This is a genomic window from Pseudomonas sp. NCIMB 10586 (genome assembly GCF_023127895.1).
In the GTDB taxonomy this organism is placed as follows: domain Bacteria; phylum Pseudomonadota; class Gammaproteobacteria; order Pseudomonadales; family Pseudomonadaceae; genus Aquipseudomonas; species Aquipseudomonas synxantha_A.
In genome coordinates this window covers 173,015-403,700 of the sequence record NZ_SPKQ01000018.1, presented here as the reverse complement: position 1 = coordinate 403,700, position 230,686 = coordinate 173,015, and the positions used below count along the sequence as shown (strand labels likewise).

211 protein-coding genes, 1 other RNA gene, 1 pseudogene and 1 riboswitch (2 of these 214 cut by a window edge) are annotated in these 230,686 nt (G+C 60.2%); of the genes and pseudogenes, 119 read left to right on the top strand and 94 right to left on the bottom strand.

The genetic code is table 11. The features are described from left to right. Positions 1-849, top strand: the 3' portion of a protein-coding gene (locus E4P01_RS09810) for a tryptophan--tRNA ligase (protein WP_078820287.1). Its footprint begins 507 nt before the window's first position; only the last 849 of its 1,356 coding nucleotides appear in the window; its start codon lies beyond the left edge, outside the window; its stop codon occupies positions 847-849. Between the two features lie 79 nt (positions 850-928). Continuing rightward, complete coding sequence (gene zapE, locus E4P01_RS09805; protein WP_005784768.1) at positions 929-2,023, top strand: cell division protein ZapE; 1,095 nt, start codon at positions 929-931, stop codon at positions 2,021-2,023. Positions 2,024-2,175: 152 nt separating this feature from the next. Here zapE and E4P01_RS09800 read toward each other — a convergent pair whose 3' ends face one another. Further along, positions 2,176-3,072, bottom strand: a complete 897-nt coding sequence (locus tag E4P01_RS09800; protein ID WP_177327423.1) for a GlxA family transcriptional regulator — start codon at positions 3,070-3,072, stop codon at positions 2,176-2,178. A 244-nt stretch (positions 3,073-3,316) separates the two neighbouring features. Here E4P01_RS09800 and E4P01_RS09795 point away from each other — a divergent pair, with 244 nt between their 5' ends. Continuing rightward, the gene (locus tag E4P01_RS09795; protein ID WP_216090742.1) at positions 3,317-4,453 is read left to right on the top strand and encodes an acyl-CoA dehydrogenase family protein; all 1,137 of its coding nucleotides are present in this window, start codon (positions 3,317-3,319) and stop codon (positions 4,451-4,453) included. A 113-nt stretch (positions 4,454-4,566) separates the two neighbouring features. Here the strand turns inward: E4P01_RS09795 and E4P01_RS09790 are convergent, their stop codons facing one another. Then, entirely contained in the window at positions 4,567-5,607 is a 1,041-nt protein-coding gene (locus E4P01_RS09790) for an NADP(H)-dependent aldo-keto reductase (RefSeq protein WP_216090743.1), read from the bottom strand. Positions 5,608-5,856: 249 nt separating this feature from the next. On the opposite strand from E4P01_RS09790, the gene rplM reads away from it, so the two are divergent. The 8 genes from rplM to E4P01_RS09750 all read left to right on the top strand — a co-directional run bounded on the left by rplM (position 5,857) and on the right by E4P01_RS09750 (position 11,652). Further along, positions 5,857-6,285 (top strand): 50S ribosomal protein L13, encoded by a 429-nt coding sequence (rplM, locus tag E4P01_RS09785; RefSeq protein ID WP_003171742.1) that lies wholly within the window; start codon positions 5,857-5,859, stop codon positions 6,283-6,285. Between the two features lie 14 nt (positions 6,286-6,299). Then, positions 6,300-6,692, top strand: a complete 393-nt coding sequence (gene rpsI, locus E4P01_RS09780) for a 30S ribosomal protein S9 (RefSeq protein ID WP_002555064.1) — start codon at positions 6,300-6,302, stop codon at positions 6,690-6,692. Between the two features lie 265 nt (positions 6,693-6,957). Then, complete coding sequence (gene petA, locus E4P01_RS09775) at positions 6,958-7,551, top strand: ubiquinol-cytochrome c reductase iron-sulfur subunit (protein WP_032877804.1); 594 nt, start codon at positions 6,958-6,960, stop codon at positions 7,549-7,551. Next, positions 7,551-8,762, top strand: a complete 1,212-nt coding sequence (locus E4P01_RS09770) for a cytochrome bc complex cytochrome b subunit (protein ID WP_032877803.1) — start codon at positions 7,551-7,553, stop codon at positions 8,760-8,762. The genes petA and E4P01_RS09770 overlap by 1 nt, the downstream gene beginning before the upstream one ends. After that, on the top strand, positions 8,762-9,541 hold the full coding sequence (locus E4P01_RS09765) for a cytochrome c1 (RefSeq protein WP_032877802.1): 780 nt from the start codon (positions 8,762-8,764) through the stop codon (positions 9,539-9,541). Before E4P01_RS09770 ends, E4P01_RS09765 begins: the two co-directional genes overlap by 1 nt. 148 nt (positions 9,542-9,689) lie before the next feature. Continuing rightward, a complete protein-coding gene (locus tag E4P01_RS09760) occupies positions 9,690-10,307 on the top strand; it encodes a glutathione S-transferase N-terminal domain-containing protein (RefSeq protein WP_005784778.1) in 618 nt (205 codons plus the stop codon). A 17-nt stretch (positions 10,308-10,324) separates the two neighbouring features. Then, entirely contained in the window at positions 10,325-10,744 is a 420-nt protein-coding gene (locus tag E4P01_RS09755) for a ClpXP protease specificity-enhancing factor (RefSeq protein ID WP_005784780.1), read from the top strand. Between the two features lie 158 nt (positions 10,745-10,902). After that, the gene (locus tag E4P01_RS09750) at positions 10,903-11,652 is read left to right on the top strand and encodes a FadR/GntR family transcriptional regulator (RefSeq protein ID WP_032877801.1); all 750 of its coding nucleotides are present in this window, start codon (positions 10,903-10,905) and stop codon (positions 11,650-11,652) included. Between the two features lie 138 nt (positions 11,653-11,790). Here the strand turns inward: E4P01_RS09750 and E4P01_RS09745 are convergent, their stop codons facing one another. Beyond that, complete coding sequence (locus E4P01_RS09745; protein ID WP_032877800.1) at positions 11,791-12,948, bottom strand: hypothetical protein; 1,158 nt, start codon at positions 12,946-12,948, stop codon at positions 11,791-11,793. 237 nt (positions 12,949-13,185) lie between these two features. Here E4P01_RS09745 and kdgD point away from each other — a divergent pair, with 237 nt between their 5' ends. From kdgD to E4P01_RS09720, 5 genes are all read left to right on the top strand, one after another. Further along, positions 13,186-14,097: a 5-dehydro-4-deoxyglucarate dehydratase gene (gene kdgD / locus E4P01_RS09740; RefSeq protein WP_005784786.1), complete on the top strand. Its 912-nt coding sequence runs from the start codon at positions 13,186-13,188 to the stop codon at positions 14,095-14,097. 54 nt (positions 14,098-14,151) lie between these two features. After that, complete coding sequence (locus E4P01_RS09735) at positions 14,152-15,597, top strand: aldehyde dehydrogenase family protein (RefSeq protein WP_216090744.1); 1,446 nt, start codon at positions 14,152-14,154, stop codon at positions 15,595-15,597. Positions 15,598-15,768: 171 nt separating this feature from the next. Next, entirely contained in the window at positions 15,769-17,133 is a 1,365-nt protein-coding gene (locus E4P01_RS09730; protein WP_005784790.1) for an MFS transporter, read from the top strand. Between the two features lie 10 nt (positions 17,134-17,143). Then, positions 17,144-18,697 (top strand): galactarate dehydratase, encoded by a 1,554-nt coding sequence (garD, locus tag E4P01_RS09725; RefSeq protein WP_005784791.1) that lies wholly within the window; start codon positions 17,144-17,146, stop codon positions 18,695-18,697. Positions 18,698-18,871: 174 nt separating this feature from the next. After that, on the top strand, positions 18,872-19,813 hold the full coding sequence (locus tag E4P01_RS09720; protein ID WP_005784792.1) for an AEC family transporter: 942 nt from the start codon (positions 18,872-18,874) through the stop codon (positions 19,811-19,813). Here E4P01_RS09720 and E4P01_RS09715 read toward each other — a convergent pair. From E4P01_RS09715 to gatC, 6 genes are all read right to left on the bottom strand, one after another. Beyond that, positions 19,810-20,190, bottom strand: coding sequence for a carboxymuconolactone decarboxylase family protein (locus E4P01_RS09715; RefSeq protein ID WP_032877796.1), 381 nt, complete (start codon positions 20,188-20,190; stop codon positions 19,810-19,812). The two genes, E4P01_RS09720 and E4P01_RS09715, sit on opposite strands and share 4 nt — an antisense overlap. After that, the gene (locus E4P01_RS09710) at positions 20,187-21,233 is read right to left on the bottom strand and encodes a calcium/sodium antiporter (protein ID WP_177327422.1); all 1,047 of its coding nucleotides are present in this window, start codon (positions 21,231-21,233) and stop codon (positions 20,187-20,189) included. Before E4P01_RS09710 ends, E4P01_RS09715 begins: the two co-directional genes overlap by 4 nt. Positions 21,234-21,292: 59 nt before the next feature. Then, positions 21,293-21,664, bottom strand: coding sequence for a septal ring lytic transglycosylase RlpA family protein (locus E4P01_RS09705; RefSeq protein WP_005784798.1), 372 nt, complete (start codon positions 21,662-21,664; stop codon positions 21,293-21,295). 99 nt (positions 21,665-21,763) lie between these two features. Then, on the bottom strand, positions 21,764-23,209 hold the full coding sequence (gene gatB, locus E4P01_RS09700; protein ID WP_216090745.1) for an Asp-tRNA(Asn)/Glu-tRNA(Gln) amidotransferase subunit GatB: 1,446 nt from the start codon (positions 23,207-23,209) through the stop codon (positions 21,764-21,766). A gap of 10 nt (positions 23,210-23,219) precedes the next feature. Then, complete coding sequence (gene gatA, locus E4P01_RS09695; RefSeq protein ID WP_032877795.1) at positions 23,220-24,671, bottom strand: Asp-tRNA(Asn)/Glu-tRNA(Gln) amidotransferase subunit GatA; 1,452 nt, start codon at positions 24,669-24,671, stop codon at positions 23,220-23,222. A gap of 16 nt (positions 24,672-24,687) precedes the next feature. Continuing rightward, positions 24,688-24,975 (bottom strand): Asp-tRNA(Asn)/Glu-tRNA(Gln) amidotransferase subunit GatC, encoded by a 288-nt coding sequence (gene gatC, locus E4P01_RS09690; RefSeq protein WP_005784804.1) that lies wholly within the window; start codon positions 24,973-24,975, stop codon positions 24,688-24,690. A 210-nt stretch (positions 24,976-25,185) separates the two neighbouring features. On the opposite strand from gatC, the gene mreB reads away from it, so the two are divergent. From mreB to tldD, 8 genes are all read left to right on the top strand, one after another. Then, the gene (gene mreB / locus E4P01_RS09685; RefSeq protein ID WP_002555108.1) at positions 25,186-26,223 is read left to right on the top strand and encodes a rod shape-determining protein MreB; all 1,038 of its coding nucleotides are present in this window, start codon (positions 25,186-25,188) and stop codon (positions 26,221-26,223) included. A 139-nt stretch (positions 26,224-26,362) separates the two neighbouring features. Then, positions 26,363-27,463 carry a rod shape-determining protein MreC gene (mreC, locus tag E4P01_RS09680; RefSeq protein ID WP_078820290.1) on the top strand — a complete coding sequence of 367 codons (1,101 nt, stop codon included), beginning with the start codon at positions 26,363-26,365 and terminating at the stop codon, positions 27,461-27,463. Next, entirely contained in the window at positions 27,463-27,951 is a 489-nt protein-coding gene (gene mreD, locus E4P01_RS09675; protein ID WP_003188558.1) for a rod shape-determining protein MreD, read from the top strand. Before mreC ends, mreD begins: the two co-directional genes overlap by 1 nt. Before the next feature lie 50 nt (positions 27,952-28,001). Continuing rightward, a complete protein-coding gene (locus E4P01_RS09670; protein ID WP_216090746.1) occupies positions 28,002-28,598 on the top strand; it encodes a Maf family protein in 597 nt (198 codons plus the stop codon). A 70-nt stretch (positions 28,599-28,668) separates the two neighbouring features. Then, complete coding sequence (gene rng, locus E4P01_RS09665) at positions 28,669-30,126, top strand: ribonuclease G (protein ID WP_003188562.1); 1,458 nt, start codon at positions 28,669-28,671, stop codon at positions 30,124-30,126. 78 nt (positions 30,127-30,204) lie between these two features. Beyond that, positions 30,205-34,020, top strand: coding sequence for a YhdP family protein (locus tag E4P01_RS09660; protein WP_216090747.1), 3,816 nt, complete (start codon positions 30,205-30,207; stop codon positions 34,018-34,020). Between the two features lie 48 nt (positions 34,021-34,068). After that, the gene (locus E4P01_RS09655) at positions 34,069-34,917 is read left to right on the top strand and encodes a carbon-nitrogen hydrolase family protein (protein ID WP_032877791.1); all 849 of its coding nucleotides are present in this window, start codon (positions 34,069-34,071) and stop codon (positions 34,915-34,917) included. 16 nt (positions 34,918-34,933) lie between these two features. Beyond that, positions 34,934-36,376, top strand: a complete 1,443-nt coding sequence (gene tldD / locus E4P01_RS09650; protein ID WP_012722229.1) for a metalloprotease TldD — start codon at positions 34,934-34,936, stop codon at positions 36,374-36,376. A 44-nt stretch (positions 36,377-36,420) separates the two neighbouring features. Here the strand turns inward: tldD and yjgA are convergent, their stop codons facing one another. Next, positions 36,421-36,942, bottom strand: a complete 522-nt coding sequence (yjgA, locus tag E4P01_RS09645) for a ribosome biogenesis factor YjgA (protein WP_005784816.1) — start codon at positions 36,940-36,942, stop codon at positions 36,421-36,423. 108 nt (positions 36,943-37,050) lie between these two features. Here yjgA and pmbA point away from each other — a divergent pair, with 108 nt between their 5' ends. From pmbA to E4P01_RS09615, 6 genes are all read left to right on the top strand, one after another. Then, the gene (gene pmbA / locus E4P01_RS09640) at positions 37,051-38,397 is read left to right on the top strand and encodes a metalloprotease PmbA (RefSeq protein WP_216090748.1); all 1,347 of its coding nucleotides are present in this window, start codon (positions 37,051-37,053) and stop codon (positions 38,395-38,397) included. Positions 38,398-38,544: 147 nt separating this feature from the next. Then, positions 38,545-38,940, top strand: coding sequence for a hypothetical protein (locus E4P01_RS09635; RefSeq protein WP_032877790.1), 396 nt, complete (start codon positions 38,545-38,547; stop codon positions 38,938-38,940). Continuing rightward, complete coding sequence (locus tag E4P01_RS09630) at positions 38,933-40,309, top strand: class II fumarate hydratase (protein ID WP_078820293.1); 1,377 nt, start codon at positions 38,933-38,935, stop codon at positions 40,307-40,309. The genes E4P01_RS09635 and E4P01_RS09630 overlap by 8 nt, the downstream gene beginning before the upstream one ends. Positions 40,310-40,336: 27 nt before the next feature. Further along, positions 40,337-40,765, top strand: a complete 429-nt coding sequence (locus tag E4P01_RS09625) for a hypothetical protein (RefSeq protein WP_216090749.1) — start codon at positions 40,337-40,339, stop codon at positions 40,763-40,765. Between the two features lies 1 nt (position 40,766). Continuing rightward, on the top strand, positions 40,767-41,378 hold the full coding sequence (locus tag E4P01_RS09620) for a superoxide dismutase (protein WP_032877788.1): 612 nt from the start codon (positions 40,767-40,769) through the stop codon (positions 41,376-41,378). 32 nt (positions 41,379-41,410) lie between these two features. Beyond that, positions 41,411-42,304, top strand: coding sequence for a ZIP family metal transporter (locus E4P01_RS09615; RefSeq protein WP_005784830.1), 894 nt, complete (start codon positions 41,411-41,413; stop codon positions 42,302-42,304). Positions 42,305-42,325: 21 nt separating this feature from the next. Here E4P01_RS09615 and E4P01_RS09610 read toward each other — a convergent pair whose 3' ends face one another. The 10 genes from E4P01_RS09610 to E4P01_RS09565 form a co-directional block, all read right to left on the bottom strand. Continuing rightward, on the bottom strand, positions 42,326-42,598 hold the full coding sequence (locus E4P01_RS09610; RefSeq protein WP_216090750.1) for an HPr family phosphocarrier protein: 273 nt from the start codon (positions 42,596-42,598) through the stop codon (positions 42,326-42,328). 16 nt (positions 42,599-42,614) lie between these two features. After that, positions 42,615-43,472 carry an RNase adapter RapZ gene (rapZ, locus tag E4P01_RS09605; protein WP_005784834.1) on the bottom strand — a complete coding sequence of 286 codons (858 nt, stop codon included), beginning with the start codon at positions 43,470-43,472 and terminating at the stop codon, positions 42,615-42,617. Positions 43,473-43,474: 2 nt separating this feature from the next. Beyond that, complete coding sequence (ptsN, locus tag E4P01_RS09600; RefSeq protein WP_032877784.1) at positions 43,475-43,939, bottom strand: PTS IIA-like nitrogen regulatory protein PtsN; 465 nt, start codon at positions 43,937-43,939, stop codon at positions 43,475-43,477. A 9-nt stretch (positions 43,940-43,948) separates the two neighbouring features. Next, positions 43,949-44,254, bottom strand: coding sequence for a ribosome-associated translation inhibitor RaiA (gene raiA, locus E4P01_RS09595; RefSeq protein WP_003171804.1), 306 nt, complete (start codon positions 44,252-44,254; stop codon positions 43,949-43,951). 75 nt (positions 44,255-44,329) lie between these two features. Then, a complete protein-coding gene (locus E4P01_RS09590) occupies positions 44,330-45,823 on the bottom strand; it encodes an RNA polymerase factor sigma-54 (RefSeq protein ID WP_005784839.1) in 1,494 nt (497 codons plus the stop codon). Between the two features lie 183 nt (positions 45,824-46,006). Then, positions 46,007-46,732, bottom strand: coding sequence for an LPS export ABC transporter ATP-binding protein (lptB, locus tag E4P01_RS09585; protein ID WP_005784841.1), 726 nt, complete (start codon positions 46,730-46,732; stop codon positions 46,007-46,009). Beyond that, positions 46,732-47,265, bottom strand: coding sequence for a lipopolysaccharide transport periplasmic protein LptA (gene lptA / locus E4P01_RS09580; protein WP_057701587.1), 534 nt, complete (start codon positions 47,263-47,265; stop codon positions 46,732-46,734). Before lptA ends, lptB begins: the two co-directional genes overlap by 1 nt. Then, positions 47,252-47,824 carry an LPS export ABC transporter periplasmic protein LptC gene (gene lptC, locus E4P01_RS09575; RefSeq protein ID WP_057701586.1) on the bottom strand — a complete coding sequence of 191 codons (573 nt, stop codon included), beginning with the start codon at positions 47,822-47,824 and terminating at the stop codon, positions 47,252-47,254. Before lptC ends, lptA begins: the two co-directional genes overlap by 14 nt. Positions 47,825-47,832: 8 nt before the next feature. Beyond that, a complete protein-coding gene (locus E4P01_RS09570) occupies positions 47,833-48,357 on the bottom strand; it encodes an HAD family hydrolase (protein ID WP_005784847.1) in 525 nt (174 codons plus the stop codon). Beyond that, a complete protein-coding gene (locus E4P01_RS09565) occupies positions 48,358-49,332 on the bottom strand; it encodes a KpsF/GutQ family sugar-phosphate isomerase (RefSeq protein WP_032877777.1) in 975 nt (324 codons plus the stop codon). 298 nt (positions 49,333-49,630) lie between these two features. Between E4P01_RS09565 and E4P01_RS09560 the strand changes: the two genes are divergently transcribed. The 10 genes from E4P01_RS09560 (at position 49,631) to hisC (ending at position 57,584) form a co-directional block, all read left to right on the top strand. Continuing rightward, positions 49,631-50,440, top strand: coding sequence for an ATP-binding cassette domain-containing protein (locus E4P01_RS09560; protein ID WP_005784851.1), 810 nt, complete (start codon positions 49,631-49,633; stop codon positions 50,438-50,440). Then, the gene (mlaE, locus tag E4P01_RS09555) at positions 50,440-51,237 is read left to right on the top strand and encodes a lipid asymmetry maintenance ABC transporter permease subunit MlaE (protein ID WP_005784853.1); all 798 of its coding nucleotides are present in this window, start codon (positions 50,440-50,442) and stop codon (positions 51,235-51,237) included. The genes E4P01_RS09560 and mlaE overlap by 1 nt, the downstream gene beginning before the upstream one ends. Further along, on the top strand, positions 51,237-51,704 hold the full coding sequence (gene mlaD / locus E4P01_RS09550) for an outer membrane lipid asymmetry maintenance protein MlaD (protein WP_005784855.1): 468 nt from the start codon (positions 51,237-51,239) through the stop codon (positions 51,702-51,704). The genes mlaE and mlaD overlap by 1 nt, the downstream gene beginning before the upstream one ends. 11 nt (positions 51,705-51,715) lie before the next feature. Continuing rightward, positions 51,716-52,363: an ABC transporter substrate-binding protein gene (locus E4P01_RS09545; protein WP_032877773.1), complete on the top strand. Its 648-nt coding sequence runs from the start codon at positions 51,716-51,718 to the stop codon at positions 52,361-52,363. Then, positions 52,360-52,665 (top strand): STAS domain-containing protein, encoded by a 306-nt coding sequence (locus tag E4P01_RS09540; RefSeq protein WP_216090751.1) that lies wholly within the window; start codon positions 52,360-52,362, stop codon positions 52,663-52,665. The genes E4P01_RS09545 and E4P01_RS09540 overlap by 4 nt, the downstream gene beginning before the upstream one ends. Positions 52,666-52,780: 115 nt before the next feature. Beyond that, positions 52,781-53,020, top strand: a complete 240-nt coding sequence (locus E4P01_RS09535) for a BolA family protein (protein WP_003188597.1) — start codon at positions 52,781-52,783, stop codon at positions 53,018-53,020. A 23-nt stretch (positions 53,021-53,043) separates the two neighbouring features. Further along, a complete protein-coding gene (murA, locus tag E4P01_RS09530) occupies positions 53,044-54,309 on the top strand; it encodes a UDP-N-acetylglucosamine 1-carboxyvinyltransferase (protein ID WP_032877771.1) in 1,266 nt (421 codons plus the stop codon). 138 nt (positions 54,310-54,447) lie between these two features. Continuing rightward, positions 54,448-55,083: an ATP phosphoribosyltransferase gene (hisG, locus tag E4P01_RS09525; RefSeq protein WP_003188599.1), complete on the top strand. Its 636-nt coding sequence runs from the start codon at positions 54,448-54,450 to the stop codon at positions 55,081-55,083. A 128-nt stretch (positions 55,084-55,211) separates the two neighbouring features. Then, positions 55,212-56,528, top strand: coding sequence for a histidinol dehydrogenase (hisD, locus tag E4P01_RS09520; RefSeq protein WP_216090752.1), 1,317 nt, complete (start codon positions 55,212-55,214; stop codon positions 56,526-56,528). A gap of 3 nt (positions 56,529-56,531) precedes the next feature. After that, complete coding sequence (gene hisC / locus E4P01_RS09515) at positions 56,532-57,584, top strand: histidinol-phosphate transaminase (RefSeq protein WP_216090753.1); 1,053 nt, start codon at positions 56,532-56,534, stop codon at positions 57,582-57,584. Between the two features lie 125 nt (positions 57,585-57,709). Here hisC and E4P01_RS09510 read toward each other — a convergent pair whose 3' ends face one another. Beyond that, positions 57,710-58,984: a uracil-xanthine permease family protein gene (locus E4P01_RS09510; protein WP_005784866.1), complete on the bottom strand. Its 1,275-nt coding sequence runs from the start codon at positions 58,982-58,984 to the stop codon at positions 57,710-57,712. 2 nt (positions 58,985-58,986) lie between these two features. Then, a complete protein-coding gene (upp, locus tag E4P01_RS09505) occupies positions 58,987-59,625 on the bottom strand; it encodes a uracil phosphoribosyltransferase (protein WP_003188608.1) in 639 nt (212 codons plus the stop codon). A 164-nt stretch (positions 59,626-59,789) separates the two neighbouring features. Here upp and E4P01_RS09500 point away from each other — a divergent pair, with 164 nt between their 5' ends. The 3 genes from E4P01_RS09500 to E4P01_RS09490 all read left to right on the top strand — a co-directional run bounded on the left by E4P01_RS09500 (position 59,790) and on the right by E4P01_RS09490 (position 61,178). After that, positions 59,790-60,347: a hypoxanthine-guanine phosphoribosyltransferase gene (locus E4P01_RS09500; RefSeq protein WP_005784869.1), complete on the top strand. Its 558-nt coding sequence runs from the start codon at positions 59,790-59,792 to the stop codon at positions 60,345-60,347. Between the two features lie 3 nt (positions 60,348-60,350). After that, entirely contained in the window at positions 60,351-60,818 is a 468-nt protein-coding gene (locus E4P01_RS09495) for a WbuC family cupin fold metalloprotein (protein WP_032877765.1), read from the top strand. A 72-nt stretch (positions 60,819-60,890) separates the two neighbouring features. Further along, entirely contained in the window at positions 60,891-61,178 is a 288-nt protein-coding gene (locus E4P01_RS09490) for a PA4642 family protein (RefSeq protein ID WP_078820296.1), read from the top strand. A 54-nt stretch (positions 61,179-61,232) separates the two neighbouring features. On the opposite strand, the gene mqo is transcribed toward E4P01_RS09490, so the two are convergent. Next, positions 61,233-62,741, bottom strand: a complete 1,509-nt coding sequence (mqo, locus tag E4P01_RS09485; RefSeq protein ID WP_078820297.1) for a malate dehydrogenase (quinone) — start codon at positions 62,739-62,741, stop codon at positions 61,233-61,235. A 726-nt stretch (positions 62,742-63,467) separates the two neighbouring features. Beyond that, positions 63,468-63,701, bottom strand: coding sequence for a hypothetical protein (locus tag E4P01_RS09480; protein WP_005784877.1), 234 nt, complete (start codon positions 63,699-63,701; stop codon positions 63,468-63,470). A 182-nt stretch (positions 63,702-63,883) separates the two neighbouring features. On the opposite strand from E4P01_RS09480, the gene E4P01_RS09475 reads away from it, so the two are divergent. Further along, positions 63,884-64,468 (top strand): YajG family lipoprotein, encoded by a 585-nt coding sequence (locus E4P01_RS09475; RefSeq protein WP_078820298.1) that lies wholly within the window; start codon positions 63,884-63,886, stop codon positions 64,466-64,468. A gap of 59 nt (positions 64,469-64,527) precedes the next feature. Here E4P01_RS09475 and E4P01_RS09470 read toward each other — a convergent pair whose 3' ends face one another. Further along, positions 64,528-64,737 carry a hypothetical protein gene (locus E4P01_RS09470; RefSeq protein ID WP_005784881.1) on the bottom strand — a complete coding sequence of 70 codons (210 nt, stop codon included), beginning with the start codon at positions 64,735-64,737 and terminating at the stop codon, positions 64,528-64,530. Positions 64,738-64,919: 182 nt separating this feature from the next. On the opposite strand from E4P01_RS09470, the gene E4P01_RS09465 reads away from it, so the two are divergent. After that, positions 64,920-65,168 carry a hypothetical protein gene (locus E4P01_RS09465; protein WP_216090754.1) on the top strand — a complete coding sequence of 83 codons (249 nt, stop codon included), beginning with the start codon at positions 64,920-64,922 and terminating at the stop codon, positions 65,166-65,168. 166 nt (positions 65,169-65,334) lie between these two features. Here the strand turns inward: E4P01_RS09465 and E4P01_RS09460 are convergent, their stop codons facing one another. Then, positions 65,335-66,498, bottom strand: a complete 1,164-nt coding sequence (locus tag E4P01_RS09460; RefSeq protein WP_177464492.1) for a 1-acyl-sn-glycerol-3-phosphate acyltransferase — start codon at positions 66,496-66,498, stop codon at positions 65,335-65,337. Between the two features lie 132 nt (positions 66,499-66,630). Here E4P01_RS09460 and E4P01_RS09455 point away from each other — a divergent pair, with 132 nt between their 5' ends. From E4P01_RS09455 to E4P01_RS09440, 4 genes are all read left to right on the top strand, one after another. After that, entirely contained in the window at positions 66,631-66,813 is a 183-nt protein-coding gene (locus tag E4P01_RS09455) for a CPXCG motif-containing cysteine-rich protein (RefSeq protein ID WP_032877753.1), read from the top strand. Between the two features lie 31 nt (positions 66,814-66,844). Then, the gene (locus E4P01_RS09450) at positions 66,845-67,105 is read left to right on the top strand and encodes a DUF2007 domain-containing protein (RefSeq protein ID WP_032877751.1); all 261 of its coding nucleotides are present in this window, start codon (positions 66,845-66,847) and stop codon (positions 67,103-67,105) included. A gap of 37 nt (positions 67,106-67,142) precedes the next feature. After that, on the top strand, positions 67,143-67,763 hold the full coding sequence (locus E4P01_RS09445) for an SOS response-associated peptidase (protein ID WP_005784892.1): 621 nt from the start codon (positions 67,143-67,145) through the stop codon (positions 67,761-67,763). 109 nt (positions 67,764-67,872) lie between these two features. Beyond that, positions 67,873-68,691: a M48 family metallopeptidase gene (locus E4P01_RS09440; protein ID WP_078820301.1), complete on the top strand. Its 819-nt coding sequence runs from the start codon at positions 67,873-67,875 to the stop codon at positions 68,689-68,691. 66 nt (positions 68,692-68,757) lie between these two features. Here the strand turns inward: E4P01_RS09440 and E4P01_RS09435 are convergent, their stop codons facing one another. From E4P01_RS09435 to E4P01_RS09425, 3 genes are all read right to left on the bottom strand, one after another. Further along, positions 68,758-69,342 (bottom strand): TMEM165/GDT1 family protein, encoded by a 585-nt coding sequence (locus tag E4P01_RS09435; protein ID WP_005784895.1) that lies wholly within the window; start codon positions 69,340-69,342, stop codon positions 68,758-68,760. An 88-nt stretch (positions 69,343-69,430) separates the two neighbouring features. After that, a riboswitch (yybP-ykoY riboswitch) is annotated at positions 69,431-69,549 on the bottom strand. Between the two features lie 51 nt (positions 69,550-69,600). Beyond that, on the bottom strand, positions 69,601-70,599 hold the full coding sequence (locus tag E4P01_RS09430; RefSeq protein ID WP_032877748.1) for a class I SAM-dependent methyltransferase: 999 nt from the start codon (positions 70,597-70,599) through the stop codon (positions 69,601-69,603). Positions 70,600-70,629: 30 nt separating this feature from the next. Further along, a complete protein-coding gene (locus tag E4P01_RS09425; RefSeq protein ID WP_216092222.1) occupies positions 70,630-71,595 on the bottom strand; it encodes a 2-hydroxyacid dehydrogenase in 966 nt (321 codons plus the stop codon). 84 nt (positions 71,596-71,679) lie between these two features. Between E4P01_RS09425 and E4P01_RS09420 the strand changes: the two genes are divergently transcribed. From E4P01_RS09420 to E4P01_RS09400, 5 genes are all read left to right on the top strand, one after another. Beyond that, positions 71,680-72,312 carry a LysE family transporter gene (locus tag E4P01_RS09420; RefSeq protein ID WP_005784901.1) on the top strand — a complete coding sequence of 211 codons (633 nt, stop codon included), beginning with the start codon at positions 71,680-71,682 and terminating at the stop codon, positions 72,310-72,312. A gap of 204 nt (positions 72,313-72,516) precedes the next feature. Then, positions 72,517-74,199, top strand: coding sequence for a fatty acid--CoA ligase (locus E4P01_RS09415; RefSeq protein ID WP_216090755.1), 1,683 nt, complete (start codon positions 72,517-72,519; stop codon positions 74,197-74,199). Between the two features lie 332 nt (positions 74,200-74,531). Beyond that, complete coding sequence (locus E4P01_RS09410; RefSeq protein WP_216090756.1) at positions 74,532-76,394, top strand: DUF1302 domain-containing protein; 1,863 nt, start codon at positions 74,532-74,534, stop codon at positions 76,392-76,394. A 42-nt stretch (positions 76,395-76,436) separates the two neighbouring features. Beyond that, positions 76,437-77,801: a DUF1329 domain-containing protein gene (locus E4P01_RS09405; protein ID WP_032877742.1), complete on the top strand. Its 1,365-nt coding sequence runs from the start codon at positions 76,437-76,439 to the stop codon at positions 77,799-77,801. Positions 77,802-78,052: 251 nt separating this feature from the next. Then, the gene (locus E4P01_RS09400) at positions 78,053-80,785 is read left to right on the top strand and encodes a LuxR C-terminal-related transcriptional regulator (RefSeq protein ID WP_078820304.1); all 2,733 of its coding nucleotides are present in this window, start codon (positions 78,053-78,055) and stop codon (positions 80,783-80,785) included. Positions 80,786-80,797: 12 nt separating this feature from the next. On the opposite strand, the gene E4P01_RS09395 is transcribed toward E4P01_RS09400, so the two are convergent. From E4P01_RS09395 to E4P01_RS09380, 4 genes are read right to left on the bottom strand one after another with little or no spacing between them, the layout of a single operon-like run. Continuing rightward, positions 80,798-81,355 carry a PqiC family protein gene (locus E4P01_RS09395; protein ID WP_078820305.1) on the bottom strand — a complete coding sequence of 186 codons (558 nt, stop codon included), beginning with the start codon at positions 81,353-81,355 and terminating at the stop codon, positions 80,798-80,800. 14 nt (positions 81,356-81,369) lie between these two features. Beyond that, positions 81,370-83,019, bottom strand: coding sequence for an MlaD family protein (locus tag E4P01_RS09390; protein WP_005784913.1), 1,650 nt, complete (start codon positions 83,017-83,019; stop codon positions 81,370-81,372). Continuing rightward, positions 83,000-83,644, bottom strand: coding sequence for a paraquat-inducible protein A (locus tag E4P01_RS09385; RefSeq protein ID WP_032877734.1), 645 nt, complete (start codon positions 83,642-83,644; stop codon positions 83,000-83,002). Before E4P01_RS09385 ends, E4P01_RS09390 begins: the two co-directional genes overlap by 20 nt. Then, on the bottom strand, positions 83,641-84,231 hold the full coding sequence (locus E4P01_RS09380; protein WP_005784917.1) for a paraquat-inducible protein A: 591 nt from the start codon (positions 84,229-84,231) through the stop codon (positions 83,641-83,643). The genes E4P01_RS09385 and E4P01_RS09380 overlap by 4 nt, the downstream gene beginning before the upstream one ends. A 149-nt stretch (positions 84,232-84,380) precedes the next feature. Here E4P01_RS09380 and E4P01_RS09375 point away from each other — a divergent pair, with 149 nt between their 5' ends. Continuing rightward, positions 84,381-85,025 (top strand): MBL fold metallo-hydrolase, encoded by a 645-nt coding sequence (locus E4P01_RS09375; RefSeq protein WP_078820307.1) that lies wholly within the window; start codon positions 84,381-84,383, stop codon positions 85,023-85,025. Positions 85,026-85,199: 174 nt separating this feature from the next. Next, positions 85,200-85,970 carry an OmpA family protein gene (locus tag E4P01_RS09370; protein ID WP_005784920.1) on the top strand — a complete coding sequence of 257 codons (771 nt, stop codon included), beginning with the start codon at positions 85,200-85,202 and terminating at the stop codon, positions 85,968-85,970. Positions 85,971-86,039: 69 nt separating this feature from the next. On the opposite strand, the gene E4P01_RS09365 is transcribed toward E4P01_RS09370, so the two are convergent. The 4 genes from E4P01_RS09365 to E4P01_RS09350 all read right to left on the bottom strand — a co-directional run bounded on the left by E4P01_RS09365 (position 86,040) and on the right by E4P01_RS09350 (position 89,487). Then, the gene (locus tag E4P01_RS09365) at positions 86,040-86,621 is read right to left on the bottom strand and encodes a BON domain-containing protein (RefSeq protein ID WP_005784922.1); all 582 of its coding nucleotides are present in this window, start codon (positions 86,619-86,621) and stop codon (positions 86,040-86,042) included. Continuing rightward, the gene (locus E4P01_RS09360) at positions 86,618-87,211 is read right to left on the bottom strand and encodes a phosphoheptose isomerase (RefSeq protein WP_007904374.1); all 594 of its coding nucleotides are present in this window, start codon (positions 87,209-87,211) and stop codon (positions 86,618-86,620) included. Before E4P01_RS09360 ends, E4P01_RS09365 begins: the two co-directional genes overlap by 4 nt. 93 nt (positions 87,212-87,304) lie before the next feature. After that, on the bottom strand, positions 87,305-87,676 hold the full coding sequence (locus E4P01_RS09355; protein ID WP_078820308.1) for a YraN family protein: 372 nt from the start codon (positions 87,674-87,676) through the stop codon (positions 87,305-87,307). Then, positions 87,676-89,487 carry a penicillin-binding protein activator gene (locus E4P01_RS09350; protein WP_078820309.1) on the bottom strand — a complete coding sequence of 604 codons (1,812 nt, stop codon included), beginning with the start codon at positions 89,485-89,487 and terminating at the stop codon, positions 87,676-87,678. The genes E4P01_RS09355 and E4P01_RS09350 overlap by 1 nt, the downstream gene beginning before the upstream one ends. Before the next feature lie 176 nt (positions 89,488-89,663). On the opposite strand from E4P01_RS09350, the gene rsmI reads away from it, so the two are divergent. The 18 genes from rsmI (at position 89,664) to lpxC (ending at position 109,196) form a co-directional block, all read left to right on the top strand. After that, entirely contained in the window at positions 89,664-90,569 is a 906-nt protein-coding gene (rsmI, locus tag E4P01_RS09345) for a 16S rRNA (cytidine(1402)-2'-O)-methyltransferase (protein WP_164699512.1), read from the top strand. Positions 90,570-90,664: 95 nt separating this feature from the next. Next, positions 90,665-91,018, top strand: an RNA gene (rnpB, locus tag E4P01_RS09340) — RNase P RNA component class A. A 355-nt stretch (positions 91,019-91,373) separates the two neighbouring features. Continuing rightward, positions 91,374-91,829: a division/cell wall cluster transcriptional repressor MraZ gene (mraZ, locus tag E4P01_RS09335; RefSeq protein WP_003171868.1), complete on the top strand. Its 456-nt coding sequence runs from the start codon at positions 91,374-91,376 to the stop codon at positions 91,827-91,829. 2 nt (positions 91,830-91,831) lie between these two features. After that, positions 91,832-92,773 (top strand): 16S rRNA (cytosine(1402)-N(4))-methyltransferase RsmH, encoded by a 942-nt coding sequence (rsmH, locus tag E4P01_RS09330; RefSeq protein ID WP_216092223.1) that lies wholly within the window; start codon positions 91,832-91,834, stop codon positions 92,771-92,773. Next, positions 92,770-93,063: a cell division protein FtsL gene (gene ftsL, locus E4P01_RS09325; RefSeq protein ID WP_003188663.1), complete on the top strand. Its 294-nt coding sequence runs from the start codon at positions 92,770-92,772 to the stop codon at positions 93,061-93,063. Before rsmH ends, ftsL begins: the two co-directional genes overlap by 4 nt. Continuing rightward, positions 93,063-94,805, top strand: a complete 1,743-nt coding sequence (locus E4P01_RS09320) for a penicillin-binding protein 2 (RefSeq protein ID WP_216092224.1) — start codon at positions 93,063-93,065, stop codon at positions 94,803-94,805. Before ftsL ends, E4P01_RS09320 begins: the two co-directional genes overlap by 1 nt. After that, a complete protein-coding gene (locus E4P01_RS09315) occupies positions 94,805-96,268 on the top strand; it encodes a UDP-N-acetylmuramoyl-L-alanyl-D-glutamate--2,6-diaminopimelate ligase (RefSeq protein WP_005784935.1) in 1,464 nt (487 codons plus the stop codon). The genes E4P01_RS09320 and E4P01_RS09315 overlap by 1 nt, the downstream gene beginning before the upstream one ends. Next, positions 96,261-97,631, top strand: a complete 1,371-nt coding sequence (murF, locus tag E4P01_RS09310) for a UDP-N-acetylmuramoyl-tripeptide--D-alanyl-D-alanine ligase (protein ID WP_078820310.1) — start codon at positions 96,261-96,263, stop codon at positions 97,629-97,631. Before E4P01_RS09315 ends, murF begins: the two co-directional genes overlap by 8 nt. After that, entirely contained in the window at positions 97,631-98,713 is a 1,083-nt protein-coding gene (gene mraY / locus E4P01_RS09305) for a phospho-N-acetylmuramoyl-pentapeptide-transferase (RefSeq protein WP_005784939.1), read from the top strand. Before murF ends, mraY begins: the two co-directional genes overlap by 1 nt. A 6-nt stretch (positions 98,714-98,719) precedes the next feature. Then, a complete protein-coding gene (gene murD / locus E4P01_RS09300; protein WP_005784940.1) occupies positions 98,720-100,066 on the top strand; it encodes a UDP-N-acetylmuramoyl-L-alanine--D-glutamate ligase in 1,347 nt (448 codons plus the stop codon). Between the two features lie 8 nt (positions 100,067-100,074). Further along, entirely contained in the window at positions 100,075-101,286 is a 1,212-nt protein-coding gene (gene ftsW, locus E4P01_RS09295) for a putative lipid II flippase FtsW (protein WP_164365925.1), read from the top strand. Continuing rightward, positions 101,276-102,346, top strand: a complete 1,071-nt coding sequence (gene murG / locus E4P01_RS09290; protein ID WP_216090757.1) for an undecaprenyldiphospho-muramoylpentapeptide beta-N-acetylglucosaminyltransferase — start codon at positions 101,276-101,278, stop codon at positions 102,344-102,346. The genes ftsW and murG overlap by 11 nt, the downstream gene beginning before the upstream one ends. Continuing rightward, positions 102,339-103,787 (top strand): UDP-N-acetylmuramate--L-alanine ligase, encoded by a 1,449-nt coding sequence (gene murC, locus E4P01_RS09285; RefSeq protein ID WP_005784945.1) that lies wholly within the window; start codon positions 102,339-102,341, stop codon positions 103,785-103,787. The genes murG and murC overlap by 8 nt, the downstream gene beginning before the upstream one ends. Further along, positions 103,784-104,740 (top strand): D-alanine--D-alanine ligase, encoded by a 957-nt coding sequence (locus E4P01_RS09280; RefSeq protein ID WP_032877721.1) that lies wholly within the window; start codon positions 103,784-103,786, stop codon positions 104,738-104,740. The genes murC and E4P01_RS09280 overlap by 4 nt, the downstream gene beginning before the upstream one ends. A 3-nt stretch (positions 104,741-104,743) precedes the next feature. Next, positions 104,744-105,613, top strand: coding sequence for a cell division protein FtsQ/DivIB (locus E4P01_RS09275; RefSeq protein ID WP_032803262.1), 870 nt, complete (start codon positions 104,744-104,746; stop codon positions 105,611-105,613). A gap of 15 nt (positions 105,614-105,628) precedes the next feature. Beyond that, positions 105,629-106,891, top strand: a complete 1,263-nt coding sequence (gene ftsA, locus E4P01_RS09270; RefSeq protein ID WP_003188682.1) for a cell division protein FtsA — start codon at positions 105,629-105,631, stop codon at positions 106,889-106,891. A gap of 75 nt (positions 106,892-106,966) precedes the next feature. Continuing rightward, the gene (gene ftsZ / locus E4P01_RS09265) at positions 106,967-108,172 is read left to right on the top strand and encodes a cell division protein FtsZ (RefSeq protein WP_005784951.1); all 1,206 of its coding nucleotides are present in this window, start codon (positions 106,967-106,969) and stop codon (positions 108,170-108,172) included. A 112-nt stretch (positions 108,173-108,284) separates the two neighbouring features. Further along, the gene (gene lpxC / locus E4P01_RS09260) at positions 108,285-109,196 is read left to right on the top strand and encodes a UDP-3-O-acyl-N-acetylglucosamine deacetylase (protein ID WP_003171886.1); all 912 of its coding nucleotides are present in this window, start codon (positions 108,285-108,287) and stop codon (positions 109,194-109,196) included. A gap of 62 nt (positions 109,197-109,258) precedes the next feature. Here the strand turns inward: lpxC and E4P01_RS09255 are convergent, their stop codons facing one another. The 6 genes from E4P01_RS09255 to E4P01_RS09230 all read right to left on the bottom strand — a co-directional run bounded on the left by E4P01_RS09255 (position 109,259) and on the right by E4P01_RS09230 (position 118,851). Further along, complete coding sequence (locus tag E4P01_RS09255; RefSeq protein WP_216090758.1) at positions 109,259-110,743, bottom strand: diguanylate cyclase; 1,485 nt, start codon at positions 110,741-110,743, stop codon at positions 109,259-109,261. A gap of 105 nt (positions 110,744-110,848) precedes the next feature. Next, positions 110,849-112,171, bottom strand: coding sequence for an OprD family porin (locus E4P01_RS09250; RefSeq protein WP_032877718.1), 1,323 nt, complete (start codon positions 112,169-112,171; stop codon positions 110,849-110,851). A 382-nt stretch (positions 112,172-112,553) separates the two neighbouring features. Further along, positions 112,554-113,918, bottom strand: a complete 1,365-nt coding sequence (locus E4P01_RS09245; protein ID WP_032877717.1) for a heavy metal sensor histidine kinase — start codon at positions 113,916-113,918, stop codon at positions 112,554-112,556. After that, the gene (locus E4P01_RS09240; protein WP_005784958.1) at positions 113,908-114,585 is read right to left on the bottom strand and encodes a heavy metal response regulator transcription factor; all 678 of its coding nucleotides are present in this window, start codon (positions 114,583-114,585) and stop codon (positions 113,908-113,910) included. Before E4P01_RS09240 ends, E4P01_RS09245 begins: the two co-directional genes overlap by 11 nt. A gap of 7 nt (positions 114,586-114,592) precedes the next feature. Next, entirely contained in the window at positions 114,593-117,688 is a 3,096-nt protein-coding gene (locus E4P01_RS09235; protein WP_216090759.1) for a multidrug efflux RND transporter permease subunit, read from the bottom strand. Next, positions 117,685-118,851, bottom strand: a complete 1,167-nt coding sequence (locus E4P01_RS09230; protein WP_216090760.1) for an efflux RND transporter periplasmic adaptor subunit — start codon at positions 118,849-118,851, stop codon at positions 117,685-117,687. Before E4P01_RS09230 ends, E4P01_RS09235 begins: the two co-directional genes overlap by 4 nt. A 193-nt stretch (positions 118,852-119,044) precedes the next feature. Here E4P01_RS09230 and E4P01_RS09225 point away from each other — a divergent pair, with 193 nt between their 5' ends. After that, positions 119,045-119,278, top strand: a complete 234-nt coding sequence (locus tag E4P01_RS09225) for a hypothetical protein (RefSeq protein WP_005784964.1) — start codon at positions 119,045-119,047, stop codon at positions 119,276-119,278. Between the two features lie 163 nt (positions 119,279-119,441). Beyond that, on the top strand, positions 119,442-120,224 hold the full coding sequence (locus E4P01_RS09220) for a transporter substrate-binding domain-containing protein (protein ID WP_248129979.1): 783 nt from the start codon (positions 119,442-119,444) through the stop codon (positions 120,222-120,224). Positions 120,225-120,275: 51 nt separating this feature from the next. Here the strand turns inward: E4P01_RS09220 and E4P01_RS09215 are convergent, their stop codons facing one another. The 4 genes from E4P01_RS09215 to E4P01_RS09200 form a co-directional block, all read right to left on the bottom strand. Then, positions 120,276-121,019, bottom strand: a complete 744-nt coding sequence (locus tag E4P01_RS09215; RefSeq protein ID WP_216090761.1) for a YkgJ family cysteine cluster protein — start codon at positions 121,017-121,019, stop codon at positions 120,276-120,278. 108 nt (positions 121,020-121,127) lie between these two features. Continuing rightward, a complete protein-coding gene (locus E4P01_RS09210) occupies positions 121,128-121,610 on the bottom strand; it encodes a GNAT family N-acetyltransferase (RefSeq protein ID WP_216090762.1) in 483 nt (160 codons plus the stop codon). A 3-nt stretch (positions 121,611-121,613) separates the two neighbouring features. Further along, a complete protein-coding gene (locus tag E4P01_RS09205; protein ID WP_005784972.1) occupies positions 121,614-122,516 on the bottom strand; it encodes a chemotaxis protein in 903 nt (300 codons plus the stop codon). A 198-nt stretch (positions 122,517-122,714) separates the two neighbouring features. Then, positions 122,715-123,689 carry a D-glycerate dehydrogenase gene (locus E4P01_RS09200; protein WP_216090763.1) on the bottom strand — a complete coding sequence of 325 codons (975 nt, stop codon included), beginning with the start codon at positions 123,687-123,689 and terminating at the stop codon, positions 122,715-122,717. A 210-nt stretch (positions 123,690-123,899) separates the two neighbouring features. On the opposite strand from E4P01_RS09200, the gene E4P01_RS09195 reads away from it, so the two are divergent. After that, positions 123,900-124,292, top strand: coding sequence for a hypothetical protein (locus E4P01_RS09195; protein WP_078820319.1), 393 nt, complete (start codon positions 123,900-123,902; stop codon positions 124,290-124,292). Positions 124,293-124,348: 56 nt separating this feature from the next. Here the strand turns inward: E4P01_RS09195 and E4P01_RS09190 are convergent, their stop codons facing one another. Then, the gene (locus tag E4P01_RS09190; protein ID WP_032877708.1) at positions 124,349-125,317 is read right to left on the bottom strand and encodes a LysR family transcriptional regulator; all 969 of its coding nucleotides are present in this window, start codon (positions 125,315-125,317) and stop codon (positions 124,349-124,351) included. A gap of 181 nt (positions 125,318-125,498) precedes the next feature. Between E4P01_RS09190 and E4P01_RS09185 the strand changes: the two genes are divergently transcribed. The 4 genes from E4P01_RS09185 to E4P01_RS09170 are packed head-to-tail and all read left to right on the top strand — an operon-like array spanning position 125,499 to position 130,259. Beyond that, positions 125,499-127,010 (top strand): efflux transporter outer membrane subunit, encoded by a 1,512-nt coding sequence (locus E4P01_RS09185; RefSeq protein WP_248129978.1) that lies wholly within the window; start codon positions 125,499-125,501, stop codon positions 127,008-127,010. A gap of 10 nt (positions 127,011-127,020) precedes the next feature. After that, entirely contained in the window at positions 127,021-129,198 is a 2,178-nt protein-coding gene (locus E4P01_RS09180; protein ID WP_216090764.1) for an FUSC family protein, read from the top strand. After that, positions 129,188-129,388: a DUF1656 domain-containing protein gene (locus E4P01_RS09175; RefSeq protein ID WP_005784982.1), complete on the top strand. Its 201-nt coding sequence runs from the start codon at positions 129,188-129,190 to the stop codon at positions 129,386-129,388. Before E4P01_RS09180 ends, E4P01_RS09175 begins: the two co-directional genes overlap by 11 nt. A 10-nt stretch (positions 129,389-129,398) precedes the next feature. Further along, the gene (locus E4P01_RS09170) at positions 129,399-130,259 is read left to right on the top strand and encodes an HlyD family secretion protein (RefSeq protein ID WP_216090765.1); all 861 of its coding nucleotides are present in this window, start codon (positions 129,399-129,401) and stop codon (positions 130,257-130,259) included. A 29-nt stretch (positions 130,260-130,288) separates the two neighbouring features. Here the strand turns inward: E4P01_RS09170 and E4P01_RS09165 are convergent, their stop codons facing one another. From E4P01_RS09165 to E4P01_RS09150, 4 genes are all read right to left on the bottom strand, one after another. Then, positions 130,289-130,744 (bottom strand): hypothetical protein, encoded by a 456-nt coding sequence (locus tag E4P01_RS09165; RefSeq protein WP_248129977.1) that lies wholly within the window; start codon positions 130,742-130,744, stop codon positions 130,289-130,291. Beyond that, complete coding sequence (locus E4P01_RS09160; RefSeq protein ID WP_078820322.1) at positions 130,734-131,660, bottom strand: NAD synthetase; 927 nt, start codon at positions 131,658-131,660, stop codon at positions 130,734-130,736. Before E4P01_RS09160 ends, E4P01_RS09165 begins: the two co-directional genes overlap by 11 nt. A 105-nt stretch (positions 131,661-131,765) precedes the next feature. Continuing rightward, on the bottom strand, positions 131,766-132,167 hold the full coding sequence (locus E4P01_RS09155) for a nuclear transport factor 2 family protein (protein ID WP_078820323.1): 402 nt from the start codon (positions 132,165-132,167) through the stop codon (positions 131,766-131,768). After that, a complete protein-coding gene (locus tag E4P01_RS09150; protein ID WP_216090766.1) occupies positions 132,160-133,347 on the bottom strand; it encodes an MFS transporter in 1,188 nt (395 codons plus the stop codon). Before E4P01_RS09150 ends, E4P01_RS09155 begins: the two co-directional genes overlap by 8 nt. Positions 133,348-133,458: 111 nt before the next feature. Here E4P01_RS09150 and E4P01_RS09145 point away from each other — a divergent pair, with 111 nt between their 5' ends. Next, a complete protein-coding gene (locus E4P01_RS09145; RefSeq protein WP_103733349.1) occupies positions 133,459-134,316 on the top strand; it encodes a LysR family transcriptional regulator in 858 nt (285 codons plus the stop codon). Here E4P01_RS09145 and E4P01_RS09140 read toward each other — a convergent pair. Beyond that, positions 134,313-135,125 carry an SDR family oxidoreductase gene (locus E4P01_RS09140; protein ID WP_032877698.1) on the bottom strand — a complete coding sequence of 271 codons (813 nt, stop codon included), beginning with the start codon at positions 135,123-135,125 and terminating at the stop codon, positions 134,313-134,315. The two genes, E4P01_RS09145 and E4P01_RS09140, sit on opposite strands and share 4 nt — an antisense overlap. 14 nt (positions 135,126-135,139) lie before the next feature. Continuing rightward, a complete protein-coding gene (locus tag E4P01_RS09135) occupies positions 135,140-135,604 on the bottom strand; it encodes a hypothetical protein (RefSeq protein ID WP_005784995.1) in 465 nt (154 codons plus the stop codon). Between the two features lie 352 nt (positions 135,605-135,956). On the opposite strand from E4P01_RS09135, the gene E4P01_RS09130 reads away from it, so the two are divergent. Then, positions 135,957-139,679 (top strand): DUF6543 domain-containing protein, encoded by a 3,723-nt coding sequence (locus E4P01_RS09130; RefSeq protein WP_216090767.1) that lies wholly within the window; start codon positions 135,957-135,959, stop codon positions 139,677-139,679. A gap of 157 nt (positions 139,680-139,836) precedes the next feature. Here the strand turns inward: E4P01_RS09130 and E4P01_RS09125 are convergent, their stop codons facing one another. The 13 genes from E4P01_RS09125 to yaaA all read right to left on the bottom strand — a co-directional run bounded on the left by E4P01_RS09125 (position 139,837) and on the right by yaaA (position 157,929). Then, on the bottom strand, positions 139,837-141,288 hold the full coding sequence (locus E4P01_RS09125; RefSeq protein WP_216090768.1) for a mannose-1-phosphate guanylyltransferase/mannose-6-phosphate isomerase: 1,452 nt from the start codon (positions 141,286-141,288) through the stop codon (positions 139,837-139,839). A gap of 187 nt (positions 141,289-141,475) precedes the next feature. Then, on the bottom strand, positions 141,476-142,132 hold the full coding sequence (locus tag E4P01_RS09120; protein WP_016978194.1) for an alginate O-acetyltransferase AlgF: 657 nt from the start codon (positions 142,130-142,132) through the stop codon (positions 141,476-141,478). A 16-nt stretch (positions 142,133-142,148) separates the two neighbouring features. Then, positions 142,149-143,321, bottom strand: coding sequence for an alginate O-acetyltransferase (locus E4P01_RS09115; protein ID WP_216090769.1), 1,173 nt, complete (start codon positions 143,319-143,321; stop codon positions 142,149-142,151). Between the two features lie 11 nt (positions 143,322-143,332). Further along, entirely contained in the window at positions 143,333-144,865 is a 1,533-nt protein-coding gene (locus E4P01_RS09110; RefSeq protein WP_032877692.1) for an MBOAT family protein, read from the bottom strand. A 227-nt stretch (positions 144,866-145,092) separates the two neighbouring features. Beyond that, the gene (locus E4P01_RS09105; RefSeq protein WP_005785006.1) at positions 145,093-146,202 is read right to left on the bottom strand and encodes a mannuronate-specific alginate lyase; all 1,110 of its coding nucleotides are present in this window, start codon (positions 146,200-146,202) and stop codon (positions 145,093-145,095) included. 8 nt (positions 146,203-146,210) lie between these two features. Beyond that, positions 146,211-147,659 (bottom strand): alginate O-acetyltransferase, encoded by a 1,449-nt coding sequence (locus E4P01_RS09100; protein WP_078820397.1) that lies wholly within the window; start codon positions 147,657-147,659, stop codon positions 146,211-146,213. Between the two features lie 11 nt (positions 147,660-147,670). After that, positions 147,671-149,239 (bottom strand): mannuronan 5-epimerase AlgG, encoded by a 1,569-nt coding sequence (algG, locus tag E4P01_RS09095; protein WP_216090770.1) that lies wholly within the window; start codon positions 149,237-149,239, stop codon positions 147,671-147,673. Beyond that, positions 149,239-150,726 (bottom strand): alginate export family protein, encoded by a 1,488-nt coding sequence (locus E4P01_RS09090; RefSeq protein ID WP_032877688.1) that lies wholly within the window; start codon positions 150,724-150,726, stop codon positions 149,239-149,241. The genes algG and E4P01_RS09090 overlap by 1 nt, the downstream gene beginning before the upstream one ends. Next, positions 150,723-152,171 carry an alginate biosynthesis TPR repeat lipoprotein AlgK gene (algK, locus tag E4P01_RS09085; protein ID WP_248091233.1) on the bottom strand — a complete coding sequence of 483 codons (1,449 nt, stop codon included), beginning with the start codon at positions 152,169-152,171 and terminating at the stop codon, positions 150,723-150,725. Before algK ends, E4P01_RS09090 begins: the two co-directional genes overlap by 4 nt. An 83-nt stretch (positions 152,172-152,254) precedes the next feature. Next, positions 152,255-153,421: an alginate biosynthesis protein Alg44 gene (locus E4P01_RS09080; protein WP_005785015.1), complete on the bottom strand. Its 1,167-nt coding sequence runs from the start codon at positions 153,419-153,421 to the stop codon at positions 152,255-152,257. A 37-nt stretch (positions 153,422-153,458) separates the two neighbouring features. Continuing rightward, the gene (gene alg8, locus E4P01_RS09075) at positions 153,459-154,940 is read right to left on the bottom strand and encodes a mannuronan synthase (protein ID WP_164699511.1); all 1,482 of its coding nucleotides are present in this window, start codon (positions 154,938-154,940) and stop codon (positions 153,459-153,461) included. A gap of 81 nt (positions 154,941-155,021) precedes the next feature. Further along, on the bottom strand, positions 155,022-156,338 hold the full coding sequence (locus tag E4P01_RS09070; RefSeq protein WP_014717010.1) for a nucleotide sugar dehydrogenase: 1,317 nt from the start codon (positions 156,336-156,338) through the stop codon (positions 155,022-155,024). Between the two features lie 811 nt (positions 156,339-157,149). Further along, positions 157,150-157,929, bottom strand: a complete 780-nt coding sequence (gene yaaA, locus E4P01_RS09065) for a peroxide stress protein YaaA (RefSeq protein WP_032877684.1) — start codon at positions 157,927-157,929, stop codon at positions 157,150-157,152. Between the two features lie 120 nt (positions 157,930-158,049). Here yaaA and E4P01_RS09060 point away from each other — a divergent pair, with 120 nt between their 5' ends. The 8 genes from E4P01_RS09060 (at position 158,050) to E4P01_RS09025 (ending at position 173,156) form a co-directional block, all read left to right on the top strand. After that, entirely contained in the window at positions 158,050-159,174 is a 1,125-nt protein-coding gene (locus E4P01_RS09060; RefSeq protein ID WP_216090771.1) for a polysaccharide deacetylase family protein, read from the top strand. Between the two features lie 340 nt (positions 159,175-159,514). Further along, entirely contained in the window at positions 159,515-160,909 is a 1,395-nt protein-coding gene (locus E4P01_RS09055; protein WP_032877681.1) for a PhoH family protein, read from the top strand. A gap of 290 nt (positions 160,910-161,199) precedes the next feature. After that, positions 161,200-164,928: an autotransporter serine protease gene (locus tag E4P01_RS09050; RefSeq protein WP_216090772.1), complete on the top strand. Its 3,729-nt coding sequence runs from the start codon at positions 161,200-161,202 to the stop codon at positions 164,926-164,928. Between the two features lie 124 nt (positions 164,929-165,052). After that, positions 165,053-165,526, top strand: a complete 474-nt coding sequence (moaC, locus tag E4P01_RS09045) for a cyclic pyranopterin monophosphate synthase MoaC (protein ID WP_078820331.1) — start codon at positions 165,053-165,055, stop codon at positions 165,524-165,526. Then, entirely contained in the window at positions 165,523-165,765 is a 243-nt protein-coding gene (gene moaD, locus E4P01_RS09040) for a molybdopterin converting factor subunit 1 (RefSeq protein WP_032877676.1), read from the top strand. The genes moaC and moaD overlap by 4 nt, the downstream gene beginning before the upstream one ends. A gap of 2 nt (positions 165,766-165,767) precedes the next feature. Then, positions 165,768-166,220: a molybdopterin synthase catalytic subunit MoaE gene (gene moaE / locus E4P01_RS09035; protein ID WP_078820332.1), complete on the top strand. Its 453-nt coding sequence runs from the start codon at positions 165,768-165,770 to the stop codon at positions 166,218-166,220. A gap of 129 nt (positions 166,221-166,349) precedes the next feature. Further along, positions 166,350-168,365, top strand: a complete 2,016-nt coding sequence (locus E4P01_RS09030) for a hypothetical protein (RefSeq protein ID WP_216090773.1) — start codon at positions 166,350-166,352, stop codon at positions 168,363-168,365. Between the two features lie 60 nt (positions 168,366-168,425). Continuing rightward, on the top strand, positions 168,426-173,156 hold the full coding sequence (locus tag E4P01_RS09025; protein ID WP_216090774.1) for an RHS repeat-associated core domain-containing protein: 4,731 nt from the start codon (positions 168,426-168,428) through the stop codon (positions 173,154-173,156). A 65-nt stretch (positions 173,157-173,221) separates the two neighbouring features. Here E4P01_RS09025 and rhlB read toward each other — a convergent pair whose 3' ends face one another. Further along, positions 173,222-174,688, bottom strand: coding sequence for an ATP-dependent RNA helicase RhlB (gene rhlB, locus E4P01_RS09020; RefSeq protein WP_078820335.1), 1,467 nt, complete (start codon positions 174,686-174,688; stop codon positions 173,222-173,224). Between the two features lie 95 nt (positions 174,689-174,783). Next, positions 174,784-175,440 carry an alpha/beta hydrolase gene (locus E4P01_RS09015; RefSeq protein WP_216090775.1) on the bottom strand — a complete coding sequence of 219 codons (657 nt, stop codon included), beginning with the start codon at positions 175,438-175,440 and terminating at the stop codon, positions 174,784-174,786. A gap of 346 nt (positions 175,441-175,786) precedes the next feature. Between E4P01_RS09015 and E4P01_RS09010 the strand changes: the two genes are divergently transcribed. From E4P01_RS09010 to E4P01_RS08985, 6 genes and pseudogenes are all read left to right on the top strand, one after another. Then, entirely contained in the window at positions 175,787-176,818 is a 1,032-nt protein-coding gene (locus E4P01_RS09010; RefSeq protein WP_032877669.1) for an amino acid ABC transporter substrate-binding protein, read from the top strand. A gap of 72 nt (positions 176,819-176,890) precedes the next feature. Beyond that, a complete protein-coding gene (locus tag E4P01_RS09005; protein WP_005785047.1) occupies positions 176,891-178,072 on the top strand; it encodes an amino acid ABC transporter permease in 1,182 nt (393 codons plus the stop codon). 10 nt (positions 178,073-178,082) lie between these two features. After that, positions 178,083-179,180, top strand: coding sequence for an amino acid ABC transporter permease (locus E4P01_RS09000; protein ID WP_032877666.1), 1,098 nt, complete (start codon positions 178,083-178,085; stop codon positions 179,178-179,180). Positions 179,181-179,191: 11 nt separating this feature from the next. Next, positions 179,192-179,956 (top strand): amino acid ABC transporter ATP-binding protein, encoded by a 765-nt coding sequence (locus E4P01_RS08995; protein WP_005785051.1) that lies wholly within the window; start codon positions 179,192-179,194, stop codon positions 179,954-179,956. Positions 179,957-180,141: 185 nt separating this feature from the next. Further along, positions 180,142-180,297, top strand: a pseudogene (locus E4P01_RS08990) (GntR family transcriptional regulator); the annotation flags it as partial. Further along, positions 180,287-181,552 (top strand): CynX/NimT family MFS transporter, encoded by a 1,266-nt coding sequence (locus E4P01_RS08985; protein WP_148853487.1) that lies wholly within the window; start codon positions 180,287-180,289, stop codon positions 181,550-181,552. The pseudogene E4P01_RS08990 and the gene E4P01_RS08985, both read left to right, overlap by 11 nt. Here E4P01_RS08985 and E4P01_RS08980 read toward each other — a convergent pair. The 9 genes from E4P01_RS08980 to E4P01_RS08940 form a co-directional block, all read right to left on the bottom strand. After that, positions 181,549-182,193 (bottom strand): DUF1120 domain-containing protein, encoded by a 645-nt coding sequence (locus E4P01_RS08980; RefSeq protein WP_103733360.1) that lies wholly within the window; start codon positions 182,191-182,193, stop codon positions 181,549-181,551. The genes E4P01_RS08985 and E4P01_RS08980 overlap by 4 nt on opposite strands. 25 nt (positions 182,194-182,218) lie before the next feature. Continuing rightward, on the bottom strand, positions 182,219-183,358 hold the full coding sequence (locus E4P01_RS08975; RefSeq protein WP_216090776.1) for a DUF1120 domain-containing protein: 1,140 nt from the start codon (positions 183,356-183,358) through the stop codon (positions 182,219-182,221). A gap of 11 nt (positions 183,359-183,369) precedes the next feature. After that, complete coding sequence (locus E4P01_RS08970) at positions 183,370-185,805, bottom strand: fimbria/pilus outer membrane usher protein (protein WP_216090777.1); 2,436 nt, start codon at positions 185,803-185,805, stop codon at positions 183,370-183,372. Between the two features lie 120 nt (positions 185,806-185,925). Beyond that, positions 185,926-186,630, bottom strand: a complete 705-nt coding sequence (locus tag E4P01_RS08965) for a fimbria/pilus chaperone family protein (protein WP_032877660.1) — start codon at positions 186,628-186,630, stop codon at positions 185,926-185,928. Positions 186,631-186,662: 32 nt separating this feature from the next. Continuing rightward, complete coding sequence (locus tag E4P01_RS08960) at positions 186,663-187,346, bottom strand: DUF1120 domain-containing protein (RefSeq protein ID WP_078820339.1); 684 nt, start codon at positions 187,344-187,346, stop codon at positions 186,663-186,665. A gap of 3 nt (positions 187,347-187,349) precedes the next feature. Next, positions 187,350-187,970 carry a DUF1120 domain-containing protein gene (locus E4P01_RS08955; protein WP_216090778.1) on the bottom strand — a complete coding sequence of 207 codons (621 nt, stop codon included), beginning with the start codon at positions 187,968-187,970 and terminating at the stop codon, positions 187,350-187,352. A 15-nt stretch (positions 187,971-187,985) separates the two neighbouring features. Next, complete coding sequence (locus E4P01_RS08950) at positions 187,986-188,606, bottom strand: DUF1120 domain-containing protein (RefSeq protein WP_078820341.1); 621 nt, start codon at positions 188,604-188,606, stop codon at positions 187,986-187,988. 28 nt (positions 188,607-188,634) lie between these two features. After that, a complete protein-coding gene (locus E4P01_RS08945; RefSeq protein WP_216090779.1) occupies positions 188,635-189,258 on the bottom strand; it encodes a DUF1120 domain-containing protein in 624 nt (207 codons plus the stop codon). A gap of 15 nt (positions 189,259-189,273) precedes the next feature. Beyond that, a complete protein-coding gene (locus E4P01_RS08940) occupies positions 189,274-189,897 on the bottom strand; it encodes a DUF1120 domain-containing protein (protein ID WP_078820343.1) in 624 nt (207 codons plus the stop codon). 382 nt (positions 189,898-190,279) lie between these two features. On the opposite strand from E4P01_RS08940, the gene E4P01_RS08935 reads away from it, so the two are divergent. The 6 genes from E4P01_RS08935 (at position 190,280) to dacB (ending at position 196,956) form a co-directional block, all read left to right on the top strand. Further along, on the top strand, positions 190,280-191,098 hold the full coding sequence (locus tag E4P01_RS08935) for a response regulator (RefSeq protein ID WP_216090780.1): 819 nt from the start codon (positions 190,280-190,282) through the stop codon (positions 191,096-191,098). Positions 191,099-191,298: 200 nt separating this feature from the next. Next, a complete protein-coding gene (locus E4P01_RS08930) occupies positions 191,299-191,934 on the top strand; it encodes a response regulator transcription factor (RefSeq protein WP_032877653.1) in 636 nt (211 codons plus the stop codon). 91 nt (positions 191,935-192,025) lie between these two features. After that, on the top strand, positions 192,026-192,496 hold the full coding sequence (locus E4P01_RS08925; protein WP_032877651.1) for a nuclear transport factor 2 family protein: 471 nt from the start codon (positions 192,026-192,028) through the stop codon (positions 192,494-192,496). A 37-nt stretch (positions 192,497-192,533) separates the two neighbouring features. Continuing rightward, positions 192,534-192,806: a GIY-YIG nuclease family protein gene (locus E4P01_RS08920; RefSeq protein WP_032877650.1), complete on the top strand. Its 273-nt coding sequence runs from the start codon at positions 192,534-192,536 to the stop codon at positions 192,804-192,806. Between the two features lie 109 nt (positions 192,807-192,915). Continuing rightward, positions 192,916-195,330 (top strand): TonB-dependent receptor, encoded by a 2,415-nt coding sequence (locus E4P01_RS08915; protein WP_032877649.1) that lies wholly within the window; start codon positions 192,916-192,918, stop codon positions 195,328-195,330. Between the two features lie 168 nt (positions 195,331-195,498). Further along, positions 195,499-196,956 carry a D-alanyl-D-alanine carboxypeptidase/D-alanyl-D-alanine-endopeptidase gene (gene dacB / locus E4P01_RS08910; protein ID WP_216090781.1) on the top strand — a complete coding sequence of 486 codons (1,458 nt, stop codon included), beginning with the start codon at positions 195,499-195,501 and terminating at the stop codon, positions 196,954-196,956. 1 nt (position 196,957) lies between these two features. Here the strand turns inward: dacB and E4P01_RS08905 are convergent, their stop codons facing one another. Beyond that, positions 196,958-197,737: an IclR family transcriptional regulator gene (locus E4P01_RS08905; RefSeq protein ID WP_032877646.1), complete on the bottom strand. Its 780-nt coding sequence runs from the start codon at positions 197,735-197,737 to the stop codon at positions 196,958-196,960. Positions 197,738-197,857: 120 nt separating this feature from the next. Here E4P01_RS08905 and hmgA point away from each other — a divergent pair, with 120 nt between their 5' ends. The 4 genes from hmgA to E4P01_RS08885 are packed head-to-tail and all read left to right on the top strand — an operon-like array spanning position 197,858 to position 202,490. Beyond that, positions 197,858-199,141, top strand: coding sequence for a homogentisate 1,2-dioxygenase (hmgA, locus tag E4P01_RS08900; protein ID WP_216090782.1), 1,284 nt, complete (start codon positions 197,858-197,860; stop codon positions 199,139-199,141). A gap of 3 nt (positions 199,142-199,144) precedes the next feature. Beyond that, a complete protein-coding gene (gene fahA / locus E4P01_RS08895; RefSeq protein WP_078820349.1) occupies positions 199,145-200,431 on the top strand; it encodes a fumarylacetoacetase in 1,287 nt (428 codons plus the stop codon). A gap of 12 nt (positions 200,432-200,443) precedes the next feature. Next, positions 200,444-201,106: a maleylacetoacetate isomerase gene (maiA, locus tag E4P01_RS08890; protein ID WP_216090783.1), complete on the top strand. Its 663-nt coding sequence runs from the start codon at positions 200,444-200,446 to the stop codon at positions 201,104-201,106. A 22-nt stretch (positions 201,107-201,128) separates the two neighbouring features. Next, positions 201,129-202,490, top strand: a complete 1,362-nt coding sequence (locus E4P01_RS08885) for an aromatic acid/H+ symport family MFS transporter (RefSeq protein ID WP_103733371.1) — start codon at positions 201,129-201,131, stop codon at positions 202,488-202,490. Between the two features lie 269 nt (positions 202,491-202,759). Here the strand turns inward: E4P01_RS08885 and E4P01_RS08880 are convergent, their stop codons facing one another. Then, a complete protein-coding gene (locus E4P01_RS08880) occupies positions 202,760-203,563 on the bottom strand; it encodes a tetratricopeptide repeat protein (RefSeq protein WP_032877640.1) in 804 nt (267 codons plus the stop codon). Positions 203,564-203,749: 186 nt separating this feature from the next. On the opposite strand from E4P01_RS08880, the gene E4P01_RS08875 reads away from it, so the two are divergent. Beyond that, on the top strand, positions 203,750-204,769 hold the full coding sequence (locus E4P01_RS08875; protein ID WP_216090784.1) for a Glu/Leu/Phe/Val dehydrogenase dimerization domain-containing protein: 1,020 nt from the start codon (positions 203,750-203,752) through the stop codon (positions 204,767-204,769). A gap of 55 nt (positions 204,770-204,824) precedes the next feature. Here the strand turns inward: E4P01_RS08875 and E4P01_RS08870 are convergent, their stop codons facing one another. Then, complete coding sequence (locus E4P01_RS08870) at positions 204,825-205,085, bottom strand: YebG family protein (protein WP_003188807.1); 261 nt, start codon at positions 205,083-205,085, stop codon at positions 204,825-204,827. Between the two features lie 279 nt (positions 205,086-205,364). Here E4P01_RS08870 and E4P01_RS08865 point away from each other — a divergent pair, with 279 nt between their 5' ends. Beyond that, complete coding sequence (locus tag E4P01_RS08865; protein ID WP_003188808.1) at positions 205,365-205,853, top strand: phosphate-starvation-inducible PsiE family protein; 489 nt, start codon at positions 205,365-205,367, stop codon at positions 205,851-205,853. Here the strand turns inward: E4P01_RS08865 and E4P01_RS08860 are convergent. The 3 genes from E4P01_RS08860 to E4P01_RS08850 form a co-directional block, all read right to left on the bottom strand. Then, complete coding sequence (locus tag E4P01_RS08860) at positions 205,850-206,167, bottom strand: DUF3509 domain-containing protein (protein ID WP_032877639.1); 318 nt, start codon at positions 206,165-206,167, stop codon at positions 205,850-205,852. The two genes, E4P01_RS08865 and E4P01_RS08860, sit on opposite strands and share 4 nt — an antisense overlap. A 267-nt stretch (positions 206,168-206,434) precedes the next feature. Then, positions 206,435-207,721: a serine/threonine transporter gene (locus E4P01_RS08855; RefSeq protein ID WP_148853394.1), complete on the bottom strand. Its 1,287-nt coding sequence runs from the start codon at positions 207,719-207,721 to the stop codon at positions 206,435-206,437. 61 nt (positions 207,722-207,782) lie between these two features. Continuing rightward, positions 207,783-209,159, bottom strand: coding sequence for an L-serine ammonia-lyase (locus tag E4P01_RS08850; protein WP_032877637.1), 1,377 nt, complete (start codon positions 209,157-209,159; stop codon positions 207,783-207,785). Between the two features lie 137 nt (positions 209,160-209,296). On the opposite strand from E4P01_RS08850, the gene E4P01_RS08845 reads away from it, so the two are divergent. Together E4P01_RS08845 and E4P01_RS08840 are read left to right on the top strand one after the other, a co-directional pair. Then, positions 209,297-210,244, top strand: coding sequence for a LysR substrate-binding domain-containing protein (locus tag E4P01_RS08845; protein WP_005785109.1), 948 nt, complete (start codon positions 209,297-209,299; stop codon positions 210,242-210,244). Positions 210,245-210,457: 213 nt separating this feature from the next. Continuing rightward, positions 210,458-210,868 (top strand): HPF/RaiA family ribosome-associated protein, encoded by a 411-nt coding sequence (locus E4P01_RS08840; RefSeq protein WP_005785111.1) that lies wholly within the window; start codon positions 210,458-210,460, stop codon positions 210,866-210,868. Between the two features lie 54 nt (positions 210,869-210,922). Here the strand turns inward: E4P01_RS08840 and E4P01_RS08835 are convergent, their stop codons facing one another. Then, positions 210,923-212,434: an MFS transporter gene (locus E4P01_RS08835; protein ID WP_032877635.1), complete on the bottom strand. Its 1,512-nt coding sequence runs from the start codon at positions 212,432-212,434 to the stop codon at positions 210,923-210,925. A gap of 106 nt (positions 212,435-212,540) precedes the next feature. Between E4P01_RS08835 and E4P01_RS08830 the strand changes: the two genes are divergently transcribed. After that, positions 212,541-213,413, top strand: a complete 873-nt coding sequence (locus tag E4P01_RS08830; protein WP_032877634.1) for a LysR family transcriptional regulator — start codon at positions 212,541-212,543, stop codon at positions 213,411-213,413. Positions 213,414-213,548: 135 nt separating this feature from the next. On the opposite strand, the gene fecA is transcribed toward E4P01_RS08830, so the two are convergent. The 3 genes from fecA to E4P01_RS08815 all read right to left on the bottom strand — a co-directional run bounded on the left by fecA (position 213,549) and on the right by E4P01_RS08815 (position 217,402). Then, the gene (gene fecA / locus E4P01_RS08825; protein WP_216090785.1) at positions 213,549-215,885 is read right to left on the bottom strand and encodes a TonB-dependent Fe(3+) dicitrate receptor FecA; all 2,337 of its coding nucleotides are present in this window, start codon (positions 215,883-215,885) and stop codon (positions 213,549-213,551) included. 90 nt (positions 215,886-215,975) lie between these two features. After that, positions 215,976-216,917, bottom strand: coding sequence for a FecR domain-containing protein (locus E4P01_RS08820; protein WP_216090786.1), 942 nt, complete (start codon positions 216,915-216,917; stop codon positions 215,976-215,978). Continuing rightward, entirely contained in the window at positions 216,914-217,402 is a 489-nt protein-coding gene (locus E4P01_RS08815; RefSeq protein ID WP_078820400.1) for a sigma-70 family RNA polymerase sigma factor, read from the bottom strand. The genes E4P01_RS08820 and E4P01_RS08815 overlap by 4 nt, the downstream gene beginning before the upstream one ends. A gap of 170 nt (positions 217,403-217,572) precedes the next feature. Here E4P01_RS08815 and E4P01_RS08810 point away from each other — a divergent pair, with 170 nt between their 5' ends. The 6 genes from E4P01_RS08810 to E4P01_RS08785 all read left to right on the top strand — a co-directional run bounded on the left by E4P01_RS08810 (position 217,573) and on the right by E4P01_RS08785 (position 223,722). Continuing rightward, on the top strand, positions 217,573-217,875 hold the full coding sequence (locus E4P01_RS08810) for a DUF3649 domain-containing protein (protein ID WP_032877631.1): 303 nt from the start codon (positions 217,573-217,575) through the stop codon (positions 217,873-217,875). Continuing rightward, positions 217,872-219,446, top strand: a complete 1,575-nt coding sequence (locus E4P01_RS08805) for a PepSY-associated TM helix domain-containing protein (RefSeq protein WP_216090787.1) — start codon at positions 217,872-217,874, stop codon at positions 219,444-219,446. Before E4P01_RS08810 ends, E4P01_RS08805 begins: the two co-directional genes overlap by 4 nt. Continuing rightward, positions 219,446-219,772, top strand: coding sequence for a DUF3325 domain-containing protein (locus E4P01_RS08800; protein WP_216090788.1), 327 nt, complete (start codon positions 219,446-219,448; stop codon positions 219,770-219,772). Before E4P01_RS08805 ends, E4P01_RS08800 begins: the two co-directional genes overlap by 1 nt. 7 nt (positions 219,773-219,779) lie before the next feature. Continuing rightward, on the top strand, positions 219,780-220,358 hold the full coding sequence (locus E4P01_RS08795) for an RNA polymerase sigma factor (RefSeq protein ID WP_216090789.1): 579 nt from the start codon (positions 219,780-219,782) through the stop codon (positions 220,356-220,358). After that, positions 220,355-221,332: a FecR family protein gene (locus E4P01_RS08790; RefSeq protein ID WP_078820358.1), complete on the top strand. Its 978-nt coding sequence runs from the start codon at positions 220,355-220,357 to the stop codon at positions 221,330-221,332. The genes E4P01_RS08795 and E4P01_RS08790 overlap by 4 nt, the downstream gene beginning before the upstream one ends. 149 nt (positions 221,333-221,481) lie before the next feature. Next, positions 221,482-223,722, top strand: a complete 2,241-nt coding sequence (locus E4P01_RS08785) for a TonB-dependent receptor (protein ID WP_216090790.1) — start codon at positions 221,482-221,484, stop codon at positions 223,720-223,722. Between the two features lie 135 nt (positions 223,723-223,857). On the opposite strand, the gene E4P01_RS08780 is transcribed toward E4P01_RS08785, so the two are convergent. Next, entirely contained in the window at positions 223,858-224,208 is a 351-nt protein-coding gene (locus E4P01_RS08780; protein ID WP_032877625.1) for a glutaredoxin family protein, read from the bottom strand. Further along, positions 224,208-225,212: a nucleoid-associated protein YejK gene (gene yejK / locus E4P01_RS08775; protein ID WP_003171997.1), complete on the bottom strand. Its 1,005-nt coding sequence runs from the start codon at positions 225,210-225,212 to the stop codon at positions 224,208-224,210. Before yejK ends, E4P01_RS08780 begins: the two co-directional genes overlap by 1 nt. Positions 225,213-225,609: 397 nt before the next feature. Between yejK and E4P01_RS08770 the strand changes: the two genes are divergently transcribed. Then, positions 225,610-225,891, top strand: coding sequence for an HU family DNA-binding protein (locus tag E4P01_RS08770; RefSeq protein WP_005785131.1), 282 nt, complete (start codon positions 225,610-225,612; stop codon positions 225,889-225,891). 78 nt (positions 225,892-225,969) lie between these two features. Here the strand turns inward: E4P01_RS08770 and rlmF are convergent, their stop codons facing one another. The 4 genes from rlmF to E4P01_RS08750 all read right to left on the bottom strand — a co-directional run. Then, entirely contained in the window at positions 225,970-226,989 is a 1,020-nt protein-coding gene (gene rlmF / locus E4P01_RS08765) for a 23S rRNA (adenine(1618)-N(6))-methyltransferase RlmF (protein ID WP_216090791.1), read from the bottom strand. 203 nt (positions 226,990-227,192) lie between these two features. After that, positions 227,193-230,039: a valine--tRNA ligase gene (locus tag E4P01_RS08760; RefSeq protein ID WP_032877623.1), complete on the bottom strand. Its 2,847-nt coding sequence runs from the start codon at positions 230,037-230,039 to the stop codon at positions 227,193-227,195. A gap of 212 nt (positions 230,040-230,251) precedes the next feature. Further along, complete coding sequence (locus tag E4P01_RS08755) at positions 230,252-230,626, bottom strand: hypothetical protein (RefSeq protein ID WP_005785135.1); 375 nt, start codon at positions 230,624-230,626, stop codon at positions 230,252-230,254. An 8-nt stretch (positions 230,627-230,634) separates the two neighbouring features. Then, on the bottom strand, positions 230,635-230,686 hold the end of the coding sequence (locus E4P01_RS08750; protein ID WP_005785137.1) for a DNA polymerase III subunit chi. The gene runs 377 nt beyond the window's last position; 52 of the gene's 429 nt are visible here — the last part of the coding sequence; its start codon lies beyond the right edge, outside the window; the stop codon is at positions 230,635-230,637.

The window sequence follows — 230,686 nt, the reverse complement described above, 5'->3', positions numbered from 1 at the left end:
ATCGGCCAGCGTTTCAACCACTTGTTCGGCAACGGTAAAGAATTCTTCACCATGCCCGAGGCGCTGATCGAAGAAAGCGTCGCCACCTTGCCGGGCCTGGATGGCCGCAAGATGTCCAAGAGCTACGACAACACCATCCCGTTGTTCACCAGCGCCAAGGACATGAAAGACGCGATCTCGCGGATCGTGACCGACTCGCGTGCGCCGGGCGAAGCCAAGGACCCGGACAATTCGCACCTGTTCACCCTGTACCAGGCGTTCGCGACCAAGGCGCAGGAAGAAGAATTCCGTGGCGAGCTGCTGCAAGGCCTGGGCTGGGGCGAGGCGAAGAATCGTCTGTTCCAACTGCTCGATGGCCAACTCGGTGAAGCGCGCGAGCGTTACCACCAACTGATGTCGCGCCCCTCCGATATGGAAGACCTGCTGCTGGTCGGCGCCAAGAAAGCCCGTGCCGTGGCCGCGCCATTCCTCGCCGAGTTGCGTGAGGCGGTGGGCCTGCGTTCGTTCGTCAACCAGGCTGCGGCGCCGGTCGCAACCAAGAAAAAAGCGGCGAAGGCTGCGCGTTTTGTGAGTTTTCGTGAAGACGATGGCAGCTTCCGCTTCCGCCTGCTGGCCGCTGATGGTGAGCAACTGTTGCTGTCGCGCAACTTTGCCGATGGCAAAGCGGCTGGCGCTGTGACCAAACACTTGCAAAGTGGTGATGCGCTGGACGTGCGTGCGCAGGCTCTGAGCTTCAGCGTATGGCTGGACGGCGCCGCCGTGGCTGACAGTGCCGAGTACGCCGATCAAGCATCGCGTGACGCGGCCATCGAAGCCTTGCGCGCTGCGTTGGCCCCAATCGAGGATTAACCCGACCAAGGGTTGATTGCCATTCTCCAGGGCCGTCGTTACAGTGTCGGCCCGTTTTTGTTGCCTTGCTAACGAAATTATGACGCCCCTAGAACGATATCAAGCTGATCTGAAACGCCCTGAATTCTTCCATGACGCAGCCCAGGAAAATGCTGTGCGTCATTTGCAGCGCCTGTACGACGATCTGGTCGCGGCCTCGCAAAGCAAACCAGGGATGTTCAGCAAGCTGTTTGGCAAGAAAGATCACACGCCGGTCAAGGGCCTGTACTTCTGGGGTGGCGTCGGCCGGGGCAAGACTTATCTGGTAGACACCTTCTTTGAAGCGCTGCCATTCAAGGAAAAGGTCCGTACTCACTTCCACCGCTTCATGAAGCGCGTGCACGAAGAGATGAAAACCCTGCCGGGCGAGAAAAACCCGCTGACCATCATCGCCAAGCGCTTCTCCCAAGAAGCGCGGGTGATCTGCTTCGATGAGTTCTTCGTCTCCGACATCACCGACGCCATGATCCTTGGCACGCTGATGGAAGAGCTGTTCAAGAACGGTGTGACCCTGGTGGCCACGTCGAACATCGTGCCCGACGGTTTGTACAAGGACGGCCTGCAGCGTGCGCGCTTCCTGCCGGCCATTGCGCTGATCAAGCAGAACACCGATATCGTCAACGTCGACAGCGGCGTCGATTACCGCCTGCGCCACCTGGAGCAAGCCGAGCTGTTCCACTTCCCGCTGAACCAGGCGGCGCACGACAGCCTGAAAAAAAGCTTCCGCGCCCTGACGCCGGAATGCACCCAGGCGGTGGAAAACGACAAGCTGATGATCGAGAACCGCGAAATCATCGCGTTGCGCACCTGCGATGACGTGGCCTGGTTCGAGTTCCGCCAACTGTGCGACGGCCCGCGCAGCCAGAACGACTACATTGAGCTGGGCAAGATCTTCCACGCGGTGATCTTGAGCGGCGTCGAGCAGATGGGCGTGACCACCGACGATATTGCGCGGCGGTTTATCAACATGGTCGACGAATTCTACGACCGTAACGTCAAGTTGATCATCTCGGCGGAAGTCGAGCTCAAGGACTTGTACACCGGCGGTCGCTTGAACTTCGAATTTCAGCGCACCTTGAGTCGCCTGCTTGAAATGCAGTCCCACGAGTTCCTGTCGCGCGGACACAAGCCATAACCGATCTCCAGAACAATGGAGATCCAATGTGGGAGGGGGCTTGCTCCCGATTTCGGAGTGTCAGTCACTGTAGATGTGACTGACCCAGCGCAATCGGGAGCAAGTCGAATCGTCGCACCGCCCCTCCCACTTTGTTTTCTGTGTTCCTTCAGTTAGGCGGCTTGCTGAAATTGCTGGCGATACTGGTTCGGCGACAACTCCGTGTGCTGCCTGAACAACCGCGCAAAGAAACTCGCATCGTCGTAACCCACCTCATAACTGATGGTCTTGATGCTCTTGCGGCTGCCTGAGAGCAGGCCCTTTGCCGTCTCGATGCGCAACCGTTGCAGGTAATGCAGCGGCTTGTCACCGGTGGCGGTCTGGAAGCGCCGCATGAAGTTGCGGATGCTCATGCCGTGTTCCCGGGCGACGTCTTCGAAGCGGAACTTGTCGGCGAAGTGTTCTTCGAGCCAGTGCTGGATCTGCAGGATGATCACGTCCTGGTGCAGCTTCTGGCCGCCAAAACCGATACGCCCCGGCGAATAGCTGCGCTGCACCTCATAGAGGATGTCGCGGGCCACGGCCTGGGCGATGTTGGCGCCGCAGAAGCGTTCGATCAGGTAGATGTAGAGGTCACAGGCCGAGGTGGTGCCGCCGGCGCAATACAGGTTATCGGCATCGGTCAGGTGCTTGTCCTGGTTGAGCTGCACCTTGGGGAAGCGCTCGCTGAAAGCATTGAAGAACCGCCAGTAGGTGGTCGCCTCCTTGCCATCGAGCAGCCCGGCTTCGGCCAGCCAGAACACCCCGGTGGCTTCACCGCACAGCACGGCGCCGCGGGCATGTTGTTCGCGTAGCCACGGCAACACTTGCGGGTAGCGGGTGCACAGGGCGTCGAAGTCGTCCCAGAAGGCCGGCAGCACGATGATATCGGCATCCTCCAGGCCGCCGTCCACCGGCATGATCACATCGCTGAAGCTGCGCACCGACTGCCCGTCGGGGCTGACCAGGCGCGTATCGAACCCTGGGGTCAAGCCCAGGCCCTGCTGTTTACCGTAACGCAGGCTGGCCAGATGGAAGAAGTCCTTGGCTTGCATGAGGGTGGAAGCGAATACCCGATCAATGGCCAAAATGCTGACGCGCCGCAGGGGCGTGGAGATTTGGTTAGACATAATTTCATTTATTCTTATAGGGGAAAGTGGTCACCAGACGGCTGGATCGTCTTATTTTTTGTCGCATGTGTCCAGTGTCCCGTGACGCCATCGGGGCATAGGCTCTGTGGGCTCGTCCTTGTCCGACAATCCACGCAGGTGACCCATGATCCCCAGAACCTTGTTCAGCTCGGAGCACGAAATCTTCCGCGAGAGCGTGCGCACCTTCCTCGAAAAACACGCCGCGCCCTTTCATGGGCAATGGGAAAAGCAGGGCTATATCGACCGGAGCCTGTGGAACCAGGCGGGGGAGGCGGGCATGTTGTGTTCCCACCTGCCGGAGGAATATGGCGGCCTGGGCGCAGATTTCCTCTACAGCGCGGTGGTGATCGAAGAAGTCAGCCGCCTGGGGTTGACCGGCATCGGCTTTTCTCTGCACTCGGATATCGTCGCGCCCTACATCCTGCATTACGGCAGTGAAGCGCTTAAGCACAAATACCTGCCCAAGTTGATCTGCGGGGAGATGGTCACGGCAATTGCCATGACCGAGCCGGGCGCCGGTTCCGACCTGCAAGGGGTCAAGACCACGGCAGTGCTGGACGGCGATGAGTACGTCATCAACGGCTCCAAGACCTTTATCACCAACGGTTACCTGGCCGATCTGGTGATCGTAGTCGCCAAGACCGATCCCAAGGCCGGCGCCAAGGGCACCAGCCTGTTTCTGGTGGAGGCTGGCACGCCCGGTTTCGACAAGGGCAAGCGCCTTGAGAAAGTCGGCATGAAGGCCCAGGACACCTCGGAGTTGTTTTTCCAGGACGTGCGGGTGCCCAAGGAAAACCTGCTGGGCCAGGCCGGTATGGGCTTCGCATACCTGATGCAGGAACTGCCTCAAGAGCGTTTGACCGTAGCGATAGGCGCACTGTCTTCAGCCGAAGCGGCATTGCAATGGACCCTGGATTACACCCGCGAGCGCAAGGCGTTCGGCAAGGCGATTGCCGACTTCCAGAACACCCGATTCAAGCTGGCCGAGATGGCCACCGAGATTCAGATCGGCCGTGTGTTTGTCGACAAATGCATGGCGTTGCACCTAGAGGGCAAGCTGGACGTGCCGACAGCGGCGATGGCCAAGTACTGGGCCACGGACCTGCAATGCAAGGTGCTCGATGAGTGCGTGCAGTTGCACGGCGGCTACGGCTTCATGTGGGAATACCCGATTGCCCGGGCCTGGGCGGATGCGCGGGTGCAGCGCATTTATGCGGGAACCAATGAGATCATGAAGGAGATTATTGCGCGGGCACTTTGATTGTCTGGTGCTCTTGATGGCCTCATCGCAGGCAAGCCAGCTCCCACATTTGACGGTATTCACAGATCAACATGTGGGAGCTGGCTTGCCTGCGATGGCGGTCTGAAGGTCAATCAAGGCGCGGGGTTTGGATGATCCTTTTGAATCGCCTCAATCCCTTCCAACACCTCTTTCGACAGTTTCAACTCGGCACTGGCAATGTTGCTATCCAACTGTTCCAGCGACGTAGCCCCAATGATATTGCTGGTCACAAACGGCTGCTGCGTCACAAACGCCAGGGCCATCTGCGCCGGGTCCAGGCCATGTTCCCGCGCCAATGCCACATAGCGGCTGCACGCCGCCTCCGACTGCGGGTTGAAGTAACGGCTGAACCGGCTGTACTCGGTCAGGCGTGCCTTGGCCGGCCGTGCGCCGCCTTCGTACTTGCCGCTGAGCATGCCGAACGCCAGTGGTGAGTAGGCCAGCAAGCCGCACTGCTCACGGATGGCGATTTCTGCCAGGCCCACTTCAAAGCTGCGGTTGAGCAGGTTGTATGGGTTCTGGATCGACACCGCGCGCGGCCAGCCACGGGCTTCGGCCAGGGCGAGGAACTTCATGGTGCCCCATGGGGTTTCGTTGGACAGGCCGATGTGGCGGATCTTGCCGGCCTTGACCTGTTCATCCAGGGCTTCGAGGGTTTCTTCCAGGGGGGTGAGGTCGTCTTCGTCCTTGTGCTTGTAGCTCAGTTGGCCGAAGAAATTAGTGCTGCGTTCCGGCCAGTGCAGTTGGTAGAGGTCGATCCAGTCGGTCTGCAGGCGCTTGAGGCTGGCGTCGAGCGCCTGGATGATGTGCTTGCGGTTGTGACGCAGGTAGCCATCGCGGATGTAGTCGATGGTGTTGCCGGGGCCGGCGATCTTGCTGGCGAGGATCCAGTCGGCGCGGTCGCCACGGCTTTTGAAATAGTTGCCGATGTAGCGTTCGGTGGTGGCATAGGTGTCGGCCTTGGGCGGTACCGGGTACATTTCTGCGGTATCGAGGAAGTTGATCCCCGCGCCCTTTGCTCGTTCGATCTGCGCGAAAGCCTCTGCCTCGCTGTTCTGCTCGCCCCAGGTCATGGTGCCCAACGCGATGGCGCTGACGTTCAGATCGGTGCGGCCCAGCTGTCGGTAATCCATCGGGTACTCCTTCAGGGGAAAACAATCATAAAAGCAGGTTGAATTTTTTTTCGCAATCTGCATAATTGCCCACCTCTTTCTGCAGTGGAAGTGATGCGCCGCCTGCCGAAGAATCTTGCCGTTGAACGGACGCGCCGACCCGAGCCCCCGATAGCGTCTGTATCCGGCTGCCTTTGACTTGTCAAAGTACGCACTATTCAGTAAGATCCGCCGTCTAATTTACAGGGCGGCCCCTGAGGCTATTAAAGAATGACAACTTTTACTGCAAAACCGGAAACAGTTCAGCGCGACTGGTTTGTCGTCGACGCCGCTGGTCAGACCCTGGGTCGTCTGGCCACTGAAGTCGCCAGCCGTCTGCGTGGCAAGCACAAGCCTGAATACACCCCGCACGTTGATACCGGTGACTACATCGTGATCATCAACGCTGAGCAGGTACGTGTTACCGGCAACAAAGCGCAAGACAAAATGTACTACCGTCACTCCGGTTTCCCAGGCGGTATCAAGTCTTCCAACTTTGAAGGCCTGATCTCCAAGAAGCCTGAAGCCCCGATCGAAATCGCGGTCAAAGGCATGCTGCCGAAGGGCCCACTGGGTCGCGATATGTTTCGCAAGCTGAAAGTCTATGCGGGCGCTGTACACCCTCATGCTGCTCAGCAGCCCCAAGAACTGAAGTTTTAACGGAATAGTTCATTATGTCGGCGACTCAAAATTACGGCACTGGCCGTCGCAAAACCGCAACCGCACGCGTTTTCCTGCGTCCGGGCACTGGTAACATCTCGATCAACAACCGCTCCCTGGACAACTTCTTCGGTCGCGAAACTGCCCGCATGGTAGTTCGTCAGCCGCTGGAATTGACCGAGACCGTTGAAAAGTTCGACATCTACGTCACCGTTATCGGTGGCGGTGTAAGTGGTCAAGCTGGCGCAATCCGCCACGGTATCACTCGCGCTCTGATGCAGTACGACGAAACCCTGCGTGGCGCTCTGCGCAAAGCTGGCTTCGTTACTCGCGATGCTCGTGAAGTTGAACGTAAGAAAGTCGGTCTGCGTAAAGCGCGTAAGCGTCCGCAGTACTCGAAGCGTTAATTCGCTTTACGTTCCAGAAAACGCCCAGCCTCCTCACGGAGCTGGGCGTTTTTTATTGCCTGCGATTTATGCACATTTTTCGCCGTGACAACTTGCCACATCCGTAGACCCCCTATACTACAAGGCCTGAGGGCGGAGGCCCGGGCAATTCCCTTGTCATACGTGGGGCTTTTCATTACCATCCGTCAAAATTTTTATAAGTAAAGATTCAACACTTAGTAGACGCCTGATTTAACAGGCCAAAAAGCTGATGGGAGAGGACTGAATGAGCAATGACGGCGTGAATGCAGGCCGGCGTCGCTTCTTGGTAGCAGCCACATCCGTGGTGGGTGCTGCAGGAGCGGTGGGGGCTGCGGTCCCGTTCGTGGGGTCATGGTTTCCCAGTGCCAAGGCGAAAGCCGCAGGTGCACCGGTGAAGGTGAATGTCAGCAAGATCGAGCCAGGTCAGCAGATGATTGCTGAATGGCGCGGCCAGCCGGTTTTCATTGTTCGCCGTACCGAGGAAATCCTGGGGAATCTGAAAAAGATCGAAGGCCAGTTGTCTGACCCGAAATCCGAAAATTCCGATCAGCCCGCCTACGCCAAGAACGAAATGCGTTCGATCAAGCCAGAGATCCTGTTGCTGGTTGGTCTGTGTACCCACTTGGGTTGCTCGCCTACCTTCCGCCCGGAAGTGGCCCCTGTCGATCTGGGCAAGGATTGGGTCGGTGGTTATTTCTGCCCCTGCCACGGCTCGCACTACGACCTCGCTGGCCGTGTCTACAAATCCCAGCCTGCTCCATTGAACCTGCCCGTGCCTCCGCATACCTACGAAACTGACGACCTCATAGTCATTGGCCTCGACAAGGAGAACGCGTGATGAGCAAGTTCATGGATTGGGTGGATGCGCGCTTCCCCGCCACCAAAATGTGGGAAGACCATCTCAGCAAATATTACGCGCCAAAAAACTTCAACTTCTTCTACTTCTTTGGCTCCCTGGCCTTGTTGGTGCTGGTCAACCAGATCGTCACCGGCGTGTGGTTGACGATGAGCTACACCCCGTCGGCGGAAGAGGCCTTTGCTTCTGTCGAATACATCATGCGCGACGTCGAGTACGGCTCGATCCTGCGCCTGCTGCACTCCACAGGCGCGTCAGCGTTCTTCATCGTCGTCTACATGCACATGTTCCGTGGCCTGCTCTACGGTTCGTACCAGAAGCCGCGTGAGCTGGTGTGGGTGTTTGGCATGTTGATCTACCTGGCGCTGATGGCCGAAGCCTTCATGGGCTACCTGCTGCCATGGGGCCAGATGTCGTACTGGGGCGCCCAGGTGATCATCTCGCTGTTCGGTGCAATCCCGGTGATCGGCAACGACCTGACCCAGTGGATTCGTGGTGACTACCTGATCTCCGGCATCACCCTGAACCGCTTCTTCGCCTTGCACGTGGTGGCCCTGCCGATCGTGATCCTGGGCCTTGTGGTGCTGCACATCCTGGCACTGCACGAAGTGGGTTCCAACAACCCTGATGGTGTGGACATCAAGAAGCACAAGGACGAGAACGGCATCCCGCTCGACGGCATTCCATTCCACCCTTACTACACCGTGAAAGACATTGTCGGCGTAGTGGTGTTCCTGTTTGTGTTCTGCTCGATCGTGTTCTTTTTCCCGGAGATGGGTGGTTATTTCCTGGAGAAACCTAACTTCGAACAGGCCAACGCCTTCAAGACGCCCGAGCATATTGCCCCGGTCTGGTACTTCACGCCGTTCTACGCGATCTTGCGTGCGATCCCCGACAAACTCATGGGCGTGATCGCCATGGGCGCAGCCATCGCGGTGCTGTTCGTGCTGCCGTGGCTCGATCGGAGCCCGGTCAAGTCGATGCGCTACAAAGGCTGGCTGAGCAAGATCTGGCTGTGGGTGTTCTGCATTTCGTTCGTGATCCTGGGCGTGCTAGGCGTGCTGGCGCCGACCCCCGAGCGTACGTTGCTGTCGCAGGTCTGCACCTTCCTGTACTTCGCCTACTTCATTCTGATGCCGTTCTATACCCGGCTCGAGAAGACCAAACCGGTTCCGGAAAGGGTGACTGGCTGATGAAAAAGTTATTCGTTGCATTCGTGCTTGCGGCCCTGCCGCTACTGTCCTTCGCCGCCGAGCATGGCGCGCAGCTGGAAAAAGTCGATATCGATGTGTCTGACAAGGCCGCCATGCAGGATGGGCTGCGTACATTCACCAACTACTGCATGGGTTGCCACAGCGCCAAGTTCCAACGTTACGAGCGTGTCGCCGATGACTTGGGCATCCCCCATGAAGTGATGCTCAGCCACGCGGTGTTCACTGGCGCGAAGATCGGCGACCACATGAACACCGGCATGCAACCGGCCGATGCCAAGGCCTGGTTCGGCGCCGCACCGCCCGACCTGACCCTGGTGGCCCGCGTGCGCGGCACCGACTGGCTCTACGGCTACCTGAAATCCTTCTACGAAGACCCTGCGCGCCCGTATGGCGTGAACAACAAAGTCTTCCCGAACGTCGGCATGCCGAACGTTCTGGTCGGCCTGCAGGGTCGTCAAGTGGTAGGATGCAAGCAGGTTCAGGTCGTTGAAGACGGCAAGAAGCAATATGATCCGTTGACCGGTACGCCTCTGACCCATGAAGCATGCGATCAACTGACCATCGTGCCCAAGACCGGTACGCTGAACGAAGAGCAGTTCGACGAGAAGGTCAAGAACCTGGTGACCTTCCTGGCCTACTCGGCCAACCCGGTCAAACTGCAGCACCAGCGCATCGGTACGTACGTCTTGCTGTACCTGGCTTTCTTCTTCGTATTCGCTTATCTGCTCAAGCGCGAATACTGGAAGGATGTGCATTGATCCAACCGTAAGCAATTGCTGTTAATCTTGCGCGCCCAGCGGCATCTCTGAACACGTAACGCCTGGTTTGACCGGACGTTACAGAGATGCTCTCTGGGCGCGCTCGTTTTTGAGCTTTCGATAATTTCAACAAGCGAGGAGGACCGCCATGGGCGTGACCAATCGGTTGGCCTGTTACTCCGACCCCGCCGACCACTATTCCCACCGAGTACGCATCGTGCTCGCAGAGAAGGGTGTCAGCGCCGAGATCATCAGTGTGGAGGCGGGCCGTCATCCGCCGAAACTGATCGAAGTGAACCCTTACGGCAGCTTGCCCACCCTGGTCGATCGTGACCTGGCGTTGTGGGAGTCAACCGTGGTGATGGAATACTTGGATGAGCGTTACCCGCATCCGCCTTTGCTGCCGGTGTACCCGGTAGCGCGTGCCAACAGCCGCCTGCTGATCCATCGGATCCAGCGTGACTGGTGCGGGCTGGTGGATGTCATTTTGGATTCGCGTTCTAAGGAAGCCGCTCGGGTGCAGGCGCGCAAGGAATTGCGCGAAAGCCTGACCGGTGTTTCGCCGCTGTTCGCTGATAAACCTTTTTTCCTCAGTGAGGAACAAAGCCTGGTGGATTGCTGCCTATTACCCATACTCTGGCGCTTGCCGATCCTGGGCATTGAACTGCCACGGCCGGCCAAGCCGCTGCTTGATTACATGGAGCGCCAATTTGCGCGTGAGGCTTTCCAGGCGAGTCTGTCTGGTGTCGAACGCGATATGCGCTAAGGCTTAAGGAGCCGTTGATGAACTCCAGTCGACCTTATTTGGTCCGCGCGCTCTATGAGTGGATTGTGGACAACGATTGCACACCGCACATGCTGGTCAATTCCGAGTTTCCCAAGGTGGATGTGCCACAGGGTTTCGCCAGCGACGGACAAATCGTGCTGAACGTATCGCCCAGTGCCGTGCGCCATCTGCACATGGACAACGAAGCGGTGAGCTTTGAAGGGCGTTTCGGTGGCGTACCACATACGCTGTTCGTGCCGATTGGTGCCATCCTCGGGATCTACGCCCGGGAGAATGGCCAAGGCATGGTGTTCGATCTGGAGTCGCCTTTCGAGGACGACGAAACGATCGACGGTGAAGGCGGTGATGATCTACCGCCACCGGACAGCGAGCCGCCGCGTCCTAGCGGTCGGCCGAGCTTGAAAGTGGTGAAGTAGGCGGATTTTGCCTTCAGACCCCTCTGAAAAATGCCTCGACGTTTGTCGGGGCATTTTTTTGCGCGAAGGATATGGATGAAAGTCGCGCCACAACGGTGATCGTACAACCACCATGGGCTATGATGCGGTCTTCAGTTCGCCGAGAAAGATGGTTCATCATGGAAAACGCCAGCGCCGCTCCACGTCTGCCCCGCAAGCGCCGCAGCCTTGCCCAGGAATTGGTCACGGTGTTGTCCGAGCAGATCCGCGATGGCCAGCTCAAACGCGGCGATAAACTGCCTACCGAGTCGGCGATCATGGACGCCCACGGCGTCAGCCGCACCGTGGTGCGCGAGGCCATCTCGCGCTTGCAGGCGGCGGGGCAGGTCGAGACCCGCCATGGTATCGGCACCTTTGTGTTGGACACGCCCAGCCCTAGCGGTTTCCGCATTGACCCGGCCACCGTGGTGACCTTGCGTGATGTGCTGGCGATTCTGGAGCTGCGTATCAGCCTGGAAGTAGAGTCGGCGGGCCTTGCCGCCTTGCGTCGCAGTGATGCACAACTGGCCGCCATGCGTGCGGCCCTTGATGCGCTGAATGAAAGTGCGGCCCACGCTGGCGATGCGGTGGCGTCAGACTTTGCCTTCCACCTGGAAATTGCACTGTCTACCGGCAACCGCTACTTCACCGACATCATGACCCACCTGGGTACCAGCATCATTCCGCGTACCCGCTTGAATTCGGCGCGCTTGGCCCATGATGACCAACAGCATTACATGAGCCGCCTGAGTCGCGAACACGAAGAAATCTATGAGGCAATTGCCCGTCAGGATTCGGATGCGGCGCGGGCGGCCATGCGTCTGCATTTGACCAACAGCCGTGAGCGGCTGCGCCATGCCCATGAAGAGGCAGAAGCGCAGCGCGGCTGAGGTTTGCCATATCCCGTGTGGGAGCTGGCTTGCCTGCAATAGCGGTGTGTCAGTCATTGAGTTTGTTACTGAACCAGTGCATTCGCAGGCAAGCCAGCTCCCACATTTGATCTCCATTATCTGGAGTACCGGGCCTGTTTAGCTGGCGGGTTGATTGGGCTTGTAGTCTTTGAGCAACAGGTACGTACTCCACCCCCACCAATCATTGGTCCAGTGTTTGTCGTTCAGGTCATTGACGTCCTTGCGCCGCAGCACCTTGTCCCCCTCCATCTTGAACAACGGCGAGAAGTTATTCGCCGGGTTTTGCGCGGCGTTCAGGTCGGGCACATACAGCGGTGCCTTGAAGCTGGCCGGGGAGGGCGCGACGCCGCTGATGAAGGTTTCGAAGATTTCGTCTGCCGAAGCCTGCACCGCACGTTTTACCTGCACGCGATTATCGGCGTCGATGCTGTCGAAGTAGCGCTTGTCGCCGTAGGCATGCCACTGATCACCCATGGCATTACGCACCTTGAGCCCGAACTTGCTGTCTTCGTCGTGCATGAAGCGGCTGATCAGCGAGCCCAGTTCACCTGGCGTCACAACGGCTGCCAACTGTTTGCGCGGCACTCGCAGGTGCCCGGCAGAAAACAGGTCGGTCAAGAAGTGATCAGCGAAGCTGTTCATCGCATAGGCCAGTTCCAGGGCCTGGTCGGTACCCGTCTGGTGGGCCACAACGGCTTGTTGCAGCGCCGCCGTGTGACCGGCCAGGTACGCGGACAAGGCCCACTCACCGAAGTGATCGGCATTGTCCGCTGCCAGCTTGAGGTAGCGTCCCAAGGGAATCAGGGCCGAAACAGCGCTGCCGCCACCCGTGATGCGGTTCCACTCCTCCGACAACGTATCACCCAGTGCGTCGTAGGCTTCATGGGGTTGTTTGCCATCCTTGATCGCCTGCTTGACGGCGTTGATTTCCTTTTGCATCACCGCCAGGATCTTCTGCGCCTCTTCCCGTGAGGCGGGTAATACGGCGAGAGAGTTGAAGGCTGCAGTGAAACGTTGCACGCGCTCGGCCGCAGAGGCGCCATCGCTGATGGCTTGGCCGGGGATGCCATAGAAATCGCCACCCAAAGCGATCACTTGGCCGTAGGTCAGCGCGAGCCCGTTGGGCAGATGCAATTGCACCTGGTGTGCAGGAATCGCCGCAGCGTCCTTGGCGAAGCGCAGCAGGGTTTCATCGCCGATGGCGGTGTGTTCACCCCCTTCAAAACGCAGGGTTGGCGGGAGTTTCTCGGGTACTGCGAGTTCAAGACCTGACATGTTAGCTCCTTGCTATGTCGTGGGAATCTTCCTTTTTAACTGTATGTATATACAGCTAAAGTTACTATAGGTGAGAAATTTCCTACGTCAAGAGTTGCAATCCACACGTCAGGTGCGAGCGGAGGCTCAACGAATTGCAGTTGACGAATCTTTTTATAGTTGTACGATGACGTACGACATCATCAAAACCAACAACAACGCTTTCCTCAGAAAGTCTTCGCCCAGGGTGTTCGAATAATGAATCCACAAGAACTGAAGTCCATCCTCTCCCACGGTCTGCTGTCTTTCCCGGTGACCGATTTCAACGCCCAGGGTGACTTCCACCAGGCGGGCTACATCAAGCGCCTCGAATGGCTAGCCCCTTACGGCGCCACCGCGTTGTTCGCAGCCGGTGGGACGGGTGAGTTTTTTTCCCTCGCTGCCAGCGAATATTCCCAAGTGGTAAAAACCGCCGTGGACACTTGCGCGTCCAGCGTGCCGATTCTTGCCGGTGTGGGCGGTTCGACCCGCCAGGCCATCGAGTACGCCCAGGAGGCGGAACGCCTCGGTGCCAAAGGCTTGCTGCTGCTGCCGCACTACCTTACCGAAGCCAGCCAGGACGGGGTTGCTGCCCACGTTGAAGCGGTGTGCAAGTCGGTCAAGATCGGCGTGGTGGTTTACAACCGCAATGTCTGCCGCCTGACCGCGCCGCTGTTGGAGCGTCTGGCCGAACGTTGCCCGAACCTGATCGGCTACAAGGATGGCCTGGGTGATATCGAGCTGATGGTGTCGATCCGTCGCCGCCTGGGTGACCGATTCAGCTACCTCGGCGGCCTGCCGACTGCAGAGGTTTACGCCGCGGCCTACAAAGCCCTTGGAGTGCCGGTGTACTCCTCGGCGGTGTTCAACTTCATCCCGAAAACCGCCATGGATTTCTACCACGCCATTGCCCGCGAAGATCACGTCACCGTCGACAAGATCATTGATGACTTCTTCCTGCCTTACCTGGACATCCGTAATCGCAAAGCCGGGTACGCAGTGAGCATCGTCAAGGCCGGCGCGAAAATTGTCGGGTATGACGCCGGCCCGGTGCGTACGCCGCTGACCGATCTGTTGCCGGAAGAATACGAAGCCCTGGCCGCGCTGATCGACAAGCAAGGCGCGCAATAAATTATCCACAAGGCCGCTGAGCAATCAGCGGCCTTTTGCGTCAGGAGAAGATTTGTGTCCCAAGCAAAGCGTTTCGAAAACTACATCAACGGTGAATGGGTAACCGGCGCCGACTATTGCACCAATATCAACCCGTCTGATTTGTCCGATGTCATCGGCGAATACGCCAAAGCGGACGTGGCCCAAGTCAACGCGGCCATTGACGCGGCCCGCGCCGCTTTCCCGGCCTGGTCCACGTCCGGTATCCAGGCGCGCCACGACGCGCTGGATAAAGTCGGCAGTGAAATCCTTGCCCGTCGCGAAGAGCTCGGCACCTTGTTGGCCCGGGAAGAGGGCAAGACCCTGCCCGAAGCCATCGGCGAAGTGACCCGCGCCGGTAATATTTTCAAGTTCTTCGCCGGTGAATGCCTGCGCCTTTCAGGTGATTACGTGCCCTCGGTTCGTCCGGGCGTCAGCGTTGAAGTGACTCGCGAAGCCCTTGGCGTGGTGGGGCTGATTACTCCATGGAATTTCCCGATTGCCATTCCCGCGTGGAAAATCGCCCCGGCCCTGGCCTACGGCAACTGCGTGGTGATCAAACCTGCGGAGCTGGTGCCGGGTTGCGCCTGGGCCCTGACGGAGATCATTTCTCGCGCTGGTTTCCCTGCTGGTGTGTTCAACCTGGTGATGGGCAGCGGTCGTGTCGTCGGCGACGTGTTGGTCAACAGCCCGAAAGTCGATGGCATCAGCTTCACCGGCTCCGTTGGCGTGGGTCGTCAGATCGCCGTCAATTGTGTGTCGCGCCAGGCCAAAGTGCAGTTGGAAATGGGCGGCAAGAACCCGCAGATCATCCTCGATGACGCCGACCTCAAGCAGGCGGTGGAGTTGTCGGTGCAGAGCGCGTTCTATTCCACCGGCCAGCGTTGCACCGCGTCGAGCCGCTTGATTGTCACGGCGGGGATCCACGACCAGTTTGTCGCCGCCATGGCCGAGCGCATGAAGTCGATCAGGGTCGGCCACGCTTTGAATAGCGGCACCGACATTGGCCCGGTGGTGTCCCAGACCCAGTTGGACCAGGACATGAAATACATCGACATCGGCCAGAGCGAAGGTGCGCGGCTGGTCAGCGGTGGCGGCCTGGTGACCTGCGACACCGAAGGCTATTACCTGGCGCCGACCTTGTTTGCCGACAGCGAAGCGGCGATGCGCATCAGCCGTGAAGAAATCTTCGGCCCGGTGGCCAACGTGGTGCGTGTGGCTGACTACGAGGCGGCGCTGGCCATGGCCAATGACACCGAGTTCGGGTTGTCGGCGGGTATCGCCACTACTTCGCTGAAGTACGCCAACCACTTCAAACGCAACTCCCAGGCGGGGATGGTGATGGTCAATCTGCCAACCGCCGGTGTGGATTACCACGTTCCATTTGGTGGCCGTAAGGGCTCATCCTACGGTTCGCGCGAGCAAGGTCGCTATGCGCAAGAGTTCTACACCGTGGTGAAGACCAGCTATATCGACTCGTAATACGCAGCATCCTGTGGCACTGGCTTTATGTGGGAGCTGGCTTGCCTGCGATAGCATCACCTCGGTCTTGCTGACACACCGAGGTGTCTGCATTGCGGGCAAGCCCGGCTCCCACAGGAAAAACAAAAAATCATTACCCGCAAAAAAAATAATTAGTGGGAGTACCTCTTCATGCAAGCGACCAAGCCGACCCATGTCCGCTATTTGATCCTGCTCATGCTGTTTCTGGTGACCACGATCAACTATGCCGACCGCGCAACTATCGCCATCGCCGGCTCCAGCCTGCAAAAAGACCTCGGCATCGACGCGGTCACCCTCGGTTACATCTTCTCCGCATTCGGTTGGGCTTACGTGGCCGGGCAAATTCCTGGCGGCTGGCTGCTCGACCGCTTCGGCTCGAAAAAAATCTACGCCTTGAGCATCTTCACTTGGTCGCTATTCACCGTGCTGCAAGGCTATGTCGGTGAGTTCGGCGTCTCCACCGCCGTAGTGGCGCTGTTCATGTTGCGCTTTATGGTGGGCCTGGCCGAGGCGCCGTCGTTTCCGGGCAATGCCCGTATTGTTGCGGCGTGGTTTCCTACGGCTGAGCGCGGCACCGCATCGGCAATCTTCAATTCGGCGCAGTACTTCGCCACGGTGTTGTTTGCGCCATTGATGGGCTGGATCGTCTACCGCTTCGGCTGGCAGCATGTGTTTATCGTGATGGGCGTGATCGGCATCGTGTTCTCGCTGATCTGGCTGAAAGTTATCCACAGCCCGCGCCAGCATCCGATGATCAACGAGGCCGAGTTCAACCACATCGCTGCCAACGGCGCGATGGTCGACATGGATCAGGACAAGGGCAAGGGTAAGAAAACTGATGGGCCGAAGTGGGATTACATTCGCCAGTTATTGACCAACCGCATGATGCTCGGCGTGTACCTGGGCCAGTACTGCATCAACGGCATCACCTACTTCTTTCTGACCTGGTTCCCGGTGTATCTGGTGCAGGATCGCGGCATGACCATCCTCAAGGCTGGTTTTATCGCCTCGTTGCCGGCGATCTGCGGCTTTATCGGCGGTGTGCTCGGCGGGGTGATCTCTGACTACCTGCTGCGTAAAGGCCACTCGCTGACCTTTGCACGCAAGGCGCCGATCATTGGTGGCCTGCTGATCTCCAGCAGTATCGTGGCCTGCAATTACGTGGACATCGAATGGATGGTGGTGGGCTTCATGGCCCTGGCGTTCTTCGGCAAAGGCGTTGGCGCACTGGGTTGGGCGGTGGTGTCCGACACCTCGCCGAAGCAGATCGCCGGCCTCAGTGGCGGCCTGTTCAACACCTTCGGTAACCTGGCGTCGATCACCACGCCGATTGTCATTGGCTACATCATCAGCACTACCGGCTCGTTCAAATGGGCCCTGGTGTTCGTCGGCGCCAACGCGCTGGTCGCAGTGTTCAGCTACCTGGTGATTGTCGGCCCGATCAAGCGCGTGGTGCTCAAAGAGCCGCCCGCCAAAGGCCCTGAGTTGACCAACCTTTCCCAAGCGCATTCCTGAGGTTCGTGTGATGCAGTTGATTGAACATGCCGACTCGCCGCGCTCGATCCGTTTGCACGAGCGCGACAATGTGGTGATCGTGGTAAACGACCAGGGTGTGCCGGCGGGGACCGAATTCCCCGACGGCCTGGTCACCGTGGAGTTCATACCCCAGAGCCACAAGGTCACACTGGAAGATATCCCCGAGGGCGGCCGGATTATCCGCTACGGTCAGACCATCGGTTACGCCCTGGCTCCGATTCCGCGTGGCAGTTGGGTGCAGGAAGATCAGCTGCGCATGCCCACCGCGCCACCGCTTGACAGCTTGCCGCTGTCCACCGAGGTGCCTGAAACCCAGGCACCGCTGGAGGGGTTCACCTTCGAGGGCTATCGCAATGCCGACGGTACCGTGGGCACGCGCAATATCCTCGGCATCACCACCACCGTGCAGTGCGTCACCGGCGTGCTGGACCACGCAGTCAAGCGCATCAAGGATGAGTTGCTGCCCAAGTATCCCCACGTCGATGATGTGGTGGCGCTGACTCACAGCTACGGCTGCGGCGTGGCGATTACGGCGACGGATGCCTATATCCCGATCCGCACCGTGCGCAATCTGGCGCGCAACCCGAACCTGGGCGGTGAAGCCCTGGTGATCAGCCTGGGCTGCGAGAAATTGCAGGCCGGCCAGGTGATGCACGATAACGACAGCTCGGTGGACTTGAGCGAGCCGTGGTTGTATCGCCTGCAGGATTCCAGCCATGGCTTTACCGAAATGATTGAGCAGATCATGGCGCTGGCCGAGGTGCGCTTGAAGAAACTCGACCAGCGCCGTCGGGAAACCGTGCCGGCCAGCGAGCTGATCCTGGGTATGCAGTGCGGTGGTAGTGATGCGTTTTCCGGTATCACCGCCAACCCGGCGCTGGGGTATGCCTCGGACTTGTTACTGCGGGCCGGCGCGACGGTGATGTTTTCCGAAGTGACTGAAGTGCGCGATGCCATTTACCTGCTGACTTCCCGGGCGCAGAACCAGGAGGTTGCCCGGGAACTGGTCAGGGAAATGGACTGGTATGACCGTTACCTGGCCAAGGGTGAAGCAGACCGCAGTGCCAATACCACGCCGGGCAACAAGAAGGGCGGGCTGTCGAATATTGTCGAGAAGTCATTGGGCTCCATCGTCAAGTCCGGCAGCAGCGCGATCAACGGCGTGCTCGGCCCCGGCGAGCGCTTGAAGGGCAAGGGCCTGATTTTTTGCGCCACCCCGGCCAGTGATTTTGTGTGCGGCACCTTGCAACTGGCGGCAGGGATGAACCTGCATGTATTCACCACCGGGCGTGGCACGCCGTACGGGCTGGCGATGGCGCCGGTGGTCAAGGTGTCGACCCGCACCGAGCTGGCCCAGCGCTGGCCGGACCTGATCGATATCGACGCCGGGCGCATTGCCACCGGGCGCGCGAGCATCGAGGAGCTGGGCTGGGAGTTGTTTCACTTCTACCTGGACGTGGCCAGTGGCAGGAAGCAGACGTGGGCGGAGCATCACAAGTTGCATAACGACATCACGCTGTTCAACCCGGCGCCGATTACCTGAGACCGAGTCGCCTGCATCGGGAGCAAGCCCCCTCCCACATTGGTCCGCATTTCAACAGAATGAATGCGTTCAAATGTGGGAGGGGGCTTGCTCCCGATAGCGGTAGACCAGACGACACGGGCTGCATGGCTTATCATTAGCCAACTAACGACGCCCACCAAGGTTCTCCCCGGCATGCTGGCAATCTTCCTTACCACCCTCACCATCACCGCGCCGGTGTTTGCCATGCTGTTTCTGGGTGTGCTGCTCAAGCGCATCAACTGGATCAACGACAACTTTATCCACACCGCGTCGTCGCTGGTGTTCAACGTCACCATGCCGGCGCTACTGTTCCTGGGCATCCTGCATGCCGACCTGCACGCGGCACTCAAGCCGGGTTTGCTGATCTATTTTGCCGTCGCCACCCTGGCGAGCTTTGCTTTGGCCTGGGGCTGGGCGATTTTTCGCTGCAAGCGTGAAGACCGGGGCATTTACACCCAGGGTGCGTTTCGCGGCAATAACGGGGTGATCGGCCTGGCGCTCGCCGCCAGTATGTACGGTGACTACGGGATCTCCCTGGGCGCAATCCTCGCGGCGCTGGTGATCCTGTTTTACAACACGCTGTCGACCATTGTGCTGGCGGTGTACAGCCCGGTGATCAAGTCCGACCCGTGGAGCATTTTCAAGAGTGTGGTGGCTAACCCACTGATCATCAGCGTGATCGTTGCTGCGCCGTTCGCGTACTTTCAGATCAGCTTGCCCGGCTGGTTCGAAAAGTCCTTGCAGTACCTGTCGGATACCACACTGCCGTTGGCGTTGATTTGCATCGGCGGCACCTTGTCCATGGCCGCGCTGCGCAAGAGCGGCAACATGGCGTTGAGTGCGAGCCTGATGAAGATGATCTGGTTGCCGGTGATCGCAACCTTGGGCGCTTGGTTGCTGGGCTTTCGCGGGCCGGAGCTGGGGATTCTGTTCCTGTACTTCGGCGCGCCGACAGCCGCGGCCAGCTTCGTGATGGCCAGGGCGGCGCAAGGCAATCATGAGCTGGCGGCGGCGATTATCGTGATCACTACGCTGATGGCGGCGGTGACCACCAATATCGGGATTTTCGTATTGCAGGCGGGTGGCTGGATCTAGGCGTCTTTCTGGTAGCTTTCGATCACTTCCTGCGCCGCCCGAAAGGCATCAATCGCCGCCGGCACACCGGCATACACCGCGCAATGCAGCAGCGCTTCGCGAATCTCGTCTACCGTGCAGCCATTATTAAGTGCACCGCGCACGTGGCCCTTGAGTTCCTGCGGGCATTTGAGGGCTGTCAGGGCGGCGAGGGTGATCAGGCTGCGGGTCTTGAGCGGCAAGCCTTCGCGGTTCCAGACAGCGCCCCACGCATGTTCATTGACGAAGTCCTGCAGCGGCTGGGTGAACGCCGTGGCATTACCCAGGGCGCGGTCGACGAATGCATCGCCCATGACTTGGCGTCGTACCTCAACTCCGGGTTTTTTCTGATCGGTCATTTCGATTCCCTCTTGTGTTGGCGGTGCCAGGCGCGCACAGAGGTGAACAACAGCAAAGCCACCAACGCCGGCAGGACGTAATACAGCATCAATTGTTCAAGCTTGTTGGCCAGGGGCATACCGGTGGTGAACGCCATTACGTGCAGCCCGTACGCCAGGTACAACCCCAGCAGCACCAGCCCTTCGATACGCGTCACGCGGTAGCCGGTATAAAACACCGGCAGGCACAGGACGATGGCACCGAGCATCACCGGCAAATCGAAGTCCAGGGCATTGGGTGATACCGACAGCGGCGACGGCGCCACCAGCGCGGTAAAGCCCAGCACTCCCAGCAGGTTGAACAGGTTGCTGCCGATCACGTTGCCCACCGCAATTTCCCGCTCGCCGCGCAAGGCGGCGATCAGCGATGTGGCAAGGCAGGGCAGCGAGGTGCCCACGCCGATGAGCGTCAGGCCGATGACGCGCTCCGACAAGCCCAGGTCGCCCGCCACTTCCACCGCGGCGCCCAGCAACAAATGCCCGGCCAGTACCAGCACCAATAGCCCGGCGAACATCAGTAACGCGCTGCTCAACCAGGGTGCCTTGGCCACGGTGTCCAGGGTGCGCGGGCGGCGTGAATGACGCGTCTGGTGGTGCAGCACGCCAAGGTAAGCTACCAGCGCCACCAGCAGCAAAACACCATCGAGCGGGGTCAGCACTTCATTGGCGGCCAGGATAAACACCAGCAGACCGGCGAAGATCATCACCGGGATATCCACACGCACCAGTTGCCGTGAGACCCGCAGTGGAATGATCAGCGCCGACAGGCCCAGGGTGACGAGGATATTGAAAATGCTGCTGCCAATAACGCTACCCACGGCGATATCGGTATTGCCGGCCAGCGTGGCCTGCAGGCTGACGGCCATCTGCGGCGCGCTGCTGCCGAAGGCGACAACGCTCAAGCCGATGATCAGCGGTCGCACTTTGAGGCTGGCCGCCAGGCGCACGGCGGCGCGTACCAGGATCTCGGCGCCGACGATCAACAGCAGCAAGCCGCCGACCAGTTCGAGCAGGCTCCAGGGCGAAAGGGCGTTCAATCCGAAAATACTCAAGGCAGCCTCAATCAGTTGTTCAGGGCTTGCACGCGAACCCGTGCGGTGCCGCTGCCCAGCATACGCAGTTGCTCGGCAGCCTTGCGGGAAACGTCGATCAGGCGCCCACGGGTGTGCGGGCCGCGGTCATTGATGCGCACCACGACCGATCGGTCGTTGTTCAGATTGGTCACTTTGACCCGCGTACCGAAGGGCAGGCGCCGATGCGCAGCGGTCAAGGCGTTCTGGTTGAAGGGTTCACCACTGGCGGTTCTTTTGCCATGGTGTTTGGCGCCGTAATAGGAGGCGGTGCCGGTTTCGTCGTAACCGTTGGGGTCGATGAGACCGCTGGCGCAACCGGCCAGCAGGGAGGACAAGGCCAGGAGGCCGAGTAGACGCTTCATTGTCAGAACATCCCCAATAAAAAATGTGGAGAGGGAGCAAGCCCCCTCCCACACAGGTTGGAGCCAGACCTTGAGGTCTGCTCCAACCATTCACCGCAATCAGCCTTCGAGCTTGCTTTTAAGCAGTTCGTTCACCTGTTGCGGGTTGGCTTTGCCCTTGGAAGCTTTCATGGCCTGGCCGACAAAGAAGCCGAACATCTTGCCGCGCTTGGCTTCGTCTGCGGCGCGGTATTGCTCGACCTGTTCGGCATTCGCCGCGAGCATTTCATCGAGTACGGCCGAAATCGCGCCGCTGTCGGTGACTTGCTTGAGGCCACGCTTCTCGATGATCTCGTCGGCGTGGCCTTCACCCGCGGCCATCGCTTCGAACACCGTCTTGGCGATTTTGCCGGAGATGGTGTTGTCCTTGATGCGCAGCAGCATCCCGCCCAATTGTTCGGCAGTGACGGGCGCTTCGTCGATTTCCAGGCCCTGTTTGTTCAGCAGGCTGCCCAGTTCGACCATCACCCAGTTGGCCGCCAGCTTGGCGTCGCCGGCAATGCTCACGACTTTTTCGAAGTAGTTGGCTTGTTCACGGCTGGAGGCCAGCACGCTGGCATCGTAGACCGACAGGCCGAACTGCTCCTGGAAGCGCTCGCGTTTTTGCTGCGGCAGTTCCGGCAGGGTGGCGCGGATGTCGTTGAGGAACGAATCTTCCAGCACCACCGGCAACAGGTCCGGGTCGGGGAAGTAACGGTAGTCGTTGGCTTCCTCTTTGCTGCGCATGGCGCGGGTTTCGTCTTTGTTCGGGTCGTACAGGCGCGTTTGCTGGATCACCTTGCCGCCGTCCTCGATCAATTCGATCTGGCGACGCACTTCGCTGTTGATCGCCTTCTCGATGAAGCGGAACGAGTTGACGTTCTTGATCTCGCAGCGGGTGCCGAACTCAACCTGGCCCTTTGGCCGGATCGACACGTTGCAGTCGCAACGCAGCGAGCCTTCGGCCATGTTGCCGTCGCAGATGCCCAGGTAGCGCACCAGCGCGTGGATGGTCTTGACGTAGGCCACGGCTTCCTTGGCGCTGCGCATGTCCGGTTCGGAGACGATTTCCAGCAGCGGCGTGCCGGCACGGTTCAGGTCGATACCGGTGGCGCCGGGGAATTCTTCGTGCAGGCTCTTGCCGGCGTCTTCTTCCAGGTGCGCACGGGTTACGCCGACACGCTTGATGGTGCCGTCTTCCAGCGGGATGTCCAAGTGGCCCTTGCCGACGATCGGCAGTTCCATCTGGCTGATCTGGTAGCCCTTGGGCAGGTCCGGATAGAAGTAGTTCTTGCGTGCAAACACGTTGTGCTGGCCGATTTCGGCGTCAATCGCCAGGCCGAACATCACCGCCATGCGCACCGCTTCCTGGTTCAGCACCGGCAGCACACCGGGCATGCCCAGGTCGACCAGGCTGGCCTGGGTGTTGGGCTCAGAGCCGAACGTGGTGGCGCTACCGGAGAAAATCTTCGATTGGGTGGCGAGCTGGGTATGAATCTCCAGCCCGATCACAACTTCCCATTGCATAGTGTTCTCCTCAGAAGCCGGTAGGGGTGCGGGTGTGCCAGTCGGTGTGCAACTGGTACTGGTGCGCCACATTGAGCAGGCGGCCTTCCTGGAAATACGGGGCGAGCAATTGCACGCCAACCGGCAAGCCGTCGACGAAACCGGCAGGCATGGACAAGCCCGGCAGGCCCGCGAGGTTGGCGGTAATGGTGTAGAGGTCTTCCAGGTACTCGGCGATCGGGTCGCCGGTCTTGGCGCCGATCTTCCAGGCCGGGTTCGGCGTGGTTGGGCCGAGGATCACGTCGACTTCTTCGAAGGCGGCCATGAAGTCGTTCTTGATCAGGCGACGGATTTTCTGCGCCTTGAGGTAGTACGCGTCGTAGTAGCCGGCGGACAGGGCATAGGCACCGACCATGATCCGGCGCTGGACTTCACTGCCGAAGCCTTCGCCACGGGAGCGTTTGTACAGGTCGGTGAGGTCTTTCGGGTTTTCGCAGCGATAGCCGAAGCGCACGCCATCGAAGCGCGACAGGTTGGAAGACGCCTCTGCCGGCGCGATCACGTAGTAGGCGGGAATCGCGTGCTGGTTGTTCGGCAGGCTGATTTCCTTGATCACCGCGCCGAGCTTTTCCAGCTCTTTGATGCTGTTTTGCACCAGATCGGCGATACGCGGGTCGAGGCCGGCGCTGAAGTACTCTTTCGGCACGCCGATGCGCAGGCCCTTGAGCGAGGTATTCAGGCTGGCGCTGTAGTCCGGCACGGGCTCATCGATGCTGGTGGAGTCCTGTTTATCGAAGCCTGCCATGCCTTGTAACAATATTGCACAGTCTTCAGCGGTGCGTGCCAGAGGGCCGCCCTGATCGAGACTTGAGGCGTAGGCGATCATGCCCCAGCGGGAAACGCGACCGTAGGTCGGTTTCAGGCCGGTGAGGTTGGTGAACGCGGCGGGCTGGCGGATCGAACCGCCGGTGTCGGTCGCCGTAGCGGCGGGCAGGAAGCGTGCGGCCACGGCCGCAGCCGAGCCACCGGACGAGCCGCCGGGCACGTGCTCAAGGTTCCACGGGTTTTTCACCGCGCCGTAGTAGCTCGACTCGTTGGCCGAACCCATGGCGAATTCGTCCATGTTGGTCTTGCCCAGGGTCACAGCCCCGGCGGCGGCCAGCTTGGAGACCACGGTGGCGTCGTAGGGCGCCTTGAAGTTGTCGAGCATCTTCGAGCCGCAGCTGGTGCGAATGCCCTGGGTGCAGAAAAGGTCCTTGTGGGCGATGGGGGCGCCCAGCAGAGGGTTGTTTTCACCGTTGGCGCGACGTGCGTCGGCGGCCTTGGCCTGGCTCAGGGCCAGCTCTTGGGTGAGGCTGATGAAGCTGTTGACCTTGGGATCGTGCTCGGCGATGCGCGCCAGCAGGGTCTTGGTCAGCTCTTCGCTGGAAAACGTTTTGTCGGCGAGACCGCGGGCGATCTCGGCCAGAGTCATGTGATGCATGAAAGGCTCTTTCCCTTTAGTCGATGACTTTCGGAACCAGGTACAGGCCGTTTTCGACCGCTGGCGCGATGGACTGGTAGGCCTCGCGGTTATTGCGCTCGGTCACGACGTCTGCGCGCAGGCGCTGACTGGCTTCCAGCGGGTGAGCCAGGGGCTCTATGCCGTCGGTATCGACGGCCTGCATTTGGTCAACCAGCCCGAGAATGCTGTTCAGGGCTGCGGTGGTCTGTGGAAGATCGGCGTCATTGAGGCCAAGCGAGGCCAGATGCGCGATTTTTTCCACGTCGGAGCGTTCAAGCGCCATGGGATTCTCCAGTGGAAAACAGAACGGAAGGCGTCCGTGTGTTAGATTGTCGGAACACTACCGCATTTCTACGGTCATATGGCCGCGATTGTGGGGGTTGGTGCACAGAAAGTCGGCCAATTTAGCACATTGGCGCCTTGCCCAAAATCCCTGTCGTTGTTAGAGTTTGCCGCACTTTTTTACCCACGCGTTGCCTAGGGTCCCTTTCCCATGTTCAAGAAACTGCGTGGCATGTTTTCCAGCGATCTTTCCATTGACCTGGGCACTGCCAACACCCTTATTTACGTGCGCGAGCGCGGTATCGTTCTGAATGAGCCATCGGTTGTGGCCATTCGGACCCATGGTAATCAGAAAAGTGTCGTTGCCGTTGGCACCGAGGCCAAGCGTATGCTCGGCCGTACACCAGGCAACATTGCTGCCATTCGTCCGATGAAGGATGGCGTGATCGCCGATTTCAGCGTCTGCGAGAAGATGCTGCAGTACTTCATCAACAAGGTTCACGAAAACAGTTTTCTGCAGCCCAGCCCTCGTGTGCTGATCTGCGTTCCGTGCAAGTCCACCCAGGTTGAGCGTCGTGCCATCCGTGAGTCGGCCCTTGGCGCCGGTGCCCGCGAAGTGTTCCTGATCGAAGAGCCGATGGCAGCTGCGATCGGTGCCGGCCTGCCGGTTGAAGAAGCCCGCGGCTCGATGGTGGTGGATATCGGTGGTGGTACGACCGAAATCGCCCTGATTTCCCTGAACGGTGTGGTGTATGCCGAATCCGTGCGTGTGGGTGGCGACCGTTTCGACGAAGCGATCATCACCTATGTGCGTCGCAACTACGGCAGCCTGATCGGTGAATCCACCGCCGAGCGCATCAAGCAGGAAATCGGCACCGCATACCCGGGCGGCGAAGTTCGCGAAGTCGATGTTCGCGGTCGCAACCTGGCCGAAGGCGTTCCACGTGCCTTCACCCTGAACTCCAATGAAGTGCTGGAAGCTCTGCAAGAGTCCCTGGCCACCATCGTTCAGGCCGTGAAGAGTGCCCTGGAGCAGTCGCCGCCGGAGCTGGCTTCCGATATCGCCGAGCGTGGCCTGGTGCTGACCGGTGGTGGCGCCTTGCTGCGCGACCTCGACAAGCTGCTGGCACAGGAAACCGGTCTGCCGGTGATCGTTGCCGAAGACCCGCTGACCTGCGTTGCTCGTGGTGGTGGTCGTGCGCTGGAAATGATGGATAAACACACCATGGACCTGCTCTCCAGCGAATAAGATTGCCTGGATGGTTCATGCTTGGTCGGCAGGCAGCACTTTGCAGTGCTGCCTGTTGGCGTTTATCTTCTTCAATCTGCATCCAGGCCGGTTTGATGCCGTATGAATAAAGAGAACATTTGCCTGGGAGGAGCGGCTTATTAAACCGCTTTTCGCCAAAGGCCCCTCATTGGGCGTGCGCTTATTGGTGCTGACCGTGCTTTCGGTCGCGCTGATGGTGGTCGATGCCCGCTTTGCACTGCTCAAGCCCGTGCGTAGCCAGATGTCGCTGGTGTTGATGCAGACCTACTGGATCACCGACCTGCCACAACGTCTCTACCAGGGCGTGGCCAGCCAATTTGGCAGCCGCACCGAGCTGATCGCCGAGAACGAAAAACTCAAGACTGAAAACCTGCTGTTGCAGGGGCGCATGCAAAAGCTGGCGGCCCTCACCGAGCAGAACGTTCGTCTGCGCGAGTTGCTCAATTCTTCCGCGTTGGTCAATGAAAAGGTTGAAGTCGCCGAGCTGATCGGCATGGATCCGAACCCGTTCACTCATCGCATCATCATCAATAAGGGTGAGCGCGACGGTGTGGTCCTCGGCCAGCCGGTGCTCGATGCCCGTGGCCTGATGGGCCAGGTGGTGGAGTTGATGCCCTACACCTCGCGCGTCCTGCTGCTGACGGACACGACCCACAGCATTCCGGTTCAGGTCAACCGCAACGGCTTGCGCGCGATTGCCAGCGGTACTGGCAACCCCGAACGCCTCGAACTGCGCCATGTTGCCGACACTGCGGATATCAAGGAAGGCGACCTGCTGGTCAGCTCCGGCCTGGGCCAGCGCTTCCCGGCCGGCTACCCGGTGGCGACGGTCAAGGAAGTGATCCACGATTCTGGCCAACCATTCGCGATCGTTCGGGCCGTGCCGACGGCTGCCCTTAACCGTAGCCGTTACCTGCTGCTGGTGTTCAGCGATAACCGCACCCCGGAGGAGCGCGCCAACGACGCCGCCCAGGCCCAGGAAGCGGAAGACAAGCAGAACGGCACCGCGCCGGTCGTCCCCGCCATTGTGCCCAAACCGGCCTTCGTTGGGCCACCAGCGCCTGCGGCTGCGCCGGCCGTTCCGGCAACCGCAGCGCCTGTCGCCACACCAGCCAAGCCTGCTGCACAGAGTGCTCGCCCGGCTAAACCGGCGGCGACCACCGCGCCTGCGAGGCCTGCGACAACCGCTCCGGCCACCACACGGCAGAGGGAGGAATAATGGCCGGTACTCATTCGCGCAATGGCTGGATCGTCTGGCTGACTTTCGCCATTGGCTTGCTGCTCAGCGTTTCGCCGCTGCCGCAATTCATGGAAATCCTGCGCCCGCTCTGGCTGGCCTTGCTGCTGGCGTTCTGGTCTTTGAACCTGCCGCACAAGGTGGGCATGGTCACGGCGATGTGCCTGGGCTTGGCGGAGGATGTGCTCTATGGCACCTTGCTGGGCCAGAATGCGTTGATCCTGACCCTGATCACTTTCCTGGTGCTGTCGTTGCAACAGCGCCTGCGCATGTTTCCGATGTGGCAGCAGTGCCTGGTGATCCTGGTGATCTTCGGCCTGGCGCAGCTGGTGCAACTGTGGCTGAGCGCCTTGACCGGCAACCGTCAGCCTACGCTGGCGTTGGTCTTGCCGGCGCTGGTCAGTGCATTGCTGTGGCCCTGGATCAGTTTTGGCCTGCGTGGGCTGCGTCGTCGCTATAAAATCAATTGAATGGTTGCGAGGCTCTGCCTGGTTATCGAACCCAACAGGGAGAGGCTGCAATGATTTCGCTTTATCTGGCCTCGGGCTCCCCGCGGCGACGTGAGCTGCTGACCCAGATCGGTGTGCCCTTCACCGTAGTCAGCGCCGCTATTGATGAAACACCGCTTACCCACGAACCTGCCGTTGCCTATGTCGAGCGTCTTGCACGCGGCAAGGCAGCGGCGGGTTTTGTTGCGCTTGGCCAAACCTCGGGCGCCTGCGTACTGGGCGCCGATACGGCGGTGATTATTGACGGCCAGATCTTGGGCAAACCCGTGGACCAGGCCGACGCGCTGGCGATGCTGATGGCCCTTTCGGGCCGCGAGCATGAAGTGCTCACCGCGATTGCCCTCACCGACGGCCAGCGCTGCGAAACTCGATATGTAAGCAGTCTTGTACGTTTTCGCCAGGTTTCTGTCGAAGAGGCTACAACCTACTGGCACAGTGGCGAACCCCAGGACAAGGCCGGCGGCTATGCTATCCAAGGCCTGGGTTCGGTGTTCGTTGCCGGCCTCAATGGCAGTTATTCTGCGGTGGTTGGCCTGCCCGTGTGCGAAACCGCGCAACTGCTCGTCCAATTCGGCATACCCTGTTGGCAAAACATTACCGTGCGCTGAACGCCGTATTCCAGCGCCAAGCCTTGAGCGATCGGTCACTATTGTGAAAACGCCTGAACGAGACCCAGCCATGAGTGAAGAGATTCTGATCAATATCACGCCGATGGAATCGCGCGTGGCGGTGGTAGAGAACGGTGTTCTGCAAGAAGTGCATGTCGAGCGTACCCAAAAGCGTGGGATCGTCGGCAATATCTACAAAGGCAAGGTGGTGCGCGTACTGCCAGGTATGCAGGCAGCATTTGTCGATATCGGCCTGGACCGTGCTGCGTTTATCCACGCTTCGGAAATTTCCCTGCGCGAAGGCCCTGCGGTGGAAAGCATCAGCGCCCTGGTGCATGAAGGGCAGAGTCTGGTGGTGCAAGTCACCAAGGACCCTATCGGCTCCAAGGGCGCACGCTTGACCACCCAGTTGTCGATTCCCTCGCGCTACCTGGTGTACATGCCGCGCACTGCCCATGTCGGCATTTCCCTGAAGATCGAAGACGAAGCCGAGCGTGAACGCCTGAAAAAGGTGGTCAGCGACTGCGTGGCTGCCGAGGGCATCAAGGAAGCGGGCGGGTTTATCCTGCGTACCGCCGCCGAAGGCGCCGGCGCTGATGAGATCCTTATGGATATCCGCTACCTGCGGCGGTTGTGGGATCAGATCGACGCACAGATCAAGACCATTGGCGCGCCCAGCGTCATCTACGAAGACCTGGGCCTGGCGCTGCGTACGCTGCGTGACCTGGTCAGCCCGAAAATTGAGAAAATCCGTATCGACTCGCGGGAAACCTTCCAGCGCACCACGCAATTTGTTGCCGAGCTGATGCCGGAAATTGCCGACCGCCTGGAGCACTACCCCGGCGAGCGGCCGATCTTCGACCTGTATGGCGTTGAAGACGAAATCCAGAAAGCCCTGGAGCGCAAGGTGCCGCTCAAATCCGGCGGCTACCTGGTGGTGGACCCGGCCGAAGCCATGACCACCATTGACGTTAACACTGGCGCATTCGTGGGCCATCGCAACCTCGAAGAGACCATCTTCAAGACCAACCTGGAAGCCGCCACGGCGATCGCTCGCCAACTGCGCCTGCGCAACCTCGGTGGCATCATCATCATCGACTTCATCGACATGGAAGATGAGGAGCACCAGCGCCAGGTATTGCGCACCCTCGAAAAGCAGCTGGAGCGCGATCACGCCAAGACCAACATCATCGGCATCACCGAGCTGGGCCTGGTGCAGATGACCCGCAAGCGCACCCGCGAAAGCCTGGAGCAGGTGCTGTGCGAGCCGTGCAGCAGTTGCCAGGGGCGGGGTAAATTGAAAACCCCGGAAACCGTTTGCTACGAAATTTTCCGCGAAATCCTGCGTGAGGCACGTGCCTATCAGGCCGAGGGTTATAGAGTGCTTGCCAACCAGAAAGTGGTCGATCGCCTGCTGGACGAAGAGTCGGGGAACGTCGCGGAGCTGGAGAGCTTTATCGGTCGCACGATTCGCTTCCAGGTCGAAACCATGTATTCCCAGGAACAATACGACGTGGTGCTGCTCTGATCCCCAATTGCTTGCCTTATTCGAGACCGGCGGACCTTGATCTGCCGTCCGCCAACTGTTTTTTGAGGGTCGCCTGACATGGAGCGTCTGATACGCTTTTTTGCCGCTTTGACCCGCTGGGGCTTGGGCCTGTGTGCGTTGCTGCTGGTATTGGCGGCGGTGTACGTAAGCCTGGGGCGTGAATTGACCCCATTGGTCGCCGAATATCGCGCCGAAATCGAAGCCAAGGCCCAGGCTGCAGTGGATACACCGCTGCATATCGGCAGCCTTGAAGGCCGCTGGAGCGGGTTTGCTCCGGTATTGCTGGCTCACGATGTGATGGTCGGCGAGGGCAGCAGTGCCTTGCGCCTGGACCAGGTGGAAGTGGTACCGGATATGTGGGCCAGCCTGTTGGCCCGTGAAGTGCGCATCGCCCACCTTCAAGTCAGCGGCCTGCAATTGAGCGTCAAGGAAGACAAGGACGGCCGCTGGACGCTGCAAGGCTTGCCGGTTCAGGACGACCAGCCGCTGGACCCGCAACAGTTGCTGACGCGCATGCAAATGGTCAAGCGCGTGTCGGTGCTGGACAGTCAGGTTACCTTGCAGCCCTTCGATCAGGCGCCGGTGACCGTGACCTATGTAGGCCTGAGCCTGCATACCGGCATGAGCCATCAGCGTCTGGATGCACGGCTGACCTTGCCTGATGGCCAGCCGCTTGCTGTCAGCCTGCGTAGCCGTATTCGCGCCAGCCAGTGGAAGGACGCAGAGATCGACGCCTACCTGAGCCTGCCGCAAAGCGACTGGGCCAAATGGATTCCCGCCCGGCTAACCCAGCAATGGAAACTCACGCGGTTCAAAGCCGGCGGTGAGTTTTGGCTCAGTTGGGCCAAAGGCACCGTGCAAAGCGCTGCTGTTCGCCTCAACTCGCCGCAAGTGAAGGGCAGCTACGCCGACCGCAAGCCCGTGCATCTGGAGAATCTGGCGCTGACGGCCTACCTGCAACGCAGTGATAGTGGCCTTGAAGTGCTGTTCGATTCGCTGGCAATGAACATTGGCGACACCCGCTGGGAGTCGCGCATTCAATTGCAGCAAAACCTGGCGACCGATAAAGAACAGGAAGTGTGGAAGTTGCAGGCCGATCGTCTTGACCTGACGCCGATCACGCCGCTGCTCAATGCCTTGGCGCCGTTGCCCGAAGGTTTCGCCAAGACCGTCGAGCATCTCAAGGCCACTGGCCTGTTGCGTAATGTGCTGGTGGATTTCCGCCCTCAGGACGCCACCGACCAGAAAGTCAGCTTTGCCGCGAACCTTGAGCGTGTCGGTTTCGACGCGTATTTTGGTGCGCCGGCCGCGCGTAATGTGTCCGGCAGCATCAGTGGCGACCTGGGCCATGGCGAACTGCGCATGGACAGCAAGGATTTTTCCCTGCATCTGTTCCCCATCTTCGCCAAGCCCTGGCAGTACATCCAGGCCAATGCACGCCTGACCTGGAAACTCGACAAACAGGGTTTCACCCTGATCGCTCCGTACATCAAGGTGCTGGGCGAAGAGGGCAAGGTCGCGGCGGACTTCCTGATTCGCCTGCATTTCGATCATAGCCAGGAAGACTACATGGACCTGCGGGTCGGCATGGTCGATGGCGATGGCCGTTTTACCCCCAAATACTTGCCGGCCGTGTTGAGCCCGGCGCTGGATGAGTGGCTGCGTACCGCGATTCTCAAAGGGGCAGTGGATGAAGGCTTTTTCCAGTACCAGGGGTCGCTGAGCCACAACGCCCTGCCGGCGTCGCGCAATATCAGCCTGTTCTTCAAGGTGCATGACGCCGAACTGGCCTTCCAGCCGGGTTGGCCCCATGTGAACAAGGTTAATGGTGAAGTGTTCGTCGAGGAAAGCGGCGTGCGCATCCTGGCGAGCAAGGGGCAGTTGCTCGACACCCGGGTCAAGGATGTGTACGTCAATATTCCTCACGCACCGGCCGGCAAGGACAGTCATCTGTTGCTCACCGGCGGGTTTTCCGGTGGCTTGGGTGATGGTCTGAAAATTCTTCAGGAAGCGCCCATCGGTACCGCGTCCACGTTCGCCGGCTGGAAAGGCGAGGGTGACCTGCAAGGTAGCCTGGACCTTGACGTTCCCCTGGCCAAGGGCACCGAGCCCAAGATCGTGGTGGACTTCAAGACCGACAAGGCACGCCTGCAATTGGCTGAACCGCCCTTGGACCTCACCCAGCTCAAGGGTGATTTTCGCTTCGATAGCGCCAAGGGCCTGAGCGGTCAGAACATCTCGGCCCAGGCATTCGAGCAACCTATCACTGCGCAGATCTTCGCCGAGGGCAAGCCGGGCAATATCAGCACTCGCGTGACTGCCAAGGGCCAGGTGGCGGTCAAGCGCCTGACGGATTGGCTGAACGTCAGTCAGCCGTTGCCGGTATCCGGCGATATTCCTTACCAGTTGCAGGTTATTCTGGACGGTGCGGACAGTCAGTTGATGGTCAACTCCAACCTCAAGGGTGTTGCGGTGGATCTACCGGCGCCGTTCGGCATGCCGGCCAGCCAGGGACGTGACAGCACCTTTCGCATGACGTTGCAGGGCGCTGAGCGACGTTACTGGTTTGATTACGGCGAGCTGGCGAATTTCACCTTTGCGGCACCGCCGGACAACTTCAATAACGGCCGTGGCGAATTGTTCCTGGGTGACGGTGACGCGCTGTTGCCCGGGGCCAAGGGCTTGCGCATTCGTGGCGTGCTGTCGGAACTGGATATCGATCCCTGGAAAAAGCTCGTGGACCGCTACGCGGGTAACGACCCAGGTGGCAATGCCAAGCAACTGCTCAGTGGCGCCGACTTCAGGGTAGGCAAGCTGACCGGATTTGGTACCCAGTTTGACCAGGTCAAGTTGCAGCTTGATCGCAAGCCGGCTGCCTGGGGCCTGCAACTCGACAGCCAGCAAGCCAAGGGCACGGTGAACCTGCCCGATGCCAAGGGCGCGCCGATTGCGATCAACCTCAAGTACGTCAAATTGCCCGCAGTGGACCCGACAGCGCAGGCCGACGAAAACGCACCGGACCCGCTGGCCGATATCGACCCCAAAAGCATCCCGGCACTGGACATCGCCATTGACCAGCTGTTCCAGGGCCCCGATCTGATAGGGGCATGGTCGCTGCGGATTCGTCCGACCGCCAAGGGCCTGGCCTTCAATAACCTGGACCTGGGCCTCAAGGGGATGCTGCTCAAGGGCGCCGGTGGCTGGGAAGGCGCGCCGCGCGCCAGCAGCAGTTGGTACAAGGGCCGCCTCGATGGCAGAAATATCGCCGATGTGCTCAAGGGCTGGGGTTTTGCGCCTACGGTGACCAGTGAGGATTTCCATCTGGACGTGGATGGCCGTTGGCCGGGCTCGCCGGCCTGGGTTGGGCCCAAGCGCTTTTCCGGCAGCCTGGATGCCGCATTCCGTAAAGGTCAGTTCGTTGAAGTGGAAGGGGGCGCCCAGGCATTGCGGGTGTTTGGCCTGCTTAACTTCAACTCCATTGGCCGGCGTTTGCGTTTGGACTTTTCCGACCTGTTTGGCAAAGGCTTGAGCTATGACCGAGTCAAGGGCTTGCTGGCTGCCAGTAATGGTGTGTTCGTGACCCGTGAGCCCATCACCATGACCGGGCCCTCGACCAATCTTGAGCTTAACGGCACCCTGGATCTGGTCGCCGATCGCGTCGACGCCAAGCTGCTGGTCACGTTGCCGGTGACCAACAACCTGCCCATCGCGGCGCTGATTGTCGGTGCGCCTGCCATTGGTGGTGCGTTGTTCCTGATCGACAAGCTGATCGGTGATCGGGTTTCGCGCTTTGCCAGTGTGCAGTACAAGGTGCAAGGCCCTTGGAAGGATCCGAAAATCACCTTCGACAAGCCATTTGAAAAGCCAAACTGAGAGCCTGTGGAGTAGCATGGCCCCATGCCCTGTCTGGAGTGTCGGCCCATGTCCTTTGCAGTAATCCAAATGGTCAGCCAGAGCGACGTGCTGGCCAACCTCGCCCAGGCACGCCGCCTGCTGGAGCAGGCGGCGGCAAACGGCGCGAAACTCGCGGTTTTGCCGGAGAACTTCGCCGCCATGGGACGCCGTGACGTGGCCGACATTGGCCGCGCCGAAGCATTCGGTGAAGGCCCGATCCTGCCATGGTTGAAACAGGCCGCCCGCGACCTCACCTTATGGATAGTGGCCGGTACGTTGCCGCTGCCGCCCAGGGACCATCCCCACGCCAAGGCCAACGCTTGCTCGCTGCTGATCAATGATCAGGGTGAAATCGTCGCTCGCTATGACAAGCTCCACTTGTTTGATGTGGACGTAGCGGATGCTCGCGGTCGCTACCGCGAATCCGACGACTATGCTTTTGGAAGCAATGTAGTGGTGGCGGATACGCCAGTGGGCCGCGTGGGGCTGACGGTGTGCTATGACTTGCGCTTTCCCGAGCTGTACAGCGAATTACGCGCTGCGGGGGCTGAATTGATTACCGCGCCCTCGGCCTTTACGGCGGTGACTGGGGCCGCCCATTGGGATGTGCTGATTCGGGCGCGGGCCATTGAAACCCAGTGCTACCTGCTGGCAGCGGCTCAAGGCGGTGTGCACCCAGGCCCACGGGAAACCTTTGGCCACGCGGCAATCATCGACCCTTGGGGGCGGGTGCTGGCGCAACAGGATCAAGGCGAAGCGGTGCTACTGGCCGAACGCGATAGCGGTGAACAAGCGTCGATACGGACGCGCATGCCGGTGGCGAACCACCGGCGCTTTTTCTCGCAGGGCGCGCAGCGGCCTGCTTCAGAACGATGAATTTAAGGCCAAACCTATGAGCGAGTTGTTGTCCTCAGTCAGTGAACACCTCCTGGCACCCGGTGGCGTGACCATCGAAAGTTTGCAAACCGTGCTGGGCGATCTCGCCGGGCCAGGCATTGACGCGGCTGACCTGTATTTCCAGGGGCAGATTTCCGAGTCCTGGGCCCTGGAAGACGGCATCGTCAAGGAAGGCAGTTTCAACCTCGACCAGGGAGTGGGCGTGCGTGCCCAGTCTGGTGAAAAAACGGGTTTTGCCTACAGCAATGCGATCACCCTGGAGGCGCTGGGCCTGGCAGCACGTGCTGCGCGCTCGATCTCCCGCGCTGGACAAAATGGCACGGTGCAGGCGTTCAGCACCCAGGACGTGGCTCAGTTGTATGCGCCGGATAACCCCCTGGAAGTGATCAGCCGTGCGGAAAAAGTCGAGCTGCTGAAACGTATCGACGCCGCTACTCGTGCCTTGGATCCCCGTATCCAGCAGGTTACCGTAAGCATGGCCGGTGTGTGGGAGCGCATCCTCGTTGCCTCCACCGATGGCGGGCTGGCGGCGGATGTGCGGCCTCTGGTGCGTTTCAACGTGAGTGTGATCGTCGAGCAGAACGGTCGTCGCGAACGCGGTGGCCATGGCGGCGGCGGGCGTACCGACTACCGCTATTTCCTCACCGATGACCGTGCCATGGGTTATGCCCGTGAAGCGCTGCGCCAGGCGCTGGTCAACCTCGAAGCCATCCCTGCACCGGCCGGCACCTTGCCGGTGGTGCTGGGCTCGGGTTGGTCTGGCGTGTTGCTCCACGAAGCCGTCGGCCACGGGCTGGAAGGCGACTTCAACCGCAAGGGCAGTTCGGCCTACAGCGGGCGAATGGGCGAGATGGTTGCGTCCAAGCTGTGCACCATCGTGGACGACGGCACGCTGGCCGGGCGCCGTGGTTCGCTGAGCGTCGATGACGAAGGCACGCCGACCGAATGCACCACCCTGATCGAAAACGGCGTGCTCAAGGGCTATATGCAAGACAAGCTCAACGCTCGCCTGATGGGCGTGGCGCGCACCGGTAACGGCCGTCGTGAGTCCTACGCGCATTTGCCGATGCCACGCATGACCAATACCTACATGCTCGGTGGCGAAAGCGATCCGGCGGAAATCATCGCCTCGGTGAAACGCGGTATCTATTGCGCCAATCTGGGCGGTGGCCAGGTCGACATCACCAGCGGCAAGTTCGTGTTCTCCACCAGCGAGGCGTACCTGATCGAAGACGGCAAGATTACCGCGCCGGTCAAAGGGGCCACCTTGATTGGTAACGGGCCGGAGGCCATGAGCAAGGTGTCGATGGTCGGTAACGACCTGTCGCTGGACAGCGGCGTGGGCACATGCGGGAAGGATGGGCAGTCAGTGCCGGTAGGCGTGGGGCAGCCAACCCTGAAAATTGATGCGATCACCGTGGGTGGCACGGGGTCGTAAGGACGGAGCTTCGGGTGGCGAAGGCCGCCACCCGTGGAAGAGGATCAGCGCAGGCCGCGTTGAGTCTCGTCCAGCTCACGGATGTACTTGAAGATTTTACGGCTGGTGGCCGGCGCTTTGTTGTGCGCCTGCTCGTGCTGGGCCTGACGGATCAGGGAGCGCAATTGCTGGCGGTCCGCATCCGGGTAGTCCATCACGAATTTCTCCAGCACGGCGTCATCGCCCGCGATCAGGCGGTCACGCCAACGTTCCAGGTTATGGAAGCGTTCGTTGTACTGGCGAGTGGAGGCATCGGTTTGATCAAGCAAGGTCAGAATGGCGTCAATGTCCTGATCGCGCATCAGTTTGCCGATAAACGAGATGTGCCGTTTGCGCGCGATATTCGCGGTGTGCTTGGGCGCATCAGCCAGGGCCCGGCGCATTTCGTCGGTCAATGGCAGTTTGGCAATCAAATCTTTTTTGAGCGTTGTAAGGCGCTCGCCGAGGTCAACCAGAGCATGCAGCTCGCGTTTGACCTGGGTTTTGCTTTTCTCCCCATCGAGGGAGTCGTCGTAAGAATCAACCATGGTGGCAGTCCGCAAAGAAACGCCGCCATGATAACCAGTCGGGGGCCGCTTGTCCGGCCCGGTCGCTCGATGGCCTTAACCGAAAGCAGAATTTGAGTGGAGAAAACCATGAGTGCAGCCCAAAGCGTCGGTCCGCAAGCGTTACCGGCACTGCAGGAACAAGTCGAGCAGATCCTCGCCGAGGCCAAGCGCCAGGGGGCCAGCGCCTGTGAAGTGGCGGTGTCGCTGGAGCAGGGGCTGTCGACTTCGGTGCGCCAGCGGGAAGTGGAAACGGTCGAGTTCAACCGCGACCAGGGGTTCGGCATCACCTTGTACGCAGGCCAGCGCAAAGGCTCGGCCAGCACCTCGGCCAGCGGCCCGGAAGCGATTCGCGAGACCGTCGCCGCTGCGTTGGCGATTGCCAAGCACACCTCCGAGGATGAAAGCTCGGGGCTGGCCGACAAGGCGCTGATGGCCAGGGATGTGCAGGATTTCGACCTGTTCCACGCCTGGGACATCACCCCGGAGCAAGCCATTGAACAAGCGCTGATCTGCGAAGCGGCGGCTTTCGATACCGACCCTCGGATCAAGAATGCTGATGGCACCACGCTGAGCACTCACCAGGGCTGCCGTGTGTACGGCAACAGCCATGGTTTTATCGGCGGTTATGCGTCCACACGTCACAGCCTCAGTTGCGTGATGATCGCCGAAGCCAACGGCCAGATGCAGCGTGACTACTGGTACGACGTGAACCGCCAGGGTGATTTGTTGGCAGACCCCGTCAGCATTGGCCAACGGGCTGCACAGCGTGCCGCCAGTCGCCTGGGCGCGCGCCCGGTGCCGACGTGCGAAGTGCCGGTGCTGTTTTCTGCGGAACTGGCCGGTGGTTTGTTCGGTAGCTTCCTGGGGGCGATTTCCGGTGGCAACCTCTATCGAAAATCGTCATTCCTTGAAGGCGCAATCGGCCAAAAGCTGTTTCCTGAGTGGTTGACCATCGATGAGCGCCCGCATTTGATGCGTGCGATGGGCAGTTCGTCGTTCGACGGTGATGGCCTGGCGACCTATGCCAAGCCGTTTGTCGAAAATGGTGAGCTGGTCTCGTATGTGTTGGGTACCTATGCCGGTCGCAAGCTTGGCCTGCCGAGTACTGCCAACTCCGGTGGCGTGCATAACCTGTTCGTGACCCATGGTGACGAAGGCCAGGCTGCATTGCTGCGACGCATGGGGCGTGGCTTGCTGGTGACTGAGTTGATGGGCCAGGGCCTGAATATGGTCACCGGTGATTACTCCCGGGGCGCGGCAGGTTTCTGGGTGGAAAATGGCGAAATTCAATTCGCCGTCCAGGAAGTGACGATCGCCGGCAACATGCGCGATATGTTCAAGCAAATTGTCGCTGTGGGTAATGATCTGGAGTTGCGCAGCAATATCCGCACGGGGTCTGTGCTGATCGAGCGGATGACGGTCGCCGGTAGCTAACCTCTCCGGTACTCAAGGAAAGGCGCGCCATCCCAAGGATGGCGCGCCTTTTTTATTGCCCATGTCACAGAGGTATTAATCGGGCACTCTTGTTTTGATTCTCAATATCATTTAATAATAAATATCATTACCGAATGAGTGTGGATCATGAGTTCTGTCCTGCATGAGGATCCGTATCTGGAAAGCTGGCGCTGGATGAGCCGCCAGATTCGCTGTGGCCTCGATCCCAATGAACCTCGCTTGATCGAACATTACCTCAATGAAGGTCGATACCTGGCCTGTTGCACCGCGACCCATCCGTGGACGATCGCCGAAACTTCATTCCGCCTGCTGATCGACACCGCCAGCGATATCGCGCTGCCCTGGCATTGGCGTTCGATGTGCCTGGACCAAGCGTGGCGCCCGCTGCGCGACCTGGAAAAACTCTCCCAGTGTGCCTGCCGCCTCAAGCGCTGGCAGACCTTTGCCTGGCAGTTGGCGACCTGTGAATTACTGCCTTCGATTTCCGTTTCTGACTTGGTGCAAGGATCTAATGATGAGTAATACCCGTATCGAACGCGACAGCATGGGCGAACTGCATGTGCCGCAAGACGCGTTGTATGGCGCGCAAACCCAGCGAGCGGTGAACAACTTCCCGATCAGCCATCAGCGTATGCCGGCGCAATTCATCCGCGCCCTGATCCTGGCCAAGACAGCCGCGGCCAAGGTCAACGTCGACCTCAAGCAGATCAGCGAAGGGCAGGGCAAGGCCATTGTCGATGCCGCCCAAGGCTTGCTCGAAGGTGACTACATGCAGCACTTCCCGGTGGATATCTTCCAGACCGGTTCCGGCACCAGCTCCAACATGAACGCCAATGAAGTGATTGCGACCCTTGCCAGTCGTTTGCTCGGCGAGGTGGTCAACCCTAACGATCACGTCAACTGCGGCCAAAGCAGCAACGACATTATCCCCACCACCATTCACGTCAGCGCCGCCTTGGTACTGCATGAGCAAACGCTGCCAGCCCTGCTGCACCTGGTGCAGGTGATCGAGCAGAAGGCTGAAGAGGTGCATCCGTTCATCAAGACCGGCCGTACCCACTTGATGGACGCCATGCCGGTGCGCATGAGCCAGGTGCTCCATGGCTGGGCGCAGCAGCTCAAGGCCAATATCGGGCACTTGCAGGACCTGCTTCCGGCCTTGCAGGCACTGGCCCAGGGCGGCACAGCGGTGGGCACCGGGATCAACGCGCATCCTGAATTTGCCGGGCGTTTCAGCCAGCAACTGAGCCATTTGACCGGGGTGAAGTTCACGCCCGGCAAGGACCTTTTTGCATTGATTGGCTCCCAGGACACTGCCGTCGCAGTTTCCGGCCAGTTGAAGGCCACGGCTGTATCGCTGATGAAGATTGCCAACGACCTGCGCTGGATGAACTCCGGCCCCTTGGCCGGCCTCGGTGAAATCGAGCTGGAGGGCTTGCAGCCGGGCTCGTCGATCATGCCCGGCAAAGTCAACCCTGTGATCCCGGAAGCCACGGCGATGGTCGCCGCGCAGGTCATCGGCAATGACACCGTCATCACAGTTGCGGGTCAATCGGGCAACTTCGAGCTGAACGTGATGTTGCCGATCATCGCCCAGAACCTGCTCAGCAGCCTTGAGTTGCTGGCCAACTCCAGTCGTTTGCTGGCGGACAAGGCCATTGCCAGCTTCAAGGTCAACGAAGCCAAGCTCAAAGAAGCACTGTCGCGCAACCCGATCCTGGTCACCGCCCTTAACCCGATCATTGGTTACCAGAAGGCCGCTGAAATTGCCAAGAAGGCTTACCAGCAAGGCCGCCCGGTCATCGATGTCGCCCTTGAGCACACCGACCTGCCGCGCAGCCAACTGGAAGTCCTGCTGGACCCGGAAAAGCTCACGGCTGGCGGCGTGTAATTAACCACCCTGCTTTGGAGGCTCACCATGAAGCACTGGAAACGTACGATCGAACGGGCCAATCGCTGCTTTATGGCGGGCGAGCTGGTGGATGCTCGCGAGGCCTATCTGCAAGCCCTGGCCCTGGCCCAAGTGTTGTTCGAACGCTGGGCGGATGCCGACGAAGCAGTGGCGGCCTGCGTCATTTCTCATCACAACCTGGCGGACCTGCACTTGCGCCTGAATCAACCTGAGGAAAGCGCGGAATACCTCTGCGCCATTCACCAGCGATTGTTGCAGACCATGCAGGACCCGCGCCTTAACCCGCAGTTGCGCGAGGCGGCGTTGCGCCAGAGCAGCAAGACCTACGTCGAGCTGTTGAATTTCATCAGCGATCACGGCGAGTACCCCCGCACCCACCGGTTGCTGGGCGATGCTGCGCCGCAGTCGACCTCGTCTCACTATGGAGCACATTGATATGACTTACACCCTGCCGGCCCTGCCTTACGCCTATGACGCCCTTGAGCCGCATATCGACGCGCAAACCATGGAGATTCACTACACCAAGCATCACCAGACTTACATCAATAATCTGAATGCTGCCGTGGAGGGCACGGAATTCGCCGGTTGGCCGGTGGAGAAGCTGGTGTCCAGCGTGCAGAAATTACCGGAGAAATTACGCGTTGCCGTGGTCAATCAAGGAGGCGGCCATGCAAACCATTCGTTGTTCTGGGCGGTCATGTCACCTACAGGGGGCGGTAAGCCCGAAGGCACGCTGGGCAAGGCTATCGATGAGCAATTGGGCGGTTTTGACAGTTTCAAGGAGGCATTCACCAAGGCTGCGCTGACCCGCTTCGGCAGTGGCTGGGCCTGGTTGAGTGTCACCCCGCAAAACACGCTGGTCGTGGAAAGCAGCGGCAACCAGGACAGCCCGCTGATGAGCGGCAACACGCCAATCCTCGGTCTGGACGTCTGGGAACATGCCTACTATCTGCGGTACCAGAACCGTCGCCCTGAATACATCAATGCGTTCTACAGCGTAATTAACTGGCCGGAAGTTGCAGCCCGCTACCAGGCCGCCTTGGCCTGACATTCACTCTAAAACAAGATCTAAGGGCGACTATGGGCACTGAAACACTGGCGATCAGCAGCGTGCGAATGTTCCGTTATGCGTTCGGTTCACTGCTGTTATTGGCAGGGACTGCATTGCTGGTGGCCCATGGGCTGGCCTGGTTGGACCTTGAGCCGCGTATCCTGCGCGCGTTGCAGGGCGGCGCGATTTGCGCGCTCGGCACGGCGCTGGGCGCGGTGCCGGTCCTCGTGATTCGGCGGATGCCGGTAGCGTTGAGCGATACCTTGCTGGGCTTCGGTGCAGGTGTGATGCTCGCAGCGACCGCTTTTTCCCTGGTCGTGCCGGGTATCGCCGCGGCTGAAGGCCTGGGGCTTTCGCCGTGGGGTGCGGGTGGGCTGATCAGCTTCGGCATCATGCTGGGCGCATTCGGGTTGTATCTGGTGGATCGCAAGGTCTCCGGCGCCAGCCCGGAGATGCTGGTGGGGACGCCGGATAAGCCGGTGATCCCGCCGCGCATCTGGCTGTTTGTATTCGCCATCATTGCGCACAACATTCCCGAAGGCATGGCAGTGGGCGTCTCCGCGGGAGGAGGGATGGCGGATGCTGACAGTCTCGCCATGGGCATTGCCTTGCAGGATGTACCCGAGGGCTTGGTGATCGCGCTGGTATTGGCTGGGGCGGGGATGTCGCGGATCAAGGCGTTCCTGATCGGCGCCGCATCAGGATTGGTTGAACCGGTATTTGCGGTGCTCTGCGCCTGGCTGGTGAGCCTGGCTGAGGTGTTGCTGCCGTTGGGGCTGGCGCTGGCCGCCGGTGCGATGTTGTTGGTAGTGACCCATGAAGTCATCCCCGAATCGCGTCGCAACGGTCACGAAAAGCTCGCCAGCCTGGGGTTGTGTATCGGGTTTTGCCTGATGATGGTGATGGATACGGCGTTGGGCTGAAGCCAGCTCTCGTATCGGCGGTTATTCGCCTTCATCGAATTTGTTGTTGATCAGCTCAACCAACGCCTTCATCGCTTCCTGCTCTTGCTCGCCTGCAGTGTGCAGATGAATCGTGGTGCCCTTGCCGGCTGCCAGCATCATCATCGCCATGATGCTCTTGCCATCGACCATGGACTCCGGTGTGCGCCCGGCGCGGATCTGGCAGGGAAACTTTCCGGCCACGCCGACGAACTTTGCCGACGCCCGGGCGTGCAGGCCCAGCTTGTTGATGATTTCAATTTCCAGAGCGGGCATCGCGCAGGTGTTCCTTTCAGCTTAGGTCGCGGTGGCGAACCTGGACATTCTTGAGGGTTTGTTGCAGCACCTGGCCCAGCCGCTCAGTCAGGTAAACCGAGCGGTGATGGCCACCCGTGCAGCCAATGGCAATGGTGACATACGCCCGATTGCTCGCGGCAAAACGCGGCAACCATTTAAGCAGGTAGCTGGAGATGTCCTGGAACATCTCTTCCACATCCGGCTGCGCGGCAAGGTAGTCGGCGACGGGCTGATCCAGCCCCGACTGATCGCGCAATTCCGGCTTCCAGTAAGGGTTGGGCAGGCAGCGCACATCGAACACCAGGTCGGCATCGACCGGCATGCCACGCTTGAAGCCAAACGACTCGACCAGGAACGCCGTGCCCGGCTCGGGCTGATTCAGCAGGCGCAACTTGATCGCGTCACGCAACTGGTACAGGTTCAGGCTGGTGGTGTTGATCTTCAGGTCGGCCAGATCAATGATCGGCCCCAGCAGTTTGGTCTCGTCTTCAATGGCTTCGGCCAGGGAGCGGTTGGCGCTGCTGAGCGGGTGGCGTCGACGGGTTTCGGAGAAACGCTTGAGCAGGGTTTCTTCATCGGCATCCAGGTACAGCACATCGCAATGAATGTGCTTGGCGCGCACTTCTTCGAGCAGTTCCGGGAACCGCGAGAGGTGGCTGGGCAGGTTGCGGGCGTCGATCGACACAGCGACCAGCGGCTGCGCCAGCTCGGTGTGGATAAGGGCGCGCTCCGCCAACTCCGGCAGCAGGCCGGCCGGCAGGTTGTCGATGCAATAGAAGCCGTTGTCCTCAAGCACATTGAGGGCGGTGCTTTTACCTGAGCCGGAGCGGCCGCTGACGATGATCAAACGCATGATTACTGCCCGTTTTGTTCATCCAGGACGACCTGATACAGCGCCTCGTTGCTGCTGGCACTGCGCAACTTGTCACGTACTTCCTTACGGTCGAGCATACTGGCTATCTGCCGGAGCAGTTCCAGGTGCGCATCGGTGGCGGCTTGCGGGACCAGCAGCACGAACAGCAGGTCAACCGGAGCACCGTCGATGGCGTCGAAGTCGATGGGTTTTTCCAGGTGTAGCAAGGCGCTGACCGGGGTCTGGCAGCCTTCGAGGCGGCAGTGAGGAATAGCGATGCCGTTGCCAAAACCGGTGGAGCCGAGTTTTTCACGGGCAATCAGAGCCTCGAAAACATCTTGCATCTCCAGCTCAGGCACTTGGCTGCTGATCAGGTTGGCAATTTGTTCCAGGGCGCGCTTTTTACTGCCGCCCGGCACGTTCACAAGGGAACGGCCGGGGGTCAGGATGGTTTGAAGTTGGATCATGGGGGAGGGTTAACGACCTGTACCTTGCATCAGGTGCAGATTCTTTTCCTTATGCTTTATGAGTTGGCGGTCGAGCTTGTCGTAGAGCGAGTCAATCGCCGCGTACATGTCTTCGTGTTCCGCATTGGCGACGAGCTTGGCATTCGGTACGTGCAGGGTGGCCTCGATTTTCTGCTTGAGCTTATCGACCTCCATGATGACCTGCACGTTGGTGATCTTGTCAAAATGCCCTGCAAGCTTGTTCAGCTTGCTCTCGGTGTATTCACGCAGGGGCTTGGTGACTTCCAGCTGGTGTCCACTGATGTTGACTTGCATACAGCTTCTCCTTCGTTGCCAGTGCATAAAGCGGTGGGCAGGAATACCCACCACTGGAACGCTGTGGCCCGCCCGTCACATCAACCGCTTACGCTCGCTGGAAGGCGCGATCCCAAGGGACTCACGGTACTTGGCGACGGTTCGACGGGCGACCTGAATACCTTGTGCCTCCAGTAAACCAGCGATCTTGCTGTCACTCAACGGCTTTTTCTGATTTTCCGCGGCAACCAGTTTTTTGATGATCGCGCGGATCGCCGTGGACGAGCATTCGCCGCCTTCGGAGGTGCTGACGTGGCTGGAGAAAAAGTATTTCAGCTCATAAATACCGCGCGGGGTATGCATGAATTTTTGCGTGGTTACCCGGGAAATTGTCGATTCATGCATGCCTACCGCTTCGGCGATATCGTGCAGCACCAGAGGCTTCATGGCTTCGTCCCCGTATTCCAGGAACCCGCGCTGGTGCTCGACGATCTGGGTGGCGACTTTCATCAGGGTTTCGTTGCGGCTTTGCAGGCTCTTGATGAACCATCGCGCTTCCTGCAACTGGTTGCGCATGAAGGTATTGTCGGCGCTGGTATCGGCGCGGCGCACAAAACCTGCGTATTGCGGGTTGACCCGCAGCCGTGGCACCGATTCCTGGTTCAACTCCACCAGCCAGCGCTCGTTGTCCTTGCGCACGATCACGTCGGGAACCACGTATTCGGCTTCGCTGGATTCAATCTGCGAACCGGGGCGCGGGTTGAGGCTTTGCACCAACTCGATGACCTGGCGCAAGTCGTCTTCCTTGAGCTTCATGCGGCGCATCAACTGGCTATAGTCGCGGCTACCCAGCAGATCGATGTAGTCGCTGACCAGGCGCTGGGCCTCGGCGAGCCATGGCGTCTTGGCAGGCAACTGGCGCAGTTGCAGCAACAGGCACTCGCTGAGCGTGCGGGCGCCGATGCCGGCGGGCTCGAATTGCTGGATGCGGTGCAGGACGGCTTCGATTTCGTCCAGCTCGATGTCCAGTTCCGGGTCGAAGGCTTCGAGGATCTCGTCGAGGGTTTCGTCCAGGTAACCCTGGTTATTGATGCAATCGATGAGCGTAACCGCGATCAGGCGATCAGTGTCCGACATCGGCGCCAGGTTGAGTTGCCACAGCAAGTGGCTCTGCAGGCTCTCGCCGGCCGAGGTGCGGGTGGTGAAGTCCCACTCGTCATCATCATTGCTCGGCAGGCTGCTGGCGCTGGTCTGGTAAACGTCTTCCCATGCGGTATCCACGGGAAGCTCGTTGGGAATGCGTTCGTTCCATTCGCCTTCTTCCAGGTTGTCCACCGTAGGGGCGGTTTCCTGGTAGGAGGGTTCCTGCACGTCGGGATTGGGTTTTTGCTCGATGTTGTCGGCCAGTGGGTCGGCATTGTCGAAGTCGTCGCCTTCTTCCTGGCGTTCGAGCATCGGATTGGACTCCAGGGCCTCCTGGATTTCCTGCTGCAGGTCCAGGGTCGACAATTGGAGCAGGCGGATGGCCTGTTGCAGCTGCGGTGTCATCGTCAGCTGCTGGCCCATTCTCAGGACTAGCGATGGTTTCATGGCAGGGGCTTAACACCTTATTCGCCGGCGCAATGCGCCATCCACGACAGGGCGCGTGAGCGCCAACATAAGCAAATTATATGCCTGATATCAGGGCCTTTGCCTAGAGCGCGGTAACAATAAAAAAACCAAGGTTTCTATTGACTCCTGCGCGCTCCGGCGAAAGGCGCGATACCACTCCGTCTACAGGCGGAACTCGTGACCCAGATAAACTTCCTTGACCAGTTCATTGGCCAGGATGGTCTCGGCGTCGCCTTCAGCAATCAACTGACCATCGTTGACGATATAGGCGGTTTCACAGATATCCAGCGTCTCACGGACGTTGTGGTCGGTGATCAGCACGCCAATACCCTTGGCCTTGAGGTGGTGAATGATCTGCTTGATATCGCCGACCGAAATCGGGTCAACGCCGGCAAACGGCTCATCCAGCAGGATGAACTTCGGTGCGGTGGCCAGGGCGCGGGCGATTTCCACGCGGCGGCGCTCACCACCGGACAGGCTCATGCCGAGGTTGTCGCGAATATGGTTGATGTGGAACTCCTGCAACAGGCTTTCCAGCTCTTTGCGGCGGCCGTCGCGGTCGAGTTCCTTGCGGGTCTCGAGGATCGCCATGATGTTGTCGGCTACCGACAGTTTGCGGAAGATCGACGCTTCCTGGGGCAGATAACCAATGCCGGCGCGTGCACGACCGTGCATGGGCTGGTGGCTGACGTCCAGGTCGTCGATCAATACGCGACCCTGATCCGCCTGGACCAGCCCGACGATCATATAGAAGCAGGTGGTCTTGCCGGCACCGTTGGGGCCGAGCAAGCCGACGATCTGGCCGCTGTCGATCGACAGGCTGACATCACGTACCACCTGGCGGCTTTTATAGGCCTTGGCCAGATGCTGGGCTTTCAGGGTTGCCATTACTCGGCCTTCTTCTTCGGCTGGATAACCATGTCGATACGTGGACGAGGTGCGGTGACCTTGTTGCCATTGGCGCGACCGGCCTGAGCGACCTGGGTCTTGGTGTTGTAGACGATTTTCTCGCCTTCGGTCGAGTTACCGTCGGCGCTGAGCACTTTGGCCTGATCGATCAGTACGATGCGATTTTGCTGGGCATGGTATTGAATGGTCTTGCCGTAGCCTTTCATCGGGCCTGGGTCTTCTGCCTTTTGCTTCTGTTCGAAGTAAGCCAGGTTGCCCACCGAGGTCACGACATCGATATCGCCGGCCTGGGTACGCGTCAAGGTCACCGTATTACCGGTGATCTTCATCGAACCCTGGGTGATGATGACGCCGCCGGTGTAGGTGGCAACACCTTGCTTGTCATCGAGCTGCGCATCGTCAGCCGAGATGTGGATCGGTTGCTGGCTATCGTTCGGCAGAGCCCAGGCGCTCACGCTTCCCAGTGCTGCGCCCAGACCGAGCAAAATAGGGAGGGTTTTAACGAGCCTCATACTGTCCTCTTACGTTCGATAGCAGGTGTATCCTGCTTTCTTTCAAATACGCTTTCATTCCCTTGCCAGTCGATACACCGCCAGCGCCGTCGATTCTAACGTCTTGCTCGGTCTGCGCATATTGCTTCTGTGGGAATACCGTCATGCGACTGCTGGTAATGATGGTGTCGCGGTTCTGCGCGTCTGTACGTGCGACGCGGACCGAGTCGATCAGTTCAACTTCGGTGCCGTCCGGGTTGACCTCGCCACGCTTGCTGGTGACATGCCACGGGAATTCGGTGCCGCGATACAGGTTCAGGTCCGGATTGGTCAGCAGGCTGACTTCAGAGGCCTTCAAGTGCTCGACCTTGTCCGACGTCATTTCATACTGCACCTTGCCGTCTGGCAGGAACTGAATGCTGTAGGCGTTGGTGGCGTAATAGTCGATAACACCTTCGTCAACCTGCGCAACAGGCTTGTCGAGAAAGCGCTCCGGGCTGATATTCCAGTAGCCCACCGCCAGGAACAGCGCGGCAATGACCCCGAATAGCAGGAAGTTGCGAATCTTTTTGCTCAGCATATAACGCTCTATAGGTAGGCGGCGTGGGCCGCTTCAAGGCTGCCCTGGGCACGCAGGATCAACTCGCAGAACTCGCGGGCAGCACCTTCGCCGCCACGGGCTGTGGTGATGCCATGGGCGTGTTCGCGCACAAACGCCGCGGCATTCGCGACCGCCATGCCCAGGCCCACCCGGCGAATCACCGGCAGGTCGGGCAGGTCATCACCCAGATAGGCGACTTGTTCATAGCTTAGGTTGAGTTGGCCAAGAAGCTCGTCCAGCACCACCAGTTTATCCTCGCGGCCCTGATACAGGTGAGCAATTCCGAGGTTTTGTGCGCGGCGTTCCACAACCGGCGTCTTTCGACCACTGATAATCGCCGTTTGCACACCCGCCGCCATCAACATCTTGATGCCCTGGCCATCGAGCGTATTGAATGTCTTGAATTCGCTGCCGTCTTCGAGAAAGTACAGGCGGCCGTCGGTCAGCACGCCGTCAACGTCGAAAATCGCCAGCTTGATGTTTTTACCGCGTTGCAACAGATCGCTGGTCATTTACATCACTCCTGCGCGCAGCAAGTCGCCAAGGTTAAGGGCTCCGATCGGTCGATCATCGTTATCGACGACGATCAGCGCGCCGATCCGGTGGTCTTCCATGATTTTCAGCGCTTCAGCCGCGAGCATTTCAGCGCGGGCGGTCTTGCCGTGGGGTGTCATCACCGCGTCGATGGTGGCGGTGTGAATATCAATGGTGCGGTCCAGGGTGCGGCGCAGATCACCGTCGGTGAATATCCCGGCCAAGCGTCCGTCGGTCTCCAGGATTGCCGTCATGCCGAGGCCCTTGCGGGTCATTTCCATCAGCGCATCCCTGAGCAGGGTACCGCGTGGAACGCTTGGCAGTTCGGCGCCCGAATGCATGACATTTTCCACTTTCAGCAGCAAGCGACGCCCGAGGGCACCGCCTGGATGGGAAAATGCGAAGTCTTCTGCGGTAAACCCGCGGGCCTCCAGCAGCGCCACCGCCAGGGCATCGCCCATGACCAGTGCGGCGGTGGTGGAGGAAGTCGGTGCCAGGTTCAACGGGCAGGCCTCATGGGCCACGTGCACGTTGAGGTTGACGTCGGCGGCCTTGGCCAGGGTCGATTCCGGGTTGCCCGTGAGGCTGATCATCTGGATGCCCAGGCGCTTGATCAACGGCAACAGGGTCACGATTTCGTTGGTGGTGCCGGAATTGGACAGCGCCAGAATCACGTCATCCTTGGTGATCATGCCCATGTCGCCGTGGCTGGCTTCGGCCGGATGCACGAAAAAAGCGGTGGTCCCGGTGCTTGCCAGGGTGGCGGCGATCTTGTTGCCGATGTGGCCGGATTTACCCATGCCGACCACGACAACGCGGCCCTTGCTGGCCAGGATCATCTCGCAGGCGCGCACGAAATCCGCGTTGATATGGGCCAGCAAGCCTTCTACGGCTTCAAGCTCTAGGCGGATGGTGCGTTGTGCGGATTGAACAAGTTCGCTGGATTGGCTCATGTCTGAAATCGTATAGCCTGACGAAAAGGCGGCGATTATAGCGGTAATGATCAATTCCCTCACGTAAGTTCGTCAGGCTTTGTGCGCGAAGTTCCAGCCAATCACCTTCGGTAACGGTTATTCCCTGTCCTAAATCTGAACGAGCGCTGTTCCGGCCTTGGGGGCGCCGCACCAGCGGTGATATAGTTCGCCGCCAGTTCGGTCCGCCTAACCCATGTGCCTAATTATTGCGCATCCGTTGCAAACCAAAGTCGCACACATGGTGTCTGAGTGAAAGGCTGCATCCCAAGGAGATTAGATGAGTGCCGATAACGCCTACGCGGTCGAGCTGAAGGGCCTTACCTTCAAGCGCGGTTCGCGCAGCATCTTCAATAACGTCGATATTCGCATTCCTCGCGGCAAGGTCACGGGCATCATGGGGCCTTCCGGTTGCGGCAAGACCACCCTGTTACGCCTGATGGGCATGCAATTGCGCCCCAGTGCCGGCGAAGTGTGGGTCAACGGCCAGAACCTGCCGACGCTGTCGCGCAGCGATCTGTTCGATGCGCGCAAGCATATGGGCGTGCTGTTCCAGAGCGGCGCGCTGTTTACCGACCTCGATGTTTTCGAAAACGTGGCGTTCCCGCTGCGGGTACATACCCAGCTGTCCGATGAAATGATTCGTGACATTGTGTTGCTGAAGCTGCAGGCCGTTGGCCTTCGCGGTGCCATCGACCTGATGCCGGACGAATTGTCCGGCGGTATGAAGCGCCGTGTCGCCCTGGCGCGGGCCATTGCCCTCGACCCGCAGATCCTTATGTACGACGAGCCATTCGTGGGGCAGGACCCGATCGCCATGGGTGTGCTGGTGCGTCTGATCCGCCTGCTCAATGATGCATTGGGTATCACCAGCATTGTGGTCTCCCACGATCTGGCCGAAACCGCGAGCATCGCCGACTACCTGTATGTAGTGGGTGATGGCCAAGTGCTGGGGCAGGGTACGCCTGAAGAGCTGATGAACGCCGATAACCCGCGTATCCGCCAATTCATGACCGGCGATCCCGATGGCCCGGTGCCTTTTCACTTTCCGGCAGCGGACTACCGCTCAGATCTTCTGGGGAAGCGCTGATGCGCAAGACATCTCTTATCGAAAAGGTTCGCCTTTTCGGTCGCTCGGGCATCGACATCATCGAAGTCCTGGGGCGTTCGACCATTTTCCTGTTCCACGCCTTGCTGGGCCGCGGCGGCATCGGCGGGGGCTTCGGCCTGCTGCTCAAGCAGCTGCACGCAGTGGGTGTGATGTCCCTGGTGATCATTGTGGTCTCCGGGGTGTTCATCGGCATGGTGCTGGCGCTGCAGGGCTTCAACATCCTGTCCAGCTACGGCTCGGAGCAGGCGGTAGGCCAGATGGTGGCCTTGACCCTGCTGCGTGAGCTCGGCCCGGTGGTCACTGCCTTGCTGTTCGCGGGGCGTGCAGGTTCGGCGCTGACCGCCGAAATCGGCAACATGAAGTCCACCGAGCAACTGTCCAGCCTGGAAATGATCGGTGTGGACCCGCTCAAGTACATTGTTGCCCCGCGCCTGTGGGCCGGCTTCATTTCCCTGCCATTGCTGGCGATGATTTTCAGCGTGGTGGGTATCTGGGGCGGTTCGTGGGTGGCGGTTGACTGGTTGGGCGTCTATGACGGTTCCTACTGGGCCAACATGCAAAACAGCGTGACCTTCACCGGTGACGTGCTCAACGGCATCATAAAGAGCATTGTCTTTGCCTTTGTGGTGACGTGGATTGCCGTATTCCAAGGCTATGACTGCGAGCCCACCTCAGAAGGGATCAGTCGTGCCACTACCAAGACCGTTGTGTACGCCTCGCTGGCGGTACTGGGCCTTGACTTCATTTTGACCGCCTTGATGTTTGGAGATTTCTGATGCAAAACCGCACTGTGGAGATCGGTGTCGGCCTTTTCTTGCTGGCTGGCATCCTGGCTTTACTGTTGTTGGCCCTGCGAGTCAGCGGCCTGTCGGCCAGCCCCACCGCCGATACCTATAAACTTTACGCGTATTTCGACAATATCGCCGGTTTGACGGTCAGAGCCAAAGTGACCATGGCCGGCGTTACAATCGGCAAGGTCACGGCAATCGATCTGGACCGCGACAGCTTCACCGGGCGAGTGACCATGCAGGTGGACAAGAAGGTAGATAACCTGCCGACCGACTCCACGGCATCTATCCTCACTGCGGGGCTACTGGGCGAGAAATACATCGGTGTCAGCGTGGGCGGGGAAACAGCCTTGCTCAAGGATGGCTCTACAATCCACGACACACAGTCGTCGTTGGTACTTGAAGACCTGATCGGTAAATTCCTGCTCAATACGGTCAATAAAGACGCTAAATGAGGAATCTGTTCATGATCTCTACCTTGCGACGTGGCCTGCTGGTACTGCTTGCAGCGTTGCCGCTGATGGCCAATGCGGCAGGTTCTGCGCACGATTTGGTGCAGGACACGACCAGCAGGATGCTGGCCGACCTGAAGGCCAACAAAGAGCAGTACAAGCAAGACCCTTCCAGGTTCTACGAAGCACTCAACACGATTGTTGGCCCGGTGGTCGATGCCGAAGGTATTTCCAAAAGCATCATGACGGTCAAGTATTCGCGCAAGGCAACCCCGGCGCAGATGCAGACGTTCCAGGAAAACTTCAAGCGTGGTCTGTTCCAGTTTTACGGCAACGCTCTGCTGGAATACAACAACCAGGGCATCGTCGTTGACCCTGCCAGGGAGGAGTCGGGCGACCGTGCCGAGGTCGGGATGAAAGTCTCGGGCAGCAATGGCGCGATCTATCCGGTGTCCTACACCCTGACGAAAATCAACGGTGAATGGAAGCTGCGCAACGTGGTCATCAACGGCATCAACATCGGCAAGCTGTTCCGTGACCAGTTCGCCGATGCGATGCAGCGCAATGGCAATAACCTGGACAAGACCATCAATGGTTGGGCCGGTGAAGTGGCCAAGGCCAAGGAAGAGACCGACAAAGCTGCCGGGAAGCCTGCGCAATGACCGAGGCGGCTGTTCGTATCGGCGACGCCGGCGAGCTGTTGCTCAGCGGCGTGCTCGATTACCGTACCGGGCCTGACCTGCGCAAGCAGGGCCAGGCGCTGATCAAGGCCAGCAAGGCGCCCGAAGTGGTACTCGATTGCTCGGCGGTGACCAAGTCCAGCAGTGTCGGCCTGTCGTTGCTGCTGTGCTTCATGCGCGATGCCGAAGCGGCAAAAAAGCCGCTCAGTATCCGTGCCTTGCCTGAAGACATGCGCGAGATTGCCGAGGTTTCCGGCCTGACCGAGCTGTTGGCACATCCTTAATACACATTTATCAGAAAAGCCCCCCGTCAGAGTCCTGCTATGCGGGGTTCGCAGGCGCGGGGCTTTTTTGTATGATGTGCGACCCGTGCGCACTGGGCGCCGATAGAGGTTGAGCATGCAGGCCCTAGAAGTTAAGAGCTTCCTTGAAGGAAAGCTGCCGGAAACGACTGTTGAAGTTGAAGGCGAAGGCTGCAATTTCCAGCTGAACGTGATTAGCGATGAACTGGCGGCATTGAGCCCGGTCAAGCGTCAGCAGCAGATCTATGCCCATTTGAACCCGTGGATCACCGATGGCAGCATCCATGCGGTCACTATGAAATTTTTCAGCCGCGCGGCCTGGGCCGAGCGCACCTGAGCCCCCAAGGCGTCGAGATTCTTATGGATAAATTGATTATTACCGGCGGTGCCCGCCTTGATGGCGAGATCCGCATTTCCGGTGCGAAAAACTCCGCCTTGCCGATCCTGGCAGCGACCCTGCTGTGCGATGGCCCGGTGACTGTAGCCAACCTGCCGCACCTGCACGACATTACCACCATGATCGAGCTGTTCGGCCGCATGGGCATTGAGCCGGTGATCGACGAGAAGCTGGCCGTCGAAATCGACCCGCGCACCATCAAGACCCTGATCGCACCGTACGAACTGGTGAAAACCATGCGTGCGTCGATCCTGGTGCTGGGCCCGATGGTTGCTCGTTTCGGCGAAGCCGAGGTGGCCTTGCCTGGCGGTTGCGCCATTGGTTCGCGTCCGGTCGACCTGCACATCCGTGGCCTTGAGGCCATGGGCGCAGTCATCGACGTCGAAGGCGGCTACATCAAGGCCAAGGCGCCGGAAGGCGGCCTGCGTGGCGCGAACTTCTTCTTTGATACCGTCAGTGTGACCGGTACCGAAAACATCATGATGGCCGCTGCTTTGGCCAACGGCCGCAGCGTGCTGCAAAACGCTGCGCGTGAGCCGGAAGTGGTCGACCTGGCCAATTTCCTGAACGCCATGGGCGCGAAGGTTTCCGGTGCTGGCACTGACACCATCACTATTGATGGTGTAAAGCGTCTGCACACCGCCACCTACAAAGTCATGCCTGACCGCATCGAGACCGGTACCTACCTGGTTGCCGCTGCCGTGACCGGTGGCCGCGTGAAGGTCAAGGACACCGATCCGACCATCCTTGAAGCCGTCCTGGAAAAACTCAAGGAAGCCGGCGCAGAGATCACCACCGGCGAAGACTGGATCGAGCTGAACATGCACGGCAAGCGGCCAAAAGCCGTCAACGTGCGTACCGCTCCATACCCGGCGTTCCCGACCGACATGCAAGCGCAGTTCATCTCCCTGAACGCCATTGCCGAAGGCACCGGTGCCGTGATCGAGACCATCTTCGAAAACCGCTTCATGCACGTGTACGAACTGCACCGCATGGGCGCCAAGATCCAGGTCGAAGGCAACACGGCCATCGTCACCGGCATCGACAAGCTCAAGGGCGCGCCAGTAATGGCTACCGACCTGCGTGCTTCCGCCAGCCTGGTAATCTCGGCACTGTGCGCCGAAGGCGACACCCTGATCGACCGCATCTACCACATAGACCGTGGCTACGAGTGCATCGAAGAAAAACTGCAGATGCTCGGCGCTAAAATCCGCCGCGTACCGGGCTAACCCCCACTGCCCTGTAGGGGTGAGCAAGCTCGCTCCTACACACTGGTTTGTTTCAAATCGAGGCTGTCATGGCCTCGATCTGTGTCTGGCACTGTTTGTGACCGGACAGCAATAGCCTGATGAAGGACTGACGTTCCCATGTTGACCATCGCACTGTCCAAGGGCCGCATCCTTGACGACACGTTGCCGCTTCTGGCTGAAGCGGGCATCGTGCCGACCGAGAATCCGGACAAGAGCCGCAAGCTGATCATCCCCACGACCCAGGACGACGTTCGCCTGCTGATCGTGCGGGCTACCGACGTGCCGACCTACGTTGAACATGGTGCCGCCGACCTCGGTGTCGCGGGTAAGGATGTGCTGATGGAATACGGTGGCCAGGGCTTATATGAGCCACTGGACCTGCGTATCGCGCTGTGCAAGTTGATGACCGCTGGCCGTGTCGGTGATGTCGAGCCCAAGGGCCGTCTGCGAGTGGCGACCAAGTTCGTCAACGTCGCCAAGCGCTACTACGCCGAACAGGGCCGCCAGGTCGATATCATCAAGCTCTACGGCTCGATGGAGCTGGCACCGCTGATCGGCCTGGCCGACAAGATCATCGACGTGGTCGACACCGGCAACACCCTGCGCGCCAACGGTTTGGAGCCACAGGATTTCATCGCCGACATCAGCTCTCGCCTGATCGTCAACAAAGCTTCGATGAAGATGCAACACGCCCGTATCCAGGCGTTGATCGACACCCTGCGCAAGGCAGTGGAGTCTCGACACCGCGGTTGACTCACCCGCGTAGCCCAAAGGCTGCGCCCGTCTATCCGCCTCATAGCCAGAATTCTCAGGTGCCCAAGCGGAAACGACTGCTAGTTTAGGGCGCCTGAGTTTTTGCCAATTCTATTGAGGCCCTCGCTATGACCACGTCCACTGCAATTGCCCGACTCAACGCTGCCGACCCGGATTTCGCCCATCATCTGGATCATCTGCTGAGCTGGGAAAGCGTGTCCGACGATTCGGTCAACCAGCGGGTGCTCGACATTATCAAGGCCGTGCGCGAGCGCGGTGATGCGGCGCTGGTGGGCTTCACCCGTCAGTTCGACGGCCTGGACGTCAAGTCGATGGCGGACCTGATCCTGCCCCGCGAGCGCCTTGAGCTGGCCCTGACGCGTATCACCGCGCCCCAGCGCGAAGCCCTGGAAGTCGCAGCGGCGCGGGTACGCAGCTACCACGAAAAGCAGAAGCAGGACTCCTGGAGCTACACCGAAGCCGATGGCACCGTACTGGGCCAGAAGGTCACGCCGTTGGACCGTGCCGGCCTTTACGTGCCGGGCGGTAAAGCCTCTTATCCGTCGTCCGTGTTAATGAACGCGATTCCGGCCAAAGTGGCGGGCGTCACTGAAGTGGTCATGGTGGTGCCGACCCCTCGTGGTGAAATCAACGAGCTGGTGCTGGCTGCCGCCTGCATCGCGGGTGTCGACCGCGTGTTCACCATCGGTGGCGCCCAGGCCGTCGCGGCCTTGGCCTATGGCACCGAAAGCGTGCCGAAGGTCGACAAGGTTGTTGGCCCAGGCAACATCTACGTCGCCACCGCCAAGCGCCATGTGTTCGGCCAGGTCGGCATCGACATGATCGCCGGCCCTTCGGAAATTCTGGTGGTGTGTGACGGCCAGACCGATCCGGACTGGATCGCCATGGACCTGTTCTCCCAGGCTGAGCACGACGAAGATGCCCAGGCGATCCTGGTCAGCCCCGATGCCGAGTTCCTCGACAAGGTCGCCGCCAGCATCAATAAGCTGCTGCCGACCATGGAGCGTGCCGAAATCATCGAGAAGTCGATCAATGGCCGCGGCGCACTGATTCTGGTGCGTGATATGGAGCAAGCCATTGAAGTGGCCAACCGCATCGCGCCGGAACACCTGGAGCTGTCCGTAGCGGACCCGCAAGCCTGGTTGCCGTCGATTCGTCACGCCGGTGCGATCTTCATGGGGCGTCACACCAGCGAAGCCCTGGGCGACTACTGCGCCGGGCCTAACCACGTGTTGCCGACCTCCGGCACTGCGCGTTTTTCATCGCCGCTGGGGGTGTATGACTTCCAGAAGCGTTCGTCGATTATCTTCTGCTCGCCACAAGGTGCTTCCGAGCTGGGCAAGACTGCCTCGGTGCTGGCCCGTGGTGAATCCCTCAGCGCTCACGCACGCAGCGCTGAATACCGCATCGTCAAGGGAGAGTAAGGCATGAGCAAATTCTGGAGCCCTTTCGTCAAGGACCTTGTGCCTTACGTACCCGGTGAGCAACCGAAGCTGACCAAGCTGGTCAAGCTCAACACCAACGAAAACCCATACGGCCCATCGCCCAAGGCATTGGCAGCGATGCAGGCCGAGTTGAACGACAACTTGCGCCTGTACCCGGACCCCAACAGCGACCTGCTTAAACAGGCAGTGGCCAGGTATTACGGAATCGACGCCGGGAAGGTATTCCTGGGCAACGGTTCCGATGAAGTCCTGGCGCACATCTTTCATGGCCTGTTCCAGCACGATCTGCCACTGCTGTTCCCGGATATCAGCTACAGCTTTTACCCCGTCTATTGCGGCCTCTACGGCATCAAGTACGACGCGCTGGCGTTGGACGAGCAGTTCCAGATTCGCGCATCTGACTATGCCAGGCCCAACGGCGGGGTCATCTTCCCCAACCCTAACGCACCCACCGGCTGCGTACTGGCGCTGGATGCGGTGGAGCAGATCCTCAAGGCCAGCCCGGATTCGGTGGTGGTGGTCGACGAAGCCTACATCGACTTCGGTGGCGAAACCGCCATCAGCCTGGTGGACCGTTACCCGAACCTGCTGGTGACCCAGACCCTGTCCAAATCGCGCTCACTGGCCGGTTTGCGTGTGGGCCTGGCCGTGGGTCATCCGGACCTGATCGAGGCGCTGGAGCGGGTCAAGAACAGCTTCAACTCCTACCCGCTGGATCGCCTGGCGATTGTTGGCGCGGCGGCGGCGTTCGAAGACCGTGAATACTTCGAGCAGACCTGCCAGATGGTGATCGACAGCCGCAACAAGGTGGTCGCGCAACTGGAAGGCAAAGGGTTTGAAGTGTTGCCCTCGGCGGCGAACTTCATCTTTGCGCGCCACCCACGGCATGACGCTGCTGGATTGGCAGCCAGGTTGCGTGAGCAGGGGGTTATCGTGCGGCACTTCAAGCAGGAGCGGATTGCCCAGTTCCTGCGGATCAGTATCGGTACGCCTGAGCAGAACCAGGCGCTGATTGATGGGCTCGGCGAGCTCTAAGCCACGCAGAAACCAAATGTGGGAGGGGGCTTGCTCCCGATAGCGGAGTGTCAGTCAACAGTTGTATTGACTGAGACACTGCCATCGGGAGCAAGCCCCCTCCCACATTGGTTTTGTGTCGATGGTTAGATCAGCGGCTCATCCGGCTTCTTGTTCTTCCAGCCATCATTGCCCGGCAGCAACAGGTTCAAACCAATCGCCACCACGGCACACAGGGCGATGCCCTTGAGGCCGAAATCGTCCGGGCCGGTGCCGGTGCCGACCAGCACACCGCCAATCCCGAATACCAGGGTTACCGACACAATCACCAGGTTGCGTGCTTCACCCAGGTCGATCCTGTGGCGAATCAGCGTGTTCATCCCCACCGCGGCAATCGAGCCGAACAGCAGGCACAGAATCCCGCCCATCACTGGCACGGGGATGCTCTGCAGCAGTGCGCCGAACTTTCCGATAAACGCCAGGCTGATGGCAAACACTGCCGCCCAGGTCATGATTTTCGGGTTGTAGTTCTTGGTCAGCATCACTGCGCCGGTCACCTCGGCGTAGGTGGTGTTCGGCGGGCCGCCAAACATGCCGGCAGCCGTAGTGGCGATACCGTCACCCAGCAAGGTGCGGTGCAGGCCGGGCTTTTTCAGGTAGTCGCGACCGGTCACGCTGCCCACCGCAATCACACCGCCGATATGTTCGATCGCCGGGGCCAGGGCCACCGGGACGATAAACAGGATCGCCTGCCAGTTGAACTCCGGCGCGGTAAAGTGGGGCAGGGCGAACCACGGCGCAGCCGCGATCTTTGCGGTGTCGACCACGCCAAAATAGAACGACATGGCAAAGCCCACCAGCACGCCGGAGATGATCGGCACCAGGCGGAAAATACCTTTGCCGAACACGGCCACGATCAAGGTGGTCAGCAGCGCGGGCATCGAGATCAGCATCGCCGTCTGGTAATGGATCAACTCGGCTCCGTCGCCGGACTTGCCCATGGCCATATTGGCGGCAATCGGCGCCATGGCCAGGCCGATCGAGATGATCACCGGGCCGATGACCACCGGTGGCAGCAGCCGATCGATAAAGCCGGTGCCCTTGACCTTCACGGCCAGGCCCAGGAACGTATAGACGAAACCGGCCGCCATCACCCCGCCCATGGTCGCCGCCAGGCCGAATTGGCCTTTGGCGAGGATGATCGGGGTGATAAACGCGAAGCTCGATGCCAAAAATACCGGCACCTGCCGCCCTGTCACCACCTGGAACAGCAATGTGCCCAGGCCGGCGGTGAACAGTGCGACGTTTGGATCAAGACCTGTGATCAGCGGCATCAACACCAGCGCGCCAAATGCTACGAAGAGCATCTGTGCGCCAGACAGGATCTGGCGCCAAAGCGGGTCGTTGAATTCATCCTGCATGTTCACGCGTCCTTCTGCTTGGTGCCGAAGATCTTGTCACCGGCATCGCCAAGGCCTGGGATGATGTAGCCGTGTTCATTCAGGCGCTCATCAATGGATGCGGTGTAGATCTGCACATCCGGATGGGCTTTCTCGACGGCGGCGATGCCTTCGGGCGCGGCCACCAGCACCATGGCACGGATGTCCCGGCAGCCGGCTTTTTTCAGCAGGTCGATGGTCGCGACCATGGAGCTACCGGTGGCGAGCATCGGGTCGATGATCATGGCCAGGCGCTCGTTGATTTCCGGAACGAGCTTCTCCAGGTAGGTATGGGCCTGCAGTGTTTCTTCATTGCGGGCAACGCCCACGGCGCTGACCTTGGCGCCCGGGATCAGGCTGAGTACACCTTCGAGCATGCCGATACCGGCGCGCAGGATAGGGACGACGGTAATTTTCTTACCGGCGATTTTTTCCACTTGTACGGGACCGGCCCAACCGGGGATCTCGTAGGTTTCCAGGGGTAAATCCTTGGTGGCTTCGTAAGTCAGCAGCGCTCCGACTTCCTGAGCAAGCTCACGGAAATTCTTCGTGCTAATGTCGGCACGGCGCATAAGGCCGAGTTTGTGTCGGATCAGCGGGTGGCGGATCTCGCGAGTGGGCATGGGAAAGGCTCCGGCGGCGGGCAAAAAAACCGGCCTAGATTAATCTATCCGAGAGTGTTGTCCTATAGACATCAAGTACGTTAGTCCATAAAGGCTTGATTGGAGCGCACGAGAAGCGTACCTTCGCCCGCTTTTCTTGCCACAGCACCCCCTTGGAGAGCGCCATGTCTGCTGATCTCGAGCATATCCGTCAAATCATGCACGAGGCTGACTGCCTGTACACCGAAGCGCAGGTCGAAGCAGCAATCGCCAAGGTCGGCGAGCACATCACCCGCGAAATGGCCGACACCAACCCGGTGGTCTTTTGTGTGATGAACGGTGGCCTGATCTTCGCCGGTAAATTGCTCACCCACCTGCAATTCCCACTGGAAGCCTCTTACCTGCACGCCACCCGTTATCGCAACGAAACCAGCGGCGGCGATCTGTTCTGGAAGGCCAAGCCGGAAGTTTCGTTCATTGACCGCGATGTGCTGATCATCGATGACATCCTCGATGAAGGTCATACCCTGGGCGCGATCATCGATTTCTGCAAACATGCCGGCGCGCGCAAAGTGCATACCGCTGTGTTGATCGATAAAGACCACGACCGCAAGGCCCGCCCTGAATTGAAAGCCGATTTTGTTGGGCTGCCTTGCGTCGACCGCTATATCTTCGGGTATGGCATGGACTACAAAGGCTACTGGCGTAACGCCAATGGCATCTTTGCCGTTAAAGGAATGTAATCGATGGCCCGCTTTCTTGATCAGACCCTGTTTGCCGAATTGGCCGAGAAAGCGGCCGCCAGCCCCCGTGGCCGATATCACCATAATTTCCATCAGATGGAAGAACCTTGCCATCGCTTGGCTGTGGCCCTGCAACCGAGCACATATGTACCGCCCCATCGTCACCTGAGTGCCGACAAGGCGGAGACCTTGCTGGTGCTTCAGGGGGCCCTGGGTCTGCTGATATTCACCGAAACGGGTGAAGTGATTGCCAAGCGCGTGATGCAGGCGGGTGGTAAGTGCGCCGGTGTCGACTTGCCGCCGGGCGTATTCCATGGCCTGGTGGTGCTGGAGCCTGACACTGTGATGTTCGAATGCAAGGCCGGGCCTTATCGACCGGTGGGTGAGGGGGAGCTGGCTGATTGGGCGCCGCGAGAAGGTGATGCCGGTGTGGCTGACTACCAACGCTGGATGCTTGCCCAGTTCGATTGAGCCCCTCCCACATCCTGCGTCGCGCAGGTAGACTTCAAACCCCGTGTAAATGTCTGCAGGCTGGAGTCGGTAATGCGTAAAGATAAGAAACAGGTGATTGGCGACGAGATCGGTGACGACCAAATCAAGTTGTTCCTGGACTTCGAGCCGGTTGATGCGACTTCGCCGTCCCTGCACAAACTGATCAAGGCCTATCGCGGCCTGCGTATCGACGACTTCGAGCGTTTCCTGGGCTTTTTCCAAGAAGCAGGCCTGGACCTGGATGGCCAGGACGAGCATGGCCAGACCTTCGTTGACCTGATCAAGGACCAGCGCAACGCCGCCGAGTACATCGAGCTGATCGAAAAAGCCCGCGGCTGATTATCCGAGCCACAAAAAAACGCCCCGAGGGGCGTTTTTTTTTGCATTCAAACCTTAAGCGTAGCTTTGGGCTTCGTTGCTTGGCTCCACCAGCTCAAGGCTGATGTTGTTCTGCGTGTTGATCTTGCGATACAGCTCGGCATCCGTCTCCAGGACCTTTTCCCGCGCCGGGAAGATCTCGTGCAGCTTGCTCGCCCATTCACCGGCAGCCTTCTGCGGGAAGCAGCGTTCAATCAGCTCCAGCATGATCGATACGGTCACCGAGGCACCCGGAGATGCGCCCAGCAGCGCCGCGAGCGAACCGTCCTTGGCCGCCACCAGCTCGGTGCCGAATTGCAGCACGCCGCCTTTCTTCGGGTCTTTCTTGATGATCTGCACCCGCTGGCCGGCCACTTCCAGGCGCCAGTCTTCGGCTTTTGCCTCGGGGTAGAAGCGACGCAGGGATTCCAGGCGCTGCTCCATGGATTGGCGCACTTCGCTGACCAGGTACTTGGTCAGATCCATGTTGTCGCGGGCCACGGCCAGCATCGGGCCAATATTGCCAGCGCGAATCGACATCGGCAGGTCAAGGAACGAGCCGTGCTTGAGGAACTTGGTGGTAAAGCCTGCGTATGGCCCGAACAGCAGCGACTTCTTGCCATCCACCACGCGGGTGTCCAGGTGCGGCACGGACATGGGCGGCGAACCCACGGCAGCCTGGCTGTAGACCTTGGCCTGGTGCTGTTTGACCACTTCCGGGTTGTCGCAACGCAGCCACTGGCCACTGACCGGGAAACCGCCGAAGCCTTTGCTTTCTTCGATGCCCGAGGCTTGCAGCAGCGGCAGGGCCGCACCACCGGCGCCGAGGAACACGAACTTGGCGTCCACTTCGCGGCTGTTGCCGCTGTTGACGTCCTTGATGCTCACGGTCCAGCCGGCGCCGTTACGCTTGAGGCCGGTGACGCGCTTGCAGTATTTGACCTGGGCATCCGGCGAACTGGTCAGGTGGCTGAGCAACTGATTGGTCAGGGCGCCGAAGTTGACGTCGGTGCCGTTCATCACGCGGGTCGCGGCGATTTTTTCGTCAAGCGGGCGGCCCGGCATCATCAGCGGCATCCACTCGGCCATTTCGCTGCGGTCTTCGGTGTAGTGCATGTCCGAAAACGCGTGGTGCTGGCTGAGGGTCTCAAAGCGTTTCTTGAGGAAGGAAACGCCTTTGTCGCCCTGCACGAAGCTCAGGTGCGGGACCGGGCTGATGAACGACTTGGACGAGCCAAAGGTGCCCTTCTTGGTCAGGTACGCCCAGAACTGTTTCGACACCTCGAACTGGGTGTTGATGTGCACGGCTTTCTTGATGTCGATGGAGCCATCGGCGGCCTGTGGCGTGTAGTTCAGCTCACACAGCCCGGCGTGGCCGGTACCGGCGTTGTTCCACGGGTTGGAACTCTCCGCGGCACCCGAATCCATCAGCTCAACGACTTCCAGCTTGAGGCCGGGGTCAAGCTCCTTGAGCAGTACGGCCAGGGTGGCACTCATGATGCCGGCCCCTACCAGAACTACGTCGACTGCTTCGTTATGCGCCATTTAACGCGTCTCCAAAATCTGCAGCACCAAATTGACGGCATGGCTGCCAGGAGTGACGGGGCGGTTCACGTGTTGCCCCAGGTTACCCATGGCCAGGATCGCCATGTCCGTTTCGCAATTCTTTGCAACTTCAGCACACGCTTCCTGCCGGGCTAATCTGCCTATGAACGCATTCATGGGCGCCTGTGGCAATTCGACTTATGGTCAAAGCGTGCGATTCGTGCAACCAATCCGTAGCGGACAGGCTCAAGCTCCGGTTTTTGAGGAAGGCTCGATCCTGTGTAATTGGGCTGCCCCAGACGCTGATGGTGCTTGTACAAACGCCAAACTATTCATTTGCTCGCCACACTCTTGTGAAGTTGTGAAAACCCGTTTTTTCACGCTCTTTTGAAGACGTGAACCTCAAAAAAGGGCTGCCCCAGTCTGGCACCTGGCCCGTAAACCTCTGCCGACATGCGGCAAAACGGGCAAACAACACAAGTGGCCGAGCGCAATGGCAGCTCTGGCAGATCCGATAAAGGCGGGGTGGTTTGCAAAGGAAACAGCAAGCACGCCAGCTTCACTTGATCTGTGTGGGCGGCTCTCTGTGGGCGATTTTGGGGCTAATGCCTGGGCATTAACGATGCTGCGGGGCCCGATCAGGAGACGTCCTTATAATCGGGGGGAGATTGTAGCGAAGAACGCCAAGGAAATGGGCGTGTTTTATGACTTTTATTCGGGTCCCGGTCAGGAGGCCAACGCTTGCCGGTGTTGTGCGCGAAAAACCTGCGGCTTGACCCGGGCGCTGGCCGGCAGAGGGCGGTGCATCCAGCCCAGATGAGTCTCGGTCACTTCCACCCAGCCTTCACCGACGGGCGGCAGGCTGCATTGCTTGAATGCCTGGCAATGGCCCTGGGCGTCGAGCAGGGCGAAGTGGCGGTGACGGGTGTGTGACATGAACAGTGTCTTGAGAAGGCGCATGGCTGTGTACCTGGTGTGTTACATGCTTGAAGATTGCCAGTGTGGCATGACACTGCGGTGACCAATTTATGCGAATTTGTAATTTGCCCATGGCTTCAGCCACCGTTCAGGATTGCTGGTGAGTGGCGTGCGTGCACCGTTATACTGGCGACCTGTCTGCACCTAGTCCTGGAGAAATGAGTATGTTGCAACGCCTGTTGTTCGGTTTGATCACTGTGACCAGTTTGACCCTGGTTGGCTGCGCCAACAGCCCGCAACAACTCAGCCCGCAACCTAAAGTCACCGCGCCGTTGGCTGCGGTAGGTCATGGCCAGCCGGTGTCGGTACGTGTGGTCGACGGTCGTCCGTCGCCAACCCTGGGCTCGCGTGGCGGCCTGTATCCGGAGACTGCGCTGATTTCGGTGACCGGCCAGGATGTGCTGCCCAAGCTGCAGGCCCAGGCTGAAGCCGCTGTGCGCTTGCTGGGCTTTACACCGACCAACTCGCCAGGTGTGCCGCAACTGACCGTGACCCTGGCCGAGCTGAAGTACCAGTCGCCCAAAGAGGGGCTGTATGTGACCGAAGCCTCCATCGGTGCGACCTTCAAGTCTGACGTCAGCGCCGGTACCCGTCGCTACAGTGGCCGCTACGCCGCATCGCTGAATCAGCGCTTCGGCATGTCGCCCAACCAGGAAACCAACACCAAGCTGGTCAGCGATGTGCTCAGCGATGCCCTGACCCGCCTGTTCAAGGACCCAAGCATCGGCCAGTTGCTCAGTTCGCAATAAACCGTGCACAAAAAACCGGGCTCAGTGATGAGCCCGGTTTTTTTATGCCCGTGGTTTGGTCATGCCGCCGTATCGACATAGAAGTCCAGCACACTCACGCCGGTGAGCAAATCCAGTTCCGGCAAGTCCGCATGTTGGTGGCCGCCGAGGGCGCAATACACCAGCCAGTGGCGATCCTGGACGTTGAACGCAAGGCTGCCGACCAGCGCCTCTTGCTCATCGTTTGGGGCGATCAGATACAGCCGATCCTGGTTTTGCGCGTGCAACATGACTTACTCCTCAAGCGTCGAAGGGCAACAGAGTGGCTTGTTAAGGTGACGTTCAGGTGACGCTGTAAATTACTGGATACATTAGCCGTCAACGGAGAAGGAGCATTAAAGGCGCAGGAGGCGACTATCGTTCAGGTTGGTATCTGGACTGATATCCGAATACTGATTCGCCGAGGTTTGCGATGGCGCTGCTCATCAATGCTGTTGCCCTGTTGGTTGCCTGCTCGGGCGCCTTGGTGCTGTTTATCACCCGCCTGCATGCGCAACGTGCGATGGCTGAACTCGCCATGCGTAGTGAAGAGCGTGCTATCGACCAGCCGATGCTTTTTCTGGATACGCACACCGAACGGGCGCATCGTCAGGCTTACCGTGTGGGGGTCGGCTGCCTTGGCTTGGCCCTGGCCGCCTCCTGGCTCAGCACCCATTTCTAATTCCACTGCAAAACCAAATGTGGGAGCGGGCTTGCCCGCGAAGGCGGTGTATCAGCCACTGAATCTTTAACTGAACCACCGCTATCGCAGGCGAGCCAGCTCCCACACTGGCCATGTACTGCCCGTAGAATCAGCGCCTGCCACATATCCCCTGTAGGGTCACATATTACAGGGGGATCCCGGCCTTGACTCGGTATTGATTGCGTACCGGCGTCGCATACTGCACCACCAGATAAGGCCGGTGTTCGGCCGGGCATTCGTTCAAGCGTCGCTCCCATTCTGCCTTGGCCTTGGCCAGCTCATCGGCGGGGAATACATCCGCCGCTTTAGGCACCTGCAACTGCGGATCGGCATCATCCCACTGTGCGTACGCCAGGTAATGCACCGGAAACAAGCGGTAGCCACCGAGGATCTGCCGGTCCATTTCCACTGCCAGCAGCTTGGTATCTTCGAAACGCTCGGTAATCGGCGGCGCAAAGTTCACATGTACGCGGCCCTTGTAGCCGGTGATACCCAGGGCGATGCTCACGTCGTCCTCGCCCGGTGCCTTGGTGTAGGTGCCGGTGGTGGCGCGGATATACAGCTCGCGGGCCTTGGCGGCATCGCAAGGGTCGTACTCGTAGCTGATGGATACCGGCGTCAGGTTCAACGACTGGATAACCTCGGCAAACGGCTCGTCCTTGCGGCTGACGTGGAACATCTTGAGAATCGCCGATTCGGTACGGTCATCGCCATCCTTGGCCCGGCCTTCAGCCTGGGCGATCCAGATCGACTGGCAGTCGTTGCGGATCGAATGGTTGATATAGGCCGACAGCAGGTTGTAGGCCGCCATCTTCTCCTTTCGCCCGGTGATCGAACGGTGCACGATGAAGCTCTTGTTCAGGCGCATCAGGTCGCTGACAAACGGCTTTTGCAGCAGGTTGTCACCAATGGCGATGCGTGGCGTCGGCAGGCCGGCGTGATACACGGCATAGTTGACGAAGGCCGGGTCCATCACGATGTCGCGGTGGTTGGCCAGAAACAGGTAGGCGGTGCCGGATTTGAGCTGCTCGACGCCGGTGTAGGTTACGCCGTCGGTCGCCCGGTCAATCGTGTGGTCAACGTAGTATTCGACTTTGTCTTGCAGCGTCGCCACGGTGGTGACGCCGGCAAACTCACGGCGCAATTTGCGCGCGATCATCGGCTTGAGCAACCAGCCCAGGGCGCCGGCAAAGCGCGGGAAGCGAAAGTGGGTCAGGATGTCCAGAAAGGCCTTGTCACTGAACAGACGCGCCAGCACTGCCGGGACTTCGCTGTCGTTGTAAGGTCGGATGGTATCGAATTCGCCCATCATGCTCTCTTGTTAGAAACGGCTAGGGTAAGTAAAGGAAATAGCAGGGGCGGCGTGAGTAAACTGGCTCTGCCGGAAATAGCCCTGTAAATAGACCGGCGATTATACGCACAAGTCACCTTGGAGACTGCGATGCTGGAAACTGCGATGTACGATTGTCCTTATTGTGGCGAAGTGGTCGAGACAACAGTGGATTTGTCTGGCGGGGACCAGACCTATATAGAAGACTGCCAGGTGTGTTGCCGGCCGATCACGTTCAACCTGCAAGTGCATGGTGACGAGTGGATGCTCGAAACCCGCAGCGAAAATGAATGATGCGTAGCGAAAACGAATAACAGGTACGCCCATGCAGCGAATCTACGAGCCGGAAAACCTGATGGAAGGCGAGCTGTTGCAACAGATGCTGGCCAGTGAGGGCATCGAAGCGCACTTGATGGGCCGCCACTTGCTCGGTGGTACCGGCGAGTTGCCGATCTTCGGTTTGCTGGGGCTGGAGGTCGATAATGATCAGGCGGCGTACGCCCGCGAGCTGATCACGGCCTATATCGGCGCGCAACCCTTGCCCGGCGACGAACCCGACAGCTTCCCCGACGTATTGGTCTGTTAGGCTGTCGGTCGGTTTACCCCAAGAGTCGTGTTGCCCCATGTGTGGACGTTATGCCCTGTTTCGCTGGAACCCTGCCTTTGCTGCCTTGCCCGGCTTCCCCGCCGACCAGCAGGCCCAGTGGAACATTTCCCCCAATGATTCGGTGCTGATCCAGCGCCTGAGCGAAGGCCAGCTCACCCTGGCGCGTGCCCGTTGGGGGCTGACGCCGCCTTGGTTGACGGATCTTTCCCGTACTCCGGCCCATGCCCGCGCCGAAACGCTCGCCGAGCAACCGATGTTCCGCGAGGCATTCCGCCAGCGCCGCTGCCTGTTGCCAGCCAACGGTTTCTACGAATGGCGCGGTACCCAGCGCAAGCGCCCGTATTGGTTGACGCCGGGGGAGGGCTCCACCCTGTTTTTTGCTGCGATCTGGGAAGCGTATCCCGTGCAGGAGCAGGTGTGGCTGAGCACCGCCGTGGTCACCCAGGCAGCGCAAAGCCAACGTCGGCCGTTGATTCTTGATGCGGCGGGGCAAGCCGCCTGGCTCGACCCCGAGACGCCGCTGCACGTGTTGCAGGGGTTGCTGGCCGGTGAGCCCAGCGCTTTACGTGAGCGCGTGCTGGCCAATATGGTCAATGATCCCAAGCTCAATGGGCCGGAGTGCCTGACCCCGGCTTGAGCCTGCACTGTGGGATGTGTCCGAAATTCAGCGGTTAAATGTCTGATGTATCTGGCGCCAATACAAACGACCGCCTACGATACGCGCCATGTTTTCAGGGAGCGTGTTCATGAAGAAGTCATTGGCGGTAAGCGGTTTGGTTACAGCGATGTTGCTGGCGGGTTGCCAGTCGGTCAACACGACCAGCGGCGGTGCTGTTGGGGTTGAGCGCAAGCAATACATGTTCAGCATGTTGTCGAGCCAGGAAGTCGACCAGATGTACGCCCAGTCTTACCAGCAGACCCTGGGTGAAGCCAGTGGCAAAGGCGTTCTGGACAAGACCAGCGCCAACGCCAAGCGTGTGCAGGCCATCGCCAAGCGCCTGATCGCCCAGGCGCCGACCTTTCGCGCAGATGCCGCCCAGTGGAACTGGGAAGTGAACCTGATCAAAAGCGACGAGATGAACGCCAACTGCGGGCCTGGCGGCAAGATCCTGGTGTACAGCGCGCTGATCGACAACCTCAAGCTCACCGATGACGAGTTGGCTGCGGTGATGGGCCATGAAATCGCCCACGCCCTGCGTGAGCACGGTCGTGAAGCGATGTCCAAGGCGTACGGTATTGAAATGGCCAAGCAGGGCGCTGGTGCAATATTCGGTCTCGGCCAGGACAGCCTGGCACTGGCCGATACCGTGGCCAACTATGGCATGACCTTGCCCAACAGCCGCAGCAACGAAAACGAAGCCGACCTGATCGGCCTGGAGCTTTCGGCGCGTGCCGGCTACAACCCGAACGCCGCGATCACCTTGTGGAACAAAATGGCCAAGGCTTCCGAAGGCGCGCCGCCGGAATTCATGAGTACTCACCCGGCTTCCGACAGCCGGATTGCTTCGTTGCAGGCAGCGATTCCGAAGGTAATGCCGCTGTACCAGCAGGCCAAGAAATCCTGAGGCTTGATGACGATCCAAATGTGGGAGGGGTGCACCGCCCCTCCCACAATAGATCGGGTTGCAGTCTTAGATCCAGCCGCTGCTTTGCATGGCTTTGTAGACCGCCACAATCGCCAGTACAAAGAACGCTGTGGCCGCCAATCGACGAATCAAGGTCAGCGGCAGTTTCTCCGCCGCGAAATTCCCCGCCAGAACCACCGGTACGTTGGCAATCAACATGCCCAGCGTGGTGCCGATAATCACCAGCCACAACTCCGGATACTGCGCTGCCAGCATCACCGTGGCGATCTGGGTCTTGTCACCGATTTCCGCAAGGAAGAACGCAATCAGCGTGGTCAGAAATGGCCCGAACTTGCGGGTGGTACTGGCTTCGTCATCATCGAGTTTGTCTGGCACCAGGGTCCAGAGTGCCGTGGCACAGAAGCTCGCCGCGAGGATCCAGTGCAGCACCGCATCCGAGAAGAAACTCCCGAACCAGGCGCCCACGGCACCGGCGGCCGCATGGTTGGCCAGGGTTGCGGCGACAATGCCGGCAATGATCGGCCAGGGTTTGCGAAAGCGGGCAGCAAGAATGAGCGCGAGTAACTGCGTCTTGTCGCCGATTTCGGCCAAGGCAACGATTGCGGTAGGAACGAGTAGTGAATCCAGCATCAGGTAGTTTCCAGGGGCGGGTCGACACGGCTATGACACGTACAGCCTTCCCGCCCCGGGTAAGGTGTGCGTGTCATAGGTCTTGTCAAACCCCGGTCCGTCTGTGCGGACTCCTGGGTCGCATACGCCATGGTCTGCTGACCAAGTATGTTGACGTATGCCGGACGAGCATGGGCTCGTGGGAGACTACTCCCCTAGGACGCTGCGGATTCTGCCTAGGCAAAATCCATTCGGCAAGCGTTCTTTTTCAAACGGCCGTCAGGGGCGCTTGGCGCGGTAGATGCGAAAACCATTGCCTTCGGCCTTGATTGCGCAGATACCCAGATGCTCTTCGATCAGCGGCTGATACTTCAGGAAGCTGTTGGCAACCAAGCGCAGTTCGCCACCTTTTGCCAGATGTTTGGCTGCTTTTCGCAGCAGGTTTTCCGTGGCGAAGTAATCGGTATGCACCCCGACATGGAACGGCGGGTTGCTCAAAATCGCGTTTAGCCCCATTGGCGCGGCATCGATTCCATCCCCGGTCAGTACCTCGGCTTCCAGGCCGTTCGCCGCCAACGTCAGCCGACTGCTGGCAGCTGCGAAGGCATCCACATCCAGCATTGTCACGGTGTTATGCGGGTAGCGACGCTTGACCGCAGCCCCCAGTACCCCGGCGCCGCAACCGAAATCGAGCAGATGCCCGCTGGGCAGCTTGTCCAGGTGCTCCAGCAGCAACTCGGTGCCGCGGTCCAGGCGGCCATGGCTGAACACTCCCGGCAAGCTCACCACCTTCAGCGGGCCTTCGGCCAGTAGTACATCGAAGACCTGTGCCAGGCTCTCCAGTTCGACCGCTTGCGGGGCGTTGGCGACGGTGACTTGCCATAGCTGGCAATGCCGCGCGTTATCCAGCTTGCGCGGCTTGCCGAAGGGGGTCATCTGCTTGGCAGCGCTTTCGATACCGCCTTTTTTCTCACCCACCAGAAACAGCTCGGCGCCAGGCAGGCGAGCGGCCACGGCGTTGAGCAGGTAGTCGGTGAGGTCCTTGGACTTGGGCAGGAAGATCACCGCGGCATCGAAGGCACGCTCGGGCACATTCACCCCGAACTGGCTGCGCTCGGGAAACCGTGCATCAAGCGCGGCCTGGTCGCCGGCGTGCCAGCACCAGCCATGGGCGTTGGGCAAGCGCCCAAGCAAATCGTCGGCAGGCAAACCTACCAGCAGCAGGTTGCCTTGAAAAAGTTCGGCCTGACGAAGCAGTACTTCACTGCGCGGATCCATGGTCTGCTCCTTGAAAAGGGGCGCAGTTTATCAACTGACGACGCGCAGCGGGGCACCGCTGAAAAAGCCTCGGGCGTTTTCCGTCAATTGGCCGACGATGCGTTGCCGCGCTTCGCGACTGCCCCAGGCATTGTGGGGCGTGACAATCAACCGAGGAATATCGCCGGCCAGCAGCGGGTTGCCATTGATCGGCGGCTCCACACTCAACACGTCGGTCGCCGCGCCGCCCAGATGACCACTGCGCAACGCGTCCGCCAAGGCCTGTTCGTTGATCAAGCCACCACGGGCGGTGTTGACGATAAACGCGCCGGGCTTGAGCAGCGCCAGTTCACGGGCGCCGATAAAGTCGCGGGTGTGTTCATTAAGCGGGCAATGCAAGGTCAGCGCATCGACCTGGGCCAGCAGTTGATCCAGTGGCACGCGGTCGGAGCGGGCAGGGCGCCCGGGAATCGCGCCGAGTACCACGCGCATGCCGAAGGCTTCGGCCAGGCGCGCCACCGCGCTGCCCAGTTCGCCATGGCCGAGCAGGCCGAGGGTTTTGCCTTCCAGCTCGACAATTGGATGGTCCAGCAGACAGAACTGCCTGGCCTGCTGCCATTTGCCGGCGGCCACATCCTGTTGGTAGTCCTTCAAGCGCGTGGCGAGGTTGAGCAGCAGCATGATCGTGTGCTGGGCCACCGACGGCGTGCCGTAACCCTGGCAGTTGCTCACGGTGATGCCGTGGGCGCGGGCGGCTTCGAGGTCGATATTGTTGGTGCCGGTGGCTGAAACCAGGATCAGCTTGAGCTCGGGGCACGCCGCCAGGGTTTGCGCCGTGAGCGGGATTTTGTTGCTGATCGCGACTTGAGCGCCCTGCAAGCGTTCCACCACATTCTGTGGCGTGGTCTGCTCAAACAGCTGCAACTGGCTGAAGCAGTCGCGCAAACCGCTGAGGTCGAGGTCGCCCAAGTCCAGTGAAGGGTGGTCGAGGAAGACGGCGCGGCGATTGTTCATGATCAACTGTACCTTTTGCGACGAGGTTCGAAGGCGTAATCTTCCGAGCCTATCAGATGAAATAATCAGTTACTTAATGGAGTGAGCATGTACGTCGCCGAGTTTTTGACCGTAGCCTTGATTCACTTGTTGGCGGTGGCCAGCCCTGGCCCGGATTTCGCCGTGGTGGTCCGTGAGAGCGTGACCCACGGACGCCGCGCCGGCACCTGGACGGCCCTGGGCGTTGGCACGGCGATTTTCGTGCATGTGGGTTACTCGTTGCTGGGGATCGGTTTGATCGTGTCCCAGTCCATCGTGTTGTTCAATGCGCTCAAATGGGCCGCAGCGGCGTACCTGCTGTATATCGGCTTCAAGGCCCTGCGCGCCCAGCCGGCCAAGCCTGCTGCCGAAGGCGAGTTGCACCGCGAAGCGGGCGAGCGCACCCCACGCGGTGCATTTACCGCAGGCTTTGTGACCAACGGCCTGAACCCCAAGGCGACGCTGTTCTTCCTCTCGCTGTTCACCGTGGTGATCAACCCGCATACGCCACTGGCGGTACAAGCGGGTTATGGCGTGTACCTGGCGGTGGCGACTGCCTTGTGGTTTTGTCTGGTGGCCATGTTGTTCAGCCAGCAACGTGTACGCGCCGGCTTTGCGCGGATGGGGCATTGGTTTGATCGGACCATGGGCGCGGTGTTGATTGCCATTGGGGTGAAGTTGGCGTTTACCAGCATGAAGTAATCAATTTTCTCAAGGGTACACAGCTCAAATGTGGGAGGGAGCAAGCCCCCTCCCACAGTGGTCTTCCATAAGCCGCAGATGATGGCGCAACGCTAGCATTTGTTGAGTTCCGCAAATCATTCCTTTGGCTGATTTGGCTGAAACATAAGCCCTCTACAGTGCAGCTCTTCAAGCCAAGACCGTGCAGTCATTAAAGGGATTCGTATGTTGCAGACCCGTGTTATCCCGCCCGCCGAAGGTGCGTACCAATACCCGCTGCTGATCAAGCGCCTGTTGATGTCCGGGGCTCGCTACGAGAAGACCCGGGAAATCGTCTACCGCGACAAGCTGCGCTACACCTACCCGACGCTGATCGAGCGCGTTGCGCGCCTGGCTAATGTGCTGACCGAAGCCGGGGTCAAGGCTGGTGATACCGTGGCGGTGATGGATTGGGACAGCCACCGTTACCTGGAATGCATGTTCGCCATTCCGATGATCGGCGCGGTGATCCACACCATCAACGTGCGCCTGTCACCGGAGCAGATTTTCTACACCATGAACCACGCCGAAGACCGCTTCGTGCTGGTCAACAGTGAGTTCGTGGGGCTCTACCAGGCGATTGCCGGGCAGCTCACCACCGTCGACAAGACCCTGTTGATTACCGATGGTGACACCCACACCGCCGAACTCCCCAACCTGGTCGGTGAGTACGAAACCCTGCTGGCCGCCGCCAGCCCCCAGTACGACTTCCAGGACTTCGACGAAAACTCCGTCGCCACTACGTTCTACACCACCGGCACCACCGGTAACCCCAAAGGGGTGTATTTCACCCATCGCCAATTGGTGCTGCACACCATTGGCGTGGCGACCATCATGGGCAGCGTCGACAGCGTGCGTCTGTTGGGCACCAACGATGTGTACATGCCGATCACACCGATGTTCCACGTACACGCCTGGGGCCTGCCCTATGTGGCGACCATGCTCGGCTTGAAGCAGGTCTACCCCGGGCGCTATGACCCCGAATACCTGGTGCAGCTGTGGCGCAAGGAGAAGGTCACGTTTTCCCATTGCGTGCCGACCATCCTGCAAATGGTGCTCAACGCCAAGGCTGCCCAGGGCGTGGATTTTGGTGGGTGGAAAATTGTCATTGGTGGCAGCGCGCTCAACCGCTCGCTGTACGAAGCCGCCAAGGCCCGCGGCATTCAATTGACCGCCGCGTATGGCATGTCCGAGACCGGGCCGCTGGTGTCCTGCGCGCACCTCAATGAAGAGCTGATGGCCGGCAGCGAAGACGAACGCACCACCTATCGCATCAAGGCCGGAGTGCCTGGGCCGCTGGTGGAGGCGGCAATCATGGACACCGACGGCAATTTTCTCCCCGCCGACGGCGAAACCCAGGGCGAACTGGTGCTGCGCGCGCCCTGGCTTACCGAAGGCTATTACAACGAACCGCAAAAGGGCGCCGAACTGTGGGCCGGCGGCTGGATGCACACCGGCGACGTGGCCACACTGGACGCGTTTGGTGTGATCGATATCCGTGATCGCATCAAGGATGTGATCAAGACCGGTGGGGAATGGATCTCGTCCCTGGCCCTCGAAGACCTGGTCAGCCGCCACCCGGCGGTACGCGAGGTAGCGGTGGTGGGCATCGCCGATCCGCAATGGGGCGAACGCCCGTTCGCGTTGCTGGTGGTGCATGAGGGCCATGTGATTGGTGCGCGGGAGCTCAAGGAGCACCTCAAGCCTTTCGTTGAACTGGGGCATTTGAGCAAGTGGGCGATTCCGAGCCAGATCGCCGTTGTTACTGAAATTCCCAAGACCAGCGTAGGCAAGCTCGACAAAAAACGTATCCGTATCGACATCATCGAATGGCAGGCCAACAACAGCACCTTCCTGTCTACGCTTTGATGCCCCTCGCCGCGCCCTTTCGGGCGCGGCACTGCTCTATCTCAAGCCTCTACTTGTGATTTGCCGAATTTCAGCCATCCTTCCCGCGTCGACCTTCGTCGGCGTGGCGAAAGGGTTGTGGCAGACAGGTTGGTGATGCAAATCACACTTTAGAGGGATCAAGCACTACCCCCCTCTGGCTATAGTCCCTTTCAGAGTTTTTCGCGGATGTTGCGCGTCGAGCCAGGGAGGCTCGGTTGCGGTTCGGCATTGGAATCGTTGTATCCCGGCCGTTACATCTGAAGAAAGGGCTCACTGCCATAACAATAAAATATGCACATGGAGTAGCGTCGATGACCCAAGTAAACCAGTTCTGGCGCCGGGCAAGACTGCCCCTGGCCGTCAGTCTCGCTTCTACGCTCGCCGGGCCTGCATTCGGCGTCAGTTTCAACATCGGTGAAATCGAAGGGAGCTTTGACTCCTCGCTTTCGGTGGGTGCGAGCTGGTCTACGGCCAAGCCCAATCGTGATCTGATCGGCGCCAACAATGGCGGCAAGGGCCTGTCCCAGACTTCCGATGACGGTCACCTGAACTTCAAGCGCGGCGAGACGTTCTCGAAGATCTTCAAGGGTATTCATGACCTGGAACTGAAGTACGGCGACACCGGCGTGTTTGTGCGCGGCAAGTACTGGTACGACTTTGAACTCAAGGACGAGAGCCGTCAGTTCAAGGACATCAGCGACAACAACCGCAAGGAAGGCGCCAAGTCTTCTGGCGGTCAGATTCTCGATGCATTCGTCTACCACAACTACTCGATTGCCGATGCGCCGGGTTCCGTGCGTTTTGGCAAGCAGGTCGTGAGCTGGGGCGAGAGCACCTTCATCGGCGGCGGCATCAACTCCATCAACCCGATCGACGTGTCGGCGTTTCGTCGCCCGGGGGCCGAGATCAAGGAAGGCCTGATTCCGGTCAACATGTTCTACGTGTCCCAGACGCTCACCGACAACCTCTCGGCCGAAGCGTTCTACCAACTGGAATGGGACCAGACCGTCACCGATAACTGCGGCACCTTCTTCTCCCAGCCAGACGTGATCTCCGATGGTTGCAGCAATAACCTGCGGGTGTTGAACAAGCGCTCGACCATTCCCGCTGCGGCACTGCCGACCCTGGGTGCCCTGGGCGTGGACGTGAACAGCGAAGGCGTGCTGGTGCGCCGTGGGCCGGACCGTGATGCGCGTGACAGCGGCCAGTTCGGTGTGGCCATGCATTACAACTTCGAACCGCTGGACACCGAGTTCGGCGCCTACTTCATGAACTACCACAGCCGTGCGCCGATCTTCAGTGCACAGGCCGCTCCAGCTTCAGCTTATAATCGTCCCCTTGGACCCCTGGCCGCGTTGCGCCCGTTGGTCGTGGCCGGTAGCTCAAACTACTTCGTTGAGTACCCGGAAGATATTCGTCTCTATGGCTTGAGCTTTTCCACCACGCTGCCTACCGGCACCGCATGGAGTGGTGAGTTGAGCTACCGACCGAATGCGCCGGTGCAGTTGAGCACAACTGACATTCTCTATGAGGGGGTCACACCGATTCCGGGCCTTGGCAATGCGTCTGTGCTCAAGGGGACGCAGCCGGGTCAGGACCGGCACGGTTACAATCGTAAGGAAGTGACTCAGTTCCAGACTACTTTCACGCACTTCTTCGATCAGGTCATGGGCGCCAGCCGTTTGACCACCGTGGGTGAAATTGGGGTGACTCATGTGGGTGGCCTGGAAAGCAAATCTCAGGCTCGCTATGGCCGCGATCCGGTGTTCGGCCCAGGCACCTTGCCGGGCGGGTTCTGCAATGTCCTCGACAACTCCACCGCCAACGGCGCGGGCTTGCCCAACGCTGCCGGCCTGAACACCAACTGCAACAACGACGGCTACACCACTGCAACGTCCTGGGGCTACCGCGCCCGTGCCATCTGGGAATACCCGGACGTGTTCGCTGGCGTGAACCTCAAGCCCAACGTGGCCTGGTCCCATGACGTCAAAGGTTACTCGCCAGGTCCTGGTGGCAACTTTGAAGAGGGGCGCAAGGCGGTCAGCCTTGGCCTGGATGCCGAATACCAGAACACCTACACCGCGAGCCTGGCGTACACCAACTTCTTTGGTGGCAAGTTCAGCACCGTGGATGATCGCGACTTTGTCGCCTTGAGCTTCGGCGCCAACTTCTAATCACACTCTTTTCAAGTGGCATGTATTCAGGAAGACCAGAGTATGAAAATAACTAAAAGTCTGTTGCACGTCGGTGTGCTTGGGCTGTCGATCCTGGCGAGCAACGTCATGGCGGCAGTCTCGGCGGATGAAGCTGCCAAGCTCGGTACTACCCTGACCCCGATGGGCGCCGAGATGGCGGGCAACGCGGCCGGCACCATCCCCAAATGGTCACCCTTGCCAACCAACGCCGGCGCCGTGGATTCCCGTGGCTTCCTGGCCAACCCATATGCCAGCGAACAACCGCAATTCACCATCACCGCGCAGAACGTCGAGCAGTACAAAGACAAACTGGCTCCAGGGCAGTACGCGATGTTCAAGCGTTACCCGGACAGCTTCAAGATGCCGGTCTACCCGACTCATCGCGGTGCCACGGTGCCGGCTGACGTGTTCGCTGCCATCAAGAAAAACGCCACCACTACCAACCTGGTGTCCGGCGGCAACGGTCTGGAAAACTTCGAGACCGCCGTGCCGTTCCCGATTCCCAAAACCGGCGTTGAAGTCATCTGGAACCACATCACCCGTTATCGCGGCGGCAGCGTAACCCGTCTGGTCACCCAGGCCACGCCGCAAACCAACGGTTCCTACAGCCTGGTGTACTTCCGCGATCAGTTTGTGTTCCGCGACAAGATGAAGGATTTCGATCCGAAAAACCCGGGCAACATCCTGTTCTACTTCAAGCAGCAAGTCACCGCGCCAGCGCGTCTGGCCGGTGGTGTACTGCTGGTGCACGAAACCCTGGACCAGGTCAAGGAACCGCGTTCGGCGTGGGTCTACAACGCCGGCCAGCGCCGTGTGCGCCGGGCCCCGCAAGTATCCTATGACGGGCCGGGTACTGCTGCCGATGGCCTGCGCACCTCCGACAACCTCGACATGTACAACGGTGCGCCGGATCGCTACGACTGGAAGCTGGAAGGCAAGAAAGAAATCTACATCGCCTCCAACAGCTACAAGATCGACGATCCGAAGCTCAAGTACGCCGACATCATCAAGGCCGGCCACATCAACCAGGACCTGGCGCGCTACGAGCTGCGCCGCGTCTGGCACGTGGTCGCCACCTTGAAGGAAGGCCAGCGCCACATCTACGCCAAGCGTGACTTCTTCATCGACGAAGACACCTGGCAAGCGGCGGTGATCGACCACTACGACGGCCGTGGCCAGCTGTGGCGCGTTGCCGAAGCCCATGCCGAGAACTACTACGACAAGCAAGTGCCGTGGTACGCCCTGGAAACCCTGTACGACCTGCAGTCCGGCCGCTACCTGGCCCTGGGCATGAAGAACGAAGAGAAACAGGCTTATGACTTCGGCTTCACCGCCACCACCAGCGACTTCACCCCAGCGGCCCTGCGCCAGGACGGTGTTCGCTAACCAACACTAGTGCACCCCTGTGGGAGGTGGCCTGCCCCCGATAGCGGTCTGACAGTCGATTAAAATTCTGACTGATCTACTGCCATCGGGAGCAAGCCCCCTCCCACTTTTTGTGTGTGCTGTTTGTAGGGATATTTCTTGTCGCAGTTCTTTTTCAGCCAATTGTTGCAAAGATCTACAATCCCGCCGCTTTTACCGCTAGTCTGCGGACATCTGCAATGCCGACAACAGCCTTCTACAAGAGCCCGGCGATGACTGATCTGTCCCGAATCCAAGGGCCTGCCAGTGTGGTGATGCCAACCCTGGAAGGCCGCTTCTACAGGCCCCCATTGCCTGACGGCTACGTGCTGCGCCCGCGCCTGTGCCAACGGTTGAACGCGGGCCTGGACGGGCGATTGTTGCTGGTCTGCGCACCGGCGGGGTTCGGCAAGAGTTCGTTGGCGGTGGAGTTCTGCCAGGGCCTGCCGGCCCACTGGCAAAGTCTGTGGCTGGGCCTGAGCCCACGGGACAATGACCCCGGCCGCTTCCTGGAGCGATTGCTCGACGGCTTGCAGCACTATTTTCCGCAGTTGGGCGCCCAGTCCCTGGGTTTGCTGAAAATGCGTCAGCGTCATCAACCCTTTGCCTTTGAAGAATGGCTGGACGGCCTGCTCGATGAGCTGGCGGAGCATCTGTCCACGCGTTCACCGCTATTGCTGGTGCTGGATGACTACCACCTGGCCCAGGGCCCGGTGCTGGATCGTTGCCTGCAATTTTTCCTCAATCATTTGCCCGACGGTCTGTTGGTACTGGTCACCAGCCGGCAGCGTCCGGACTGGCACCTGGCGCGCCTGCGTTTGTCGCGGCATCTGCTGGAGCTGCATGAACAAGACCTGCGCCTGACTCACGACGAATCCCTGGCCGTGCTGGATGGGCACAGCAGCGCGTTAGGCGGAGAAGCGTTGGAAAACCTGATCCGCCGCAGCGAGGGATGGGTCGCCGGCCTGCGCTTCTGGCTATTGGCGGCGTCCGAAGCCGGCGGCAATGAGGGGGGCTTGCCCCAACGCCTTCACGGTGGCGAAGGGCTGATTCGTGATTACCTGCTTGAAGAAGTCATCGACTGCCTGCCTGCCGACGTGCAAGCGTTCCTGTACGACACTGCTCCCCAGGAGCGTTTTTGCAGCGAGTTGTGTGACGCGGTCCGCGAAGCCCATGACAGCGCCGAAATCCTGAATTATTTGCAGGCCCATCAGGTTTTCCTGGTGCCGCTGGATGAACAGGGCCACTGGTACCGCTATCACCATTTGTTTTCCGACCTGCTGCGTACCCGCCGCGAGAAGAGCACCACATTGCCGCCGGCCAGCTTGCACTTGCGCGCCTGCCGCTGGTTCAACGCCCAGGGTTTGATCGACGAGGCAGTAGAGCAGGCGCTGCGGGCCGGCCATCTGGACGTGGCGGCGAACCTGGTCCAGAACCTGTCCGAAGAGCAACTGTTGGCAGAGCAGAATGTTGGCATGTTGTTGCGCTGGAAGATGGACTTGCCCGACAGCCTGCTGATCAGCACGCCGCGCTTGATCGTGCTCTACAGCTGGGCATTGGGCCTGGCGTGCCAATTGGACGCGGCCCAGGAGCTTTCCAGCTACCTCAGTCGCTTCCTGCCGGCACCCTCGGCGACCGCGCAAAGGTCCATGTTGGCCCAATGGCTGGCGTTGAGCGGGATCATCGCCCGTGGGCGCGGGGATCGCGAATTGACCCTGCGCTATTGCAACGAGGCACTGGAGAGCCTGCCGCAAAAGCGCTACGGCCAGCGCCTGATGTGCCTGTCGACCCTGTCCAACCTGGCAATTGTCGATGCCGACCTGTGGCGCGCCCGCGGTTTGAACCGCGAATCCCTGGAGCTGGCGCAGCGCGTCGGTAATCCGTTGTTTGAAGCCTTGGCCCATTACGACCGGGCGCGGGTGTTGCAGTCACGCGGCGAAATCCTGCGCTCCCTGGACGAAGTGCGCCAGGGCCTGGAACGCTTGCACGGCCTGGCGCCCCAGCGCCTGTATGCGGTGCGTGCGCGGTTGTCGCTCTACGAAGGTTACCTGCTGCTGGCGCGTTACCAGCCCGAAGCCGGCCTTGTGCGTTTGCGCGCCGGCCTGGCCGAAGCCCGTGCCTGCCGGGATATCAGCGTGCTGATCGGGCATTGCGTGATCGCCAACTTTGAAGGGCGGCGCGGCCAGTTTTCCAATGCCTTTGCCGAGCTGGCCGAGGCCGAGCGCTTGATGCACATCTGGGACGTACCGCCGATCTATTACCTGGCGATGATTACGTTGATCAAATGCGAGCTATGGCTGGCCCAGGGTCGTACCGAGCTGGCGGACGCCTGGCTGACCAGGCTGGGGCAGACCTACAACGGCGAGCACGCCGCTGCCGCGCCGGAGTTCCACCCACACCTGCCACAACATATCGAACTGCAACAAGCCGCGCTCGATGCCATACGCCATCAGCCCGACACCGCGTTGCAATGTCTGGAAGCATTGGCGCAACAGTCCCAGAACAGTGGGCGACAGATGATTGCCTTGATGGCGCTGACCCAGCAGGTGCAGCTTCTGTTGGCGGGCGGCCAGGAGGCCAAGGCCGGACAGGTATTGGCCCGTGCACTTGAAGCCGGCTCGGGCGGCGCGTTGCAGCCGTTCCAGCGGTTGCTGGAGGGCTACCCGGACTGGATGCGTGAGCAGTTGGGCAAAGATCCCCATGGTCTGCTGAACCAGAGCTTGCTGGCGCTGCTGCCCCAAGTCAGCGTGGTCCAGGCCCCAGCTCATCAAGAAACCCTGAGTACGCGAGAGCTGGCGGTGCTGCGACTGATTGCCCAAGGCTGTTCAAACCAGGAAATCAGCAACCAGCTGTTTATTTCCTTGCACACCGTCAAGACCCACGCCAGCCATATCAACAGCAAGCTCGGCGTGGAGCGCCGAACCCAGGCAGTGGCGCGAGCCAAGGCCATGGGCTTGCTGGTCTGAGCCCAGCGCAGTTTATGGCGTGGCAGGGCAGCCTTTGAGTGACGTGCCGATGGTTTGATTGATCAGTGCCGCGAACCGCTTGAGGTTGTTCTGATGCGCCACCACCAGATCGTCGATGCCTGGCCCCGCGGGTGACTGCAAGGTGCTGCGACAAGTCAGGGCTGGGCGGTCGCCATTGATCTGGCGCAGGCGCCAGCGCACGTCGAGCAGCGCGTACTGCCCGGGGACCGAGTCAAAGCGTTGCACTTCAAGGCGCAGGGCCACAGCGTGGCGTGGATCGCTATTGGCCAATTGATCCACCAACGCGCTCCTGAGTTCGTCAGCGAGGCTGGCGGCCCACCACTGGGTTTCAAGAATCGCCAACCCACTGTCACCCTGGCGCACCACTATCTGCGCGCGGTCGACCTGGGGCGGCACGCTGAGGCTTTCAATCCGTACACCACCGGCATCTGCGCGTGAGCTGTTGCTCGCATGTGCCGGGGTCAGGGTGTGGAAGGCGATGGGGTCACTGCGACAGGCCGCGAGCAACAGCATCGTGGTCAGCAGTGTGATCTTCAACGGCGACGTCATGGCGGCTCCAATGGTCATTTGCGGGGTGGCCCTTGCAGGTCGTTCGGCGCGGCGTTATCAGGACGACCGCGAATCAGCGACTCCGGATGCCGGCCCAGGTAATCGGACAGCTCGCGCAAGGAGCGCGACATGCGTGCCAGTTCATCCAGGGTCTGGGTCAGTTGTTCACGCTGGGGTGAGTCTTCTGCCAGGGTTGAGCTGGCCGATTGCAGGGTCTTGCTCACGTCGGCCAGTGTCGTCTGCACACCCGGCAGTGTCTTGGCGTTGAATTGCGCCAGGCCCTTGCGCAGTTCGACCAGGCTGGCGTCGAGGTTGCCGGCAATCCGCTCGACCGGCAGTTGGCTGAGCTTGTTGACGATACCTTCGAACTTCTCCTGCAGTTGTTCCAGGTTGCCCGGGATGGTGGGAATGCCCACGGGGCGCTGGTTCGGATCGAACGCCACTTTCTCGGCCTTGGGGTAGAAGTCCAGGGCGATGTACAACTGGCCGGTCAGCAGGTTACCGCTGCGGGCCTGAGCGCGCAGGCCGTTTTCAATGAAGCTGCCGATCAGGCGCACGCCGGCCGCCTCATCGTCAGGGTTATTGTGCATGGCCTTGAGCAGCTTGGTATGGGCCGCGCCGAGCAGTTGCGGGTAGATCACGATGCCGACATTGACCGGGAAGCTGCGTTTCTTCGCATCGAAATCCAGATTGATCGACACCACCTTGCCGAACTCGACGCCGAGGAACTCCACCGGTGCGTCGACTTTCAGCCCACGCAGGGCCTGATCAAAGCGCAGGACCATGTATTGCCCCTTGCCATTGGGCGGGGCGAGGGCGCTTTGCTGGTCTTCGAACAATTCAAAGCCGCGATTTTCCTCGGCCGGCTTGTCGTTGGGGTTGTAGGGTGGGGCCTGGAAGGAGATCCCGCCCATCAGCATGGACGACACCGATTCGGTCTTCAGCGCAAAGCCATTGGCACCGACGCTCAGATCGACACCGCTGGCATTCCAGAACCGCGTGTTCTCGGTGACATACCCATCATTGGGCGCGTGTATGAAGACTTCGACGTTCACGCCCTTGCCTTCGCTGTCCAACTCATAAGCCACCACCTGGCCTACCGGGATTTTGCGGTAATAGACCGGCGAGCCGATGTCCAGAGAACCCAGCGTCTGCGTGTGCAGGGTGAAACGCTTGCCAGGCTCGCCATAGGTGATGGGGGGCGGGTTTTCCAGGCCGGTGAAATGTTTGGCGCGGGTTTCGGACTGGCCGATATCCGCGCCGATGTAGTCGCCGGACAGCAGCGTGTCGATACCGGATACGCCGCCTGCGCCGATACGTGGGCGCACCACCCAGAATTTAGAGTCCTCGCGGGTGAAGCTTTCGGCCTGTTTGGATAGCTCGATGGTGGCGTTGACACTTTTCTGGTCACCACTCAAGGCCACGGCGGTCACTTGGCCGATCACCACGTTGCGGTATTTGACCTCGGTCTTGTTGGCGACCAGCCCGCTGCCGGTCTTGAAGTTGAGGACGATGGTCGGCCCTTGTTGCATGACGCTGTGAATCACCAGCGAGATCCCCACCAGCACGGCGACAATCGGCACGATCCAGACCAGCGAGACACTGAAGCGACGCGTCTTGATCGCGGGTTGCCCCGCAGGGGTGTCAGCCTTGGATGCGCTCATCCGAGGTCTCCTCGTTATGTGGGTTTTCCCAGATTAGCCGGGGATCAAAACTCATGGCCGCGAGCATGGTAAATACCACCACCAAGCCAAAAAACAGAATGCCCAGGCGCGGTTCGATCGTGCCCAGGGCTTGAAACTTAACCAGCGCGGCCACCAGTGCGACCACGATGACGTCCAGCATCGACCAATAGCCGATCAGCTCGATAAACCGAAACAGCTTTGAGCGTTCCTTGCGCGCCCACTGGCTGTTGCGCTGCACGGTGATCAGCAGCAACCCCAGTGACAAGAACTTGATGCCCGGCACGGCAATGCTGGCGATGAAAATGATCAGGGCAATGTCCCAGGCGCCATGCTGCCAGAACTCCAGCACGCCGCTCATGATGGTGCTGTCTGCGCCGGAGCCGAGCATGGTGGTGTTCATCACCGGCAGCAAATTGGCCGGTATGTAAAAGGCGAGGGCGGTGAGCATGTAGGCCCAGGTGCGTGTCAGCGATTGAGTTTTGCGCCGGTGCAAGGGCGCGCCGCAGCGCTCGCATTCAGTGGGCTCCAGGCGCATGTCGCAGGCCTGGCCGCAGGTATGGCACAGGCACAGGTTGAGCTCGCGGGCGGTGGGCGGTGAATTCATACGGTGTCCCACAGGTCGCGGACATCGCGCCCGGCAATGCGGATCAGCAACAGGCTAAGGGCGGCCAGGGCAAACAGGCCGGTACCGGGGATCACATCCAGCATACCCGCCAGTTTGAACACGGCAACCATGGCGCCCAGCAGGCAGACTTCCAGCATACTCCAGGGCCTGAGCGCTTCCAGCCAGCGCATGCACAGTTTGAACGCCGGCGAACGCTGGCCGGCCAAGGCAAAACTCAAAACCCAGATCAGCAAGACCAGCTGAAACACCGGCGCGATGATGATGGAGATCGCCGCCACCAACGCAATGAACGTGATCGGCCCCAGGCTCAGCGCCACCACCGAATCCCACAGCGTCGCACTGTTTTTCAAGCCCTGCAGGCTGATGCTCATCACCGGATAAAAGTTGGCAAAGGTCCACAGCACTGCTGCGGTCACCGTCAGCGCGAGGCGTTGTTGCACCGACAGGCCGTTATAGCGCTGCAGCACACCCGAGCACCGCACACACAGGGCTTTTTGATGTTTGGCGAGCGTGACCTTTTCGTACACGCAGTCGCAGTGCTCGCAGATGATCTGTTGATTCGCCATGGGTGTTGCTCCAAATGCGACGGACTGCAGCGGGGGATGGCGCTTGTGTAGCTTAGCAGTGGATACACCGCCGAATCGATCCCTTCCAGAGTGGGGGCAACCTCCACCATACTGCACTTGGAACGCGCCAGAGAGCTTGCAGGACACTCATGACTACCGAAAAATCACCGCTGATTCGAGAAACCTTCCCCGTCGGCCCGTTGCAGTGCAACTGCACCATCATTGGCGACCCGATCACTAAAAAAGCCATCGTAGTCGACCCCGGCGGCAATCACGAATTGATCCTGTCGCGTCTTGATGCGTTGGGTCTGAAGGTGGTGAGCATTATCCACACCCATGCTCACCTGGATCACTTCCTGGCCTCTGGCCAATTGAAAGAAAAAACCGGAGCCACGCTGCACCTGCACAAAGATGATCAATTTCTATGGGACAACCTGGAAATGCAATGCCAGATGTTTCGCGTGCCCTATGTGCCAGTGCCGTCGCCGGATCGCTGGCTGGAACACGATGAAGAATTGGCCTGTGGATGCGGTGTTGCCTTGCACACCCCTGGGCATACGCCGGGTTCGATGAGCTTCTGGTTTGCCGATGCCAAGCTGCTGATTGCCGGTGACACCTTGTTCCGGCGCGGCGTCGGGCGCACGGATTTGTGGGGCGGCGACCAGGCGATGATCGTGAGGTCGATCAAGCAGCGCTTATACACGCTGGATGAGCGCGCGACAGTGGTGACAGGGCATGGGCCGGATACGTTGCTGGGCGATGAGATGCGAGAGAACCCTTTCGTGCGTGCGTGATGGGTTGTCGGCTCTGATACAAGTCGGTACAGACACGCAGGCACAGGCTCGAGCCAAAGACAGCTATGCTTTGCGTACCCACGGAATTTTTGCCGCTTGTCGCGTTCCAAACTCGGCACAGGTCCATTGCCAATGTCCTCTGCATCACAGAATGCAAAAGTAGGAGCTCCCTTCATGTTTACTCCGCGTCGTCTGCTTGTTGTCGCTACCGCCGTAGCCCTGTTGTCTGGCTGTGCCTCGCCTAATCCTTATGACGGCAGCCAGGGACAGGCCGGCAATGGTTCTGAAAGCGGTATGAGCAAGACCGCCAAGTACGGCGGCCTCGGCGCGCTGGCCGGTGCATTGGCCGGTGCTGCCATCGACCATAACAACCGTGGCAAGGGCGCGCTGATTGGCGCCGTCGTTGCAGGTGCCGGTGCTGCCGGCTATGGCTACTACGCCGACCAGCAGGAGAAAAAACTGCGTGAAAGCATGGCCAACACCGGTGTGGAAGTGCAGCGCCAGGGTGACCAGATCAAGCTGATCATGCCGGGCAACATCACCTTCGCCACCAACTCCGATGCGATCTCCAGCAGCTTCTACCAGCCGCTGAACAACCTGGCCAACTCCCTCAAGCAGTTCAACCAGAACACCATTCAGATCGTCGGCTACACCGACAGCACCGGCAGCCGCCAGTTGAACATGGACCTGTCCCAGCGCCGTGCGCAGAGCGTGGCCAACTACCTGACCTCCCAAGGTGTCAACGGTGCCAACCTGAGCGCACGCGGTGCCGGCCCGGATAACCCGATTGCCAGCAACGCCGACGTAAATGGCCGCGCCCAGAACCGTCGTGTCGAGGTCAACCTCGGCCCGATCCCTGGCCAGCAATACGGCCAGCCTGGTCAGCAGCAGGCGCCACAGCAGAACAACCAGTTCCAAGGCAATCCGTACCAGCAATACCAGTAAACGCTAGGCACTAAAAAGGGCGCCGTGCAGTCAATGCACGGCGCCCTTTTTTGTGGCTGTGTGTCTACATCAGTCGATGTATTCGAACACCTTCACGATCTTCTGTACGCCCGACACGCCCTGCACCAGGTTCGCCGCGCGGGTCGCTTCGGCCTGGGTCAGCAGGCCCATCATGTAGACGATGCCATTATCGGTAACGATCTTGATGCGCGAGCCCGGCACCGCGCTGTCGGTGAGCATCTGCGCCTTGATCTTGGTGGTCAGCAGCGCATCGTTGCTGATGGCCAGCAGGGTGATCGGGTCCATGACCTGCAATTCGTTGTGGACCTTCTTGACTCGTTGCACGCCCGCAGCGGCTTGTTCAGCCTGGGCCTTGAGGTCGGCGCGCGGGGTTTGCCCTGCCAGCAGGACGACGCCGTTGAAGCTGGTCACCACGATGCGCGAGGCGCCGTTGCCCAGGTCTGTGGCGGCCTTGGCGACATTGACCTTGACCTTGGTTTCGATCAGCGAATCATCGATGGTGCTGCCGAAAGTACGTGTGCCACGGTCGTCCTGGATGGGGGTGTCCCGTGTAGCGGTGATTGCCGAGCTGCAGCCGCTGATGGCGAGGCACAGCGTAATGGCCAAAAGGCTGAGGCGGTTAACGGTCATTCTTCACTCCCGAACAGTTGGCTGTCGATCAGATCGCACAGGCAGTGGATCGCCAGCAGGTGGACTTCCTGAATGCGTGCAGTGACATTGGCCGGGACGCGAATCTCCACGTCCTCAGGCAGCAGCAGCGAAGCCATGCCGCCACCATCCCGACCGGTCAAGGCTACGACAATCATTTCACGATCATGTGCGGCCTGGATCGCTTGAATAATATTCGCCGAGTTGCCGCTGGTGGAAATCGCCAGCAACACATCGCCCGGCTGGCCGAGGGCGCGGATCTGCTTGGAGAAGATTTCGTTGTAGCTGTAGTCGTTGGCAATCGAAGTGATTGTCGACGAGTCGGTGGTCAAGGCAATGGCCGGCAGGCTCGGGCGCTCGCGCTCGAAGCGGTTGAGCAGCTCGGAAGAGAAATGCTGGGCATCGCCAGCCGAACCACCGTTGCCGCACGAAAGCATTTTGCCTTCGTTGAGCAAGGCGTTGACCATGACCTGACTGGCTTGCTCGATGTGCGGTGCAAGTACGTCCATCGCCTGTTGCTTGGTGTCGATGCTGGCCTGGAAAAGCTGGCGAATTCGGGATTGCATGTCCATCTGTGTGACCTTAAGTAGCGCGGCTGTTTGGCACAGGTAATGTGCAGCCCGCAATGCAAAGAGCAAAAGTGTGTGGTGAAGGTGCCGGGTGCGTCAGCTGTCGAAGGCATCTTTGAGCCAGTTCAGATCAGCAGGACCCGACGGTGTGCTTTCTATGGCGACCACATCGAAACGGCAGGGGCTGTCAGCCCAGCGATGCTCTTTTAGCAGAAAAAACTGCGCGGCGAGTATCAGTTTCTGACGCTTGCGCCCGTCGATACTGGCGAGCGCGCCACCCCATTGTGCGTGTTTTCTGTAGCGGACTTCGACGAATACTACTGTATCGCCGTCAAGCATGACCAGATCAAGCTCGCCGCGTTTACATAACCAGTTCTGCGCCAGAAGGCGCAGACCCTGTTGTTGCAGATATTTCAGCGCTTGAAGTTCGGCATCCTTGCCGCTTTGTGCGTTGGACCGCTCAGGCATCAGCGTGGGGTATCGGGCAGGCGCTGAATGGCGCCGCCGACGAACTTCGCCCATGGCATCTGGCGGTCAACGCGCTGGTTGGCGCTGATGCCCAGGTTGCCCGAGAGACCGTCGACACGGGTGTCCGGCAACGCCTTGAGTTGGCCAAGGCGCGGTGCCAGGCGGTAGGCGTCGACGCCCATCGCGTACAGGCGGCCCAGGCTGCCATTGGCTTGCGGCCATTGCGCGGCGACCTGGTTGCGCAGCGGGTCGGTGGTGTCAAGCAGCCAAGGGGTTTCGCAGAACATCACGTTGGTCATGTCCAGGTACTGGTTGCGGTCGCCGCTGGCACTGAAGACATGGGACGTGGCGTAGACCGGCACATCGCCGGCGTACTGGAAGTTCAGGGTCGGCTTGATCTGCTGGGCCAGTTGCGGGGTGACCGCCAGGAAGATGAACTCGATGTCCTGGCGACGCGAAGGCTGGGCGGCAACGTCGGTGCCGACCGTGCTTTGCAGGCTCTTGGCGCGACCTTCACTTTTACGCAACTGGAACAGGTCGGCGATCTGCTGGGCCAGTGCCACTGGCTGATCGACATACTCGACGCCCATCACAGTGCCGCCATTGGCTTCCCAATCCTGGCGGAAGGCTTTGTAGACACGCTCGCCCCATTCGCCACGCGGCACCATGGCTGCAGCGCGATGCAGGCCATCGGCACGGGCGCGGCGCGACACTTCACGGGCTTCGTCTTCAGCGGCCAGGCCGAACTGGAACAGTTGCGCCGGGCCTTGGTCGGTCTCGCTGTAATTGAGTGCCAGGGTGGTGATCGGCAATTGCGGGCGTGCACTGAGTTGTTTCACCAGTGGTTTTTCCAGCGGGCCGACCACCAATTGCACGCCGGCGGCCTGGGCCTTGGCGTAGAAGTCATCGAGGGAGCTCAGGCGCGAGCTGTCGTAGAACTCGATGACCGGCGCCTTCTGCCCGGCCTGTTCGGCCTGGTAGTGAGCCGCCATGAAACCCTCTCGCAATGCCTTGCCGACCGAAGCCAATGGGCCTTCCTGCGGGAGCAGCACGGCGATCTTGTTCAGGGGCTGGCTGGCCAGTTCCTTGAGCCTGGTCAGCGGCGTGGGCAGTTGCACCGCTGCCGGGTGGCCCGGGTTCTGTGCGCGCCAGGTATCGATAGCAGCCTGTTGTTGCTCCAGGGTGCCGGCGCCCTTGACCGCCTGGGCCAGGGTCACCCAGCCATCGAGTGTCGGGTTGCCGGTGGCTTGCAACTGTTCGGCCGGCAGCGCGGCAATCAGCACCCAGATGGCTTCGTGGTTGCTTGCAGCGGCATCGCCGGTCAGCAGCGGCGCCATGGCGACCCGCTCGCGAGCGGCGGCCAGGGTCTGGCCGTCGGCTTCGTAAGCGCGGGCGTGCACGGTACCGGTGCGGATCTGCTGGTCTGCCGGCAGCTCCTTCAGGCTTTGCAGGCTGGGATGGTTCAGCGCCGCCAATGCCGCCTTGGGCTGGTTGCGAGTCATCGCCAGTTCGGCGGCCAGGGTGCTGGCAAATATCTGCGCGGCGGGTTTGAGGACGTCCAGGGGCACCTGCGCAAGGATCTGCGACGAGCGGCCGGCATTGTTCTGCTGATAGGCCAGGTCTGCCGCACTCAGGCGCAGCATGGCGGCCTTTTCTGGCGTGTTGGCGTTCGTTGCCTGTTCGAGCAGTTGCTCGATACTGGCATCCGGAGTCCGTGGCAGGTCGCCAAGGCTGGACGAGGGCGAGCTGGCACACGCGGCCAGCAAGGCAGCGAGGCAGAGGGCGGAGAGCAGCCGCAGGCAAGCGATCATGTAAGTGTTCCTGATACCGATCAAATTAGCGTGGAAGTGTACCCAAGCACTGGCCCAGGCGCGATGTTAGTGGCGTGAAACCGTGGATTTAGGTCGTGTAAATGTTGCGATTGGCAAAGGCTGGCTGAAACGGCATCCACCGTGATGGCATATTTTCAAGGCGTCTACGCGCTACAATGTGGCTTTTGCCAACCATCGAGGTGTGCGTTTTGACTGCTCCAGGTCCATTGAATTCCACTGCTGGCTCGCTTTTTGTGGTGGCGACGCCGATTGGCAACCTGGACGACATCAGTGCCCGGGCGCTGAAGGTGTTGCGCGAGGTTAAATTGATCGCGGCGGAAGACACGCGACACTCCCAACGGTTGATGCAGCATTTTGGAATCAGCACGCCACTGGCGGCGTGCCATGAGCACAATGAGCGTGAAGAAGGCAGCCGTTTCATCACCCGCTTGCTGGCCGGTGATGACGTGGCATTGATCTCCGATGCGGGTACGCCGTTGATTTCCGATCCGGGATACCACCTGGTCCGCCAGGCACGCGCCGCTGGTATCAATGTAGTGCCTGTTCCGGGAGCGTGCGCGCTGATTGCCGCATTATCTGCGGCAGGCTTGCCGTCGGATCGGTTTATTTTCGAAGGTTTCCTGCCGGCCAAGGCAGTCGGCCGTCGCGCACGCCTTCAGGCCCTGAAGGAAGAGCCGCGCACCCTGATCTTCTACGAAGCTCCGCACCGCATCCTTGAATGCCTGCAGGATATGGAACTGGTGTTCGGCGGCGAGCGGCTGGCATTGCTGGCGCGGGAGTTGACCAAGACCTTCGAAACCCTCAAAGGGCTGCCGCTGGAGGCGTTGCGGGCGTTTGTCGAGGGCGACAGCAATCAGCAGCGAGGCGAATGTGTGGTGCTGGTGGCGGGCTGGAGTGCGCCGGAGAATGAAGACGCCGTGGGCAGCGAAGCCATGCGCATCCTCGACTTGTTGCTCAAGGAGATGCCGCTCAAGCGTGCCGCTGCCCTTGCCGCAGAAATTACCGGGGTGCGTAAAAACGTGTTGTATCAAGTGGCGCTCGATAAACAGAAGGCTGAATAGTTCCGGGGTCGAATCTGTATTTCGTCTGAACATGATGGCACTGCCGCACTTTAATACTTGTCCTCAGACCTTCGTGCCGTTAACCTGCGCGGCGGAGAGTCGATTGGACAGTCGCTGCCCTCTATGAAAATTAGGGGGGGGAGGAAAGTCCGGGCTCCATAGGGCGAAGTGCCAGGTAATGCCTGGGAGGCGTGAGCCTACGGAAAGTGCCACAGAAAATAACCGCCTAAGCGCTTCGGTGCCGGTAAGGGTGAAAAGGTGCGGTAAGAGCGCACCGCACGACTGGCAACAGTTCGTGGCTAGGTAAACCCCACTTGGAGCAAGACCAAATAGGGTCCCAAGGCGTGGCCCGCGCTGGGACCGGGTAGGTTGCTAAAGATGTCCAGTGATGGCCATCGTAGACGAATGACTGTTCAAGACAGAACCCGGCTTACAGATCGACTCTCCACCTTTTTTCCTTGCGTTCGAATCTCGTGCGCAAACCCGGTAGTAACGCAAGAATCCCTCCCTGCCAAATCATTGGCAGATGCGTCTTCGTAATACCAAAAAAATCTTACTCTTAATAAATTACTTTAACTTTAAGTCGTAGCTCCATGAGCTATTTGCCGTTGTTGAGTCAAAAACATCGTCAAACTCTGGTTTCTCCTCCTCTTACCCTCCTAAATCTCCGTTCTGTAAGGCTTTTCCTTGAATCCGCGCCTTGACGGTGTGGTAGGCGCATTCCTATAGTGTGCGCAAGTGGCGGAAAGTGGCACAAAGTGGGTTTTTTGAACGTAAAACGCTAAAATTTGGAGAAACGCATCTGTGTTTCGCGGAGCTAACGCTATCAGTCTCGATGCAAAAGGCCGTCTCGCCATGCCGAGCCGGTATCGTGACGAGCTCATTTCGCGAAGTTCAGGGCAGTTAATCATCACGATTGACGCCGTTGACCCTTGTTTGTGTGTTTACCCCCTCGATGAGTGGGAGTTGATTGAAACCAAGTTGCGCGCGCTGCCTTCATTGCGTGAAGAAAACCGCCGCCTCCAGCGTTTGCTGATCGGCAATGCCGTTGACCTTGAACTCGATGGCAGCGGTCGTTTCCTGGTGCCTCCGCGTCTGCGCGAGTACGCCAAGCTCGACAAGCGCGCAATGCTGGTGGGCCAGCTGAACAAGTTCCAATTGTGGGACGAAGATGCCTGGGATGCTGTGTCTGCAGCTGACCTGGCTGCTATTCAACAACCGGGCGCCATGCCTGATGAACTGCGTGATTTGATCCTGTGACTATTGATAGCGGCTTTAACCACATCACCGTACTGCTTGACGAAGCCGTTGAGGCTCTCGCCGTACGCGCGGATGGCTGCTATTTGGATGGCACCTTCGGCAGGGGCGGGCACAGCCGTTTGATACTCAGCCAGCTCGGGCCCGACGGTAAGCTCCTCGGGTTCGACAAGGACCCTCAAGCGATTGCCACCGGGCAAGCGCTAGCGGCCGAAGACGGCCGCTTTGTCGTTGTGCAGCGCAGCTTTGCCGAGCTGGGTGCCGAAGTCGCCGAGCGCGGCATGGCAGGCAAGGTGGCCGGGGTTTTGCTCGACCTGGGCGTGTCTTCGCCGCAGCTCGACGACCCTGAGCGCGGCTTCAGCTTCATGAACGACGGCCCCCTGGATATGCGCATGGACCCCGCCCGTGGGGTCAGCGCTGCCCAGTTCATCGCCACCGCACCGGTGGAAGAAATCGCCCGCGTATTCAAGGAATACGGCGAAGAACGCTTCGCCGGCCGGATGGCGCGTGCCGTGGTCGAGCGTCGGGAAATCCAGCCTTTCGAGCGTACCGCCGACCTGGCCGAAGTGTTGAAGGTCGCCAACCCGGCGTGGGAAAAGGGCAAGAACCCGGCAACTCGCGCGTTCCAGGGCCTGCGCATTCACGTCAACAACGAATTGGGCGATCTGGAAGCCGGCCTCGAAGCCGCTCTGGACGCTCTGGAAGTGGGCGGCCGCCTGGTGGTGATCAGTTTCCACTCCCTGGAAGACCGCATCGTCAAACTGTTCATGCGTCGTCTGGTCAAGGGCGAGTCCGACAACCTGCCGCGCAACCTGCCGGTACGTTTCGAAGCCTTTGTGCCGAAAATCAAAATCCATGGCAAAGCGCAGTTCGCTTCCGAAGCCGAACTCAAGGCCAACCCACGTTCCCGTAGCGCCGTCATGCGCGTCGCGGAGAAGCTGCGGTGAGCAAGCTTTTCGCCAAACCCCTGCCGGGCGGCAGCTTCTTTATGTTGCTGCTGTTTGTCGGCGTGCTGGTGTCCGCGATTGCGGTGTCCTACAGCGCCCACTGGAACCGTCAGTTGCTCAATACCCTGTATGGGGAGTTGAGCGTGCGTGACAAGGCGCAGGCGGAGTGGGGCCGGTTGATCCTCGAACAAAGTACCTGGACAGCCCACAGCCGTATCGAAGTGCTGGCCACCGAGCAGTTGAAGATGCACATCCCGGGCGCGGCCGAAGTTCGCATGGTGGCGCCATGATGAAGCTCGAAGGCGCACTCTACCCGTGGCGTTTCCGCCTGATGCTCGGCTTGCTGGCATTGATGGTGGGTGCCATCGTCTGGCGCATCTTCGACCTGCAGGTGGTCGACCGCGACTTCCTGATCGGCCAGGGTGACGCCCGCAGCCTGCGGCATATTCCAATTCCTGCGCACCGCGGCCTGATCACCGACCGTAATGGCGAGCCCCTGGCCGTCAGTACCCCGGTGACGACGCTGTGGGCCAACGCTAAAGAGCTGCAAGTTGCCAAGGACAAGTGGCCCGAGCTGGCCGCCGCCCTTGGCCAGGACCGCAAGGCCCTGACCGATCGCCTCGAAGCCCAGGCCAACAAGGAATTCATCTATCTGGTTCGCGGGCTCACACCCGAGCAGGGCCAGCAGGTGCTCGACCTTAAAATCCCCGGTGTCTACGGCATCGAGGAGTTTCGTCGTTTCTACCCGGCCGGTGAAACCACCGCGCACATGGTCGGCTTTACCGATATCGATGATCATGGTCGCGAAGGCGTTGAGCTGGCCTACGACGAATGGCTGGCCGGAGTTCCGGGCAAGCGGCAGGTCATCAAGGATCGGCGCGGCAGGCTGATCAAGGATGTCCAGGTCACCAAAAACGCCAAGGCCGGCAAGCCTCTGGCGTTGTCGATCGACCTGCGCCTGCAATACCTGGCCAACCGCGAACTGCGTAACGCGATCATCGAGAACGGCGCCAAGGCCGGTAGCCTGGTGATCATGGACGTGAAGACCGGCGAGATCCTCGCCATGGTCAACCAGCCGACCTACAACCCCAACAACCGTCGCAACCTGCAGCCGGCGATGATGCGTAACCGCGCAATGATCGACGTGTTCGAGCCCGGTTCGACCATGAAAGCCATCTCCATGAGCGCTGCCCTGGAAACCGGGCGCTGGAAACCTACCGACAAGGTCGAGGTTTACCCAGGCACCTTGCAACTTGGCAAATACACCATTCGTGACGTATCCCGCAGCGAAGGTCCGGTGCTGGATCTGACAGGCATCCTGATCAATTCCAGTAACGTGGGCATGAGTAAGGTCGCCTTCGACATTGGCGGCGAAACGATCTATCACCTGGCGCAAAAAATCGGTCTGGGGCAACCCACCGGCCTCGATTTCCCGGGTGAGCGCGTGGGCAACCTGCCGAACTACCGCGAGTGGAGAAAGGCCGAGACTGCCACGCTGTCCTACGGCTACGGTCTGTCGGTCACTGCGATCCAGCTGGCCCACGCGTTCTCGGTGTTGGCCAATAACGGCCGCATGGTGCCGCTGAGCCTGATCCATGTGGACGAACCGCCGAAAGCCAACCAGGTCATTCCGGAAAAAGTCGCCAAGACCATCCAGGGCATGCTGCAACAAGTGATCGAAGCTCCACGCGGCGTGTTCCGTGCCCAGGTGCCGGCATATCACGTGGCAGGCAAGTCGGGTACTGCGCGCAAGACATCGGTAGGCACCAAGGGCTACGCCGAAAACTCCTATCGCTCGCTGTTCGCTGGCTTCGGCCCGATGAGCGACCCGCGCTACGCCATCGTCGTGGTGATCGACGAACCGAGTAAAGCCGGCTACTTCGGTGGCCTGGTCTCGGCGCCGGTGTTCAGCAAAGTGATGTCCGGCACCCTGCGCCTGATGAACATCACGCCGGACAACCTGCCGCCGACCCAACAAGCCAACGCCGGACCACCGACCGCCGCTGTCAAAGCCAATGGAGGGCGCGGCTGATGTCTCTGAGCCTCAACAAGATTTTTGCCCATGCCGGCCGCGATCTGCTGATTCGCGAATTGAGCCTGGACAGCCGCAACGTACGCGCCGGTGACCTGTTCCTGGCGGTGCCTGGCGGCAAGTTCGATGGTCGTGCGCATATCGCAGACGCCCTGCAGCGCGGCGCGGCGGCTGTGGCCTATGAAGTGGAAGGCGCCACTGTGCTGCCGATCACCGACGTGCCGTTGATTCCAGTCAAGGGCCTGGCTGCGCAGCTCTCTGACATCGCCGGGCGTTTTTACGGCGACCCGAGCCGCCAGCTCAACCTGATCGGCGTGACCGGCACCAATGGCAAGACCAGCGTGACCCAGTTGGTCGCCCAGGCTCTTGACCTGTTGGGCCAGCACTGCGGCATCGTCGGCACCCTGGGCACTGGCTTTTATGGTGCGCTGCAAAGCGGCCTGCACACCACGCCGAACCCGATTGCCGTGCAAGCGACCCTGGCCGACCTGAAAAAGGCCGGCGCCAAGGCGGTTGCCATGGAAGTTTCCTCACATGGTCTGGATCAGGGGCGAGTGGCTGCCCTGGCCTTTGACGTTGCGGTGATGACCAACCTGTCCCGTGATCACCTCGACTACCACGGCACCATGGAGGCGTACGCCGCCGCCAAGGCCAAGCTGTTTGCCTGGAATGACCTGAAGTGCCGGGTGATCAACCTGGACGACGCATTTGGCCGTCAACTGGCTGGCGAAGAAAGCGAAGCACGCCTGATCAGTTATAGCCTGAAAGATTCCAGTGCCTACCTGTATTGCCGCGAAGCCCAGTTCAATGACGAGGGCGTACGCGCCACGTTGGTCACGCCCCAGGGCGAACACCACTTGCGCAGTACCTTGCTCGGCCGCTTCAACCTGAGCAACGTACTCGCTGCCATCGGCGCGCTGCTGGGTCTGGATTACGCCCTGGATGAAATCCTGCGCGTACTGCCCAAGCTTGAGGGCCCGGCTGGCCGTATGCAGCGCCTGGGTGGCGGCAAACAGCCGCTGGTGGTGGTCGATTACGCCCATACCCCGGATGCCCTGGAAAAAGTTCTCGAAGCCCTGCGCCCACATGCCAAGGGCAAATTGCTCTGCCTGTTCGGCTGCGGCGGTGATCGCGATCGCGGCAAGCGTCCGTTGATGGCTGAGATTGTCGAGCGTTTGGCCGACGGCGTACTCGTCACCGACGACAACCCGCGCAGTGAAGACCCAAGCCAGATTTTCGATGACATCCGTGTCGGCTTCAAAGATGCCTCCAAGGCCACCTTCGTTGCTGGTCGTGGTGCCGCCATTGCCCAACTGATTGCCAGCGCCAGCGCTGACGATGTGGTGGTGCTGGCGGGCAAGGGGCACGAGGACTACCAGGAAATCAACGGCGAGCGCCATGCCTTCTCCGATCTGGTCGAGGCTGATCACGCCTTGACTGCCTGGGAGGTCGCCCATGCTTAAAGTCATGCAGTTCAGCCAACTTACCCAGGCCCTGTCGGCCCGCGTAGTGTCGAGCGATTGCACCTTCAACGGCGTGAGTATCGACAGCCGCAACATTCAGCCTGGGCAGTTGTTTGTCGCCTTGGCAGGCCCGCGCTTCGATGGTCACGACTACCTGAACGAAGTCGCCGCCAAAGGTGCCGTCGGTGCCTTGGTACAGCGTGAAGTGCCCGACTCCACCTTGCCGCAATTGCTGGTGCCCGATACTCGCTTGGCCTTGGGTCAATTGGGTGCGCTCAACCGCGCTGCTTTTGATAAGCCGGTGGCGGCCATTACCGGCTCCAGCGGCAAGACCACGGTCAAGGAACTGCTTGCCGGTGTCCTGCGTACGCGCGGGCCGGTGCTTGCGACCCGTGGCAACCTCAACAATGATTTCGGCGCACCGCTGACCCTGCTCGAACTGGCCCCGGAGCACACGGCAGCCGTGATCGAGCTGGGGGCTTCGCGTATCGGCGAAATCGCCTACACCGTGGCGCTGACCAAGCCTCACGTGGCGATCATCAACAATGCCGGTACCGCCCATGTCGGCGAGTTCGGCGGCCCGGAAAAAATCGTCGAAGCCAAGGGTGAAATTCTTGAAGGGCTCGACGCCTCGGGCACCGCTGTGCTGAACCAGGACGACAAGGCTTTCGCGACCTGGCGTGTACGCGCCGCCGGTCGCAAGGTGCTGACGTTTGCGGTGCTCAATGCCGCGGCCGACTTCCATGCTTCAAATATCACCGTCGACGCCCGCGGTTGCCCGTCCTTCACCTTGCATACCCCGCAAGGCAGCGAACACGTGCAGCTGAACCTGCTGGGCAACCATAACGTTGCCAACGCCCTGGCCGCCGCCGCCGCCGCCCATGCCCTGGGCGTGTCGCTGTTCGGTATCGCTACGGGCCTGGGCGCGGTGCAGCCGGTCAAGGGCCGCACTGTGGCGCAATTGGCTGCCAACGGGATGCGCGTGATTGATGACACCTACAACGCCAACCAGTCCTCGGTCTGCGCCGCCATAGATCTGCTCAAGGGTTTCGATGGCCGCAAAGTACTGGTGCTGGGCGATATCGCCGAGCTGGGCGACTGGGCCGAGCAGTCCCATCGCGAAGTGGGTGCCTACGCCAGCGGCAAGGTCGACGCGCTCTACGCGGTCGGCCCGAACATGACTCACGCCGTGAGCGCCTTCGGTCCCGGTGCGCGGCATTTTGCGACGCAAGCTGAATTGATCCAGGCGCTGACGGCGACTGAACACGACAAACACACAACCATTTTGATCAAGGGATCGCGCAGCGCGGTGATGGAAAACGTCGTCGCAGCCTTGTGTGGCTCAAGTACGGAGAAACATTAATGCTGCTGCTGCTGGCTGAGTATCTGCAACAGTTCCACAAAGGCTTCGCGGTCTTTCAGTACCTGACCCTGCGCGGGATCCTGGGTGTGCTGACCGCGCTGTCTTTGTCACTGTTTCTGGGGCCGTGGATGATCCGCACCCTGCAGAACCTGCAAATTGGTCAATCGGTTCGCAATGACGGCCCGCAGTCGCACCTGTCCAAGTCCGGCACGCCGACCATGGGCGGTGCGCTGATCCTGTCGTCCATCGGCGTCAGCACCTTGCTCTGGGCCGACCTGCATAACCGCTACGTGTGGGTGGTGCTGCTGGTGACCCTGCTGTTCGGTGCCATCGGCTGGGTGGATGACTACCGCAAAGTGATCGAGAAAAACTCCAAGGGGCTGCCAAGCCGCTGGAAGTATTTCTGGCAGTCGGTGTTCGGCCTCGCTGCGGCAGTCTTCCTGTACACCACTGCGCCAAGCGCCGTGGAAACCACCTTGATCATCCCGATGCTCAAGGATGTAAGCATTCCACTGGGTGTCGGCTTCGTGGTGCTGACCTATTTCGTGATCGTCGGCTCCAGCAACGCGGTGAACCTGACCGACGGCCTTGATGGCCTGGCGATCATGCCGACGGTGATGGTTGGCGGTGCACTCGGCATCTTCTGCTACCTGTCGGGCAACGTGAAATTCGCAGAATACCTGCTGATCCCTTACGTACCGGGCGCCGGTGAGCTGATCGTGTTCTGCGGCGCGCTGATCGGTGCCGGCCTGGGGTTCCTGTGGTTCAACACCTACCCGGCACAAGTCTTCATGGGCGACGTCGGCGCGCTGGCGCTGGGCGCTGCCCTGGGCACCATAGCGGTGATCGTTCGCCAGGAAATCGTGCTGTTCATCATGGGCGGTGTATTCGTGATGGAAACCCTGTCGGTGGTCATCCAGGTGGCTTCCTTCAAATTGACCGGGCGTCGTGTGTTCCGCATGGCGCCGATCCACCACCACTTTGAACTCAAGGGCTGGCCCGAGCCACGTGTGATTGTCCGTTTCTGGATCATCACCGTGATTCTGGTACTGGTCGGCCTTGCCACCCTGAAACTGAGGTAGAAACGAGTGTCCCTGATCGCTTCAGACCACTTCCGCATCGTTGTCGGCCTCGGCAAGAGCGGCATGTCCCTGGTTCGCTTCCTGGCGAACCGGGGCACGTCGTTTGCCGTGGCCGACACGCGGGAAAATCCACCGGAGCTGGTCACGCTGCGCCGTGACTACCCGCACGTGGAAGTGCGTTGTGGCGAGTTGGATGTCGAGTTTCTGTGCCGTGCCGATGAGCTCTACGTGAGCCCCGGCCTGGCCCTGGCTACACCCGCCCTGCAAGCTGCTGCAGCGCGTGGCGTCAAGCTGTCCGGTGATATCGATCTGTTTGCGCGTAACGCCAAGGCGCCGATCGTGGCCATCAGCGGTTCCAATGCGAAGAGCACCGTGACCACCCTGGTCGGCGAAATGGCGGCTGCGGCCGGCAAGCGCGTGGCTGTGGGCGGCAATCTCGGTGTGCCGGCGTTGGACCTGCTCAGCGACGACGTCGAGTTGTACGTGATGGAGTTGTCGAGCTTCCAGCTGGAAACCACCCACGATCTCGGCGCTGAAGTGGCCACCGTGCTGAACGTCAGCGAAGACCATATGGACCGCTACAGCGGCCTGCCGGCTTATCACCTGGCCAAGCACCGGATCTTCCGTGGCGCCAGGCAATTTGTAGTCAATCGCCAGGATGCCCTGAGCCGTCCGCTGATGGGCGAGGGCATGCCTTGCTGGACTTTCGGCCTGGGCAAACCCGATTTCAAAGGCTTCGGCATTCGCGAAGAGAACGGCGAGAAGTACCTGGCTTTCGAATTCCAGAACCTGATGCCGGTACGCGAGCTTAAGATCCGTGGCGCACATAACCAGTCCAATGCCCTGGCTGCACTGGCGCTCGGTCATGCGGTTGGCCTGCCATTCGACGCGATGCTCGCCAGCCTGCGTACGTTCGCTGGCCTTGAGCATCGCTGCCAGTGGGTACGCGACCTCAATGGCGTGAGCTACTACAACGACTCCAAGGCCACCAACGTCGGTGCCGCCCTGGCTGCCATCGAGGGCCTGGGTGCCGATATCGACGGCAAGCTGGTGCTGATCGCGGGTGGTGATGGCAAGGGCGCCGACTTCAAGGACCTTGCAAATCCGGTTGCCGCCCATTGCCGCGCCGTGGTGCTGATGGGTCGCGATTCGGACCTGATCGCCGCCGCCCTCGGCGACGCGGTGCCGCAAGTACGCGCGACTTCGCTGGATGACGCCATTGCCCACTGCAAAGCCCTGGCCCAGCCGGGTGACGCGGTGCTGCTGTCGCCGGCCTGCGCCAGTTTCGACATGTTCAAGAATTACGAAGAGCGCGGTCAGCTGTTCGCCCGCGCCGTGGAGGCCTTGGCATGAGCCTCAACCTGAAAAACATCATCAAGCCGTACCCGTCGCCGATCATTACCGGGCGCGGCATCGACCTCGATTTCCCGATGCTCGCCGGGTGCCTCGCGCTGCTCGGCCTGGGCCTGGTGATGATCACTTCGGCATCCTCCGAAGTGGCTGCCGTGCAGTCGGGCAATACCCTTTACATGATGATCCGTCACCTGGTGTATCTGGTGATCGGCCTCGGCGCGTGCATCGTCACCATGATGATTCCTATCGCCACCTGGCAGCGTCTGGGCTGGCTGATGCTGATCGGCGCGTTCGGCTTGCTGGTAATGGTGATCGTGCCCGGCATCGGCCGCGAGGTGAACGGTTCGATGCGCTGGATCGGCTTCGGCGCGTTCAATGTGCAGCCCTCGGAGATCGCCAAAGTGTTCGTGGTGATCTACCTGGCCGGTTACCTGGTACGCCGTCAGAAAGAAGTGCGCGAAAGCTGGATGGGCTTCTTCAAACCCTTCATCGTGCTGCTGCCCATGGCCGGCCTGTTGCTGATGGAACCCGACTTCGGTGCCACCGTGGTCATGATGGGTGCTGCGGCGGCCATGCTGTTCCTTGGCGGCGTCGGCCTGTTCCGCTTCACCTTGATGGTGGTGCTGGCAGTCGCGGCGGTGACCATTCTGGTGCAGGCGCAGCCTTACCGGATGGCGCGTCTGATTACCTTTACCGACCCCTGGTCCGATCAGTTCGGTTCCGGCTACCAGTTGACCCAGGCGCTGATTGCCTTCGGTCGCGGCGAGTGGCTGGGCGTGGGCCTGGGCAACAGCGTGCAGAAGCAGTTCTACCTGCCCGAAGCCCACACCGACTTCGTGTTCTCGGTACTCGCCGAAGAGCTGGGTGTCGTGGGTTCGCTGTGCACTGTCGGCCTGTTCGTATTCGTCTGTGTACGCGCCATGTACATCGGTCTGTGGGCCGAGAAGGCCAAGCAGTTCTTTGCCGCCTACGTTGCCTACGGGCTGGCGTTCCTGTGGATTGGCCAATTCCTGATCAACATCGGCGTGAACGTCGGCCTGTTGCCGACCAAGGGCCTGACCTTGCCGTTCCTCAGCTACGGTGGCAGTTCGTTGGTGATCTGCTGCGCCTGTCTTGGCTTGTTGCTGCGTATCGAGTGGGAGAGTCGAACCCACTTGGGCAGCGAAGAGATGGAGTTCAGCGAAAGCGACTTCGCCGAGGAGCCGACCCATGGGCGCTAACGTGTTGATCATGGCCGGCGGCACCGGGGGGCATGTGTTCCCGGCCCTGGCTTGCGCCCGTGAATTCCAGAGCCGCGGCTATACCGTGCACTGGTTGGGTACGCCCCGTGGCATTGAAAACGAGTTGGTGCCCAATGCCGGTTTGCCCCTGCATTTGATCAACGTCACCGGCCTGCGTGGCAAGAGCAAGTTGTCCCTGCTCAAGGCGCCGTTCGTGTTGCTCAAGGCGGTCATGCAGGCACGCAGGATCATCCGCGAACTGAAGCCGGTGTGCGTGCTCGGTTTCGGTGGTTATGTGACCGGCCCTGGTGGCGTTGCGGCGAAGCTCGCTGGCGTACCGGTGATCGTGCACGAACAGAACGCCGTCGCCGGGACTGCCAACCGTCTGCTGGTGCCGTTGGCATCGCGGGTGTGTGAAGCCTTCCCGAAAACCTTCGCTGCCTCGGACAAGCTTCGCACCACCGGCAATCCGGTGCGTACCGAACTGTTCATGGCCATTGCGCGTGACGCTCTGGCCGGCCGCAAGGCACACCTGCTGATCCTGGGCGGAAGCCTGGGCGCCGAGCCACTGAACAAATTGCTGCCTGAGGCCGTTGCGCAACTCCCTGAGGATGTGCGCCCGGAGATCTTCCACCAGGCCGGCAAGCACCATGATGAAGTCACCGCCGCGCGTTATCGCGAGGCCGGTGTGGAGGCGAATGTACAGCCCTTCATCAAAGACATGGCCCAAGCCTATGGCTGGGCCGACCTGGTGGTCTGCCGCGCAGGTGCGCTGACCGTCAGTGAACTGGCCGCTGCCGGTCTGCCGTCGTTGCTGGTGCCTTTGCCCCATGCGATCGACGATCACCAGACCCGCAACGCCGAATATTTGGCCGGGGAGGGCGCTGCCTTCCTGCTGCCGCAAAGAACGACCGGCGCCGCCGATTTGGCCGCACGCCTGACCGAGGTTTTGATGCAACCGGAACGACTCAACAGCATGGCGAGCACCGCAAGCCGCCTGGCCAAACCTGACGCAACCCGCACCGTGGTCGATATCTGCCTGGAGGTGGCCCATGGTTGAGAATCAGAAAGCCATGCCGCAACCCGAGATGCGCCGCATCCGTCGCATTCACTTCGTCGGTATCGGCGGTGTGGGCATGTGCGGCATCGCCGAAGTACTGCTGAACCTGGGCTACCAGGTGTCCGGCTCGGACTTGAAAGAGTCGCCGGTCACCGAGCGTCTGAAGTCCTTCGGTGCGCAGATCTTTATCGGCCACCGTGCCGAGAACGCCGCCGAGGCCGACGTGCTGGTGGTGTCCAGTGCCGTGAATACGTCCAACCCGGAAGTGGCCACCGCCCTTGAACGCCGTATCCCGGTGGTGCCGCGTGCCGAGATGCTCGCCGAACTGATGCGCTATCGCCACGGCATCGCCGTCGCCGGTACCCATGGCAAGACCACCACCACCAGCCTGATCGCTTCGGTGTTCGCCGCCGGTGGCCTGGACCCGACGTTCGTCATCGGTGGCCGCCTGAATGCAGCCGGCACCAATGCCCAGCTCGGCACCAGCCGCTATCTGATCGCCGAAGCCGATGAAAGCGATGCGAGCTTCCTGCACCTGCAACCGCTGGTCGCCGTCGTCACCAACATCGACGAAGACCACATGGCGACCTACGACGGTGACTTCAATAAACTGAAGAAAACCTTCGTCGACTTCCTGCACAACCTGCCGTTCTACGGTCTGGCGGTGGTGTGCCTGGACGATCCGGTGGTGCGTGAAATCCTGCCGCAGGTCAAGCGTCCGACCGTGACCTACGGCTTCAGCGAAGACGCCGATGTGCGCGCAATCAATGTACGCCAGGAAGGCATGCAAACCTTCTTCACCGTGCTGCGTCCCGACCGCGAACCGCTGGATGTCTCGGTGAACATGCCGGGCAACCACAACGTGCTGAACTCCCTGGCGACCATCTGCATCGCCACCGATGAGGGCGTCAGCGATGAAGCCATCGTCGAAGGGCTGTCGCGCTTTGCCGGTGTCGGCCGTCGCTTCCAGGTCTACGGCCAGTTGCCGGTTGAAGGCGGTGACGTGATGCTGGTGGACGACTACGGTCACCACCCGACCGAAGTTGCCGCTGTGATCAAGGCCGTGCGCGGCGGCTGGCCGGAGCGCCGCCTGGTGATGGTTTACCAGCCGCACCGCTACAGCCGTACCCGCGACCTGTACGACGATTTCGTCAATGTACTGGCCGATGCCAACGTGCTGCTGCTGATGGAGGTTTACCCGGCCGGTGAAGAACCGATCCCGGGCGCTGACAGCCGCAAGCTGTGCAACAGCATCCGCCAGCGTGGCCAACTGGACCCGATCTACATCGAGCGTGGCGTCGACCTGGCCCCTATCGTCAAGCCGTTGCTGCGCGCCGGCGACATCCTGCTGTGCCAGGGGGCCGGTGATATCGGTGGCCTTGCGCCCAAGTTGCTGGCGAGCCCGCTGTTTGCAGCCGTGGCAAAGGGGGCGTCGAAATGATCACTGACTACGGCTCCCTGTTTTCCACTGTCGCGCCTGCCGATTTCGGTCGCGTCGCTGTGCTGTTCGGCGGCAAGAGCGCTGAGCGCGAAGTGTCGCTCAAGTCCGGCAATGCCGTGCTCCAGGCGCTGCAAAGTGCCGGTGTGAACGCCTTTGGCATCGACGTCGGCGATGACTTCCTCGCCCGTCTGCAAGCCGAGAAGATCGACCGCGCCTTCATCATCCTCCATGGTCGTGGCGGTGAAGACGGCAGCATGCAAGGCCTGCTCGAATGTGCCGGCATCCCCTACACCGGTAGCGGTATCCTCGCTTCCGCGCTGGCGATGGACAAATTGCGCACCAAGCAGGTGTGGCACAGCCTGGGTATTCCGACCCCGCGTCACGCCGTGCTGTGCAGCGAAGACGATTGTATTTCTGCGGCCAAGGAACTGGGCCTGCCTTTGATCGTCAAACCAGCCCATGAAGGCTCCAGTATCGGCATGGCTAAAGTGAACTCGGCCGCCGAATTGATCGACGCATGGAAAGCGGCAAGTACCTACGATTCGCAAGTGTTGGTGGAACAGTGGATTTCCGGTCCCGAGTACACCATCGCCACCCTGCGTGGCCAGGTATTGCCGCCCATCGCTTTGGGCACGCCCCACACCTTTTATGACTACGACGCCAAGTACCTGGCTTCCGATACCCAGTACCGGATCCCATGTGGCCTCGAAGCAACCAAGGAACAGCAATTGATGGACCTCACGGCGAAAGCCTGTGAGGCGTTGGGTATCGCCGGTTGGGCGCGGGCAGACGTGATGCAGGATGACCAAGGGAATTTCTGGTTCCTTGAAGTCAACACCGCACCGGGGATGACCGACCACAGCCTGGTGCCGATGGCCGCTCGCGCAGCTGGCCTGGATTTTCAGCAGTTGGTGCTGGCGATCCTGGCGGCAAGTATCGAGTCACGAGGCTAAGACATGAAAGGCGCATCGCTTCGTCATCAGCCCCCACAAGCACCGAGCCGCAAGCCGGTGCCACGGGGTGCCAGCCGCATGGTGGCCAAAGAGCCGATGTCGGCGCGCCTGCCCAAAGCCAACTTTGGTTTTATCAAGGCGCTGTTCTGGCCGGTATTGCTGGTGGTGCTGGGGTTCGGTACCTACGAAGGCGCGCAACGCCTGCTGCCGTATGCCGACCGGCCGATCACCAAGATCAGCGTGCAGGGCGACTTGAGCTACATCAGCCAGCAGGCGGTACAGCAGCGCATCGGCCCGTACCTGGCCGCGAGCTTCTTTACCATCGACCTGGCCGGTATGCGCTCGGAGCTGGAACAGATGCCGTGGATCGCACACGCCGAAGTGCGCCGCGTATGGCCCGACCAGGTCACGATCCGCCTGGAAGAACAACTGCCCGTGGCCCGTTGGGGTGATGAAGCGCTGTTGAACAACCAGGGCCAGGCGTTCACCCCGCGTGAGCTGGCCAACTATGAGCACCTGCCGCAGCTGTTCGGGCCGCAGCGGGCGCAGCAGCAAGTGATGCAGCAGTACCAGGCCTTGAGCCAGATGCTGCGGCCACTGGGCTTCTCCATTGCACGCCTGGAACTGCGTGAACGGGGCAGCTGGTTTTTGACGACCGGGGCAGGCAGTTCCGGCCCGGGCATCGAGTTGTTGCTGGGACGCGACCGCTTGGTGGAAAAGATGCGCCGCTTTATTGCCATCTATGAAAAAACCTTGAAAGAACAGATTACGAACATTGCGAGCGTCGACCTGCGTTACGCCAACGGCCTGGCCGTCGGCTGGCGTGCACCGGCCGCGCCCACGGCAGCACAACCCGCTGTCGCGAAGAATTAAGAAGAGGCAGGACCCATGGCAAACGTGCAAAGCGGCAAAATGATCGTCGGTCTCGATATCGGCACCTCCAAGGTGGTGGCGCTGGTGGGCGAGGTTGGGGAAGACGGCGCGATCGAAATCGTCGGTATTGGCACGCATCCGTCCCGGGGCCTGAAGAAGGGCGTGGTGGTGAACATCGAGTCCACCGTGCAATCGATCCAGCGCGCCATCGAAGAAGCGCAGCTGATGGCCGGTTGCCGGATTCACTCGGCGTTCGTCGGCGTGGCCGGCAACCATATCCGCAGCCTGAATTCCCATGGCATCGTGGCGATCCGCGACCGTGAAGTCAGCTCGGCCGACCTTGAGCGCGTCCTCGACGCCGCCCAGGCCGTGGCGATCCCGGCTGACCAGCGCGTGCTGCACACCCTGCCGCAGGACTACGTGATCGATAACCAGGAAGGCGTGCGCGAGCCCCTGGGCATGTCGGGCGTACGTCTGGAAGCCAAGGTCCACGTGGTGACCTGCGCCGTCAACGCCGCACAGAACATTGAAAAATGCGTGCGCCGTTGCGGCCTGGAAATCGACGACATCATTCTCGAGCAGTTGGCTTCGGCCTACTCGGTACTCACCGACGACGAAAAAGAGCTGGGCGTGTGCCTGGTGGACATCGGCGGCGGCACCACCGACATCGCGATCTTCACCGAGGGTGCGATCCGTCACACCGCGGTGATCCCGATTGCCGGCGACCAGGTCACCAACGACATCGCCATGGCGTTGCGCACACCGACCCAGTACGCCGAAGAAATCAAGATCCGCTACGCCTGCGCCCTGGCCAAACTGGCCGGTGCCGGCGAGACCATCAAGGTGCCAAGCGTGGGCGACCGTCCACCGCGCGAACTGTCGCGCCAGGCTCTGGCCGAAGTGGTCGAGCCGCGCTACGACGAACTGTTCACCCTGATCCAGGCCGAACTGCGTCGCAGCGGCTACGAAGATTTGATCCCGGCCGGCATCGTGCTGACCGGTGGCACCTCGAAAATGGAAGGCGCGGTCGAACTGGCCGAAGAGATCTTCCACATGCCTGTGCGCCTGGGCGTGCCCCATGGCGTGAAAGGCCTGGGCGACGTCGTGCGCAACCCGATTTATTCCACCGGTGTGGGCTTGCTGTTGTACGGGCTGCAAAAGCAGACCGATGGCATTTCCTTGTCGGGCCCGAGCATCCGCGACAGCTACCGCAGTGACGACGAAGCCAAAGCGCCGTTGTTCGAGCGGTTGCAGGCTTGGGTCAAAGGCAATTTCTAAAGATTTACCGCGACACCGCAGCACCCGCAGTAAGCAGTAGGCGAAAAAACTAGAGAAAACGAAAGGAGAGGGAACATGTTTGAACTCGTAGACAACATCCCCGCTAGCCCGGTTATCAAAGTAATCGGTGTCGGCGGTGGCGGCGGCAACGCTGTCAACCACATGGTCAAGAGCAACATTGAAGGCGTTGAATTCATCTGCGCCAACACTGATGCCCAGGCGCTGAAAAGCATCGGCGCGCGGACCATCCTGCAATTGGGCACAGCGGTGACCAAGGGCCTCGGCGCTGGCGCCAATCCGGAAGTCGGCCGTCAAGCCGCTCTGGAAGACCGCGAGCGTATTGCCGAAGTGCTGCAAGGCACCAACATGGTGTTCATCACCACCGGCATGGGCGGCGGTACCGGTACCGGTGCTGCTCCGATCATTGCCGAAGTAGCCAAGGAAATGGGGATTCTGACCGTCGCTGTCGTGACGCGTCCGTTCCCGTTCGAAGGCCGCAAGCGCATGCAGATCGCCGACGAAGGTATCCGTCTGCTGTCTGAAAGCGTCGACTCGTTGATCACCATCCCCAACGAGAAACTGCTGACCATCCTGGGCAAGGACGCAAGCCTGCTGTCTGCGTTCGCCAAGGCTGACGATGTACTGGCCGGTGCCGTTCGCGGTATCTCCGACATCATCAAGCGTCCGGGCATGATCAACGTCGACTTTGCCGACGTTCGTACCGTCATGAGCGAAATGGGCATGGCGATGATGGGCACTGGCTGCGCCAGCGGTCCTAACCGTGCACGCGAAGCGACCGAAGCGGCCATCCGCAACCCGTTGCTCGAAGACGTGAACCTGCAAGGTGCACGCGGCATCCTGGTGAACATCACCGCAGGTCCCGACCTGTCCCTGGGTGAGTACTCCGACGTGGGTAGCATCATCGAAGCCTTCGCGTCCGAGCACGCCATGGTCAAGGTGGGTACCGTTATCGATCCGGACATGCGTGATGAACTGCATGTAACCGTGGTTGCGACCGGCCTGGGTGCGAAAATCGAGAAGCCTGTAAAGGTCATCGACAACACCCTGCACAACAGCCAGGTCAGCCAGGCTAATCAGGCAGCGGCCGCTGCAGCACCTGCTCGCCAGGAACTGCCGTCGGTGAACTACCGTGATCTGGACCGTCCGACCGTGATGCGCAACCAGGCCCAGGCCGGTGCTGCTGCATCCCGTAGCCTGAATCCGCAAGATGATCTGGACTACCTGGACATCCCGGCATTCCTGCGTCGTCAGGCCGATTAATGGAATGTATCAGGGCTATGAAGGTGATTGGTGTTCAGCAAAGGTCTGGTCTGTTATTATCGCCAGCCTTTGTTGATACCAGTTCGCAATTTGCGCTGAAGCGGTCCAAGCCATGATTAAACAACGCACCCTGAAGAATATTATCCGTGCCACAGGTGTAGGTCTGCACTCCGGGGAGAAGGTATACCTGACCCTCAAGCCCGCACCTGTCGACACCGGCATCGTGTTTGTTCGTGCCGACCTGGACCCTGTGGTGCAGATTCCTGCTCGCGCGGAAAACGTTGGCGAAACCACGATGTCGACCACTCTGGTCAACGGTGACGTCAAAGTGGACACGGTGGAGCACTTGCTCTCGGCCATGGCTGGCCTGGGCATCGATAACGCCTACGTCGAGCTCTCCGCGTCCGAAGTCCCGATCATGGATGGCAGCGCTGGACCCTTCGTATTCTTGATTCAATCTGCCGGCCTGGAAGAACAGGACGCAGCCAAGAAGTTCATTCGCATTCTGCGGGAAGTGACAGTAGAAGACGGCGACAAGCGCGCCACCTTCGTCCCGTTCGAAGGCTTTAAAGTGAGCTTTGAGATCGATTTCGATCACCCGGTATTCCGTGACCGCACCCAAAGTGCAAGCGTGGATTTTTCCAGCACTTCGTTCGTAAAAGAAGTCAGCCGCGCCCGTACCTTTGGTTTCATGAGTGACATCGAGTACCTGCGCAAGCACAACCTCGCACTCGGCGGCAGCGTTGAAAACGCCATTGTGGTCGACGCGGATGGTGTACTGAACGAAGACGGCCTTCGCTACGAAGACGAATTCGTGAAGCACAAGATCCTCGATGCAATCGGTGACCTCTACCTGCTGGGCAATAGCCTGATAGGCGAGTTCAAAGGCTTCAAGTCGGGCCACGCCCTTAACAACCAGCTGCTGCGCAAGTTGATTGAGCAGACAGACGCTTGGGAAGTCGTGACCTTCGAAGATGCCAGCACCGCACCGATCTCTTACATGCGTCCCGTTGCGGCGGTGTAAGTAACAACTCTCTTTCTTTAGTTTTTAAAGGCTGCCTTCGGGTGGCCTTTTTTTATGGCGTTTTATATGGGATGGGTTGCCGCATCCACAATGCAATTGCGCCCACGGTGCTTGGCCTCATACAACGCTTGGTCAGCCTTGAGCAGCAAGTCCTCAAGGGTGATACGGCTGTGCTTGTGCCAGGTACTCATGCCGATGCTCACCGTGATCGGCTGATCATCTCCGGCCACCTGCGGCAAATGCTGAACGCTCTGGCGGATACGCTCGGCGATCACCCAGGCGCCCTTGGCGTCGGTATGGGGCAGCACCGCGGCGAACTCTTCACCGCCATAACGCGCGGCCAGGTCGGCCGGGCGACGGATAGTGCTGTTGATTACCTGCGCGACTGCCCGCAACGCATCATCCCCACCCTGATGGCCGTGGCAGTCGTTGAAGGCCTTGAAGTGGTCCACGTCGATCATCAGCACAGTCAGCGGCTCGGTTGAGCGCTGCGCACGGTCCCATTCCATACGCAAACGCTCGTCCAGAGTACGACGGTTGGCCAGGCCGGTGAGGGCGTCGGTGGCTGCCAGTTCTGACAGCACTTGCTCAGCACGATGGCGACGGCGCAATTCCATGCACAGCGCCCAGGTCAGCCACAACAGACCCACGCATAACACCCCCGTCGCAAGGCTGATCAGCCACGCTGCGCGCCGCCAGGGCGCGAACACTTCATCACTGGAAAGGGCCACCGCAACGATCAATGGCAAATTGCCCACATTGGAGAAACTGTAAAGGCGTGCCTGATGGTCGACACTGGAGATGCTTTGGAAACTGCCGTCCCGTTCACGCAGCATACGTGCGACGTTGGGGCGTTGGCTCAGGTCCTTATTGATGATATCCGCTTCCAGCAAAGGCTCTTGCGCCAGCAGGATGCCTTGGTGGTTGAGCAGGTTGATCGTGCTGTTGCTGCCGATATTCAGGCTGGTGAACAGCTGGTGGAAGTACGACAGGCGCATGGACGCGACGGCGACTCCCAGGAAGCGCCCGTCCGGTGACGAAACGCGGCGGCTGAACGCGATGCGCCATTTGTCATCGCACACACAGCGGGCCATGAACGGACGGCTGATGTACAACCCCACGTCCGGATTCTGGCGGTGAACCTGAAAATAGTCCCGATCAGCGAAGTTGCCGGGCTTGATCGTGAGCAGTGACGAGTCGGCAATCACCTCGCCGGTGGGATCCAGCAACAGGACATCGCCCTTGTATGGCGCGGCGGCGGAGCGGTCGAACAGCACCAACTGACGGATACTCGCCGATACATCCTGCAGGTCAGTACGTTCGGTAGCGGTGATCAAACCCTTGAGGCCCACATCGTAGAGTTCGACATTGCGCAACACGTCGGCGTCGATCAATTGGGTGATGGTATTGGCGGTGCGCTTGGCCGTCTGCAAGGTATTGGCGTGTTCACGAATCAGCAGCGCCGTGACGACTCCCACGATCAGCAACACTGTCAGCGTGCTGCCCAGAATAAGCAGGCGCTCAGGGCGGGTAAGGCTTGGGCTCATCGGACGCACTTCTGCTTTGAGGATGCCAATAGCTTAGTAGCAACTCTGGAATAGGTCGCAGAACCCAAATGTGGGAGCAATCCCCCTCCCACATTTGGAACGTTGTCAGAAGATGTTGATGGGGTAATCCACAATCACACGGTACTCATCCACATCCCGATCCACTGCCGAGTAGCCATTGCTTCCTCGATTAGTCGCCCATTGCAGGCGCACGGCCAGGTCCTTGGCCTTGCCACCCTGCACCACATATTTCACGTCGATATCCCGTTCCCAATGCTTGGCGTCCTTGCCGTCGGCGCTGTACCAACTGCTGTAGCCACGACTGTTGGGGTCGACCTTGGTCAGGTCGGTCTTGCCGCTGATGTAGGACACGGCAGACGTCAGCCCCGGCACGCCGAGGCCGGCGAAGTCGTAGGCGTACTTGAGCTTCCAGGAGCGCTCGTTGGGGCCGTTGAAGTCCGAGTACTGCTGGGAGTTGTCCAGGTACACGCTGTCGCCCTGGGTGATGTAGTCGAACGGCGTGTTGCCGTTGACCCGCTGATAGGTGGCCGTGACGCTGTGGTTGCCCACGCCTACAGTGAAATGCAGGCTGTAGGTGTTGTTGTCGATATCACCCAGCAGCGATTGGCCGGTGTCCTGGGTGTGGTAGTAGTGCAGGCCGGGGGTCAGGCTGACCAGATCATTGAGGGCGTAGGTATATTCGAGGTCGTAGTAGTACTGGTGCCATACGTCCTTGAGTTCGGAGGCGTACAGGTTGCTGGTCAACCCGGCAATGCCGCTGAACGACACGCCGGCCCAGTCCAGGTGCTGGCTGTCGGCATTGGCCGGCAATGCACCGTAGCTGGTGCCGATGCGCCGATGGCCGCTCTGGTTGTAGAGCTTGGTAAAGCTGGCCTGGCCGCCTTCGATCATCCAGCCGTCAAAGCTGTGGTTGGTCAGGCTTACACCCCGGAACGTCTGCGGCAACATGCGCGTCATGCCGCCGGCGATCACCGGGTTGTTGAGGAACAGGTCGCCGGCTTTCAGTTCGGTATCGAAGGCACGCATTTTCAAGGTGCCGCCGGCGGTGGAAAACGAACCCGGTGCCTTGCCGTTGCCGCTGCCGTAGGGAAGGATGCTGGAGCCATCAGTGCCGCCGCCGCCGTCGAGCTTCAGGCCGAGCATGGCGTTGACGTCCAGGCCAAAGCCGACGGTGCCCTGGGTGTAGCCGGACTCGAAAGTGCCGATAAAGCCCTGGCCCCATTCCTTGCTGTCATCGGTATGGATGTCGCGACGGTCGCGGTTCATGTAGTAGTTGCGGGTGTTGACCGTGAGGTGCGAACCCTCGACGAAGCCTTCGTCGGGCGGGGCGTCCGCCGCGTGGGCAAGGGGGATGATCGTTGCTGCGATTGCGAGGAATAACGGGGTGAACGTCAGCGAGTTCTTCACCGGTGGAGCTCCTTTGGTCAATCATGAACGGCCAGTGTCGTGGGGTGTGCCCGGCCTTTTTTCACGGCAAAAAAAAGCCGCTGAAGTCAGCGGCTTTAAGACAGATTCCCAGTGTAGAGCCCTGGAAATAAGTCGAGGGAAATTCGGGTAAGCGGGTCAGCTGCCTTTGCCGTCGCGCTCATCGATGCGTCAAAGTAACGCAGGCGAGCGGTGCGATACAGAGTGTAACAAGATAATAACTATTGCCCAAATCGCAACAGTGTGGGCGATAGGATCTTCTGTGGGAGCTGGCTTGCCTGCGATGCAGACACCTCGGTATGCCAGGCGCACCGGGGTGATGCTATCGCAGGCAAGCCAGCTCCCACATTTTTGACCGAGTTGTTTAGACCGGAAGGGTGATACCAAAGGTATTGCCACCGCCTTCGCTGCGCACAAACACATCCCCGCCATGCATCAACGCAATCGCCTTGACGATTGCCAGCCCCAGCCCGTGATTGGCCCCGCTGTTGCTGCGTGATGCATCCACCCGGTAGAAACGTTCGAACAGGCGTGGCAAGTGTTCGCTGGCGATCGCCTCGCCCGGGTTGGTCACGCCAATCGCTACCTGTTGCCCCTGCACCTGGATGTGCACGTTGATAACCTGTCCGGGCGCGGTATGTTGCACGGCATTGCTCAGCAGGTTGATCAGCGCACGCCGCAGGTGGGCCTTTTCGATATGCACCCGGGCGTCGCCGTGCACCCGCACCCGCACCTGAGCGTCTTCGAGGATGAAGTCCAGATAGTCGAGGGTGGTGGCCACTTCATCGGCCAGTGAGCATTCGATCAGCTTGGTGGCTTTGCTGCCCTGGTCGGCGCTGGCGAGGAACAGCATGTCGTTGATGATCGAGCGCAGCCGTTCCAGCTCTTCCAGGTTCGATTGCAACACCTCGAAATAGTGCTCGGCCGAACGCCCGCGTGTCAGTGCGACTTGGGTCTGGCCGATCAGGTTGGTCAGCGGCGAGCGCAGTTCATGGGCCACGTCGGCGTTGAACGATTCCAGGCGCGAGTAGGCTTGTTCCACGCGGTCGAGAGTGGCATTGAACGAATTGACGAACAGGCTCAACTCCGGCGGCAGCGGTGACAATTTCAAGCGCCCCGAGAGTTTGGGCGGGGCGAGTTTGCGCGCTTCGTCGGAGAGCTTTTCCAGTGGCTTCAAGCCGATGCGCGCAACCCAGAAACCCAGCAGCGCGGCCATGACCACACCCACCATTGCCAGGCTGATCAACGCCACCAGCAAATGATGCTGGGTGGCGCGGAAGTTTTCGGTGTCGATGGCGATCATAAAGCGCAACGCCGGGCGCTGGTCCTTGGCCGCAAACTGGCTGACCAGCACCTTGAACGGATAAGCGTGGCCGGGCAGGCGCAGGTCGCGCTTGCCCGTCGGGCCCTGTGCAAAGGCGCGGATTTGCGCGTCCGGCTCGCCATATTCATAGCTCGGGTCGCTGCTGACCACCCAGAATCGAATGCGCTTGTCCTCTTCCCCCAGCAGCTTGAGCTTGGACTTTATCTTGACCCAATGCTCCGGCGTGCCGAAGCGGTTCACCGACGATTCCAGCACGCTGTAGCGCGCATCCAGTTCGGCGCCCGGCAACAACCCCAGGCCGCGATCCACCTGCTGGTACAGCGCGCCGCCGATCAACACGAAGATCAGCAGCGCCACCAGGGTGAACATGCCGCTCAGGCGCAGGGCGATGGAGTTAGCCGACACTGCGGTTCTCCAGCACATAGCCCATGCCGCGAATGGTGTGCAGCAGCTTGTGTTCGAACGGCCCGTCGAGCTTGGCGCGCAGGCGCTTGATCGCCACTTCCACCACGTTGGCATCGCTGTCGAAATTGATGTCCCAGACCATCTCGGCAATCGCGGTCTTGGACAGGATTTCTCCCTGGCGACGCGCCAACACGCTGAGCAGCGAGAACTCCTTGGCGGTCAGGTCCAGGCGTACACCGTTGCGACTGGCCTTGCGGCTGATCAAGTCGATCCACAGGTCGGCGACGGTTACCTGCACCGGCTCATGGCCGCCGCTGCGGCGGGTCAGGGCTTGCAGGCGCGCCACCAGCTCAAGAAACGAAAACGGCTTGCCAAGGTAATCATCGGCGCCCTCACGCAGGCCGCGAATGCGGTCCTCCACGCGCTCGCGGGCGGTGAGCATGATCACCGGCGTCTGCTTGCGGGCGCGCAACGCCCGCAATACGCCAAAGCCGTCCAGGCCGGGGAGCATCACGTCGAGCACGATCACCGCGTATTCATTCTCCAGCGCCAGGTGCAGGCCCTCGACGCCTTCGCGTGCCACATCGACGGTGTAGCCTTGCTCTGTCAGGCCACGGTGCAGGTAGTCTGCGGTTTTCTCTTCATCTTCAATAATCAGGACGCGCATGACCGCCTCAGTGTGTGGTCGCCAGCGCCAGCGCTGGTTTGGGCCTGTGGAAAGTCCGTTCAAGGTACAAGTATATGACCGGAGTCGTGAACAGCGTCAGCGCCTGGCTCACCAGCAAGCCTCCCACCACCGCAATGCCCAGCGGTTGACGCAGTTCCGCCCCCGGGCCCGAGCCCAGCATCAAGGGCACCGCGCCGAGCAGGGCGGCGAGGGTGGTCATGATGATCGGTCGGAACCGCGTGACGCAGGCTTCATAAATTGCATCCTCCGGCGTCAGCCCGCGCGTGCGCTGGGCCTCCAGTGCAAAGTCGATCATCAAAATGCCGTTTTTCTTGACGATGCCGATCAGCAACACCAGGCCGATCAAGGCCATGATCGAAAAGTCCTGGCCCAGCAGCCACAGCATGATCAGCGCCCCCAGGCCCGCCGAGGGCAAGGTGGAAATGATCGTCAGTGGGTGCACGAAACTCTCGTACAGCACACCCAGGATGATGTACACCGCCACCAGCGCCGCGAGGATCAGCCACGGTTGGCTTGCCAGCGAACTCTGGAACGCCTGGGCCGCGCCCTGGAAGTTGCCGATGAGGGTGCTCGGCATACCGATGTCGCTCTTGGCCTGGTCGAGCATGATCACCGCGTCGCCCAGGGCCACGCCGGGCGCCAGGTTGAACGACAGGTTGGCGGCGGGGAACATGCCGTCATGGCTGATAGACAACGGCCCCACGCTGGGCGGCTCGACCCTGGCCAGTGCCGACAGCGGCACCATTTCGTTGGTCAGCGGCGAGCGCAGGTAAAAGTAGTTGAGGCTTTCGGCCTTGCCGCGTTGCTGGCTGTCCAGTTCGAGTATCACCTGGTACTGGTTGATCTCGGTCTGAAACTCGTTGATCTGGCGCTGGCCGAAGGCGTCGTACAGCGCCTGGTCGACATCGGTGGCGGTCAGGCCGAAGCGGGCAGCGGCCTGGCGGTCGATGTTGATGTGGGTAATGCTGCCGCCCAGTTGCAGGTCGTTGGACAGGTCACGAAACGCCGGGTTGCTGCGCAGTTTCTCGGTGAGGCGTTGGGTCCAGGTGTTGAGCGTCGGGCCGTCGTTGCTCTTGAGCACGTATTGGTACTGGGCGCGGCTGGGGCCGGAGCTCAAGTTGATGTCCTGGCCGGCGCGCAGGTACAGCACGATACCGGGCACCTTCGCCAGTTGCGGGCGCAGGCGGTCGATGAACTGGCTGGCGGACACGTCGCGATCACCGCGATCTTTCAAGGCAATCCAGAAGCGCCCGTTGGCGATGGTCTGGTTGCTGCCGGTGACGCCCACCGAGTGGGAAAACGCCTGCACTGCCGGATCGGCCTTGACGATGTCCGCCAGGGCCTTGTGCTTGGCGACCATGTCCTTGTAGGACACATCGGCCGCCGCCTCGCTGGTGCCGAGCACGAAACCGGTGTCCTGCACCGGGAAGAAACCCTTGGGGATAAACACATAACCGACCACGGCCAGGGCCAGGGTCACCACGAAGATCGCCGCCATGCTGCGTTGGTGCGCCAGTGCCCGGCGCAGGTTGCGTGCGTAGCCGGCCAGCAGGCGCTCGCTGAAGGTGGGTTTGGCGTGGGCAGGATGGCTCGGTGCGCGCATGAACAAGGCGGCCAGGGTAGGTGCCAATGTCAGCGAAACCACCACCGAAATCAGGATGGTGGAGGTGGCCGTCAGCGCGAATTCCTTGAACAACCGCCCGACCACGCCGCCCATGAACAGCAGCGGAATAAACGCCGCCACCAGCGAGAAGCTGATGGACACCACGGTAAAGCCGATTTCGCCGGCCCCCTTGATCGCCGCTTCGCGCTGGCCCAGGCCGGCCTCCAGGTGCCGATGGATGTTCTCCACCACCACAATCGCATCGTCCACCACGAAGCCCACGGCGATCACGATAGCGACCAGGGTCAGGTTGTTCAGGCTGAACCCCATCACGTACATCAGGGCAAAACTGGCCACCAGCGATACACCCAGCACGGCCGACACAATCAGTGTCGCCGAGAGTTGGCGCAAAAACAGCGCCATCACCGCCACCACTAGCAGGATGGCGATCAGCAGGGTCATTTCCACTTCATGCAGGGAGGCGCGGATGGTCTTGGTGCGGTCGGTCAATACGCTGACCTGCACCGAGGCCGGCAACATGCCTTGCAGGCGCGGCAGTTCGGCCTGGATGCGGTCGACGGTTTCGACGATGTTGGCGCCGGGCTGACGCGAAATTACCAGGTTGACCCCTGGCGTATCGCCGGACCAGGCTTGCACGTAGGCGTTTTCCGAACCATTGATGACGTTGGCGATATCGCGCAGTTGAACCGGTGCGCCGTCTTTGTAGGAAACGATTAACTGGCCGTAGTCTTCGGGGTGAAACAGCTGGTCGTTGGTCGACAGAGTCGAGACGCTGTTCTCGCCATAGATCGCACCCTTGGCCAAGTTGAGGCTCGACTGCTGAATGGCCAGGCGTATGTCGGCGAGGGTCAGGCCGATGGCCGCGAGTTTGTCGGGGGAGGCCTGCACGCGAATCGCCGGGCGTTGCTGGCCGGTGATGTTGATCTGGCCGACGCCGTCGATCTGGCTGATCTGGCGCGCCAGCAGGGTTTCCACGTAATCACTCAGCTCGGTACTGGGCATGCTGCCTGAACTGACGCTGAGGATCAGCACCGGGCTGTCGGCCGGGTTGACCTTTCTCCAGGTCGGCAAGTTCGGCATATCGCTGGGCAGCTTGCCGGAGGCGGTGTTGATCGCGGCCTGGACTTCCTGGGCGGCGGTGTCGATGCTTTTTTCCAGGGTGAACTGCAACGTCAAAAGACTTGAGCCCAAGGCGCTGCTGGAGGTCATCTGGGTCACGCCGGGGATGGCACTGAATTGCACCTCCAGGGGCGTGGCCACTGATGAGGCCATGGTGTCGGGGCTGGCACCGGGCAGTTGCGCGGTGACCTGGATCGTCGGAAATTCCGCTTCCGGCAACGGGGCGATGGACAGGCGTGGGAAGGCGATGACCCCCAGCAGTACCAAGGCAAACGTCAACAACAGGGTGGCGACCGGGTGATCAACGCACCAGGCCGAGGGCGAACGGCTGCCGCTCATGGTTGCACCGTGGCGTCAGCGGTCTGGATCACCTGTGGTGGCTCCTTGAGTACTTCCACCTGGGCGCCGGCCTTGAGCCGCGACTGACCGTCGCTGACCAGCACGTCCCCGGCCTGCACGCCGGTGATGATGTTGATCTCGCTGTCCTGATACGCAACCTGTACCGGCACCACTTCTGCTTTATTACCGTTGACCCGGTACACGAAGTGCGCGTCCAGCCCACGCTGTACTACGGTCGGTGGTACCACTAGAACATGCTTGTCGAGGGCCGTCTGGATCTTGATGGTCACCAGTTGCCCCGGCCACAGCTTTTGCGCAGGGTTGTTGAACTCGGCCTTGGCCCGCAGGGTGCCAGTGGTGGAGCTGATCTGGTTGTCGATCAGGCTCAGGTGGCCTTCGCCGAGCAGGTGGCCGGTGTCGCCGTCGGTATCGGCGCCCAGGTAGGCGTCGACGCTGGCCGGGGTTGGCGCCGCGATCAGACCCTGCAGGGTCGGCAGCATCTGCTGCGGCAGGGAGAACTCAACGGCGATCGGGTCGAGCTGGGTGACGGAGAACAACCCCTGGGTGTCGCTCATGCGCAGGAAATTACCTTCATCCACACTGCGAATGCCCACGCGACCTGTGACGGGAGAGCGAATCTGGGTGTAGGAAAGTTGCACCTGAGCAGCATCAATCGCAGCCTGATTGCCTTGCACGGTGGCCCTGAGCTGGTTCACCAATGCCTGCTGCTGGTCATAGGTCTGCTTTGATACGCCGTCGTCAATGCTCAGTGCCTTGTAGCGCTTGAGGTTGACCAGTGCCACTTGCAACTGCGCCTGGCTTTCACCCAGTTGCGCCTTGGCCTGGTCGAGGCTGGCGCGGATCGAGCGGTCATCGAGGGTCGCCAGCAGGTCACCGGCCTTCACCGACTGACCTTCTTTGACCAGCAATCGGGTGAGGATGCCGTCGATCTGCGGGCGAATCACCACATTGTGCAACGACAGCACCGAGCCGATGCCGCTGACAAACCGCGGAACATCTTGTTGCGTCACGCTCACCACCCGCACGGGAATGGCGGTAGGCGCCGCCAGCCGTGCTTTGACCGGCCGGGTCAATGCCCAGGCTGCGACAGCCAGTATCAGGAGGGCTCCCACTATCAGGGCCATGTTTCGTTTGATCTGCATAGGAGGGCGCCGGCGCAAACTGCACGTTGGAGTTTGGAAAGCTGCTTTATAGCGCTGTTTCACCGTCAGCACGGTGACGGCAAACTGACAGCCGTGACAGTTAGGCTGTGTGAGCCTGTCGCTTGAAGTTACTGCTGGCAGCCTCGGCCCCGTATACTCGCGTTTTTACACCTATAGCTGTGCCGGAGCCCCTATGACTTCCCCCACCCAACCCCCTGTTGAAGCGGCCGACCTCGTTGATTCGGCCACCGCCGACAGTGCTGAAAAAGCCGAGATCCCGGCGTTCAAGTTCCCCTTCAAGCCGGGTGAGCTGGCAGGCGCCAAAAACGCCAGCCAGCCCTGGTACAAAGGCGGCGCCAAGAACGGCCATACCAAGACCCCAGGCATGGCACCTCCAGGCACGCGCCGTTCGATGGGTAAACGTTAAGGCTAAATCGAAGCTCGCGTTATAGGCTGTTGCCTACGTCGCCTGTCGATATTTCTACTTGTAGGTCCGCGGTCGATTCTTGAAAGCTTGCACAGCGTTTGCTTCGTCCCGATGACGCTCCATCGGGACGAAGTGAGTAAGCTTTCCGGAAAAGGACGTTCCCGTGGCCCTGATACACCTCTGTGCAGTGCTTGCCTTCTTGCTCTCGACGACTGCCGTTGCGGGCGACGTTCAACCGCGGCGCGAGATTCGTTTCGCCGTGGCCGCGCATTTTCCCCCCTTTCAGAGCCGCAACCCGCAAGGGCAATTGGTGGGGCTGAACATCGAACTGGGCAATGCCTTGTGCGAACAACTCAACGTGCGCTGTATCTGGGTTGACCAAGTCGTCATGGAAAATTTCCCGGCCCTCGAAGCCCGGCAGTTCGACGCGATCATGGGTATGGCGCCGACATGTCGGCGCCGACAACGGGTGAGTTTTACCGATGACCTCTACCCGATCACCACCCGCCTGGTGGGTCGTAAAGGCTCAGGCTTGATCCCTGGCCGGCGCTCGCTCAAGGGCAAGCGCGTGGGGGTGTTGGTCAGGAGTAATCGTGAAGCCTTTGCGCTCTCGCAGTGGGCACCGGCGGGGGGGATCATCAGAAGTTTCTGGCTCAACGATCAACTGATTCAGAGCCTGGTGTCGGGTGATATCGATGCGACCTTGCAAGGTGCCGTGGAGATCCGTGAGGCGCTGCTCGACACCGCCGACGGCCTGGACTTCGGTTTCCTGGGGCCTGTGGTGTCATCGGGCCTGTTGGGCAACAGCGTGGCTATCGCGGTACGCAAACCTGATACCGCGCTGCGCAATGAGCTGAACCATGCGCTTGAACAGCTGATGCAAAACGGCGAATACCAACGCATCCTCCAGCCCTATGGTCTGGATGTAGCGCCTGCCACTCCATGATCGCGATAGATCTCAATGCGGGAGCAGACTCAGTCAAATCCCCGTCGGCGGTCAGGCAGCCCGCAACGAGATAAACGCATAGTTGGCCGGCACTTCGGTGGCAATCTGCGCCCCGGCGTCCAGCAGTTGTTCGGCGATGTCCATACCGGATACATGGAACACCCATTCATTGGCCATGCTCGGCTGGACCACTGCCTGCTCGACAGCTTGGGCAAACGCCTGCATATCCGGCAGGTAGGCGGTAAAGCCGTCGCCCTTGAGCGCTGTGGTACGAATGCCGAGCAACGCACACACCGCTTCCTTGGTTTGTACATCATCACGGTCGGCCTGGCGCGAGCGGCCGATCAGTTCAGCCAGTTCCTTGTCCATTAACTCGCCACCGACGATCAAAGCCGGGCCCTGTTCCCAGGATTCTGGCGGGCAATCCTTGGCACTCGGGTTCAGCGGGATATGCGGGTTGATCTCCATCGGGTAGATCCGGCACACCAGTGGGCGTCGTTCATAGATGCGGCAAAGGTTGTCTTCGTCAAGATTCCGGCAGCGTCCGGCGTTATAGGCGGCAAAGGTGATTGCCACAAACGCCTCGGTAGTGCCGCTGGGCACCATCACCGATCGGCGCTCGGCGTGTTCACGTTGTTGCAGGCGCAGGCCCAGGCCGTTGCCGAGGAAACCCTCGACCAGGACGATGACGTTACCGCCGTCCGCCGCCCAGCTACGGGCTTCTGCGAGGGTCAGGGGGACGTGATGGTCGCTGCAGCATTTGCCGCAACCTACGCAAGAAAACTGAGTGTTCATGGCGGATCTGTCACCAGGCTAGGTCAGAGGGCACGCTTGAGGGGTGACGGGTTTTTTACCTCTATCGACCGCTCGGCACTCTGGAAGCAAGTTATGCGCCAGGGGTTGTCAGCCCTTGGGCACAGTGTCGCGCAGGACAAATCTCATGCCGGCACTTTCATACAGTTGCCGGGCACGCAGTTTGCTTTCCAGCACCTTGAGGTCGACATAAGGTTCGCCGCGTTGCTTGAACACCTGAAAGCTGTGCAGCAACAAGGCGCGCCCCAGCCCCTGGCCCTGGGCGCAAGGATGTATCGCAAGGTTCTTGATGAAGGCGCTGGTCCAGCACTGGGCGACACCGAGAATGCCGTCGGCGTTAATGGCGACCAGGCACAACGTCGGGTCCCACTCGGCATCGGTCACGAACTGTCGGCGCCATTCATCCAGGCTGGCGACACGGCCTCCGCCCTGGTCTTGAGTCATGCGCAACACGGCATGGATCGCCGGGGCCAATTCATCCCGGTAATGATCCAGCCGCGTATTCGCTGGCCACTGCGGGGCGGGCAGGCTGCCCGTGAGGTCGCGACGCAGCAGCTGGAAATACTCGGCCACTGCTTACAGGCCCTTTTGTGCCACGGTTTGCGCGGCGATGACCAGGTACTTGGTCAGCTCCGGGGAGGAGAACTTGGTGAGCACCGCATCGGCACCGGCCAGGCGGGCTTTCTCGCTGTTCATCGCGCTGTCCAGGGAAGTGTGCAACAGCACGTATAGGTCCTTGAAATCCGGGGTTTCGCGCAGGGTGCGGGTAAGGGCGTAGCCGTCCATTTCGGACATCTCGATATCCGACACCACCACATTGATCTGCTCGCCCGTGCCTTGCAGTTCCAGCAACACATCGATGGCTTCCTTGGCGCTGCGCGCGGTGTGGCAGGTCAGGCCAAGGTTACGCAGGGTGTGTACCGACTGCTGCAAGGCCACTTGGCTGTCGTCCACCACCAGGATGCGGGCGTTGCCGAGCACTTCGGCTTCTTCCATGGTCAGGTCGGTCGGCGCCGTTTCAATCGGTGCCGGGGCGATGCCGTGGATGACTTTCTCGATATCCAGCACCTGTACCAGGCCACCTTCCACTTGGGTTACCCCAGTGATAAATGCACGGTTGCCCCCGGAGCCGTAGGGTGGCGGGCGGATGTCGGTGGTCAGGCAATGCACGATCTTGCTCACTGCCTGCACATGCAAACCCTGCTTGGAACGGCTGACGTCGGTGACGATCAGGCAGCCGCCGTCCGGGTCTTGCAAGGGCATTTCACCGAGGGCGCGGCTCAAGTCGATCACCGACAGCGAGGTGCCGCGCAAGGTGGCAATGCCTTTGACGTGCGGGTGGGACTCCGGCAGCTTGGTCAGCGGCGGGCAGGGGATGATTTCACTGACTTTCAACAGGTTGATGGCCATCAGCTTGCCGCTGCGCAGGGTAAAGAGCAGAAGCGAAAGTGAGTCTGCGCGGGCTTTGGTGGTGGACATAAAAACCTTCTGTGGATCAGGGATGACGATCATCTATGGAAGGTTATCGACTCGGCTGGCCTGGGCTTTAACCGGATTTTGTGTCGGGCACTGCTAATGTGGGAGGGGGCTTGCTCCCGATATCGGCGTGTCAGTCAGCAGATGTACAACTGATCCACCGCCATCGGGAGCAAGCCCCCTCCCACATTGGGTTATGTATCAGCCTTTCCAGGCCTGGGGATTCACCAGGTCCTGCGGGCGTTGGCCCAGCAGTGCGCTGCGCAGGTTATCCAAAGCACGATTGGCCATGGCTTCGCGGGTTTCACCGGTGGCCGAACCGACGTGCGGCAGGGTCACGGCATTGCTCAACTGGAACAGCGGCGATTCGGCCAGCGGTTCCTTTTCATACACATCCAGCCCGGCACCGCGAATTTTCTGGGTTTGCAGGGCTTCGACCAGCGCCGGTTCATCCACCACCGGCCCACGGGAAATATTGATCAGGATCGCGCTGGACTTCATCAGGCCTAATTCGCGCGTGCTGATCAGGTGACGGGTCTTGTCGCTCAATGGCACCACTAGGCAGACAAAATCCGCCTCGGCCAGCAACTGGTCCAGGCTACGGAACTGCGCGCCCAGTTCTTGCTCCAGCGCGGTCTTGCGGCTGTTGCCGCTGTACAGGATCGGCATGTTGAAACCCAGGCGCCCACGCCGGGCCACGGCCGCGCCGATATTGCCCAGGCCGACGATGCCCAGGGTCTTGCCGTGTACATCGCAGCCAAACAACGGCGCGCCGACGCTGGCTTTCCACTGACCGGCCTTGGTCCAGGCGTCCAGCTCGGCCACCCGGCGTGCGCTGCTCATCAGCAACGCAAAGGCCAGGTCGGCAGTGCTTTCGGTGAGTACATCAGGGGTGTTGGTCAGCATGATGCCGCGCTCGTTGAAGTACGGCACGTCGTAGTTGTCGTAGCCCACCGATACACTGGACACCACTTCAAGCTTGCTCGCGCCTTCAAGCTGTTCACGGCCCAGCTTGCGGCCCACGCCGATCAAGCCGTGGGCATGGGGCAGGGCGTCGTTGAACTGCGCGTTGATATCACCCAGTTTGGGGTTGGGCACGATCACCTCGAAATCCTGTTGCAGGCGTTCGATCATCGGTGGGGTGATGCGGCTGAAGGCCAGGACAGTCTTTTTCATGGCAGGCGGGCTCGTCGACTACGGAAGAATGCCAAGCACGCTAACATTCCCGATAAGAATTTTGCAGGGTTTTGATCGGTCCTGCTTCTCTTCCATTGGTTTTAATACCTGTCAACTGTGAAAACTACGAGCTGTTCGGCCAATACGTGAGCGCCTATTCTCGTTTTTCAAGGCTGGGTTGATGCCTTTGTTAAACAGGAGATCACTCTTATGAATATCGACGATGAGATAAAGCGAATCAGGGATTTTTTAGCCGCTGGTAAAACACGCAACGAGCCTGACGAGGCTTTGCCGCAGGCTCCCACAATCGAATTGATCGTCAATGGCGAGTTGTTCGTCGACCATGTACCTGGGACGGGGCTGAAGGTTGGGGTGGATTACGACACTATGCTGGAGGGTCAGGAGTTCGTTTTATATTTGTTCAGCAATACGCCTTCGGATGGCGACTATAACGAGACCGTTACAGTGATAGAGGTGAAACCTTACGTTGTTACCGTACCCAAGGAAAAGATTGAAAAGTTGCATAAAAACGAGCTTGGTCTTTGTCTTTACTTCATCGATGGCAAAGAAACCTCTGAGTGGACGACCTTCACCGTCAGATGATGCGTCCTATCAAGGCATACGGTGACCTGTTCAAAACCAGTCACCGCATGCCTGGCTCAATTACTCAAGCGAGCACCACCTAAACCACCGCTCAATTCATACGCCACCAGCTCCGCCTGGTGCGCCGCCAGAATTTCCGGCAACGAACCGCGCAGGTACTCCACCCAGGTCTTGATCTTCGCATCCAGGTATTGGCGCGAAGGGTAGATGGCGTACAGGTTCAGTTCCTGGGAGCGGTAGGTCGGCATCACCCGCACCAGTGTGCCGTTGCGCAGCCCTTCGATGGCGGCATACACCGGCAGCAGGCCTACGCCCATGCCGCTGGTAATTGCGGTTTTCATCGCGTCGGCCGAGTTGACCAGGAACGGCGAGCTGTTGATCGCCACGCTTTCCTGACCTTCAGGCCCGTTGAAGGTCCATTTGTCCAGTTGGATCACCGGGCTGACCAGGCGCAGGCACGCATGGTTGAGCAAATCCTGCGGCCGCTGTGCACAGCCCTTGGCCTTGACGTATTCCGGGGAAGCACAGGCAATGCTGTAGGTGATGCCCAGGCGCTGGGACACGAAACCCGAGTCCGGCAGTTCACTGGCCAGCACGATGGACACGTCGTAGCCCTCGTCGAGCAGGTCCGGTACGCGGTTGGCCAGGGTCAGGTCGAAGGTCACGTCGGGGTGGGTACGGCGGTAACGGGCAATCGCGTCGATGACGAAATGCTGGCCGATCCCGGTCATGGTGTGCACTTTCAACTGCCCGGCAGGGCGGGCGTGGGCGTCGCTGGCCTCGGCCTCGGCTTCTTCGACGTAGGCGAGGATCTGCTCGCAACGCAGCAAATAACGTTTACCGGCCTCGGTCAGCGCGATACGCCGGGTGGTGCGGTTGAGCAAGCGGGTTTGCAGGTGGGCCTCAAGGTTGGAGACCGCGCGCGAGACATTGGCCGTGGTGGTGTCCAGTTGCACGGCGGCGGCGGTGAAGCTGCCGGCTTCGGCCACGCAACTGAAAGCGCGCATGTTTTGCAAAGTGTCCATGGAGTGTTCTCAAGGGAGATGACAAATTGTGACAGAAAGTTACGCCGACCAGTGATCCCTACCAACGGATTATCGCCTGAACGGTAACAAAGATTCACAGGAATGCCAGCTTATCGTCCTCCATGCCGCCGCCTAGAATTGCGCCACCTCTTGCGCAACACCTCTCAGGAATTCGCTTGCCGTGCCGCGTCGCATCAGCAGAGAGCTGAAGACTCTCAGTGTTTGGGCCTTATCGTTAGCCATCAGCGGTTGCATCGGAACCGGAGGAATTGCCCCCCAAGGCCAGGCCCTCAACGCCAATACCCTGGCCACCGATGAAGCCATTCAAGACGCCTCCCAGGACGCCCATTGGCCCACCGCCCAATGGTGGCAAGCCTACGGCGACCCGCAGCTCAACGGTTGGGTCGAACTCGCCACCCAGAACAGTCCCAGCCTGGCCGTGGCCGCCGCACGCGTGCGGCAAGCGCGGGCGCTGGCCGGGATTGCGGAGTCGGCCGAGTCGTTGCAGATCAATAGCGATACCACCCTCAAGCGCCACAACTGGCCGAAAGATCAGTTCTACGGCCCCGGCGAATTGAGCGGCGCCAACACCTGGGATAACAACTCGTCCCTGGGTTTGAGTTATGCCCTCGACCTGTGGGGGCGGGAAAGCAACAGCACCGAACGTGCGGTCGACCTGGCGCACATGAGCGCTGCCGAAGCACGTCAGGCCCAGCTCGAACTGCAGAACAACGTGGTGCGCGCCTATATCCAGTTGTCGTTGCATTACGCCGACCGCGATATCGCCGCGGCCACCCTGGCCCAGCAACAGCAGATTCTCGACCTGGCCAACAAACGCCTTAACGCCGGGATCGGCACCCACTTCGACGTCAGCCAGGCCGAAACCCCGCTGCCGGAAACCCATCGCCAACTGGATGCCCTGGACGAGGAAATCGCCCTGAGCCGCAACCAGTTGGCGGCGCTGGCCGGTAAAGGCCCGGGCGAGGGTGCGCAGTTGCAACGCCCGACCCTGGCCCTCGCCGCGCCATTGAAGTTGCCCTCAAGCCTGCCTGCGCAACTGCTCGGCCAACGCCCGGATGTGGTCGCCAGCCGCTGGCAGGTGGCGGCCCAGGCCCGTGGCATCGATGTGGCCCACGCCGGTTTCTACCCCAACGTCGACCTGGTCGGCAGCCTCGGCTACATGGCCACGGGCGGCGGTATGCTGAAGTTCCTGGCTGGCAAGAAATTCAACTACAACGTCGGTCCGGCGATCACCTTGCCGATCTTTGATGGCGGCCGCCTGCGTGCTCAATTGGGCGAAGCCAGTGCCGGCTATGACATCGCGGTCGCCCAGTACAACCAGACGCTGGTCAATGCGCTCAAGGGCATCAGCGACCAGTTGATCCGCCGCGAGTCCATGGACAAGCAGTCGGCTTTCGCCGCGCAGTCGGTGGCCTCGGCGCAGAAGACCTACGACATCGCCATGATCGCCTACCAGCGTGGCCTCACCGACTACCTCAATGTGCTCAACGCCCAGACCCTGCTGTTCCGTCAGCAACAGGTCGAGCAACAGGTGCAGGCGGCGCGCCTGAGTGCCCATGCCGAACTGGTAACGGCATTGGGCGGCGGCCTTGGTGCCGGCAACGATGTGCCCCAGGATGCCAAGACCCTTCCAAGCAAGACCCCGGCGGCACTTGCCGTGTTCGACCACTGAGTAGGATTCGATGACTTCCTTGCCTGCACCGCTGCGCTGGTTGCATTCCCTTGAGTGGCGCCGTGGCTTTTTCGACTGGGCACGCAGCGACGGCGTGACCTGGGTGTATATCTTCAAGGTACTGGTCGCCGCGTTCCTCACGCTGTGGCTGGCGATGCGCCTGGAACTGCCGCAACCGCGCACCGCGATGATCACCGTGTTTATCGTGATGCAGCCCCAGAGCGGCCAGGTGTTCGCCAAGAGTTTCTACCGTTTCCTCGGTACCTTGGCGGGCTCGGCGGTGATGGTGCTGTTGATCGCCTTGTTTGCACAGAACACCGAACTGTTCCTCGGCGCGCTGGCGATCTGGGTGGGCATTTGTACCGCTGGCGCTACGCGCAACCGCAACTTCCGCGCCTATGGGTTTGTGCTTGCCGGCTACACCGCCGCGATGGTCGGCCTGCCGGCGCTGGCTCACCCGGACGGCGCCTTTATGGCAGCGGTGTGGCGGGTGCTGGAAATCTCTCTGGGGATTCTGTGCTCGACAGTGGTCAGCGCCACCATCCTGCCGCAGACCTCCAGCGCCGCCATGCGCAACGCGCTGTACCAGCGCTTTGGCGTGTTCGCGCTGTTCGTCACCGACGGCCTGCGCGGTCGCAGCCAACGCGAAGGGTTCGAGGCCAGTAACGTGCGCTTTATCGCCGAAGCCGTGGGCCTGGAAGGGCTGCGCAGCGTCACCGTGTTCGAAGACCCGCACATGCGCCGACGCAACGGGCGGCTCAGTCGACTCAACAGCGAATTCATGAGCATCACCACGCGCTTCAACGCCTTGCACCAGTTGCTTGAACGCTTGCGTGCCGATGAGGCCGATCATGTGGTCGCAGCGATCAAACCCGGCCTGCAAGACCTGGCCGAAGTGCTCGACAGCTTCTCGGGCCGCGCCCTCACCAGTCCGGATGCCGCGCGCCTGGTTAATCAACTGAGCGCCTACAAGGACGACCTGCCCGCCAAGGTGCGCAGCCTGCGGGCGAGCTTCCAGGACGGTAACCCGACCGAAGCCGAGCAGTTGGACTTTCATACCGCCTACGAGCTGCTGTACCGCTTCGTCGACGACCTGCACAACTACGCGCAAACCCACGCGTCCCTGGCTGACCACCGCCATGCGCGGGAAGACTGGCACGAAGCCTATACGCCAAAAACCAACTGGCTGGCCTGCGCCGCCGCCGGGGTGCGGGCCTCGTTTATCCTGATCGTGCTGGGCAGTTACTGGGTAGCTACCGCCTGGCCCAGCGGCGCGACCATGACCTTGATCGCGGCGGCCACGGTGGGCCTCTCCGCTGCCACACCCAACCCCAAGCGCATGGCGTTCCAGATGGCCTGCGGCACCTTGATCGGCGCCTTGGTCGGCTTTGTCGAAATGTTCTTCGTGTTCCCCTGGATCGACGGCTTCCCGCTGCTGTGCGTGATGCTCGCACCGGTGATCATCTTCGGTGCTTTCCTCTCCTCCCGCCCGCAGTACGCCGGTGTCGGCGTGGGCCTGTTGATTTTCTTCAGCACCGGCTCGGTGCCGGACAACCTCACGGTCTACAACCCCTACACCTTTATCAACGACTACATCGCCATGGTCATCGGCATGTTGGTGTGCGCGGCGGCGGGGGCGATCATCCTGCCACCCAACAGCCGCTGGCTGTGGCGCCGCCTGGAGCAGGACCTGCGTGAGCAAGTGGTGTATGCGATCAGCGGCAAGCTCAAGGGCCTGGCGTCGAGTTTTGAAAGCCGTACCCGCGACCTGCTGCACCAGGCTTATGGCCTCGCGGCCGGCCAGCCGCAGGTGCAACGCGACCTGCTGCGCTGGATGTTCGTGGTGCTGGAGGTCGGCCACGCAATCATCGAGTTGCGCAAGGAGCAGGCGATCCTGCCGGTGCATCCGGCCTATGCCGAGTCCCAGCCGTGGCGCCAGGCAATCCGCGTGATGGGCCGTTCGCTGGTGCGCTTGTTCCTGCAACCCAGCGCCAGCAACCTGGAGCGCGGCTTGATCGCCGTCGACCATGCGATCAGCCGCGTGCAGGCCACCGACGAACCTTTCGCCCCGCACTTCGATACCTCGGCCCTGCGCCGGGTGAAGAGCTACCTGCACTTTATCCGCACCTCGCTGCTCGACCCGCAATCGCCACTGGCGGCCCTCAAAGGAGCCTCGAATGCCTCGTGAAATCGCATTTCATGGCATCTATATGCCGACCATGACCCTGATGTTCCTGATCGCCGCCGGGCTGGCCTGGGCGATTGATCGCTTTCTGGCCGGGTTCGACCTGTACCGGTTTTTCTGGCACCCGGCGTTGCTGCGCCTGAGCCTGTTCGCTTGCCTGTTCGGCGCCCTGGCGCTGAGCGTCTACCGTTGAGAATGCCCCGATGAAAAAGTTTTTCAGCCTGCTCGCGACCTTGCTGGTGCTGGCCCTGGCGATCTGGATTGGCCGCACGTTGTGGGTGCACTACATGCAAACGCCATGGACCCGCGACGGCCGCGTGCGCGCCGACATCATCAACGTCGCGGCGGACGTTACCGGCGAGGTGGTGGACGTGCCGGTACGCGATAACCAGTTGGTAAAAAAAGGCGACCTGCTGATGCAGATCGACCCCGAGCACTACCGCATTGCCGTCAAGCAAGCTCAATCGCTGGTGGCCTCACGCAAGGCTACCTGGGAGATGCGCAAGCTCAACGCCCACCGCCGCGCCGACCTCGACGCCCTGGTGATCTCCAGGGAAAACCGCGACGACGCCAGTAATATCGCTGACTCGGCCCTGGCCGATTACCAGCACGCCCTGGCGCAACTGGAGGCCGCTGAACTCAACTTGAAACGTACCCGTGTGCTGGCGGCAGTGGATGGCTACGTCACCAACCTCAACGTGCATCGCGGCGACTATGCGCGTATCGGTGAAGCGAAGATGGCTGTGGTGGATATGAATTCGTTCTGGGTCTATGGCTTCTTTGAAGAAACCAAGCTACCCCATGTGAAGGTCGGGGATAACGCGGATATGCAACTGATGAGCGGCGAGACGTTGAAGGGGCATGTGGAAAGCATCTCCCGTGGCATCTACGACCGCGACAACCCCGAGAGCCGTGAGCTGATTGCCGATGTGAACCCGACGTTCAACTGGGTGAGGTTGGCGCAGCGTGTGCCGGTGCGGATTCACATTGATGAAGTGCCGGAGGGCGTGCTGTTGGCGGCCGGGATTACCTGCACTGTGATCGTCAACCCAACACAAAACTGAAATGTGGGAGGGGCGGATTGGGCACCGGCTCAGGTTTGTGTGTTGGCTCTGATTTTCCGTCGACGCTTGACCCGCAGCATGCCGACGAAGCGGCGGTGGTTTCTTGTATTGAGGATCAGCAGGCAGAACAGCGATTGAAACAATGGAAATACTGCAAACATAGTCACTGGGTTGTTTCCCAAGTAGTCTGCCGAAAGCAAGGCGTTCAGGGCCGCGACGCCTACAAGCAATGGAGGCCCCGAACGAAACCCTGCCGCCACTAAGGCCAGGCCAATACACATTGCCAGTAGCAGAGCCATGCCCGCCACGACCGCATATTCGCCAGGGAGATAATTTATTCGGGCGTAATACGACAGGCTATGTGACAGGTTGCCTGAAATGCTGACTAAGTTCATTGATACCCCCATACCCACCGTGAATGCAAAACGTTGGGTGTAACGACTTAACGCTCGGGGGGCCTGCAGGGTATCGATGTCATTGTTCATGGCTGTTGAACTCTTCATAAATGCCGATAAGGATAGGGTTGATATTCCCGGACAGGCCGCTGCCAGTAATCGCCAGAGCGGCACCTACCTGATCGGAGAGTTGAGTGAGAAGGTCTTGGCGTATCCGGGTATTGCTGAAGCGTTTGGGGAGTGTTCCGGCCAGCTGCTTTAACCGAATCATTTCGCGAGGATGACGAGGGTTCTGCAGGCGCAGTACTTCGTTTGTCAGCTTTGCACGTTCCTGGCGGCTCATGCGCCTCAAGATGTCGGTCAGGTTGCGGCCTGTCGTATTTTTGATCGTCATGACGGTCTTTACCGTAACAAACGTCGTGCTGCCCGCACCCACCAGCGAAATGCCGTCCAAGGCTACGGTCATTGCCTGATACCAACTGTGGCTGTCGTAATAATCGTTGTCAGACGGATTGGTTAGTTCTTTGTAGGTTCGCCATAGGCCGTTGCCACATTGCAAAGCACTGGAGGCTGCAGCTGTATAAGCAATGTAAGTAACTGCAAGGCTGGAACCTGCGCTGAGGGGCGCTGACGCGATGCCTGCCTTGGCAACAATAATCCCAATCACCGCCCCACCGCATGCTACGGCCATTCCCGCGGCTTCGCGCCATATCTGCGACTCGCGTGGTGAGTTTGCCACCCAATGCGCGTACTCATCAGCAGTCATCATTGGGCCTGTCACTTCTCGCAGAATCACCCGCTTGGGCCTGATACTGCACAACGGCACAAACTCACGCAGCACCGTCACCTGATAATCACTGCCGATATGCACTACGCCGGCCCCAACGATGGCCGGGTCAGCGTCAATGGTTCTATAGAGTTTGGGCAGGTCCAGCAGACTGATTAGCCGCTGGCGAGTCGTGGTGTGCACATCCGGCACACCGCTTCGCAGGAAAGCGCTTGGCATCCTTTCACCTGTGATTGGACAGAGGTGAGAGAGCCTGAGGATAGCTTCCTCGTAATGATGTCAGGCCGTTCGCTGTTTTCTGTAGGATCTGGCCGAATGGTTATTTCATGGTGCTACATAAGTTTCATGCAAGTGACGCCACAACAGCGCACCACTGGCCTGCTTCTCGAACACAACCGTGGCGCGGCGATCCGTTTGCGTACCGCTGTCATCCACCTGATGCTCGCGATACGTCACCGTGGCTCCCCGCGCATGACGATCAATCCCGGTCATTTCGCTCAAGGTGATTTTCAACCCCGGCCGCATCCCACCCAGGCGCGTGAACAACGCATTGACCCCGGCCCTGTTGACCCGCGTACCGGTGGCCGGCGCGACCATGCTGAACTCCGGTGAGAAGCGTGCCAGCAGGTTTTCCAGCGTGCCCTCAGGTGCAACCCCGGCAAACCATTGTTCGATCTCGACGTGAGTCTGGATCACTTCCTCAAAAAAATCGCTGTAGTCAATCATGCTTGGGCTCGCTGCAAGGGTGAAGCAGCGTGCGTATCCTGGAGGCATCCAGGCGCAACACTGCGAAAAGCGGCAACAGGGTCAGAGCTGCCGCTATCGTGAAGGTTATGGCGAAGGAATCCAAGGTCGACAGTACTGCACTGAGCAAGGCGGCGCCGACGCAGAAGCTCACTTGCCGGTTCATGTTCCACAACGCGCTGGCGTGGCCCATGCGCTCGGCGGGAATATCCAGAAAGGCCAGGGTTTGCGCGGTGCTGCTGCACAGGCTGCCGCCCAGGCCCATCAAAACGTAGGCCGCAATGATCAGCGCCGGCTCGTTGAGCAACAGGATGCCGCCGCATTGCAGCACCATGCCCGCCAGCAGCAAAGGTTTCGGGCCGCAGCGATTGAAGAGTTTTTTGCTCAAGTAAATCGCCACTGCCGAGGCCAGTGCCCACGGCAACATGAGTGCGCCGGTCTGGGTGGCGTCATACCCCAGGTCACGCACGTAGAGGATGGCGATCAGGCTGGTGCCGATAAATATCCCCGGAATACACAGGTAAACCAGCATTGCCACACGCAGCATCGGGCTGGCGGCTTGTTTGAACATACTGCCCAGGTCCAGGGGCGGGCGTACGGTGGAAGGCACATCGGGTTTTATCCACAGCAGCGCCAGCAGCAGGGTCACCAGCGCCAGAGGCAGGTTGGCGTAGAAAATCCAGCGCCAGGACAGGCTGTCGACAATTACCCCACCCAGCGCCGGAGACAATGCCGGTACCAGCAATGCCACCGACATGACCCGCGCCGTCAACTGGCTGCGCTCGGCCGCGGGAAAGTGTCGGTAAGCCATGGCTTGCCCCACCGGAATCAACAAGCCGCCGCCGAGCCCCTGCACAGCGCGCCAGCCAATCAACGCGTCGATGGAGCCGGCCTGGCCGACCATCACCGATGCCCCGGCAAACAGCAGCAGGCTGGTGGCGATCAGGGTGCGCTCGCCCATGAGCGCCGCCAGCCACACACTCAAGGGAATGATCACCGTCAGCCCGAGCATGTAGGCATTGCTGATCCACGCCAGTTGCGTGACCGAGGCGTGCAGTTCGCGGGCGATGTCCGGGTAGGCGACGGTGGCGACAAACATGTTCACCAGGTCCAGGGCAAAACCCAGTAGAAAGATCCAGGCAATTTTCGAGCGGTAGGTCATGAACGCGATCCTGCGAATGAGGCGCGCAGGGTAGGCGGCAAGCAGGGTTTGGGATACGTCGGTTTGCCTGTTAGTTTGTCAAAAATATTTTGACAAACGGAGGGCGTGGCCATGGTCAGCCTGGATCGATTCGACACCTTCAAGGCCGTGGTCGAGGCCGGCTCGCTCACGGCCGCCGCGGATCTGCTCGGCCAGACCCGCGCCGTGGTCAGCTTCAACCTCAAGCGCTTGGAGGCGGAGCTGGGCGTCACCCTGCTGACCCGCAACACTCGCCAGCTGGCGCTCACCGATGCCGGCGAACGTTTCTACCTGCGCTGCACACGAATGCTCGAAGAGGCGCGCCTGGCGGTGGAAGAGGCCCGTTCCGAACATGCGCAGCTCAAAGGCACGCTGCGCATCACCACCACCGTCGAGTATGCCCTGGCCGTGGTCGCCCCGGCGGTGGAAACCTTTCGCCGTCTGCACCCGGACCTGAATATCCACTTATCCACATCCTCCACCCACGCCGATTTGATCTCCGAGCGTTTTGACGTGGCTATTCGCCTGGGGCGCTTGCTGGACTCCAATCATCGGGCGGTGCAGTTGTCGACGTTTGAAGTGTTCGCCGTCGCGGCGCCAGCGTTTGCGGGCGTTCAGACCCTGGAGGAGTTGGAGCAGGTGCCCAGGCTGGGCCATGGCCGTTTGACGGAGTTGAGCGTGACCGACCCTGCCGGCGATGGGCATCAATACCGCGCAGGTCCGGCCGCCTTGGTGGCCGACAGTGCGGCGGTGCTCCAGGCGTTTGCGGTGCGTGGCCACGGTGTGGCGATCTTGCCACAGTGGCTTGTGCAGGAGGATTTGGAGGCGGGACGGCTGGTGCGTGTATTGGCGGACTATCGCTTCGCGCCCCAAGGGGTCTACGCGATGTATCCGGATACCCGGCATTTACCGCTTAAGGTGCGGGCGTTTATTGATTTTATGAAGGGTTAGAGTTTACCGCCCAACCCAAAGCGCTTCTTCAACACCTTCTCCAGCAACCCCTTGGGCAACAGCGCCGCCATCAATGGCAACGCCCGGCTGCCATTGCCCGACCTTAGCAGACGCGGTGGCTGCGCTTGCTGCACGGCCTTGAGCACATCCGCCGCAAATTCAGTGGCTGGGGTTGGCTTGTCCTGGGAGGCCTGGCTGCGCGCCCGAATGCCTTCGCGCAACGGCCACCAGGGCGATGTTTCGTTGATCAATAATTCGGCCTGGGCCCCGGCATTCTTCGCAAAATGGGTATTGATCGCACCGGGCTGCACTTCCATCACCCGCACGCCAAACGGTGCCAGTTCCATGCGCAGGGCATCGCTCAAGGCATGGACAGCGGCTTTGGATGCGCAGTAGGCGCCGGCGAACGGCGTCACCAATACCCCGGAAACGCTGCCGATATTCACCACCAGTCCTTTGCTGCGGCGCAACGCGGGAAACAGTGCCTGGGTGACGCCAACGATGGAAAACACATTGGTTTCGAATTGGCGTCGCATCGCCTCGGTGCCGCCATCGAGCAACGGGCCCATGGCGCCGTAGCCCGCGTTGTTGACCAGCACATTCAGTTCGCCCATTTGTTCGGCCAAGCGTTGCAAGGCGGCGCTGTCATTGACGTCCAACTGCACGGCATTGAAGCCAGCGGTAGCGAGGGCGGCGACGTCATCTGGCTGGCGGGCGCTGGCCCACACGTTGAAGCCTGCGGCTTTGAACGCGTCGGCGAGGGCGCGGCCGATGCCGCTGGAGCAACCGGTGATCAGTACGTTGGGCATGCATCATTCCTTTGTCAGTCCGAGAAACTGCCTTGCAGGTGCTCGGCGCGAAATTCCAGGGTTTGCGGGCGATAGCCGGGGCGCAGTGGCGGTGTGGGCAGGCAATCGTCCCAGGTGGCCCCGGCCTGCAACTCGCCGGGGCCTCGATAGCGTGGGGCGGCGTAGACATTGTCGGCCAGGTTGACCGTGTCGCCCGGCGCGTAGGCGGCCACGCGCCAGCGCAGTTCGGTTAACGGCACGTCGTTGCCGTTGTTCAGGGTCAATTTCAGTGGGCGGTCGGCCGGGCAGTCCTGCGGGGCATAGCTGATGCGCAACTCAAGGCGTGCCAGTTGCGCGGCTTCGCGGTTGTCCAGCCACACCACCCAGACGGCGACGAAACCCAGGCCGACGGCAGCCGCCAGCGACACCGGCAGCGCCTTCGCCGGGTAGCGCAGCAGCAGGATCAGCCAGGTGATGATCAGGAGAACGCCGAAGAACATGGAGACCACCTCGAATGGGGAACGAGCATCCTAACTTAAGCGTAGGTGGGATTGGTTAACTTGAGTGCTGTGGTGGCCGTGCGGGCCTCATCGGGAGCAAGCCCCCTCCCACCTTTGATTTGTGAACACATTCAAATGTGGGAGGGGGCTGTACGCAAGGCAGGTGTTTTTCACTTCAATCAATAGGACCGTACAGTGCCTTGGTACTTGGTCTTATTCAGCAGAGCTCACAGCGTTCTGCTACTTGAGCTTACATTCGGGACAGGAACCGGAGCGCATTGAACGTCCACTTATCTGACGACCTACAGGGAGGTAGCGGCGACGTTCAACTCTTCTATGTAAGGTTTATTTCATGTTTGCAGCGACCGAAAACTCGACCCACCTTTCCCCCCCACAAAGCGTTGTTGCCCCAAACGCATTGACCACCCAAACCGATATTGCCGTTGAAACATCTGCGCAACCCCCTGTTCACCTGCCACCGGTATTGACCTACGCGCCGGACGGTATTCCTCTTCCCACCTCGGCCGGCATACCCCCGGTCGGGGTGGAATACCCACGGCTCATGCAGCAATTCAAGGTTACCAATCAGGAGGCGTTTGTCACCCAACACGCCCTTCAGTCCCGCGACATGCAGCGTTTGCACGGTGAGCAACCGAGCTTCCAGGACTTCCTGCGCCAGCAAGTGGACCAAATGTTTCCGTACATGTCGACCCTGAAGCCACAAGACCTGGTCTTCAAGCGCTGGGTCGAGCAGGACGATAGCTCTATCAAAACACTGTCGTCCGAGCCGGTGCTGGACGCCTTGAACAGGAAGGTTGCGACCTTGCTGGCCAATCCTGGCCAGCAGCCCGTCGTTGACGATGTTGAACAGTCCGGCATTTTTACCCCGGACACGGACACTAGCCCGGGCACCCTCGTCACGCCACAGTTGACACTGGATACGATTGCCCAGCGCATGGTCACGCAGTTTCCGATGGCCCTTCAAACCTTCTGGGCAACCCCCCGCCCGACGTTGAAAGACCCTCAGGTTCTGCAGGCCCCTCAAGACCAGTTGTTGACCTTGCACAAGCAACAACTGTCGACGCTGGCGGCATTGCGCGTGAGCGATGGAACACTGAGCGCGGCGAGCAAGCGGTTGATCGACGCAGCACTGCAATACCCCACGCTGGCTGAACGGGAAGCTGTCTTCCCCAATGGCGCACGCCCTGGTGTCTACCCGCTTACCGTTGATGACGGTAGCGAGCGGGGAGCCTTGATGGCGGGCTGCTTCCTAATCACCAGCACCGACGGTTCCGGGGCCACGCCCCCCGTCTGGACCAAAGGCCGGACCTTGGCACTCGATGAGACTAATGGGCCGGTCGTGCTGTACACCCCGGGTGAGGGGTTCGAGCAGTTTGCGACGCCAGCCCTGGCGCGCCAGGCGATTGCAGCGCGCCTTGATGAGGGGGGCGCCGACGCGGACCTACTGTTGCAAACACTGCCATTGTCGTTACAAAACAAGTCGGAACCGCCTTCTGGCGACGATGTGATGTTGAGCGCCGAACCCTTGACGGGGGATGTGCTGGCCGAAGGCATCCCCTGGATGCTCAAGCGTCAGCAGGAGGAAGTCGTTGCGAATCTCGCCCGGGTATCGACAGAGCCGGGAGCACTCAAGCGCATGGATGATGCCGCTGACTGGTCGTACCTGCTCAGTGGCGAAAACGCCATGGCGGCGCGAGATGAACAACTGGCTGACAAGCTGGCCCCCGAGTGGCTGAAAAACCTGAGCCCGGCCCAGGAAGCGTTGTTTGATTACCTGGAACACTCCGAGGACCGCAGTGCAAATGCGCTGGCGTCATCGCTGGCAACTCTTCCTTCTCTGGGTAGCTTTTCCCGCGATCGGATGAACGAAGCGATCAAACGGCAGTTCCCCGCTGCGCAGGTCGATGCGGACAAGCTGATGGTGCGGGTGAAAACCAGGTCCAATCCTCACACTGGCGGGCAAAGCAGCAGTCATACGCTCACCGTCAAGCACCACCGCGTATCGCTGACTGATCTGGCGCTGAAAAACCCCAGTGAGTTTCCAGCCGTCCAGCACGGCCACTTCAGCCGGTCCACCTTCGAACTGCCGCTGACCGATACTCACGGCAACCCTCTGCTGGGCGACGATGGCAAGCAGGTCGTCCTGGATACCGAGCAGCTCAAAGCGTTGGTCAACACTGCCGATGTGGGAGGCGCCTATACCGAGCTGCTTAAAAAGGAGTTGGCCACGGATGCCGAGTCGGGTGCTGCCGGCGACGTCCGCAAAGCGTGGAAAACCCACCTGAGCGACATGCTGGATAAAGAGGCTTTTCTCGCAGCACTCAACCCCAATACCTACAACATAGACGCTACCCAAGACACCAGTACCAAACGAGGGGCGCAGTGGGTCGCGGCGGTTCTTGACTACCCGGACCCGGCTGACCGGCCTCTGGTGGATGGGAAAAAAATTGTCACCAGTGCCCTTATTCAGCGTGGGTTGCCGGTTCAGGGCGCGATGGTGATTGGCAATGACACAGACGCCCCGCTTGTACTGTGCACGCCGAATGCGCCCGACGGCGTGTGTTTTCGCGAATTGGCGGATGTGAATGCCCTGAACGCGTTGATGGAGAAAAAGGAGTGGAGGCTCTACACCGCGAGCAGAACGTCACCGGTCGATAAAAATGACGTGGCTAAAGCTTTCGAGGCAGGCAAGGCACGGGCATTAGATGTGACGAAGGATCCAATGCGCACGCTGGATGTGTTCATCGCTGCGTTCAAACTGACGAGCGCTCCCGTGACACTCAAGCCCTTCGATGGCAACTTTCAGGATGAGCTGTACAAGCAGAAAGTGAAGTTGCTCATCGATCACGCGGACCACCAAAGCGTCAGCAGCGCAGAGGTTGCGTATCAATCGAGAATCAACAAGGTTCAGTTCGGCATTGAGGTGGCCTCCATCTTCCTCGACTTGTTGCCAGTGCTCGGAAAAGGCATCTCCATGGGGGTTCGCTTAGGAAAGGCTGGCGTGACGGCCTTGCGCGCCAATGCTCGAATCTTGCCGCGGCTGCTCAAAAGCCCGGGCGCGATGCGTGCGGTCTACTCGGATTTCACGATGGCCGCCTCTGGTATTCCCAATGTGAGTTCCGTGCCGTTGCGGCCGGTGTTCAAAAGCCCGGTGGTGCCGCCAACCCCTCCAGTCATCGCCAGAGCACCAACGGCCGGCACGAGTCCAAACCTTGATCTGAGCGCCTTCTCCGTGTCGGAAGATGTCATCAAAGGCCGCATTTTGAGACCGGACGGTACCTATAACGTGGGCGATAATTTTTACGTGCGCTATACCGACAGTACCGGGGTCAACAAGGTGTATCAGATTGATTCGGCCTTCCACGCACGTGACGGGCGGGTCGCCATCGTCGATCCTCAGGCGTCATTGACGATGCCAAAACTCTATAGAGTTCAAGCATTTTTGGGGGCCGCCGGTAACGGTGAGTGGCGTTTGAACCGATTGCCGGGCGGGGCTCCCAATGTTCTGGGGACATCCCGGCCGAGCAAGCGTCCGTTGGACCAAGGTAGCTCTTCAGGCAACGTCGACACGAATAACGCGACAAGTGCTCAACCGGCCAATAAGCGACCGAGGGTGCCGGAAAGCTTTCCGGGAGAAAAAGCGCTGATGGAGCCACCGGTAAAAGGCAAGAATGTTTTTTATCACTACACCGGGGATAAACCGCATGCCGCAATCATGGCCGATAGGAGCCTTTCACCTTCAAGTTCAGATTTGAGCGGTCGACCTCTGCCCGGAAAGCGAGGCCGGCATTACTTTACGGACTTGGCGCCAGGGAATATGCCTACCCGACAGATTTCCGAAACCATCTTTGGGAAGCGTAAATATGGCAATGCGATGGATAAAATGTCGCGCTACTACGAAGTCAATACGTCGGGGTTAAATGTTATCCAAAGCCCTGATAATCCGCATATTTTCTATGTGGATGTGCCGTTTGCCATTCCTTTGAAGTACCGGGGTGGGCCTAACGGTGAATTAGTCGATCGCGTTATTTCTCATGGGAAAACGCCGATTTAAATATATGCCCATGGGGTCGGCCGGTATTGGGTAAGGGCCATGATGGCTGTTGTGCTTTCGGCCTATTTACTACAAAGCCCCCAACAAAAAGCCCCCACCCAACCCACTGCGGATAGGGGACGCAATGGGCTGGGCGAGGGCTTCTTGTACGACTGTTTTATTGCGCGATAGTTTTCACCGAAACACCTCGTTCAACCGGTGTCGAGCGCCCGTAGATATCTTCGAACCGCTCGATATCGTCTTCGCCCAGGTAGCTGCCCGATTGCACTTCGATGATCTCCAACGGGATCTTGCCCGGGTTGCGCAGGCGGTGCACCGAGGCGATCGGGATGTAGGTGGACTGGTTCTCGCAGAGCAGGAACACGTTGTCGTCACAGGTGACTTCGGCGGTGCCGCTGACCACGATCCAGTGTTCGGCGCGGTGGTGGTGCATTTGCAGCGACAGGCACGCGCCCGGCTTGACCGAGATGTGCTTGACCTGGAAGCGGCCGCCCATGTCCACCGAGTCGTAGGAGCCCCACGGACGGTAGACTTCGCAGTGGTTCTGGGTTTCGCTGCGGCCTTGCTCGTTGAGCGTGTTGACCATCTGCTTGACGCCCTGGACCTTGTCCTTGTGGGCAATCATCATCGCGTCCTTGGTTTCCACCACCACGATGTTGTCCAGGCCGATCACCGATACCAGTTTGCCGTTGCCATGCACCATGCAGTTGCGGCTGTCCTGGATCACCACGTCGCCTTTGCTCACGTTGCCGTTGGCGTCTTTATCATTGACCGCCCACAGCGAGGCCCAGCAACCCACGTCGCTCCAGCCGGCGGCCAATGGCACCACGCAGGCGCGTTGGGTCTTTTCCATCACGGCGTAGTCGATGGAATTGTCCGGGCAGCAGGCGAAGGTGGCATCGTCGAAGGTCACGGTGTCATGGGTCTGCTCACTGCGTTCCAGGGTCAGTACGCAGGTGTCGTAGATGTCCGGATCGTGCTTTTTCAGCTCTTCGAGGAAGCGGCTGGCGCGGAACAGGAACATACCGCTGTTCCAGAAGTAACCACCGCTTTTGACGAACTCGATGGCGCGCTTTTCATCGGGCTTTTCCACGAACTGCTGCACGCGGCTCACGCCTTCGGGCAACAGCGAGTCGTTGGTGGACTTGATGTAGCCATAGCCGGTTTCCGGACGGGTTGCCGGTACGCCGAACAGCACCATCTCGCCACGCTCGGCCGCCACGGTGGCCAGGGCCAGCGCACGTTGCAGGGCTTTCTGGTCGTCGATCACGTGGTCGGCGGGCAGCACCAGCATCAGCTCGTCACGGCCTTCGTTGACCAGCATCATCGCGGTCAGGGCCACGGCCGGTGCGGTGTTGCGGCCAAAGGGCTCCATCAGGATGCGTTGGCATTCAAGCTTACGTGCGCTCAGTTGCTCGTTGACGATGAAGCGGTGGTCCTTGTTGCAGACCACGATAGGGGAGTCCATGCCTTCGAACACCAGGCGTTCCAGGGTTTGCTGGAACAGCGTGTGCTCGGAGGTCAGGGCCAGGAACTGCTTGGGGAACTGTTTACGCGAAAGCGGCCAAAGACGTGAGCCGCTACCACCGGAAAGGATTACTGGGATCATGGGTGTTTCTCCTTGAATCAGTTTGGGTCAGAGCTACGAAGGTTTGTCGTTTCACTCTTGTTTTTGTCTCGGTCCTGAGTTGAAAACCGGTCAGTGTGGGAGCTGGCTTGCCCGCGATGGCGCCTACAAGACCGCCATCGCAGGAAAGCCAGCTCCCACAAGGGGACGTGTCAACTCAGGGAAATAATCAGCGGGTCGACACCGGGCGTTTCACCCAGACTGGCGACAGGCTCGAGCCGGAACCGGTGACATACAGCACCGCTGCCTCACCACGCTCCAGCGCTACCGGCTTCACATCGCCGACCTTCTTGTCGCCGTCATACAACGCCAGACTCACCTTCACCGGGTTGATCTCGCGCTCACCACGGCCCTTGGCGGCCACCGACTTGACCACGTCGGTCTTGCCGTCAGCAGTTTTCAGGGTCAGGGCCTTGTCGCTGAGGTTCTGCACGCGTACCAGGGATTTCTGCTTGTTCTTGAACGGCGGTTCTTCGATCAACTGCGGTTGGCCGCTGCCGCTGTTGACCAGGGTGTAGTAGTGGTCGGCGGCGAGTTTGACCGGTACGGTCTGGCTGCCGACCTTGGCGCTGTAGTCACCGCCCGGCATGAAGCTGAAGTCGCTGCTGGCCAACGGTGCAACGTCGCTGAGGTTGGTGGCGCCGACGGTGGCGCTGACTTCCTGGTTGCTGGCGTTGTAGATGCGCACGAAGCTGGAGCCCTTCGGCGCGGTTGGGCCGTAGAGGGCCGCGTCACCACCGGCGAAGGCGGACATCGATACGAAGCTCAAGCCGGCAGCGATAGCCAGGGTCTTGGCGAGACGACGAGGAGTAGTAGTGAAAGTCATGTGAGTTACCTCTCTTTCAGTTTTGCGCCCGGTCGGGCGTCTCGGATTTAGATGTATTGATTGCCATGTTCTGTTGGCGCGAACCGGCTTGTTTAAGCTGCGCAACCCACGCTGGGTCGGCGTCACCGATTTCGTTATTCACGGGCAGATAGCGTTCGGGGAATTCCCAGATCAGCAGCTGGGGCGGGTTGTTCTTGAAATCGTCACTTTTGAGGTAGCTGAGCATCGGCAGGATCGGGCCGTGGCCGTCTTCGGCGTAGCTGACCACGTCGCTGTGCAAGGCTTGCTTGAGCGCGCCCACGAAGTTCCAGTTGGGGTTGGCGCTGTAGCTGGTGCCGACCAGGGCCACCGGGGTTTCGCTGTCGCTGAACAGCGCGTCATCACCTTTTTCTTCGGCCAGGTGCGTGACGCGTTTTTCCAGCGGCTCTTTAGGCGGCATCAGGTTTTCGAACAGCGGGTCCAGGGGCAGGAACAGACGCAGGTCGCCTTTATGCGGCTCGGTTTTCTTGGCCTCGGTGACAAAACGCTGCGGCTCGCCACTCAGCGGGGTCTTGTCGGCAATCGCCTTGGCCAGTTGCTTGGCGGCGATTTCCGCACCGTCCGGGGTCCAGTGAGTGTCGGTACGCAGGAACACCTGCTTGCCACCCAGCTTGGCCTGTTGCAGCGGCCCAAGCAGGTCGGGAGCCGGGATGTTGTCGGCGGCGACCCGGGCGTGGAAGTCCTGGTACAAGTTGGCGTGGATGCTCGCCGGCTTCACCTCACCCAGGTGTTCCGGGTACAGGCGCACCTTGGCCGGCACAATCGCCATCACCAGTTGGATGCCTTGGGCCTTGAGTTTCTGGCGCACGCCTTCGACCAGTGCGTAATTGCCTTCAAGGTTCTGGTCTTCGTTGACGGCGGGATTGAACTCCTCGTCGCTGTACAGCCAGTGGTCGCGGCCCAGCACTACGCCAGGGCGACCTTCATTGAACAGCTTGTAGTCCAGCGCAGCCCACAGGTTGGTGCCCAGGCGCTTGATCGGGAACTCCTCGTCATAGTGAGTCTCGACGGCTTTGGTCCAGCGACCGTTAAGCACCGTGGCATCAGCGTTGGTGCTGAAGCCAAAGAAGCTGCGCAGTGACCACGCCCCCAGTGCCAGCAGCAGCACCAGGAACAGGCCGATATAGAGGACGCGTAATGAACGGGTCATGGTCGGCTCCCTCAGAATTGGAAGTAAAGGAACGGCGAGAAACTCTGCGCCGACAGTTTCAGGATCGACGCCACGAACAGCAGCAGCACCGCAGCGCGCATGGCGTAGCGTGGCCAGTCAGCGGTCCAGTAGGCCGGTTGCACAGCGGCGTCACGGCCCACGCTGAAACCGGGCTCGTGAATGCTGCCTGGGTTGTCGCCCGGTACCGCCTTGATCAGGCTCGGATCGGCCGGCTTGGTCTTGTCGGCTGGGCGGTTGGTGTAGAAATCGCGCAGGCCGAAGAACGCCAGGGTTGCGTAGGCCACGACCAACGTTGCCACTTGCAGGCCGGTAAGGTTGGCGCGGTTGAGTTCCGACAGCGACCATTCGCTGAAGCTGAACATCGCACCGTACATGCGGCCTGCGACGTGCAGGTTTTCGGCGCGGAAGATCACCCAGCCCATCACCACCAGCAGGAAGGTGAAGGCCCAGCGCAACACGTTGAAGCTGCGCGGCGCAGTATTGAGGCCGATGGCTTTTTCAATCGCCAGCCACATGCCGTGCCAGGCGCCCCACACGATGTAGGTGATGTTGGCGCCGTGCCACAGGCCACCGAGCAGCATGGTCAGGAACAGATTGCGGTAGGTGGTCAGCGTGCCTTTGCGGTTGCCGCCCAGGGTGATGTACAGGTAATCACGCAGCCAGGTAGAGAGGCTGATGTGCCAGCGCCGCCAGAACTCGGTGATCGACTGGCTGATGTATGGCTGCTTGAAGTTTTCCATGAAGCGGAAACCCATCATCAAGCCCAGGCCGATGGCCATGTCGCTGTAGCCGGAGAAATCGAAGTACAGCTGCGCGGTGTAGGCCAGCGCGCCGAGCCAGGCGTCACCGGTGGTGGGATTTTGCAGGGCGAAGCAATGGTCGGCCACCACCGCCAGGGTGTCGGCAATAAATACCTTCTTGATGAAACCCTGCATGAACCGCGTGCAACCCTCGGAGAACTTGTCGAGGGTGTGGGTGCGGTTGTTGAACTGGTCGGCCAGGTCGCGAAAACGCAGCACGGGGCCGGCGATCAGGTGCGGGAAGATTGCCACGAACGCCGCGAAGTCGATCAGGTTGCGGGTCGCCGGGGTATCGCCACGGTACACGTCGATGATGTAGCTGATGGACTCGAAGATGTAGAACGAGATCCCGATCGGCAACAGCACGTGGGTGAGAATGAACGGCTCCAGGCCCGCTGACTTCATCATTACATTGATGCTGTCGACGCCGAAGTTGGCGTACTTGAAGTAGCCGAGGATGCACAGGTCGACCGCCACGCCGAGCAGCAGCCAGCGTTGCGCCGGTTTGGTGCGCACGCCGGCGGCACCGACCTTGAGGCCGATCCAGTAATTCCACAGCGTGACGGCGGCGAACAGCGCCAGGAAGTCCACTCGCCACCAGGCGTAGAACACGTAGCTGGCAATCAGCAGCAGCAGATTGCGATAGCGTTGCCCGCTCAAGTAGTACAAGCCGAGAAAGATCGGCAAGAACAGAAACAGGAACACATTGGACGAGAAAACCATCCCGATCTCTCCATGTTTAACCAACAGTCAAGGGCCAGAGCCCCCCCAAACCCCCCACGAAATTCGGGAGGGTTGTATTGCAATCTCACTGAAGGAACCGGGTTAACGGTGGGAGCTGGCTTGCCTGCGATGGCGGTGTATCAGTCGACATCAATGTTGAATGTCAGACCCCTATCGCAGGCAAGCCAGCTCCCACAGTTGGACCGAGTCCAACCGGGAGCTATGTATCAGCTGCCTTTGTTGCCTTTTTCGTGCGCCGGGTCGTACACCTTGGTCAGGTCGCCACCCAGGCGGAACGTCTTGAAGGGTTGCATCCCGTGCTTGCGCTCGATCACATCCGGCGCGCAGGTGTAGAGGGTGCAGAAGGGTTCAAGCCAGGCGAATTTCATGTCCTGCTTCAAGTCCTTCATGTCCTGCTCTTTACCGTTCTTCTGCTCGAAGATGTCCGGATCTTTCACCCCGGCCAGCACCTTGTCGCCCAGGCGTTTGAGCGCGCTGTTGTTTTCCTGGCGCAGGTCCACACCGTTGACCAGGGCAAAACTGGCGATCATCGACAGCGGCGGCAGGGCGTAGTTGTGGTACGACAAGGCGCGTTGCTGACGCTTCAATTCGTTCGGCAGGAAGCCCTGGTCATCGACCTGGTTCACACCGACCTTGTATTCCTTGACGGCCCAATCGAACAGGTCGCGACGGTTGGTGGCGATGGAGGTCGCCATCACCGACCAGGCGGCCCAGTAAGAGTGGTTGTTGGTTTTTTCCAGGGGCAGGTTGTCCCAGTCGCTCACCACCTGATCGGCCAGCTTGTTGAACCAGGCTTCGATCTGTTGCGACTCCTGCTGATGGTTGGCCAGCGGGTGAGATTCGGAGAACTTCAGGCGTACATAGGCCGAGGCCATGCTGCCCAGTGCCCATTTGCGCATGGACTTGCCGGTGTGGTTGAAGTCCTTGGACATCAGTGCGTCGGCCTTGGCCCACGAGACCAGCCAGTTCAGGGTGCATTCGAGCTGCTGCGGGCGACCGTCGCGCATGAACTGCATCACCCGTTTGCTGGTGTCTTTTTCCAGCTTGGTGATGTCGGCGGTGCTATCGCGGAAGGCTTTTTCCGACTGCACGTTCAGCGTGGAGCGCGCCTTGTCCGAACCTTCGTACTTGCTGCGAAACTGCAACGGCCCGGTGTAGGGCGTCGGCATGGTGTCGCAGTTTTCCTTGAAGTCGCCGGTCTTGAACGCTTCGATCGGTGCGAAATAGCCCTGGGGCGGGCGCAGCGGCGCGGCGGCGTTGGCTGCCCCGGCGAAGATCGCCAGGCCCAGTAACGATGGAATCAATAGCTTCTGCATAAGTAACCTCATTGCCCAGTTGAAGCGGTCTGCTGACCACCGCTTGGGAATACGTTGCGTGTGCAAATTTTCGCTTCGACTTTCTGCGCGGCAGCACCCTTTTCCGGGCCCTGCACTTCCACGGCCAGCAAGTTCTGCGAGGCCCAGTCTTCATCGGTGCGCAGTTCAAAGGCGAAACGCCCGTCTGTATCGGATGTCTCGGGTTTCTCGATCTTGATATCCTCGTGGCGACCGTTCATGTACCAGAGGGTGGCTTGCAAGGTTTTTACCGATGGATCGGCGAAGCGGATATCGACCTGATGGTTGGCGTTGCGCAGGTCTTTGTTCGCGCTGTTGACCATCAGTTCGTTCTTGCCGGGTTTGAGGGTGGTGCTGGCGGACATCTGTGCAGGCTTGCCTTCGCAACCGTTGTCCAGCAGCGCCATCATCTGGCGGTAGATGGTTTCCTGGTCGAGGCGGTACAGCGGCGAGAACTCCCAGATCAGGATCTTCGGTGGGGTCTTCTGGAACTCGTCGCTGCCCAGGTACTGCAACATCGAGCCTTCCAGGCCACCACCGGGGAAGGCGACGTTGAGGATGTCGGCCCCGATTTCTTCTTCGAGGAAACCGGCGAAGTTGTAGTTCTTGCCGCTGTGGCTGGTGCCCACCAGGGTGATCTGCGGGTTGCCCGAATCACTGAACAGGTCACCGTCACCGGCTTCGCCCTTGGGCTCGGTGGTGAACTGGTCCATGTACTGGATCGCATAGCTGGTGCCGCACAGTTGCCCGGCCATGTTGTGCAGGGTGCCGGTCTTGCCCATGCGGCCCGAGCGCTTGGTCTCGAATTCGCGCTTGGGAATCTCGGCGTACTCCGGCATCTGCTTGACCTTGGCGGCGACGATCTTCGCCGTGCGCTGGGCGCCGTAGGGGGTCCAGTGCTGGTCGCCGCGGAAGTAGAAGTCGTGAGCCGGCAGCTCGTCCGGCAACTGCTCGTTGGTCAGCGGCGACAGGTCCGGCACCACGTAGCCCATCTTGGCGAAACGGCCAAGCATGGTCTTGTAGTTGGTCAGCGCCTTGTCGAAGTCGAACTTGGCTTTTTCTTCAGGGTTGAGCTTGTTGCGGTTCACCAGGCCACGGGTCGGCTGGTAGACCACCACCAGTTCCACGCCCTTGGCCTTGAACGCATCGTGCAACTGCTGCATGCGTTTGTAGCCGGCCGGTGTGGTGTCGAATTCGGTGCGCAGGTCTTCCTGGGTACGGAACAACCAATCGCCCTGGGCTTGTACCAGGGTGGTGAAGTTCTGCTGGTAGCGCGTGGTGTAGTTCTTCGCATCATGGGCCGCCGGGCACAGGCTGCAGCACGGCTCGGCAGTGAAGGTCGGTGCCTTGGCTTCGTCGGCGCGCACGCCCTGGCTGGCCGCCAGCAGGCCGAGGGTCAGACCCGAGAGGCTCAACAGTTTGATCATGTGTGGGTGCATAAGGGTCATCCTCAGTCCTGCATTTCGGTCTGGCGTTCGACAGGGTCGATCAGCACGGCTTTCTGCTGGCGCACCAGCAAGTCGAGAATTTCTTCCTGGCGCTCGCCAAGAATGCCGTTGAAGCTGATACCGCTGGATTTGGTCGGCGCCAGCATCGACACGCGATACAACTCGATACTCAACGGCGAATCGATGGACAGCGGCCCGCTGCCGTTACCCGCCAGTTCACCACCCACCACGATCAGCGAGACCTTGGCATCGAATGGGTCGAGGGCGATGTCGCGGTCGGTGTCGGTCAAGTCCTTGATGTGGCCGTACACGCCGGTCAGGCCGTTGGCCATCGAGGTATTTTCGTAGAGCTTGATGTTCACGCTGTTACGCACGCGGATACCGTGGCGACGGTTGCTGATCACCTTGTTGCCCCACAGCAGGTTGTCACCGCTCTCATAGAGGGTGATGCCGTCGGTGTGGTTGCGGTAGATCTCGTTGTCGGCGATCAGGTTGTTGACGCTGTTACGGTCGATCACCAGGCCCGAGAGCTTGTTGTCGTAGCTGCGGTTATTGAAGATGAAGCTGTCGTTCACTTCCCGGGAAATGATGATGCCGTGCTTCTTCTTGGTGCCGTATACGGTGTTGTCGGCGATGATCAGGCCGTGGGAGCGGTCGTGGGGGTCAATGCCGTAGACGATGTTGTCTTTGTAGGTATTGCCCTTGATCACAAAGCCCGTGGTCTCGTAGCAGTAGAAGCCGTACCACATGTCCGAGAACTCGGAGTCGATGATCCAACCGGTCGGCTCAGGACGCTTGAGCACCTTGGCCATGTTCGGCGTGTACTGGGAAATACTCACCCCGTAGGACTTACTGTTGGCGTAGCCGAAGCTGGCCATCTTGGTCTTGGAGATATAGGTCTCAGTGCCGCCCCAGGCCAGCAGGAACGGGCGGAATTCCTTGGGCGACTTGAACAGGGCAGGGCCGTTGGTTTTTTCATCCCAGCCGGTGACCTTGGTGTCTCGTACGAACAACTGGCCGTCGTTGATCAAAAACGAGCCGGCTTGCTGGGACAGGCGCAATTCCTGGGTGTTCTTGTCGATATCGAGGATGCCTTTGCGGCCCACCACAATCGGCAACTTGGCCAGGAACACTCCTGGCGAAGTCTCGCTGAAGTACTGCTTTGGCACCTTGCCCAGCAGGTCCTTGAGGTTCATGTAGCCGTCGTCGACAAAGATTGCCTGAGGAATGCCATGCTGGCGCACCACCCACTCGGCCATCTTGTTATCGCCACCGATAAAGTCCTTGAGCGCGTCTTCCTGCATCATGCGGCGGATGCTGATCTTGCCCGTTTTGGTCTTGATGATCTTCTTTTCCATGGCCGCGGCGGTGTAGCCCGACAGATCGGGCAGCGCCGGCTTGGCCATTTCCAGCGGCGCGGTGGGCGGGCTGGAAATGGTGTAGGTCTTGGCCTGTTGCAGTTCCTTGGCGATGATCGGCGCCTTGGCCGCCGTATCGGCAAACGCTGTGGCGCTGGCCATCAGCATTGCCGCGACGAGTAGGCTTTGAGCATTCATGGCGCAGGCTCCCATCAGAATTTCCAGACCACGTCGACAAACGCGCGGTGCATGTAGGAGTCGACCTGGCTGCCATAGGCGTCGCCCGGCTTGAACACGCCGGCACGCAAGCGCACCAGGGCCGATGGCTCGTCGATCGACTGGCTCAGCGCGGCGGGCAGCAAGCCTTTCTTGAAGTACTTGGTGACCACCAGGTCCATCTCCTGGCCGAGGTCCTTCTTGCCATCTTCCAGCGGCAGGGAGGTGCTGGAGAGGATCGCGCCGGTGACGTCATCGGTGTTGTTCTGCACCGCATCGATACCGTTGCTGCCCACCGGCTTGTTGCCGTCCACGCGCCAGAACTTGTGGTACACCAGGCTGGCGTCGTAGTCCTCGCGCAGCTGCCAGGAACCGAACAGGCTCATGGACTGCATGTTGTTCATCTCGCCGCGAAACGCTTCACCGAAGCGGTGTACGCGCGACTGGGTGCCGGTCCAGTTCGAACGGTTGCTTTGCAGGCCGTTCTGTTCGTATTCGGCGCTGGCACGGGAATAGGCCGCACCCACTTGCCACTGCGGGTCAAGGCGCAGGCGCACACCGATGTCGGTGGCCCAGCCGCTGAGGTCATCGCTGCGCTTGGCGCTGGTGGGGCGCGTGCCGTCGGCGTTCAAGGCGTTGACCTTGTCGCGGTCCCCGCGCATACCGGTGATGCTGGCCCAGTAGTTGACGGTGTTGGTATTGCGCCAGTTATAAGCATCGCTGTTGGCTTCGATGCCGAGCCAGGTCAGGTCGCCGTTTTCGCGCTTGTCCAACGGGTCACTGGCCACACCCGGTTCGGCGTAGTCGAGCTTGCCGTCGTCATGAGTGTGGTGGCCGCGCAGGCCGATCCACTGGCCCGGCGTCCACTGGTAGGCGGCGTCGGCGTAGAAGTGCTGGCGGTCTTTGTCGACCGGCGAGAGTTCCTTGAGGTCGGTGCGGTATTCGCTGAAACGTTCGGCGGCGCCGACATTGGCCTTGAGCAAGGTGGTATCGAAGGTCCAGTTCAGCGCTTCGATGTTGGTGTCGCGCCATTGGCCGTCGTCATTGCGCAGGCGCTGGCGACCGAACTTGAGGATCTCGCCGGGGTAGGGCGTGAAGCCGCTGTAGCCGACCCAGAACTCGCGCAGGGCCAGGTAGTTTTTCTTGGCCTTGCGGTCGTCGTTGCTCGATTGTTCGGTGGTGTCATCGGCCGACTGTTGCAGGGTGTCGGTCTCGATGATGTCGCTGGACACGACCGCCTGGCCCATGGCATAGGCGCTCCACGCGCCGCTTTCGCCGTAGATCCAGGGGCGCAGGTCTAGGCCGATACCGTTGACGTCGCCGCCTTTCTGGGTGCCCAGGTCGCGGTCGTCTTCGGACTGCGCGGTGGCTTTGACTTCCAGGCCGAAGTTCTTGGCTTCGGTCAGCGCGGCCAGGGTCGGGCACGACCACAGCAGGGCGAAGGACAGGCCGATACCGGCCTTGACGAATGGGTTGAGCTTCATAGGGATTCCTCGCCGTCTTCTTCTTGCAGGGCGTGCAGTTGCAGCGTGCTTTGGGCCAGGGTGCCGCGGGCGGCCAGTTCCTGTTGCACCAGGCGTTGGCCCTCGGCGCGTTGCTCAGGGGTCAACGGCGCTTCGAGCTGGGTGGCCAGGTCATTGGCCTCTGGCGTGTCCTGGGCCTTGGCCAACTGGCTGAAGACATAGGCGTTCAATGGGTCGGGCTTGGTGCCCTTGCCTTGGGAAAACAGTTGGGCAATGGCAAAGTCGGCGCTGTTCTGGCCGTTGCGCGCAGCGGTCAGCAAGTGGTCCAGGGCCTTTTGCGGGTAGACCTTGCCCAGGTAGCCACGGCGGTAGATCTGGCCGAGGTAGTAATCGGCGGCCACTTCACGGCCCACGGCTTTTTCGAAATGCGCCTCGGCGGCCTTGGCGTCGGCCGGCACCCACTTGCCTTCGTAGTAGAGCTTGCCCAGCAGCAATTCGGCGCGCGGCTGGTCGGCGGCGCGGCCGTTGTCCAGGTACTTCATCATCTGCTCGACATCGCCCAGTTCGGGGAAGTCGTAGAGCAGCTGCGCCAGGCTGACCCAGGACGCCGGGTAGCCGGGGGCGATTTTTTCAAGCAATGCCTGAGCGGTTTTTTCGTCCGGCGTGCCGAGGCTGGCATCACCGAGTACGCGGGCGACGCTGTCGACGCGCTGGGCGGTGACTGTGCCACGGCTGTAGCCGGCTTCCATTTGCTTGAGCAGTTCGGCCTGTTGTTCCGGCTGGGCTTTTTTCTGGTAGACCGTGGCCAGCTCGACATAGCAGATATCGGTGGTGTTCAACGCGGCCTTGCAGATGCGCTCGATATCATCCAGGTGCTGGTCGTAAGTGTCTTGGGTGCGATACAGCAGCACCTGGGCCAGGCCGGCTTCCGGGTAACCGGCCGCTTGCCATTTGCTGATCTGCTGCTGGGCATTCACGTTGGGGAAGCTGTGCGGGTATTGCAGGTACAGCATCGCCAGCGGGATCAGGGTGTTGCCTTCGCCATTGGCGAAGGCTTTTTTCAGCAGGCTTTCGGCTTCATGGTGCTCGGCCTCAGTGGCGCCAGGCTTGGCCGCCAGCAGGCGACCCAGGCGTGCCTGGGCACGCGGCGAGGTGTCTGCCGCTGCACGGTAAGTAGCTTCGGCCTGCTTGATTTGCGCCGGATCGCGGGTGCCTACCTGGATATCGGCCAGGCCCACCTGGGCCTCGCTGTAGCCCAGGTCTGCCAGTTGCTGGTAATTCTGCTGCGCGGTGACGGTGTCGCCGCGCTTGAGGGCTTCATTGGCCAGGCGTTGGTCGGGCAGGCCGGCGCAACCGGCCAGGCTCACGGCCAGTGCCAGCGCGCAGTACGCAGAGGCCAAGTGAAATCTGCTCTGTGTGGGAGCTGGCTTGCCTGCGATGGCATCGCTGCGGCGCAACTGATGCACCGAGTCGCCTGCATCGCGGGCAAGCCCGGCTCCCACAGAGGTCAGCGGTGTTGTTGGAATAGGGTTCACAGGCATGTCCTCGCTTACAGACCGTGAGCCATGGCTTTGTCGATCAGCCAGTTCAGCGATGGGCCACGGTCACTGGTGACTTCCACCGGGCGACCGGCATAGGTGCTGTCCAGCGGTGCGTCGGGCTTGATCTGCACACGGATGTCAGAGGACAGGTCGGCGCTGTTCAGGCTGGTGCTGCTGACGATGGTGCCGGTGCGAACCTGTTCTTCGTCGGCGACCTGGAAGCTCACCGGCGTACCTGGACGCACATCGCCAAACTGGCGGTAGGTGAAGCGGGCTTCGACGTTAGCCTGGCTGCCACGCGGCACCAGTTGGAAGATCACATCGCCCTTGCTGGCGTACTGGCCGTCGGCGACCAGTTGCTGGGCGACCACGCAATCGCATGGCGAGGTGAGGGTGCCGGTCATTTGCTTGCCGAACAGCTCTTCAACCTTGGCCGGTTGCAGTTGGTCTTCGTCCAGGTGGCCCTTGAGCACGTCGAGCATACTGGTGCTAAACGTCGCCAGTGGCGCGCCCTTGGCCGCTACCGAGTCACCTTTGAGCAGGCTCTGCACGGTGCCGTCACGCGGCATGGTCACGTTCATGCCCGGTACGCTCACAAGGCCGGCCTGGGCGTGGCTGACGAAGTACATGCCGTACAGCGATTTGAAGACAAAACCGAAGGCGGCCAGGCCAACCAGGAAAATCGCCAGGCTGAACGTCACCGCACGCAGGCGACCGAACGCGGTCATGCCACTGCCGCCGTCCTTGACCTTGCGCGCCTTGGTGAAGTTGTCGCGTTGCAGCGTCGCCAGCACGTCGCCCATGGTCACAATGTCGCCGGACAAGTGCGAGGTGATCAGGTGGCGCAGGGTGGAAATATCCTGGGCATCGAGGTTCTGGAACTGGCAGCCGGTGCGGCCGGTCTGGCGGTCGTAGGAGCGGATTTGCAGCTCCACGTCCATGGCCAGGCCGAGGTTGTCGATCACGAACTGCAGGCGGCCCTTGTGCACTTGGCCGACGGTGAGCGGCTGGGTGGCGGTAAAGGCCAGGCCACCGGCGGACAGGTCGATCACGCGTGCTTCAGTTGGCGTGCGGTCGCTGTTGAAGAAGCGCAGCTTGGCCGGGATTTTGACCCGGGCGTGCTGGCGCTGGGCTTCGGATTCGTGGACAACGTTGGCGTTTACTTGGCTGTTCATAGTATTCGATTTCCTAGTTAATTCAGGCTTGGCAGGGTCAGACCATCATCAGCAACACGGCAACGAAGATGCTGCCGGCGGAGAAGGTCATGGTCCGAGACGACCAGGTGTTGAACCAACGTTGAAAGCTGGCCAAATCGCGGGTCAGTTTGGTGTCCTGGCGGGTCCAGGACTGTTGATCAAGGCGGAAGAACACGTAGATCTTCACCAACGCGCCCATGATCTGGTTGTAATAGAGAATCAGCGGGTAGGCCGGGCCGATCTTGTGGCCCGAGCACGACAGCAACAGGGTCAGGATCAGGCGGGTGATACCGATCCACAGCAGGTACGCGAGGATGAACGCGCCGCCATACTTGAACGTGGCGATCATCGCCACGGTCAGGCCGAGCAGGGAGGTCCACATCGACACGCGCTGGTCGAACAGCACCACGCTGGTGAACAGGCCGAGGCGACGCACGCCCAGCCCGAGGGCACGGGAGTTCTGGCGCAGGTTGTTGCCGTACCAGCGGAACATCAGTTTGCGGCTGGCTTTGATAAAGCTCTTTTCCGGCGGGTGTTCCACGGTGTTGATCGCGGCGTCCGGTACGTAGAAGGTGTCGTAGCCCAGGCGCATCAGGCTGAACCAGCTGGACTTGTCATCGCCGGTAAGGAACTTGAAGCGCCCCAGGCGCCAGTGTTGCAGCGAGTCGCTTTCCACGTCGGCGATAAAGCCCGGGTCAGTCACTACGCTGGCGCGGAACACCGACATGCGCCCGGTCATGGTCAGCACGCGCTTGGACAGAGCCATGGAGCACATGTTGATGTGGCGCTGGGCGAAGCGCAGCTTGTGCCACTCGCTCATGATGTAGCCGCCGCGCACTTCGCAGAATTCGTTGGTGGTCAGGCCACCGACATTGCCGAACAGCTGGAACCAGGGGACGGTCTTGCGGACCACGCCTTCGGCGAGCACGGTGTCGCCATCGATCACAGCTACCACGGCACGGTCATCCGGCAGGTGGCGCGAGATGGCGCGAAAACCGAAGGCCAAACCGTCACGCTTGCCGGTACCGGCGATGCGCACGAAGTCGAGCTTGACGTGAGCCGGCGGGTTCATCTTTTCCCAGAGGCTTTTCACCAGCAGCTCATCGGACATTTCCACCAGCGAGCAGACCACGGTGGTGGGGAAGCCGCATTCGATGGCTTCGCGAATCACCGAGCTGTAGACCTGGGCGGTGGTCAGCGCATCGATACGAAAACTGGTGACCATCAGGAACACGTGGGACGGGTCGGCGGCCTTGCCCAGCTTGCGCACTTTGCGGCGCAGGTGCGGGTACACCACGTAGAGAAACAGCATGCCGCGAAAGAAATGCGTCGCACCCATCGAGTAGCGCCAGATACCCACGGCGCCAATCAGGAAAATAAAATTCTTCGATTGCGAATCGAAAGTACTCGCCGGCAACAGCAGGGCGAGACCCATCAACAGGCTGAGGAATAACAGCCAGCCGGCCGATTGCAGAAATACATGTTTTAACTTGGACATAAGCGTCATCCGGAAGGGGAGGAGGCTTCAGGCTGCAAGTGCTGGGGTAAGCCACTGGCAGCCTGAAACTTGCCGTTGCTGTTACCAGCAAATACCTTCAGTACGGCCACTCACGCTGGTGGCCTTGGACATGAAGCCCACCAGGTCGACCACTTGCTTGCCTTCCGGAGCGTTATGCGCCAGGGCACGGAACTTCTCGTCACGGTTACCGAGGATGATCACGTCGGAGTTGTTGATCACATCATCGAAATCCGAGTTGAGCAGGGACGATACGTGCGGGATCTTGCCTTCGATGTAGTCCTTGTTCGCGCCGTGCACACGGGCGTACTCGACGTTGCTGTCGTAGATGCTCAGGTCGTAGCCCTTGCCGATCAGCATTTCCGCCAGTTCTACCAATGGGCTTTCACGCAGGTCATCGGTACCGGCCTTGAAGCTCAGGCCCAGCAGGGCGACTTTGCGCTTGTCGTGGCTGGAAACGATGTCGAAGGCGTTCTGTACCTGGGACTCGTTGCTGCGCATCAGCGAGTTGAGCAGTGGTGCTTCCACGTCCAGGGAACCGGCGCGGTAGGTCAGGGCACGCACGTCTTTTGGCAGGCACGAACCGCCGAAAGCGAAGCCTGGGCGCATATAGTACTGGGACAGGTTGAGGGTCTTGTCCTGGCAGACCACTTCCATCACTTCACGACCATCGACGCCGACGGCCTTGGCGATGTTGCCGATCTCGTTGGCGAAGGTGACCTTGGTGGCGTGCCACACGTTGCAGGTGTACTTGATCATTTCGGCGACGGCGATGTCCTTGCGGATGATCGGCGCGTCGAGTTCTTCGTACAGCGATTGCAGGACATCGCCGGAAGCTTTATCGAACTCGCCGATGACGGTCATCGGTGGCAGGTCGTAGTCGGCAATGGCGGTGGACTCACGCAGGAATTCCGGGTTGACCGCAACGCCGAAGTCGACGCCGGCTTTCTTGCCGGAGCAGTCTTCGAGGATTGGAATCACTACGTTGGCGACAGTGCCCGGGAGGACGGTGCTGCGCACCACGATGGTGTGGCGGGTGGTCTTGTCACGCAGGACAAAACCGATCTCGCGGCATACCGACTCGATGTAGTTCAGTTCCAGGTCGCCGTTCTTCTTGCTGGGCGTGCCGACGCAAATCATCGACAGGTCGGTATCGCGAATCGCCTCGGCGAAGTTGGTAGTGCCACGCAGTCGGCCGGTCTGGATACCCTGGCTCAACAGCTCGCCCAGACCCGGCTCGACAATCGGCGATTTACCCGCATTGATCAGGTCGATCTTTTCCTTGGAGATGTCTACGCCGACCACTTCGTGGCCACGGGCAGACAGGCAACCGGCACACACGGCGCCAACGTAACCCAAACCAAATATGCTGATGCGCATCGCAATTACCTCTTTGTTTAATTCATGCCATTAAATGGCCGGAGTTCATGTTTGCAAGCGTCACTGATGCCGCGAAAGTTAGGCGAATAGACGCCGACTTACCGCGTGCAGGCATGTTGAATAACGAGTGACTAACTATTGCACTCAAGTTGTGCGCAACGAGGCCTTATTATTGGGGCTTGCCCTGAAATGCAGCCGTGCTTCCTTGGAGGAAGGCTCCGGCGCCGGTGCGGCAAGGTTTTGATGAAGGCAAAATGCCTTTTTTATCAATGCCTTGTGTGTGTGCACGGGCTCATTTAGGTCAGCGCTGCCTTGGCCTGCGGGGGATAGCAATGCGTACTTATCGCCACCCTTAACTCGATCAGTTGATGTTATGACCATAGAACCAAAGTGTTTTATGACAACTTGGCTACTTCCGTTGGTCGTTATGTAAGTCATCTCTTACGCAAACAGAGAATTTCGTTACCGGTGGTATGAGCGGTGCATCAGGACGAAGTTCCTGGCCGCTCATCCTGTTTCCGGAAATTTCTTGAAATATTAGAAAAGATGGCACTGGCACTATAGTGATAGCACTTGCTATTTAGGCCAGTAGTTATGGGGAGTTGGTGCGCGTAGATAGTTTTGTGCCACTACTGATTAAAAAAAGTGGTGCCACTACGAAAAAAACCGACGAGTGTCGAGTGAATAAATCGTTAGGGTTATGTCTGGATGTTTTTCTGGCGCCAAATAAATGACGATTTATGGTTTGGAATACAAACAAAATGTGGGAGGGGGCTTGCTCCCACATTTGATCCGCAGTGTCTGTGCAGCCTTACTCCGGTGCGTGATCGCGCAAAAACACCAGGTTATCCGGCTTGGACTGCTCCGCATTGAAGCGATAGCCCTGCACATCGAACTGCTTGAGCTTGGCCGGATCGTTGATGCGCTCTTCAATCACAAAGCGGCTCATCATGCCCCGGGCCTTTTTCGCGTAGAAGCTGATGATCTTGTACTGGCCGTTCTTCAGGTCCTTGAACTCGGTGTTGATGATCCGCGCGTTCAGGGCCGTGCGCTTGACCGCCGAGAAGTACTCATTGGACGCCAGGTTGAGCAGCACATCGTCGCCTTGTGCGGCCAGGGCCTCATTCAACCATTCGCTGATGCGGGTGCCCCAGAACGCGTAAAGGTCCTTGCCCCGGGCGTTGGCCAGCTTGGTGCCCATCTCCAGGCGATACGGCATCATCAGGTCCAGCGGGCGCAGCAGGCCGTACAGGCCTGAGAGCATACGCAGGTGGTCCTGGGCATAGCTGAAATCGGCATCGCTGAAGGTCTCGGCGTTCAGGCCGGTATACACGTCGCCCTTGAAAGCCAGCAGCGCCTGCTTGGCGTTGGCCGAGGTGAAGGCGGGCGTCCAGCTGCCGAAGCGGGCGGCGTTGAGGCCACCGATCTTGTCGGAGACGTGCATCAACTCGCTGATTTGCGCCGGACTCAGTTCGCGCAGCTGTTCTATAAGCTCCTGGGAATGGTCCAGGTATTGCGGTTGGGTAAAGCGCGCAGTGACCGGCTTGGACTCGAAATCGAGGGTTTTGGCGGGGGAAATCACCATCAGCATGAAGTTGGCTCCTGGAATCGTGGGCGAGATTCTAGGGGTTGCGGCGTTTGGACTCCACCTATGATGGCGATAGATGCGATCCGCTATGATGGGCGGTAACTCTGGAAAGGAAGACCCCGTGTGCGATTAGCGCTTTTATTGTCGGCTTGCCTGCTGTGCGTCACCGCCCAAGCGGCGCCGGTGGATGTCGCCAGCCTAGACCGTAGCACCTGGCCGGAAAAACTCAGCAGCCCGGCGCTGTTCGATGTGGCTTCGCGGGCAGAAATCCTGATGTTTGCCCACGGCCTGCTTGCCAGCGAAGCCTTGGACGAAAGCGCGCTCAAGCAACGCCTGGGGCTGAAGATCATCAACCTGGCGGCCATCGACGACCTGCGCCGCCAGCTCTGGCAACGGCTGTTGGAGAACTACAGCTTCGCCCAGCAAAGCTGCGAGGAAGATGCTTCGTTCTGCTACCTGGTGGAAAACATGGACGACCTGCGCGAGCAGGCCGGCAAGTTCGAGGTCAGTGACAACTCGTTCTATATAGGCTGGGCCGCACCCAGCCGGCACTTTCATGAGCGCTATCTGGATGAGCTGCTGCGCAAGGCTGCGCTGTTCCCGCAGATCAGCAGCGAAGTGGCGCGTTTCGGCGACCATGAGCGCAATGGCGACGAGCTCAACGATCGCATGTTCCTGCTGACCTTCGACGGCGGCCCGGCGTTGGTGGGCGGTAATACCGACTGGCTCACCGACTACCTGCGCAAGCAGAAGATGAACGCCACGTTCTTCGCCCTCGGCAGCAGTTTGCAAAGCCGTGTGGAGCGCAGTTCTGTCGCGGATGTGCAGGCGCTGTACCAAGGGCAGTGCGTAGGTGTCCAGGGTTGGCAATACCGTTCCCATAGCCATTGGGTCGACTGGCAAAGCTCCATCACCCGCAGTGCCGCGCTGGTACAGAACCTGATGCCGGAAAACTATGTGCCGCTGTTCCGACCGCCTTATGGGCAGCGTCGTGCGGACAGCCAGGGGTTCTTCCAGCAGCAGGGTTTGCAGGTGGCGTTGTGGGACATCGACTCCCAGGACGATCCGGGCAAACTCAAGGCCGAGGAATCGGCGCAACGGGTGCTGACGCTGATGCTGCTGTGGCGCAAAGGCGTGGTTGTGTATCACGACACCCAGGACAAGGCGCGGGTGGCAATACCGATAGTGTTGCAGGCAACGGCGCAGAGTGGTTTGGGTTGGCAGGAGTGTCGCGAGGCATTTCGCTGAAAATCCCCGGCCCCGTTGGGGATGAGGCATTTCTGGGGTGATTTGCTGCGACATTTCGATGCAGGCGGACTTCCGACTTTAACGGGGTGGCTGGCACTCGGCTAGTGCTATTCGTCATCCTGAAAAATAAACTTCAAAAAAGCGTCAAAGTGCTTTTTCCTGTCATGGGTTTTGCGGTATTACGAAGTCAGACCGCCGAACCCTGCAACACAGGTGGCGTCTTCCAAGACTCCTCATGTGGGCACTGCACTTGACGTCACTCAGGTGTGGTCGGTGGTCGAATCGAGGCGCAGCACCGCCCAGGTATTGCGTCGACTGGCTCCCACAAAGGTGACCGAGTATGGATGATCATGGACGTACCCCTTCTTCCGACCAGCCAATCCTTTACGTGCTTGATACCAACGTATTGATCCACGATCCAAACGCACTGCTTAACTTCGAAGAACACCACGTCGCCATCCCGATGATCGTGCTTGAGGAGCTCGACAAACTCAAAAGCGGCCACCACAGCGTCGCCGCCGAATGCCGCCAGGCCATCCGTCTGATCGACAAGACCCTGGGCGAAGCCTCGCCCGAGGACGTTGAGGTCGGTGTGCCGATCCAGCGTGGCAAAAGCGGGCCCAAGGGCTTGCTGTCGATCCTGATGAGCAAGCGCAGCGAGCCCAACAGCCTGCTGCCGGAAAACCTGAACGACAACAAAATCATCAACCAATTGATCGACCTGCACGCTCGCGACAAGGACCTGCGCGTAGTGCTGGTGACCAAAGACATCAATATGCGCCTCAAGGCACGAGCGTGTGGGATCGCTGCCGAGGACTACAGCACCGACCAGCTAGTCGACGACGTGTCGATGCTGTCGCGGGGTTATCACATGATGACCGGTTCGTTCTGGGACCGTGTCAGCAAGGTCGAGACCCGTCAGGACCATGGCCGCACCTGGCACCAGGTACAGCTGATCGACAACCTGCCGGCCGTGCATATCAATGAATTCATCGTCGACGAACAGGGCTTCGTGGGCTGGATCAAAGAGATCCAGGTCGACAAGCTGCTGATTCTCGACCTGCATCAGGAACCCCTGTTGCACCAGGAAGCCTGGGGCCTGAAACCGCGTGATATCTACCAGAGCCTGGCGCTGTACGCGCTGCTCGACCCGGACATCCACCTGGTCAACCTGACCGGCGCCGCAGGCTCGGGCAAAACCATCCTCGCCCTGGCCGCTGCCATCGAACAGACCATGGTGACCAAGCGCTACCGCCGCATCATCGCCACGCGCAGCGTGCAGGGCCTGGATCAGGAAATCGGTTTCCTGCCCGGTACCGAGGCGGAAAAAATGGAGCCGTGGCTGGGGGCGATTACCGACAACCTCGAAGCCTTGCACATGGATGACGAAAACACCCATGGCAGCGTCGACTACATCCTCAGCAAAGTGCCGTTGCAGTTCAAATCCCTCAACTACATCCGAGGTCGCAGCTTCCAGCAAAGCCTGATTCTGATTGATGAATGCCAGAACCTTACGCCGCACCAGATGAAAACCATCATCACCCGTGCCGGCGCCGGTTCCAAAGTGGTGTGCCTTGGTAACCTGGCACAGATCGATACCCCTTACCTGTCCGCGACCAGCTCCGGGCTGACCTACCTGACGGAACGCTTCAAGGACTTCCCGAACGGCGTGCATATTGCGCTGCAAGGGGTGCCTCGTTCGATCCTGGCTGAATACGCCGAGTCCCACCTGTAACCACCCAAATGCCACAAACCACCCCGGATTTTTCACGAAATCCGGGGTTTTTGTTGTGTGCGACATTTGCCTGCGATAAAGCGCCCGGGGGGCTTGTGGTTTTTGTTGTTATATTGTTACATTTTTTGCGTGGTAAAAAATAAGAAAGCTGCGTGACCCGTCGGAATACGACCTCCTTGATTCGACGAATGTTTAGAAGACCTGCCTTAGGGTTTTCACCGTGACCCTGCCTATTACAAAAGCCCGAGACATCGCTCATTGATGACGCACACATACAAAGAGAATGGAAAATGGACGTAGCAGGTAATGGCTTCACTTTGTCGCAACGCAAACACGCCACTCGTTTCAAGCCGATACCCCTGACACCCATCGCACTCGGCCTGGCCCTTTGGCTGGGCCAGGGTTCCATGGCCTGGGCCGACGACAATCCTTACACGCCTCAGGTACTGGAGTCGGCGTTCCGCAAAGCGGTTGCGTCATTCGGCCCCAACAGCAGCGTGTACAAGAACCTGTTGTTTCGCTACGCGGATATCGTCGACCTGGCGGCCAAGGATTTCGCTGCTCAGTCCGGCAAGTTCGATTCGGCCCTCAAGCAAAACTACGAACTGCAACCCGAAAACCTCACTATCGGCGCCATGCTCGGCGATACCCGGCGGCCGCTGGACTACGCCTCGCTCCTGGATCACTACCGCCTTCGACTGTTCAGCAACGACAGCCGTTTCACCACCAATATTCTGGATTTCTCCAAGGCGATCATCGCTAACCTGCCGGCCGCCAAGCCCTATACCTACGTAGAGCCGGGCGTGAGCAGCAACCTCAACACGCAACTGAACGCCGGGCAATCCTGGGCCGGCGCAACCCGTGACTGGAGCGCCAACGCGCAGACCTGGAAAACCCCGGAAGCCCAGGTCAACTCTGGCCTGGACCGCACCAACGCGTACTACGCCTATGCCCTGGGCATCACCGGCAAGGGTGTGAATGTCGGCGTGCTCGACTCGGGCATCCTTACCAGGCACTTCGAGTTTCAGGGCAAGAATGCCCAGGGCCAGGATCGGGTACAGGCGGTGACCTCCACCGGCGAGTACTACGCCACCCATCCGCGCTACCGTCTTGAAGTGCCCAGCGGCGAGTTCAAGGAGGGTGAACATTTCAGTATTTCCGGGGAATACGACCCGGCGTTCAACGATGGCCACGGTACGGAAATGTCCGGTGTGCTCGGCGCCAATCGCAACGGCACTGGCATGCACGGCATTGCCTTCGATGCGAATATCTTTGTCGCCAACACCGGCGGCAGCGACAACGATCGGTACCAGGGCTCCAACGACCTTGACTACAACGCGTTCATGGCCAGCTACAACGCCCTGGCGGCCAAGAACGTGTCGATCGTCAACCAGAGCTGGGGGCAAAGCTCACAAGATGACGTGGAGAACCACTTTGGCAATGTCGGTGACAGCGCCGCGCAAAACCTGCGTGACATGACTGCCGCCTATCGCCCGTTCTGGGACAAGGCCCACGCCGGGCACAAAACCTGGATGGACGCCATGGCCGACGCGGCCCGCCAGAACACCTTTATCCAGATCATCTCGGCGGGCAACGACAGCCACGGTGCCAACCCGGACACCAACGCCAACCTGCCATTTTTCAAGCCGGATATCGAAGGCAAGTTCCTCGCGATCACCGGCTATGACGAGACCAGCGCCCAGGTCTACAACCGCTGCGGCACCTCGAAGTGGTGGTGTGTAATGGGCGTATCGGGCATCCCGTCTGCCGGGCCTGAGGGCGAAATCATCCCGAATGCCAATGGTACCTCCGCGGCGGCGCCGAGCGTTTCCGGAGCCTTGGCCTTGGTGATCCAGCGCTTTCCCTACATGACCGCCAGCCAGGCGCGGGACGTGTTGCTCACCACCTCCAGCCTGCAAGCGCCGGATGGCCCGGGCACACCCGTCGGCGAGCTGAGGGGGGGCCGCACCTACGACATCCTGCAGCCGGTGCATGATGCCGCGCCGGGCACGCTGCAAGTGCCGGGTGTGGTCAGCGGTTGGGGTTTGCCCAATCTGCAAAAAGCCATGCAAGGGCCGGGGCAGTTCCTCGGTGCGGTGGCAGTGGCTTTGCCCAGCGGTACCCGCGATATCTGGGCCAACCCGATTTCCGATGAAGCCATTCGCGCCCGCCGCGTAGAGGATACAGCCGAGCAGGCCACCTGGGCGGCTACCAAGCAGCAAAAAGGCTGGCTCAATGGCCTGCCCGCCAATGCCTCCGCCGATGATCAGTTCGAATACGAGATAGGTCATGCACGGGAGCAGGCGACGCTCACCCGTGGCCAGGACCTGCTCACCGGCACCACTTACGTCGGTAGCTTGGTCAAGTCCGGTGACGGCGAGTTGGTGTTGGAAGGCCAGAACACCTATTTAGGTAGCACCTGGGTTCGCGGTGGCAAATTGTCGGTGGACGGTGCGTTGACCTCTGCCGTGACGGTGGATGGTAGTGCCGTGGGCACGCGTAATGTGGACAATGGCGTAATGACCACAGTGGGCGGCACCCTGGCCGGCACCGGCACGGTGGGCGCCTTAACCGTCAACAATGGCGGGCGCGTGGCACCAGGGCATTCGATTGGCACACTGCGTACTGGCGACGTGGCCTTCAATCCTGGCTCGGTGTATGCCGTCGAAGTCGGTACCAGTGGCCGCAGCGACCAAATCCAGAGCAGCGGTGTTGCAACCCTCAATGGCGGTGTGGTGACCGTGTCTTTAGAGAACAGCCCAAACCTGCTGTCCGCCACTGAGGCGCGTAGCTTGTTGGGCCAGCAGTTCAACATCCTCAGCGCCAGCCAGGGTATCAATGGCCAGTTTGCGGCGTTCGCGCCCAACTACCTGTTCATCGGCACGCAACTCGCTTACCAACCGAACCAACTGACCCTGGCGATAGCGCGCAACCAGACCACCTTCGCCAGCGTCGCGCAAACCCGCAACGAACGGGCTGTGGCGACGGCGGCCGAGAAGCTGGGCGCCGGCAGCCCGGTTTACGAAAGCCTGTTGGCTTCCGATTCCGCTGCTCAGGCTCGGGATGCATTCAAGCAATTGTCGGGGCAGCTGCATTCTGATGTTGCGGCAGCGCAAATGGCCGACAGTCGATACCTTCGCGAAGCGGTCAATGCTCGTCTGCAACAGGCCCAGGCACTGGATTCCAGCGCGCAGATCGATAGCCGTGACAACGGCGGCTGGGTGCAGCTGCTCGGTGGGCGCAATAACGTCAGCGGTGACAACAACGCCAGTGGCTACTCTTCGTCCACCAGTGGGGTGTTGCTGGGGCTGGATACCGAGGTCAGCGACGGCTGGCGCGTGGGGGCGGCGACCGGTTATACCCAGAGCCACCTCAATGGCCAGTCTGCTTCGGCGGACAGCGACAACTATCACCTGTCGGTGTATGGCGGTAAGCGCTTCGAGGCGATTGCCTTACGCCTGGGCGGCGCTACCACCTGGCACCGTCTGGATACTTCGCGGCGGGTTGCTTACGCCAACCAGTCGGACTATGCCAAGGCCGATTACAATGCGCGCACCGACCAAGTGTTTGCCGAGATCGGCTACACCCAATGGAACCAATTCGAACCCTTCGCCAACCTCACGTACCTGAACTACCAGAGCGATTCGTTCAAGGAAAAAGGCGGCGCCGCTGCTTTGCACGCCAGCAAGCAAAGCCAGGACGCGACGCTATCTACGGTGGGCCTGCGTGCGCATACGCAGTTGCCGCTCAGCTCCACCTCGGCAGTGACGTTGCGCGGTGAGCTGGGTTGGGAGCATCAGTTCGGTGATACCGATCGCGAAGCCTCGCTGAAGTTTGCCGGCAGCGACACTGCTTTTGCCGTTAATAGCGTGCCCGTCGCCCGGGACGGCGCGGTGATCAAGGCCAGTGCGGAAATGGCCTTGACCAAAGACACCCTGGTGTCGCTGAACTACAGCGGCTTGCTGTCCAGTCGCGGTAACAACAACGGGATCAACGCCGGGTTTACCTTCCGTTTCTAACCCGGCAGCGGTGTCCTGTGGCGAGGGAGCTTGCTCCCGCGCCACAGTCATCTATGGAATAAACAGCCCTGCGCAAATTTGACCCACAGGTTTACAATCGCTGCTCCTGATCAGGAGTATTGCTGTGCTGACTCATCTCGATTCCCAAGGTCGTGCCCATATGGTCGACGTCACCGACAAAGCCGTGACGTTCCGTGAGGCCGTGGCCGAAGCGCGGGTGCGCATGTTGCCCGAAACCCTGACAATGATTGTCGACGGCGCCCACCCCAAGGGCGACGTATTTGCGGTGGCCCGCATTGCCGGGATCCAGGCGGCGAAAAAAACCAGTGACTTGATCCCCCTGTGCCACCCGCTGATGCTCACCGGGGTCAAGGTAGAACTGCGCGCCGACGGCGTGGATGCCGTGCATATCCTGGCGCGCTGCAAACTCTCAGGCCAGACCGGCGTGGAGATGGAGGCATTGACTGCCGCCAGCGTCGCGGCACTGACGATCTACGACATGTGCAAGGCCGTGGACCGTGGCATGACCATCGAAAGCATTCGCCTGCTGGAAAAGCTTGGCGGTAAAAGCGGGCATTTCAAGGTGGACCCGGTATGAGTATCAACGTGCTGTTTTTTGCCCGTTACGCCGAAGCGGTAGGCTTTGACTCTCTGGAGATGGAGGGCGATTTCGCCACCGTCGATGCTGTGCGCCTGGCGCTGGCCGCTGACCCGGAGTTTGCAGTGCTCAACGAGAGCAGCCTGATGTGCGCACGCAATGAAGAACTGTGCGGCCTTGATGAACCGGTGCAAGCGGGTGACGAAGTCGCGTTTTTCCCACCCGTAACCGGAGGCTGAGCATGGCCATTCGTGTGCAGGTCGAAGCCTTTGATCCTGGCGCCGAAGTCAACGCCATGCACGCGGCCAATGTGGGCGTAGGCGCGGTGGTGAGTTTTGTCGGTTATGTGCGTGACTTCAATGACGGGCGCGAGGTGTCGGGGATGTTTCTTGAACACTACCCCGGCATGACCGAAAAAGCCCTGACCAAGATCGTCTTGGAAGCCGAGCAGCGTTGGCCGTTGCTCAAGTTGGAGGTGCTGCATCGCATCGGCACGCTGGAGCCGGGAGAGCCGATTGTGTTTGTCGCTGCGGCCAGTGCGCATCGGCAGGCGGCCTTTGATGCGTGTGCGTTTGTGATGGATTACCTGAAGACGCGGGCGCCGTTTTGGAAGAAGGAAAATACCCCGGACGGCCCGCGTTGGGTGGAAGGGCGGCACAGTGATCATGCGGCGGCGGATCGCTGGAAGCCATAGCTTATACAGGGCTGCTAACCGATAGCGATATTAAAAATGGATCTATCGAACTGTCAGATCTGACAGTTGTTTCGCCCCCCCTCTGCAGGTTCTGATGGTATCAGGGCTAACTTAATGAAGGGGTGGGACATGGTCGCGCAACCAAGCAAGTGCCGTTTGTCGAGGTTCAGCATCAGTCGTCCTGCCAATACGGAGGCGGCGAATGGGCTCTATGCCAACGGACGCCATCAGTGTGAAGTCCTCATTGACGTTATTAAAGAAGTCAGTGGCGCTGGCGACGAGTGGGTCCGTGTGCGCTTAACTGATGAGGAGCGCGCCAGTGTCACCCTTGTTGAATGGTCAGAACATGGCAATCAAACGCTCGCTCCCGGGTGGAGCTGCGATGTAGAAAAAAATCAATTCACTCTTGGACTTTGGCGGGACAAATCACAGCAGCAGGAACCGATCAACGACTTGGTAGAGTGTGTTGAGCGTTCCTCAGAAGCTCCTATCAAGCGCTACTTGCGTTGCGACCCGGGCGCACCCATCGGGCCAGCAGTATTTATGGCGTGTGTGACGATTGAAAGTTGTATTTACACAACTTACAGCTTCAGAGATGAAGCTGCTCTTGAGTCTTTTGTCACCCTTAGCCCGGTCCGTCCCATGAGCTGGGATGCAGACGATATGGATCTCTATGTAGATTATCTTGCCTACGCCAGTGCACCGCCTTATCGCACGTCGGTGGATGTTTACTACTGGACACCTCCAGGCGGCTTGTGGGTGGTAAAAAACATGGGCTTTGATAGTCCGCTGAGTTTGCCTGGGGAGGGTAAGGATTTTCAGAGCGTTTTATCGTGGCATTCACCTCTTGATAACACTTCTTCAAGTAGGGTGGGAACATTTATAAATAAGGACGAGTTGGACTCGACACTTCATCTGCATGAGATTGATGCAGGGCTTCCTGCGCCATCGCCCAACCCCTTGATACCGTTTAACAAAAGACCGACTGTGCTGCGTGCGATCAGGTTGAAGTCTGCGCTGGTGCCTGCGAGTCGCGACACCAAGAGTTTTTGGCGGGTATTGGATAACTATGGCAATGAGCAAAAGTTTTTAGTGAAACAGATAGATTCAATGAACCTGCCTGGCGTTCCATTTTTTAAATTGACCGGTGAGATCGTTCGGACGCTGAGGGTCACTCATTTTAAAATCATGTTGCCCGGTGGCGGGACTTTTACCGATGAGCTGTATGCCAATAGTCGTCATCAAGGCAAGGTGGTTGTTGAGGTTGCTATTGAACAGCGACAAACCGATGGGTATTGGCTGCCTGTCAGGCTTTCGGAAGCGGAGCGTAATGGCTTGACCGTTACGCTCTACTCGCCAAATGTCAATGAGCCGCTTCCAGAAGGTTGGAGCTGTGATAAGGAGAAAAACATTTACGATACGGGTCTCTGGCGTACACGTATCGATGAGGTAAGGCCGGATCAAAAAACAGAAGCCGTGACCGGGCACGCTCAGCGACAAGTCGAGATCGTAGATCGCTATTTACGTGTGGATCCGAGTGTGCCCATCGACGAGCGCAGATTCATGGCGTCTATCGAGATAAGTGGTGTGACTTACACGACTAACTACAGTGATGGTGATGTTGCATTTGACTCGTATGTAACGATTCGCGCAACACTACCCTATGCGTTGTCAACGAGCCAGCTTGTCGAGTATGTCGATAATGATGCTTATAGTGATAATCTGTGTGATGTCGATGTTTATTATTGGACACCCCCGGCGGGTTTGCGATTTCTTGTAAATAGAGGTCTTGACTCCCCTGCGTCAATTCCTGCTGAAGGATGGAATTTTTGCACCTCCTATTTTACAAGAAACAAGCAAAGTTCATTTACAAAGGGCGGAGTGGTGATTAATAAAGATACTGTTAATGCTTCAGTTTTGATAGGGGATGTTTTTAGCGGACATCCCAATCCATCCGGCGGCTCTGTCAGGTTCAATCGGCGATCGACAATAATGCGAGCTGTTCGTTTTTGTGGGGAATATAATATAACCGGTAGCAGAGATAATAATAGTGTTTGGCGCTTGTGGGATAATTACGGATGCGAACATGTTTTTAGAGTTGAGCAGTTATATGACGGAGATAAGCTTGGTTTGACGGATGTTTAGAGTGTTGTGGGTTTTTGGTTTCTCTCATTCTGGATTCTACGTTAAGTATCGGAGTCAGATATGGATGTTTACTCTCAAGCCTTTAATTTCCGCTCTTACTTCGGAGGCGGAGTAGACCCACGCACCGGCCAATACGGTTGTCGAATTCAGTTGGCCACCTTATACCCGCAAGGCCCGCTGGAGGTCAGTAGAACGATCGCGCTGTCATTCTCCATGATGAACATCGAGTCGGGTGTTTATGGGACTGGCTGGCGGATCAGCAATACCGAGTTTGATAGCGCTCGTTCTATGCTCACGCTGCTTACCGGCGAGCGATTCAAAACCCAGAGCCTGCCCTCTGCGGGCGGAACACTGGTGATCAAGGATCGCAAGCTTGCCGACCTGGTGGTCCAGCGGCCCGATGCCACGACGCTTCATGTGATTTACAAGGACGGTACCGTCGAGATATTGAAGCGTACGGGCAGCACCACGCCCTATCGTATTGATGCTATCCAGTTTGAAAACGGTGAGCGTCTGAAATGGGAGTATGCGCCGGGTGGTTCTCTTGAGCGTATTCTGGATCATGATCAGCAAGTGCTGCTGTTGTTGACCTATTCCAATGGGCGCTTGGTACGTAGTGATACGCGAGTCGACGGAGGACGTTATGCGCGTATCACCTTCACCCAATCGAACGCTCGGGTGACCGGTTTCACCGCTCCTTATGACAGTCGCGAATCTCCTCCCGGCGCAGGCTATGTATTGGAGTACGGACAAGCCTTTCGCAACGGCATGATTGCTATCCGTCGGGTGCGCTCACCGATGGGTGGTGACGAGTTGATCAACTACGCCGAAAACGGCCATCAGTATGCCAATGGTCAATACATCCCTCGCGTCACCAGTTGGGTCCATACACCCGCTGCCGGTCAGCCCGGCATGTCACGTACCTATAGTTACAGCCCAAGCAGGAATTTCACTGGCTATCCCTTTTCAGGCGGTTTTCGTGAGGGCGAAGACAACCTGTACCTGATAGGCAGTAAGTATGACTATTGGACGGAAGAGACCCGCATCGATAACACAACCCATGAGGCACCGCTGAGCGTTACGCGTACCACCTACAACAAATTCCACCTGCTGGCCGAGGAACAGGTCCTGCGCGAAGGCACCCTGACTACCAGGACCATTGAATATAACGTGAGCCCAGGGCTCTTCCCGGACCAGCCTCCCAACCTCCAGCTGCCAAAAATTCTCACCACGTGTTACGCGTTGGTGGCGGGTGGTGCGGAACGGGTGGTCAAGCTCGAGAGTGAGACTGACGACTACGGTAACGAGCTAAGCCGTACTGAGGCCTCCGGGGTTCGCATTGAATACAGCTATTACCCGATCAAAGGCGAGGCGGGTAAATGCCCGGCCGACCCTCATGATTTGTTTCAGCGTTACGTCAAGCAAGAGCGCCTTATCCCCGCGGAAGGCACGCCTGCCGCCCGACTCACCGAGTACACCCATACCCGTGTGCCACATATGGGTAGCAGCTACTTTGTCGTGCAGGAGTCGGTCACTCAGGCTGGTGTATTCAGCACACAGCAAACCTACTACGACACGCCAGCCGAGCTGGTTGGCCGGTTGAAAAGCACCACGTCTACCATTGATGGCCTGCAATTAGTCAGCAATTACGATTACACCGTCACCGGCGACACGCTGAGCGAAACTCGCCGGCTATTGGGGCGTGAGGGCCACTGGCTGGAGTCAGTGCGCACGCACTCTCTGGTCGACAGGCGCTTACTGTTGATGAGCCGGGACGGAGGGGCAACGCTGGTCACCGCGTACGATGTCGCAGGACGATTGACGGCGCAGACAGCCTCGCCAGGTGAGCCGCAGGAGGCCAGCCGTTGTTTTGTTTATCACTATGCAGCGTCAGGGAAACGCGCTCATTTGGTGATGACTGATGCGCAAGGCCGCAGTACCGTCACTTACTTCGACGGGGCAGGACGGCCAGTTGCCGAGGCATTGTTACTGGAGAATGGCGCAAAGGAGCAGCCCCTCGGGACCTGGCGCTACGATGCCCTTGGGCAAACGGTGGAACGGACTCATATTGATTATCTGCCGGATGGCGAGCGTGTATTGACCACCGGCTACGCTTATAACGCGTGGGGCAACGCCTGCCGTGTAAGCCGCGCCGATGGCAGCGTGGCGATCGATGAATATGACCCAAGACTGCACCTGCGTGTAACGGGGGTCGAGGGCGGCGAGCTCCTGGAAGCCTATCTGAATGCTCACCATCAGCCGTTCCTGGTAAACCGGGTGGACGCCCTGGGGCAGGTCACTGAAGTGGAGTCATGCCTCTATGACGGCCTGGGGCGCTGCCTGTCACGGGTGGACGTGGACAAGCATCGCACCGTTTACACCTATGACCTGTTCGACCGCGTGTTGACCACCCTCCACACGCCCTCGGATGGCAGCCCTGCACGGCTGCGCACGGTGGCCTATGCGCATGGAACCAGCGAGTCGCTGCCCAGTTCAATCAGTATCGATGGCAAGCAGGTGGGATCGCGCACCTACGACAGCCTGGGGCGTTTGACTGCTCAGTCCAGGGGCACGGCACCCGCCACCACTTGGCACTATGAGACAAACTGGACCGAACCTGTCGCCGTGGTCTCGGGCAGTGGGCACCGTCAGCAATTGACCTACGACAAGCAGTTGAGCACACCAGGCACGGTCAAAATGGCGGGGCACACGGATAGGCAGTACCGGCATGATCCCGTCAGTGGTCAGCCGACCTATTCAGAAAGCGGCGCGCTCAAACATGAGTTATTCCATGATGTGAACGGCTACCCGGAAAAAGAGATACAGACGGTCCTCGGTAGGCCGCAGACCACGCAGTATGGTTATTCAATCGGCGGGCGTATGTTGCAACACACCACGGATGATGGGCAGCGTAGCGACTTTGAATATGACTCCCTGGGCAGGGTTTGCACGATGACTGCTGGGACGGTAGTCATTGAACAGCGCTATGACATGTTTGCGCGACCTGATGTACTGACCACTCGCTACGCCGATACTGAGGTGGTCACACAGGTGAGTTACGACACCTTGGGGCGGGAGGCGCAGCGGCGCTTTTTGCACAATGGCGTGCTGCTACACGTCATGAGCAGCACTTATCATCCCAACAGCCTGCTGGCCAGTCGCATTGTGCGTGACGCAGCCTCTGAATTGGTGATGGGGGAGACCTTTACCTATGACGCCTTCCTGCGGCTCAAGGATTATGGCTGCGAGGGGCGTGAACATCCCCGGGATTGGCTGGGGCGCGACATCGTTGGGCAGCAATTCAGCTTCGACAGCCTGGATAACATTACAGGCGTCGTGACGACTTTCGCTGACGGCACGCAGGACATCAGCGAGCGGTTTTTCACCGACGCAGACCCCACGCGCCTGACCCGTGTGACCCACTCCAACCCTTTGCAGGATGATGCCCTGACCTATGATGCGGCGGGTAACTTGACCGGGGGGCCAGCAGGGCGAACGTACACCTATAACGGCTATGACCAGTTGACCTGCGTGCAGGAAGGTTCCCAGCAGTGCAGCTACCAGTACGATGCCGAGTCTCGACAAGTCGTGGCGACCCGTGACAATGAATCACCGGTGGCCATGGTCTATGCGGGGGATCATCTGGATAGGTTGGTGCAGGGCAGTAGAAAACTGCGTTATTTCAATGTCGGGGGCCAAGTGCAGGCGCGTACCGGCGGCGTCGAGGGGCCGCAGCTGCATCTGAATGACGGTGCCGGTACCGTGCGCGGCGTGGTGGCGCCTGGGCAAGCGCCTGTACAGCGTCATTACGCTCCGTATGGCGAGGGCCAGGTTGTGCCGCAGGACGGCAATGTGCGATCGATGGCGGATCTGCAACTGCCGGCGTTTAACGGCGAGCGTCTGGATGCGGCGGTCGGCCTTTACCATTTGGGCGCGCGTGCCTATGACCCGCGCTTGATGGTATTTCTTTCAGCTGATCCATTGGCGCCTTTTGATGAGGGTGGGATTAACAGCTACGCCTACTGCGCTGGTAACCCGATCAACCTCATCGACCCGAGTGGGCTTTTTCCAAAGTGGCTGGCTTGGGTGCTGACCGGGGTTGCGCTGGCCTTATCGGTGGTGGCGTTCAAGGTTGCAGTGGTCGGGATGGCGGCGGCGCTCGCTAAAGGGGGGGTAAAGGCGGCAAATATTCTGGGCGTCATCGCTACGGGCTCTAGCTCGGTAGGCGGCACGCTGGGGATTACAGGGCTGAGTATCGAGGCCGTCGACAAGCAAATGGGGTGGGATCGTTCGCAGCACATCAAGAACCTTGGATGGGCGTCTTTCGGGTTCTCCAGTGTTGGCGTTGTTGCCAGTGTCGGCCTTTCTGTCACATTGGGGGCTAAAGCTTTTGCAGCCGCAGCGGGCAGGTCATCTGAAAAGACCATTGGATTCTTCTCCAGCCCCCTCGGCAGCGGGCTCGTTGCGGCAGGCAAAAACGCGACGGGGTTGTCTTACTCGCTCGCTGTCCCCGCCAAGATAACCACTGCCAGTCAACTTTTCGGCGGTGCCCGCTCGGTACTCAGATGGACTAACTTCGGTCGTGGCTTGGATGCGCGAATCAAGAGCCTGCAAGCTCAGCCATCGGCCGACGACGAGCAGTCACAGCGCCAGCAGCAGCCACAGCCGCGCCCCATAAGCCTGGGGCTGGCAGACATGCCGGGGAGCAGTTTTCAGTTCTATGGGGAATTTCGAAAAGAGACTATGCGTATTCGTCAGCCTGTCTGGAGTGACCTGGGCGATAGTGACTGATCAGGACAAGACAGTGGGCGCATAAAAAATGCCAGTCAGGCTCGATGACTGGCATTGGTTCCACCTTACGGCCGTTTGCGTTCTACAGCTCGCAGCAAGTGCGTCGGCGGTGTCTCACAGCTGATCTTGCGCCCCAGCAGCGTCTCGATTGACGGCAACTGATACGAGTCATCCTCCCCGGCAAAGCTGATCGACACACCCGCCGCGCCTGCGCGACCGGTACGCCCGATGCGGTGCACATAGTCGTCCGGCACTTCCGGCAAGGTGAAGTTGATCACGTGGCTGATGCCGTCGATATGAATACCGCGACCAGCTACATCGGTAGCCACCAACACTCGGATCTTGCCTTCGCGGAAGCCTTCCAGGGTCTTGATGCGCTTGTGCTGCGGCACGTCGCCCGACAGTTGCGCAGCATTGACGCCGTCGCGCACCAGGCGTTCTTCGATGCGGCGCACTTCGTCCTTGCGGTTGGCAAAGACCATCACCCGCTCCCAGCCATTGTCGTTGACCAGGTTGTAGAGCAGCTTGTACTTGTCGGCACCGGCCACGGCGTAGATATGTTGCTCGACGTTTTCGCTGGCGACGTTCAGCGCCTCGATCTCGACGATCGACGGGTCGGTGGTCCACTGTTTGGCGAGGTTCATCACGTCTTCGGTGAAGGTTGCGGAGAACAGCAGGGTCTGGCGCTCGGTTTTCGGCGGGGTCTGGCGAATGATCTGGCGTACTTGCGGGATAAAGCCCATGTCGAGCATCCGGTCGGCTTCGTCCAGCACCATCACTTCGACCATATCCAGATGCACGTCGCCGCGCTGGTTGAAGTCCAGCAGGCGGCCTGGAGTGGCGACCAGGATGTCGCAGTGACGGGCTTCGAGGTGCTTGAGTTGCTTGTCGAAGTCCATGCCGCCGACAAAGGTCATCACGTTGAGACCGGTGTACTTGGTCAGGTCGGCGGCGTCTTTGGCGATCTGCACCACCAGCTCGCGGGTCGGGGCGATGATCAGGGCGCGCGGTTCACCCATGTAGCGTTCCTTGGGCGGCGGCGTCTGCAGCAGCTGGGTGATGATCGAGATCAGGAATGCGGCGGTCTTGCCGGTACCGGTCTGGGCGCGGCCGATGGCGTCTTTGCCCGCCAGGGTGAAGCCCAGCACCTGCGCCTGGATCGGCGTGCAGTACGGGAAGCCCAGGTCCTGGATGGCGTGCATCAGTTCCGGGGCCAGCTTGAAGTCGTGGAAGCGGGTTTTGCCTTCCTGGGGCTCGACGACGAAGTCTTCGAGTTTCCACGGGGTCACCGGCGGCTTGGGCGCGCGTTCGCGACGAGGTTTAGCCGCAGGTGCTGGGGCGGCCTCGGCAGGCGTTACCTGTTCAGGCGGCGTCACCGTGGGTTTTTTCGGTGAGGCGGCAGGCGTAGTCCGGCCAGGCTGTGGACCGTCATTGCGGTTGCCGGGCTTGGGGGCAGGAGCACTGGGAGCAGGCGCGAGCGGCTCAGCCTCGCTTTTGCCGAACATCTTCTTGAGTGCTTTGAGCACGGTCATCTCATTAATTGGTTAAGGAATGTACGCCGGCCAGTGTAATGCAAGAATCGGGCGCGGCGTAGTGCGTCTGTCATACGGCTACATAAACGCGGGTTTCAGCGCAGGCGTTCAGCCAGCCAGGTGCCGATATCGCGTATCTCTTCGGGTAACACTTCGTGGCCCATTGGGTATTCCTGCCATGTCACGGTGACACCACGGCTCTTTAAATGCTCGTAGGCGCTACGACCCATGGCGTTCTGGACGACGTCGTCGTACTGGCCATGCAGGCAGAGGGCGGGAATGCGTTGCTGGCTGGCGGACAACTCCAGCTCATCGTCAAAGGTCGGTGCATACGTGGAGAGGGCAATTACGCCACCCAATGGACCTTCCCAGTGTTTGAACGCCGTGTGGAAAACCACTGCGCCACCCTGGGAGAAACCCGCGAGAAAAATTCGCGAAGCGTCTATTCCGGTTCTCTTTTGTGCCTCGATCAAATCCGTGACCATGTTGGCCGAGGTTTCCAGTTCTTCCAGGCTGATCGAACGTGCCGGGCTCATGGCCTTGATGTCGTACCAGCTCGGCATCTCATAACCGCCGTTGATGGTCACCGGGCGCATCGGCGCCTGGGGCAAAACGAAGCGGGTGGTCAGCAAGCTTTCCTGCAGCGCCTCGGCCACCGGCATGAAGTCGTAGCGATCGGCACCCAGGCCATGCAACCAGATAACGCAGGCGTCTGCGGGCTTGGCGGGCTGAAGAATCAAGGGGTCGGTCATGTCTGCTCCATATATGTGCGCACGCTTGGATTGGGGGCGTCGGGACGGTGCGCGACAGGTTGATCTGTTAAGAGAATGTCGCAAGGTTGAATCTTTTACCACTGAACAGGACGGGCAACGACTCGGCCAGCACTCTGGTACGCGCCTTGCTATGTGTAGGTGGATGTCAGAACTCTCCTAGGGCGGTAACACTATCAGTGACTGCCGCCGGTGGGAAAGCAACTGGAATTACCGCAAAAACCTCATGCTGCTTGACCCCAAAAAAAGCCAACACGGGTCGATATCGCCTCATAAGGGTGCGCTGAGGTTGGAGCTTGGACACAACAAGAGCAACTGGAGGTATGTAATGAAGGTATTGAAGTCCACCCTGGCCATCGTCACAGCGGCGGCTGTACTGGGTGTCAGTGGGTTAGCCCAGGCGGGTGCCACCCTGGATGCCGTGCAGAAAAAAGGCTTTGTGCAATGCGGCGTAAGTGACGGCTTGCCGGGTTTCTCGGTGCCGGATGCCAGCGGCAAGATCCTCGGGATTGACGCTGACTACTGCCGTGCCGTGGCCGCTGCGGTTTTTGGTGACGCCACCAAGGTCAAGTTCAGCCAGTTGAACGCCAAGGAGCGTTTCACCGCGCTGCAATCGGGCGAAGTCGACATCCTGTCGCGCAACACCACCATGACCAGTTCCCGCGATGCGGGCATGGGCCTGAAATTCCCGGGCTTCATCACCTACTACGACGGCATCGGCTTTCTGGTCAACAACAAGCTCGGCGTGAAAAGTGCCAAGGAACTGGACGGTGCAACCATCTGCATCCAGGCGGGTACTACCACTGAGCTGAACGTTTCCGACTACTTCCGCGCCAACAACCTCAAGTACACCCCGATCACCTTCGACACGTCTGATGAAAGCGCCAAGTCGCTGGAGTCCGGGCGTTGCGACGTGCTGACTTCCGACAAGTCGCAACTGTTCGCCCAGCGCAGCAAGCTGGCGGCGCCGAAAGACTATGTGGTGCTGCCGGAAACCATTTCCAAGGAGCCACTGGGTCCGGTGGTGCGTAACGGTGACGACGAGTGGCTGGCCATCGTGCGCTGGGTGGGCTACGCCATGCTCAACGCCGAAGAGGCCGGTGTGACGTCGAAGAACGTTGAAGCTGAGGCCAAGTCCACCAAGAACCCCGACGTCGCCCGTCTGCTGGGAGCGGATGGTGAATACGGCAAGGACCTGAAAGTGAAGAAGGATTGGGTCGTACAGATCGTCAAGCAAGTGGGTAACTACGGCGAAATGTTCGAGCGCAACCTGGGCAAGAGCACCCCGCTGGAAATCGACCGTGGCCTGAACGCGCTGTGGAACAACGGCGGTATCCAGTACGCACCTCCTGTGCGCTGATCGCTGATGGTTCTATCACCCGGTGGGCCAACCGCCGGGTGATGTTCTGTTCCATTCCTTGCGGGGCATTCCATGCAAAATCTCATCGGCGCACCCAAGCAGAAGCTCAGCTTCAGCGATCCCAAAGTGCGCGCGTGGCTCTTCCAGATCATCACCATTGTGGCGGTGGTCTCGCTGGGCTGGTACCTGTTTCACAACACCCAGACCAACCTGCAACACCGGGGCATCACCTCCGGCTTCGACTTTCTTGAGCGCAGTGCCGGCTTTGGCATCGCGCAGCATTTGATCGACTACACCGAATCGGACAGCTACGCCCGGGTGTTTGTGATCGGCTTGCTCAATACCTTGCTGGTGACGGTCATTGGTGTGGTGCTGGCAACCCTGCTCGGTTTCATCATCGGCGTGGCGCGCCTGTCGCCCAACTGGATGATCAACAAGCTGGCGACGGTCTATGTTGAAGTCTTCCGCAACATTCCGCCGCTGCTGCAGATTCTGTTCTGGTATTTCGCGGTGTTCCTGACCATGCCGGGGCCGCGCAACAGCCATAACTTTGGTGACATGTTCTTCGTCAGCAGCCGTGGCCTGAACATGCCGGCGGCGCTGGCGGCCGATGGGTTCTGGCCGTTTGTCGCCAGCGTGGTGGTCGCTATCGTGGCTATCGTGCTGATGACCCGCTGGGCCAACAAGCGCTTTGAAGCGACAGGCGTACCGTTCCATAAATTCTGGACGGGCCTGGCGCTATTGATTGTGATCCCGACGTTGTGCGGGTTGACCTTCGGCGCACCGCTGCATTGGGAAATGCCCAGGCTTGCCGGCTTCAACTTCGTCGGCGGCTGGGTACTGATTCCGGAACTGCTGGCGTTGACCCTGGCCCTGACCGTGTACACGGCGGCCTTCATTGCGGAGATCGTACGTTCGGGCATCAAGTCCGTCAGCCATGGCCAGACTGAAGCGGCACGCTCGCTGGGCCTGCGTCCGGGGCCGACGCTACGCAAGGTCATCATCCCGCAAGCCTTGCGCGTGATCATTCCCCCGTTGACCAGCCAATACCTGAACCTGGCGAAAAACTCCTCGTTGGCCGCCGGTATCGGCTACCCGGAAATGGTTTCGCTGTTTGCCGGCACGGTGCTCAATCAGACCGGCCAGGCTATCGAAGTCATTGCCATCACCATGAGCGTGTACCTGGCGATCAGCATCAGCATTTCCCTGCTGATGAACTGGTACAACAAGCGCATTGCGCTGATCGAGCGGTGAGGAAACGCCCATGACTACGCATACGTTCAAACCTGATATGCCACCCCCGGACAAAGTCTTCGGGCCGGTGGCCTGGATGCGCGCCAATCTGTTCTCAAGCTGGCTTAACACGCTGCTGACTTTGCTGGCGATCTACCTGGTGTACCTGGTGGTGCCGCCGATCCTGCATTGGGCGATTCTGGACGCCAACTGGGTCGGCACCACGCGCGCCGATTGCACCAAAGAGGGCGCCTGCTGGGTGTTCATCCAGCAGCGCTTCGGGCAGTTCATGTATGGCTATTACCCCGTGGACCTGCGCTGGCGCGTGGACATGACGGTATGGCTGGCCATCATTGGCGTGGCGCCGTTGTTCATCTCGCGTTTTCCACGCAAGGCGATCTACGGCCTGGGCTTTTTGCTGCTGTACCCGATCATTGCCTATTGCTTGCTGCATGGCGGCGTGTTCGGGCTGAGCAACGTGGCGACCAGCCAATGGGGCGGCTTGATGCTGACCCTGGTGATCGCCACGGTGGGCATCGCCGGCGCCTTGCCGTTGGGCATTGTACTGGCGTTGGGACGGCGTTCGAACATGCCGGCGATTCGGGTGGTTTGCGTGACCTTCATCGAGTTCTGGCGTGGCGTGCCGTTGATCACGGTGCTGTTCATGTCATCGGTAATGTTGCCGTTGTTTCTGCCCGAGGGCATGAACTTCGACAAGCTGTTGCGTGCCCTGATCGGCGTGATTCTGTTTCAGTCGGCCTATGTGGCTGAAGTGGTGCGCGGTGGCTTGCAGGCGATCCCCAAGGGGCAATACGAAGCGGCTGCGGCGATGGGCCTGGGTTACTGGCGCAGCATGGGCCTGGTGATCTTGCCGCAAGCCTTGAAGATGGTGATACCGGGCATCGTCAATACGTTCATCGCACTGTTCAAGGACACCAGCCTTGTGATCATCATCGGCCTGTTCGACCTGCTCAACAGCGTCAAGCAAGCCGCCGCCGACCCCAAATGGCTGGGCATGGCCACTGAAGGCTACGTGTTTGCCGCCCTGGTTTTCTGGATTTTCTGTTTTGGTATGTCGCGCTATTCCATGCATCTGGAACGCAAGCTCGACACCGGCCACAAGCGTTAGGAGTTGTTTTAATGAGCCAAGCAATCAAACAGCCGGTGAGCCCTGAAGGCATTATTCAGATGCAGGGCGTCAACAAGTGGTACGGCCAGTTCCACGTGTTGAAAGACATCAACCTCAACGTCAAGCAGGGCGAGCGCATTGTGCTGTGCGGGCCGTCGGGCTCGGGCAAGTCCACCACCATTCGCTGCCTCAACCGCCTGGAAGAGCACCAGCAAGGCCGCATCGTGGTCGATGGCGTGGAGTTGACCAACGACCTCAAGCAGATCGAAGCGATCCGCCGTGAAGTGGGCATGGTGTTCCAGCACTTCAATCTGTTCCCACACCTGACCATCCTGCAAAACTGCACGCTGGCGCCGATGTGGGTGCGCAAGATGCCCAAGCGCAAGGCCGAGGAAATTGCCATGCACTACCTTGAACGTGTACGCATTCCAGAGCAGGCCCACAAGTTTCCGGGGCAACTGTCCGGCGGCCAGCAACAGCGTGTGGCCATCGCCCGTGCCTTGTGCATGAAACCGAAAATCATGCTGTTCGACGAGCCGACCTCGGCACTCGACCCGGAAATGGTGAAAGAGGTTCTGGACACCATGATTGGCCTGGCCGAAGACGGCATGACCATGTTGTGCGTGACTCACGAAATGGGCTTTGCGCGCACCGTGGCCAACCGCGTGATCTTCATGGACAAGGGCGAGATCGTGGAGCAGGCGGCGCCGAATGACTTCTTCGACAACCCGCAGAATGACCGGACCAAGTTGTTCTTGAGCCAGATACTGCATTGATCAATGGTTGAACACATAAACCCGGCCTGGTGCCGGGTTTATTGTTTGTCGGCCAGGGAGCCGCGAGCGCCTCTGGCTTCGTGTTGACGATATGAGTGAGACCGCGCAAATACCTTGGCATAGCCACTCTGCTGCTTCTTTTGCTACCCAGGCACTCTGGTGCGTTGCCTTTGCAGGCAACTGCGAATAGCCTCGTCGGCGCCCAGTTACGTCAGGCCCTGAACATCTCACCGCATCGCCAGGCTGTATTCGACCTGCATATCGCCTTGCTCGACGCGGCAGAAAATCAAGACCCCGAACGTGCCAAATCCCTCTGCCGGCAGTTGATCAATGAACCTTGAAGCCAAACGTACGACTGAACTCGAAGAACTGTTGATCGACGCCGAAGCCGATGACGAGGCCGTCCAGCAGGCCCATCCGCGGGTGGTTCGCCCGTGGCTCCTGCTACTGGGCCTGGTACTGGTGGCGTTGAACCTGCGGCCGGCGCTGTCGAGCATGTCGCCACTGCTGGCTGAAGTCTCCAGCAGCCTTGGGTTATCTGCGGCCAAGGCCGGGTTGCTGACCACTTTGCCGGTCTTGTGCCTGGGCCTGTTCGCGCCCACTGCGCCGATCCTGGCCAGACGTTTTGGCGCCGAGCGCGTGGTGCTGGGCATTCTGCTGACCCTGGCCGCGGGGATTATCCTGCGCAGTTCGTTCGGTGAAGTGGGGCTGTTCGCCGGCAGCCTGATTGCCGGTGCGAGTATTGGCATCATTGGCGTGTTGCTGCCGGGCATCGTCAAGCGCGATTTTGCCCGGCAGGCGGGCGCCATGACCGGCGTCTACACCATGGCGTTGTGTCTAGGGGCTGCGTTGGCTGCGGGAGCCACGGTGCCCCTGAGCCAATATTTCGCAGACAGCTGGGCCATCGGTCTGGGGTTTTGGGTTATTCCGGCGTTGCTGGCGGCCTTGTTCTGGTTGCCGCAAGTGGGGCAAAAGCACGGTGCCCATCAGGTGGCTTACCGGGTCAGAGGCTTGCTGCGTGACCCGCTCGCCTGGCAGGTGACTTTGTACATGGGCCTGCAATCGTCCCTGGCCTACATTGTGTTTGGCTGGTTGCCGTCAATCCTGATCGGACGTGGCCTGAGTGCTACCGAAGCCGGGTTGGCGCTCTCAGGCTCCATCATCGTGCAACTGCTCAGTTCCCTGGCCGCACCGTGGTTGGCCACCCGAGGCAAGGACCAGCGCCTGGCGATTGTAGTGGTGATGCTGCTGACCCTCGGTGGCCTGTTCGGTTGCCTGTATGCGCCGCTGGACGGTTTATGGGGCTGGGCGATTCTGCTCGGTCTGGGGCAGGGCGGCACCTTCAGCCTGGCGCTGACTTTGATCGTGCTGCGCTCGCGTGACGCTCACGTCGCCGCCAACCTGTCGAGCATGGCCCAGGGTATCGGTTACACCCTGGCGTCAATGGGCCCGTTTGCGGTTGGCCTGGTGCATGACTGGACCGGCGGCTGGGCGGCTATCGGCTGGATCTTCGCGGTGATCGGCCTGGGCGCGATTGTCGCGGGCCTGGGCGCCGGTCGTGCGCGCTACGTACAGGTCACCAGCGAGAAGCTCTAGAGGTAAACCACTTCCAGAGTGGCCGAACCATCGAGCGGGGTTTCCACGCTCAGGTCCAGGTTTTGTCGAGCATTGATCACCGTCTGCACGGTGACGGTGCTCAGCATTAAACCGATGGCCGCGGGCCCGCTGACACTGCCCTCCACATCGGTAAAGCCCAGGTAGCTCCTGGAGCCGATGTCGATGGGGTTGAGGTTGGACGTGCGCCACGCCAGTCCCCCGGTAGTGGACTCGGTGCCGTAGATCTGCGCAATGTTGCCGGCCTGGGTCTGTCGTGGGTCGAAGGTCATGGAGTAGACCCCCAGGCGATTGCCGCTGATATCGAACCCCAGGCCGTAGTAAATCTCGCTGTCGACCATGGCCGAGCCGTCGCGGTTGTCGCGCATGCGCAGGGCAAAGCGAACCGTGCCCGTGCAGGCGATGCCGACGGTCAGGGTCTTGACGGGCAGGCGCGTGGCGGTCGCCAGGTGCAAGTCCTGTTGGGCAATCTTGCCGTAGTCAATCAGGGCGCCGCCGGGGAACTGCGGCAAGCAGGCGGAGGGAGTGATCAAGCCTTTGACACTCAGGTCCACCGCCGAGGCGGCTAGCACAGAGGGCGTGCTGGTCAACAGCAACAGACTGGTAAAGAGGCGGGTTTTCACGGGACGAGTTCCTCACAGTGACGGGTCAGGGGTAGACGATTTCGATAGTGCCGGAACCATTGATATGCACCACCTCGCGAAGATCCAGGCTTTGCATGGGGGCAAGGTAAGACTTGAGACGCATCGTGCCGGTCAGGGTCTGGATGGCCACCGGGCCGGTGGTGACGCCCGTCGTGTCGGTAAACCCCAGCAGGCTGTTGGCGGCCATGGGGATTTGCCGCGCGGTGGAACTGCTCCACGCCACGCCGTTGCTGGTGGAGTCGGTGCGGTACAGCGCGGGCAAGGTGTCGGCGCTGAATTCGGCCGGGTCGATAGTCAGGTAAAATCGCCCGATTTTGTTGCGACTGGCATCCAGGTCCAATCCATAAGCGGTTTCATCGGTACCGCCCGTGGCCGAACCGTCGCGGTTGTCTTTCATGCGCAGAGCAAAGCGGATCGGCGCATCGCAGGTCACACTCAGGCGCAGTGTGCGAATGGGCAGCGGTGTTTCAGTGGTGGTATTTAGGTCTTTGGCATACAGGGTGCCGTAGTCCACTACGCCCTGGTCGGATAATGTCGGCAGGCAGGCGATGGGCGCAAAGTGCGCGCGCACGGTCAGTTCCCGGTAGCGTCCGTTTTGTGCGCTGTACAACATCCCGGAAACTTCCCAGGTGGTGTTGTCGCGCACTTGAGTGGCAGCGGGGTCGGCCCAGGCGCGCAGCGTCAGTTGCAACGACAGGGTGTTGCCCCTGAGCACCGCACCGTGTGCGACCGGCGCGATGCCATGGCCGGAACGCCATTCCAGCACCGCGCCATTGGCCACGGGCGCCTGGCCCGCAGCAGGTAGCAGCCCCAACTCTACGGCGCGACCATCGAGCACGGCGTTGCCGGCTTCGATGGCATAGCTGCCATGCGGGGTAAATTGCAGGCGCTGCGGGCTAGCGGCCAGTGCGCGATAGAACAGGCTCAAATCTTGCGCTTGCGGACAGTTGATGGTCACGCTCAGGCGCCGCTCGCCAAGCAAGCGCTCCAGCGCACTGTCGCTTTGTGCCAGGCGGCTCATCAAGCCGAAATCGATCAGGGATTCGCTGACATTCAGTTGGCATTCTTCCAAGGCGTGGGCGGTGCCGGCCCCGCCGATCAATAACCACAGGCACAGTTGGCGCATACATGTTGCGAAGGGCATGACGGGGATCCTCAAGGCGCGTGGCAACGCGCGGGAGCAGTTTCGAAGTACACCGTGGGGTCGGCTTTTTCCGGCAGGGAGTAACGCAATTCGCATCGACCGCCATCGGGTGTGGTTATCCACAGCGTCGATTGGTCCAGCACGTTGGGTAGAAACACCTGGCTGGCGTCCTGCACCAAGGTGACGAACTCGCCGCTGGCGCTGCTGACTGAGGCTCCGGCAGGCAGAGGTGTACCCTGGTCGGTGCTGACGGTGAGCAATATGCGACGGGTCAAGCTGATGCCAAATTCGACTCGGTCAACGGCGCCGCGTCCGGCCGAGATCATCGCCAGGCCATTGTTGATGTCGGCATTGCGCGGCAGTGAACGTGTCTGCACTTCCACTGGGCTGCGCCCGTAGGCGGCGACTTGCGGCACCACGGCCTGGCCTTGCCAGTCGGTCCACACCGCGCCGCTGGGGGTACTGAGCTTGATGCCACTCATATCGCCGACCGACACCAGGGCAAAGGTGTCGCGCACCGGGTAGGGTGAAAAAGTCACGCCGTCGCCATGTATCACCACACCGCCGCGAGCGCCGCCTTGATAACTGGAGCGTTCGGCATCAGCGCGGCTGTAGCTGAAATCGAGCTGGCTGTAACGCGGCAGTACCGAGACGCCCAGCGTGGTTTCCACTTGATGGTCGCTGCTGTCGTGTTCGGCGCTGACGCGATAGCTGAGTTGGTCGTCGATCTGTTCGGTGAGGCCCAGGCCGGTGCGGTTCTCACCGCCGGAATTGCGCACCCAGCTACGTAGCCGGCGACTTTCGCCCAACGGCACGCTGATATTGAGGTACACCGCGTTGTCCTGTTGCTGGCTACCGCCCATTTGCCACTCGGCACTGGCCGACAGTGACACAGCGCCGATGCTCGTGCCCCAAGAGGCCAGCGCACGGCTGCTGCTGTCGCCAGCGAAGTTGGCCGAGCGAGCAACCCCGGCACTGAACGCACCCAGCAGCGGATGCGACCAGCCCAGGTTGAGGCTTTGTTGGTCGCGATAACGGGCGTCGCGGTTGCTGTCATCACGCTCATACGTGCTTTCTTCAAGTTCGCGATAGCCGATGCTGCGCCAGGAATTGGCGGCGCTGATCGACCACTGCTCGCCCAGGCGCTGGGACCAGGAAAGGTCGGTCTGTACGCCCGAAACCTTTTCCCACGCCTGGGTGTTGGACAGCTGTGTGGACAGTTGGATCTGGCTGTCCACCCACGGCAACCAGCCCAGGCTGGCGCCCACCGAGCGGTATTCGCTGGCTGCCAGTACACCAGTGCCCAAGGTCAACTGCGGGTGCAGCGCACCGGTCCAGCCGCCACTGACCACCCACGGATCCTCGCCTTTGGCGTCGCCCACATTCCGCACCCGGCCCGCGGCCACGGAGTAACCCGGTGCGGGCAACCCAAGGCCGAGCATGGCCGCCGGTACGGTGAAGCGCCGCTCACCCCCGGCGCTTTCCTTGACCGTGACCTCGACGTCCGAGCGCGTATTCAAGCGACGTACATCTGGCAGGGTAAAGGGGCCTGCGGGCACGACGGTGGAGTGAATCAACGCACCGTTCTGTCGTACCTCCACCTGGGCAGGGCTGTTGGCAATGCCCTGGATCAGCGCACCCTGGCCCTGTTCTTGAAGGGCTTGCTCGGTAAGCACCTGCACCCCGGTAATCTGCGCGCCGGACAGTACCGGGTTATACAGGTTGATTTGCCCAGCCTGCAGCACCGCCTGGTGGCTGGCGAAGGTGCGCTGGGCATAGGCTTGCAAGTGGGTGCTGCGTGACAGGCCATCCTGCCAGGTCTGTACTTGGCGACTGCGCACGATCCAATCGCCGGCATTGAACCCCACCTCGGTGTTGGCCGAGCCAAAGCGGCTGGCGTCATCGCCGAAGCGGTTGTAGAAACCACTGAGGTCGTAGTTGAGCAGCCCGGCAAACCCGCCGGTTTCGTACCCCGAGATATCCTGCTGTATGGGGCGCAGCGCCTCGGTGGGTACCACCAGTGACACCGTCAGCGTCGCCGGGTCCGGTTCAACCAGGGTTTGCGGATATTGCGCAAGAAAATCGTGACAACCTGCCGTTTCATTCGGGATCACCAGGTTGGCGGCGTCCAGCAATGCGCGGTCGAAGCACGGGTTGCCTTGCTGATCGAAGGTCACATCCAGCCGGCCGCGTCGCTGACCATTGACCCGCAGATTGACCGTGTGTTGCCCGGTGGCGAAGCGCGGTGCTGCCAGCAGCAGGCTGGCCAGCTGTGGATCAATGCCGCGTTGATGCAAGGTCTGGGCGTCGAAGCTGGAGGCGCTGGAGTTTTCGGCCCATGCCTTGGCGGGCATCAGCGCGCACAGCAGCAACACCAGCGGCAAGGTCGAGTTGGCAGGGATGTCGGGCACGGCTTCGCCGTCACGGTAACTCAATACTGTTTTCACGCAAGGTACTCGAGTAGTGAACGCGCGAGCCCCGTGTGCCCAGGCGTTCTGGTGACGGTCAATGAGCCGTCACTTCGTTATTCAGGCGGCGGTCAGGGGGGCGACGCCTGCGGTTTTCAGTCAGAGGGTGATCGGTGCGTCGTAGGCTTTCACCGCAAAGCCGTACACAGTGGCCGGCTGCAACCTGACCGTGTTGGCCTGCCCGCCGCTGGCCGGCACGCTCAAGGCTTCGCCGGGCAGCACGTAAGTGCGCGGCAGCATCGCCCTGCCGTTGCCGGGCAACAGCAGCAGTTCCTGCGCCAGGCGCACTACATAGGGCGTGTCGTTACGTACTTGCAACTGGCCGTCGCGCAAGGTCCAGGTCAGGTCGGTCCAAGGCGTGCGGTTGGGGGCAAGGCCTCTGGGATGCACGATCACCGGCAAGTTCTGGCGCACGGTCACGCCCACGCGGGCATGCCCGGCGGCGGTCGCGGCACGGCCTTGGGGCATGCCTTCGAACACTGCGCGTTTAAGCCGTTGGGTGAGCAACGGCTTCCGGTTTTGCAGGATGAAGCGCACCAACTGGGATTTAGACGCCTCGACCCGTGACAGCGGCGGTGTCACCACCAGCAGCGGCTCGGTGTCTTCCGGAATATCCTGCAAGGTCACATGCAGCAGCGCGAGTTGGCTGTCGGTGTTGGTCACCGACACTGCCGCTTCGCCTTCGGCTTCGAACACGATCACCACGGAGGTGTCCGGTACCATCCCGTCGGCTTTGACTTGATTGCCGAGTATCAGCAGCAGGGCGATAAGGCCGACAGCGGTGTTTGAGAATGTCGTCGTCATGACGGGTTTTCCATTAGGCCAAAAGGTATCGGTCAGAGGTAACGCAAATCCAGGACGATGGAGCCGTCGAGGGGGACTTCCTGGTCCAGCGTCAGGTACTGCGAAAAATTGATGGCGGTGACCACCTGAAGCTCCGCGGTCAGTTGGCTGATGAAGTCCGGTTGACGGTCGCCCAGCAGTGCAAAGGCCATATAGGATCTTGGATAGGCGTTGGGGTCCGGTGACCAGGTTTCCCCGTTGTTGGTGGAGGCCAATACCTGCATGGGCTGCGCATCGCCCACTACGTTGCGATAGGACAACGCTACGGAGCCGAGACGTTCCTCGGGGGCGTGGATGTTTCTGCCCAGTCCGTAGAAAAAGTCGGGGGCCAGCGAGGAGTCGGCGCGATTGTCGATGCCTACCAAGGCAAACAGCATGGGCCTGGCGCAGAGCACATGCAGTTCGAGTAGCTGGCTGGGCAGCACGGTGAACTCGTCTGCGTTGAGGCTATGTGCGGGGATCTTGTCATGCTCGATGATGCCGTCATTCATCAGCTCGATGTGGCAGGCATCCGGTGTCACCCGGCCGGTCACCGTGAGGTCGACGGTCGAGGCTGCGTGGGTATCGACTAAGGTGGCCAGGCAGAGCAGCGCAGCCACGTAACGGCCAACTGTGTCCAGTACCGGCACAGGTAGGCGCAGCCCATGCCCGGCAGTTTTCAAGGGATGGGCGGCCATGGGTTACAGGTACTTCACTTCGAGGGTGGCGGAACCGTCGATGGTGACTTCATTACTGAGGTCCAGCCCGTCGGTGCGGTTGATGATCGTGAGCACTTCCAGGTCTACGCGCAGATTCTTGATTGGCATTGGCTGGGTGTCGTCATCCATTGAGGCCGCCGCCATGTACATGCTCGGTTCCCAGAATTTTTCGGGGTACCAGGAGTTACCCTGATCCATCGATGCGATAGGTTGGACGGCAACGCCGTCTTCAGCCACTGCGTTACGCCAGGTGAGGGAGAAATGACCGAGCTTTTGGTTCTCGTTGATAAAGCCCAGGCCAAAGTCTGTCGAGAGGCCTGAGCCTGCACGATTATCAATGGGGTGCAGGGCAAACTGGATTGGCGCGTCACAATCGACGGTCATCAATAGGGTATGCCTGCCAATCGCCGTTCCTCTATCGGGGTTCAGGTCCTTGGCGGACACCTTGCCATGGTCGATCACACCGCCACCGGAAAGGGTGGGTATACAGGCGCTGGGCACGATCAGCCCCTTGACGGTCAGGTCGACGCTGGAGGCAGCGAAGGCAGTGGCTGAGCTGAGCAGAAGTACGCTGGCGGCCAGCGTGGTCAATCGAATATTCATCGGGTCTCCTTATCCTTAGAGGTAATTGACTTGCACGGTGGCGTGACCGTCGATAGGCACATCGTCGGTCAGTGTCAGGTTGCTGGCGGGCGCGATGTGAGTGATCAGGCGGATCTCGGCCTCCAGCTTCTGGATCGCAATCGGTACCACGCCGTCGTTGTTGGCGACCGCTGTCAGCACGGTGTGGCTGAGCATCACGGAGGGCATCCAGGTTGCGCCGCCATCCCTTGAGACTATGGTGCGTACCGGCACGTCGTCGGCCACCGGCTGGTAGAGGCCAAGCCCGGCATCACCGACTTTTTCGTCGTTGGGGGTCATGCCCAGGCCGTGCCAACTGAAGTGGCTGGCGGTGGTGCCGGCGCGGTTGTCGATGGTGTTCAGGGTAAAAAACGTCGGCCCTTCGCAATGCACGCTCAAGAGCATGGTTTCTCGGGGCAGGTCGGTGTAGGTGTCGCTATTGAGATCCTTGACCGACACCTTGCCGAAGTCGACATTGCCACCGCCGGAGACCTCTGGCGCGCAGGCGCTTGGCGTGATGATGCCTTTGACGGTGAGGTCCAGGCTGCTGGCGGCGAAGACTGAGCCGGCGCCAAACAGCAACAGTGTCGCAGTGAGGGTAGTGAGAGGGCTGGCCATGGGTCACATCCTGTGAATGAATGGTGGTTTACAGGTACTTCACTTCAAAGGTCGCCGAACCGTCGATTGCCACTTCGTTAGTTAATGTAAGGTCCTTTGCTGCCGCAATGGAGCCGTACAGGGTAATGTCCATCGTCGCGTCCTTGATCGGATGCGGCGCCCAACCGTTATCGCCGCGGCTGCCCAGTGCGACAAACTCACCTGGCCCAACAGCGTCGTCCGGATAGATGTCTCTCCACTGACCATCGTCGTTGTACATCGCCAGCAGGGTGGAGGGTGTTTCGGCGACGGGATTGTTGAATGTGAAGCTATATTGGCCGAGCTTCTGGTTTTCGTTGGTCAGCCCCAGGCCAAACGCGTAGCTATATATGGGAGAGCCCGCTCGGTTATCGATGAGGTCGATGGCGAACAGTGTCGCCGCTTCGCAATTCACGCTCAGTAGCAGGGTTTTGCGTTCAAGCTGTGTAGGGGTATCGAGATTCAGATCTTTTGCCGCGATCTTTCCAAAATCGACATTGCCCGGCAGGCTGGCTGCACAGGCGCTGGGCGTGATCAACCCTTTGACGGTCAGGTCGACGCTGCTGGCGGCGAAAGCCGATGACGTCATGGCGAGCAGCAGGGCACTGCTCCACAGGGGCAGGCGGGTCTTCATCTGGGAAACGTCCATTTACAGGTACTTCACTTCAAAGGTCGCGGAGCCGTCGATTGCCACTTCGCTGGTCAAGGTCAGGTTTCTTGCAGGTGCAATCAAGGTGTGCAGCGTCATGTCCATGAGCGCGTCTTTGATCGGGTGGGGGGCCCAACCGTTCTCACCGCGGCTGCCCAGCGCCACCAGATCGTTGGGGGCAATGACCTCATCCGTAAGGAGGTCTGTCCATTGGCCCTCGGAGTTGTACATTGCAATCAGGGTGGATGGTGTTTCAGTGACGGGGTTGCTGAACGTCAACTGATACAGGCCGAGCTTCTGGGTTTCGTTGATCAAGCCCAGGCCAAAGGCGCCGCCGGACGCGGCGGAACCGGCTCGATTGTCGACGGGATGGATTGCAAACAGCGTCGCCGCGTCGCAATTGACGCTCAGTTGCAGGGTCTTTTTCTCAAGCGGCGTATAGCTGTCTTGATTCAGATCTTTTGCGGCGATTTTTCCAAGATCGACGTCACCCGGCAGGTTGGGTGTGCAGGCGCTGGGCGTGATCAACCCTTTGACAGTCAGGTCGACGCTGCTGGCGGCGAAAGCGGATGACGTTATGGCGAGCAGCAGGGCACTGCTCAGTAGGGATACAGAGGTCTTCATTTCAAATTGTTCCATTACAAGCTGGCAGATTGAGGCACGCCAGGGCAACGCCCGGTCGTGTGTGGGCGGGTGGTTGCCTGGAGGCGATCTCGATTTTTTTGCGCTTGCCGGGGAGTGGCAAGTCGTCCCTCTTTGGGGTGGGCACAATCTAGCGAGGGGGGCGCGCGGGGGAAATACAACTAATACGACATTGGCGGGGGGGACGAAGGACGTGCCGGGAGAGGGGGGCGGTGGTGCTTTTCGTAGTTGTTGTATCGACTCGGTCAGACTCAAAAGATTATAGATACCCCCTGAATGGGTATTTGCTACATGAGAGGTCTCGAGGGCTATTGCACCAGTGCCGGAGATTACTGCCGGATCAATAGTCACGATAGAGGTACTGATGGGTTCGCTGGTAGGTTCAACAGCAGGAGCGAACCGCAAATTGAAGCCACAAGGTGCCCCCCCGCTTCATTGGCAGCAGTTGAGCGTGCTGGTGGTGGAAGACCATTCAGCCTACCGCCTGTTGCTGGGTTGTTTGCTGCAAAAACTGGGGTTGGGATACGAATTGGCCGACGATGGGTACGTCGGGCTGGCGGCCTTTGCCAGCCGGCCCTTCGACTTGGTGATCAGTGATTGCCAGATGCCGTTCATGGACGGCTACAGCATGGCTCGCGCTATTCGCCAGCATGAGCGCGACAACGGGCAGAGGCGAGTGCCGATCATTGCCTTGACCGCCAACCTGCAAAACGACAGCCCCCGGCGTTGCCGCGACGCCGGCATGGATGCCTGGCTGCTCAAGCCATTGACCCTTGAACAGCTGCACGCCGTGTTGGCACGCTGGCTGCCGAGCGAGGATGACGCGTATGTCGCCCAGAAGGCTGTTGCGCCGCTCGCCGGCTGGCCAACCCGTGCCACGTTGGTCGCCATGTTTGGCAGCGAGCGTATCGTCGATCAATTGTTGGAAACCCTGTTGTTCGAGGCTTGGGAAGACCACCGCGTGTTGCGCCATGCCTGCTTGACGTTGAACTCGTCACTGACGGCTGAGCGCCTCCATCGATTGGTGGGCAGCCTGGTGTTTTTGGGCGGTACTGGCCTTGAAGCCAGCGCCGTGAAGCTGATCGAACAGGTCCAGTCCCAGGGTGTTGCTGCGCACAAGGTGCAATTGGAGTTGTTCCTGGCGCGCTTGTTCGTCTATCTCGAGTACCTCTCTGAAGTCTGAGAGGTAGTGTTGGCGCAGAGCGTTTTGCAATCCGTTGATCTTGTTTTTGCTGTAGGTATTTTCTTATTGTTTTGTAGGCAAAAAATTGTGAGCTACTGAACATTGAGCGTGGCTGCCAGCAGCACTTTGTTAGCGGTTGTTGATGAGCGCCAGCGGGGGTATTTTGCGCGGATTCAGTTTGCCATCATTCGTGGGAATCTATGCTTCGAGTAATTATTGCTGACGATCACCCTATTGTGCGTATCGGGCAGAAAGTGGTGATTGAGGCGCATGGCCGGTGCAAAGTGGTCGCGGAAGCCGACGGCCCCGATCAGTTGCTCGAACTGTTGAGGACAACCCCGTGTGACGTGCTCGTCACAGACTTTGCCATGCCAGGCGGCCAGCAGGCCGACGGCTACGGGCTGTTGAGCCTGTTGCACCGCCAATACCCGCAGTTGCCGGTGATTCTGGTGACCATGTTCGCCAGCGTCGCCACCCTGCGTGCTTCCTTCGCCCATGGTGCCAAGGCCGTGGTGGCCAAAAGTGCTTCGGCCAAGGAGCTGCCCCAGGCGATCAAGGCTGTGTGTGCCGGCCAGACGTTCGCCAGTGAATCCCTGCGGATGCAAATGGTAGAGGCGGGTACGGGCGATCAGTCCCAGGTGCCGCAATTGTCCTGCAAGGAGCGCGAGGTGGTGCGCATGTTGGCCAGCGGCATGACCGTCAGCCAGATTGCGGCACAGGTCAACCGCAGTATCTCTACCATCAGTAAGCAGAAAAGCACGGCTATGCAGCGGCTGAGTATCTCAACCGATGTAGACCTGTTCGCCTACGCTCGCAGCACTGGGATGGTGCCGTAGGCTCCTGCATTTGCCTGGCGAATGTCAGTAGCCAGCGCGGTGTGGGCAGCCTATCGTGCGCTTATTCTTTCGAAACCTGCGGAGCCTGCCCATGAGTGATGCCCATAACGCCCTGATCACCGCGTTCTACAGTGCCTTCCAGCGCCTGGATGCCGAAGCCATGGCCGCCTGCTACACCGAAGACGTGGTGTTCAGCGACCCGGCCTTCGGCGAGTTGCGCGGGCGCGACGCGGGGGATATGTGGCGAATGCTCACCACGCGGGCCAAGGATTTCTCCCTGACCTTCGACCACGTGCGCAGTGATGACAGCACAGGCAGCGCGCACTGGGTGGCGACGTACCTGTTCAGTGCCACGGGCAATACGGTGGTTAACGACATCGGTGCGCGCTTTGTGTTTCGCGACGGCAAGATCTGCGAGCACCACGATCACTTCGACCTGTGGCGCTGGTCGCGCCAGGCGCTGGGCTTGAAAGGGCTGCTGTTGGGCTGGTCGCCGGCGCTGAAAAATGCGGTGCGGGCCCAGGCGCTTAAAGGCTTGAAGGCATTCCAGGCCGGTCGTTGATAAGATTGGCGCTCCTCTGGTTTGCCGAAATTGCCCTGTGACTGATCCTGTAGAACCCAAACCCTGGTTCGTCTACCTGGTGCGTGCCGCCAATGGCTCGTTGTATTGCGGCATCAGCAATGACCCGGTGCGCCGCTTTGCCTGCCACCAAAGCGGCAAGGGCGCGCGGTTTTTCTTGTCCAGCCCGGCGGTGGCGTTGGTGTACACCGAACAATGCGCGAGCAAGGGTGAGGCGTTGCGCCAGGAGCGGCTGATCAAGAAGCTGAAGAAGAGTGCCAAGGAGTGTCTCGCGACGAGTGGCAAGCAATGATCGAAATTATTTACTGATTCATGTGAGGTAAATCCTCGGCCCATCCGTGTAGTGCATGAAACTGCGATCTATTCGCATTAACAGCGTTTTCTACACGGGTTCTCACAGCATGAAGTCAACGGCGGGTGGTTGGGTAAAACAGTGGCTGGGAGCCTCGGTCTTGGCGGTGTCAGGGCTGGCGTTGCTGCCTTTGAGCGTTGCGCGTGCGCAGGAGCAGCAAAGCGCCCAGTTCAATTTTGCCCTGGCAGCCAAACCACTGCCCCAGGCCCTGAGCGAGTTCAGCCGTGTCACAGGCATCAGTGTGATCTACACCGATGAAGCGCCTTATGGCCTCAATGCCCCGGCGCTCAGTGGGCAGATGAGCGCGACCCAGGCCCTGCAACGTCTGCTGAGCAATACAGGTTTCACCTTCCGCCAGATCGACGCCCGCACCCTGGCCCTGGAGCCGCTGCCCAGCGACGGCGCGGTCAACCTTGGCGCCACCACCATCAGCGCGGCCAACCCGACGCAGGACAGCACCAGCTATCAGCCGCCGCCCACCAGTTCGGTGATGCGCTCCCATGGGTTGCTGCTGGAAACCCCGCAAACCGTCAACGTGGTGCCGGCTCAGGTGCTGCGCGACCAGCAACCGCGCAACCTGGATGACGCCCTGGGCAATATCAGCGGCATCACCCAGTCCAACACCCTCGGCAGTACTCAGGACGCGGTGATGTTGCGTGGTTTTGGCGACAACCGTAACGGCTCGATCATGAAGGACGGTATGCCGGTGGTGCAGGGCCGTGCCATGAACGCTACCGCCGAGCGTATTGAAGTGCTCAAGGGCCCATCCTCGCTGTTGTATGGCATCCAGGACCCGGGCGGCGTGGTCAATATCGTCAGCAAAAAGCCTGAGCTGATGCAGTCCACCTCCCTGACCGCGCGCGGCTCGACCTTCGGCAGCGGCAAGAACGGCAGTGGTGGCAACCTCGACACCACCGGCCCCCTCGGCGACAGCGGCCTGGCTTATCGCCTGATTGTCGATCATGAAGACGAAGATTACTGGCGTAACTACGGCACCCATCGCGAGACCCTGGTGGCGCCGTCCCTGGCCTGGTACGGCGATACCACCCAAGTGGTGCTGGCCTATGAACACCGCGAATTTCTCGCGCCGTTCGACCGTGGCACCGCCATCGATCCCAAGACCAACCACCCGCTGAACATCCCCGCCACCCGGCGTCTGGATGAACCGTTCAACAACATGGAAGGTCGCTCCGATCTGTACCGCCTGACCGTCGATCATGATCTGAACGACGACTGGAAAGCTCACTTCGGCTACAGCTGGAATCGCGAAACCTATGACGCCAGCCAGGTGCGCGTGGTCAAGGTCAACACCAACGGCACCCTGACCCGTAACATGGACGGTACCCAGGGCGCGTTGACCACCGACCGCTTCGCCACCGCCAGCCTCGAAGGCAGGGTCGATGTTGCAGGTATGCAGCACGATCTGGTGTTCGGCCTGGACGATGAGTACCGCAAGATCTACCGTGCCGACCTGATCCGCCAGGCGCCGCGAGGCACCTTCGATTACAACAACCCGGTATACGGCAATGAAGTCGCCGGTTCCAAAGTCAGCGCGCCGGACAGCAACCAGACCGATCTGCTGCGCAGCGATTCGCTGTTCTTCCAGGATGCCATCCACCTCAACGATCAATGGATCCTGGTCGGCGGTGCGCGCTACCAGATGTACGATCAATACGCCGGCAAAGGCGTGCCGTTCACCGCCAACACCGACGGCAATGGCCAGAAGTGGGTACCACGGGCCGGGCTGGTGTATCGCTACACTGATCAATTGTCGTTCTACGGCAGTTATACCGAGTCGTTCAAACCCAACTCCACCATCGCGCCGCTGGCCAATAAAACCGTGTTGAGTGGCAGTTTGCAGCCGGAAGAATCCAAAGCCTGGGAGCTGGGTACCAAGTTCGACCTGCCGGGGCGCATCACCGCCAGTGCCGCGCTGTTCACGATCGATAAACGTAACGTATTGGTGCAGGTAGGCGAGGGCCTGACCTCGGAGTACAGCGTGGCCGGCAAGGTGCGCTCTCGCGGTCTGGAGCTGGATGCCAGCGGCCAGCTGACGGATAAATGGAGCCTGATTGGCAGCTATGCCTACACCGATGCCGAGGTTACCGAAGACCCTAAGCTCAAAGGTAATCGCCTGCAGAATGTGGCAAAAAGCACCGGCTCGTTGTCGGCGGTGTATGACTTCGGCAGTGTCCTGGGCGGCGATCAACTGCGTGTCGGCGCCGGGGCGCGTTATGTCGGCGAGCGGGCAGGGGACGCGGCCAACAGTTTCGAACTGCCCAGCTACACCGTGGCCGATGTGTTCGCCAGCTATGACACCCGGCTTGAAGGGCAGAAGGTCAAGTTCCAGCTCAATGTGAAGAACCTGTTCGATCGTACTTACTACACCTCATCGGTGAATACGCAGTTTGTGTCCATGGGCGATGCGCGGCAGGTGTCGGTATCCAGCACCTTGACCTTCTGATTCATTTATCTGTGGGAGCTGGCTTGCCTGCGATGGCATCGACTGGGTTTGCCTGATACACCGAGTTGTCTGCATCGCAGGCAAGCCAGCTCCCACAGGAAAGCGGTCGCCACATTGATAGCGAGCTGTTAGCGTTGCCGCCATTGCATGCTTATGGAAAACGCAACGATGCACTTTGTAAAATGGTTACGCACCGGCACCCTGCTGGTTGGCTTGAGCTTTTTGCTGGGCGGCTGCGCCAGTGTTTCACCGACTTCCACACCGGCAACCCTGGATAAGTTGTTGAGCGACCCGGCGCTGCACGGCGCTACGGTGTCGCTGATGGTGCGCGATGCTCGCAGTGGCGCCACGCTCTATCAGCACAACCCTCGCACCCGGCTGGTGCCCGCGTCCAACCTCAAGTTGCTGACCACCGCCGCGGCGATGGATGTGTTGGGGCCGCAATACCGCTTCGCCACCCAACTGCTGAGCAATGGCATACGCCAGGGCGACCGTTTGACCGGCAACCTGTACCTGCGTGGCCTCGGCGACCCGACCGTTCAGTTTGCCGATTACCAGGCCCTGGCCGCGCAATTGGCCAGCCAGGGCGTGCGCCAGGTGCAGGGCGACCTGGTGTTCGATGACAACTGGTTCGACGCTGAGCGGCTGGGTGTCGACTGGTCTCACGATGACGAAACCACCTACTACGGCGCGCAGATTTCAGCGCTGACCGTGTCGCCTGATTCGGATTTCGATGCAGGCAGCGTACTGGTCACCGCGAAGGCTGCGCTGCGGGCCGGCTCGCCGGTAAGTGTCGAGATTTTTCCGCCCACCGATTACCTGCAACTGAGCAACCTCGCCATCAGTGGGCCGGGCAACAGCTATGGGATCAACCGTCGCCATGGCACCAACCTGTTGCAGCTCAGCGGCGCAGTGGCGCCGGGGCGGCAGAGCCAGCAATTGGTCAGCGTCTGGGAGCCAACGCAACTGGTGGCCAATCTGTTCGAACAGGCCTTGGCGCAACAGGGCATCACCGTATTGGGGCGTCGAGTGATGGGTGGGGCAAGCCCGGCTGCAGTGACGGTGCTGGCCGAGCACCAATCGGCACCGTTACAGGAGTTGATCACGCCGTTGCTCAAGCTCTCGAACAACAACATGTCCGAAGCCTTGCTCAAGGCCATGGGGCGCCAGACCGCCAATAGCGGCACGGCAGCGGCGGGTGCCGTGGCGGTGGCCGGGTTTCTCAAGCGTCAGGGGCTGGACACCAGCACGTTCAGTCAGGTCGACGGCTCCGGCCTCTCGCGGCGCAATCTGGTGTCGTCGCAAACCCTCACCGACCTGCTACTGGCCGCCAGCAAACAGCCGTGGTTCGACACCTGGTACAACGCGCTGCCGATTGCCGGCAACACCGACCGCATGACCGGCGGCAGCCTGCGCTACCGTCTGCGCGACACGCAGGCGCAGAACAACCTGCACGCCAAGACCGGCTCCATGGGCGGCGTGTCGTCATTGAGTGGTTACATCACCGACGCCGGCGGGCGCAAGCTGGTGTTCGCGATGCTGACCAACAACTACGTGGTGGCCGGCGCGCAGGTCAAGGCGTTGGAGGATCGCGTGGCAGTGGCGCTGTCACGCAACGACGATTGATTCAGGGCTGATAGCCCATGCGCCAACTCACGGCCCGGGTCGCCGCCAGCAGGTGCTGCGCCGCCGGGCCATCTTCATCGGCATGGAACAGTGAGGTCGGGCCGACCACGGTCATCACTGCCGCCACTTGCCCGACCGCATTGAACACCGGCGCCGACAACGCATCCACGCCGGGCATCAGCAGGCCATGCACAAAGTGCAGGCCACGGCTGCGGATTTGTTCGCACACGCTGGCATAGGCCTGATCGTCTGCCAAGGTATGAGCGGTGCCGGCTTGAACCTCGCGTTCGCGCAGTTCCACCGTTTCCCGTGACGGCAGGTAAGCGCTGAACACCAGCCCGGTGGACGAACTGAGCAGCGGCAGCACTGAGCCCAACTGCGTCACCACAGTAACGGCGCGCACTGCCGGCTCGATCTGTACCACGGTCGCGCCCTGGTTGCCCCACACCGCCAGAAAGCAGGTCTCATTCAATTCATCGCGCAGCTCGGCCAGGGGCATGGCGCCGACTTTCAACACATCCATGCTGCCCAGCGCCGCCAGCCCCACGCGCAAAGCCTCCCGGCCCAGGCCGTAATGGTTGGTGGCGGTGTTCTGCTCGGCAAATCCGGAGGCAATCAGCGCCTGCAAATAGCGGTGGACCTTGCTCGCCGGCATCTGCACATGTTCGGCCAGACGTGACAGCGAGGTGGCCGGGGACAATTCGGCCAGAGCCTTGAGAATATCGGTGCCGACTTCCGCCGAACGGACTTTCTGTTTACCGGTGTCGCGGGGCTTTTCCATGGAAGGGCGAGAATCCGAAAGATGAATGGGCGTCTTTATAGCTTGACGGTCAACAGTGATCAAATTACGTTATGCGTAACTGGATTACGATAAATACAACTGACCCACAGAGGATGATCCATGACCCTCGAATACCTTTCGGGTTTCGGCAACGAATTCGCCAGCGAAGCCTTGCCTGGCGCATTGCCCGTCGGCCAGAACTCGCCGCAGAAGGCCCCCTACGGGCTATATACCGAACTGTTTTCCGGCACGGCCTTCACCATGTCGCGCAGCGAAGCCCGGCGCACCTGGCTGTACCGCATCCAGCCGTCGGCCAATCACCCGGCGTTCATCAAACTTGCGCAGCAATTGGCCGGTGGACCCTTGGGCGCAGTGACGCCCAATCGTCTGCGCTGGAACCCGCTGGACATTCCGAGTGAGCCGACGGACTTTATCGATGGACTGGTCGGCATGGTGGCCAACTCGGGGTCGGAAAAACCTTCGGGCATCAGCATCTACACCTACCGCGCCAATCGTTCCATGGAGCGCGTGTTCTTCAATGCCGACGGTGAACTGCTGATTGTGCCGGAGCAGGGCCGCCTGCGCATCGCCACCGAACTGGGCGTGCTGGACGTCGAGCCGCTGGAAATTGTCGTGCTGCCCCGTGGCCTCAAATTCCGTATCGAACTGTTGGATGCACACGCACGCGGTTATGTTGCCGAGAACCACGGCGCCCCGCTGCGCCTGCCCGACCTGGGCCCCATCGGCAGTAATGGCCTGGCCAACCCGCGTGACTTCCTCACGCCGGTGGCCCGCTACGAAGACCTCAAGCAACCGACCACGCTGGTACAGAAATTCCTCGGTGAGCTGTGGGGCTGTGAGCTGGACCATTCACCGTTCAACGTGGTCGCCTGGCACGGCAACAACGTGCCGTACAAATACGACCTGCGTCGTTTCAACACTATCGGCACGGTGAGTTTCGATCATCCGGATCCGTCGATCTTCACCGTGCTGACCTCACCTACCAGCGTGCATGGCCTGGCCAACCTCGACTTCGTGATCTTCCCGCCGCGCTGGATGGTGGCCGAGAATACCTTCCGTCCGCCATGGTTCCATCGCAACCTGATGAACGAATACATGGGCCTGATCCAGGGCGCCTACGATGCCAAGGCCGAAGGCTTCCTGCCCGGCGGCGCGTCGCTGCACAGCTGCATGAGCGCCCATGGCCCGGATGGCGAGACCTGCACCAAGGCCATCAATGCGGACCTGGCGCCGCACAAGATCGATAACACCATGGCTTTCATGTTCGAAACCAGCCAAGTGCTGCGCCCGACCCAGTTCGCCCTGGAGTGCCCGCAGCTGCAACCTGCTTACGACGCGTGCTGGGCCTCACTGCCCGCCACCTTCAACCCGAATCGGAGATAACCCATGACGCAACCAACGCAGACCCGCAGCTGGGTGGCCTCGGCCAACGGTCACGCGGATTTCCCCCTGCAGAACCTGCCCCTGGGCGTGTTCAGTATCAACGGCTCGGCCCCGCGCTGTGGCGTGGCGATCGGCGACATGGTCCTCGACCTGCACGCCGCGCTGGATGAATTTGACGGTGATGCCCGGCGTGCCGTTGAGGCAACAGCGGGTGGCCAATTGAACGCTTTTTTTGAACTTGGCCGTGGGCCACGCGTGGCGTTACGCGAGCGCCTGCTGGAGCTGCTGGCCGAAGGCAGCCAGCTGCAACAGCGCGAAGCGCAGGTGCTGCACCGCGCCGCCGATTGCCAGATGCACTTGCCGGCGAAGATCAATGACTACACCGACTTCTACGTCGGCATCGAGCACGCGCAGAACGTCGGCAAACTGTTTCGCCCGGATAACCCCCTGTTGCCCAACTACAAGTACGTGCCGATTGGTTACCACGGCCGGGCGTCGACCATTCGCCCGTCGGGCACGCAGGTCCGGCGCCCCAAAGGCCAGACACTGCCGGCCGGCCAGTCCGAACCGACGTTCGGCCCCTGCGCGCGCCTGGACTACGAACTGGAGCTGGGCATCTGGATCGGCCAGGGCAATGCCATGGGCGAAGCGATTGCCATCGGCGATGCGGCCGAGCATATCGCCGGTTTCTGCCTGCTCAATGACTGGTCGGCGCGAGATATCCAGGCCTGGGAATACCAGCCGCTGGGCCCGTTCCTGTCGAAAAGCTTTATCACCAGTATTTCGCCATGGGTGGTGACCGCCGAAGCGCTGGAGCCCTTTCGCAAAGCGCAACCGGCGCGGCCCGAGGGCGACCCGCAACCGCTGCCGTATCTGCTGGATAAACGTGATCAGAACGCGGGCGCCTTTGATATCGAGCTGGAAGTGCTGCTCACCACCGCCTCAATGCGCGAGCAGAACCTGCCCGCCCATCGCCTGACCTTGAGCAATACCGAGCATATGTACTGGACAGTGGCGCAAATGGTTGCGCACCACAGCGTCAACGGTTGCCAGTTGCAGGCCGGCGACCTGTTTGGTTCAGGCACCTTGTCCGGGCCGCAGCCGGGGCAGTTCGGCAGCCTGTTGGAAATTACCGAAGGCGGCAAGAAGCCGATTGAATTGGCCTCGGGCGAGGTACGTAAATTCCTTGAAGACGGCGACGAAATCATCCTGCGTGGCCGTTGCCGCCGCGAAGGTTTTGCCAGCATCGGCTTCGGTGAATGCCGCGGTACTGTGGTTGCGGCACGTTAAGAGGGCAGGGTCATGGAACTCTATACTTACTACCGTTCCACCGCGTCGTATCGGGTACGTATTGCCCTGGCGCTCAAGGGCCTGGATTTCACCGCGCTGCCAGTCAACCTGCTGGTGCCGGCAGGCGGCGCCAATCACCAGCCCGAGTACCTGGCGATCAACCCTCAAGGACGTGTGCCGGCGTTGCGTACTGATCAAGGGGAGACGTTGATCCAGTCGCAGGCGATCATCGAATACCTGGAGGAGCGTTATCCACAGGTGCCACTGCTCTCCAGCGATCCGGCAGCCCGTGCCCATGAACGGGCGGTAGCGTCGATCATCGCCTGCGATATCCACCCGCTGCACAACTCCAGCACGCAGAACCTGTTGCGTCAGTGGGGGCACGATGAAGCGCAGTTGCTTGAATGGATCGCCCATTGGGTCAGCCAGGGGCTGGGTGCGGTGGAGCAGTTGATTGGAGATAAGGGCTTCTGCTTTGGCGAGCAGCCAGGCATGGCGGATGCATTTCTGATTCCACAGCTGTATGCGGCCGAACGTTTCAAGGTGCCGCTGGTGGCTTACCCGCGCATTGGGCGAGTGGCAGCGTTGGCGGCGCAGCATCCGGCCTTCGTACAGGCCCACCCCGCCAATCAACCTGACACACCGCCCCTCCCACCTTTGATCGTGCCAACCTAATAAAAAATAAAGGTACCTTGCGATGCACAATCAGATTGCCAGCTTTCGCGCGGCACTCGACGCCCGTCCGGTGTCGCGCTACCAGTGGTTGATTCTCGTGTTGCTGGCGTTGCTGCTGGTCACCGATGGCTACGACGCCCAGGTGCTGGGCTATGTAGTGCCGGCGCTGGCTCAGGATTGGGGCCTGGAAAAAGCTGCGTTCGGGCCGGTGTTCAGCGCCAACCTGCTTGGGTTGACCCTCGGCTCGCTGCTGGTGACACCGCTGGCGGATCGTTTCGGCGTGCGGCGCATCCTGTTGGCCTGTGTGCTGATCTACGCCAGCCTGACCGTACTGATGGTGTTTGCCAATTCCCTCACCACACTGATGGCGGCGCGGTTTATCTGCGGCATCGGCATGGGAGGCGCAATGCCCAGTGCCATGGCATTGATGTCTGAATATTCGCCGCCGCGCATGCGCACCTTGATGGTGACCCTGGCGGCCTGCGGCTTTTCGTTCGGCGGTGCGGCAGGCGGCTTTGTGGCGGCCGGGTTTATCGACAGCTTTGGTTGGCAGGCGGTGTTCCTGGCTGGTGGGGTAACGCCGTTGCTGCTGTTCCCGTTCCTGGTGTGGCTGTTGCCCGAATCCTTGCCACGCCTGTTGCGCGATGCGCCGCCGTATCTGCGTTTGCGCAAAGTCACGGCGCGGATGCTGCCCGACTGGCAACCGCCGCCCGCGACCGAAGCTGAAAACCTGCAGGAACAAGGCAGCAAACTGACGGTGGTGGAGCTGTTTCGCAACGGCTACGCGCGCCCGACGCTGCTGATCTGGGCGACCTTTTTTGTCAGCCTGATTTTGCTGTATTTCATGATCAGCTGGTTGCCATCACTGTTGCTCGAAAGCGGTTTGGCGCTGAACGAAGCCAACCTGGTCACGTCCATGTTCCTGTTTGCCGGCACCTTGGGCGCCATCCTCATGGCCTGGTTTGCCGACCGTCTGAAAAGCAAAGTGCGGTTGCTCTCCGGGGTGCTGGCGGCGGCTGCGTTGTGCACCATCCTGCTGGGCTTGAACCACGACAATCCACGTTACCTGGTGGCCTGCGTGTTCGCCGCCGGGTTCTGCATCATCGGCGGGCAACTGACCCTCAATGCCTTTGCGAGCAATTTCTACCCGGCGCAGGTGCGCGCCACCGGCACAGGCTGGGCGTTGGGGGTAGGGCGTTTTGGATCAATCCTGGGGCCGCTGTTCGGCAGTATGTTGCTGGCGATGCATATACCGGTGGAGCAGATTTTCTTCTTCTGTGCGATTCCGGCGGTGATTGCGGCGCTGTTGATTATTCAGGTGCGGGCGCCGGGCTCCACTACGCTAAAAACGCCAGTGCCTGGCGATATTCTCAATCGCACCTAGGGGGCGTTCTCAATTAGTTTCCCCGTCGCGCCGGGTCTGCTGTTGTGCAGGGCAAGGCGCGAGAAGCGTGGTTTGGTCATTCCAAATAAGCTTCGAGCAACGCAGCCCTGCACAACAGCAGGCCCGGCCCTTCGGGTTGTGCCTTAAAGCGGGCCAGCCTGCGTTGCAGGCCTTGGAAAGGGAACAACCATTCCCAGCGGCCTGCGCCTTGCCTGGCCCGCTTTAAGGCGACAACGCGGCGGGGAAACTAATTGAGAACGCCCCCTAGGTCAATGCACCACTGAATTGGGCGGCAGGTGCCCCAGCCGCTCGGTCAGGCGCAGGCGCTGGATCGGGTCTTCGCTGAGCATCAACGCGTGTTCCAGGTCAAAGCGTTCGGCGCTCGGGCAATCCAGTCGCTGGTACAGGCTGGCGCGTGCAAGGTAGTCGGCGGCGCTGGCATTGCCCAGTTCCAGTACGCGCTCGGCGTCCACCAGGGCAGCCAGGGGATCGTCGTTGGCGAGGTGCAGTTGGCGCAGGTTACGCGACAGCCGCTGCAGGATCGCCCTAGGCTCGGCGGTGTGCAGGTGGTCGGCGTGCAAGTTGAGTTTTGGCCCGTACTGCCGGTGCAGCAGTTCGCGACAGTCGTTGGGATACAGGCGTCGACCGCCGCACGGGTCCAGCAGGTGGTCGGCACCGGGTACGCGTAGCAGGAAGTGGCCGGGGAAATTCACCCCGACCATGGGGATATCCAGGCGCCGTGCCATTTCCAGGGCGATCAGGCCCATGGCCAAGGGTTGCCCGCGTTTTCGCAGCAGCACTTTGTCGAGCAGCGCGGCGGCGGGGCGCAACGGGGTGTGGTCATCCTGGGCAAACCCCAGGTCATTCAGACGCCGCAGCAGCGGCTGGCCGAGTTCATCGGCCGGCAACAAGGGCATGCCCAGGCTGACCTGCTGTTGCAGTACGCGCAGCTCTTGCAGGATCAGCAACGGCTGTACGCTGGCATCGTGCTCGGCAGCCATCCACAGCGCGGCTTCAAACAGCGCAGGGGGTGAACGGTCCAGGCAGGCGAAAAAGGCTGTGCGGGGATTCATCGCGTTCTCCGGCGGATGCCCCGTTTTAGCCTTGCCAGGAATTTTCGTCCAGTATCTTGAAAAATATCCTGCGTGCTTATGTCCTGGATCTTACGAAACAGCGCGGCTTATTCCAGTGCAATCCAGCAGTTTTCTGCCGCGAGCCTATACTTTGCCCACAACCAAAAGTGATTCGGGAGCTCATTGATGTTTGCGCTCATGCACAGCACCCGCCTTGAATCGCTGCACCTGAGCGTCGACCCGGTGACCGGGCTGAAAGCGATCATCGCCATCCACAACAGTCGCCTGGGGCCTGCCTTGGGCGGCTGTCGCTACCTGGCTTACCCCAACGATGACAGTGCCGTGGCCGATGCCGCGCGCCTGGCCCAAGGCATGAGCTACAAGGCTGCATTGGCCGGGCTGGCGGTGGGCGGCGGTACGGCGGTGATCATCCGCCCTGTGCACGTGGAGAGTCGCGCTGCGCTATTCGAGGCGTTTGGCCGCTGTATCGAAAAACTCGACGGCCGTTTCATTACCTCGATCGACAGCGGTACCTCGGTCGCCGACATGGATTGCATCGCCCAACACACCCGCTTCGTCACCAGCACCACCGCCGCTGGCGACCCCGCGCCCCATGCCGCCATGGGCGTGTTCGCCGGTATCCGCACCACCGCCATGGCGCGCCTGGGCAGCGACAACCTTGAGGGCCTGCGCGTAGCGGTGCAGGGCCTGGGCAACGTCGGTTATGCCCTGGCCGAGCAACTGCACGCCGCGGGTGCAGAACTGCTGGTCAGCGACATCGACCACGGCAAGGTGCAACTGGCCATGGAGCAACTGGGCGCCCACCCGATTGCCAACGATGCTTTGCTCAGCACCCCCTGCGACATCCTCGCGCCCTGCGGCGTCGGCGCCGTATTCAACCGCAACAGCGTCGGCCAACTGCGCTGCGCCGCCGTGGCAGGTGCCGCCAGCGCACAATTGACCAACCTGGACATCGCTGACCAGTTGGAAGGCCGCGGCATCCTCTATGCCCCGGACTACGTGATCAACTCCGGCGGCCTGATCTACGTCGCCCTCAAACACGCCGGCACCGATCTGCCCGGCATCACCGCGCACCTATCGAACATTGGCACGCGCCTGACCGAAATCTTCGCCCACGCCCAAGCCGAAAAGCGCTCCCCCGCACGGGTCGCCGATGAGCTGGCCGAACGCTTGCTGTACAAATAGGCCGGGCATTAAAAAGGCCCTGAATCCATGATTCAGGGCCTGTTCAATTCGGGCTTTACTCTGCCGCCGGGTTCAACAACTCGGACAGCGCGTCCGGTTGGCTCTTGAACGCCTTGGCAAATACATCGCGGTTCTTCGCCATGTAGATCCCGGCTTCTTCCACCTGCTGCTCGCTCAACGACGGCACGGCTTTTTGCAACACCTCTGCCAGCAACTCAGCGAGTTCAAGCATCTTGTCATGACGGTCAGCTTCGGCTTTATCCATGAACAAACGCTCCAGATCTCGGCTGCTGCGGTATACCACTTCGACGGCCATTCACCACCTCACATGCCTTCACGATAGTTGTCTTTTGCGACTACTGTATTTATATACAGCGAAAAGGATAAGCCAAACGTTGGGGTTTGGATAGTAGGTTTTTAATGTAGTTGGGAAATGGGGGCGCTGCGCACCCCAGCGGGAGCAAGGATTGATTAAGTGCCTAATGTCAGCCCGCCACCATCTCACTATCCTGTCTATGGCCTTGTTTCTGCATACAGAACAACCGTCACGTCCAACCCGCATTATCCGGTCGAACCGACCTAAGGAAGCATCATCGTGAAAATCAACTGGGCCGAAAGGCTGCGCCAGCAAGTCCACGGGCTGGCCGAGTCCCTGGGCAATCTGTTTGTCGAGTCGTTTCACTACCTGGCGTTGTTTGCCATTGGTGCGGTGACCGCCTGGGCAGCGGTGATGGAGTTTTTGGGGATGCTGGAAAATGGGCACATCAAGATCGATGACATCTTGCTGCTGTTCATCTACCTGGAACTGGGCGCGATGGTCGGGATTTACTTCAAGACCAACCACATGCCGGTACGCTTCCTGATCTATGTGGCAATCACCGCGCTCACGCGTTTGCTGATCTCCAACGTGTCGCACCACAACCCGCCGGATGTAGGCATCATCTACCTGTGCGGCGGAATTCTGTTGTTGGCGTTCGCGATCCTGGTGGTGCGCTATGCGTCGTCGGCGTTCCCTTCGGTGAAGGTCGAGAGCCCGCGCCGCAAGGGCGAAGCGAGCCTTGAGACCGAGAAGGGCGAGCTTTAAAGCCCCACGCTGAAGGGCAGGGTACGGGCGGGCGGTCGCTGCAGGAGTTTGTGGCTGTCGCCGTCCGTCATCAGCTCCAGGATTTCCACGGCGCTATGACCCTGTTCGATGGCGATGCCGAACTGGATGCTTTGCACCAGGCGCTTGAGGCGCTGCGGGTCGTTGCGCTGTTCGGCGCTGATCATGCGCTTGGCCACCACGCCGGTCTCGTCCGAGAGGGTGAGCATGATGCTGCCGTCCAACCGTTGGATGCTCAGATTGACGCGGTATTGGGGGGTGAAGGTGTCGGTGATGATCTGAAAAGGATTGTCCATGGTGCGTTACCGCCTGATAAGAACATGCAGTCATTGACGGCCGGTGTCAGGATTAGTTCGCATTGCCTGACCATCGGCCAAATTCCGTTTTCCTCAATAGCTCTACAGCAAGGGCCGTGCCGTACAGGCGCTGGAAGCTCAATGTGGGAGGGGGCTTGCCCCCGATAGCAGTCTTTGAGCCGAGTATTTATTGGCTGATACACCGCTATCGGGGGCAAGCCCCCTCCCACATTTGATCTGCGTTGTGCTTGAGGTCGGTGAGCTATTTCAGGGCATCACGGAAAAAACGATCGCAGACAGCGCAATCAGCCCGATGACCACCACAAACACATTCGATACCTGTCCCGAATACTGGCGCAGCGATGGCACGCGGCGAATCGCGTACATCGGCATCAGGAACAGCAGACACGCGATAATCGGTCCGCCCATGGTTTCGATCATGCCCAGAATGCTTGGGTTGAAGGTGGCCACGGCCCAGCAGGTCAGCACCATGAACAGCGCGGTGGAGCGTTCCAGCCATTTCGCCGACATCGAGCGGTTGCGCCCGCGCAGGGATTTGACGATCAAGCCCTGGAAGCCTTCGCTGGCGCCGATGTAGTGGCCCAGGAACGATTTGGTAATCGCCACCAGCGCGATCAGCGGCGCGGCGTAGGCGATCACTGGGGTCTGGAAGTGGTTGGCCAGGTACGACAGGATCGAGATGTTCTGCGCCTTGGCGGCGGCCAGGTCAGCAGGTGACAGCGCCAGTACGCAACTGAAGCAGAAGAACATCACCGTCAATACCATCATGGCGTGGGCGGTGGCGAGGATGCCGCTGCTTTTGCGCTCGGCCTGGGCGCCGTAGACGCGCTTCTGGTCCACGGCGAAAGCGGAGATGATCGGTGAGTGGTTGAACGAGAACACCATCACCGGGATCGCCAGCCACAGCGTCTTGAAGAACAGCGGCAGCGGCATGCCTTCGCTGGCGGAGGCGAAGAACGCGCCATTCCAGTTGGGGATCAGGCTGACAGCCAGCAGCAACAGCGCAGCAACGAAAGGGTACACCAGCACACTCATGGCCTTGACGATCACACCCTGGCCACAACGCACGATGGCCATCAGGCCGAGGATCAGCACCAGGGACAAGATCGCACGGGGCGGTGGGGTCATGTGCAGTTGGTGCTCCATGAAACTGCCCAATGTGTTGGTCAGTGCCACGCTGTACACCAGCAGGATCGGGAAGATCGCAAAGAAGTAGAGTAGGGTGATCAGCTTGCCGGCGCCGACACCAAAGTGTTCCTCGACCACTTCGGTGATGTCGCCGGATTTGCCCGACAACACAAAGCGCGTCAGCCCACGGTGGGCGAAGAAAGTCATCGGAAAAGCCAGCAGCGCCAGCACGATCAGCGGCCAGAACCCGCCGACGCCTGCGTTGATCGGCAGGAACAGGGTACCGGCGCCGATGGCGGTGCCGTAGAGGCCGAGCATCCAGGTGGTGTCGTGTTTGGTCCAGCCGGTGGTAACGGTGTTGTCCAGAGCGGGATTTTCGGCAGCAGGTGTACGTACATCAGTCATCGGTATTGCCTCGTTATTATTTTTGCGCGGGCTCACGTTGGGGCGGGTAGTAGTGCTCCGATCAGCACTCCACCCAGCTGACCGCCAGGCCGCCCCGTGAAGTTTCTTTGTATTTGTCATGCATATCGGCGCCGGTATCGCGCATGGTGCGGATTACCCGGTCGAGGGAAATGAAGTGCTTGCCGTCACCGCGCAGGGCCATTTGCGTGGCGTTGATCGCCTTGACCGCGGCAATGGCATTACGCTCGATGCACGGCACCTGCACCAGGCCGCCGACCGGGTCGCAGGTCAGGCCGAGGTTATGTTCCAGGCCGATTTCGGCGGCGTTTTCCAGTTGCTCGGGGGTGGCGCCGAGAATATCGGCCAGGCCGGCAGCGGCCATGGCGCAGGCCGAGCCCACTTCGCCCTGGCAGCCGACTTCGGCGCCGGAGATCGAGGCGTTTTTCTTGCAGAGGATGCCGACGGCGGCGGCGGCCAGGAAGAAATTGACCACATCATCGTCAGACGCGTCGGCGTTGAATTTCATGTAGTAATGCAGCACCGCCGGGATGATGCCGGCCGCGCCATTGGTCGGGGCAGTGACCATGCGCCCGCCGGCGGCGTTTTCTTCGTTGACGGCGAGGGCGAACAGGTTGACCCATTCCATCGCCGACAAGGTTGAAGTGATCACATTGGGTTTGCCGATTTCCAGCAGGCTGCGGTGCAGTTTCGCCGCCCTGCGCGGTACGTCCAGGCCGCCGGGCAGGATGCCTTCATCGCGCAGGCCCTGTTCCACGCATTCGCGCATCACCGACCAGATGTGCAGCAGGCCACTACGGATCTCTTCGTCGCTGCGCCACGCACGTTCGTTGGCCATCATCAGTTCGGAAACCCGCAAGCCATGCTTGTTGCACAACGCCAGCAGTTCCACGGCACTGGAAAAGTCGTAGGGCAATTGCACGTCGCTGGTCGGCGCAATGCCCGAGGCGGCTTCCGCGGCTTCGATGATGAAACCACCGCCTACCGAGTAATAGGTCTGCTCGCTCAGCAGGCCGCTGTCGCCATAGGCGTGCAGGGACATGGCGTTGGGGTGGTAAGGCAGGCTTTCATCCAGCAGCAGCAGGTCGGTGTGCCAGTTGAAAGCGATTGCCTGGGAGCCGGCCAACAGCAATTGACCCGACTCGCGCAGTTGCTGGATACGCGCATTGATCGAGGTGGGGTCGACGCGGTCCGGCCATTCGCCCATCAAGCCCATCACACAGGCGCGATCAGTGGCATGGCCTACGCCGGTGGCGGACAGCGAGCCGTACAGGCGCACTTCAACGCGGCGGGTTTGGCTGAGCAAATGCTGATCGGTCAGGGCCTGGGCGAACGTCGCGGCAGCGCGCATCGGGCCGACGGTATGGGAGCTGGAGGGGCCAATGCCCACCTTGAATAGATCGAAAACACTGATAGCCATGCTAAAGCCTTACAAGCAATGGAGTAGAAATCGCTGCCATGTTTTGTAGAGCAGGCGGAATTGGCGCGATACTGAGCCTCTGGATCGGCACTGACCAACGAATTATCCTAAGACACCCTTTAGCAGGACTAAACGCTATGACCCGCCCCCTTCACGGCCAGACCTATGTGTGGCTGCATGTGTTTTCTTGCGCTGCACGGCATCTGTCGTTCACCCGCTGCGCCGAAGAACTGCACATCACACCGGGGGCGGTGAGCCAGCAGATTCGCCAGTTGGAGGAGCGCCTGGGCTTTCGTCTGTTTCATCGGCGCGCCCGTGGCGTTGAACTCAGCGCCGAGGGGCAGCGCCTGGCGGCGGTGGTCGGCGAGGCTTATGGCAGCATTGATGCGGAATTGCAGCGCTTGGATGCCGGGATGATCAGCGGCACCCTGCGCCTGCGCTCGATCCCCTCGTTTCTCGGCAAATGGCTGACCCCGCGCCTGCCACGTTTGCAGCAGCGCTTTCCCGATATCCAACTGCGCATGGTCGCCGAAGACAGCAGCATCGCCCTGCATGAAGGCGACTTCGACCTGGCCATCGACCTCAACGATGGCAGCTACCCCGGCTTGTTATCCACAGCCCTGCTGGACGAGCAGATATTCCCGGTGTGCGCCCCCAGCCTTCTACGTGGACGGCCGCCGTTGCATGGCCCGGCCGATCTGGCGCATTTTCCGCTGCTGCACGACATCACTGCCTGGCGTGGGAGTTATGAATATGCCGAGTGGGAGTTCTACCTGAATGCCATCGGCCACCACGGTGCCGACGTGCGGCGCGGGCATACCTTCAACCGCAACCACCTGACCATCGAAGCCGCCATTGCCGGCATGGGGGTAGCGATTGCGCGGCGCACGTTGCTCAATGATGAACTGGAGCGCGGCACCTTGATTGTGCCGTTTGGCCTGGCCGTGCCCAACCATAAGCGCTATGTGCTGCTGTATGCGCCAGGTGCATTGAGCCACCCCGGCGTGCGCGCGGTGCACGACTGGCTGGTGGAGGAAGCAGGGATTTTTCGCGGTTTGCACCCGTTGGGAGAGGGGCAATTGTGAGGAAAACAGAACGTAAGAAGTTGTAACTAACTCCCCACCCTACCAGCGTTTTTGCCCGTCGTCAGGGTTAATTTGTAATGTAGGATTTATCTTTGCAAAGGGGTTGAATTGTTTTAGCAGGTGCTCAATTGTGTAATCAGGAGGTCATGGTTTCACCACCCCGGTGTTGCAGTTTGTGATCTCTGGCGAGCTAGCTGAAATAAGGGAAGAACTATGCAAATCCAAGTCAATAGCGATAACCATATTGAAAGCAGCATCCGACTGGAGGAGTGGGTACGTACTACCATTGAGAGCACGCTCGAACGTTACGAAGAAGACCTGACCCGCGTTGAGGTTTACCTGCGGGATGAGAACGGCGACAAGCCCGGTCCCCACGATTTAAGTTGCCGCCTGGAAGCACGGCCAAAGGGCCACCAACCAGTTTCCGTGTGCCATAAAGCCGATACGCTGGAGCAAGCGATCGATGGCGCCGCCACTAAGCTGGATCATGCGTTGGAGCACCTGTTCGGCAAACTGCAAGGCAAGCCTCGCGCTGCCGGGAAAAACCAGCCGATCAACAAAGTGAATGAAGACGCGCTGGAAGAGGAATTCCTGGAAAACGAAAACGCTGTCATTAACAGCTAACTGTTTTTTCATTCCCCACTGAAAACGGGCCTGCATATGCAGGCCCGTTTTCGTTCAACGCCGTCGCTGGAAGAAATACCGGCTCAGAGCGGCCAGTCCGCAAGCGCCCAAGCCCGCAAACAGCATGGCCCAACCAGCGCCGCTACGCAGGGCCGTCTGTGCCTCCAGGCTTGTGAGTCCAGGCGCGTTCAGCTTGCCCGCCGCAATATGCTGGCTGAGGGTTGCCCAATCCGCCGCCGTGCTGGTCGGCAATACATTGGCCAGGTGATGGCTGATTCCGAGCAACAGCACCAGCCCCATCAATGCGATGTTGAGCGCCAGGGTGATCAGCCGTGCGCTGAAGTCGATGCCCGAGGCCATGCCTGCGCGGTCAGTCGAGACGGCGCCGGTAGTGGTATTGGTGGTCGGCGAATTGGTCAGCGCCAGCCCAATGCCGGCGATCGCGCAACTGAGCAGCACCAGTGCTGTGCTGGGCTGTTCGGCGTAATTAACCGCGGCCATGCCCAAAAAACCTGCGCCCATCGTCCCCAGGCCCAGGGGGATGATGCGTTCGGCGCCAAAGCGCAGGGCCAGGCGTTCGGCCAATGGCGGTACCAACAAAGTGGGCAAGGTATACGCGAGCAGTGCGGCGCCGGTGGTCAGCGTGTCGTAACCCAGGCCCGCCTGGAAATACAGTGGCAAGTAGATCATGAACGGCCAGAAGCTGAAGTTCATGCCGATTGAGCCCATCAAGGCGCCGTTGAAACGTTGGATGCGGAACACCGAGAAGTCGAACATCGGATGGGCGCTGCGCCGTTCGATCAAGATAAACAGCAGCAGTCCGAAGACCGACAGGCCGGCCCAGCCGAGCATCGCCGGGGTGCCGAAGCCGTTCTCGCTGCCCTGGGTGATGAAGTAGACCAGCGCAAACACCGCCAGCGTCATGGTCAACATGCCGGCAATGTCGAGGCGATGGCTGGCCGGGTCACGGGATTCCTGCACGCTGATGTGCAGCAGCGCCAAGGTAAACAGGGTCAGTGGTACATGCACCAGGAACACCCAGCGCCAGTCCGCGACGGCCAGTATCACTGCCCCGATCATCGGCCCGAAACCCAGGCCCACGCCAGCAATTACGCCCCATATCGCGAACGCTCGCGCCCGCGCCGCCGGTTCGCGGAACTGGTGGGACAAGATGGCAAACTGGCAAATCATCATCGCGCCGGCGCCAATGCCCTGGATGAACCGCGCCACGATCAGTGTCGGCGCATCGTTGGCCAGGCCACACGCCAGCGAGGCCAGGGCGAACACCCACAGACACAGCACCAGCACGCGCCGCCTACCGAAACGATCCGCCAGCGTGCCTGCCGCCATCAGCACGCTGGTGCAGGCCAGGGTGTAGGCATTCATGATCCATTGGGCGTCTTGAAAGCCGGTGCCCAATTCCTGTTCCAGCGTCGGCAGGATCACCGGCACGCTGGAGATTTCCAGGCCGAACATGAGGGCCACCAGGCAAACGGCGGTGAGGGCCAGGGCATTTCTGGCGGTGCTCGGCGGGTTGAGGGCCGATGCAGCTGCGGCGGACGGCATGACGAGTTCCTTTCAAATAGGGGAGGGCTCTATTCTCTCGGGAACCGGATTCGTTATTCGTGATAAGTTTTCCATTGATATGGGAATCAAAGGCGACAATTGACGCATGGCTACCCCGCGTTTTGATGGCGTTGAGCTGTTTTTGCAAATCGTCGAGAGCGGCAACCTGACCGACGCCGCCGAGCGCCTGAACCTTACACGCTCGGCCGTCGGTAAAGGCTTGGCGCGTCTGGAGGCGCGGCTGGGCACGTGCCTGTTGCAGCGCTCCACGCGCCGCCAGCGGTTGACCGAGGATGGGCAGGCGTACTACGAACATTGCCTGCGCGCATTGGCCGAACTGGAAGCGGCCGAATCGGTGCTCGAAAGTGGTCGGCAACAACCACGGGGACGGCTGAGGGTCAGTGTGCCGCTGGCGTTCGGGCACCACTATGCGGCACCGGCCTTGTGGGGCTTGATGGAGAGTTACCCTGAACTTGAAATCGAGATTTGCTTCTCCGACCGCATGATCGATTTGGCGCAAGAAGGCTTCGACATGGCCGTACGCATCGGCCCGTTGCCGGACACCGACCGCCTGAGTGCCCGTCGCCTGGGCCAGCAGGCCATGGGGCTGGCAGCCTCGCCGGCGTATCTGCAGCGCAAGGGCGCCATTGAACGTATCGAAGACCTGGCCGCTCATCGCGGCATTGCGTATCGCAGCAACACCACGCATCGCTCGCGTCTGGCTTCGCCCCTGATAGTGGACGACCTCCAGGCGCTAGCCGATGCCGCCATCGCGGGCGTGGGCCTGGCCTGGTTGCCGAGTTGGTTGATTGCTCACTATGCGCTGCGGGGGCAATTGGAAGCGGTGCTGCCCAGCTATCGCGAACAGCCTGCGCCGATCCATGTGGTCTGGCCGACGGCGGTGCATATGCCGGCCAAGACGCGGTGTGCCATCGATGCGTTGGTGGCGGCCACGCCCAGTTGCCTGGCGGGCAGTTGAAGTCGGTTAGGTCCAATGTGGGAGGGGGCTTGCTCCCGATGGCGGTGTATCAGTGGCAAATGTACCGACTGACACACCGCCATCGGGAGCAAGCCCCCTCCCACAGTAGGTTCTGTGTTGTTCTGCAGATTTGGGTCAGAACGCGATAGAGGTTTGCACATACACCGTACGCGGCTCACCCACATACTTGCCCTTGTTGTTGTCGTCAAACGAGCGGGTGTAGTACTGCTTGTTGAAGATGTTCTTCACCCCCACCGCCACATTCAAATCCGACAATTGCGGGCCGAAGTCATAGGCCGCGCGGCTGCTGAACAGCATGTAGCCGGGGATGCGCCCATTGGCACCGTCGGCGCTTTCGGCCTGGGTGTTGGCATTGTCGGCGAATTGGCTGCTCTGGTAGCTGCTGTCCACATTCAGCTTCCACGGGCCTTCGGTGTAACCCACGCCGAGGGTGCCTTTGTGCTTGGACGAGAAGGGCACGCGGTTGCCTTTGTTCGGGCCGTCTTCGCGAATGGTCGCGTCGACATAGGCATAAGTGGCATACACATCGAAACCCGCCAGCGCCGGGCTCAGGCCGTCGAGCGCATAGTTGATGCTCGACTCGATGCCCTGGTGACGGGTTTCACCGCGGGCGATCACCGTGTCGTTGGTCTGGTTGCTGTCGTACTGGTTGTCGAAGTTGATCAGGAACGCGCCGATTTCTGCGCGCAGGCTGCCATTGTCGTAGCGCGTGCCGAGTTCCCAGGTGCGGGCTTTTTCCGGTTTTACTTCGCCGCTGTTCACGCGGTTGGGCATCTGGCTGTACTGCACGCTGCCGAACGAGCCTTCGGTGTTGGCGTAGAGGTTCCAGTCGTCGGTGAGGTGATAGAGCACGTTCAGTGCCGGCAGTGCGGTGTTGTAGTCGCCTTTGTATTTGACGTTGCTGAGGTTGTTGGTCTGCTGGGACTCGATCATCTCGTAGCGCACGCCCGGTGTGATGGTCCACTTGCCGATATCAATGCGGTCGTCGATAAAGAACGCGTTGGCTTCGGTGCCGCCACGGGTGTCGCGGTCGTTGCGACTGTTGGTGGTGGGGATTTGCTGGTTGGCGGCAATCGGCGTGCGGTAGCGCAACTCGTGGCCGGCTTCATTGATATAGCGATAGCCGACACCCACTTCATGGCTGGTCGGGCCAAGGTCGAAGCCCTGGGCGAAGCGGGTTTCCAGGCCGCGTACCCAGTATTCGCGTGGCGACAGCGACAGGAAGCTGCCCTGGTCCAGGTAACCGCTGCGCAGGGTCTTGGTGAAGAAACTGTTGACCGTGAATTCGCGGCGATCCTGCTCGTAGCGATAGCCGACGTTGAACATCGTACGGCGGCCCCAGAATTTGTCGTACGGGCGGGTGGACTGATACGGGTCGGCCTTGTAATCCTTGACGTTCAAGCCTCCGGGCATGTCGGCCTGGCCTTCGTAGTACTGCGCCATGGCGTTGAAGCTGTTGGCGTCGTCCAGTTGGTATTTGCCCTTGAGGATCAGGTCGTCGATGCGCGTGTTGCTGTTTTCGCGCCAGTCGCCACCCCGGGTGCCGGAGTACAGGATCGCGCCGCCCAAGCCGTTGTCAGCAGTGCCGCCGGCCAGCAGGTTGCCAGTGGTCTTGAAGCCGTCGTGGCTGGAAGACGGGCTGGTCTCGGTCTGCAAGCCGCCCTTGACCGTGGGCGCCTGCGGGATGGCGCGGGTCACGAAGTTGACGATGCCGCCGACGTTCTGCGGGCCGTAGCGCACCGCACCGCCGCCACGGACCACATCTACCGCGTCCATGTTGCCCATGCTGATCGGCGCAAAGGACAACTGCGGCTGGCCATAGGGCGCGAAGGGCACCGGGATACCATCCATCAGCACCGTGGAGCGCGATGCCAGGCGCGGGTTGAGCCCGCGAATGCCGAAGTTCAGCGCCATGTCATGGCTGCCGGTGCCGTTGTTTTCCGGGGCGTTGACGCCGGGAATGCGGTTTAGCACGTCGCGGGCTTGGGTTGCACCTTGGCGTTCGAACTCCTCGCGGCGGATCACATCACGGGCGCCGGGGTGTTCGAACACGTTGGTTTGCGCCGCGTCACCGAGCCAGTCGCCGACCACGTTGGAGGTTTGCAGTTCGAGGGTGGCGGGGGCGCCAGCCGGTTGCAGGCTGAAGGCGTTGTCGCCCTCGGCCCGGGCTTGCAGGCCGGTGCCCTCCAGCAGTTTGCTCAGGCCCTCGGCCGCGCTGTAATTGCCCGACAGGCCGTGGCTTTGCATACCAGCCGTCACATCAGAACCGAACGACACCAGCACACCGGCTTGGCGACCAAATTGATTCAGGGCCGCCTCCAGGGTGGTCGGCGCGATGTGGTACGCCTTGGCGTCGGCGGCCATCACCGCAGGCAGCACGGTCAGGCTGAGGCTGGCGCCCAGTAGGAGTTGGCGCAAGGTGCGGGCAAGAAGCGTCGGTTGCTGGGGCATGAAGGTGGTCCTGAGAAGGAAGGATCAAGGTGGCTTTCCTTCTCTGTCACGCCAGGTGCGGAAAACAGCTCACACAAATGCAAAATAAATTCAGGCCCGGGCCTGCACGGTCACCCAATAGCGGGTAAAGCGCCGAACTTTCACCGGCAGGCTGATTTCCAGCAGGTCCAGGATGCGTTCGCTGTTATCCAGCGGGTAGCTGCCGGACAGCAAAAGGTTTGCCACTTGCGGGTCACAATTGAGCTGGCCGCGACGATAACGCCCCAGTTCATTCAAGAAGTCTTCAAGGCGCATGTGTGCAGCCACCAACATACCGTCGGCCCAGGCGCCGCAGTTGGCGTCGGTGGCGCGTGGGGTGTCCCAGCCCTTGCGGGTGAAATTGACCTGGCGTGCGGCATCGACGCTCAGCGGCAAGCCGCTGTAGTTGTTGGGCATCACTTCGACCTGGCCGGCCAGCACCGCCAATTGGGTGTGGTCGTTGAACTGGCGCACATTCAGGCGCGCCGCCTGGCTGCTGAGCAGGCCCTGGCCGGTCAGCACGCGCAACGGCGTATCACCGGCACGGGAGGTGAGCAGGATTTCCCCTTCGAGCAGGCGTACCAGGCGCTGCCGACCGTCGAAATGTACATCCACCGCGCTGCCGGTGTTGAGCTGCAACTGGCTGCCGTCGGCCAATTGCACCGTACGGCGCTGGCCAATCGGGCTGCGATAGTCGGCGCTCAGCGGCGGCAGAATATGTTGCTGACGCAGGCTCCAGGCCGCTGCCGAGCCAGCGCCCAGGATCAACAGCAACTTCAGCGCCTGGCGTCGGCTGCTGGTGCGCGGTGCATTCAACGCAGCGTGCGCCAGGGGCGAGGGCATCCCGCGCAAGCGCTGATTGACCTGTTGAATCTGCTCCCACGCACGCTGGTGCTCGCTGTGGGCGTTCAGCCATTGTTGCCAGGCCGCTTGCTGGCGAGGGGTGAGCGCGCCTTGCTGCATTTCCAGCAGCCAGTGCACGGCTTGTTCGGCGACTTGGCTGGACACGTTCATAGGGCGAAGTAGCAGCGCATGGCGGCTTTGGTCAAATGGCGTTTGACCGTGGCGATGGAAATACCCAGTTCTGCGCTGATTTGCGCGTAGGTCAGGCCGTCGAGCTGGGCCAGCAGGAACGCGCGTTTAACCAGCCTGGGCAGGCCGTCGAGCAGTTGGTCCAGCTCCAGCAGGGTTTGCAGAATGATTGCGCGGTCTTCTTCCGATGGCGCCACGTGCTCGGGCATTTGCGCCAAAGCATCGAGGTAGGCGCGCTCCAGGTCCTGGCGGCGATAGAAGTTGCACAGCACGCGCTTGGCCACGGTGGTGAGGAAGGCGCGGGGCTCGATCAGTGTCGGGGTATCCGGTGCGCTGAGCACGCGAATAAAGGTGTCCTGGGCCAGGTCGGCGGCGTTTTCCGGGCAGCCGAGCTTGCGTCGCAACCAGCCGGTGAGCCAGTGGTGATGGTCGTTATACAAAACTTCGACGGTGTTGGACGGCTGCAACGCGATCACTCCACAAGCATTGATATGCCTTAGAGAACAAGAATTGTTCGCATTGTAGGGCGGGTAACGAGCTTCGGCAATCGGCCAGGGCAGGCGAATCATCCGTTCTCTTTTGCTTATGAGAATATTTATCATTAATATTGCGCGTTGATGAACTTGGCGCCTGCCGCATGAAAAGCAAAACCGCATTGCCCATTTCCTATCGCCTCGCCGTCACCTCGCGCGTGCTGGCGGCTGTGATCGGTGGTTACTTGATGGCCTCCCTGGCCGCCATCTGCCTGGCGCTCTGGTTGCCCACTTCCCGCGCCGATGCGGTGGTCACCGGCATGATGAGTTCGTTTGTGTTCTACCTGCTGGCGGTGCTCTGGTGTTTTGCTTGCCGCACGGCCTGGCGCGCCTGGGCCGGGGTGATGGTGCCAAGTGCGCTGTTTGCAACGTTGGCCGGCGTTGGTTTCTGGGTGGCGCGCACATGAAAGAGGGCTTTCGCCAGGCCATGGCCTGGCTGCATACCTGGGCTGGATTGATCTTCGGCTGGCTGCTGTTTGCGATTTTCCTGACCGGCACCCTGGCCTACTTCAAAGACGAAATTACCCACTGGATGCAGCCCGAAGTGCAGGCTCATCCCCTGGACGACGGGCGTAGCCTTGCCGTAGCCCAGAATTACCTGCAACAACAGGCGCCCACGGCCGCACGCTGGTTCATTACCTTGCCTACCCATCGTGATCCCGGCCTGTCCGTGATGTGGCAAGACAAGGTCGAGCCCGGCAAGCGCGGCACCTTCATTCAGAAAACCCTCGACCCGGTCAGCGGCCAACCCGTCCAGGCCCGCGACAGCAAGGGCGGCGAGTTCTTCTATCGGTTCCACTTCCAGTTGCAGATGCCTTACCCGTGGGGCCGCTGGCTGTCGACCATCGCCGCCATGGTGATGTTGGTCGCGCTGATCACCGGCATCATCACCCACAAGAAAATCTTCAAGGACTTCTTCACTTTCCGTCCGCGCAAAGGTCAGCGCTCCTGGCTCGACGGGCACAACGCGGTGGGCGTGCTGGTGCTGCCGTTTCACCTGATGATCACCTACAGCAGCCTGGTGATTTTCATGAACATGGTCATGCCCGCGCCTATCATGGCGTCCTATGGCGACGACAGCCGGGCGTTCTTCGATGAGTTGTTCCCCGCTACCAACAATGCGCCGGCCCTCGGCCAGCCCGGTCAGTTGCTGCCGTTACTGCCGATGTACCAGCAGGCGCGCGAGCAGTGGGCGGGCGGCCATGTGGGGCGGCTGGCGGTCAATAACCCTGGCGATGTCAACGCCTCGGTGAATGTGTTTCGCGCCGGCTCCGACAGCGTGGTGCACGCCTTTGGCAATACCCTGTCGTTCAACGGCACCACTGGCGAGCTGTTGCGGGCCAGTGGCGAGCCGTCTTTGCCTGCGGTGATTGGTGGCAGTTTCTATGGTTTGCACATGGGCCATTTTGCCGGTCCCGTGCTGCGTTGGTTGTACTTTATCTGCGGCCTGGCGGGCACCGCGATGATTGGCACGGGGCTGGTGATCTGGCTCGGCAAGCGCCAGCTCAAGCATGCCAAAGCTTCGGTGATGCCGTTTGAACTGCGGTTGGTGGAAGTGTTGAACATTGCCAGCATGTCCGGGCTGATGATCGCCATCGCTGCGTTTTTCTGGGCCAACCGACTGTTGCCGGTGAGTTTCGCCGAGCGTTCCGACTGGGAAGTACAAGCCTTCTTTACCGCCTGGGGCCTGAGCCTGCTGCACGCCATGTTGCGTCGCGGTCGCCAGGGTTGGGTCGAGCAACTGAGCTTCGGCGCGTTGCTGTTTGCGGCGGTCCCACTGCTTAACGCCAGCACCACCTCGCAGCATTTGGGCGTTTCTCTGGTCAATGGCGACTGGGCCATGGCCGGCTTCGATCTGACCTGCCTGGCCAGTGGTGCGTTTCTCGCCTGGGCGGCCTGGAAGATGCACCATCGCACCGCGCCGCAACTCAAGGCCGAACGTGCACGTGGCCTGACGCTCAAGCAGGAGGCCAGTTGATGCTGCTCGCGCTGCTGATGTGCTACGCCGGGTTTACTGCGCTGTGCCTGTCCACAGACCGTCACCACGGCGAGTTGCTGCTCAGCAAACCCACCCCCACTCGGCGTTTGGGGCTGCGCGTGGGCGGTTGGTTGCTGCTGATTGTCGCGATCTGGCCCGCGGTGCTTGCCGCCGGTTGGAGCCAGGGCCTGGTGCAGTGGTGCGCGGTGTTGATGCTCAGCGCCTTGCTGCTGGTGTTGCTGCTGCCTTATCGCCCAAGGCTGGCCTTGATCCTGGCGGGCCTGAGCCTGCTGGCCAGCCCTGTTGCGGCATTCGCCCTGTCCTGAGCCTGCCATGATGATCAGTCCACCGCCGGAACCCCAGGACAGCCCGCACACCGATGCGGCCGGTGGGCGTGCGCATTTCCTGCAGGTATTTTTGTCCCAGCGCTCGCAGATGGAGGCACTGGTCAGTCGCCGTGTCGGTTGCCGCGCCACCGCGGCCGACCTGGTGCAGGATTTGTTCCTGCGTTTCTGGCGCCGCCCCCTGGTGCAGGTCGAAGAGCTCAGTACCTACTTGCTGCGCTGCGCGGGCAATATCGCCATTGACCATTTGCGCACTGAAGGCGCCCGAGTGCGCAGCAATGAAGGCTGGTTGCCGGAGCAACAAGACAACCAGAGGTGCGAGCCCCAGGCGGCACTGGAGGCCGGCAATGATCTGCGCCATGTCGAAGCCGCCTTGCGCAGCTTGCCCGAGCGCACCCGGCAGATTTTCCTGCTCAACCGCATCCACGGTCGCAAATACACGGAGATCGCCAAGGCCATGGGGTTGTCCCAAAGCGCCGTGGAAAAACATATGATGCGCGCCCTCGAAGCCTGCAAGGCCAGCCTTCGCGAACCGCCGCCTCCACGCACGCCAGGGAAAGCACCGTGAACGTTACGCCCACACCCGCTCAGGAACAGGCCGCGCTGGCCTGGCTGAGCCTGTTGCATGACCAGCCCAGCAGCGGCGACCAGGCTACTTTCAGCCGCTGGCTGCGCGCTGATCCCGCGCATGTCGAGGCCTACGCCCAGGCCCAGGTGCTGTGGGAGTTGAGCGAAGTGCCGGCACGCCAGCTGGCTGATGAGGATGCGCTGGCCTTGCAGGGCTACCTCAATAAGATCAACACCTCCAAGCATTCACGTGGGGTGCGTTGGTCCGGCGCCCTGGCGATGGCCGCAAGCCTGCTGTTGATGGTGGCGATGGGCGCCGGTTGGCAGCCGTCGCGCTGGGTTGATGAGTTAGGTGCCGATTACGTGACGGCGGCGGGGGAGGTGAAGACTTTTACCCTGGCAGATCAATCCCAGGTCACCCTCGATGCCGACAGCGCGATTGCCGTGGATTTCAGCCATGGCGAGCGGCATATCCAACTGCGTCGCGGTGCGGGATTTTTCAGTGTGACCCACACGGGCCAGCCTTTCGTGGTGGAGGCAGGCGGTGGTGAAGCGCGGGTGCTGGGCACCCAGTTTGAAGTGCGCCTGCAACCTGCCGGGGCAGAGGTCACGGTGTTATCCGGACGGGTTGGCGTGACGCCATCCAAACAGGGCCTGCAACAGGTACTGGCTGCAGGTCAGCAAGTGGCCTATGCCGACGGCGTAGCCGACACTCTGCACGCTGTCGACAGCCAGTCACGCCTGGCCTGGCGTGACGGCTGGCTCAATTACTACAAGGCGCCGCTGGCGGATGTGGTCAAGGACCTGAGCCGTTATTACCCGGGCCGCATCGTGTTGCTTAACGATGAGATGGGCGCCAGGCGCGTCAGCGGCAGCTTTCCAAGCAAGGATCCGCAGGCGGTGTTGAATGCGCTGCAAGCGGTGCTCGGCTTTGAACAACACTCGCTGCTGGGGCGCATGATCGTGTTGCGCTAGGCGCGCTTCACCAAACCTTCATCGCAATCGCCAAAACCTGTCACCAAACGGTTACACGTGCCGTGGATCATCCCTGGGTTCCTGAACAAGTGGTCAGGAAGAGCACCTCTGCCCCATACAACACAACAATGTCAGTAAGGGATCTACACGTGAACTACAACACTCTTTATGCCCTGCTTATGGCATCGGGCCTGGGCGGCTTTGCGCCGCTGGTTCTGGCCGATGACACACAGGATGTGGGGTCGGTGAACGTTACCGGCAAGCAGACCCTGGGCAACGGCCATATGATCCGCGAAGAAAGTGCCAAGGCGCGTTCCACGGTCACCAAAGAAGCCATGGATGAAATGTCGGGCACCGCCAACGCCATCGACAAGCTCAAGTACACCCCGGGCATCAACGTTTCCAGTGATGACGCCAGCGGCACCAGCGGCACCACCTTCACCATGCGCGGCATGAGTTCGGACCAGGTCGGGGTTTCGGTCGACGGCGTGCCGATCAACGACTCGGGCAACTACAGCGTGTATTCCAACCAGCTGGGTGACCCGGAAAACCTCGCCGAAGTGTTCGCCACCCAAGGCTCTTCCGAGGCAGACGGCCCGCACATTGGCTCCAGCGGCGGCAACATCGGCATGATCACTGTCCGGCCGACCAAGGATGCCGGGGTATTCGCCAAGCAGATCGTAGGTGCCAACGCCCTGCACAAGACGTTTGTGCGGGCTAATACCGGCGATTTTGGCGGCCTGAAAACCTGGGTCTCGGCGTCGCATCTGGAAGGCGACAAGTGGCGCGGCAAGGGCACTCTGCGCAGCGACAAGATCGAGTGGAGCAGCTTGTTCGAAGATGACAACGGCAATTCCACACTGGCCACGGTCAAGTACAACAAACAGGAAAACTACAACTACAACAGCCTGAGCAAATCACAGTTTGACACGCAGGGGCGGCGCAAGGACTACGCCGAAAGCCCGGTGTACAAGGCAGGTCTGTTGTCTGCGTCCTACAAGCTCAACCGCAACCCCTTCGAAAGCGTAAACGCCACGCTGACCCAGCGCTGGCAATTGCAAGACAACCTGTCGCTGACAGTCACGCCGTACTACTACTGGTCCAACGGCGGCAGCTTCAGCGGCCAGACCGCCTCCAACCTGGGGCCAAAGTCTGACAAGGCCGGCAACTACGACCTGAGTAACCTGCAATCGGCCAACTATTACCGCCCTTCATGGACCGAGACCTGGCGCCCCGGCGTCACGGCCAAAATGAAGTGGGACATCAACGAAGCGCACAGTCTGGACTACGGCTACTGGTATGAACGCGCACGCCAGCGCCAGACCCAGCCATTTATCGGGATCAACGGCGAGGGCGCACCCGATGATGTGTGGGGCGATTACAACAGCGGCGGGCAGGTGGTCGACAAGAATGGCGCCACTGTACAAGGCCGCCACTATTACACCGTTACCCCGGCGCAGAAACTCTGGGTACAGGACAACTGGCAAGCCACGCCGGACCTGAGTTTTGTCGCGGGCCTGGCCTACCAATACGTCGAGCGCGACGGCAACAATCTCGGCAGCCTCTACGACAAAGCGGAAAAACGTAACACCCGTTACCATCAGTTCCTGCCCAACTTCAGCGCCAAGTACCAGGTCGACGAAAGCAACCAGGCGTTCTACAACGTCACCCGCAATATGCGCACGCCTCCCAACTACGTGCTGTACAACAAGGGCGACTCCGTCAGCCTCAAGTCCGAATTGAGCTGGAACCAGGAACTGGGCTGGCGCTACACCGAAGACGACATGGCGCTGAGTGCGACCTTGTTCTATATCAGTTTCAAGGATCGCCAGGTGTCGACCACCGACGCCAGCGGTGACTACATGGTGCTTAACGTCGGCAGCGTCGATAACAAGGGCCTGGAGCTGGAGTGGAGTGGCTTGTTGCCGCACAACTTCAACTACTACGCGTCGTACACCTACACCCAGTCCGAGCAGAAGGACGACCTGCTCAGTAAGAATGTGCTGCTGCCAACCTCGGGCAAGCAACTGGCCAACGTGCCGGAAAACATGTTCAACCTGGTGTTCGGGTACGACGACTCGCGGTTCTACGGCAACGTCGCGGGCAAGTATGTCGGCAGCTTCTATGGTGATTTGACCAACAAGGAGAAGATCGAAGGCCGTACGGTGTTTGACCTCAATGCCGGTATTTACTTGCCGGTGGACAAGAGGGTCATCAAGTCGGCAACCCTGCGCCTGTCGATGCTCAATGTCTTCGACAAGGAATACTTGAGTTCGGCGCGTACCGTGGCGTTCAACTCGGCGCCGGTCAACGGGTTGGGGGCGAGTACGGCGTATTACAACGTGGGTGAAGAGCGCACGGCGATGGTGTCGCTGGAGGCCAACTTCTAAGACCACCACAAACCAAATGTGGGAGGGGGCTTGCTCCCGATAGCGGTGAATCAGTCATCATTTTCATTGATTGGCACACTGCTATCGGGAGCAAGCCCCCTCCCACATTTGATCCACGGTGTTTCAGGAATCAGGTTACTTCAGCGCCGCCATGATCGCATCCGGGTTGTAGTCGCGAATCAAAGTCCCGTTCACATCCACAAACGGAATCCCACCCCCGCCCAGTGCTTCATACGCCTTGCGCGCCTGGGCATCCTTCTCGATATCGACGGCCTGGTACGGGATACCCTTCTGGTCCAGAAAACGCCGGATCTGCTTGCAGTACCCACACCACTCGGTGGCATAGAGCACCACACGCGCCGAGGCGCGTACCTGCTCCGGCACCACCTGGGACGGGTTGAACACCCGCTCGATCTTGCCCCAGTTCTGGATCGCGACTACCACCAGCAACACCAGCAGGACTTTCTTTAAAACCCCGCCCAGCATCAATTACGGCGCTTGAGCTGATCGGTCAGTTGGGTCGGCAGGCCCTTGATGATCAAGGTGCCGGCGGCTTCGTCGTATTCGATCTTGTCGCCCAGCAAGTGCGCTTCAAAGCTGATGGACAAGCCCTCGGCGCGCCCGGTGAAGCGGCGGAACTGGTTGAGAGTGCGTTTGTCGGCCGGAATCTCCGGCGACAGGCCGTAATCCTTGTTGCGGATATGGTCGTAGAACGCTTTTGGCCGATCTTCATCGATCAGGCCGGAGAGTTCTTCCAGGCCCATGGGTTCGCCGAGCTTGGCCTGGCTGCTGGCGTAGTCCACCAGGGTCTTGGTCTTTTCGCGGGCGGATTCGTCAGGCAGGTCTTCGCTTTCAACGAAGTCACTGAACGCCTTGAGCAGGGTGCGGGTTTCGCCCGGGCCGTCGACGCCTTCCTGGCAACCGATAAAGTCGCGGAAATACTCCGAGACCTTTTTGCCGTTCTTGCCCTTGATAAAGGAGATGTATTGCTTGGACTGCTTGTTGTTCTGCCACTCGGAGACGTTGATGCGCGCCGCCAGGTGCAACTGGCCCAGGTCCAGGTGGCGCGAGGGCGTCACGTCCAGCTCGTCGGTGACTGCCACGCCTTCGCTGTGGTGCAGCAGGGCGATGGCCAGGTAGTCGGTCATGCCTTGTTGGTAATGGGCAAACAGCACATGGCCGCCGGTGGAGAGGTTGGACTCCTCCATCAGCTTCTGCAGGTGTTCCACCGCAGTGCGGCTGAAGGTGGTGAAGTCCTGGCCACCGTCAAAGTATTCCTTCAACCAGCCGCTGAACGGATGCGCGCCGGACTCGGCATGGAAGAAACCCCAGGCCTTGCCTTGTTTGGCGTTGTAGCTCTCGTTGAGGTCGGCAAGCATGTTCTCGATGGCGGCCGACTCGGACAGTTCGGAGTCGCGGGCATGGAGCACTGCGGGGGTGCCGTCGGGTTTTTTGTCGATCAGGTGGACGATGCAATGACGGATCGGCATAGGCTTCTCGGCTGGTTGAAGGGGGAGGGGGCGGCCTCCCCGAAAAGTCGCCCAGTGTACCGCACCCATTGGCCGTGACGTGCCCCGAAGGGCATTTTGGATGCCCTCCGACTGCCCATATGCCTTTTTTTCACGGTTTAGAGCGATAAAGCTGACCAAATGGGTATGTTGAGGCGGATATTTCCCCGTCTCTGTGCTAGTTTTGCCCCGTCTTACGCCAAGTCTCGGCGTTAAGCGTGCATTCAGCATTTGTCAGGTCGAACCAATCCCCGTTTCAAGCATCTATAACCCCGATCTCCGTGGTTATAGCCGGGGATGCCAGGCCATGACGGTCAGGCTCGACGGCTGACACTGCACTCTGCAATCCATATGAATTTGATAGGGAAGGAACACCACAATGGCTTTGACTAAAGACCAACTGATCGCTGATATCGCTGAAGCTATCGACGCGCCAAAAACCACCGCGCGCGCTGCTCTGGACCAACTGGGCCAGATCGTTGCTGATCAGCTGGAAAATGGCGGCGAAATCACTCTGCCAGGCATTGGCAAGCTGAAAGTAACCGAGCGTCCTGCCCGTACTGGCCGTAACCCTTCGACTGGCGCTGCCATCGAAATCGCTGCCAAGAAAGTTATCAAGCTGGTTGTGGCTAAAGGCCTGACCGACGCTGTTAACAAGTAAGACGCAGTAAAAAAAACCGTGCTCCGGAGTGATCCGGGCACGGTTTTTTGTTGCCTGCGGTTTTATTGTGATGAAAGGTTAGTCGCGCACCCAGCGCTGGCGCCAGATCTGCTGCTCATTCTTGGTCTGGAACGTCCAGGCCACAAACCGGCTTTGCTTCTGCCCCTGAGACATCTCTACCACCTGGCTTTCCAGCACGCCGGCTTTTTTCAGCGCGGTTTCGATCGCAGGCAAGTTGGACGCTTTTGACACCAGGGTGCTGAACCACAACACCTTGTGGGCAAAATGCGCGCTCTCGGCGATCAACTGCGTCACAAAGCGTGCTTCGCCGCCTTCACACCACAGTTCAGCCGATTGGCCGCCAAAGTTGAGTACCGGCAACTTGCGTTTCGGATCCGCCTTGCCCAGGGCGCGCCACTTGCGCTCGCTGCCCTTGGTGGCTTCATCCATGGATGCATGGAACGGCGGGTTGCACATGGTCAGGTCAAAGCGCTCACCGGGTTCCAGCAAACCCAGCAGGATCTGCTTGGGGTTGGGCTGCTGGCGCAGCTGGATAACCTTGCTCAGGTCGTTGGACTGCACGATGGCCTTGGCGGCGCTCACGGCGATAGGGTCGACCTCCGAGCCCAGGAAGTTCCAGCGGTACTCCATGTAGCCAATCAGCGGGTAGACGCAGTTGGCGCCCATGCCGATATCCAGCACCTTGACGATCGAGCCACGCGGGATCTTGCCGTCGTTGACGCTGGCCAGCAGGTCGGCGAGGAAGTGCACATAGTCGGCACGTCCCGGTACCGGCGGGCACAGGTAATCGGCCGGGATGTCCCAATGCTGGATGCCATAGAACGACTTGAGCAACGCCCGGTTGAACACCCGCACCGCGTCCGGGCTGGCGAAGTCGATGCTTTCCTTGCCATGGGGGTTGATGATCACGAATTTCGCCAGTTCTGGCGTGGTCTTGATCAGCGCCGGGAAGTCGTAACGGCCCGTGTGGCGGTTGCGCGGGTGCAGGGTGGCCTCTTTGCGCGGTACCACGGGCTTGGCCGGGGTAGCGGATTTAGGCTTCTTGCGCGAAGGTTTAGGCGTAGTGGGGGCGGTCATGATGATTCTGGTGTTGGCTCAAAGTGGCGGCCATTGTCACACATCCTGAGCTCAACCCGGTCAAATGTGGGAGGGGGCTTGCTCCCGATAGCGGTGTGACAGTCAAAAATATTGAGACTGATACACCGCTATCGGGAGCAAGCCCCCTCCCACAGAGGCAAAAAAAGAGACCCGGAGGTCTCTTTCTTTACGCGACTCAAGCCTTACAGGCTGGAAATCCGCGCATGTTGCTCGGCCAGTTTGCCCAAAGCCTGTTCAGCTTCGGCCAACTTGGCGCGTTCTTTCTCGATCACCTCCGCCGGCGCCTTGTCGACGAATGCCGCGTTGGACAGCTTACCGCCCACGCGTTGCACTTCGCCTTGCAGGCGGGCGATTTCCTTGTCGAGACGGGCCAGTTCGGCGCCCTTGTCGATCAGGCCTGCCATCGGTACCAGCACTTCCATGTCGCCCACCAATGCAGTGGCGGACAGCGGCGCTTCGGCATCGGCAGCCAATACGGTGATCGACTCCAGCTTGGCCAGCTTCTTGAGCAACGCGTCGTTCTCGCCGAGACGGCGCTGATCTTCGGCACTGGCGTTCTTGACGAACACGGCCAATGGCTTGCCCGGCCCGATGTTCATCTCGGCGCGGATGTTGCGCGTGCCGAGCATCAGGGTCTTGAGCCATTCGATATCGCTTTCGGCGGCCTCATCGATGCGCGCTTCATTGGCCACTGGCCAAGGTTGCAGCATGATGGTCTTGCCTTCGATACCGGCCAGCGGCGCCAGGCGCTGCCAGATTTCTTCGGTGATGAACGGCATGAACGGATGCGCCAGGCGCAATGCCACTTCCAGTACGCGCACCAGGGTGCGGCGAGTACCGCGCTGGCGTTCGACCGGGGCGTTTTCGTCCCACAGCACCGGCTTGGACAGTTCCAGGTACCAGTCGCAGTATTGGTTCCAGATGAACTCGTACAGCGCCTGTGCAGCCAGGTCGAAACGGAACTGGTCGAGCTGGCGGGTCACTTCGGCTTCGGTGCGCTGCAACTGCGAGATGATCCAGCGATCAGCCAGGCTCAACTCATAGGCTTCGCCGTTCTGGCCGCAGTCTTCGCCTTTATCCAGCACGTAGCGCGCGGCGTTCCAGATCTTGTTGCAGAAGTTGCGATAGCCTTCGACGCGGCCCATGTCGAACTTGATGTCGCGACCGGTAGAGGCCAGCGAGCAGAAGGTGAAGCGCAGGGCGTCGGTGCCGTAGCTGGCGATGCCGTCGGCGAATTCGTCGCGAGTCTGCTTCTCGATCTTTTTCGCCAGTTTTGGCTGCATCAGGCCCGAGGTGCGTTTCTGCACCAGGGTTTCCAGGTCGATGCCGTCGATGATGTCCAGCGGGTCCAGGACGTTGCCCTTGGACTTGGACATCTTCTGGCCCTGGCCGTCGCGTACCAGGCCGTGTACGTACACGGTCTTGAACGGTACCTGCGGGGTGCCGTCTTCGTTTTTCACCAAATGCATGGTGAGCATGATCATCCGGGCAACCCAGAAGAAAATGATATCGAAGCCGGTGACCAGCACGTCGGTGGAGTGGAATTTCTTCAGGAATTCGGTCTGCTGCGGCCAACCCAGGGTGGAAAACGTCCACAGGCCCGAGCTGAACCAGGTGTCCAGTACGTCGTTGTCCTGCTGCAGCGCGATGTCGGCGCCGAGGTTGTGCTTGGCACGCACTTCGGCTTCGTCGCGGCCTACATAGACCTTGCCCGACTCGTCATACCAGGCCGGAATACGATGGCCCCACCACAGCTGACGGCTGATGCACCAATCCTGGATGTCGCGCATCCACGAGAAGTACATGTTTTCGTACTGCTTGGGCACGAACTGGATGCGGCCATCTTCCACGGCGGCGATGGCAGGCTCGGCCAGCGGCTTGGTGGACACGTACCATTGGTCGGTCAGCCACGGTTCGATCACGGTGCCGGAGCGATCGCCCTTCGGCACTTTCAGGCCGTGGTCGTCGACGCTGACCAGCAAGCCGGCGGCGTCGAAGGCGGCAACGATCTGCTTGCGCGCTTCAAAACGGTCCAGGCCGGCATATTCGGCCGGAATCTTGCCGTCGATGCTGTCGTTCAACGAGCCGTCCAGGTTGAATACCTGGCAGGCCGGCAATACGGCGGCATTCTTGTCGAAGATGTTCAGCAGCGGCAGGTTGTGACGTTTGCCGACTTCATAGTCGTTGAAATCGTGGGCCGGGGTGATTTTCACGCAGCCGGTGCCGAATTCAGGATCGCAATAGTCGTCCGCAATGATCGGGATGCGGCGGCCAACCAGTGGCAGTTCGACGAACTTGCCGATCAGCGCCTGGTAGCGCTCGTCGTTCGGGTTAACGGCGACGGCGGCATCGCCGAGCATAGTTTCCGGACGAGTGGTGGCGACGATCAGGTAGTCGTTGCCTTCAGCGGTCTTGGCGCCGTCGGCCAGCGGGTACTTGAGGTTCCACAGGAAGCCTTTCTCGTCGTGGTTTTCCACTTCGAGGTCGGAAATGGCCGTGTGCAACTTGGTGTCCCAGTTGACCAGGCGCTTGCCGCGGTAGATCAGGCCGTCTTCGTGCAGGCGCACGAAGGCTTCCTTCACGGCTTCCGACAGGCCGTCGTCCATGGTGAAGCGCTCGCGGCTCCAATCCACGGAGGAGCCCAGGCGACGGATCTGACGGCTGATATTGCCGCCGGACTGATCTTTCCATTCCCAGACTTTCTCCAGGAATTTCTCGCGGCCCAGGTCGTGACGGTTCTGGCCGGTGGCTTCCAGTTGGCGTTCCACCAGCATCTGCGTGGCGATACCAGCGTGGTCGGTGCCCGGCTGCCACAGGGTGTCGCGACCCTGCATACGGCGGAAACGGATCAACGCATCCATGATCGCATTGTTGAAGCCATGGCCCATGTGCAGGCTGCCAGTGACGTTCGGTGGCGGGATCATGATGGTGTACGAGTCGCCCGCACCTTGTGGGGCGAAATAGTTCTCGGACTCCCAGGTGTTGTACCAGGAAGTTTCGATAGCGTGGGGCTGGTAGGTCTTATCCATGCGCGGCGGGACCCTAGTTGGCATTTATTCAGGAAAGCCGGCAAGTATAACGGGGGAGGACGAGGAGGGCGAGTTGAAGACGGACTTAAGGCTGATGCAAAACTAATGTGGGAGGGGGCTTGCTCCCGATTGCTGAGTGTCAGCCACCGAATCATCGGCTGATACAACGCTATCGGGAGCAAGCCCCCTCCCACAGGAAATATCAGTGTCGTTTAGGACTGGTACTGGCTGAGCAACCGCTCCATCCGCGCATCCATCCGACGCTTGATCTCGGCTTCAATATGCGGCGCAAAGTCGTCAATCACATCCTGCATGATCAATTGCGCGGCGGCGCGCAGTTCATTGTCCAGGTGCAGGAGCAGGGCATCGGGGGCTTTTTCTGCGGCGGGAGCGGGTTCTGCAACCACAGGTTCCGGCGCGGCAGGCTTGCCGCTGACCATGTCGAACAGCAGCGGGATCTGTACCTCGCCATCGGCCGTTTCGGTCAGCAGCGGCGGTTGCAGGTTGTCATCACCCAGCAACTGACGGATCGACTCCAGGTCGTCCAGCAGGTGGTCGTCTTTTTTCAGCGGGTTGGGAGTGTCCATCGTGTGCTCTAAAGTCGTTGTAGCCGGTGATCCTGCAGAGAATAGCCCTGTTCGCGATAG

Coding starts and splice junctions, on each gene's coding strand:
- E4P01_RS09630 (WP_078820293.1), top strand. CDS start 38,933: ATGAGTAATACCCGTATCGAACGCGACAGCATGGGCGAACTGCATGTG.
- E4P01_RS08945 (WP_216090779.1), bottom strand. CDS start 189,258: ATGAAGACCCGCCTGCCCCTGTGGAGCAGTGCCCTGCTGCTCGCCATG.
- E4P01_RS09755 (WP_005784780.1), top strand. CDS start 10,325: ATGAACTCCAGTCGACCTTATTTGGTCCGCGCGCTCTATGAGTGGATT.
- E4P01_RS09000 (WP_032877666.1), top strand. CDS start 178,083: ATGACTACGCATACGTTCAAACCTGATATGCCACCCCCGGACAAAGTC.
- E4P01_RS09155 (WP_078820323.1), bottom strand. CDS start 132,167: ATGATTGACTACAGCGATTTTTTTGAGGAAGTGATCCAGACTCACGTC.
- murA (WP_032877771.1), top strand. CDS start 53,044: ATGGATAAATTGATTATTACCGGCGGTGCCCGCCTTGATGGCGAGATC.
- lpxC (WP_003171886.1), top strand. CDS start 108,285: ATGATTAAACAACGCACCCTGAAGAATATTATCCGTGCCACAGGTGTA.
- E4P01_RS08795 (WP_216090789.1), top strand. CDS start 219,780: ATGATGATCAGTCCACCGCCGGAACCCCAGGACAGCCCGCACACCGAT.
- murC (WP_005784945.1), top strand. CDS start 102,339: ATGGTTGAGAATCAGAAAGCCATGCCGCAACCCGAGATGCGCCGCATC.
- E4P01_RS09405 (WP_032877742.1), top strand. CDS start 76,437: ATGAAAATAACTAAAAGTCTGTTGCACGTCGGTGTGCTTGGGCTGTCG.
- E4P01_RS09135 (WP_005784995.1), bottom strand. CDS start 135,604: ATGTTCTTCGGCGTTCTCCTGATCATCACCTGGCTGATCCTGCTGCTG.
- E4P01_RS09745 (WP_032877800.1), bottom strand. CDS start 12,948: ATGTCAGGTCTTGAACTCGCAGTACCCGAGAAACTCCCGCCAACCCTG.
- hisC (WP_216090753.1), top strand. CDS start 56,532: ATGAGCAAATTCTGGAGCCCTTTCGTCAAGGACCTTGTGCCTTACGTA.
- murF (WP_078820310.1), top strand. CDS start 96,261: ATGCTTAAAGTCATGCAGTTCAGCCAACTTACCCAGGCCCTGTCGGCC.
- E4P01_RS09235 (WP_216090759.1), bottom strand. CDS start 117,688: ATGAGCGGCAGCCGTTCGCCCTCGGCCTGGTGCGTTGATCACCCGGTC.
- E4P01_RS09420 (WP_005784901.1), top strand. CDS start 71,680: ATGTACGTCGCCGAGTTTTTGACCGTAGCCTTGATTCACTTGTTGGCG.
- E4P01_RS08965 (WP_032877660.1), bottom strand. CDS start 186,630: ATGACGACGACATTCTCAAACACCGCTGTCGGCCTTATCGCCCTGCTG.
- moaD (WP_032877676.1), top strand. CDS start 165,523: ATGAGTATCAACGTGCTGTTTTTTGCCCGTTACGCCGAAGCGGTAGGC.
- E4P01_RS08975 (WP_216090776.1), bottom strand. CDS start 183,358: ATGCCCTTCGCAACATGTATGCGCCAACTGTGCCTGTGGTTATTGATC.
- tldD (WP_012722229.1), top strand. CDS start 34,934: ATGAGCGAGTTGTTGTCCTCAGTCAGTGAACACCTCCTGGCACCCGGT.
- moaE (WP_078820332.1), top strand. CDS start 165,768: ATGGCCATTCGTGTGCAGGTCGAAGCCTTTGATCCTGGCGCCGAAGTC.
- rhlB (WP_078820335.1), bottom strand. CDS start 174,688: ATGACCGTGCTCAAAGCACTCAAGAAGATGTTCGGCAAAAGCGAGGCT.
- rsmI (WP_164699512.1), top strand. CDS start 89,664: ATGTGGCTTTTGCCAACCATCGAGGTGTGCGTTTTGACTGCTCCAGGT.
- E4P01_RS08805 (WP_216090787.1), top strand. CDS start 217,872: ATGAAAGAGGGCTTTCGCCAGGCCATGGCCTGGCTGCATACCTGGGCT.
- E4P01_RS09495 (WP_032877765.1), top strand. CDS start 60,351: ATGGCCCGCTTTCTTGATCAGACCCTGTTTGCCGAATTGGCCGAGAAA.
- E4P01_RS09560 (WP_005784851.1), top strand. CDS start 49,631: ATGAGTGCCGATAACGCCTACGCGGTCGAGCTGAAGGGCCTTACCTTC.
- petA (WP_032877804.1), top strand. CDS start 6,958: ATGAGCAATGACGGCGTGAATGCAGGCCGGCGTCGCTTCTTGGTAGCA.
- E4P01_RS09225 (WP_005784964.1), top strand. CDS start 119,045: ATGACTTCCCCCACCCAACCCCCTGTTGAAGCGGCCGACCTCGTTGAT.
- pmbA (WP_216090748.1), top strand. CDS start 37,051: ATGAGTGCAGCCCAAAGCGTCGGTCCGCAAGCGTTACCGGCACTGCAG.
- E4P01_RS08955 (WP_216090778.1), bottom strand. CDS start 187,970: ATGAATATTCGATTGACCACGCTGGCCGCCAGCGTACTTCTGCTCAGC.
- E4P01_RS09430 (WP_032877748.1), bottom strand. CDS start 70,599: ATGGATCCGCGCAGTGAAGTACTGCTTCGTCAGGCCGAACTTTTTCAA.
- E4P01_RS09470 (WP_005784881.1), bottom strand. CDS start 64,737: ATGTTGCACGCGCAAAACCAGGATCGGCTGTATCTGATCGCCCCAAAC.
- E4P01_RS09435 (WP_005784895.1), bottom strand. CDS start 69,342: ATGCTGGATTCACTACTCGTTCCTACCGCAATCGTTGCCTTGGCCGAA.
- rlmF (WP_216090791.1), bottom strand. CDS start 226,989: ATGACCGCCCCCACTACGCCTAAACCTTCGCGCAAGAAGCCTAAATCC.
- E4P01_RS08995 (WP_005785051.1), top strand. CDS start 179,192: ATGAGCCAAGCAATCAAACAGCCGGTGAGCCCTGAAGGCATTATTCAG.
- E4P01_RS09455 (WP_032877753.1), top strand. CDS start 66,631: ATGCTGGAAACTGCGATGTACGATTGTCCTTATTGTGGCGAAGTGGTC.
- E4P01_RS08810 (WP_032877631.1), top strand. CDS start 217,573: ATGAAAAGCAAAACCGCATTGCCCATTTCCTATCGCCTCGCCGTCACC.
- E4P01_RS08760 (WP_032877623.1), bottom strand. CDS start 230,039: ATGGATAAGACCTACCAGCCCCACGCTATCGAAACTTCCTGGTACAAC.
- E4P01_RS09790 (WP_216090743.1), bottom strand. CDS start 5,607: ATGGATTACCGACAGCTGGGCCGCACCGATCTGAACGTCAGCGCCATC.
- hisD (WP_216090752.1), top strand. CDS start 55,212: ATGACCACGTCCACTGCAATTGCCCGACTCAACGCTGCCGACCCGGAT.
- E4P01_RS09730 (WP_005784790.1), top strand. CDS start 15,769: ATGCAAGCGACCAAGCCGACCCATGTCCGCTATTTGATCCTGCTCATG.
- E4P01_RS09055 (WP_032877681.1), top strand. CDS start 159,515: ATGGATGATCATGGACGTACCCCTTCTTCCGACCAGCCAATCCTTTAC.
- E4P01_RS09480 (WP_005784877.1), bottom strand. CDS start 63,701: ATGCGCCTTCTCAAGACACTGTTCATGTCACACACCCGTCACCGCCAC.
- lptC (WP_057701586.1), bottom strand. CDS start 47,824: ATGCTGAGCAAAAAGATTCGCAACTTCCTGCTATTCGGGGTCATTGCC.
- E4P01_RS09150 (WP_216090766.1), bottom strand. CDS start 133,347: ATGACCTACCGCTCGAAAATTGCCTGGATCTTTCTACTGGGTTTTGCC.
- E4P01_RS08820 (WP_216090786.1), bottom strand. CDS start 216,917: ATGAACGTGTCCAGCCAAGTCGCCGAACAAGCCGTGCACTGGCTGCTG.
- E4P01_RS09635 (WP_032877790.1), top strand. CDS start 38,545: ATGAGTTCTGTCCTGCATGAGGATCCGTATCTGGAAAGCTGGCGCTGG.
- E4P01_RS09625 (WP_216090749.1), top strand. CDS start 40,337: ATGAAGCACTGGAAACGTACGATCGAACGGGCCAATCGCTGCTTTATG.
- E4P01_RS09005 (WP_005785047.1), top strand. CDS start 176,891: ATGCAAAATCTCATCGGCGCACCCAAGCAGAAGCTCAGCTTCAGCGAT.
- E4P01_RS09080 (WP_005785015.1), bottom strand. CDS start 153,421: ATGAACAGCCAAGTAAACGCCAACGTTGTCCACGAATCCGAAGCCCAG.
- E4P01_RS09410 (WP_216090756.1), top strand. CDS start 74,532: ATGACCCAAGTAAACCAGTTCTGGCGCCGGGCAAGACTGCCCCTGGCC.
- E4P01_RS09115 (WP_216090769.1), bottom strand. CDS start 143,321: ATGACCCGTTCATTACGCGTCCTCTATATCGGCCTGTTCCTGGTGCTG.
- E4P01_RS09110 (WP_032877692.1), bottom strand. CDS start 144,865: ATGGTTTTCTCGTCCAATGTGTTCCTGTTTCTGTTCTTGCCGATCTTT.
- E4P01_RS09615 (WP_005784830.1), top strand. CDS start 41,411: ATGGGCACTGAAACACTGGCGATCAGCAGCGTGCGAATGTTCCGTTAT.
- E4P01_RS08935 (WP_216090780.1), top strand. CDS start 190,280: ATGGGTTCGCTGGTAGGTTCAACAGCAGGAGCGAACCGCAAATTGAAG.
- E4P01_RS09350 (WP_078820309.1), bottom strand. CDS start 89,487: ATGATCGCTTGCCTGCGGCTGCTCTCCGCCCTCTGCCTCGCTGCCTTG.
- E4P01_RS09545 (WP_032877773.1), top strand. CDS start 51,716: ATGATCTCTACCTTGCGACGTGGCCTGCTGGTACTGCTTGCAGCGTTG.
- E4P01_RS09050 (WP_216090772.1), top strand. CDS start 161,200: ATGGACGTAGCAGGTAATGGCTTCACTTTGTCGCAACGCAAACACGCC.
- E4P01_RS09620 (WP_032877788.1), top strand. CDS start 40,767: ATGACTTACACCCTGCCGGCCCTGCCTTACGCCTATGACGCCCTTGAG.
- gatB (WP_216090745.1), bottom strand. CDS start 23,209: ATGCAATGGGAAGTTGTGATCGGGCTGGAGATTCATACCCAGCTCGCC.
- E4P01_RS08985 (WP_148853487.1), top strand. CDS start 180,287: ATGAACCTTGAAGCCAAACGTACGACTGAACTCGAAGAACTGTTGATC.
- E4P01_RS08780 (WP_032877625.1), bottom strand. CDS start 224,208: ATGCTGGGCGGGGTTTTAAAGAAAGTCCTGCTGGTGTTGCTGGTGGTA.
- E4P01_RS09165 (WP_248129977.1), bottom strand. CDS start 130,744: ATGAACAATGACATCGATACCCTGCAGGCCCCCCGAGCGTTAAGTCGT.
- E4P01_RS09535 (WP_003188597.1), top strand. CDS start 52,781: ATGCAGGCCCTAGAAGTTAAGAGCTTCCTTGAAGGAAAGCTGCCGGAA.
- E4P01_RS08860 (WP_032877639.1), bottom strand. CDS start 206,167: ATGGACAATCCTTTTCAGATCATCACCGACACCTTCACCCCCCAATAC.
- rng (WP_003188562.1), top strand. CDS start 28,669: ATGAGTGAAGAGATTCTGATCAATATCACGCCGATGGAATCGCGCGTG.
- rapZ (WP_005784834.1), bottom strand. CDS start 43,472: ATGCGTTTGATCATCGTCAGCGGCCGCTCCGGCTCAGGTAAAAGCACC.
- E4P01_RS08770 (WP_005785131.1), top strand. CDS start 225,610: ATGGCTTTGACTAAAGACCAACTGATCGCTGATATCGCTGAAGCTATC.
- E4P01_RS09315 (WP_005784935.1), top strand. CDS start 94,805: ATGTCTCTGAGCCTCAACAAGATTTTTGCCCATGCCGGCCGCGATCTG.
- E4P01_RS09465 (WP_216090754.1), top strand. CDS start 64,920: ATGGCGCTGCTCATCAATGCTGTTGCCCTGTTGGTTGCCTGCTCGGGC.
- dacB (WP_216090781.1), top strand. CDS start 195,499: ATGCACTTTGTAAAATGGTTACGCACCGGCACCCTGCTGGTTGGCTTG.
- maiA (WP_216090783.1), top strand. CDS start 200,444: ATGGAACTCTATACTTACTACCGTTCCACCGCGTCGTATCGGGTACGT.
- E4P01_RS09460 (WP_177464492.1), bottom strand. CDS start 66,498: ATGGGCGAATTCGATACCATCCGACCTTACAACGACAGCGAAGTCCCG.
- E4P01_RS09660 (WP_216090747.1), top strand. CDS start 30,205: ATGGAGCGTCTGATACGCTTTTTTGCCGCTTTGACCCGCTGGGGCTTG.
- E4P01_RS09750 (WP_032877801.1), top strand. CDS start 10,903: ATGGAAAACGCCAGCGCCGCTCCACGTCTGCCCCGCAAGCGCCGCAGC.
- E4P01_RS09510 (WP_005784866.1), bottom strand. CDS start 58,984: ATGCAGGATGAATTCAACGACCCGCTTTGGCGCCAGATCCTGTCTGGC.
- E4P01_RS09445 (WP_005784892.1), top strand. CDS start 67,143: ATGTGTGGACGTTATGCCCTGTTTCGCTGGAACCCTGCCTTTGCTGCC.
- E4P01_RS09175 (WP_005784982.1), top strand. CDS start 129,188: ATGCCTCGTGAAATCGCATTTCATGGCATCTATATGCCGACCATGACC.
- rplM (WP_003171742.1), top strand. CDS start 5,857: ATGACAACTTTTACTGCAAAACCGGAAACAGTTCAGCGCGACTGGTTT.
- rpsI (WP_002555064.1), top strand. CDS start 6,300: ATGTCGGCGACTCAAAATTACGGCACTGGCCGTCGCAAAACCGCAACC.
- E4P01_RS08830 (WP_032877634.1), top strand. CDS start 212,541: ATGGCTACCCCGCGTTTTGATGGCGTTGAGCTGTTTTTGCAAATCGTC.
- E4P01_RS09070 (WP_014717010.1), bottom strand. CDS start 156,338: ATGCGCATCAGCATATTTGGTTTGGGTTACGTTGGCGCCGTGTGTGCC.
- E4P01_RS09355 (WP_078820308.1), bottom strand. CDS start 87,676: ATGCCTGAGCGGTCCAACGCACAAAGCGGCAAGGATGCCGAACTTCAA.
- E4P01_RS08880 (WP_032877640.1), bottom strand. CDS start 203,563: ATGAATCCCCGCACAGCCTTTTTCGCCTGCCTGGACCGTTCACCCCCT.
- E4P01_RS09565 (WP_032877777.1), bottom strand. CDS start 49,332: ATGAGCCAATCCAGCGAACTTGTTCAATCCGCACAACGCACCATCCGC.
- E4P01_RS09280 (WP_032877721.1), top strand. CDS start 103,784: ATGATCACTGACTACGGCTCCCTGTTTTCCACTGTCGCGCCTGCCGAT.
- E4P01_RS08835 (WP_032877635.1), bottom strand. CDS start 212,434: ATGCCGTCCGCCGCAGCTGCATCGGCCCTCAACCCGCCGAGCACCGCC.
- E4P01_RS09720 (WP_005784792.1), top strand. CDS start 18,872: ATGCTGGCAATCTTCCTTACCACCCTCACCATCACCGCGCCGGTGTTT.
- E4P01_RS08755 (WP_005785135.1), bottom strand. CDS start 230,626: ATGGACACTCCCAACCCGCTGAAAAAAGACGACCACCTGCTGGACGAC.
- E4P01_RS09380 (WP_005784917.1), bottom strand. CDS start 84,231: ATGGCGAATCAACAGATCATCTGCGAGCACTGCGACTGCGTGTACGAA.
- E4P01_RS09360 (WP_007904374.1), bottom strand. CDS start 87,211: ATGGACATGCAATCCCGAATTCGCCAGCTTTTCCAGGCCAGCATCGAC.
- E4P01_RS09160 (WP_078820322.1), bottom strand. CDS start 131,660: ATGCCAAGCGCTTTCCTGCGAAGCGGTGTGCCGGATGTGCACACCACG.
- E4P01_RS09205 (WP_005784972.1), bottom strand. CDS start 122,516: ATGTCCACCACCAAAGCCCGCGCAGACTCACTTTCGCTTCTGCTCTTT.
- E4P01_RS09240 (WP_005784958.1), bottom strand. CDS start 114,585: ATGCGCGTCCTGATTATTGAAGATGAAGAGAAAACCGCAGACTACCTG.
- murG (WP_216090757.1), top strand. CDS start 101,276: ATGGGCGCTAACGTGTTGATCATGGCCGGCGGCACCGGGGGGCATGTG.
- E4P01_RS09365 (WP_005784922.1), bottom strand. CDS start 86,621: ATGACCGTTAACCGCCTCAGCCTTTTGGCCATTACGCTGTGCCTCGCC.
- E4P01_RS09320 (WP_216092224.1), top strand. CDS start 93,063: ATGAAGCTCGAAGGCGCACTCTACCCGTGGCGTTTCCGCCTGATGCTC.
- algG (WP_216090770.1), bottom strand. CDS start 149,239: ATGGGAGCCTGCGCCATGAATGCTCAAAGCCTACTCGTCGCGGCAATG.
- E4P01_RS09715 (WP_032877796.1), bottom strand. CDS start 20,190: ATGACCGATCAGAAAAAACCCGGAGTTGAGGTACGACGCCAAGTCATG.
- E4P01_RS09490 (WP_078820296.1), top strand. CDS start 60,891: ATGCGTAAAGATAAGAAACAGGTGATTGGCGACGAGATCGGTGACGAC.
- hisG (WP_003188599.1), top strand. CDS start 54,448: ATGTTGACCATCGCACTGTCCAAGGGCCGCATCCTTGACGACACGTTG.
- E4P01_RS09025 (WP_216090774.1), top strand. CDS start 168,426: ATGGATGTTTACTCTCAAGCCTTTAATTTCCGCTCTTACTTCGGAGGC.
- E4P01_RS09370 (WP_005784920.1), top strand. CDS start 85,200: ATGTTTACTCCGCGTCGTCTGCTTGTTGTCGCTACCGCCGTAGCCCTG.
- E4P01_RS09390 (WP_005784913.1), bottom strand. CDS start 83,019: ATGAGCGCATCCAAGGCTGACACCCCTGCGGGGCAACCCGCGATCAAG.
- E4P01_RS08845 (WP_005785109.1), top strand. CDS start 209,297: ATGACCCGCCCCCTTCACGGCCAGACCTATGTGTGGCTGCATGTGTTT.
- E4P01_RS09190 (WP_032877708.1), bottom strand. CDS start 125,317: ATGGACACTTTGCAAAACATGCGCGCTTTCAGTTGCGTGGCCGAAGCC.
- E4P01_RS09400 (WP_078820304.1), top strand. CDS start 78,053: ATGACTGATCTGTCCCGAATCCAAGGGCCTGCCAGTGTGGTGATGCCA.
- E4P01_RS09145 (WP_103733349.1), top strand. CDS start 133,459: ATGGTCAGCCTGGATCGATTCGACACCTTCAAGGCCGTGGTCGAGGCC.
- E4P01_RS09130 (WP_216090767.1), top strand. CDS start 135,957: ATGTTTGCAGCGACCGAAAACTCGACCCACCTTTCCCCCCCACAAAGC.
- E4P01_RS09705 (WP_005784798.1), bottom strand. CDS start 21,664: ATGAAGCGTCTACTCGGCCTCCTGGCCTTGTCCTCCCTGCTGGCCGGT.
- E4P01_RS09655 (WP_032877791.1), top strand. CDS start 34,069: ATGTCCTTTGCAGTAATCCAAATGGTCAGCCAGAGCGACGTGCTGGCC.
- ftsA (WP_003188682.1), top strand. CDS start 105,629: ATGGCAAACGTGCAAAGCGGCAAAATGATCGTCGGTCTCGATATCGGC.
- E4P01_RS09415 (WP_216090755.1), top strand. CDS start 72,517: ATGTTGCAGACCCGTGTTATCCCGCCCGCCGAAGGTGCGTACCAATAC.
- E4P01_RS09010 (WP_032877669.1), top strand. CDS start 175,787: ATGAAGGTATTGAAGTCCACCCTGGCCATCGTCACAGCGGCGGCTGTA.
- E4P01_RS09760 (WP_005784778.1), top strand. CDS start 9,690: ATGGGCGTGACCAATCGGTTGGCCTGTTACTCCGACCCCGCCGACCAC.
- E4P01_RS09395 (WP_078820305.1), bottom strand. CDS start 81,355: ATGACGTCGCCGTTGAAGATCACACTGCTGACCACGATGCTGTTGCTC.
- E4P01_RS08885 (WP_103733371.1), top strand. CDS start 201,129: ATGCACAATCAGATTGCCAGCTTTCGCGCGGCACTCGACGCCCGTCCG.
- E4P01_RS09140 (WP_032877698.1), bottom strand. CDS start 135,125: ATGCCCAACGTACTGATCACCGGTTGCTCCAGCGGCATCGGCCGCGCC.
- E4P01_RS09030 (WP_216090773.1), top strand. CDS start 166,350: ATGGTCGCGCAACCAAGCAAGTGCCGTTTGTCGAGGTTCAGCATCAGT.
- mlaE (WP_005784853.1), top strand. CDS start 50,440: ATGCGCAAGACATCTCTTATCGAAAAGGTTCGCCTTTTCGGTCGCTCG.
- E4P01_RS09275 (WP_032803262.1), top strand. CDS start 104,744: ATGAAAGGCGCATCGCTTCGTCATCAGCCCCCACAAGCACCGAGCCGC.
- yaaA (WP_032877684.1), bottom strand. CDS start 157,929: ATGCTGATGGTGATTTCCCCCGCCAAAACCCTCGATTTCGAGTCCAAG.
- yejK (WP_003171997.1), bottom strand. CDS start 225,212: ATGCCGATCCGTCATTGCATCGTCCACCTGATCGACAAAAAACCCGAC.
- E4P01_RS09440 (WP_078820301.1), top strand. CDS start 67,873: ATGAAGAAGTCATTGGCGGTAAGCGGTTTGGTTACAGCGATGTTGCTG.
- E4P01_RS08925 (WP_032877651.1), top strand. CDS start 192,026: ATGAGTGATGCCCATAACGCCCTGATCACCGCGTTCTACAGTGCCTTC.
- E4P01_RS08800 (WP_216090788.1), top strand. CDS start 219,446: ATGCTGCTCGCGCTGCTGATGTGCTACGCCGGGTTTACTGCGCTGTGC.
- E4P01_RS09450 (WP_032877751.1), top strand. CDS start 66,845: ATGCAGCGAATCTACGAGCCGGAAAACCTGATGGAAGGCGAGCTGTTG.
- upp (WP_003188608.1), bottom strand. CDS start 59,625: ATGCCCACTCGCGAGATCCGCCACCCGCTGATCCGACACAAACTCGGC.
- E4P01_RS09385 (WP_032877734.1), bottom strand. CDS start 83,644: ATGAATTCACCGCCCACCGCCCGCGAGCTCAACCTGTGCCTGTGCCAT.
- ftsZ (WP_005784951.1), top strand. CDS start 106,967: ATGTTTGAACTCGTAGACAACATCCCCGCTAGCCCGGTTATCAAAGTA.
- E4P01_RS09195 (WP_078820319.1), top strand. CDS start 123,900: ATGAATATCGACGATGAGATAAAGCGAATCAGGGATTTTTTAGCCGCT.
- E4P01_RS08855 (WP_148853394.1), bottom strand. CDS start 207,721: ATGACTGATGTACGTACACCTGCTGCCGAAAATCCCGCTCTGGACAAC.
- mreB (WP_002555108.1), top strand. CDS start 25,186: ATGTTCAAGAAACTGCGTGGCATGTTTTCCAGCGATCTTTCCATTGAC.
- E4P01_RS09590 (WP_005784839.1), bottom strand. CDS start 45,823: ATGAAACCATCGCTAGTCCTGAGAATGGGCCAGCAGCTGACGATGACA.
- E4P01_RS09125 (WP_216090768.1), bottom strand. CDS start 141,288: ATGATCCCAGTAATCCTTTCCGGTGGTAGCGGCTCACGTCTTTGGCCG.
- kdgD (WP_005784786.1), top strand. CDS start 13,186: ATGAATCCACAAGAACTGAAGTCCATCCTCTCCCACGGTCTGCTGTCT.
- E4P01_RS09105 (WP_005785006.1), bottom strand. CDS start 146,202: ATGCAGAAGCTATTGATTCCATCGTTACTGGGCCTGGCGATCTTCGCC.
- E4P01_RS09215 (WP_216090761.1), bottom strand. CDS start 121,019: ATGAACACTCAGTTTTCTTGCGTAGGTTGCGGCAAATGCTGCAGCGAC.
- E4P01_RS09255 (WP_216090758.1), bottom strand. CDS start 110,743: ATGAGCCCAAGCCTTACCCGCCCTGAGCGCCTGCTTATTCTGGGCAGC.
- E4P01_RS09090 (WP_032877688.1), bottom strand. CDS start 150,726: ATGAAGCTCAACCCATTCGTCAAGGCCGGTATCGGCCTGTCCTTCGCC.
- zapE (WP_005784768.1), top strand. CDS start 929: ATGACGCCCCTAGAACGATATCAAGCTGATCTGAAACGCCCTGAATTC.
- E4P01_RS08905 (WP_032877646.1), bottom strand. CDS start 197,737: ATGGAAAAGCCCCGCGACACCGGTAAACAGAAAGTCCGTTCGGCGGAA.
- hmgA (WP_216090782.1), top strand. CDS start 197,858: ATGACCCTCGAATACCTTTCGGGTTTCGGCAACGAATTCGCCAGCGAA.
- E4P01_RS09120 (WP_016978194.1), bottom strand. CDS start 142,132: ATGACTTTCACTACTACTCCTCGTCGTCTCGCCAAGACCCTGGCTATC.
- lptB (WP_005784841.1), bottom strand. CDS start 46,732: ATGGCAACCCTGAAAGCCCAGCATCTGGCCAAGGCCTATAAAAGCCGC.
- E4P01_RS09670 (WP_216090746.1), top strand. CDS start 28,002: ATGATTTCGCTTTATCTGGCCTCGGGCTCCCCGCGGCGACGTGAGCTG.
- E4P01_RS09015 (WP_216090775.1), bottom strand. CDS start 175,440: ATGACCGACCCCTTGATTCTTCAGCCCGCCAAGCCCGCAGACGCCTGC.
- raiA (WP_003171804.1), bottom strand. CDS start 44,254: ATGCAAGTCAACATCAGTGGACACCAGCTGGAAGTCACCAAGCCCCTG.
- E4P01_RS09170 (WP_216090765.1), top strand. CDS start 129,399: ATGAAAAAGTTTTTCAGCCTGCTCGCGACCTTGCTGGTGCTGGCCCTG.
- E4P01_RS08930 (WP_032877653.1), top strand. CDS start 191,299: ATGCTTCGAGTAATTATTGCTGACGATCACCCTATTGTGCGTATCGGG.
- ptsN (WP_032877784.1), bottom strand. CDS start 43,939: ATGATCCAACTTCAAACCATCCTGACCCCCGGCCGTTCCCTTGTGAAC.
- lptA (WP_057701587.1), bottom strand. CDS start 47,265: ATGAGGCTCGTTAAAACCCTCCCTATTTTGCTCGGTCTGGGCGCAGCA.
- E4P01_RS09475 (WP_078820298.1), top strand. CDS start 63,884: ATGTTGCAACGCCTGTTGTTCGGTTTGATCACTGTGACCAGTTTGACC.
- E4P01_RS08840 (WP_005785111.1), top strand. CDS start 210,458: ATGCAAATCCAAGTCAATAGCGATAACCATATTGAAAGCAGCATCCGA.
- E4P01_RS09230 (WP_216090760.1), bottom strand. CDS start 118,851: ATGCAGATCAAACGAAACATGGCCCTGATAGTGGGAGCCCTCCTGATA.
- E4P01_RS08870 (WP_003188807.1), bottom strand. CDS start 205,085: ATGGCCGTCGAAGTGGTATACCGCAGCAGCCGAGATCTGGAGCGTTTG.
- gatA (WP_032877795.1), bottom strand. CDS start 24,671: ATGCATCACATGACTCTGGCCGAGATCGCCCGCGGTCTCGCCGACAAA.
- E4P01_RS09540 (WP_216090751.1), top strand. CDS start 52,360: ATGACCGAGGCGGCTGTTCGTATCGGCGACGCCGGCGAGCTGTTGCTC.
- gatC (WP_005784804.1), bottom strand. CDS start 24,975: ATGGCGCTTGAACGCTCCGACGTGGAAAAAATCGCGCATCTGGCCTCG.
- E4P01_RS08850 (WP_032877637.1), bottom strand. CDS start 209,159: ATGGCTATCAGTGTTTTCGATCTATTCAAGGTGGGCATTGGCCCCTCC.
- mraY (WP_005784939.1), top strand. CDS start 97,631: ATGCTGCTGCTGCTGGCTGAGTATCTGCAACAGTTCCACAAAGGCTTC.
- fecA (WP_216090785.1), bottom strand. CDS start 215,885: ATGCCCCAGCAACCGACGCTTCTTGCCCGCACCTTGCGCCAACTCCTA.
- E4P01_RS08940 (WP_078820343.1), bottom strand. CDS start 189,897: ATGAAGACCTCTGTATCCCTACTGAGCAGTGCCCTGCTGCTCGCCATA.
- E4P01_RS09100 (WP_078820397.1), bottom strand. CDS start 147,659: ATGCACCCACACATGATCAAACTGTTGAGCCTCTCGGGTCTGACCCTC.
- E4P01_RS08960 (WP_078820339.1), bottom strand. CDS start 187,346: ATGGCCGCCCATCCCTTGAAAACTGCCGGGCATGGGCTGCGCCTACCT.
- E4P01_RS09795 (WP_216090742.1), top strand. CDS start 3,317: ATGATCCCCAGAACCTTGTTCAGCTCGGAGCACGAAATCTTCCGCGAG.
- yjgA (WP_005784816.1), bottom strand. CDS start 36,942: ATGGTTGATTCTTACGACGACTCCCTCGATGGGGAGAAAAGCAAAACC.
- mqo (WP_078820297.1), bottom strand. CDS start 62,741: ATGGCGCATAACGAAGCAGTCGACGTAGTTCTGGTAGGGGCCGGCATC.
- garD (WP_005784791.1), top strand. CDS start 17,144: ATGCAGTTGATTGAACATGCCGACTCGCCGCGCTCGATCCGTTTGCAC.
- E4P01_RS09500 (WP_005784869.1), top strand. CDS start 59,790: ATGTCTGCTGATCTCGAGCATATCCGTCAAATCATGCACGAGGCTGAC.
- mreD (WP_003188558.1), top strand. CDS start 27,463: ATGGCCGGTACTCATTCGCGCAATGGCTGGATCGTCTGGCTGACTTTC.
- E4P01_RS08915 (WP_032877649.1), top strand. CDS start 192,916: ATGAAGTCAACGGCGGGTGGTTGGGTAAAACAGTGGCTGGGAGCCTCG.
- mlaD (WP_005784855.1), top strand. CDS start 51,237: ATGCAAAACCGCACTGTGGAGATCGGTGTCGGCCTTTTCTTGCTGGCT.
- E4P01_RS09375 (WP_078820307.1), top strand. CDS start 84,381: ATGACTACCGAAAAATCACCGCTGATTCGAGAAACCTTCCCCGTCGGC.
- E4P01_RS09570 (WP_005784847.1), bottom strand. CDS start 48,357: ATGACCAGCGATCTGTTGCAACGCGGTAAAAACATCAAGCTGGCGATT.
- E4P01_RS08950 (WP_078820341.1), bottom strand. CDS start 188,606: ATGGCCAGCCCTCTCACTACCCTCACTGCGACACTGTTGCTGTTTGGC.
- E4P01_RS09770 (WP_032877803.1), top strand. CDS start 7,551: ATGAGCAAGTTCATGGATTGGGTGGATGCGCGCTTCCCCGCCACCAAA.
- alg8 (WP_164699511.1), bottom strand. CDS start 154,940: ATGTCCAAGTTAAAACATGTATTTCTGCAATCGGCCGGCTGGCTGTTA.
- E4P01_RS09765 (WP_032877802.1), top strand. CDS start 8,762: ATGAAAAAGTTATTCGTTGCATTCGTGCTTGCGGCCCTGCCGCTACTG.
- fahA (WP_078820349.1), top strand. CDS start 199,145: ATGACGCAACCAACGCAGACCCGCAGCTGGGTGGCCTCGGCCAACGGT.
- E4P01_RS09180 (WP_216090764.1), top strand. CDS start 127,021: ATGACTTCCTTGCCTGCACCGCTGCGCTGGTTGCATTCCCTTGAGTGG.
- E4P01_RS08875 (WP_216090784.1), top strand. CDS start 203,750: ATGTTTGCGCTCATGCACAGCACCCGCCTTGAATCGCTGCACCTGAGC.
- E4P01_RS09610 (WP_216090750.1), bottom strand. CDS start 42,598: ATGCCCGCTCTGGAAATTGAAATCATCAACAAGCTGGGCCTGCACGCC.
- E4P01_RS09200 (WP_216090763.1), bottom strand. CDS start 123,689: ATGAAAAAGACTGTCCTGGCCTTCAGCCGCATCACCCCACCGATGATC.